This window comes from Gelidibacter salicanalis, assembly GCF_007997285.1.
Classification (GTDB): Bacteria; Bacteroidota; Bacteroidia; order Flavobacteriales; family Flavobacteriaceae; genus Gelidibacter; species Gelidibacter salicanalis.
Genome location: NZ_VORX01000001.1, coordinates 230,687 through 461,372, shown reverse-complemented (window position 1 = coordinate 461,372; position 230,686 = coordinate 230,687). Strand labels below are relative to the sequence as shown.

The following is a 230,686-nucleotide window of genomic DNA, read 5'->3' as shown; positions in this document are numbered from 1 at the left end:
TTTTTGATGTACTTGATTATGCTATTGTGAAGTTTTTGTTGTTTATCCTCTTTGGCGGTATAGTAACAGGAATATTTATCAGCCTATATAAAAACGGAAATCACCCAGAAGCATAAAGCTTTTGGGTGATTTTTTTATTTTTTATAAATTTTGGGTTTTTTCTTTATTTAAAGAATTCCTTAAATTGACTAAGCTGAGAATCGTCAATGGACGCTTTGTCCAATGCAGAAGCTAAAGTCATAATCTTATTAGGATTCATCTCACTTCCCAATACTCTGACCACAGCAAAACCTTTATTTTCCATATTTCCAAAGACTATAAATTCTTCGATATCATCTTCCTCTCCTAAAAACTTGATGATAAATTTTCCATCTTCTGGATTCCCTCCGCGCATCAATTCTTCATACTTAGGATTGGCCAAAATTGTATTAACTTCTGCTAATTCCGCCTCGTACTCCGCCTTGTTGTCCGGCTTTATTTTATAAGCCAACATGTTCAGTTTTTTAATAGATTCATAAGCGTCCTTTTGATCGTCACTCAATTGCATTTTATCAATATTGAGCATGCTCAGTGGCACATCAATAGATAAAAAGTTAGGCTGCTCTTGGTTGTCTACATAATACGTTTGTAATGTGGGCTCCTGGTTGCAACTAAATAGTGTCACTGCCACTAACAATAGTCCTGTCAGATTTTTGATTGCTATTTTCATCCTTATTGTTTTTTACCTTTACTGGCTTTTTCAAGATGTTCGCCACCTGGCACATTCATTTTACTGGTAATTTTAGAAATCTCTCTCAAATCGATATCGCCAATAATAGACACTACAATTGTTTCAATATCTCTTTTTTCGCCATTGATTTCAATCTTCGCATCTTGAGTCAATTCTTTTAAACCATTTATATACATCAACAATTCTTTTACATGGTTTTCATCACGTCCTTCCTTAACGTAAAACTTTACGGTTTGATTACCATCTTTAAAACGCATCAACTCATCCAACTTTGCTGAGCCAATATATTTTTCAGCATCAGCAGCAAGGTTTGAAGAAATTGTCTTATCTCCCGTACTCAATACTTTTATACTTTCAACCTTTTTAACCATATCTAAAAACCCTTGGGCTTCCGGATCGTCCAGATCTACATCAATAGTAGCAATCATTTTAAACATCTTTTGACTGATTACTCCTGAGGTTACACCTTTCATGGACTCATATTTACTAAAAAAACTTTGTCCAAAAGAGAGCATTGGTGCGACCATAAGCGCCAGTACTAAAATTGCTTTTTTACTCACGTCTTTTCTACCTTTTAAATAGTCAAGAACAGTTGTTACATTTTTCATAATTCTTCTTTTTTTAATCGTGTTAGTTATATCTAATTATTCTTTTTGCTGTGTTTTGAAAATCCTTGAGATAACCAAGATTCCCAGCGCCTTCATTCAGCTTTAAAGACACTAATTTAAAAGCTTCTAAATTTGAAGTTCCCTGATTCATTTTTGAAGACACCAAACTAAAAACAGCAATAGTTTGATTATAGGCTAATAATTCTTCATGACTCAAATCTTCTAAAGTTGTTTTTTGATGCATTTGTTCCATCTGAAAATAAGCACCAATAGAAATGGCAATTACCGCTGCAACGGCAATCCATTGGTATGTTTTATTGCGTTTTGGCTGTAAGGGCAACTCTTTTGTAAATTGTTCTTCTTTAGTCACGGACACATATTGAAATAAAAGTCTATAAGATTCCAAATGTGGCGCCACATCTTCCTCCTTAGCAAAATAGGCTCTTATTTGAGCTTCTTCAGCTAATGAGGTTTCAGCATTGTCATACTTTTCTAACAGTTGCTCTATATTATCTAAGGCCATAGCTATGTTTATTTGTCAATTGTTCCCGTATTGTTTTTCTCGCTCTAGAAAGCGCTACTCTTACCGCAGTTTCATTCATGTCTAACACTTTTGCGATATCGCTAAAATCATAGTCTTCAATATCTCTGAGCTGTACAATTATTTTTTGCTGTTCTGGAAGTTCATCCATAATTTTGGATACCCAGTGCACACTATCCGTGTTTTCAATCTGCTGTTGCAAAGACACATTGTGATCTTGATAATTGCTGTGCACAATCTTCAAATTTTGTGCCTGTTTTGATTTTAATCGGTCCAAACACAAATTTTTAGTCATCGTCATCGAAAAGGCTTCTACATTAGCATATTTCTCAATACTATTATTGTTCTTCCATAATTTCAATAAAATTTCCTGTGTGGCATCTTCGGCCTCTTCCTTAGAGACCAATAGACGCTTTGAGAGCCTATAAATCTTATCCTTAAAAGGCATTACCAATTTTAAAAAATTAGTTTGTGTCATTATGGTTAGTTTATAACAAGTGAGTTAGACCTGTATATGTTTACGACGAAACAGTTCTAATTTTGTTACAATTAATTTTTATTTAATAATAATGGTGGTAAATTTAGAGCAAAATAACGCTCCTAGTTATTATATTGAAAAAGAAAAATCTATGAGAATTTTAAAAATTGCCCTGTTTGCACTTGTTGTATTCACTTTTAACACAAGCTGCTATGAAGACAAAGATGATAATATTGACAACATCCCGGAAGAAACGAAAGTTAATGAAGTTAACGATTTTGTTTGGAAAGCGATGAACATATTTTATCTCTACAAAGATCAAGTACCAAATTTAGCCGATACCCGTTTTGAAACTGACAAAGCGTATGCGGACTATCTAAACAGTTTTTCTAAACCGGAAGACCTGTTTGAAAGTTTAATTTATCAACGAGAGGTGGTGGATCGTTTTAGTTTTATTACTTCGGATTATATTGCTTTAGAACAACAATTTGCCGGGGTTTTTAAAAGTAATGGTCTCGAATTTGATTTTTACAGACAACCACAAGATCCCAACGCAGTATTTGGCCTCGTGCGTCTGGCATTAAATGATAGCCCAGCAAGTATGGCTGGCGTAAAACGTGGACAGATTTTTAATGCGATTAACGGCGTGCCGATGACCGTAGATAATTTCGCTTCCTTATTAGGACCTGATACCTACACTTTAAATTTTGCAGAATATGACACCAATAATACTGCTACGGCAGATGATGATAAAGTGGTATCTAATGATAAAAAAGCTACAGTGACCAAAATAGAATACAATGAAAATCCTATTCATATTTCAAAAGTATTGCAAGTTAACGGACAGAAAATTGGGTATTTAATGTACAATGGATTTACCAGAAATTATGACAAACAATTAAATGCTGCTTTTGGCGACTTCAAAGCGGCTGGAGTTCAGCATTTGGTATTGGATCTAAGATATAATGGTGGTGGCTCAGTAAATACCGCAGCACTTTTAGCAAGCATGATTACTGGTCAGTTTACCGGTCAAGTGTTTTCTAAATTAGTCTATAATAAAAATCTGCAGTCTGAAAACACCTCCTTTAACTTTAGAGACACTGCTACTGAAGCGGGTGGCACTATCAACTCTCTTAACTTATCTAAGGTATATGTGTTGACCACAAACCGAACTGCGTCTGCTAGTGAGTTGATCATCAATAGTCTTTCTCCTTATATTGACGTTGTTCAAATTGGTGGAAAAACTACTGGAAAATCGCAGGCTTCAATCACCTTATATGATTCTGAAAATTATGATCGCGCTAACGCCAATCCAAACCATACCTATGCCATTCAACCTTTAGTGGCCATGTCGATCAACAAAAATGATCAACCTGTAGCGCCAATGGGAATAGAAAGTGCTTTAGCGCAGTTTAGAGTTAGAGAAGTTGTCAACAACCTAGGTGTTTTAGGAGATGTGAATGAGCCGTTTTTAGCGATAGCTATTGCGGACATTACTGGAAGTAACCGTCCTGCTCCATCTGAAATAGACCGACAATTGGTGCCGTTAAAGAATACTGTGGAAGCCAAATTATTGGATAACGATATGTACATCACAGCTGATGATCATATTTCAATTTTCTATAATCTGAAATAGATTACATCCCCTATAGAAAATGAAAAAAACCGCTCTTCAGCGGTTTTTTTTATTTTAATAACTACAGTATATAGTCACAAGTTCACCCTAATCATTAATTAAAATAGATCCCGCTCGGAATAATTCCGACCTCAACGGAGTTTTTAGAGGTATTGGTAGATAAATCAAAAGTTTTTAGGGTACCATTTGCAGTATAATTTCCAGCATCTACACCGTACAATACACCCTCATTAATGGTCATGTAATTAAAATTAACTCCTGTAAATTCTGGTGTTGATGGAACGCTTTTGATCCCTGTGTCAAATTTATAAACACTGCCGTTCATATAAAAATACATCGCGTTGCCGTAAGCTAAGTGCGCTGGATGTTGGTCTTTTGCGAATGCTAAAGAAGACGTTACCGTATTGGACGTAGGGTTGATCACACTCAATTCTCCTGCAGTTTCATCATTGGTCCAAGCTGGTTTCCCCTCTGCCAATACATAAAGTTGACCTAGAGCATCAAACACCATGGAATTTGGAATATCGCCCACAGTTATTGTCTTTAAAACACTGGCATTGGCATCGATAACCGTTACAATATTATTTTGACCATAGCCGCCTTTATGTGCCACATAAGCCGCTGTACCGTTTGATACTATTCTCTCAGGACCCTCGCCAACAGCTACTGTAGTGATCACATCATTGCTTTGTAAATTAATTACGGCAACAAAGTCGTCATCTGGATCGTTACCATCACCCCAATTGGTCACATACCCTTTTCCTAACAATATGGTCATATAGCGTGGATTATTCAATCCGGAATTAATCGTAGCAACAGACTCAAAAGTGTATCGGTTGACTACCTCAATTTTTTGGGAATTGTTGACAATAATGTAGGCAAGGTCTTCATGAAAGGTGATACTTTGAACAGTATCTCCTAACAATTTCCCATTAACGGTTGAAAAAATTGTTGGCTCAGAAATTGAAAAATCGTTTGAAACAAAAGATACAGAACCATTACCTTGATTGAAATTACCTTCGTTGGTAATCAAAATACCATCTTCATAAGCGCCACTGGCAATTGGTAAATTTGTGTTGTCGTCATCATTGCTACATGAGAATGCTAACATAGCAAGAGATAATCCTAAGATTACATGTTTTTTAAGTGTCATAAATTTAAAATTTTAGAGTTAATTGTAATTGATAATTTCGATTGGGCATAGGCCTAAGTGCCACATTTTCGTAAGGACTATTATAGATATTATTGATATTAAACTGCAGAATAGTTGCTAGATTATCGAACATGGTGTAATGGTAGGATAAGCCTAAATTGCCTACATTATAACCTTGTAACTGTCCTCCAATAATAGCCACTTCGCCATTAATCAGATGCTGATAAAACAGCTCCATAGCTTTATAACCATAACTCAGGTTCACACTGGCTTTATGAAATGGTACGTAAATAAGTTGCTGGTCTGTTTCTGCATTTTCAGAAACTGTATAAGAATAGCCCGAATTCAGATTGAACTGATGACCATTAAGATGATACTTAAGAATAAGTTCCAATTCCGCACCATAATTTCGCACCTTACTAACGTTTTGCGGCCTAAATAACCCCGTATGATCTGGAACCCATTGGATCATGTCTTTGGTTTTGATGTAGTACGTATTGAATTTGACATCCATAAATCGGGATGAGAATTCATGTCCTAAGTCCACTTGATAGGACAATTCTGGTACCAGCTCCAAATTACCTCCCGGATTCCAATACAAATCATTAAAAGAAGGCACTCTATAATTCTTGGAACCATTTATTTTAATGGCATAAGACCTATTTATACGATATTCGGCATCTGCTGAAAACACCACAGGACTCGAAAACCCAGAGGTAAACTCTTTTCGAATGTTCACCCCATAGTTAAAAACTTCGGATAATTGATGACGCCATAATCCCGTGGTAGAAAATGCATCCCGACTAGGATTACCAAAGCTATCACCATCTGCAGAGTATTTTGAAAATTCTAAAACACTACGCACTTCAATGGCGCTATTAAGCTTATAGTTGAGCGTATGATTTCCAATAAAACTTGCCACATTTCCGAAAGAATACCTATCCGCATCTTTATTTTCGAAGTATTTAAACGCCTCAAAAAGATGTACTACTTTTAATTTTGAAGTAAAATCATTTTGAAACATACCCCACTCAAGCATCGACCTGTAATTGGTATCCTCATAGCGCGATTTAGAAGGTGCAACGCGGGTTCCCGAAAAATTACGATCGCCAATATAACTTTGATGATACAGTTTTAAAACATTTTTTTTATCTATAAAGTACCCTGCATTCAGGTTGAAGCTAAGATTATTAAATTGGCCGTTTAGATTCCTTTGACTTGACCCTAAATATTTATAATCATTTTCAGAATCGACATATCCAACACCGAGATTTAGAGACCACTGGTCCTCACCGGTAGAAAGTCGGTAATTGGCTCGCTTGGTATCAAAGCTGCCATAACCCATCCGGATCGTATGATCAGTATGTGTGTTGAATGTTAGCGCATTACTCAAATGCACACTGCCTCCAATGGCTCCACTGCCGTATTGCACACTGCCTCCTCCACTTCTAATCTCTACTGCATCATAATTAAAGGTATTGAACGTATTAAAATCGACCTGACCGTTAAGCTGCGAATTGATATTTATGCCATTCCAAACCACGGCAGTTTGCGAAGCATTCGTCCCTCTAAATGATACTGATGAGACCATTCCATATCCATTTTCATTAAAATAAAGATTGGAGTTATAGCGTAACACATCAGTCAGAGTACCGTTATTTTTTTGCAATACAGAATCGGTAAGCACAGTGATTTTATGACCTTTAGCATACAATTTTAATTTGTTATCGCTTAAAACCACTTCATCCAATTGTTGAATGGAATCCAATTGTGCTTGGGCAATTGTGGAATTACCAATAACAAAAACTAAGAAAATATAAAACAGTCTTTTCATATTCTTAAGGCTCTTTACCCGAAAGCCGCTCGTGATGGATGAGATTGGCAGGTCTCCTGACTTGTTTTATGATACAATACCTTCCCAGTGTTAACCAGTGGCAATTGAAGTGTGTAACATCTCAATTTGAGTTGCCCATAACTTGGACAAAAACTTACAGTTGCGGGAACAGCCCTGGATTTTAACCAGATTCCCTTTTAATCGGCAGAGTTGACTTTGCCGAACCAAAATTCAGTGCAAAATTAAACATTTTAAATGGAATCTGATGAGTGCAATGCAAGGTTTTAAAAATGGCGCTGCATTGAAATCAATTAATTAATCTTAAATTTGACACTCAAAATCAAAACGCTTTGAAAACTTTTTCCTTAATATTTCTATTTTTATTCCTTGTAAACTGCAAGGAAAAAACTACCAACAAAAATCTTAATGAAGCACCTATTGCCCAACAAGAGAAGTTGTTGTATGCTACAGGGTTTTCAATTGAAGATTTTCAAGATTTTAAAGTCTTAACCATTAAAAATCCTTGGCCAAAATCTGAACAAACCTTTCGATATGCGTTAATCAGCAAAGAGATGGCATCTAAAATCACTTTAAACAAAGATGATTATGATGGTATTTTAATTACACCAATTGAAAAAATTGTCGTCACCTCCACCACTCACATCCCAGGCTTGGAATTATTAAATGTTGAGAACACACTGATTGGTTTTCCAGGCACCGATTATGTGTCGTCAGAAAAGACTCGTGCCTTGATTGATGCGGGAACCATTAGAGAACTGGGAAAAAATGAAAGCATTAATACCGAAGTGCTCTTAGAACTCCGACCTGAAGTAGTCATCGGATTCGGTATTGATGGCAACAATAAAACCTTTGACAATATTCAAAAAGCCGGAATCCCGGTCATTTTTAATGGCGAATGGATTGAAGCTTCCCCTTTGGCAAAAGCCGAATGGATTAAGATATTTGGCGCGCTTTACAATAAGAAAAAAGAAGCAGACGCTATCTTTGAGACCATTGCAGCTGATTACACTGAAGCAAAAGCTATTGCCCAACAAGCTAATAATCAGCCCACCGTTTTAAGCGGCGCCATGCATAAAGATATCTGGTATTTACCAAGCGGCACGAGCTCTGAAGCGATTTTATTAAAAGATGCCAATGCCAATTATTTATATAGTGATACCACTGAAAAAGGCAGTTTGTCCCTCAGTTTCGAAACTGTTTTTGAGAAAGCGAAAGACGCTGATATTTGGATCAGTCCCTCCTTCTATCCGAGTTTGGAAGCACTTGAAAAAGCCAATGCCCACTATACAAAATTTAAAGCCTTTAAAACAGGACAAATGTATTCATTTGTCTCTACTACAGGAGCTACGGGCGGAGTTTCCTATTTTGAAATGGGTATGGCACGACCGGATTTAGTTTTAAAAGATTTGATTAAAGTTTGCCATCCTGAACTTATGGAAGATTACGAGCCTTACTTTTTTAAAAAATTAAACTAACCACACGCATTTACGCCTTCCCTTCACTAAAAAAATCTGTTTGAATACCAACTACACATATCCCTTTATAAGTTTGATAGCCTTGCTCATCATCTTTTTCTTTGTAAACATTAGTTTGGGCTCTGTGTCAATTCCTACATTAGAAATTTTTAAAAGTCTGATGGGCAGCATTGATAATGAATCATGGCAATACATCATTCAAGATTACCGTTTACCAAAAGCATTTACGGCCATTTTAGTAGGATCTGGTTTAGGTATATCAGGATTATTAATGCAAACCCTATTTAGAAACCCACTCGCTGGACCATTTGTTTTGGGTATTAGTTCTGGCGCGAGTTTAGGTGTGGCGTTAGTCATCTTGGGTTCAGGGCTTTTTGGAGGGGTCTTTGCCAGTTTACTCACCTCAAAATGGAGCGTTGTAGTTGCCGCAAGTTTGGGGAGTTTTTTAGTATTGCTCGCGGTTATGATCGTTTCCACAAGGGTTAGGGATACCATGGCCATCCTGATTATTGGTTTGATGTTTGGTAGCATCACCTCAGCGGTAGTGAGCGTCCTCTCCTATTTTAGTTCAGCGGAAGAATTGCAACAGTATATTTTTTGGGGATTTGGTAGTTTGGGCAATCTCTCTTGGAGCGAGCTGTTTATCTTTTTCTTAATTTATTTAGCGGGGATTTTAATGACGGTGATTTCAATTAAAGGACTCAACACCTTATTATTAGGCGAAAATTACGCCAAAAGCATGGGCCTTAAACTAAAACAAAGTCGCTTGCTCATCATTATAGCCACAAGTTTATTGGCAGGAACCATTACCGCGTTTGCAGGTCCCATTGCGTTTATCGGATTAGCCATTCCGCACATCACACGTCAAATATTTCATACCTCCAATCATAAAATTCTGTTGCCAGCAGTTTTTTTATTAGGCGGCATCGTGATGCTTATTTGTGATAGTATTGCGCAATTACCAAACAGCGACTATACGCTGCCCATTAATGCTATAACTTCTTTGGTTGGTGCGCCAGTAGTCATTTGGCTATTAACTCGAAAACGTAAAATGTTCTTTTAAAGTGTCAAAACAACAATCGCATATCGTCCTTGAAACTAAAAATTTATCCGTTGGCTATGCTTCTAAAAAAGGCACCCAGGTCATTGCGGATGCGATCAATATAGCGCTACACAAAGGCGAATTGGTCGGATTGGTGGGTGCGAATGGGATTGGGAAATCGACCTTGTTAAGAACCTTGACCACAGTTCAAAAACCTTTAGAAGGCGTAATTTATATCAACTCCAAAGCCATTACCGACTACGCGACGGTAGAACTGGCAAAGCAATTGAGTTTAGTGCTCACTGAACCAATTGCTTCAAAAAATTTATCCGTATTTGAGTTGGTGGCTTTAGGAAGACAACCCTATACAAATTGGGTGGGAAATTTATCTGATACTGATCTTAAAATTATTGAGCAAGCACTCCAGCAGACCAATATTATGGGACTGAGAGATAAAAAATGCTTCGAATTAAGTGATGGGCAACTTCAAAAAGTAATGATTGCCAGAGCGCTAGCTCAAGACACAGATTTGATTATTTTAGATGAGCCTACTACTCATTTAGACATGTATCACAAGGCTTATATTTTGAAATTATTGCAAAAATTAGCTCAAGAAACTGGTAAAACCATTCTATTTTCTTCTCACGAAATAGATCTGGCCATTCAATTGTGCGATACTATGATTGTCATGAGCAACACAATGGTTGTTTCTGGCACCCCATGCCAGCTGATTGCCAACGGAACCTTTAACACCTTGTTCCCTAAAGATTTGATTGCTTTTGACCCAACAACAGGGAGCTTTAAGGTGAAAAAATAGCCTGCTCAAAGCCTCGCCATCTCTATTTTTACATTTTATATTTCACCGTTATCTTCTATGCTAAGCCATGGGACGTCCTATAAAAAAATCTATCTTTGGTAAAATTGAATTTTTAAATGAACGACTATCTCATTCTCATCATAGCGATTCTTGTGGCTGCTGGCATTGGCGCCTATATTGGGATGACCATTTCCGGACTCAAAAGCAAAGGCGAACAGAGCGCACTCGAAGAGCGCATTATTAATCTGCAAGAGCAACTTCAAGATGGCAAGCAACAGCATGCCTTGGAAGTACAAAAAACGGAACAGCATTATGGAGCACAGCTAGTTTCCTTAAAAGAGACACTTGATAAATTAGAACAAGACCGGGAAAATATCCGCAGGGAAAAAGACTTTCTCAACACGGAATTGACACGGAAACAGGCCGATTTTCACAATCTCACTCTTAAGAACCAAGAGCAAAAAGCTGAAGTAGAAAAATTACAGGAAAAGTTTACTACAGAATTTGAAAATTTAGCCAATAAAATTCTGGACGAAAAATCGAGTAAATTCACGCTTCAGAATAAAGAAAATATTGATGCGATTTTAAAACCTTTACAAGACAAAATTCAGCATTTTGAGAAGCGCGTGGAAGAAACCAATAAGGAAGATATTACGAGAAGTGCTGACTTGCGCCGTCAAATTATAGGATTGACGGAATTGAATGAACAAATGAGCAAGGAGACGACCAATTTAACCAAAGCGTTAAAAGGCGATACCAAAATGCAGGGAAATTGGGGGGAATTGGTTTTGGAACGCGTGATGGAGCGTAGCGGACTCCAAAAAGATAGTGAGTATTTTGTACAACAAAGTTTCACCACAGAAGAAGGTAAACGGGTGATGCCCGACGTCGTAATTTCATTGCCTGGCGATAAAAAAATGATTGTAGATTCTAAAGTATCCTTAGTGGCTTATGAACGCTACATCAATGAAGTTGACGAATCTGAACGGGCTACCCATTTAAAAAATCATTTACTATCCGTAAGAAAACGGGTGAGCGAATTGGGCGAGAAAAACTACCACCAACTCTACGAGATAGAAAGTCCGGATTTTGTGTTGCTATTCATACCTATTGAATCCGCTTTTGCCATTGCCTCTATGGAATATCCTGCTCTGTATAGTGATGCCTTTGAAAAAAATATTATTATTGTGACACCCACTACCCTACTGGCCGTTTTAAAAACCATTGACAGTATGTGGCAAAATGAGAAACAAAAAGCCAATGCCATAGAAATTGCGACACAGGCCGGCCGACTGTACGATTCTTTTGTTAATTTAACTGACGAATTGATTAAAGTGGGCAACCAACTTGGTACAGTTCAAAAATCGTACGACAATGCGATGGTAAAACTAACCGGAAAAGGCAATTTAGTGAAACGAGTCGAAACGCTTAAAACACTAGGCGCCAAAGCCAGCAAACAACAAAACGATAAGTTATTGAAACGCGCTATTGATGATGAATAAGTTACAAGACGAAAAGAAATACAAAAAAGTAGACGCTTCCAGAATTTTGATTTCTGAACTGATGCAACCCTCTAATTCCAATTTTAACGGCAAAATCCATGGGGGCTATATCCTCAATTTAATGGATCAAATTGCTTTTGCCTGTGCCTCAAAACATTCTAAAACCTATTGTGTAACCGCCTCTGTAGATACGGTGGACTTTCTTAACCCTATAGAAATTGGTGAGTTGGTCACTATGAAAGCTTCGGTAAATTACGTTGGCAATACCTCCATGGTGGTTGGGATTCGCGTGGAAGCTGAAAATATAAGAACGGGAGTCGTAAAACATTGTAATTCGTCCTATTTTACAATGGTGGCGAAAGACGACGACGGAAATTCAGTTGAAGTTCCGGGATTGATTTTAAATGACAAACAAGAAATTAGACGTTTTCTAAAAAGTCTGAAACGTCTTGAAATGAAGCGCTATAGAAAGAAAGAATTTGAAGAAAAGGATTTCTCTCCCAACGATTATTTACATATTCTTGAAGGGTATAAGGTAAAAGTAAGCCTTAGCTAATTTTTTTATATCGGAAATATGCGATATATTTGAATATCACTTAATATAATGATATTTTAAATTATCAATCAAATAGATGATAATTACGAATATCAAGTCTTTAGAAGATAATTAGATTTAGCATCAAATCAACGCCGATGACGAGTATATTGACAGGAGATATTATCCAATCACGAACTATTAAAGATTCGGAGGTATGGCTATCGGTTTTAAAAGATGCTTTATCAATATCTGCAAAAAACATTAGCGATTGGGATATTTATAGAGGCGACAGCTTTCAACTAGAAACCCCAAGCATTGCCGAAAGTCTTAAGGCCGCTATATACATTAAAGCCTGTATCAAAATGATAAAAGGCTTAGACGTGCGGATTGCCATAGGCATTGGCGACAAAACCTTCACGGGTAAAAGTGTGGTGGAATCTAATGGCGAAGCTTTTCAGTACTCCGGTGAAACACTTGAGCAACTCAAAAAGGAAAAAGTAAACCTCAAAATAAAAACCAACAATCCACAACTGGACGAAGAGCTTAATTTATACTTTAAATTGGCTTTAACCATTATGGACCATTGGACAGCCAATTCGGCCGAAATTGTCAAATTGCACCTAGAGCAACCACAGGCGCTACAGGAAGACTTAGGGAAACATTTGGGGATTAATCAGAATGCCGTAAGCAGCCGCCAGAAACGTGCGCATTTAGATGTTATAATGCAATTAGAGGGGCTCTACCGTAAAAAGATAACACACTTACAGCTATGATCTTGATAAAACTTCTATTAGCACATCTTATCGGCGACTTCTTCTTACAACCTACATCTTGGGTGAAAGAAAAAGAGAAATTAAAATTGCGATCGCCAAAACTTTATGTGCACGTCCTCATCCATATGGCCCTACTATTTCTGATTCTTTGGGACGTTTCAAAATGGCCAATTATCCTTATCATCGGTGTTTCCCATTTTATCATAGATGCTCTTAAACTACTCTTGCAAACAAAAAAAAACAAGCGGCTTTTATTCTTTATTGATCAACTCCTCCATAGTGCAGTACTAGTAGCCATCTATTGGATGGGAGTGTCAAAAGATGGATTTTTAACCTCACTTTTAACGGATCACACCCTAATCATTTTAACCTTTATCCTCTTCTTAACACTTCCTGTTTCCATCATAATGAAAACCATTTTTATGAAATGGGACATTTCCAAACTCACTGAGGGCAATGAATCTCTAAAAGATGCAGGCATGTATATTGGGATTTTAGAACGTATTTTGGTATTTGTATTCGTCATTTTAAATCATTGGGAAGCTGTGGGATTTTTGATTACGGCAAAATCAGTATTTAGATTTGGCGATTTAAAAGAATCTAAGGAACGAAAACTTACAGAATACATCCTAATTGGCACGTTAATCAGTTTCGGAATTGCAATTCTCACAGGAATCTTGTATCGAATGGTTGTCTGACCCAACCGCATAAAAAAACCACCAAATTGGTGGTATTATAGTATGTTAAAGCGCAATTCAAAATTGAGAATCTTCCTTTATTGTTTGATAAACCGTTTGATATGATTGCCATTGTCTGATGATATTTTAACCAGATACACACCGTCGTTCCATTTGGAGACATCAATGGTGCTTGATAATTTAGACAAAGCCTTGGTCATGATCTTATTGCCCAAGACATCAAAAACTTCCAATTTCACATTCGTAAGCCCTTTGGGCACTATTAATTGAAATCTAGAGTTTGCAGGATTAGGGGTCATCTTAAAATCATTCAAATCGCCTTGATCCTGATCAAAAATAACCGTTTGAGATCCAGGTTTATAATTATCATCCATAACGGAAACATTATCAAACTCTACGTTAAGCCTCACATTGTTGTGAGCAAAACTAGAAGAGATTAATAAAAAACCCAAAAGGGATAACGTAATTTTTTTCATAGACAACCCATTTTCAAAAAGTGAGAATTTACTTTATTCTTAAACCTAATAAAACAGCATTAGGTCTGAAATATCGCACAGCATCTTGCTAATAATCACTAAATTACAAATTATTAGCAAGATAAACTCGTGCGTAATCAATTTTTATTATTTGCTCAAGTACATTTTACGTCTTGAATATAGGTTATAAAACTCATCATCCTTTAAACTGTCAATAAATAAGATACTTTCTCCAGTACTTTTCATTTCAGGTCCCAATTGTTTATTCACATTAGGAAACTTGTTAAAAGAGAATACAGGTTGCTTAATGGCAAAACCTTCCAATTGCGGATTGAAATTAAAATCGGTCACCTTTTTCTCACCCAACATGACTTTAGTTGCATAATTGACATAAGGTTCTTTATACGCTTTCGCAATAAACGGTACGGTTCTGGAAGCCCTTGGATTGGCTTCAATGATGTAAACCACATCATCTTTTATCGCAAATTGAACGTTTATCAAACCGACTGTATTTAAAGCCAAGGCAATTTTTTTAGTATGATCCTTAATTTGTTGTAATACAAACTCCCCTAAGTTAAACGGTGGTAAAGTCGCATTACTGTCTCCCGAGTGCACCCCACACGGTTCAATATGCTCCATAATTCCTATGATATACACATTTTCGCCATCGCAAATAGCATCCGCTTCGGCTTCAATAGCACCATCTAAATAATGATCTAATAGCAATTTATTGTTCGGCATGCTACGGAGTAAATTCACCACATGCTCTTCCAATTCGTCTCTATTGATAACAATTTTCATGCCCTGACCTCCAAGAACGTAAGAAGGACGCACCAAAATCGGGAATCCCAAATGGTCTGAAATCGCCAATGCTTCATCTGCGGTAGTAGCTACATCAAATTCTGGGTAAGGAATGTTATTTTCTTGCAATAATTTTGAAAAACTTCCTCGGTCTTCAGCTAAATCTAGCGCTTCATAAGTTGTTCCGATAATTTTAATACCATAACGGTCTAATTTCTCCGCCAGTTTCAACGCTGTTTGTCCCCCTAATTGAACAATTACCCCCTCTGGTTTTTCATGTCGAATGATGTCATAAATATGCTCCCAGAACACCGGTTCAAAATACAATTTGTCTGAGATATCAAAGTCTGTCGATACCGTTTCTGGATTACAGTTGATCATGATGGTTTCATAGCCGCATTCTGAAGCCGCCATCACCCCGTGAACACAGCAGTAATCAAATTCAATACCCTGACCAATTCGGTTAGGACCTGATCCTAAAACAATAACTTTCTTCTTGTCACTGACCACACTTTCATTCGCGGAAACCCGTGTACCATCTGGCGATTCCATTTCATTTTCAAAAGTAGAGTAGTAATATGGAGTTTGTGCTTTAAACTCGGCAGCACATGTATCTACCAATTTATAAACCCGGTTTATTTTAAGTTCTTCACGTTTGTTATACACCTGACTTTCCAAACAGTCCAACATATGGGCAATCTGTCTGTCACCATACCCTTTTTGTTTTGCCTCCAACAGCAAATCGCGCTCAATGGTATTAATGGTAAACGTTGAGATTTCCTTTTCCAGATGGTGCAATTCTTCATATTGCTTTAAAAACCACATGTCAATTTTAGTGATTTCATGAATGCGGCTCAAAGGAATTCCCATTTGAATGGCATCATAAATCACGAACACACGGTCCCAACTTGCGTGGGTCAATTTGTCGATAATTTGATCATAATCTTTATAGCCTTTTCCATCAGCACCAAGTCCGTTGCGTTTTATTTCTAAGGATTGGGTCGCTTTGTGAAGCGCCTCCTGGAACGATCGTCCAATGGCCATAACCTCACCAACAGATTTCATTTGAAGACCTAGGGTTCTATCAGAACCTTCAAACTTATCAAAATTCCAACGTGGAATTTTCACAACGACATAATCTAAAGTCGGCTCAAACAAGGCAGACGTCGATTTTGTAATTTGATTGCTCAATTCATCTAAGTGATACCCGATGGCCAATTTTGCAGCAATTTTAGCGATAGGATACCCTGTAGCCTTACTCGCTAAAGCAGAAGATCGGGACACACGAGGGTTGATTTCAATTGCAATAATGTCTTCATTTTCATCAGGACTCACCGCAAATTGCACGTTACACCCACCGGCAAAATCACCAATACTACGCATCATATGGATGGCCATATCGCGCATCCGTTGGTAAGTGGTGTCCGATAAAGTCATCGCAGGCGCAACTGTAATAGAGTCCCCAGTGTGAATCCCCATTGGATCCATATTTTCGATGGTACAGATAATGACAACATTGTCGTTTCTATCGCGCAATAACTCCAATTCATATTCTTTCCATCCAATCAAAGCCTTGTCAATCATCACCTCATGGATTGGCGAAACCTCCAACCCTCGGGTTAACAATTCATCAAACTGATCTTCCGTATGCACGAAAGATGCCCCTTCGCCACCAAGTGTAAATGAGGCTCTAATCACCAAAGGAAATCCAAATTTTTGAGCAATTTCCTTTCCTTCCAAATAAGATGTTGCGGTAGCTTGAGGCGCCATTGGCACACCAATTTTAAGCATTAATTCTCTAAATTCTTCCCGGTCTTCAGTAATGTTAATGGCATTAATATCCACCCCAATCAACTTGACACCAAAATCACTCCAGATGCCTTTTTCATCCGCCTGAATACATAAATTAAGTGCGGTTTGTCCACCCATAGTTGGTAAAACAGCATCAATTTGAGGATGCTCCTTTAAGATTTGAATGATGGATTTTGTAGTGAGCGGCAATAAATACACATGATCTGCCATAGTAGGATCAGTCATGATGGTGGCCGGATTTGAATTGATGAGAATAGTTTCTATCCCATCTTCTCTAAGTGAACGTAAGGCTTGGGTACCAGCGTAATCAAACTCGCAAGCTTGTCCGATTACAATTGGTCCTGAGCCAATTATAAGTACAGATTTGATGTTTTTATTTCTAGGCATTTTGATGGATTTTGTGTTGCAAAAATAAATAGGATTTGGGTACAAAAAAAGGCGTTACACCTAAGTAACACCTTAATATATTAACAATTGTCAATCATTATCTTTTATGTCTTGTCTCTGAAGATACAGATAATTTTTTTCTTCCTTTTGCTCTTCTACGTGCAAGGACCTTTCTACCATTAGCAGAAGCCATTCTTTCTCTAAAACCGTGTTTGTTTTTTCTCTTTCTTTTTGATGGTTGAAACGTTCTTTTGCTCATTGTCTTATATCTTTAAAATAATCTTGTATAGTCTAAAATATGTGATGGATTCTTTCTCCAAAACTGCGGGCAAATATACAAAGACTTTTGACTCTGACAAATCTAATTTTAAAATATTTTAATGATTTATTATTCTACTCAATTTAACGGTAAAAATACAGTAAATAATACCGCTGCAAAGCGACTAATAAGCTTAAATATGAATGACAACTTAAAAAAAATTAGTTTCTTTGTGTTTTTAAAAAAGATCCCATACCTCCATTTATGAAAGCTGTTATTTTTTTGCTCGTTTTTATCTCATCCTTAAGCCTTAGCGCGCAAAAGAGGCTTGACTATAATCTTAAGGTGAACGATGCATTTAAGGTGGAGCAGCAAGCAAAACAGCATATCACCCAAGATATTCAGGGCGTAGATCAAATTATCGATAACAATTTAAAGAGCACGATGCAGTTTAAGGTGATAAAAGTGACCCAGGACATTATTACTTTAGAAATGGTGTTTACCCACATGCAAATGACCATGAGTTCACCAACACTTGGCGAACTGCTTAATGCAGATACAGCCATTGCTGATGACCCGGATATGACTTCGAAAATGTTTAGAGGCACCCTAAACATCCCGGTAACTATGGTGATGGAAAAAACGGGGAAAATTCAGTCCATTTCTGGGGGGGACAACTTAATTGCCGCAATGTTTAAAGCGGCGGACATTACTGACAATGCGGCTATAGAAGCCAACAAGGCACAATTTGAAAAGCAATTTGGTAGTGAAGCCCTTTCTAACAGCTTTGAGCAAATGACCTATTTTTTACCAGCAAAACCAGTGCGTGTGGATGAGACATGGATAAATGCCTATCAGGGCGATTTGAAATCTCAAAACCAATGGCGATTGAAAACGCACAACGAGAACGCATACGAACTTTTAGGCACCGCCACCACCACTATGTCTAACATTGACGAAAACGTGACCATGGTGCTTACTGGGACTCAAGAGACCATTATCCATGCCGATTCTAAAACTGGGCTTTTTAAAAACATCACCGTCAGCGGAGAATATGTGGGAGACACCCAAATTCATGCGGCAAATATGACTATACCTACTAAAATCACTTCTACAATTACTTATAAATTATTAAATTAAATCATGTACAATAAAAATTTAAAACTTGTTATTACTGGATTAATCTTAGCTTTTGCTGTTTATCAATTTACTGAAGGCTATATTGGTAATGGTATTATGCTCATTTTGTTTTCGTCAATATTTGTGTTTTTATATTTTAAGAACGAATTTATCCTTTTGGCATTTTTGAAACTGCGTAAACAAGATTTTGTTGGAGCAAAAGGCTGGTTGGACAAGATTAAAAATCCATCAACGGCATTGGTTAAAAAACAGGAAGGTTATTACAATTATCTGCATGGTATCATGGTATCACAAACCAACATGAATGAAGCGGAAAAGTATTTCAAGAAGGCACTTACCTTTGGCTTGGCCATGGATCACGATATGGCTATGGCAAAATTAAACCTTGCCGGAATTGCCTTTAGCAAAAGACGCCCACAGGAAGCGAAGATATTATTGAGTGAGGCACAGAAACTGGATAAGCGGGATATGTTGGCAGACCAAATAAAAATGATGAAAGACAGTATGAAAAAAGCCCAAATGCCTAACCAACATTACGGCGGAAACAGACAGGGCAGGAGACGTTAAGCAGAATAGCAATAATTTTGATTAAGATAATTTACGCAAGCACTTCTTTGGAAGTGCTTTTTTTATGCACTTGTTTTCTTGCGCCTTGTCGACAAGTTTTGATATTGTTAAAAACAAGCCGTAAATTGAAGATTATTGAATTAAAGAGATTACATGGCCATAAAAAAACTACGCACTCTTTTACTTTTACTCTTTTGTCCACTCCTTTTCGCCCAAGAGAAAAAAGTGTACTTTGACGATGCCTTAGCTCAGCATTTAAGTACTTTTAATACCCAATCAGATTTAGCAATTAAGAATCAGCAACCCGAACACGTGGATGTGCTGTTTGACACTTTAGTAGAAAAGCACCTGAGGAACACTTATATTTCTGACTTGAAATTTAGGAAAACTTCAGGAGGCAAATTGTATACCGAAACATTAGATCAGCCTTTTTTATTGATTACCAAAAATTCGGCAATTATACAGAAGAGGGCAGAAATTATTAAAATTAATGAAATTGCCAGCCAATATAAGGATCGATTAGTGGTAATTGTGGTCTATTGGGACACAAAACGCACCGCCAAAAAGAAAGCGCGACGCTATAACAACAACGTCATCGTAGTCTATGCGGATGAACGCCACAACAAATTAAACCGTACGCTTTCCGTTTATAAGCATTCATTTGGCGTACCAACCTGTTTCTACATTAATGAGGACAAACAGGTTTATGATATTGATCGAAAATTTTTTCTTAAAAACATAGACGCTTCAACAAAAAAGCTATTCATTGAAAGAACACAAAACAGTATCGCTCAATTATTGGAAACTCAACCTATCCATAGGTCTCCACAGGAAAATAGTGAAGTAATCGTAACAGATGAGCCTTAACCTATAATAATGGTGCCCAAAGTCGGCAGTACGATTCTTTTAGTTTTTCGATAGTTCGTCTTTTTAGCCAACGGTCCTGATCAATAATCTCGCTGTCTTTCAAATCTTCAAAAAAGTGTGCTTTTAGCTCTAAACTTTTTGCCGTATTATAAATAATGGCATTGATTTCAAAATTAATATTAAAGCTTCTGTAGTCCATATTCGTGGTGCCAACCGTCGAAAACACATCATCAATAACAATCGTTTTAGCATGGATAAATCCTTTACAGTACCGGTAAATTTTTATGTCCGCTTCCAATAAACATTCAATATAGGAGTTGGTGGCGTGCTTAGCCGTCCATGTATCCGAATCTTTTGGAATGAGGAGCCTTACATCCACACCACTTTTTGAAGCTACTTGAAGCGCTGTAATGATTTGCTCATTCGGAATAAAATAAGGCGTAGTGAGATAGACATATTTTTCAGCAGTAACAATGGCCGTAAAAATCACTTCCATGATGTTTGCCCAGTCTGTATCAGGACCGCTCGCGGCAATTTGCATTGCGGTAAAATCTTTGCAGTCGTCCTTTGGAAAAAAGCTCTCCTCAATATCCACTTTATGTCTTGAAACAAATTCCCAATTCATCAAAAAATGTATTTGTAAAGACTTTACAGCTTCTCCCACAATTCTCAGATGGGTATCTCGCCAATAAATTTCTGAATCTTCAGAATTGACATAGGTATCAGAAACATTGATTCCTCCAATATAGCCGATTTGACCATCAATGATAACAATTTTTCGATGGTTTCTATAGTTCATCTTACTCGTAAAACTAGGAAAAAGTACCGGCATAAAAGAAAACCACTCAACGCCACTCGCCTCCATTCGTTTCTTGTTTTTCCAAGACACACTACTTCCCACATCATCAATACTCAGCCTGACTTTAACGCCAGACTTAGCTTTATCACATAAGATATCAATGATTTCTAAACCAATGTTGTCATCACGAAGAATGTAATATTCCAAGTGAATATGCAGTTTGGCCGATTTCAAATCTTTTAAAAGTAATTTGAATTTATTCTCTCCATTTTTGATGATGTCCACCTTATTAAAGGTAGTTAGGGGCGCATTCTCGCTACTATGAAGTAATTTGACCAGTTTGATTTTATCATCCAGAAGATCATTTTTCAAATCGGCGATTTCCTGTTTGTCAGGCTTGAGACGTTTACTAACATCAGAGATCAATTTCTGATTCAGGAGATGTTTCCGATTAAAAATTTTGTTTTTTCGATACTCTTGGCCAAATAAATAATAGACGATGAGTCCGAAAAATGGAAAAAACACCAAAACGATAATATAAGATACGGTTTTGGTGGGATTAATATTTTTAGTCAGCACCGTGAATGCCGCCAAAATGACAAGCAGGTAATTGATACTTATTAGAATGACCCAGTAATTATTCGAAATTAAGGCACCCATTAAGATTTCGAATAATATCCTTTTTCAGGAATTTCAATAGTGTATTTTTTTCCTGATTTATTGTTTAAGTGAGGCTCTCTTAACCAAGGGTTATGGATTTTTAAAATCTTGTAGTTAATACCATAATCTTTAGCAAAGGCCGCAAAGTCCTTTACTTCTCTATCAACCGTCACAGAAAACGTTGGAATATTGCTGTATAAATCAGAAGACTCAAAATTGAAACCATAGACTTTTGGATGTTTTAAAATTTCCTTTAAGGCCACAATTCTGAACATATACCGTCCAGTTTCTTCTCCCAACAACAGATCGTAATAGTCAGCAACCTCTTGCTCTCTCAAACGACGGGAGATTCCTGCATTTCCCGCATTATAAGCAGCCGCTGCCAAGGTCCATGAACCAAGATTTTTCTTAGACTGCAAAAGATATTTACACGCCACTTCAGTCGATTTTTCTAAATGGTAACGCTCATCGACGTTATCATTCACTTCTAAACCATTTTCCTTTCCAGTGGCGGGCATTATTTGCCACACACCTCGTGCTCCAGCAGGAGAAACAGCATTTGTCAAGCCACTTTCAATCACTGCCAAGTATTTAAAGTCGTCAGGAATGCCGTGTTTCTTTAAAATGGGTTCAATAATGGGAAAATATTTTTGGGCACGTTTAAACATTAAAAGCCCATTAGATTGCCAATAGGTGTTTACCAACAATTCTCGATCCATACGTTCATAAACATCTGGGTCGGAAATGGGCATCTTCTCTCCCGCAAAGTTTAGATTTTCAGGTAATTGAACCGCATAGACATTGTAATCATTACTAGTTTTTAACTCCGCCACTTCCTCATTTTCAGTAGGTTTTTGAACCGCAAAAATGAACAATCCTGAAATACAGAATAGTCCGACGATGGCTAGTAAATTCTTGATAATTTTCATCTTGTATTTTTTTTATAAATGTATTAAATTATTCCATAGGTTTTAATTTGAACCTTCCATTAGCGCAGGCAGGTGTTTATTAAACCATTTGTATTTTGTAACGATCATAATATGGGTCCCTCCTTTTACCACAATACAATCGCCTTGACAGGAATGGGTAAAAATGGCGTCCTGATCGCCATGGATATAAATAGCATCAGGATTTGGCTCGTCTTGGTCCCATAGCAACATTTCTTTTAAAGCCCAATCTAAATAGCGTTTATCATTGACCGCAAGATAGGTTTTGTATAAATCGATTCGTTTTGAAATGGTGTCATTAAAGGCATACTTTTTTAGAACGTCTAAATTGGAAAGCAATTGTGTAGGCGCAAATTTATAGGCCTTCATAAACTTAGCAATCTTCATTCGTTTAGGGAGTTCATGGCGCGACTTAATGCTGCTCACCACGATCAATTTCCTCAACTTCATATGCTTACTCATTTCCTGAACTAGCACCCCACCAAAAGAAACACCCAATAACACAGGATTGTCGTGTTCAATCTTTTCAATCATGCGCTTGGCATAATGTTCAAATGTTTCATTGTCTTCAGGTAGCATCCACTCTAACCAATACACTTTAAAACGTTCCTCGGGGAGCTTAATCCGATCAAAGATGGTGGGTTTTGCTGCCATTCCTGGCATGAGATATACTGGTATGATTTCATTATCCATAAACAAAAGTCAAATTATAACAAAAATATCGAGGCCGCAAGTTGAAACTTAAAAACTCCCCTGACCTAGGTTGGCATAAAGCTTTATTTCCTAAGCATTTAACAATATTCAAAGACATTGTTAGCTTAATTTTTCGTAAATTTGTGGCGCAAAGCTATATAAAAATGTAGTGATCACACCCTTCCAATTGTTGAAATAATTTAAATATATTATTATGATTGATGCAGTAGAATTAGTTGACAATGACTTCTTACGTCAATTTGAGCTTAAAGTTGAAAATGACATTGCGAAAATTGAGTATTCCCTTCAAGATCGGAAAATCTTTTTAACTAAAATGGTGATTCCGGATGGTCTTACTTCGGAAGCATTTGAAAATGATTTTTTAACCTTGGTGTTTGAAAATATTTTAGAACGCAACATTAGTGTTGTGCCTACCAGTCCTGAAATTGCAAAATTTTTAAGACGTAACAGAAAGTATAAAAAGATGCTTCCTGTAGGAATTAGAATCTAAAATACACCGATAAAAAAAATGAAGCCGTCTCAAAACTAATTGAAACGGCTTTTTTTATGTTTTTCTCTCGGACAGCTGACCGAGAATAGTACTCAAATATTCAACTCTAAGATAGGTTGTATAAGAATTGAGACACATTCATTTTTTTTGATATTATTTTAGATGGGTAATATTATACTTTTGATTGTCCGCAACATATCAAAGAGCTCATCATTGTGACACTATGGTAACATATACATGAAGGCACTAATAAAAAACATTGGCTTTTAATTTGCGATTATCATCGTAATCTGCGGGGTATCCTTACACATGCTCATGGTTTTATTTCTCGCTGATGTCACAGATATTAGCAGTTTAATTACTCGTATGACAAAAAACGGAAATACAATTTATACTTTCTGATAGATCACAAATAAATCCTTAGTTTCAATGACCTTTGTAAAGTCAGCGTTATAAATTTTGATCGCATTTTTAAACACTAAAGAAAGTCTATTAACTCTTACCGTGCCAATATTATCATTATAACTGATGCTTTCTTCACCAATTTGATCGTATTCTGCAGCAAATCCTAAAATGCCTTCAGCGCAAATTTCATCCACAAAATATTCATCTGATGTATCTTCCTTTAAAGCAATTTGCAGTTCAGGATTAAAAGTATGGGTGGAAGCAACAATGCCATTGGTGTCAAAACTTAAAATTTCTCTCACAGCACATCGGGTTTCCTTTAAAAGGTTGGTGCTGTAGACACCATCACCATTCAGATCGACTGGAATTTGAATAGACCAGGACTTAAGTACCCAATTCCCAACAACAGGATTGCGGACATCATCATCAGAACAGCCTGAAAACAAGAAAAACGAACCTATGAGACAAAGTAGAAAAAGAGATTTTTTCATTGATAGTTTTAGTTAGACATTGGGGTCAACTCCAAAAATATGGATAAGTACCGATGTGCTAAAAAAAATAAGTCGAACAGCTAAAAATGCAGTTGAAAAACACACAGCCCGAAACTTCTATGGACTAAAGGGACAGTACAGTCACAAATTCGAAACGAACAAGGCCGTCTTCGTCTATTTTAGTGAGCTCAATATCGTGCAATGTATTTACCAAATCAGGATTCCACGGTGTTTTCACCTTCACATAGTTTTCAGTAAACCCGTGAATGTACCCTTCTTTGTTTTCGCTTTCAAATAAGACAGTTCGCGTACTTCCCAATTGACCTTCATAAAAAGCACGACGTTTTTTCGCCGAAAGACCTCTCAACATCTTACTGCGCTTTGCCCTTACATTTTTCGGGACGACACCATCCATAACCGCCGCTTCTGTATTGTCGCGCTCTGAGTAGGTGAACACGTGCAAATAGGAAATATCTAAAGCATTTAAAAAGTTATAAGTATCTAAAAAGTGCTCCTCAGATTCTCCCGGAAAGCCCACAATAACATCTACACCAATGCAGGCATGAGGCATCACTTCTTTAATTTTTGAAACGCGATCCACATACAATTCGCGCATGTAACGGCGTTTCATTTTCTTGAGAATCTCATTACTGCCGCTTTGTAGTGGAATATGAAAGTGCGGTACGAAAGCTCTGGATTTGGAGACGAGATCAATCGTTTCATTTTTAAGAAGATTGGGCTCAATAGAAGAAATTCGCAAACGCTCAATACCTTCAACCAGATCCAATTGTTTCACGAGATCCAAAAAGGTATGTTCGTGCTTTTTATTTCCAAATTCGCCTTTGCCATAATCGCCAATATTGACCCCGGTCAATACGATTTCTTTTATATCTTGTGCGGCAATTTCTTTAGCATTCTTAATCACGCTTTCCATGGTATCACTACGAGAAATGCCACGTGCTAATGGAATTGTACAATAAGTACATTTATAATCGCAGCCATCTTGAACTTTTAAAAATGCACGAGTCCGATCGCCAATGGAATAACTCCCTACATAAAAGTCGGCATTCTCAATTTCGCAGGAATGAACGACTCCGGCGCCTTTGTTCCGTTCAGGATTATCGAGCAACTCATTAATATAACTGGTTAAGTTGAATTTTTCTGTCGCACCGAGCACTAAATCCACACCATTAACATCGGCTAATTCTTGAGGTTTCAATTGGGCATAGCATCCAACCGCGGCCACAAAAGCCTCTGGATTGACCTTTTGAGCCTGCCTTACAATAGATTTAAAGCGTTTATCGGCATTTTCAGTAACAGAACATGTATTGATGACGTAAATGTCTGCTTTCTCATTAAACTCCACGCGATCAAAACCTTCATTGGCAAAACTTCGGGCAATGGTAGAGGTTTCTGAGAAGTTAAGCTTACAACCTAAGGTATAAAATGCGACTTTCTTTTTCATAATAACGAGTTCAATTCATAAACCAGAAACTAGTAAATAGTGTCTGTTTTAACGGGAAACCAACTTAAAAACAAGATTTCAGATTTGGAAATGCAAAGTTACACAAATGTTTGAAAGTAATCTACATATCAAACCGAAGCGAATTGAATTTTAAACCTAGATTCTGAAAAGGGAATAACATCTGTGATGATCTAACCTGATAAAAGTAGTTTATCAGACTTTTCAGCAACACCGCACTAGAGCGACCTAGTCTCTTCTGAATTTTTTGCTGAGTTCAAAAACGTGGTTTAAGATGTCTTTTTCCTGTTCGGTAAACTCCATTTGACGTCTCGACATAACTACTTCAGTCACTTCAAAGGCTTTCTTGGTCAAATACGTTGTAAAGCCAGCAGCGCCACCCCAGCTAAAACTCGGAATAAAATTACGAGGATACCCACTCCCGAAGACGTTTGCGCTCACCCCTATGACCGTACCTGTATTGAACATAGAATTAATACCGCATTTACTATGGTCGCCCATAACGAGTCCGCAGAATTGCAAGCCTGTAGGTGCGAAATTTTCTGTAGTATAATTCCATAGTCTTACCTCAGCGTAATTATTCTTAAGGTTAGAACTGTTGGTGTCTGCACCAATATTACACCATTCGCCAATTACAGAATTGCCAATATAACCATCATGCGCTTTATTGCTGTAGGCAAAGAACACAGCACTGGCAACCTCTCCACCAATTTTACAGTGTGGGCCAATTGTGGTGGGTCCGTAAACCCGTGTTCCCATTTTAACGGTCGAATGATCGCAAAGTGCAAAAGGGCCTCTTATTAAGGCTCCTTCCATAATTTCCGAATCTTTCCCAATATAAATTGGGCCTTTACTGGCGTTGAGGGTAGCAAATTCCATAACCGCACCTTCTTCAATAAAGATATTATGCGCGCCTAAAATATGGTTGGTGGATGAGATGGGCTGCGATGTTCTGCCTTCCGTAATCAACTCATAATCCTCTTGAATGGCTTCAGCATTTTTACTGAAAATATCCCAAGTATTTTCTACTGTAATGGCGTCTCCGTCATATTCAATAGCTTCAAAAGAATTAAAATCTATATCTTCTTGAGCATCGCTGGCGTAAAATGCAATGACATCTTCACCTTTAAAAACAGCTTGGTTCTCTTCTAGTTTTTTAATCAGTTCTACCAATTCATTGGTAGGCAGGTATGAGGCATTAATCAACACATTTGCATCCAATTCAACCATAGGATATTTTTCCGAAAGATATTCTTCCGTAATCGTTGTAGTTGTGGTACCCAAATACATTTCCCATTTTTCTCTAATGGTCAATATTCCAATTCTAAGATCAGCCACCGGTCTTGTGTAAGTTAAGGGTAAAAGATGATCTCTAAAAGGACCGTCAAAAAGAATATAGTTCATGTAGTGGATAAAAATTTAATTGGATAATAAAAATATAATGACCTGCTTTAACACATTAAAAAAACGGAAATAACCTTCTGAAATTCAAAGTAAAGCCGATGAAGCATCTTCTTGGTAAACAAAAATTATTTCCTGTAAAGGGGGCAAAAATAAGTTATTTATAGAAAACAAAAAAAGCCTTCAGACAATATCTGAAGGCTTTTGTTATCTTGGACACTAAATTATTTCTTGAATTTAGCGTATTTGTTCTTGAATTTATCAATACGTCCAGCCGTATCTACCAACTTCGATTTACCAGTGTAGAATGGGTGAGATGATCTTGAAATCTCCATCTTCACAAGTGGATACTCAACACCGTCAACGTCAATAGTTTCATTTGTATCTGCTGTAGATTTTGTCAAAAACACGTCTTCATTAGACATATCCTTAAATGCTACTAGTCTATAATTTTCTGGATGTATACCTTTTTTCATCTCTAAATACTTTAAATCGTTCAATTTTTGGAAGTGCAAATTTAAGTATTTTTTCCTTATGTGCAATAGATTTGCTTTTATTTTTTTCAATTTAGTGAAGGTCAAAAAAAAAGATGCCCTTGCCGATCCAAAAACATATTGAAGCAATCTTCAATTTCGTAATTTAACACCCTCCCATTCTCACTTTGACGGAATTAAATTGTAACGTTTGCATATATTTGCTTACTAAATAACTTACTAACCAATCAAACCTCAAATTATGGAAAGCTCAATTAAATCTTCTGCATTAAAACACGGTCTTTACCTTGGCATATTAATGATTCTTGTTACTGCAATACTGTATGCCGTAAATTTAGACCTCATGACTAAATGGTGGTTGAATATCATCTTATTCGCAATCATACTTACTTTTGGAATTGTTTCTGCTCTAAAATCAAGAACCTTATTGAATGGTTTGATCACCTTTAAAGAAGCATTTTCGTCCTACTTTATAACCGTAGCCATTGGAGTCATGTTAAGCACCTTGTTTAGCATTCTTCTATTTAATGTCATAGATCCAGAGGCAGCAGAGGTTTTAAAAGAAAAAATCACTCAAGCGTCAATTGAAATGATGCAAAATTTTGGCGCTCCTGAAACAGAAATAAATAAAGCGGTAGCCGCAATGAATGAGCAGGATCAATTTTCTGCTTTAAATCAGTTGAAATCTATTGCATGGCAACTTCTTGTATACGCTGTCATTGGACTCATTGTAGCCTTGATCGTCAAAAAAAAGGACCCTAACGCTATCAACTAATTTCGTTACTTTTGAAGCCTCACCTTTTGAAACCACGTCCATGAACATATCAGTAGTTATACCACTACTCAACGAACAGGAATCGTTAACTGAATTACACGATTGGATTGCCAGAGTTATGCTTTCTAATCAATTTTCTTATGAAATCATCTTTATTGATGATGGCAGCACGGATGATTCGTGGGAAGTGATTCAGCAGTTATCAGAAAAAGATCATAATGTAAAAGGGATTCGCTTTTTACGGAATTTCGGGAAATCGCAAGCGCTCCATGCAGGATTTGAAAAAGCACAAGGCGAGGTGGTAATTACTATGGATGCTGATTTACAAGACAATCCTGAAGAAATTCCTGAACTTTATGACATGATCGTCAACCAACGCTATGATTTGGTCTCCGGATGGAAAAAGAAGCGTTATGATTCTGTTATTTCTAAAAATTTACCGTCCAAACTTTTTAATTGGGCAGCACGCCAAACCTCCGGCGTACAATTGAACGATTTTAATTGTGGTCTTAAAGCCTACAATCTTGAAGTGGTAAAAAATATTGATGTGAACGGTGAAATGCACCGTTACATTCCTGTGTTGGCCAAAAATGCAGGCTTTTCCAACATTGGAGAAAAAGTAGTTTTACATCAAGCCAGAAAGTATGGCACCACCAAATTTGGTATCAATCGTTTTATCCACGGGTTTTTAGACTTGCTCACCATTTGGTTTCTCTCTCGGTTTGCCAGACGCCCCATGCACCTTTTTGGCGCCTTAGGAGTTCTCATGCTCTTAATTGGACTCGGGTTTACGCTGTATCTGGGTATTGATAAGGTGTTCGTCAACCCTAGCGGACGTTTAATTACAGATAGGCCTCAATTTTATATTGCCCTGTCTACAATGGTCATCGGGACACAATTTTTTATTGCAGGATTTTTAGGCGAAATTGTGTTGCGCACCAAAGAAGATAAGAAACGCTATCTCGTCAATGACGAACTGAATTTCTAGTCCATATCAAGTGAACCCCTTTTGAATTCCTTATTTTTGCACTATAACTCATAATTATTTCATCATGATCTACATTGAACCAAAAATACTAGAACGCATCAATACCTGGCTTACCCCTACGTTTGATCAAGAAACTCAATCTAAAATTAAAGATAGCATTGCACTTCATCCTGAAGAAATTCAAGATGCATTTTATAAAGATCTCGAGTTTGGTACTGGTGGTATGCGTGGTATTATGGGTGTAGGTACAAACCGGATCAATAAATATACCTTAGGACGAAACACCCAAGGGTTGAGCAACTATTTGCACGAGCAATTTCCTAACGAGCAACTTAAAGTAGTCATTGCCTACGATTGTAGACATAATAGTAAGTCTTTAGCTAAAGTTGTAGCGGATGTATTTTCAGCGAATGGCATTGACGTGTATCTTTTTGAAGATTTACGTACCACGCCAGAATTATCCTTTTCAGTAAGACATTTAGAGTGCCACTGCGGCATCGTGCTAACGGCCTCCCATAACCCTCCTGAATACAACGGCTATAAAGTGTATTGGCAAGATGGTGGACAATTGGTGCCGCCACAAGATGCTGATATCGTGAATGAAATCAATAGTCTAGCGTATTCTGAAATTAAATTTGAAGCTCAGGAACAGCGCATTACCATGATTGGCAAAGAAGTAGATGATGCCTTTATCAACGCTTCTGTAAAAAATGGAAACTTCACCAATCAACAGGCCAAAGACGACCTTACGGTTGTGTTTACCTCACTTCACGGAACTTCCATCACCACAGTTCCTGAAACCTTAAAACGTGCAGGCTATACCAATGTGCATCTTGTAAAGGAGCAAGAAGTCCCAAATGGCGATTTCCCCACCGTAAAATCTCCTAATCCTGAAGAGCCAGAAGCTTTGAAAATGGCCATGGAACTTGCCGAAAAGGTCAATGCCGATATCGTTATTGGTACCGACCCTGATTGCGACCGCTTAGGTATTGCGGTAAGAGATTTAGACCATAAATTAGTATTATTAAATGGCAATCAAGCCATGTTAGTAATGACTGATTTCCTTTTAAAACAATGGAAAAAAGAGGGCAAGCTTGATGGTAATGAATTTATTGGCTCCACCATTGTATCTACTCCAATGGTAGAAGTTTTAGCAAGCTCCTATGGTGTTGAATATAAAGAAGGCTTGACCGGATTTAAGTGGATTGCTAAAATGATTAAAGACTTCCCAGAGCTCGATTTTATTGGCGGTGGCGAAGAAAGTTTCGGATTTATGGTTGGCGATTTTGTTCGCGATAAAGACGCGGTAACCTCTACCCTATTGGCTTGTGAGATTGCAGCCCAAGCTAAAGCAAACGGCAGCTCGTTTTACGAAACCTTATTGCAGTTGTATATTTCCCATGGTCTCTATAAGGAACACTTGGTTTCTATTACCAAAAAAGGCATGGAAGGTGCACAGGAAATAAAGCAAATGATGATTGACGCCAGAGAAAATCCACTACAAAACATTAACGGGTCCAAAGTAATCCGTATTGAGGATTACCAACTTTCAAAAGCTAAAAACTTCATCACGAATACTGTTGAGGACATTGTCATTCCTAAATCTAACGTCATCATCTATTACACTGAAGATGGCAGTAAGATTGCTTTGAGACCAAGTGGTACAGAACCTAAAATAAAATTCTATATGAGTGTTAATGCTCCCTTATCGTCTATTGAGGCGTTTTCAAAAGTAGATGAGGAATTGCAAGATAAGATTGACGCCATATTAAAAGACATGAACTTGAGTTAAATGGAGTATTTGAAGAAGTTTTATCCGTTTATTATTCCGTATAAAAAATATGCTTATCTAAACATTTTTTTCAATGCACTTTATGCGCTTTTCAGCACCTTATCATTCGTTGCTTTAGTGCCAGTTCTTAAGGTTATTTTCAGTGATCAACATCCGGTGGTTACTGAGCCCATATATACTGGAATTTCCAATATCAAAGATTATATCGAAAATTCTCTCAATTTTTTCATTGTTGATAAAATTGAGACTTACGGCGATTTTAAAGTATTGATGTTTATGGTTTCTATAATCATTGCCATCTTCTTACTAAAAAATCTATTCAACTATCTCGCCATGTATTACATCACATTTTTGAGAAATGGCGTTTTAAAAGACATTAGAAATGTGCTTTTTGATAAAATTGTCACTTTACCGCTTTCCTTCTACTCAGAAAAAACCAAAGGTGATACCATCTCTCGGGTCAGTGCTGATGTGGATGAAGTAAAAAATTCGTTTTTATCAATTTTAGAAATGATTGTTAGAGAACCTCTGACAATTTTATTTTCGTTGGCGGTTATGCTTTTTATGAGCGTCAAACTTACTTTATTTGTGTTTATTTTTATTCCAATTTCTGGTTTTATCATCTCAAAAGTGGGTAAGTCGTTAAAAAAAGGCTCACTTAAAGTACAGCAGGAGCAAGGTATATTCCTGTCCATTCTTGAAGAAACGATGTCAGGACTGCGCATTATAAAAGCATTCGATGTGGAAAAAGTGTTTGCTAAAAAATTCGAAGATTCCAATGACCGATATTACAACTATTCAAACACGCTTCTCAATCGACAAAATTTAGCGTCACCAATCAGTGAATTTTTGGGGATAATAGTCATCGGAATTTTATTGGTGTATGGCGGCTATTTGGTATTTGTAGACAATTCTATGGAAGCCAGTATTTTCTTGGGCTACATCATGTTAGCTTATAATGTTTTGACCCCAGCCAAGGCCATTGCCAAAGCAAGCTATGGAGTCAAAAAGGGGAATGGTGCTGCAAATCGTATTTTAGAATTTTTAGAATCTGAAAATACCATCCAAGAAATTGAAAATCCTATTATTAAAAAGACGTTTGAATCTGATGTTACCGTCAACAATATCTCGTTTAAATATCAAGACGATCTGGTGCTAAAAAACTTCAATTTATTTGTTCCTAAAGGAAAAACTGTGGCCCTAGTGGGACAGTCTGGAAGTGGCAAAAGCACCATTGCGAACCTTATCACCAGATTTTATGATGTAAATGAAGGTCAAATTACTATAGATGGTATAGACATCAAAGATTTATCTCAATCTTCATTAAGAGGCATGTTGGGCGTTGTTTCTCAAGATTCCATTCTGTTTAATGACACCATCAACAACAATCTTAAAATAGGAAAGCAGGATGCTTCAGATGACGAGGTTATTGAGGCCTTAAAAATCGCCAATGCGTGGGAATTTGTAAAGGACCTTCCTAACGGCATTGAGTCTAATATTGGGGATTCAGGTAACAAATTGTCTGGGGGACAGAAGCAACGCTTAAGTATTGCGAGAGCTGTGCTTAAAAACCCTCCAATTATGATTCTCGATGAGGCTACATCAGCCTTGGACACGGAAAGTGAACGTTTGGTACAATCGGCCTTAGAGAACATGATGCGCAACAGAACCTCTATCGTTATTGCTCATCGCCTCTCAACCATCCAAAATGCTGATGAAATTGTGGTGATGCAAAAAGGTGAAATAGTCGAGCAAGGCAAACACGCTGAACTTATAGCCAAGAATGGCGTTTATAAAATGTTGGTAGAGATGCAAAGTTTCGATTGAAACAAAAACAATTTGAGTTAAAAAAGGATGCTACTACTATGAAGCATCCTTTTTGACTTAAATCAACGCTTGGGCAAACACTGGTTTCTTAGCAAGTTAGTCCACGAATATAGAAGTTCTTTAACGACAAACACTTAATCTTTTGTATTTTGTCGCATTCATGAGTTTTTAATCGACGTTTAATAATTACGACATGTAATTAAAATGACTATCTTTTAGAGTGCCATTAAACTTTTTATACCTTCCACAGTCTTATAAAAAAACCTTTCTGTGCTTAACGATGCCGCACTTGTTTTAAGATTGACTAATGAAGACACCAAAGACTCGGCGTTTAAAGAGTTGCTTACGCTTTATAAAGAACGTTTGTATTGGCATATCAGAAAGATAGTGGTGTCTCACGATGATGCAGATGATGTGCTTCAAAACACATTTATTAAAGTTTATAAAAATATCCATAACTTTAAGGGAGATAGCAAATTGTTTTCTTGGATGTTTCGCATTGCCACTAATGAAGCCATTACCCATTTAAAGCAGAATGCCAAATTAAAAAATAGTGATAGCGAGACGCTACAGGAACAAACTATGGCCAATCTCCAAGCCGATGTTTATTTTGAAGGCAATGAGATACAGTTAAAATTACAACAGGCCATGGCAACACTACCGCAAAAACAGCAATTAGTATTTAATATGCGGTATTTTGACGAATTGAAGTATTCAGAAATGTCTGAAATTTTAGAGACTAGTGAGGGGGCCTTAAAGGCTTCCTACCATATTGCAGTAAAAAAGATTGAAGCATATTTAACCAGCAATTAAACCTTTGGTCAATTAATCTGTCCTACTAATAGCATGAAAAAAAGTGAGTTACATAATATAACGGACCCGGGGTTTAAGATTCCTGATTCCTATTTTGACACCTTTGACGAGCGTCTATTTAAAACATTAGATGTACAAAAGGATATGTCTGAAATAGATGGGCCCGGTTATAAAGTACCCAAAGACTACTTTAAGAATTTTGATACGCAATTAGCGCAAAAATTGGAAGACATCAAACAGCCTAAAGTAAAATCAATTAAGTCTTGGCGACAGATTGCTTATTACTCGGGGGTTGCGGCCGTTTTGGTGGTAATGTTAACCGTATTTATGAAATCAGAAGATGACTTATCCATTAATCAAGTGGAAACCGCTTCTATTGAAAGTTATCTGACGAATGAAAATTTAAATATCTATGATATTGCCTCCTTTTTAAGTGCCGAAGATATTAAGGTAGAAGATTTTGTAGCCAATATGATTACAGATGAATCCTTAGAAACTTATCTTCTTAACAATGCTTCAATTGAAGATTTAATCAACGAAAAATGAAAAAAACAATCATCATATTATGTGTAGCCCTGACCTCATGGTCTTCATTTTCTCAACATTCGGAGAAAAGAGAAAAGATAAGGTCGTTAAAAGTGGCATTCATCACTGAGCGTTTGGGTTTAACGGAGACGGAAGCCCAAAAATTTTGGCCTATCTATAATGCTTACGAAAGCAAAAAAGATGAGCAACGACGCATGGGTTATGACAAACATAAGCAAATCTCTGAAGATATGACGGAAGCGCAGGCCAAGGCCATGTTGAAAGATTTAATCGCTTTTGAAAAAGAACGTGAACATATGCGCTCTAATTATATAGAAAGCCTTTTAAAAGTGATGCCCGCAAAAAAAATAATTAAACTTAAATTCGCTGAAGAAGAATTTAATCGGAAAATGCTACACGAATATAAGAAGCGTCATAGCAATGACGGCAAAGACTAAGGTAGCGCCTAAATTATTGTATTTCTATTAAAAATCCCAAAGACCTTACTATCAGCCTTTGGGATTTTTCTATTGATATAAACCCGATTTTATCTAAAATTCAATCTTGAAATTCTGCCTTGGCCAGCAGCGTAGGCCGTGCTATCGTTTAAAAATCGGATGGTATAAAAGCCTTCATCACTTAAATGCTTCCAACTGTTGCCAGAGTCGCTGGAGTAATCAATCCCCTTAAACCCTACCGCTACCAATTCTTTTCCGCCCTTATTAGGCACATATTGCACGCAGCTTCTATATCCTGGTTCTTTACCATCCGCCACAATCTGCCATGTTCTACCTCCATCTGATGTTTTCATTTTATTAGCGGTAGTGCGATCCGGTTGGGTATAATCACCACCAATGGCAAACCCGTTTTTGGCGTCATAAAAATCAATGGAATAAATACCAGTTGTTGCTTCTCCATTGACCATTGGCGTTTCAAAAATTTCCCAAGATGCTCCTTTATTTGGAGAGAATAATATACGACTGGTTTTGCCGCCGGTTGCAATCCAAGTGTTGTCCCCAACTATGGCAATATTACTGTTGCTGGCGGCAAAAGCTGCTTCACCCTCTTTTATTTTAGGCAATTGATCACAAGTTATTTTAGTCCAAGTTTCACCCCCATCTCGAGTGATAATGATACTCATGCATGAATCAGTAGGATCGCCAATAGCAATACCCTCTTTGGCGTTCCAAAACGCTAAAGCATCGTAAAACACTTTTTCGTGCGCTTCCTTATAAACTACTTCCATTGCTCCAGTTTCGCCGGTCTTGTATAATAGCGCTGGATTTTCAACACTCAACATAAAAAAATCATTAACGGTTCTGGCCACAGCCCTAAATTGCAAATCTAAGGTGTCATAAGTCTGCTTCGCCGTGCCCCACTGATCCGTTAACGGATTGTATAAACCAAACATGCCATTGTTTGCCGCAAATGCAATGCTTTTGTCTGACGCCACATCAATAGCTCTAATACTCAATAGTGAATCTTTAAAGATGGTTTCAATCACAACACTGTCAACAGTCTTGGTAGTTTTAGGATCGTCAGTTTTGCAAGAAAAAATGGTGGTAAATAATAAAAAACCAAGGACTATTCTCATTAGTATATTTTTTTTGGAAAGGTAATTGTTTTCGGATTAAAAATATTAAAATAAGGCCACATTCGCAGCATTTTAGCGTAACTTTGCAATCGCAATTTTTTACATTAAACTACAGTCGTAAGTTTAGACGACTCACAATAAACAACATAACAAATGAGGTTACACAGAAATCTAAGTTTTGCAGTTATTGATGGATTGATGCTCATTTTTAATGAAGGTCAATACGCTGATAAAGTCATACAACAATTATTAAAACGCGATAAACGTTGGGGAGCCCGCGATCGCGCTTTCGTGGCAGAAACCACTTACGATATTGTAAGATGGAAACGCCTTTATGCAGAAATTGCCGAAGTAAAAGAACCTTTTGATAGAGATAATATTTGGAGAATGTTTGCAGTTTGGGCGACCCTTAAAGGCATCAAACTTCCGGATTGGTCGTATTTCGAAAACACACCTACCCGTAAAATTAAAGGGAAATTTGACGAACTTTCTAAAATTAGAAAATACAGAGAGTCTATTCCAGATTGGATGGACGAGATGGGCGAGAAAGAATTAGGTGCAGAACTTTGGACTAAAGAAATCAGTGCTCTAAACGAGCAAGCTGATGTCATTTTAAGAGTCAATACGCTACAAACTACCAAAGAAAAATTACAAGCAGAATTGTTTGACTTAGATATTGAAACAGAATTCTTGGCAAACCATCCAGACGCCTTAAAATTAAAGGAGCGTGCTAATGTATTTCAAACTGAGGCTTTTAAAAACGGGCATTTTGAAGTACAGGATGCTTCATCTCAGTTGGTGGCCGAATTTTTAAATGTGGAACCTGGCATGCGCGTAGTTGATACTTGTGCTGGTGCCGGTGGGAAAGCCTTACATATTGCCACTTTAATGCAAAATAAAGGTCAGGTAATTGCGCTTGATATTTATGGCAATAAACTTAACGAACTAAAACGAAGAGCTAAACGTAACGGTGTTTTTAATGTTGAAACTCGTGCCATAGAAAGCACCAAAGTCATCAAAAAACTGTATGATAAAGCGGACCGCGTTTTAATTGACGCGCCATGCTCAGGGTTGGGAGTTTTGAGAAGGAATCCGGATGCCAAATGGAAACTACAGCCAGAATTCATTGAGAACATCAAAAAAACCCAACAAGAAATTTTGCAACAATACGCAAGAATCGTGAAATCTGGAGGACAGTTGGTATATGCCACCTGTTCCATTTTGCCTTCTGAAAATCAAGATCAGGTAACTGAATTTTTAAAGTCAGAGGTTGGTAAAGATTTTACCTTTGTAAAAGACGAAAAAGTATTGTCACACACTTCAGGCTTTGACGGATTTTACATGGCGCTGATCCAGAAAAAATAATTGAGAATAACCCTATTATCTGAATTCAATAGATAATAAATTACAATACAAAGCGATCTCCAAAAGGTCGCTTTTTTTTATGTCACAATTTAAAAAAATATGCTTAAAATAGATTAATTTTGCACTTTCAAAACACAATAGGTTTGCCTAAACCGCAGCCACAAACTAAGACATAATGATTCACTTCTTTGGAAACGCAAGCAGCAAGCTATTCGCTGTTCAAACAACAAAAGAATTAGACCCTGAAACCATCGCTAAATTGGTGTGGTTATTTGGCAATCAACCTCAAATAGAACAAGCATCTCTCGATGCTTTTTTTGTTGGCCCTCGGGCCGCAATGATTACGCCTTGGAGCACTAATGCTGTTGAAATCACTCAAAATATGGGCATTTCTGACATTATTCGTATTGAAGAATTTCAAGCGGTGGCTGAAGATTTCAAAGATTATGATCCTATGATCTCTGAAAAGTATCAAGGTCTCAATCAAGATTCCTTCACCATCCACATTCATCCGGAAGCTATTTTAGAGATTGATGACATTGCTGCTTACAACCAAAAGGAAGGTTTAGCGCTGAATGATGAAGAGATTGAGTACCTGGAAGGTGTTTCCAATAAAATTGGTAGAAAATTGACGGATTCTGAAGTATTTGGATTCTCGCAAGTCAATAGTGAACATTGCCGTCATAAGATATTTAATGGCACCTTTATGATTGATGGTGAAGAAAAAGAACATTCTCTTTTTAAGATGATCAGGGAAACTTCTAATAAGAACCCAAATTCGATAGTGTCTGCTTATAAAGATAATGTCGCCTTTATAAAAGGCCCAACGGTTGAGCAATTTGCACCAAAAACAGCGGACAAGCCCGATTTTTATCACACTACAGATTATGAATCGGTGATTTCATTAAAAGCCGAAACTCATAACTTCCCAACCACAGTAGAGCCATTTAACGGTGCTGCTACAGGTTCAGGAGGCGAAATCAGAGACCGACTAGCAGGTGGAAAAGGTTCCTTACCATTGGCAGGAACGGCGGTATACATGACCTCCTATTCTCGACTGGAAGACGAACGTCCATGGGAACAAAAAATGGATGCCCGTCCTTGGCTGTACCAAACTCCAATGGATATTTTAATCAAAGCTAGTAACGGCGCGTCTGATTTTGGTAATAAATTTGGACAGCCCTTAATTTGCGGCTCTGTTTTGACTTTTGAACACGACGAAAATCTAGAAGTTGACTCGAACCAAGCGCAAGGGTCCCCACGCAAATTAGGCTACGACAAAGTGATCATGCAAGCCGGAGGCGTTGGGTACGGCAAAGCGGATCAAGCTTTAAAAGACACGCCTAAAATGGGCGATAAAGTCGTTATTTTAGGAGGTGAAAATTACCGTATTGGTATGGGAGGTGCTGCGGTATCTTCTGCCGATACTGGCGAATTTTCTACAGGTATTACCCTTAACGCGGTACAACGCTCTAATCCGGAAATGCAAAAACGTGCCGCAAACGCTGTGCGTGGCATGGTAGAAAGTGAAGAAAACTTTATTGTTTCCATTCATGATCATGGTGCTGGCGGACATTTGAACTGTTTAAGCGAATTAGTGGAAGACACTGGCGGACTTATCGATTTGGATAAATTACCGGTTGGCGACCCAACACTTTCTGCCAAAGAGATTATCGGCAATGAATCACAAGAACGTATGGGCTTGGTCATTGCGGAAAAACACGTTGAAACCTTACAAAAAATAGCGGATCGTGAGCGTTCTCCAATGTATACCGTGGGAGACGTGACCGGGAATAACCGTTTTACCTTTGAATCAAAAACCACTGGCGAAAAACCGATGGATTTAGAAATGGTCGACATGTTTGGAAGTTCTCCAAAAACAGTCATGACGGACACTACCATTACTAGAAATTATGAAACAGTTTCTTATAACACAGATAAATTTTCCCATTACTTAAACCAATTGCTACAGTTGGAAGCTGTAGCCTGTAAAGATTGGCTTACCAATAAAGTGGACCGTTGCGTAGGTGGTAAAGTTGCCAAACAGCAATGTGCCGGCCCTTTACAGTTACCACTGAATAACGTTGCCGTAATGGCTTTAGATTATAAGGGGAAGGAAGGCGTAGCAACGGCAATTGGCCACTCGCCTATTGCTGGTCTGATTGACCCTGTTGCAGGGAGTAGAAATGGAATTACTGAAGCGCTTACTAATATCATCTGGGCACCTTTAAAAGACGGTTTGCAAAGCGTTTCGCTTTCAGCCAACTGGATGTGGCCTTGTAAGAATGAAGGTGAGGATGCGCGTCTGTATGAGGCAGTAAAAGCAGTTTCTGAGTTTTCTATCGATTTAGGAATCAATGTTCCTACAGGCAAGGATTCCCTTTCTATGAAGCAGAAATACCCAAATGAAGAGGTTATTTCTCCAGGAACCGTCATTATTTCTGCCGCAGCAAATTGTAATGATATTACCAATGTGGTAGAACCTGTTTTTAGAAGAGATGCAGGTCCTATTTACTATATCAATATTTCACAGGACAGTTTTAAATTAGGCGGCAGTTCCTTTGCCCAAATCATGAATAAAATTGGGGATGACGCCCCATTGGTTCAGAGTGCAACCTATGTAAAAACGGTATTTAATACCATTCAAGATTTGATTAAGACTAATCAAATTGTGGCCGGTCATGATGTGGCTTCCGGCGGGTTGATTACTACCTTATTAGAACTCTGTTTTGCAGATAATAACTTGGGCGCAAAATTGGATCTGACCACTATCGGCGAAGAAGATTCCTTTAAACTATTATTTGCTGAAAATTCAGGAATTGTCTTTCAAACTATTGATGCTTCTGTAGAAGAGCACTTAACACAGGCTAATATTGAATTTTTCAAAATGGGATCTGTTGTGGAAAGTGACACTCTTAACATCATCAATGGCACAGAAGTTTATAATCTGAACATTTCAAAATTGAGAGATACCTGGTTCAAAACCTCTTTCTTACTCGATCAGAAGCAAACCGCCAACGGATTGGCCCAAGATCGTTTTGATAATTATAAAGACCAACCTTTACACTTCAAATTCCCCGAGCATTTCACGGGACTTTTAGAGACTGCCAAAGGTTTGGAAAACCGTCCAAAAGCGGCAATTCTACGTGAGAAAGGTTCTAACTCTGAGCGAGAAATGGCCAACGCCATGTATTTAGCAGGATTTGACGTAAAAGATGTCCACATGACGGATTTAATCTCTGGACGCGAAACATTAGAGGATATTCAATTTTTAGGCGCTGTCGGAGGTTTCTCAAATTCTGATGTACTCGGTTCTGCTAAAGGATGGGCCGGTGCTATTAAATATAACGAGAAAGCCAATAAAGTAATCAAGGATTTCTTTAAACGGGAAGACACACTTACGGTTGGTATTTGTAATGGTGCGCAACTTTGGATGGAATTGGAATTGGTGAATCCTGAGCATGAACCGCACGGCAAGTTGACCTACAACTGCTCTAACAAGCACGAAAGTGGCTTTACATCAGTTGACATTCAGAAGAATAACTCCGTGATGCTCTCCACATTAGAAGGCAGCAAATTAGGCGTATGGATTTCACATGGCGAAGGCAAATTTAAACTGCCGCTTTCAGAAGACAACTACCAAATTGTAGCAAAATATGGATATGAAGGCTACCCTGCAAACCCTAATGGCTCTGACTTTAACACCGCCATGATGTGTGATAAAACAGGACGTCATTTAGTAACCATGCCTCACATTGAACGTTCTATTTTTCAGTGGAATTGGGCACACTATCCAGAGGCCAGAAAAGACGAAGTGTCTCCATGGTTGGAAGCTTTTGTCAACGCTCGTAAATGGATTGAAAACAGATAATCATCCGTTATCATATTAAGAATAAAAAGGGGTTTTTAGTAATAAAACACCCCTTTTTTTAGGTCTACATTTGAAAATCCTATTTAATTTCATACTTTGCAAAGACTAAACTTCACATAACTGATGACAGGTATTACCAGAATTTTTGATATTCCAAAATATCAATTAGAACATTATAATCTTGATAAAGCGCTTATTACAAAATACAACGGCGAATGGAAATCAATTTCTTCTCAGGAATATGTAGACCAAGCCAATGCTATAAGTAGAGGTTTATTGCGCTTGGGAATTCAACCAAACGATAAAATTGCCGTCATTTCTACCAATAATAGAACTGAATGGAACGTTATGGATATTGGAATTTTACAAATTGGTGCCCAGAACACCCCAATTTATCCAACCATTTCTGAACAGGATTATGAATATATTCTCAACCACTCTGACTCTGTTATTTGTTTTGTATCTGACGCAGAAGTGTTAGCCAAGGTCAATGCTATTAAAGCCAATACAAAATTGACAGCAGTCTATACCTTTGACGATATCGTTGGCGAAAAAAGTTGGAATGAAGTTTTAGAACTAGGCAAAGACAAAAGCAATCAACAGGAAGTTGAAGCCCGTATGGCTGCTGTAAAACCTGACGATTTGGCCACGCTAATTTACACCTCCGGAACTACAGGAAGACCTAAGGGAGTCATGTTGTCTCATGACAATTTAGTATCTAATGTTTTAGCAAGTCAAAAACGGGTGCCTTTTGAAAATGGAAAATCAAAATCCTTAAGTTTTTTACCGGTATGTCACGTTTTTGAACGTATGGTAATTTATCTGTACCAAGTGTGTGGTGTGGAGATTTACTTTGCCGAATCTATTGATAAAATGAGTGACAACCTTAAGGAAGTCAAACCAAATGTGATGACCGCAGTACCAAGGTTATACGAAAAGGTTTACGATAAGATTGTGGCGAAAGGAAGCGAACTGACTGGCGTTAAGAAAAAATTATTCTTTTGGGCCATCGAATTGGGCTTAAAATATGAACCTTACGGCGCTAACGGCTGGTGGTATGAAACTCAGCTTAAATTAGCTCGAAAACTGATTTTCAGCAAATGGAAAGAAGGTCTTGGCGGCGAATTGGACCTGATGGTCTCTGGTAGTGCCGCACTGCAAACCCGTTTAACCCGTACGTTTGCGGCTGCAGGTATGCCCATCATGGAAGGCTACGGTTTGACGGAAACCTCTCCTGTAATTGCGGTGAATGATATGCGTAACGGTGGTTTTAGAGTGGGTACCGTAGGTAAAGTAATTGAGAAACTGGACGTGAAGATTGCGGCTGATGGTGAGATTCTTGTTAAGGGACCTAACGTTATGCTAGGCTATTTTAAAGAACCTGAAAAGACCCAAGAAGTTATGACCGACGGGTATTTTCACACTGGCGACATTGGCGAATTTGATGCAGACGGCTTTTTAAAGATTACGGACCGTAAAAAAGAAATGTTTAAAACGTCTGGCGGCAAATATGTCGCGCCTGCGTTGATTGAAAATGAATTGAAACAATCCCGATTTATTGAGCAAATTATGGTGATTGGCGAAGGCGAAAAAATGCCTGCAGCTTTAATCCAACCAAATTTTGAATTCATTAAAGAGTGGATTAAGAAGAAAAATAAAGACATTGCATTAGACAATGCTTCCATTATAAAATCTGACGTGGTCATTGCGCGAATTCAGAAAGAGATAGATGCTGCCAACGAGCATTTTGGCAAATGGGAACAAGTCAAACGCTTTGAAATCACTCCAGATATTTGGACCATTGAGGGTGGCCATTTAACGCCTACCTTAAAAATGAAACGAAAGATCATCAAAGAAATGTATAAAGATCTTATTGAGAAAATATACAGATCGTAATATAAAGAGCTTCAATTGTTGAAGCTCTTTTTCTTTAGTTCAACTTCTTATCCACAATCCGTTCAAAATAATCCTTCAAAAACGCTTTGCAGGCCAATTCTACTTTTTCCATTTCTAGTGTTTTGTTCGCAATTAGATTATGCTCTAAGCTCTTATCGTTAAGATCATAAAATCCTGTAGCGCGATTACCATCAAATGTACAAATGTAATTGCCACGCAACATATGGTATTGAGAGACGTTGTGATTTATCGCAAAAGGTTCTACGCCGTCATCAGAAACAAGACTCCTTCCCCAACTTCTAAAGGGTTTGTTATACCCGATCAAATCCATTAAAGTAGGATAAATATCAATTTGCTGAGCCAATTTGGCATCGGATCCTACCAGGCTTCCATCTGATTTATAAAACATAATTGGTACCGCTCGCCTATTAATCACTTTGTTATACTGGTCATAATAGACCTGATTAGGATGGTCTGCAGTAATGACAAAAATAGTATTGTCAAACCAAGGTTCTTTCTTAGCTGCTTCAAAAAACGTTTTAAATGCATAATCGGTGTACCCGACGGGCTCATGCATATCTACATATCCTTTTGGGAACTTTCCATCATATTTTTCAGGAATATTAAACGGCTCGTGTGAAGACACTGTGAATATAGAACTGAAAAACGGCTCTGTTTTCTTGTCGAGTGTCATTTTCATGAATTGCATAAATGGTTCATCCCAAATACCCCAACTGCCATCAAAATCATCATCATTACCATATTCTTCCATACCATAATAATGATCAAACCCTAGAATATTGCTAAACCCCAAGAAGCCCATTGAACCATTGGGAGCGCCGTGAAAAAACGAGGTATCATAATCTAAATCATTCATTATTGAAACCAAACTCTGAATCTTCTGATTGGAAAAACTAGAAGATGTAAAGGCATCAACAAACGAAGGAATTCCGGATAGAACAGACGACATCCCATGAATAGACTTTGCACCATTGGCAAAAGCATTCGGAAATATCAGACTGTGCTGTGCTAAGGAATCTAGAAATGGCGTATAACTTTCATAATTGGGAATCCCAGAATCTTCGTTAAACGCTCCAATATATTCCCTACCCATACTTTCGGTAATAATGACAATAATATTGGGCTTTGTTGCTGGATTGGTAGTGTATTGTTTAATTGGCTTGATGTAAAATTGAACCTCCTCATCACTAATATCGAAATCTACTTTCTTAAAGCTGTTATTCCCAAAGGTCCTTATAAAGGCAAAGGTCGTATTGAGCACCAAATCTGCCTGTTCCAATTTCTCTACGTGCTTACTCGCATCTACCAAATTAATTGGACGCGTACTTTTTTTGAAGTCGCCTCCTCTGATACCTCCAACTATTAAAGTTCCGATGATGACAAATCCGATTATGGACGACAAATAATAGGCTTTATTGGAAAGACGTTGTTCTATTTGAGGGAGTTTTACACGTTTATAGAGATATACCCATAAGATACTCGCCACTATAAATAGTACATAAACGTGCCAATAACTAATCATAAACCTGAAAAACATTTCTATTTTATTGCCTTCATTCTTTACAACATCTAATACCGATAGTGTCGTTCGGGCAAAATTATATTTGTAGTAAATAAAATCGACGAAATTAAGAGCGTAGGCCACAAGATTAGTTACAAAGTAGACTATCATTAAGAGTTTACGATATCCTGATGTTGTTGATATTCGCAACGGCACAATGGATAGTAGAATAAAGAGCAAATTGACATATAATATAGCTGCCGTGTCAAAAGCCAGTCCGTAATAGGATAATTTAAAAAACTCAGTAACTGAATGCACTTCTAAAACTGAAGCATTGTAGAAGAAAAATAGAATTCTTGCCAAAAAATAGAATACGTAAGCCAAAAACAGTCGGTAAACTAAAATACCGTATTCCTGTTTTCTAAAAAATAATCTCATGGCGCAATTCAGGTTGAATTAATCGCAAAAATACAAATTACAGGCACAGTTTTGAGAGAATTGAGCTATCGAATTGAAGCGATGAGGGCATTTTATCAGTTATAAAATTTCTGAATAAATAGTTTCAATTTACTATGCATGCATAATAAATTTTTGTATATTTGGATTCCTTATGATTTACAATGAAAGATAAAACCATTGATTATGTGCTAAAAACCACTTGGTTAGCAGTTACAAAAATGTATAATGAAGAAGCTTCAAAATTTGACACTACTATGGCAACCGGCTTCGCATTACTGAGTATTGACCCCGAAAAAGGAACTCCTTCTACTGCTATGGGACCGAAAATGGGCATGGAAGCCACGAGTTTATCCAGAACTTTAAAAGCTATGGAAGCACGAGGCTTAATTGAACGCAGACCCAATCCGGAAGATGGCCGCGGCGTTTTAATTTTTCTGACCGATTTTGGGAAAGAAAAACGCGCCTACTCTAGAGAGAAAGTTCTGATTTTCAATGAAGCCATTAAAAAGAACGTCTCTGATGAACAACTGAAACACTTTTATGAAGTGGCTGAAAAAATCAATAACATGATTTCAAACAAAAATATTTACAATCAAAAAGAAAATAGTTTATAACAATATGAGCAAACGTAGAATAAAAAAAGTAGCCATTATTGGCTCTGGAATTATGGGAAGCGGTATTGCATGTCATTTTGCCAATATTGGTGTTGATGTGTTGCTTCTTGACATTGTTCCAAGAGAATTGACAGATGCTGAAAAAGCGAAAGGATTAACTTTAGAGGACAAAGCCGTTAGAAACAGAATTGTAAACGATTCTCTAACTGCCTCTCTAAAATCGAAACCCTCTCCTATTTACCACCAATCTTTTGCAAGTAGAATTACGACAGGTAATCTTGAAGATGACATTGCCAAAGTAAAAGATGTAGATTGGATTATGGAGGTTGTTGTGGAACGCTTGGATATTAAGCAGCAAGTTTTTGAAAAACTTGAGAAACACAGAACGCCTGGCACGTTGATTACGTCTAACACTTCAGGTATTCCTATACACTTTATGAGTGAAGGCCGAAGTGAAGATTTCCAAAAGCATTTCTGTGGAACCCACTTTTTTAACCCTGCGCGTTACTTAAAATTATTTGAAATCATTCCTGGTCCAAAAACATCTCCAGAGGTGTTGGATTTCTTAAATGGTTATGGTGAAAAATTCTTAGGAAAAACATCCGTTATTGCTAAGGATACACCGGCATTTATCGGAAACCGTATCGGAATTTTTGGAATTCAGAGTTTGTTCCATCAAGTTAAGGAAATGGACTTGACGGTTGAAGAAATAGATAAATTAACCGGACCGGTTATTGGCCGTCCAAAATCGGCGACCTTCAGAACTGTAGATGTGGTTGGATTAGATACATTAGTCCACGTGGCTAACGGCATCTACGACAACTGTCCAGATGATGAAGCGCACGACCTTTTCAAATTACCAGATTTCATCACTACCATGATGGAAAATAAATGGCTGGGAAGTAAAACTGGCCAAGGTTTCTACAAAAAAGAAGGTAAGGATATTAGAACCTTAGATCTCAACACCTTAGAATATAGAGATCGAAAATCAGCTCGATTTGCAACTTTAGAACTAACAAAAACTGTAGATAAAGTTGTAGACCGTTTCCCGATTTTAATCTCAGGAAAAGATAAAGCAGGCGAATTTTATAGAAAGAACTTCGCTGCAATGTTTGCGTATGTTTCCAATAGAATTCCAGAAATAACCGATGAGCTTTATAAAATAGACGACGCTATGAAAGCTGGATTTGGATGGGAACACGGCCCTTTCCAAATTTGGGATGCCGTTGGGGTTGAAAAGGGAATAGAATTGATGAAAGCAGAAGGTTTAGAACCAGCAGCCTGGGTTACAGAGATGTTAGCATCGGGCAGCAAATCATTCTATACAGTTAAAGAAGGCAATACTTTCTTTTATAATATCCCATCAAAACAACAAGAGAAAGTTCCAGGACAGGATGCATTTATCATTTTAGATAACATCCGTAAGTCGAAAGAAGTCTTTAAAAACTCTGGTGTTGTTGTTGAAGATTTAGGAGATGGCATTTTAAATGTTGAGTTCCAATCTAAAATGAACACTATAGGAGGTGATGTACTTTCAGGCTTAAATAGAGCTTTTGACATCGCTGAAAAAGATTTCGCAGGATTAGTTGTTGGTAACCAAGCTGCAAACTTCTCTGTTGGCGCAAACATCGGAATGATCTTTATGATGGCTGCTGAACAAGAATACGATGAATTGAATGCGGCAATTAAATATTTCCAAGATACGATGATGCGCATGCGCTATTCTGCTATCCCAACGATTGCTGCACCTCATGGTATGGCACTTGGCGGTGGTTGCGAAATTTCATTACACGCTGATATGGTAGTTGCTGCAGCTGAAACTTATATGGGACTAGTAGAGTTTGGAGTCGGTGTGATTCCTGGCGGCGGTGGTTCTAAAGAAATGGCCTTACGTGCTCAGGATACCTTTAGAAAAGGGGATGTAGAATTAAATACCCTTCAAGATTATTTCCTAACTATTGGTATGGCTAAAGTCTCTACTTCGGCTTATGAAGCTTTTGATTTAGGCCTCTTACAAAAAGGAAAAGACATTGTGGTGGTCAATAAAGACAGACAGTTGGCGACAGCGAAAGCACATGCTAAGCTAATGGCAGATGCGGGTTACACGCAACCTGTAAGACGTACTGATATTAAAGTGCTCGGAAAGCAAGCCTTAGGAATGTTCTTAGTAGGAACAGATGCTATGGAAGACAGCCAGTACATTAGTGAACATGACCAAAAAATAGCCAACAAACTAGCTTACGTGATGGCTGGAGGCGATTTATCAGAACCAACTTTAGTATCGGAACAATATTTATTGGATTTGGAACGTGAAGCTTTCTTATCATTATGTACCGAAAGAAAAACTTTGGAAAGAATTCAACACATGTTGAAAACAGGGAAACCGTTACGTAATTAGAAAATAGATTAAAGAATAAAGAGAAAAGAAGCCATTTAAGAATGTTGAAACAGATAAAAAAGTCTTACTTCTCTTATCTTTTTTCTCTTTTCTCACTAAAAACATAAAATACAACTATGAAGACCGCATATATAGTAAAAGCATACAGAACTGCTGTTGGTAAAGCGCCCAAAGGTGTTTTCCGATTTAAAAGAACGGACGAGCTCGCTGCTGAGACCATTCAGTACATGATGAAAGAATTGCCTAACCTCGATAAGAAACGTATTGACGACGTTATTGTGGGTAACGCCATGCCAGAAGGTGCGCAAGGCCTTAATATGGCACGTTTCATTTCGTTAATCGGATTGGACAGTGTAGATGTTCCCGGTGTAACCGTTAATCGTTTTTGTGCCTCAGGTATCGAAACTATTGGAATTGCCACTGCTAAAATTCAAGCAGGAATGGCCGATTGCATCATTGCAGGTGGTGCTGAAAGCATGAGTGCTGTACCGATGACAGGATTTAAACCAGAATTAAATTACGATACCGTAAAAGCGGGTCACCCGGATTATTATTGGGGCATGGGAAATACTGCAGAAGCAGTGGCCAACCAATTCAATGTGTCTCGTGAAGATCAGGATGAATTTGCCTATCATTCGCATATGAAAGCATTGAAAGCGCAAGCAGAAGATCGTTTTCAAAAACAAATTGTACCAATTACTGTGGATCAAACGTATATCGATGCCAACGGTAAAAAAGCCACAAAATCTTATACAGTCACTAAAGACGAAGGTCCAAGAGCAGGAACAAGCATAGAAGCCCTTGCTAAATTGCGTCCAGTATTTGCAGCCAACGGAAGTGTTACGGCAGGAAACTCATCACAAATGAGTGATGGTGCTGCGTTTGTAATGATTATGAGTGAAGACATGGTTAAAGAATTAAATCTTGAACCAATTGCGCGCTTAGTCAATTATGCCGCTGCAGGTGTTGAACCGCGCATTATGGGTATCGGTCCTGTGAAGGCGATTCCGAAGGCGTTAAAGCAAGCAGGTTTACAGCAAAAAGACTTAGAATTGATTGAGTTAAACGAAGCGTTTGCTTCACAATCTCTTGCCGTTATCAGAGAATTGGATTTAAACCCTGACATCATCAACGTGAATGGAGGTGCCATTGCCTTAGGTCACCCACTAGGCTGTACGGGTTCAAAATTATCGGTTCAGTTATTTGATGAAATGCGTCAGCGTAATATGCAAGGAAAATACGGAGCCGTGACGATGTGCGTAGGTACAGGTCAAGGTGCTTGTGGGATATTTGAATTTCTCAATTAGAATATAGAGTAGAGAAAATAGATAAGAGACAAGTTATAATGGGAATTAGAAAACGTCATAACTATAAAAATTTGAAAATTTGGGCGTTAGGATTGGAAATCGCAAATGATATTTCTGACTTATTAATCGAGTTTCCAAAGCACGAACGTTTTGACCTAAGTTCCCAAATGAATAGATGCTCGGTTTCAATACCAAGTAATATTGCTGAAGGATCTGCAAAAACAAACAAATCATTTAGCAATTATCTCGATATCTCTTTAGGATCTTCCTTTGAATTAGGAACTCAATTATTGGTAGCAAAACACAGAAAATATATAAACGAACAAAATTTAAAAACACTAGAAGAAAAAATAGAAGAATTCCAAAGAATGACGATGGGATTTCAAAATGGACTAAATGAGTAGTCTATTTTCTCTTCTCTTTTTTCTCTTTTCTTAAACTAACAACATGGAAGCACAACAAGAAAAAGAAATACTACGAGGTGGACAATTCCTCGTGAAGGAAACAAAATGCGAAGACGTATTTACGCCTGAAGATTTTAACGAAGAGCAAAAAATGATGCGTGACTCGGTTATTGAATTCAATGATCGTGAAATCATTCCGCACAGAGATCGTTTTGAGGCCAAAGATTATGCACTTACTGAAGAAGTCATGCGTAAGGCTGGAGAAATGGGATTCTTAGGCGTATCTGTTCCTGAAGCTTACGGCGGATTGGGAATGGGGTTCGTGTCCACCATGATTGTATGTGAGTACATTTCTAGTGGAACAGGATCTTTCAGTACTGCTTTTGGAGCACATACAGGAATTGGTACAATGCCAATTACCCTTTATGGAACTGAAGAGCAGAAACAAAAATATGTTCCAAAATTAGCAACAGGCGAATGGTTTGGGGCTTATGCTTTAACCGAACCTGGTGCTGGATCTGACGCCAATTCTGGTAAAACTACTGCTTCACTTTCTGATGATGGCAAATCATACAAAATCAACGGACAAAAAATGTGGATCTCCAATGCGGGATTCTGCGACTTGTTTATTGTATTTGCGCGTATAGAAAATGATAAAAACATCACCGGATTTATCGTTGAGAAAGATCTTCACAATGGCATTTCTTTAGGTGAAGAAGAGCATAAATTAGGAATTCACGCCTCTTCAACACGTCAAGTATTCTTTAGTGATACAGTAGTTCCGGTTGAAAACATGTTGGCTGGTCGTGGCGAAGGATTTAAAATAGCTATGAACGCCTTAAACATTGGTCGTATTAAATTAGCAGCAGCGTGTTTAGATTCTCAAAGAAGAATTACAACAAACGCCATTGTATATGCCAATGAACGCAAGCAATTTAACACTCCAATTTCAGACTTCGGCGCTATTAAATTGAAATTAGCTGAATTGGCAACCAATTGTTATGCTGGGGAATCGGCATCGTATAGAGCTGCTAAAAACATTGAAGACCGTATTGCGCTTCGTGAAGCTGCAGGTAATTCGCATCAAGAAGCCGAATTAAAAGGTGTTGAAGAGTACGCTATTGAGTGTTCTATTTTAAAAGTGGCAGTTTCTGAAGATCTACAACATTGCGCTGATGAAGGTATCCAAATTTTTGGTGGGATGGGCTTTTCTAAAGACACGCCTATGGAAGCGGCCTGGAGAGATGCACGTATTGCAAGAATCTACGAAGGAACAAATGAGATTAACAGAATGTTATCTGTAGGGATGTTGGTTAAAAAAGCTATGAAAGGTCATGTCGATTTATTAGGTCCTGCTCAAGCAGTAGCTGATGAATTGATGGGCATTCCATCTTTTGACACCCCTGATTACTCTGAATTATTTGCAGAAGAAAAGGAAATGATTGCTAAACTGAAGAAAGTTTTCTTGATGGTTGCCGGTGCTGCAGCTCAAAAATATGGCGAAAAATTAGACAATCAACAGCAATTGTTATTGGCTGCATCTGATATTTTAATCGAAATTTATATGGCAGAATCCACTATCTTGAGAACTGAGAAAAACGCTAAACGTTTTGGTGAAGCCTCTCAAGAAATTCAGATTGCCATGTCTAAATTATACTTATACAATGCCGTTTCTATTGTAGAAAAGAATGGTAAGGAAAGTATTATTTCATTCGCTGAAGGAGATGAGCAACGTATGATGTTAATGGGTCTGAAACGTTATGTAAAATATGCAAATTATCCAGACATCGTTGATTTACGTAAAGCAATTGCTGAAAAAGTGAAAGCTGACAATAAATATAGTTTCTAAAATTCTGACTAACATAAATTTTATTAACTAAGAAAAGCCAATTCATGAATTTGAATTGGCTTTTTGCTTAATGTAAATAAGCACTGCTCGCTTACTTTCGTTTGATGGAATAGGCACCTCGTTATCCAAATTTTTCTTATAGAATAGATTCAAAAATGATATCTTTATGAAAATTTATGCCCATGCGATCCTATTTAATACTTCTAGTTGTGCTAAGTCCTCTGATGAGTTTTGCACAACCCAATACTGAGGTTTTCCTATTTGATTTACATACGGACCATGGTGCTTTTAAACTCTCCAAGGTTCAAAACATTTCAAATAATGAAGGTTATGATAATCAGCCGTCGTTTATAGATGATCAAACCATTTTATTCTCTAGCACTAGAAATGGCCAAACCGATATCGTTAAATATGATCTGCATTATGGCTCCAAAACATGGATTTGCTATACTGAAGGTAGCGAATATTCACCTTTAAAAATTCCTAATCAAAATGCAGTATCCGCCATTCGGCTAGATCCTAATGGCACGCAGCGCTTATACCGTTATGATTTACAACTCATCACCAATAAAGTGCTGGTTGAAGATCTGATAGTCGGTTACCATGCCTGGACTGGCGAGAATCAACTGGTGTCAGCAGTATTAGAAAATGATAGACTGTCACTGTATTCCTCCAATTTAAACTCCAATGAGAATAAAAGAATTGCGACTTCTGTCGGAAGATCGCTTCAGCACATTCCAAACACGAAATTGATCAGTTTTATTTCTAAAAACTCGGTTGGTGCCTCCGATATCAAATCGTACAATTCCCTAAACGGCAAGATTAAAACTATTGCAAAGACACTTCCTGATAGTGAAGACTTAAATTGGCTCACAGAAGATAACATCCTTATGACTAAAGGTGACGCTATTTATAAACTCAGCATCAGTAAAAACTCTGGTTGGTTTAAAGTGGCCTCACTAAAAGACTTTGGTATTACTAATCTGACCCGCTTAGCGATAAGCCCGAACGGTAAAAAATTAGTGATTGTTGGGGAGTTGACTGGTAAGGAGGTCATTAATCCAAAGTTTTTAGAAGAAAGTACAGTTCCCACATTGGAACAGGTTAAATGGATTTCCGGCAATTGGAAAGGCGAAGCGTTTGGCGGTCAAACGGAAGAAAATTGGAGCGAACCTTCCGGCGGATCGATGATGGCCACGTTTAAACTAACCGATAAGGATACAGTGGTGTTCTATGAGATCATCATCATACGGGAAATCGAAAACACCCTCATCTTACAGCTTAAACATTTTGGAAATGATCTTAAAGGATGGGAAGAAAAAGATGAGACCATTGATTTTCCATTACAAGAAATTACGTCCGAAAAAGTTAGTTTTGAAGGCATGACCTTTGAGAAAATAAGTGATCATGAAATGAACGTTTACGTTGATATAAAGCAAGATGATGGCAGTATTGAAAACGTAAAATTCCCTTATAAAAAATAAATCATCCACACCTCTTCTAAATAAATCCTTTATGACTACAATCTTAAAATATGGCTTGACACTTTGCATTTGTGTTAGCCTGAATGCCCAAACAGATCCAAAAATATACGACATTATTGACGCTGTTTCGGCAGACCGCATTGAAAAAGATGTGCAAACGCTGGTCAATTTTGGAACCCGAAATACCTTTAGCGATACCGTTTCCGAAACTCGGGGTATTGGTGCTGCCCGACGTTGGATTAAAAAAGAATTTGAAACCATCTCCAAAGAATGCAATAACTGTTTTTCTGTTTCTTACCAAAAAGATTTTGTAACCAAAGAAGGTAATAACCGGGTGCCACACGATGCCTATGTAGTTAATGTAGTAGCCATCCAAAAAGGCACTACATATCCCAACCGTTATATCATTATGAGTGGTGATATTGATTCGCGCGGCAGCGATACCATGGATTTCACTACTGACGCTCCCGGCGCTAATGATAACGCGTCCGGAATGGCGGGAACCATTGAGGCGGCTCGTGTGTTATCAAAATATAAATTTGAAAGCAGCATTATTTACGTAGGGCTATCCGGAGAAGAACAAGGTCTTTTTGGCGGTGCTGGTTTGGCTGCTTATGCTAAGGCACAAGGTTGGGACATTATTGGAGTTCTCAATAATGACATGATCGGTAATATAGAAGGTGTTGATGGGGTCATTGACAACCGTTCCTTTAGAATTTTCTCTGAACCCGTCCCTCCTACTGAAACTGAAAAGGAGCGTCAAATGCGCCGATTTTATGGTGGCGAAGTCGATGGGATTTCGCGTCAATTGGCACGTTATGTATACAAAACTACACAAACGTATATGCCAGAAATGAATCCGATGCTGGTCTATAGATTAGATCGTTTTGGCAGAGGCGGGCACCACCGTCCGTTTAACGATTTAGGATTTCCTGGCATCCGTATTATGGAGGCCCACGAAAATTATACCCAGCAACATCAGGATATCCGTACTGAAAACGGCATTGCCTATGGTGATACCTTTGAACACGTTAACTTCCCCTATGCTGCTAAATTAACCACGGTCAATGCGATTAACATGGCGAGTTTAGCATCCGCTCCGCCTCCACCTAAAACAGTTGCTATTGGTGGGATTGTGGAGCCGTCAGCTAAATTAAAATGGGACAAGGTAGACGGCGCAAAAGGCTATAAAATATATTGGCGAGACACAACCTCCCCTACTTGGGACCATTCACGATACGTTACAAATAGCGAAGAATTTACGCTCAATGGCATTGTCATTGACAATTACTATTTTGGCGTCGCTTCTGTGGGTGCTAATGGTCATGAGAGCGTAGTTGTGTTTCCAAATTCAATTATAAGAGATTAAACCATGAACAAGTACATTTTAATAGTTATTGCCATAGTAATTTCTCAAACCGCAACGGCCCAAGAAAAATCGTTTACAAGACAGGATACGTTGAGAGGTTCCATAACGCCCGAACGCGCTTGGTGGGATTTGACCTATTACCATCTCGATGTTGAAGTAGATCCCGCAACCAAATCCATTAAAGGAAAAAACACCGTTCAGTATAAGGTTTTGGAACCACACAACGTGCTTCAAATTGATTTACAGGCTCCTTTAACCATTACCAAAATCACTCAAGATGATATTCCTTTAGAGGTTTCAAATGACGGCAATGCCCATTTTATCACCTTAAAAAAGAAGCAGGAAGTTGGAAGTGTTCAAAGTTTAGACGTGTTTTACGAAGGGCAACCTAAAGAAGCCATAAGAGCGCCTTGGGATGGTGGATTTTCTTGGAAAAAAGATGACAACGGCAATGATTTTGTAGCGACTTCCTGCCAAGGACTTGGCGCAAGCGTGTGGTGGCCCAATAAAGATCATATGTACGATGAAGTAGATAGCATGTTGATCAGCGTAACTGTTCCTAAGGACTTGATGAATGTTTCTAATGGTCAATTACGCAGTATTGAAGAACATAACAATGGGAAAAAGACTTATAATTGGTTCGTCAATAATCCCATCAATAATTATGGCGTCAACGTCAATATAGGCGATTATGTCCATTTTTCAGAAGTTTATAATGGCGAAAAAGGACCTTTAAAAATGGATTATTACGTGTTACGGGACCATCTCGATAAGGCAAAAACACATTTCAAGGATGCCCCACGAATGATGGAAGCTTTTGAACATTGGTTTGGCCCCTATCCGTTTTATGAAGATGGTTTTAAATTGGTGGAAGTGCCTTATTTAGGGATGGAACACCAAAGTTCAGTAACGTACGGCAATCAATATAAAAAAGGGTATTTAGGCAATGATTTGTCAGGCACAGGCTGGGGATTGAAATTTGATTTCATCATCATCCACGAGTCGGGTCACGAATGGTTTGCCAACAATATCACTTACAAAGATATTGCGGACATGTGGATTCATGAGAGTTTTACCGCCTATTCAGAAAGTTTGTTTTTAGATTATTTTTATGGAAAGGACGCCGGTGCGGCCTATGTGATCGGAACACGCCGCGCTATTTTAAATGACAGCCCAATTATTGGACCGTATGGCGTGAACCAATCAGGATCAGGAGACATGTACTACAAAGGTTCCAATATGCTGCACACGCTGAGACATTGGATAAATGATGATGCGAAATGGCGTGAAATTTTAAGAGGATTAAACAATACCTTCTACCATCAAACTGTGACTACTGCTCAGATTGAAAATTATATTTCTGAAATGTCTGGCATTGATTTAAGCGCCTTCTTTGATCAGTATTTGAGAGATCATCGGCTTCCAACTTTAGAATACCAATGGACTGATGGGCAGTTAAACTACCGTTGGGCAGATACAATTGCTGATTTTGACATGCCAATTGATGTGACTATAGATGGAAAACGACAACGCATAGTCCCAAAAACAAATTGGACAACACTAAAGACTAGGGAAAATTCATTGACAGTTGACCCAAATTATTATGTGGCTATCAAAGAATTATAGCGATGTTTTACAGTTTCACTTTGATTGAAATTAATCAGTAAACATTAATAAAAGAAAAAAACAAACCCAGTAGCGACCTACTGGGTTTTTCAATATAAGTGTGTTTAATTACTTAAGGCCTAGTCAAAATTAAGCTTTAATTTGCTTTGGTTCTGATTTTTTATCTTTTTGGTATTTATAAATTAAATATGCCAATTGAATACCTATCAGAACCATACTCATCTTTTTCCCTTTAACAAGAAAATTTGCCATTCCTAATACATTAGTTGCTGTCATACTGATTTGAGTTTTAAATTTAAGTTACGCATTATCACGAGGCTGATGTTTCTCTTGCTTTTGCTTCACTTGTGGATTAATTTCTTTACCATCAGAGGCTTTCTCTTTAATATTGATGGCTTGATTTTTCAAGCTTTGTTTATCTTGAGATTGTGTTTCTTCAGTCTTTTTCATAATAGTTCCGTTTAAATTACTATCTAAATTACTATCTAAATTACTATCTAAAATAGATTACCCTATAAAACTACTTGAAATCCCAATACGAGCTTGATCCATATAAATCAATGATGTCCTTAATTAAAATGAACTTCCCTAGATGCCGCTAATAAAACTCCCGTAAGGATCCTGAAATTGGGTGCCCTCTGAAAAACGGAATTTGTTTAACTGCTTAAATTCTACTAAGGCCCAAAGCACAAATTCTTTCACGAAATAACTGTCCTCTGAATTGAGATTAGGTTGGTGTGCTGCCAACAACCCGTCTAACGGTGTAATGGCATCTAATACCTTCTTATACTCTGCTTCGTTTAAGTCGTCCAACAATTCAAATCCATCTTTCTGATTGAAAAACCACGAGACAATATCATCATAAGCAGTTTCAGCATCTTCTTTCTTCAATTTATCAATTTTCGGAAAAAACTCTTCAAAAAGACTTTTAACCGCTTCGCCAATCAAGTTATAGGCTACCACGGCGGCACCTTCCTGCTCGCCTTCATAAACCAACTCCACTTTTCCGGTGATGGACGGAATAATGCCCACAAAATCACTTAAGCGTACCATCGTTTTAGTATCGCCCGCTTTTAAGGCGCGACGTTCTGCTGTACTCAATAGATTTTCCAAAGCTGTAATGCTCAACCGTGCACTCACGCCACTTTTAGCATCAATAAAATCGCTTTCACGCGCTTCAAAGACAATCTGCTCCAATAAATCCCGGGCTAAATCAGGAACGGCAACCATGTCTTTTTGACCTTCTACTAAACGTGCTTCCTGCTCTGTAATCAATCGTGCAGTTTCAATATCAGTCGGATAATGGGTCAGAATTTGAGATCCGATTCTATCTTTTAGAGGCGTAACAATACTTCCTCTGTTGGTATAATCTTCAGGGTTTGCTGTAAATAAAAATTGAATGTCCAAGGGCAGTCTTAACTTGAAACCTCTGATTTGAATATCGCCTTCCTGTAAAATATTAAATAAGGCTACTTGAATTCGTGCTTGTAAATCTGGCAGCTCATTAATCACAAAAATACAGCGATTCGCTCTAGGAATCATGCCGTAATGAATGACGCGGTCATCAGCATAACTCAATTTTAAATTAGCTGCTTTTATAGGGTCGACATCCCCAATTAAATCGGCTACAGTAACATCTGGAGTGGCCAATTTCTCAGCAAAACGTTCACTTCGGTGCAACCAAAAAATTGGCGTATCATCACCTTTCTCTTTAATTAATTCTTTAGCAAATCTCGAAATAGGCTGCAACGGATCATCATTAATTTCTGAACCTTCAACTACAGGAATGTATTCATCCAAAAGATTCAGCATCAAACGTGCTAATCTAGTTTTTGCTTGTCCGCGCAACCCTAATAAATTAATATTATGGCGAGATAAAATGGCGCGCTCCAATTCTGGAACCACAGTGTTTTCATAGCCGTGAACGCCTTCAAAAGTGGTTTCTTTATTCTTAATTTTCTGAATCAGATTATCTCGTAATTCATCTTTAATGGACTTACTTTGGTACCCGGCTTTTTTAAGTTCGCCTAAGGTGGTTATTTTTTCTATGTTCATATTCTGTTTCTATATTTTGTACTGAGAACGCCAAAAACTTATTGATTGTGTAATCATAATATCCAATCAGCATTTTCTTCTCTACTTTCTATTTTCTCTTCTCTATTCTCTAATTTCTATTTTCTATTTTCTATTTTCTAAAAAATTTAACCCCGAATCCGTTTCTTCCGATTCGTTTCATAATCCTCAAAAATCATTTCGCCCAACCCTTTAAGTCCGGTATAAAATGCTTTGCCTTGATTAGCGTGTGTAAATTCCCTCACAAACTGCATTAAATATGGGTCTTGCGCAATCATAAAGGTGGTGATGGGGATGTGTAGTTTTCTGGCCTGTTGCGCCATATCATAACACTTGTTGGTAATGTAGGGGTTTAAACCTGCACTGTCTTTATAATACTGGCCGTCCGGAAGGCGCAAACAACTTGGCTTCCCATCCGTGATCATAAAAATTTGCTTATTAGTGTTTCGCTTGCGTCGTAGCAAATCCATCGCCAACTGCAACCCTGCAACTGTATTGGTATGGTAAGGCCCGACCTTTAAATACGGCAAATCTTTGATTTCAATTTGCCAAGCGTCATTTCCAAATACAATGATATCTAGGGTGTCTTTAGGATAACGCGTGATAATCAATTCGGCCAATGCCATAGCCACTTTCTTTGCTGGAGTAATCCGATCCTCGCCGTATAAAATCATACTGTGGCTGATGTCAATCATCAACACGGTACTCATCTGCGATTTATGAAGCGTTTCTTCAACCACCAAATCGTCTTCAGACAATCTAAACTCGCCAATACCGTGATTAATTTGAGCGTTCTTTAAACTCTCCGTCATCGATACTTTGTCCAAAGCGTCCCCAAATTGGTAATTTCTAAAATCGCCGGTATGCTCATCACCAATTCCGGGACTTTTACTTTTATGATTCCCTTGGCCACTGCGCTTGATATTTCCAAAAATATGGTCTAAAGCTTGCTGGCGAATGGCCCGTTCTGTTTTCGCGGTAATCGCTATACCGCCGTTTCCATTTGGATCAATTTCTTCTTTGATGTAACCTTTCTTCTTCAAATCTTCAATAAAATCATCAACGGTATATTCAGCGGTGGTCAATTTATATTCTTTGTCCAATTCGCGCAACCAATCAATGGCTTCGTCAAAATCGCCAGAAGTATGTGTAATCAATTCCTTAAATATCTCGAATAACTTATCGAATGGAGATTGAAATGGGGCTTCATAGGTTTTAAAGACAAAACCTTTACGAATGTTATTATTATTTGTCATAGCCTTATAAAAATACGACATTTTGATCGACCCCTATCGCTATTAACATCGATTTTGCAAATCAGGTAATGCGTTTTTATTATCTTTAGGGCAAGTCATTGACTTATAGCACCTCATCTGTCGTTTACATGCCTTAGATTTCAAACATAAATAGTAACTAATTAACACAAGAACCAACCCTATGAAACACTTTATATTCATCTTCTTAATTTTGGCAAGCACAAGTTGCAAAGACAAGAAAGCCTCAGAAAAAGAAGACACTGCAATAACCGTGCACCAATACACTATTGAACAATTTATGGATAACGAAGCCGTAGGTGGGGGCAGTTTTTCCTATGATAATTCCAAACTTCTAATTTCCAGTAACCGTTCAGGAATTTACAATGTGTACACTGTGCCCACTACTGGTGGCAGTTACACGCCGATTACTGCCTCAGACAGCACATCCTATTTTGCCGAATCATTTTTCCCACATGATGACCGGATGTTGCTATCTGCAGATGGTAATGGTGATGAAATTAACCATATTTTTTTAAGGGACAGCACAGGTACCATCACAGATTTGACTCCTGAAAAAGCTGCGAAAGCCGAGTTTTACGGCTGGGCAGAAGATGGCAAGTCGTTCTATTTTGGCAGTAATAAGATGAACCCTAAATTTTTTGATGTGTATGAAATGGAGGTTGCCAAGTTCAGCGCAAAGATGATTTATCAGAATAACGATGGACTTAATTTTAGCGCCATTTCCAAAGACAAAAATTACATCGCCTTGGTTCAATCCTTAAACACTAATGACAGCGATCTGTACGTGTATAACGTTAAAACCAGACAAAAAACAAAAATTAACGCCAACCAAAGTAGTAATTCCGCCCAAGATTTCTCTAATGATAGTAGCGCTTTGTATTACACCACAGATGATGGGGTTGAATTCTCCTATTTAATGACCTATGATTTGAACACCAAAGAAACTTTTAACGTGTTACAGAAACCATGGGACATTATGGGTGCTGACCTTACAGAAAACGGAAATTATATGGTGGTTTATGTCAATGAGGATGGCAAAAATGCGGTAGAAGTCATTGACACAAAAACAGATAAACCGATAGATTTACCCGATTTTGGAGATCAGAGCATTACGAGCGTTGGTTTTAGTAATGACGAAAAATGGATGCGTTTATATGTGGGTGGCTCTAACATGCCATCCAACTTATTCACCTATAATTTTGAAACGAAAGTGCAGCACCAACTTACCAATGTTTTAAATGAAGAGATTCACCCGGAAGATTTGGTTACAGCCAAAGTAGTGCGTTACAAATCTTTTGATGGCGTTGAGATTCCTGCCATTTATTACCTGCCACATCAAGCTTCTGAAAACAATAAAGTTCCGGCCATGGTTTGGGTACACGGCGGTCCGGGAGGACAAACCCGTCAAAATTTCAATTCGATGATACAATATATGGTCAATCAAGGTTACGCTGTGTTGGCAGTTAATAACCGTGGCAGCAGTGGTTATGGAAAGACGTTTTACCAAATGGACGATTTAAATCACGGTGAAAAGGATTTGCAAGATTGTGTAGAAGGAAAAAATTGGTTGGCTACTCAACCAGAAATTGATGGTGATAAAATAGGAATTATTGGTGGCTCTTACGGCGGTTATATGACTATGGCAGCACTGACCTATGCCCCGGAAGAATTTGATGTGGGCGTGAATTTATTTGGAGTAACCAACTGGATCAGAACTCTAAAAAGCATTCCGCCGTATTGGGAATCCATGCGAAAATCATTGTACTTAGAACTAGGTGATCCGTATACGGCTGATTCCATGCGACTGAAGCGGATTTCGCCCTTATTCCATACGGATAAAGTTACCAAGCCTTTAATTGTATTACAAGGAGCACAAGATCCTCGAGTGCTACAAGTGGAGTCTGATGAAATTGTAGCTGGAGTCCGTAAAAACGGTGTACCTGTAGAGTATGTGCTTTTTGAGGATGAAGGGCATGGATTTGTAAAAAAGGAGAACCAAATTGAAGCCTATAGTAGAGTGGTTCAGTTTTTGGACACCTATTTAAAGAACAACGGTAAGCAGAGTGACTTTGATCTAAAAAATGAAAAGAAATACCCGTAAAAGAATAAATTCTTGGCTTTAGATCAATAAACCCACATTCCATAGAGGATTTGGAATCCTTACACTAGTCAAAATTAGATAATATTAATAGATTTTGAATGTTCTATTGCCTTTTGACTAAATTGATAATAACAGGTTGCCACGTCCATACTTGCTACATTAGCTAAAATAGTGGTGACCTTATTTTTTTTAGAGTTTGATGTCTGACGGATATACACTGCTTTAATGTTTTTAGGGAAAATTTTACAGATGCGTTCATAAATTTGTGGATCATGTTGAGAATCATCGCCCAGAAGCACATATTCCAATTGCGGATAAAACATAATAATATCCTTAATTTTGAAAAATTTATGATCGTGACTACCTCGTCCTGTAAATAAAAAATCTGAAATGCCTGTCTTTATTTTTTTAAGTTTTATAACCGCTTTGGGAAGCTCGTGGAGGCGTGCAAAAGTTTCAATAAATTCGTACAAATTCCATTCACTACTCGACACATAGAAAAAAGAATTAAAAGCTTGCTCATTGGTTTGGCCTGCCGCACTAAGCGCTTTGTAGTGTTTCACCACATCTTCAAAAATTTTCCGTCTGTTGACGTTTCTCAACAAAAGCACGTACAATTTTTTGACAAAATTATTACTGTGCGAAATCAAAAAGGTATCATCAATATCTGAAATTATTCCTAGTTTGCTTTTAAAAGGCTTTAAAACTTCACCGTAATTTACAATTCCAAAGTCATTTAATTTACAACACACTTGGTACGGATGCCATCCGCTTTCCAAAAATTCATTATAGGGAACGGTAAACCTAAAAAAACCATCGTCCAAAGTTTTAGTGCTCACTCTAAGATCTTTAAAGATCAGGGATACTTCAACATTAGGAAATGGTTTAATCCTGAACATATGCAAAATGGATACGGCATGTCGAATTCCTTTTTTATCTAACCGATATTTATCTGGAGCCCAAGATTGAAACACATGGCCAGAAACAATGAGTTCCTGATCATTAACATAGCCGCGATATAGTTTTAAATCGAGTTTTGACAATTGAAAAATAATTATTTTTAATACGCTACAAATTACTAAATTTAAGCAGTTTTATGGGTGTTATGGATTTAAAAAATAAATTATTGGTAGTGGTCAATCCCATTTCCGGTGGTGCCGTAAAGGATGAATTGATTCAGGAAATTGCTGAGCTGTTAAATGACCGCCAAGTGGCATTTACAATCTATGAAACTACTGGTGAGAAGGATGAATACCATATTAGAGAACTATTGGAAGCGCAATCTATTCAAAAAATATTGGTAATTGGTGGAGATGGCACCATACAAACGGTTGCAAAAGCTGTAGATAAAAGAGATGTTGCCTTAGGCTTAATTCCCGCAGGATCTGCCAACGGTTTAGTCTCCAATTTTGAATTTTCAACCAATGTTGCAAATCAAATAGATATTGCGTTGGGAGACTCTTACATATTAATGGATATGATCTCTGTTAATGACCATCTCTGTTTGCATATTGCTGATCTTGGTATTAATGCGACTCTAATAAAAAATTATGAAAATTCTGAGATACGCGGCAAATTGGGGTATGCACTTCAAACCATCCCTACTCTAATGGAATCTGATTTACCCTATAGTTTTTCCCTGACCTTTAATGACCAAACAATCCATTTACAAGGAGTGATGGTGGCCATTGCCAATGCTAAACAATTTGGTACTGGAGCGGTGATCAATCCTAAAGGAAAAATGGACGATGGTGTATTTGAAGTGTTGATCTTTAAAAAATTGATGCTGGTTGATATTTTAAAAACTTTAAATGAGGACTCTTACAGAAACCCGGATTTTGTAGAGTGCTTTCCTGTCACAAAGGTCACTATAGCATGCCAACCTGAAGTGGCATTGCAAGTGGATGGCGAATTTATAGGCAAAGTTCAGAAGGTTTCGGCCGAACTGCTCTCTTCAAAACTAAAGATTATGGTGCCCGCACAAAGCAAAGAAATTCAAGAGCGTTTTAATCTATAATTTTGAACAGGATTTTTTTGAGGCAATGTAGTATATAAACCAGGGCAATAGTAGAGCGACAAATCCTCTAATTAAATGGGGATTTCAATCTCATTCTTTCAACTCAACACAATAATCTCCTTACTCAACACCTTCGAGAACCTTGAAATTTTCAATCTTAATTTTTTTACCAAAAGTTGAAATCAAACCTTCCTTTTTAAATTGAGATAGGATGCGAATGGCGGATTCTGTTGCAGTTCCTACAATACTGGCATAATCTTCACGTGACAAATGGACCTTCAAATACCCTTCTTTATCCACCCCAAAATTTTTGCTAACATAAATAATGGTAGCCGCGAGACGCTGCCTGACCGTTTTTTGAGCCATATTAATCAGATCATCTTCTGCTTCTCGCAAACCTTGGGCAAGATTCTGCAATACATCAAACGAAAAGTCCCGATTGGTTTTGATTGCGCTTATAATTTCCTCTTTGGGCACAAAACATAGTTCCATCGTATTAAGTGCAATGGCGCTTAAGTTGGTTCGTTCATTGCTGATTATAGAACGTTGGCCTATCAATTCTCCTTTGCCCATCAACTTGATAGTTTGCTCTTTTCCGTTTGCACTTAATTTAACCAATTTACAAAGCCCCTCTCTAACGCAGTATACCCCATTGAGCATTTCATTTTCATAAAAAATAATATCACCCTTTTTATATTTTCTGGTGGTCTTACAAGCGGACACCTGTTTTATCTCCTCTTTCGTCAATGTATTCATCCCATTCAATTGACGTGCAATACATTGTTTACAACTACTCATAGCTAAATAAATTGACCTCCAAAATTACGAAAAACATGACAAATATCATAGTTTAAAGTCCTATCAATTTTGCACCTTTGCAAGAGGTATAAATGAGCATAATTATGGAGCTATCAAGCTGTTTCCACTGTGGCGATCCTTGTGACACGTCCACAGTTCTTCATGATGATAAATCTTTTTGTTGTCAAGGTTGCAAGACGGTTTATGAGATCTTCTCAGAAAATGACCTCACCTGCTATTACGACTTACAATCTAACCCAGGGACAACGCCCAATGACATTCAAGGAAAATACGATTTCCTAGCCCAACAAAACATCATTGATAAATTAGTGGAATTTGATGATGGAAAATCGCAAATTGTAACACTGTTCATTCCACAAATTCACTGTAGTTCATGTATTTGGATTCTAGAGAACCTCAACAAACTCAATCCGAATATTTCATCGCCTCAAGTTGATTTTGGCAAGAAAACAGTACGCTTGCAGTACAATTCTGCAACATACAGTCTGAAGGAGGTTGTCATCTTACTAAGTTCCATTGGTTACGAACCCTATATTAGTCTTGAAGATTTTTCTACTGGCAAAAGCCACGTCAACCGCTCGTTAATCTATAAGCTCGGCATCGCTGGTTTTGCTTTTGGGAATGTGATGTTCTTATCCTTTCCGGAATATTTTGAGGTTAATGAATTCTGGTTGGAACAGTATAAACCATTCTTTAGATGGTTGATGTTCGCATTTTCCCTACCCGTAGTATTTTATGCGTCTTCAGATTATTTTATATCCGCCTACAAAGGACTTCGTGCTAAAGCGCTAAACATTGATGTGCCCATTGCTTTGGGAATTATCGTCCTGTTTTTAAGAAGCACGATAGACATTATGTTCGATTTCGGTTCAGGATTTTTTGATAGTTTAACCGGATTATTGTTCTTCCTCTTATTAGGGAAATTCTTTCAACAAAAAACCTATTCCTTTTTATCTTTTGAACGCGATTACAAATCCTATTTCCCCATTGCCATCACCAAAATAACCAAGGATGGGAAAGAACAACCAGTTCAAGTTTACGACATCAAAGAAGGCGACCGATTGTTGATCAGAAATGAGGAACTCATTCCTGTAGATGGTATCCTGATTAAAGGAAACGCGAAAATTGACTACAGTTTTGTAACGGGCGAATCCGAAGCCATCCGGAAAACATCTGGAGATAAACTTTTTGCGGGAGGCAAGCAAACCTCTGGAAGCATTGAAATGGAAGCGCTCAAAAGTGTAGAGCAAAGTTATCTAACCCAATTGTGGGGCAATGATGTCTTCAATAAATCTAAAGAAGACGGCTTTACGACCCTAACCAACGTCATCAGTAAACGCTTTACCATTGTCGTGTTGAGCATTGCTTTTATCTCCACCAGCTTCTGGCTATTTTACGATTCTAGCAAAGCACTTAATGTGTTTACGTCTGTATTGATCATTGCCTGTCCTTGTGCCATAGCTTTAGCGGCGCCATTTACCCTCGGGAATATGTTGCGCATCTTTGGCAAACATAAATTTTATCTGAAAAATGCGACAGTCATTGAGCAAATGGCCGCCATCAATACCGTCATTTTTGATAAAACAGGCACAATCACTTCCAACAAACAAAGCACCGCCACTTATGAAGGCGCATCTTTATCGACATCTGAAGAACTGTTATTGAAAAACACATTACGAGGCTCCAACCATCCGCTTAGTAGAACACTATATGCGCTTTTAGATGAAAATGACATTATCACTCTTGATGAGTTTGAAGAGCATTTAGGCCAAGGCATTGAAGGCGTGCATCAAGAAGACCGGATCAAAATAGGCTCGGCTAATTTTGTGGGGAAAACTAACGAAACTGCCTTGTTAAATACTGCAGTGCACATTAGTAGCAATAACACTTATAAAGGAAAATACACCTTTTACAATAGCTATAGAAAAGGCTTGGCACAGTTGTTTAATACCTTGAAAAAACAGTATGACTTAGCCATATTATCTGGTGATAATGAAGGCGAATTGGAAAACTTGAAGAAATTGTTGCCCGTAAGAACCAAGATGTTATTCAATCAGAAGCCAGACCATAAATTGGAATACATTAAATTCCATCAAAGTGAAGGTGCAAAAGTAATGATGATTGGCGACGGACTCAATGACGCGGGCGCCTTGGCCCAAAGCAACGTGGGGATAGCGCTTTCAGAAAATGTCAACGTATTTTCCCCTGCTTGCGATGCCATTTTAGATGCGGATAAATTCAATAATTTGGGCGACTTCCTCGGTTTATCCAAATCGGCCATTAAAATTGTCAATTGGAGTTTTATGCTGTCATTGTTTTATAATGTCATTGGGGTCTATTTTGCGGTTACAGGACAATTGGCACCGGTAATTGCCGCGATTTTAATGCCGTTAAGTTCCATCAGCGTGGTAGTGTTTACAACAATCGCTACAAATTGGGTATCCAGAAAATTGAAATAAATTATCTAAACAGTATTTTAAGATAAAATTGTATAAATTTGAAGCAATCGGGGATTTAACTCCCTAAAACCAGTGGTGATTTTAACAGCAGAAAATCACAAAATATGATAAATATCATAAAATAACTTTGGCGTCAAGAGTAATTTTGAGCCATAACTTCTAAATAGGTATGAGCGTTATATATATTTTATTGACTATCAGCATTATAGTTGCTGTCATCTTTTTTATTGCCTTTATCGTGGCCGTTAGAAGTGGCCAATATGATGACAGTTATACCCCTTCCGTCCGCATGCTATTTGAAGACGAACTCGTAAAAGAAAAACCAAAAACATCAAAACTAACTAATCAAGACTAATTATTTTACTATGGAGACGCAACAATTTTATTACGATAATAAAATCGTCAAAAAGTTCCTATATGCCACCATGTTCTGGGGTGTAATAGGAATGTTGGTGGGTCTATTACTGGCTTTCTTATTTCTTTTTCCGAATTTAACTGATGGTGTTTCATGGTTGAGCTTTGGTAGATTAAGACCACTGCATACCAACGCGGTAATTTTCGCCTTTGTGGGGAACGCTATTTTTGCCGGTATTTATTATTCGTCACAGCGCTTATTAAAAGCCCGTATGTTTAGTGATGCTTTGAGTAACTTCAACTTTTGGGGATGGCAGTTAATTATCGTAGGTGCCGCCATTACCCTTCCTTTAGGGTTTTCATCATCAAAGGAATACGCCGAATTGGAATGGCCTTTTGACATTGCCATAGCAGTAGTTTGGGTCGCTTTTGGATGGAACCTTATCGGGACGATTTTAAGAAGACGCCAACGCCATTTATATGTGGCTATTTGGTTTTATATCGCAACGTTCGTAACGGTTGCGGTACTCCATATTTTTAATAGTTTAGCAATTCCTGTGAGTGCTTTTAAAAGCTACTCGGTATATGCAGGGGTTCAGGATGCACTCGTACAATGGTGGTACGGGCATAATGCGGTGGCGTTTTTCTTAACCACACCGTTCTTAGGACTGATGTACTATTTTGTGCCTAAAGCGGCCAATAGACCGGTGTATTCTTACCGACTTTCCATTATTCACTTCTGGTCTTTGATTTTTATCTATATCTGGGCAGGACCACATCACTTATTATATACAGCATTACCAGAATGGGCACAAAACTTAGGTGTGGCCTTCTCTATAATGTTATTAATGCCTTCATGGGGAGGGATGATTAACGGACTTCTGACACTTCGTGGAGCTTGGGACAAAGTAAGAACTGACCCTGTTTTAAAATTTATGGTCGTTGCCCTGACCGGTTACGGGATGGCCACTTTTGAAGGCCCAATGTTGTCTTTAAAAAATGTTAATGCCATTGCACATTATACGGACTGGATTATTGCCCACGTACACGTTGGTGCTTTAGCTTGGAACGGATTCTTAACCTTTGGGATGATCTATTGGTTAATTCCACGAATGACTAAGAGCAAATTGTATTCTATTGGTTTAGCCAACGTTCACTTCTGGATTGGTACCTTAGGGATCATCATGTATGCGCTACCATTATATGTTGCTGGGTTTATCCAAGCAAGTATGTGGAAACAATTTAACCCTGACGGAACTTTAGTATACGGTAACTTCTTGGAAACTGTTACTGAGATTATGCCAATGTACTGGATGCGTGCCATTGGTGGTACCTTATTTATCACCGGAATGTTGATCATGTGTTATAACGTGATCCAAACCATCAGAAAAGGTAGCGAAGTGACCGATGAGTTGGCTGAAGCTACGGCATTACAGCGTGTTTCTAAAAGCCGTGTGGCTGGAGAACACTGGCACAGCTGGTTGGAGCGTAGACCAATTCAATTGACTATTGGTGCTACAATTGCCATCCTTATTGGAGGTATTATTCAAATTGTACCAACCATTATGATAAAATCAAATATTCCGACCATTACCAGTGTAAAACCTTATACGCCGCTAGAATTGGAAGGTAGAGATCTCTATATACGCGAAGGTTGTGTGGGCTGTCACTCTCAAATGATTAGACCATTTAGGGACGAAGTAGAACGTTACGGCGAATTCTCTAAAGCAGGTGAATTTGTTTATGATCATCCCTTCTTATGGGGAAGTAAACGCACGGGACCTGACTTACATAGAATAGGCGGGAAATATTCTGACAACTGGCATTTCAATCATATGTATGATCCGCAAAGCACCTCTTCAGGGTCGATTATGCCGGCTTACAAATGGATGATCACTACAGAATTGGATAAGTCCAATACAGAAACCAAAATGCAAGCTATGGTGAATTTGGGCGTTCCTTATACTGATGAGGAAATTGCCAACGCACAACAACACATGGCTGACCAAGGCGAACAGATTGAAAAGAACCTGTATTCTGACCCAGACTTTGTGGCCTCTTACGAAACAGACAAGAATAGTAGTGGTGCCGACTTCGTAGAGATGCGCGATCGGGAGATTGTAGCCCTTATTGCTTACTTACAGCGCTTAGGTACTGATATTAAAATACAAGATTTAGAAACGACACAAAACTAACAACCATGCTAAAATTTGTAAAAAACCATATGGACAGCATTGCAGGTATTGAAATATACCCGGTGATTTCCTTACTGATATTCTTCACATTTTTCGTAGCGCTTTTCTGGTGGGTATTCACCGCCAAAAAAGACTACATTGATAGAATGAGCGATATTCCTTTAGACAACCAAAACGACACAACACTATGAGACATTTACTTCCATCTTACGTAAGGGTGCCTTTGATATTCTTTATCATCTGGGGTCTGATTGAAATTTTCGTAGACTCGGGTAATGAACCTGCATTTATCAGCAATCCGATGATTTTGTTGTTTCTGGTCTTGGTACTCTTACTTCTTCTGGCTATAGAAGCGATTATTGCAGCACTTGAAAACGTGATGTATCAAAGCTTGGACGACACGGCCAAACTGAGATTTCGTGCCTCAAAAAATTCACCTTCCAAAATTGGAGAATGGATCAACACCACCTACACAAAAATGCTGGGATCCAAACCGATCGAAAAAGAAAGCGAAATTGTACTTGACCATGATTATGATGGGATTAGAGAATTGGATAATGACCTTCCACCATGGTGGCTTTATGGCTTTTACGCCTCTATAGTCTTTGCGGCGGTCTACCTGATCCGTTATCACGTTTTTGATGGCGAAAATCAGTATGAAGAATTGGAAACTACTTTAGAAATCGCTAAAGCAGAATTAGAAGAGTATAAAAAAACGGCAAAGGATTTGGTAGATATCAACTCCGTAGTAGTACTGACTGACCCGGCAGATTTGGCCAATGGTAGAACCCTTTATGAAGCCAATTGTGTGGCCTGTCATATGGCTGATGGCGGCGGCGGTATCGGACCTAACCTAGCGGATGAGCATTGGATTTTAGGTGGTGGTATCAAGAACATTTTTAACACCATTAGTGAAGGTGGCCGTAGTGGAAAAGGAATGATTGCCTGGAAGTCTACCTTAAAACCAAATGAAATGGCACAGGTTGCCAGTTACATAATGACTTTTGAAGGAACAACTCCCGCAAAACCAAAAGAGCCAGAAGGCGATATCTGGAAAGGTGAAGGTACGCCACAAAACGCGGATGCTTCACCTGACGAGGTCACTTCTACAGAAGAGTAATTGATACCCTATTTCCAAGTTAATATTAAAGAAATAGGATCAAACAATAGATAAAAAAATAAGACAAGTGGAAACTCCCCAAAACGAAAGCTTTAGAGATACTATTGGCACCCTGACTGAAGAAGGGAAACGCAAATGGGTCTTCCCTAAAAAACCTAGTGGCAAATTTTACGACTATCGTAAATGGGTCAGCTACGGGCTTCTGGCTTTCTTTTTATTGGCGCCTTTTATTAAAATAAATGGGAATCAGTTCTTAATGTTCAACATTTTAGAACGCCGTTTTAATATTTTCGGGTTCCCTTTTTGGCCACAAGATTTCCATTTGTTTGTGATCTCTATGTTGATTGGTGTGATTTTTATTGCGCTGTTTACAGTAGCTTTTGGACGGATTTTCTGCGGATGGATTTGCCCACAGACCATTTTTATGGAAATGGTGTTTAGACGTATTGAATATTGGATTGATGGCGATAGAGGTGCCCAAATGCGTTTGGACCGTCAAGAGTGGAATGCAGAAAAAATTAGAAAGCGCGCGGTAAAATGGTTCTTATTTTTAGTGATTTCTTTTGTTATTGCCAACGTCTTTTTAGCGTATTTAATAGGCAGTGACAAGTTGATCACCTACATTACAGATGGCCCAATGGTTCATGCCAGTACTTTTATTTCATTGGCTATTTTCACCGCAGTATTTTATTTTGTTTTTGCATGGTTTAGAGAGCAAGTCTGTATCATTGCCTGTCCTTATGGAAGGTTACAAGGTGTTTTGTTAGACAATAAATCCATTGTGGTGGCGTACGACCATAAACGTGGCGAAGCAGAGAATGGCAGAAAGAAATTCCGTAAAAACGAAGACCGTGAAGCGCTTGGCCACGGCGACTGTATTGATTGTTTTCAATGTGTTAACGTGTGCCCTACAGGAATTGATATTAGAAATGGGACGCAGTTGGAATGTATCAACTGCACCGCCTGTATTGATGAATGTGACCATATCATGGAAAGCATCAATCTGCCTAAAGGACTTATCAGGTACGCCAGTGAGGAGAACATAGAGAATAAAAAGAAATTTGAATTCACACCGCGTCTCAAAGGGTACTCTGCAGTATTGCTCATTTTAACAGGTTTGCTTATCGGGATGTTAATGTTGAGAAATGATGTTGAAGCCCGTGTCTTGCGACTCCCAGGTCAATTATTTGAGCATAAAGATGACAATATTATCAGTAATGTATTTACCTACAAACTCATCAATAAAACAACGAAGGAAATATCTGAAATCAACTTTAAATTGAGAAGTTATAAGGGAATCATTAAAGTTGTTTCGGCAGAAGACCGCTTTACCGTGCCAAGTCAGGGTTTGGCGGAAGGCACTATGTTTATTGAAATTCCGCAAAGCGAATTGGGATCGGATAAGAACAAACTGATGATTGAGGTTTATAGCGATGATGATTTAATTGAAACGACCTCGGTTAACTTTTTAGGGCCAAGAAGTTATAAGTAGTTAGAAGTTATTACTGCCTTGGCAGATTTTAGGTAACTTAAAAAAGTATACTATTAATTAAAAAAATGTTCCTGCCTTGGCAGGACTATTAAGATTATGAAATTTAATTGGGGTACAGGTATTGTTTTAGCATTTATAGGCTTTATAAGCTTCATCTTATATTTTGTGATTTCTATGACAGTCAACAAGAAGTATGAGCATGATTTGGTTACTGAGAACTATTACGCCCAAGAGTTGGAATTTGAAAATGAGCTGCACAAGCAAAGAAATGCCCAAGCTTTAGATCAAGATCTATTATGGGCGCATACTGAAGACGGATTGGTCATTAGCTTTCCAAAAGACATGTCGCCATCAGATATTACAGGCAAAGTGTTCCTATACAGACCATCTAGTAAACAATTAGACTTTGAAAGTGCAATTTCATTGTCTGACCATAATTTGCTCATACCTGACAAACGTTTATTAGATGGTCGTTGGAACATTAAAGTCGATTGGCAATATAAAGGCAATTCTTACATCTTCAAAAAAGATATCACCTATTAAATGCTGTGGTCTGCACTAATATTCGGTTTATTGGGAAGCTTCCACTGCGTAGGTATGTGTGGCCCTATCGCGTTTATGTTGCCTGTAGACCGTACCAATTCTACCAGAAAAATAGTTCAAATTTTCACCTACCACTTCGGTCGTATTTTGGCTTACAGTCTGATTGGACTCTTCTTTGGTTTGGTTGGTAAAAGTCTTTATATTTTTGGGTTGCAACAGCAACTTTCAATTTTGATTGGTATTTTGATGATTGTCGTAGTGCTGATCCCAACAAAAACATTCAATACGTATAATTTTTCCAAACCCATTTACAGGATTATTTCTAAGGTAAAGTCCTCCTTAGGACAAGCCCTCAAGAAAAAAACGGCAGATACGTTTCTAACCATTGGTTTCTTAAACGGCTTCCTCCCTTGCGGTCTGGTATATATGGCGGTATTCGCCTCCTTGGCCATGGGAAGTGCTTTAGAAGGCAGTTTGTATATGACACTTTTCGGATTGGGAACCATTCCTTTAATGACTTCAGCCATCTATTTAGGTAAATTCTTAAATACCAGTGTAAAACAGCGCATTCAAAAAGCCATTCCTGTTTTTGTGGTCATTATCGGTCTGTTGTTTATTTTACGCGGTATGGGCCTTGGCATTCCTTACCTCTCTCCTGCGCCTGCAATGGAAATGGTCCAAGGTGATATAGAATGTCATTAATATTTTATAAATTAGGCCACAAATTTTAATGCGGATAATTTTGTCCTATTTATAATTTAGTGTATCTTTGACTAACCAACATTAAGATTATGTTTTCTAAAGCTTGCGAATACGGAATAAAGGCCTCTATTTATATCGCCACCAACTCTTATGATGGGCATCGGGTGAGTTTAAAAGAAATTGCACAAAAGATAGATTCTCCCGAAGCATTTACCGCCAAAATTCTGCAAGATTTAGTAAGACACAAGATTATCAGGTCGGCTAAAGGCGCTTACGGTGGCTTTGAAATTCCTAAGAATGAAATTTCAGAGGTTAAACTGTCACAAATTGTCAATGCCATAGACGGCGATAGCATTTACAGAGGCTGTGGTTTAGGCCTGCATGTGTGCGATGAAAACCACCCCTGCCCAGTACATGATCAATTTAAGGATATTAGAACGCAATTAAAAGACATGTTGCAAAACACTAATCTTGAGCAGTTGGCCCTAGACATAAAGTCTGGTGTGAGCTTTCTAAAACTTTAAAAAAAAATTTGAATACAAATAGGATAAATTTATCCGAATTAAGAATTGTTTAATTTAATACACCCTATAAAAACATCCTTTTTAAAAGGATTGGGACAAATTTATGGAAACATTACAAAGAGATTCACAAAAACAGATCGGTCAATTTGTGGCTGAAGATTTTAGAACCGCAGCTGTATTTTCTAATTATGGTATTGATTTTTGCTGTAAAGGCGATAGAACCGTTGAAGAAGTATGCAGTAAAAACAAAATCGATATCGATGAATTATTAACGAAATTGGAAGATGCTCAATCCTCAAAAAGTCCACAATCAATAGATTACAAATCCTGGCCATTAGACCTACTGGCAGACTATATTGAAAAGAAGCATCACCGTTATGTTGAGGAAAAAACACCTGTGTTGCGTCAGTTTTTAGATAAACTCTGCAAAGTACACGGCCAAAGACATCCAGAGCTGTTAGAGATTACCGCCTTGTTTATTGGTTGCTCTAAAGAATTGGCTTCACATATGAAAAAAGAAGAGTTGATCCTCTTCCCTTTTATCAAAAGGATGGTGAAAGCACAATCAGAAGGTTCTCAAATAGAATCGCCTCAATTTCATACGGTCGAAAATCCTATTGCCATGATGAAAGATGAGCATGAAGCAGAAGGCGAGCGTTTCAGAAAAATAGCAGAATTAACTGACAATTATACCCCACCTGCTGATGGCTGTAATACGTATAAGGTAACCTTTGCAATGCTTGACGAATTTGAAAAAGATTTGCATTTACATATTCATTTAGAAAATAACATTCTGTTTCCGGAAGCAATTAAGCTTGAAACATCTTTAAAATAATTTTTATTTGGTTTTGATTGTTGAAGTGGCACTTCCTTTTCATAACTCAATCTACTGTAGCTACCTGCGTTTCTAAGAGGGGATTCGAGTACTAGTATGATGAGTTATGATAGGAAGTGTTTTTTCTATCTATCAATATTAGTTACTTTAGACGACCAAATCTGTCTTAAATGCAAAAAAAACTTATCGCTGTTTGTCTGATCAACTTTCTGATTGCCGCTTTAATGGGCTTGGCATTACGCTACATTTTTGTACAACCTCTTGGCATAAATTTTAGATACCTTACGCATGCACATTCCCACGTTGCCATGCTGGGTTGGGTTTATTTAATGCTCTATCTATTAATTGTACACTACTTTATTCCAGAAAAAAAGCCCATTTACAACCGCTTATTTTGGGTAACGCAATTTGCGGTTGTGGGTATGATGGTTAGTTTTCCTTTTACGGGCTATGCTGCCATTTCTATTACATTTTCCTGTCTGCATATTTTTTGTAGCTACTATTTTGTAAGATTGGTCTGGAAAAATCACCAAGTTTCCTCCCCGCCTATCCGTATGTTATTAAAATCGTCTTTGGTGTTTATGCTGCTCTCCACCATAGGTGTTTGGTGCCTGGGTCCTGCCGTGGCCATTTTGGGTCAAGCTTCAGCATTTTATCAAATTGCCATACAGTTCTTCTTACATTTTCAGTTTAATGGTTGGTTTATGTTGGCTGTTTTGGCTGTATTTCTGCATCAATTTCCTATAGATGGGTCAGCGCTGTTTAAACGGTTTTTCAATACCCTTATTGCCGCAACCATCCTCACATTTGCCTTGCCTGTAAGTTGGTTTCTCTTCCATCCGTTATGGCTGCTCGTTAATGCCATAGGCGTGGTATTACAACTTTTTTCAGGGTATTATTTCCTACAATTGCTAAAACCACACTGGACTACCTTCTGGTCTGGAATTTCAACCCTGACCAAAGCGCTATATGGGTTGGCACTGATTTCATTTATCCTCAAAATAGTATTGCAAACCGCTTCAATTATTCCTCTAGTGGCTCAAATGGCACACCAATACCGTAACTTCGTTATTGGATTTATCCATTTAATGATGTTGGGCGTTATCAGCGGATTTTTGTTTGCTTTTTTATTACAGAAGTATCCAAAAACAAACACGAACAAAAGCCTAAGTTTTGGTATTTATACTTTTATATTAGGGTTTGTTTCCACAGAAATACTACTTATACTTCAGGGTATATATTATTTTTTTGGATGGGGCATGTTACCACAGTATTATCTCATTCTGCTGTTATGCAGCATCTTTTTGCCCTTGGGCATCTTATTTTTCATATTAAATCTCAGAAATTATGACACAAAAACCCTTAAAACGACATAAAGCATTGCAACCTTTAAGTAGAGAGCACCATCACGGATTATTGCTGTCTTGGAAAATCAGAAGTGGATTCAGTAAAAACATTGAAACCAAGCGGATCAAGGCCTATGCAGACTGGTTTTTTGAGAACCATTTGATCCCTCACTTTACTCTGGAAGAAACGCATATTTTTACCATTTTGGATGAAGACCACGAATTGGTCAAGCGCGCCTTGGCGGATCATAGACGGTTAAAACGTCTGTTCACCAATGGCGAAGATGCCACTAAAAATCTTCATAGAATTGAGGAAGAATTAGAGCAGCATATTCGTTTTGAAGAACGCACCTTGTTTCCTGAAATTCAGAAAGCAGCCACCGAAGAACAATTGGCACTCATTGCCGAAATCCATCATGAAGAGGGATTTGTGGACAATGTAGAGGATGAATTCTGGCGTTAATTTAACGGATAACAAAAGACATGTTCATATACAAATTACGACCTTGTCTGGGAATGTTATTCCAATCTGCATAAGTTGAATAGCTCGCATCCAAAATATTTTCGACTCCATATTTCAGGACAACTTTATTGTTTTGAATAGTCAATTCATTTCCTAAATTCAGATTTAAAATTGCATATCCAGGTGTCTCATCTTCACCATAAAAACTGCCATAGTTACTTTGGTTGCCATTCCCTTCCAACTGAAGCGCGGCATTAAATTTTGATGTGTAATAGTTTACCTCAGCGCTATAGGAAAATGGTTTGATCAATGGCAGGTTCTCATCATTACTGCCGGTTCCATAATTATAGCCTAGGGTTCCATTGAAAGAAAATGAACGTGACAGTTTATAACTTGAATTTATGTACACGTCAAATATGCGGGCATTGGACAACGCGCTGTACATTCTGACACCGTTAGCACCAATGGTCATGGGGCTCAAACTTTCGTCAATGGTTCCAATGATATAGTCCATGATATAGAAATAAGAGGTCTCTACACCTATATGAAAATTACGCTTATGGTAATTGGCCTTAAAATTAGCTTCCAAAGCTTTTTCGTTCTTTAAGGTTGGGTTTCCTATATAATCATAATTATCAAAACTATTGAAGAGGAAAAAACCATACCCTTCATTTACTGAAGGCGCTCTTTCACCATAGCCTACACTAAATGATACATCATAGTGCTGCTTTTTAAACGTATAATCTGTAGTAAAACTTGACAATACTCGGTTTTTTGTATCCTCAATGCTTGAATAGAAGATCTGAAGACTTTCCAAACCTGTTTTTTTAGCGATTTCATTCTGGTGAAATCCAACTCTCACCGCTGCAGACAGAGACGCATGGTCATTAAAGGCGTACACATCTTTAGCATAGATTCCAGAATATAAAGTTCTGATATCAGGCCAGGTGTACATAAACATTGCGGATTGATTAGGATCATTTGGGTACATGGTCATTTCAGCCAAAGAACGGTTGTAAAACCCGTTAAAATTCACTGAAAACGAGTGTTTATTGATAGTCATGGTAGCTTTACTGTAAAAGCCATACGTATCACTCCACCCAGGCATATCCATACGTATAGGGACATTAGGACGTTTGGAATCGTCCATAACGTGTGTAATGGTATTGAAATATATTTTCGACTCCAACGATTCGATAAACGTAGAGTCACTTGTATAATTATGGGTCACCGAAGTGATCAGCGCTTCTGCAAGCGACACATCCATCGTCAGTGCTGGATAGCCCACATCTGTAGCTTTATCATAAATAATGGCGGCATCAAATGTATGTTTAACATTGAGCTTATACCCGGTTTGTAATGAAATATTATACTTCTGAAATTGTGAGTACAATACTTCTTGACGATCACCGGCATCATAATTATCTGATTTCCGAAAAATCCCATCCGCATTTAAATACACACGATCTCCGGAATAGTCAAGGTCCAGACCGCCTGTTTTATAATTGCCGTTGGTTTCGTAACCTAAATCGACACTCGTTTTTAATCCAGATTGGTAGAATTTAGCATTTGGCAATTGCAAATCGATGCCGCCCCCAATGGTATGACCGTTCTCAGAACCGGATTGTCCTGACCCAACGCTCACTTTTTGTAAATTTGACACGTCCACATAAGAAGTGATGGGATCCATTTTATCTGTACATGCTCCAAATATTTGCATGCCATCAATAGTAATGTTTAAACGTTCGCTATTCATGTTGTTCATGGACGGTTCCCATGCATAATTACCGCGTTTGATCATGGTAATTTTATTCGATTTTTCTAAATAATCATCTATACTTGATAAGGTTTTCTCTTGACGGTAATTGCTTAATTTACGTCGGCCAATTAACGTAATCTCTTCTAATTTAGTCGTATCCTTTTGAGTATTATTGTGTTCTTGAGCGTATATAAATGCGCTACAAAACACGCAAATCGTAGCTAGTATTAGCTTTTTCATTGTAATATTGGTTAAAAAACATCACGTCTGTCAGAGTGAGATTTGTTGAAAATTCAATATGGTTTCGACTGCGCTCAACCTGACAGAACGATGTGTTTAGATAGCTTTTTAAAATAAGATGGATTAAAATTCAAGTTCTAAATAGAGTGAACTTTTTGGATGGTCTTCAGTGACTGGCTCTCCTTTAAGGAGCTCTCCAGCAGCATGTAACAATTGTAGATTGAGTACCCAATAGCCGGTCATGGTTAAGGATAAATTACCCTCATACAATTGTTCTGCACTATTGTAGATTAAATCCGTATTGTTGGGAGAACTGTGGTTTCCCATCCCAGGCATACGCGGATCCGAGGTCATTCTGTAATCTTCAACTACCTGAAATGACATCATGGTTTCCATTGCAAACAAGCCTACTTTCAACTTATTAATAGCTATTTTAGGTTCGTCTGGTGCCATCAGGGCCAGCACATAACGCTTCTCATCAGCACCAGTAAAACTGGTCACATTTTGAAATTCGCTTTGCATCACCACAATATCTGAACTGGCATTATAGGTGTTGCCATCAATTGTATAATCAATAGATAGCGACCATCCTGAACCATCGAGATTTGTCATTTGATAGACAATAAAACCTTCATAAACGGTCTTCATTCCTAAGGCTTTTGAAATATCAGATTTTGGTGAAGAATGCGCTGTAGTTGGCATTTGCATGAGCGGCATCCAATTTATTGAGGCATTCTCCACATACCTATCAGTGGCGTTATCTTTGATGCGCAAACTAATCGTGTTGTACCCTGTTTCAAATTTGCCAGTTTCATTGAAAAGCTCAATGGTGTGTGTGTTATTATCAATTTCTTGAATTTTGGAAAGATCTTCCACTTCGTTTATTATAGGATCAGTATCGTCTTCTGAAGAACAGGAGAGTGTAAATAGGGCGATACATAGGGTTGGGATAATATATTTTAGTTTCATTTTTTTGAGTATTTGGTTATAATAAATTGTAAAACCTCCTGCTCGCTCGTATTTACAAGCCAGAAAAGTAAAAAACCATTGTTTTTTTTTATACCGAAAAGAATTAACTAAAATTTGGTGGTGGGGTCTCGATATCCTGATATCTGAGAATGAGGTGATTTTCGAAATGAAAATGCGCATTTCGAAGTCTTGTGAAAGCTACGTTTTCAACCGCTGCACGCTCTATTTGAAATAAACAAAATACATCTAAAGACAGGCGTCTTGTTTCTTGAGCAGGTAAGTCAGTATTAGATTCTGGTGTACTTTGTTTGATTTCTTTGGTCAACTGGCACTTTCCGTTACAACCTTGCTGGTTGTCTTTTTGGATACAGAAATTTTTTGCTATAACGGCTTGGTTCGCTAAAAAATCGCCAATAATCACGAGGGTGTTGATATTATGTGCGAATAATATAAACACCAATAAAAAGGCTGTGATTTTATGTGCGATGCCTGCAATCATATTACAAATTTACGGACTTTGATCTCAACTTGAAGTGACAATGGTCACAATTTAAATGCCATCTGAAATACTTTAAAAATCCTTTTTCTTCGATTTATAGACGATTCGTAATACCGGTACAATTACCCATAAACTTAAGGCTATAAATGAAACAATCAAACCGTAATTGGTGCCAAAAAACTGTTTAAAAATGGCGCCTGTATATCCAAGTAATGCTGAAATATCCAATTTTAACAATATCAAGGTTCTCGATAAATCTATAGGATTCAGCATGGTGCCAATTAAGGACACCTTATCTAGTGGATACTCTTCAAATCCTATCAACACCAATAAGAAGATGCCGTCATAAATAACCGCTAAAAAGAGCCACAGTAAGATGGCATATCCAAATCCTTTGATCTTATTTTCATTGGAAAGTGCAATGTTAAAAGCGAGCGCAGTAAAAATTAAGGTCAAAAATGTACCCGTTATCAACAGCAAGGAGAAATCCCAGATGGCACTACTCTCGAACAGCCCGTAAAACACAAATGGCAATCCCAATCCTAAGATTAAACTCATGGAGAGCGAAATAGCGACGCCCAGATATTGTCCTAAAAATATGGAAGAGCGTTTTAACGGTTGCGCCAACAGGAGCTCCGTAAATTCCTTAGAATTATAATAATACATCACTCCAAAAATAGTTCCAATCAACGGCACCAGAATGATGATGACATTCATTAGGGTGATGACCGCTTTTGATAAATCGTTATTTAAAAATAATAAGACGATGCCGAGCAGGAGATAAAATGCAAAATAGACATAGCTCCAACGGCTACGCATCAGGTCATAAAAACTATATTTTAATATTTTAAGCATGGTTGTCAGTTAAGATGGACGCAATAGCATGTTCAAAATCTGGCTGATTGGTCTTGGTTTTTAATTCTGTTATGGTTCCTTTAAAGTAAATTTTACCTTCCAAAATGAAGACTATTTCGTCTGAGATTTCTTCAACAAAACTCATAATATGAGACGTGATTAAAATGGTTTTTCCTTTTTCTTTTTCCACTTGGATCAAATCTTTTAAGCGAAGCATTGAAATTGGATCCAAGCCTGACGTAGGCTCATCTAAAATAATGATGGGACTGTCAAACATAAACGTCAACACGAGATTCACTTTTTGTTTTGTACCTCCCGAAAGTTGGCCTAATTTTTTATCCAAAAACGGCGTTAGTTTAAACAATTCTATCAGACGCTCATCTTCTTTGGTGGATTTCCGTAAATCTTTAATCATTTTAATCAGTTCCTTAACTTTTAAGTTGCTTGGGAAATTTGCTATTTGCGGCAAATAATCAATCTGGTGCCGGTAATCTGAATTCTTAGTTATGTTTTTACCCAAAACCGTAATCTCACCCTTATCAGGAATAACCATTCCTAATACCGACTTTATTAAGGTGGTCTTTCCAGAACCATTTGGCCCCAGAATGGCGAATATGCCGCCTGCACCAAAACTTAAATCCAGTCCGCTTAAGACCTGGTTTTTTCCGAATTTTTTACGTAAATTTTGTATCGTTACCATATGGCTTTTTTCATTAAAGGGTTATTGTCCAACAAATCATCTGGGGTGAAAACAGGCGATACTTTTTCAGAGAAATCAATAATATCGATAAACATACTCCGCAATAAAATGATGGTTTCTGGGGTGCGATTGACGATGTATGAAAACAATTTCACAGGTCTATAAGGGATATCGCCAATCCCGTTTTTATTTAAATCATAACCGGTATAGCTGCTCCAATAATTTCGATCGAATGTATTGTCGTTAACATTACTATTGTAGGCAATATCAAAAGAGTTGTATAAAAAATTGTTTTCGGTGAAGGTATTGGTGTAGCAAGCACCGCGCACTTTAATGGCCCAACCATTATTCCTGAAATTATTGTGTTTGTAAATAATGCGGTTAGATCCTTCAATGCTAATACCGATAGTGTTATCGTGAAAAGTATTGCCAATTATTTCTGCATCATTGATTTCTTTCAGCAACATGCCGTAAGAAGCGGTTCCCCAATTATCCTTAAACAAATTATTATACATCTTTATCCTTTTGGAAAACATGACTGCCACACCGGCGCCGTTATTAGAAAATACATTATCTTCATAAACGTCGTCATTAGAGAACATAAAATGCAGGCCATATCTCACGTTTAAGGAGCTCAGATTGTTTTTGATGGTACAAAAATCAGAGAATTCTAGATAAATGCCATCCCGCACATGTTGAACAGTGTTATTTTCAATTTGAATATTCTTACTGTACCATAGCTGAATCCCATTTCCGGAGTTGTATTCTTCTACCGCATCTCCGATGATCTTATTATTTAGGATCTTTCCGTCACTAGATCTTTCGACATATATTCCGAAAAAAAGCTTTTCCAGAACAACATTTTGAATGGTAAAATTTTTACTCCGTTTCACACGAATAGCAGCATAATCTGATGTATAGCTTGTGCCTACATTTTTAATCATCAATCCGTCAATGGTTACATTATCTGAGATTATGGTAATAATTTCACCTTTCAGTTCACCATCAATAACAGGTTGGTTCCTTCCGATGATGGTGAGTGGTTTATCCACGTTAAGATTATGTTCTTTATAAACACCTTTTTTAACGACTATGGTATCAAATGCTTTCGCCTGGATTATGGCTGCCTGCACTGAAGTGATCGCACAGGTTTTACACACTTCTAAAGTTTGGGCAATAATTGGCCCCGTCATCAATATGACGCACATAAAAACGACTAACTTTTTCATGTTTCTAGCCTTTAAGATGCGTTAATAGTTCCTCCCAAGAATACAAATCGCCGCCTTTTTCAGCCTGCATCTTCTCAGCATCTGCTGTACTTTTAAAAGCTGAGAGATAAGCGCCCATAGGGCTTGGAATATTTTTGCTGATCAAAAATGTTGCTTTTTTAGCATTAATCAAAGTCCCCGGTTCCGAAAAATCATTTGAGAGAAAAAGCTCGATCTCAGTAGTCTCAAAATCATCCATAAAATTGACCATACATTCAGTTGCGTCAAATTTATAAGCTTTATTTTTTTTGGTGACAATTTCGGCCGCATGGGTTTTATCAACAATGGTCATTTTACAAAAACTGCAGCCATCATTACCATAATCTATGGCTTTGGGAGACACAGTGCAATTAAACATGACAAGCAATAAGGCAAGAATTGAATAGTGTTTTAGTGTTTTCATGAGTTTAGTGTATTAAAGCATGCATGGCTTACTGTTTGGTTACCTTAACGCTGGCCCTTCTGCCTAACCAGAATGCCACCAGGGTTAAAGTCATACCAGCAAACATCAGATATCCGCCTGTATGTGGTAAAGAGGTTACATCAAAATTTAGCAATTTTTGAAATCCAAATAGTGGTGGCTTATAGGACATTGGTGAACCGTCTGGATTGGTCACTTTAATAATTGCATTGGGATCTAAATCACTGCCGTAAGAAATCAACCAATTATTAAAATCATACATCCCAAGAAGGCCTAAAACGGACATTAATAAAAACCAACCTAAAAAGAATTTATAGCTTACTTTTCCAAAAAAACCTAATACACCAATCGCGACACCCAAGATTGACATGCCTAAAATAACTTTTGGAAACACGGAGAATTCCCACATTTCTTCAGGTTTTGGAATAGTTTTCATCCCGATATAATGATTAATGCCATCAATGTTTTGTAAATCAAATTCTTCAACACCTTTAATTCCATCAATATAAATATTCATACCCAGCGGATCTGGATATTGAGGTGCTCCAAGCATGATGTTCCAAAGGGGGAATTTAAAGAGTCCCAATAATAGTAAAGAACCGAGAATCATTATAATGCTAGCCGTTTTCATCTTGATTAATTTAGTAATGTTAATGATGTGGAAACTAACCACATAATCTCTTTAGTGATTTAAAAAAGAAAGGCGAGAGCGAAATCACATCCCTCGCCTTTCATAGGAAAATAAACACTAAAACAAAACTTCCCTATCTGTTAATTTTTAAAACTAGTCACCTAAAGACCAAGACAGTTCGATGTTGGAATCTGCAGGAGACACACGCACATACCCTTGCATTTCTTGGTGAAGTGCAGAACAGAAATCTGTGCAATAAAATGGCCATACTCCTACTTTCTTTGGTTCCCATGTTAAGGTTCTTGTTTGACCTGGAGAGATTAACAACTCAGCATTGTTAGCACCAATCATCGCAAAACCGTGTGGTACGTCAAAATCCTGTTCGAGGTTAGTCACGTGGAAATACACTTTGTCCCCTACTTTTACACCCTCAATATTGTCTGGAGAAAAGTGACTGCGAATTGTGGTCATGTACACATGAACGTTTTTACCATCGCGTACCACTTTAGTCTCAGCATCAACAGTTGCTTTTCTTGGGTGCTTGTTCTCTGCTAACCTATAAATCTTTTTAGAATTATTTTTAATGATTTCTGCAGGTATGGCAGCTGCATAATGCGGCTCACCATGAGTTGGGAAATCTAATAACAGTTCCATTTTATCCCCTGAAATATCATACAACTGTGCTGAATGCTCCATTTCTGGGCCTGTAGGTAAGTAACGGTCTTTGGTGATTTTGTTCATGGCGAACATATATTTACCAAACGGCTCTCTTGAATTACCTCCAGGAATTGTTAAGTGGCCAACAGAATAGTAGGTCGGTTTTCTATCCAGAACTTCCCAAGTCCCCAATTTCCATTTTACAACTTCAGAAGAAATAAAGAAAGTTGTGTATGCATTTCCTTTCCCGTCAAATTCTGTATGTAACGGGCCTAAGCCTGGCTGCTCAACTGAACCTGCCAATACATCTTCAAATCTCAGGATTGGAATACCGTAAGCATCACCGTCAAATTTTTTCTTTTCGATGGCATCCAACATTTTAGTAAATGAATGCACCGTTAGATTGGCTGATAATTTACCATTACCAACAATATATTCTCCTGATGGATCAACGTCACAACCGTGTGGCGATTTTGGTGTTGGCAATAAGTAAATTGCGCCAGGGATCTCTGCAGGATCTACAACCCGTACTTCTTTTTTCATGGTTGACGTTGCAGTATGCGTCGCTTCATCATGTAAGTTATGAGCATAGTCAGCTGGCATCATCTTACCACCGCCATTATTTACGTACTCCTCAATTTTTTTCCAATTGATAGCAGCAATAAAATCTTTATCATTTTGAGAGGCATTAACCTCTAGCAATGAGCTTGCCTCTTCTGTATTATAGGTCGTAAAGAAGAACCAACCGTGCGATTTTCCACGCCCAGGGTGTGATAAGTCATAGTTAAAGCCTGGCATAAGAATTTGGAATTTGATATCCATATGTCCGTGTTCAGGATCTACGGAAATAAAAGTTAAGGCTCCTTTAAAGTTACCTTTATAATCTTTAATTGGCATGTCTCTTTGAGGTACCGGCACAGAAAAACGTGTCCCCGCAACTACATACTCTGTGTTTTCTGTAATGAAAGAGGAACTGTGGTTACCTGCGCTATTTGGAACTTCAATAATTTCTTCTGTTTCAAATGTTGTCAAACTGATTCTAGCAATACGTGGGGTATTGTTCCCATTGATAAAAATCCAACGTCCATCCAATTTTCCATTGGTTTGAGAGATATCTGGGTGATGTGAATCATCCCAAGGAATAAATCCAAAAGATGTTTCTAACATAGGCTTGGTCTCTTCAGAATACCCATAACCATTTGTTGGAAACTGGGAGAACACGGGAATCTCTTTAAACATACGTCCAGAAGGTAAGCCGTAAACCGTTAGGTTCCCGCTATATCCTCCCGATAGGAATGCATAATGCGAGTCGTGTTCACCTGGCGCCACGTAAACTTTTTCAGCAACATTACTTGCCAAAGCGCCTGATCGGCCTTTTGAGTTTTCTGAATTATTGCAACTTGTTAAACCCGCCAGGACAGCGACAAGAGCAACTGTTATTTTTAATGTTTTTTTCATGGTTTTTGCATTTAGGTAAATGTTAGTTATTTTTATTTGGAGGCAACAATACTTTGTCTATGACGTGGACAATTCCGTTACCCGCAGGTAGGCTAGCAATGATTTTAGCGCCGCCAACCATAGGTTCACCATCGATAACTTCTATTTGTACATCTTGATTGTTGGCTTGTCCAAGTTTCTTGAATTTGGTTAAGAACTCTTTTGAATAGTTACCAGGAGTTACGTGATATTTGAGAATATCAGCCAGGACATTTTTGTTCTCAGGCTTTAATATATCCTCAACGGTTCCGGCTGGCAAGGCTTCAAAAGCAGCATTGGTTGGTGCGAAAACCATTAACGGTCCTGCGTTTACCAATGAATTCTCCAATTGTGCTGCTTGCACGGCAGCCACCAACGTAGAATGATCTTTTGACCCCATCGCAATCTGTAGAATATTGGGGGTGGCAACATCATCTTCAATAAAAGCTTGACCTTTATTATTGTTATCTAATGGCTCTGAAGTTGTCGTTGCTGTCCGTGCTTCTGGTTGTTGTTCTTTGTTCTTATTGCAAGACGTAAACGCGACTATTAAAATAAGAATGCTCAAGAATTTAAGACTTGCTTTCATAAGACAAATATTTATAAGGTTCTAAAATACTCTAGTACCGCCCTTGCTTCTTCTTCAGACAGATGTTGGTTTGCCATTGGCGCACCATTAAATTCCATCAATAAATCCTTAGCAAGAGGATCTTGTTTTACCATCTCTTCTGGATTTAAAATCATATTCATGATCCATTCCGGTGATCTTCGGTTTAAAATTCCAGTAGGAGGAGGACCAATGAACTTCTTATCAGCTTTATGACATGCCGTGCACATTTTTTCAAAAACATCTTTTCCGTGTGCTGCCATCGTCTGATCAATATCATCTGCCATTGTTACTGATGATATTGGTCCTACACCTTTATTTGCCAGATCAACACGGGTAGATGCTGGTTCTGTAGATTTTGGTGCAGCTTGTTCAGAAGGAGTGGAGTTCTCATAAGGAGAATCTTTCTTCTTTTCTCCATCACCACACGCCATGAATAGCATCATGCCTAATCCTGTAATAATCATTACTACTTTTTTCATTGTGTCTAAGTTTAATTTATTATTAAATTCTAAAACCCCATTCATTGAAACAGAACGTGAGCTCTATTTTTGGTTTTATTTAACAAATTTAAAATCTTAGCGCCTCATAAAACATGATAAAAATCATATAGAGGATAAATTTATCCTATTTAAAATAAAGATTATTCCAGAAAGCTGTGACCTTAACATCATTTTCTCATTTATAAAAAGAAAACCAATAACTATTTTAAATTTGTCAAAAAAAAAGCCCTCAAAATTCAGAAATGAATTTAGAAGGATTTTTCTAATGCAATTACAGGAGGGCCGCCTGTAACATAAGTCTCATTTTGTATGTCTAAAAAGTGTTGGTTTAAAGACGAACATTGCCCATGCCCAATTAGTGGTGGCATCTTTATTTCCACTTTTTAGCAGTTGCATGGTCTCTGAAGCAAACATTTGAGAATATCCCATCTGAAAATCGATGTCGTTAGCAATTTTATAGCCTAATGACACATCAATTTCGGTCCCTAAATAGTCATCTTGAACGCGGCCATTGAGATCCACGACAGTTGCAGCAGCAGAAAATACGTGCGGGATAAGTTGGAAGGTCCATTTCTCATGCTGATATTTTATCGGGAGATTGATATCCAATAAACCCACCGTATTGATATGGTTGCCTACATAAAAATAATCCATCCAACCGTTGAATTTATGATTGGTCCCGAACAATGGGTTGAATGATGTGATATCGGAATCCGTACGATTCATAGACGTTCCTGAAAGATATTCGGCGCCAATGCCAATATTTAAATGCGTAGTAGTCTGTAAGTGTAAATTCCCTGCCACATTATAGGCATTCAAATTACGATTTGCAATCTGCCCTGTTTGGTAATAAGCAGAAGCATTTGCTTTCAACCTCTGTTTCCCAAAAGCGAGATATCCCCCAAATGTTTGATTGTAATCTACTTCCTGTGTGCCGTCCTGATCAAAAGTAAAACCTGTATTCAGCGCTAGCAGACTTAGGTTGAAATCATCAAAATTGGTATGGTACCGCACGTATTGAAAGGCCTTGTAATTGTTAACGTTATAATCGGTTTTAAAAAGCGTTTCGTCCTCTTCATTCAACGCTAGCCCTAAATCGAGACGATTGTTAGCGTTGGGTTGGTAAGTTGCTATAAATGCATCATGACTACGACCAGTTTGTGCCCAATCAACATTTCCAAAAATGCGGGAATCGTCGTATATAATCTCTTGACGTCCCATTTTGAAGCTAAATAAAGAGTCTAATTTAAAAGAAGCCCACGCTTCATGAATGGCGGTACCGTTAACATCATTTGCTGAGAGCGTGCCCACATCACCCCAAGTCCGTACATTCTGTAAGGATATATAGGCCTGCAACCTTTCGCTGCCATAGTTAAAATTAAGTCGGGACCGTTGCGACACGAAGGTAGCGGCATCCGCATTGTCAGGCACTAATGTTTTATAACCATGTCTATATTCAACCCGTGGCCGTAATTGAAGATCGATTGCAAATTCTTGGGCAAAGGTAGTAAGACCTAGCGTGCCCAGACACGTGAAGATAATAAGCTTTTTCATGATTTATTGAATTTTAATAGGATGCTATTAACGTTTTATTGTGCTAGGGCGTCCTCAATATGTTTCACGGTAGCATCTGAGTTTACCCCAAGTCCCTCTTGCTGGAATGCCAGCTCCCCTTGCTTGTTAAACACGCTGATGATATTAGAATGCGAAAAATCTATAGGCGAAATCTTTTTGTAATTAACTGCTAGTACTGCTGAAAATTCTCGCGTATTATCTTCTGATGATCGCAAGAACAACCAAGGCGCTTTATCCATGACATTCTCTTCTGCAAAAGCCTTTAGGCGCTCGGGCGAATCGGTTTTAGGATCGATGCTGACAAAGATCATTTTTAAATGGTCTTTGGCATTTTTAGGAAGTCGTTCTTCAATGTTTCGCATATCTGCCACCAACCTTGGGCAAGCGGCTTTGCAAGAAGTGTAAATCATCACCACGACTAACACATCGCCTTTCAAATCTTCCAACTGAAGATCTTCACCATTTTGATTGGTCCAGGTAGAGGTTAAATTGAAAATGGAAGTTTCTGATATGTCATCGGACGCTAGGTCTGACGCTTTTTCAACAGGAACTAAGTCCATCTTACACACCGGACAGCTCCCAGGAGCATCATACGTTTTATCGCCTTCACACTCCATCGGACAGTAGTAAGCTACCTCATCTGAGGATTTAGCCGTCTCATTTTTACAGGCAGATAAGCCGATAAAAAAAACGCTACACAATAGAAATAATAATTTTTTCATCTTTATTTAATGTTATCAGCGTCTTTAGCGCATCTAAAACCTAGATTTTTAATGGTATAATTTGCTTTGACACTTCCTCTAAAGGCATAGCGCATAAATGCTGCATAATTCATTAAATCTGTAGAGCCTAATGAGGCACTTCCGCAGAAGAGATTGTTATCTTTTTCATTATCCTTACGGGATTCTCCCGAAAGTAAAACGGAATTGAAATCAGAGGTCCATTCCCATACCAAACCGTGCAGATCATGTATACCCCAAAAGTTTTTTGCATTTTGGCCAATCTCGTTTTCATTAGATCTTGGCGCTTCATACCATGATAGAATCTTTTCGTTATAAGATTTTTTAACGCGGGCATCTTTGACGGTTTCATCCGCCATTGCCGCGTATTCCCACTCATCCATAGTTGGTAAACGCTTGCCCTGACATTCACAATACGCTTTTGCCGCAAACCAACTGACATAGGTAACGGGGCTGTTCAGCAATTCAGTATCATTCAGTTCAAGATCGTTCTTCCAGTTTCTTAAATAAGAGCCATCTGCAAATATTTTCTTTGCTTTGGATTTTTGCCACTTTGGAACGCTTTTTACGAATTGAAGGTACTCTTGGTTAGTAACAGGATACACATCCAGTTGAAAGTCATTCACAGCAACAACTGTGGAATCTCTCCCGTATAAAGGAATGTATCTTGCCCCATCAATACGAACCATACCTTCAGATTGCCCAAAACTAAACATATGGATAAACAGTAACACAAAGGACAATCTGAAGAATTTGGTGCGCATAATTTATTGGTATTAGGGATTAGGTATGTGGTATTAGGTTTGGGAGATGAGTTTCGTTGTTTATTTCGATTTCAATTTCATTTTCAATTTCATTTTCAATTTCAATTTCAATTTCAATTTCGATTTCAACTTCAATTTCCCCTATACACTATTTACCACTCACTTTTTTAACCATTGCTGGCGTTACGACTGTTTTGTTATTGCCCCAACTGTTGTACACATAGGTCATCACATTAGCAACTTCCTCTTGAGAAATCATTTGCTTGGTCATGATACTGTTGTATTTCTCACCATTTACGGTAATTTCTCCACTTAATCCATGAAGCACAGCACTAATGGCTCTATCAACATCAGCATTAAGATAATCAGACTTTGCTAAAGGAGGGAATGCACCGGCAATACCTTGTCCTTCTGATTGGTGACACGCAATACAGGTCTGACCGTAAATTTGTTTTCCAAATTCCATTTGTTCTGCAAACGATTTTGCTGGAATATCAGATTCTTTAATCTCATCAGTGGTTGGCATGGTTTGAATACCTGGTCCTTCTGGAATGTAGATGTTATCCATCAACTCTCCTGAGAATATTTTCTTATTTTCTTCTCCTTCTACTTTCAGCATCCCCAAGGCACCTTTATTAAATGCTCTGAAGATGGAGTGATCGACCAAAATAAATGTTCCAGGCACTTCCACCTTAAATTCGACAATAGCTGCACCACCAGCAGGAATTAATGTGGTCTGAACGTTGGTATTTACGAGATCTCCACCTTCAACATACACTTTGTCAAAAATTTCTCCAATAACGTGGAAGGACGATACCAACCCAGGACCACCATTACCTACAAATAGGCGGACTGTTTCTCCAACCTTAGCGGTTAAAGCGCCGTCTCCCGTAAGAGAACCTACTTTACCATTAAATACCACGTAATCTGCTCTTTCATCAACAGCTTTTTGCATATCAAAAGGTTGTAATCCACGCTCGCCATTGGCACCTTTGGTGTAAAAATCGCCCTGCATAACGTAATACTCCTTATCTACTGGAGGTAAACCGCCTTCTGGTTCAATTAAAATTAGACCGTACATTCCGTTGGCAATGTGCATCCCAACAGGAGCCGTAGCACAATGGTACACATAAAGACCTGGGTTCAACACTTTAAAAGAGAACACTTTTTCATGGCCTGGTGCCACAAAAGAAGATTCTGCACCTCCACCCGGTCCGTTCACCGCATGTAAATCAATGTTGTGGGGTAATTTATTGTCTGGGTGATTTTGTAAATGGAATTCAATTTCATCTCCAACACGAGCGCGGATAAAACTACCCGGTACCGAGCCACCAAAAGTCCAGTATACATAACGTACACCATCAGTAATTTCTCCTTCTTCTTCAAGGATTTCCATTTTAACAATGAGCTTTTTAGCTTTACGCTTTCCTACAGGTGCAGGTACGTGAGGCGGGGCGGTCAATTCCGCAATCATTTCTCGACTTACGGGAATCTCTTCAGCAGAAGCATATTCAGTTTTCTTGTCTTTAAAGCAACTGAACATTAATAGTAACGACAGTAGCGACACTGATTTTAATAGAGTTTGTGATTTCATGTGATAAATTATTTAGTGTTCAAAAATAAATTTTTAAATATAGGAAAAATATGACGCTCGTCATATAGGATGAATTTATCCGACATAAGGTTAGATTCAAAAGAAGCTGAACTTTCGTCCAGCTTCCATAGGTTCCTATTGTCAATGGTGCAGTTTTCAAATTTTAAAAGTCATTACAGGCAGGTTAGCATGGTTGACTAAATCTTCAGAAATACTACCTTCAAAAAAGTGGGCTAAGCCTTTTCTCCCGTGCGTTGGCAACATGATCAGATCTGCTCCTGCTAGGTTAGAGAAATTTACAATTCCCTTTTCAATGGAATAGTCTGAAACGTAATTAACCGTATTGAGTTGATCCAAATGCCCATCAGCTTTCTTCAAGAAATTGGCTACCTGCTGTTCCATTTCAGCGGTGCTTTTAAAATTTTCTCCCGGAACATTCACATACAACAATTGCAATTTGGATGTTTCGGGCAACATTTTGGATGCTTTAATATAAGGCCCCACGGCTTCTTCCGAAAAATTTGAAGCAAAGATCGCCGTATCAAAGTTTAAATTATTTGGTTTTTGTTTGATGACCAGTACGGGAATTTTTGAGTGTCGTACCACTTTTTCCGTATTTGAGCCTACAAAAACTTCTGTAAAACCACTCACCCCATGTGAGCCCATTACAATAAGGTCAGCATGATGTTGCTCAGCTACCTCGCTCACTTCACTAAACACTTTAGATTGTTTAACGATAGGCGTAATTTTAATACCTTCTAAGTATGCTTTGTTCAAAAATTCTTTAAATTTTTGCTCAGCCAGTTTAAGGAAAAATAACACCTTTGGTTTTTGACCTGCGTCAGAACTGGCAAAAAGACCGTCTGACATTTCGAGCATGTGCAAAGCCAGGATTTCTGCATTATGTTTTTTTGCCAAAATAGCTGCAGCCTCAAGAGCATACTCTGAATATTTTGAAAAATCGATGGGGACAATTATTTTTTTCATAATGGTGATTATTTAACTTTTATTTCTAAAAAGAAGTGATATTAAATTTGAAAGGTATAAGACTTTCACTTGGCAAATTACACCGTCATTGAAAATATTCGTGTTTGCGGTTGTTTCCGCTTTAAGAGCAGATCGAAGGCCATACAAATATTTCTTACAAATGGCTTGCCTTTTCCTGTGACTATCAAGCTCTTTTCAGTGCGTATCAATAAACCATCTTGTTCCATTTCCTCCAAGCCAAGCAACACCTCTGGCAGTTCTTCAAAAAATAATCCATTACTGTCCCAAGCCGTTTCAAACTGACACATTAAATTTAGAATGTGCCGTCTGATGATCAAATCTTCGGTATTTAAAATATGACCCTTAACCACTGGAATAATCCCTTCATTAATTAAACTGTAATATTCCTCAATACTTTTTACATTTTGCGCAAACCCATACCAACTATCACTGATAGACGATACGCCCAACCCGATCATAACTTTAGTTTTAGAAGCCGTATAGCCCATAAAATTGCGATGCAGGGTGTTGTTGGTCATGGATTGGTACAGGGAGTCTGATGCCAACGCAAAGTGATCCATCCCAATTTCATGATAACCAGCTTCTGCCAGCAACACTTTACCCAATTCATACTGTTGACGTTTTGCAGTTCCAGAAGGCAAATTACTTTCGTCAAATCCCCGCTGGCCATTCCCCTTAATCCAAGGCACATGGGCGTAGCTATAAAAGGCAATTCGGTCAGGCTTCAAAGATTTAGTTTTAGCTATCGTTTCTTTAACATGAGCCTCGGTTTGAAAGGGCAATCCAAATATTATATCGTGGCTTACCGAGGTGTATCCAATGGCTCTTGCCTGTTCCGTAACCCGTTTTACGTTTTCAAAAGGTTGTATTCTGTGTATGGCTTTTTGTACAATTTCATTATAATCCTGCACTCCATAGCTCACCCGTCTAAACCCAAGATCATAAAATGTTTGTAAATGCTCTTTAGTGGTATTATTGGGATGCCCTTCAAAACTAAACTCATAATCTTCAGCCAAAGTTGTGCGGTTTAAGAGACTACTGATCAGTAAATTTAAATTCTCAGGTGAAAAGAAAGTTGGTGTCCCTCCGCCCAAGTGCAATTCTTTAAGTTTGGGTTTGGTTGGCAACACATCACAATATAAATCCCACTCCTTTATCAACGCGTTAATATATGGTGTTTCCACACTGTGTTGCTTGGTAATGCGTTTATGACACCCGCAAAAAGTGCATAAACTTTCGCAAAATGGCAAGTGTAAATACAGGCTTACCCCTTCTTCATCATTGCTTTCTTCGAAAGCCTTGACCAGCGACTCCCGCCACTTTTTCATTGAAAATGTATCCACATCCCAATACGGAACTGTAGGATAACTTGTGTATCTCGGACCTGCAACATTGTACTTATCAACTAAAGACCTCATCATGAATTTTCTTAAATTTGATTCAAAATTATTTTAAATCAGCTATAAAAAATATGATATAAGTCATATCTCACAAATGCATTTTGGTAATTTTATCAATTGATTTTCTAATATCATTTTTTTATCGGCCAATCATTTTTTCAAAAGATGATTGTATAAGCCCTAAAATAACAGTAACTTTAATCATTAACTTTAAAAAACTATAACCCATGAAACGATTATCACTCATATTCATCGCTGTTTTTGCCTTGACCATGACCACATCTTGTAAAAAAGACAAGAAGGACACTCCTGCAGAAGTAACCAAAGAAATGCCTAAGGAAACTAAGACGAACGAGGTTAAAAAACTAAAAATCGCTTTAGAGTCTAAAAGTGGCAGTACCGTAAAAGGAAACGCCGTATTTACCCAAGAGAATGGTGTAGTCACTATGGTTGCAGTTATGGATGGATTGAAAGAAGGCGAACACGCAATTCATTTACACGAAAACGCCGATTGTTCTGCTGACGACGGAAGCTCTGCTGGTGGTCACTGGAACCCGACCAATCAGCCTCACGGTAAATGGGGAAGTTCAGATGGATACCACAAAGGTGATATTGGAAACTTTAAAGCCGATGCCAACGGTAACGGAACAATAACCGTAACTACTGATGAATGGTGTATTGATTGCGGTGATGCCAACAAAAATATTGTAGGCAAATCAATCATTGTCCATGAAGGTGTTGATGATTTTAAAACACAGCCAACGGGTAATGCTGGTGGTCGTGTTAGTTGTGGTGGCATCATTCAATAATTTTGCTCGTTACACTGTTAACATATTAAAAAGTCACTACCTACAGTGGCTTTTTTTCTTCTTTAAAGTCCACATATTCATACCTCCAAAATAACCTTATGCAATTAGAATCATTAGTTTCAAAATTCAAGCTCAAAGATGTCAGGGCATTTGAAGAGCTTTACAATATGTACAGAGACAGCATGCATGGCGTTATCTATAATATTGTGAGAGATCATAATATTGCTGAAGAACTCATGCAGGATGTATTTATCAAAGCCTGGAACAATGCCGATAGTTATTCCGCGGAAAAAGGACGCTTCTTTACCTGGATTTTGAACATTGCCAGAAACACGGCCATCGACAAAACCAGATCTAAAGCATTTAAGAATTCCAAAAAAAACCTGGATGCTGAATATTTCGTAGATATTCTACAACATGGAGATAGTTTGGATGAACAAACTGACGCCATCGGAATTAAAAAGTTTGTGAGCCAACTGGCCAAAAAATGCATTGAAGTTATTGAGTTACTTTACTTTAAAGGATATACCCAAAAAGAAGCCTCGGAAACACTAGATATGCCCATTGGTACTATTAAAACTAGGAACAGAAATTGCATTAAGGAACTAAGAACTATTGTACTTGAATAATATGGACATAACTGCTTACATAGAATCTGGAATTTTGGAGCTTTACGTTGCTGGTGCCCTCAATGAAAAGGAAAACAAGGAGGTCTACTTATTAATGCGTCAACATCCGGAAATTCAAAAGGAAGTTGAACAAATTGAGGCTGCAATCACCAAATTAACTGCTGCGGCAGCTCCAAAAACAGGCCGTGGCTCTTTTAACACCATCAAAACAAAAGTTCAAAATCAGGCGTCAACAATTAGCTCAGAGCCAAAAGTTGTGTCAATGGGCAAATCTAAATACGATTGGATAACTTATACGGGTTGGGCCGCTGCATTTATAATTGGAGCAGGTTTGCTTTGGACATTGAATCAGAACAAAGATTTGGAATCTACTTTAACCACAGCCGAGATTGAAAACGCTTATTTGGAGGAACAAATTGCCAATTCAAAAACAGATCTTGCCGCATCTAAAAACTTGTTAAATATTTTACGAGATAAGGATATAATTTCGGTACCCTTGGGTGGTCAAGGTGAATTTGCCGACACCTACGCCAAAGTATATTGGAATAAAAATGATAACAGTATTTATTTAGATGCTCAGGGCTTGCCGGAAGCTCCTGCTGGTAAAGTGTACCAAGTATGGTCTTTAAAATTAAATCCGTTAACGCCTACAAGTTTAGGCACTATTGACGATTTTAATACAGACGATAACAAAATATTCGCCATTGCCAATTCTAACGAGAGTGAAGCCTTTGGGATTACTTTAGAACCTGAAGGTGGTAGTGAAACACCTACAATGGAGCAATTGTATACCTTGGGAGTTGTGGTAGCGGCAGCACCGTAAATTAGAATTAATTTATATCTAAAAGCACCAGCATTTGTTGGTGCTTTTTTTATGAATGTAATTCGCCATCGCTAATTAGCCTAATAATGATAAGGTTTATCTTGATTATAAGTTTAATTTGAGCTAAAAAAATGGCAGAGAGAAAAGTAATCCTCTAAAATTTCGAAAGCGTATTTATGAATTTCAGAAGATAAAATAAAATGGCAATAATTTATCCTCTAATGTTTAATCCGTATTTTTATCAAAGATGACTTCATAATAACCAACACTCATGATGAAATTCCTATGCATTGCAGCATTTCTATTATTAGTAAATTTAAGTCATGGACAACAATATGCCTTCACTAAATTAGTCCATAATATTCTGTTTTCAAAATATACACCCACCAGTGACCATACTGTTTTTTATAATTCTGAAGATTTTAGTTATACAATGATTGCATATCAAGAAAACGATTCGCTGAAATCAGACATTCACGATTATAAAAAAAATCAAATACACTATTTTCGTTTGAACAAAGCCGATTCATTAGTCTATTTAAAAACCGAATCTTTTAAGGATAGGACTAACAGATATCGCTACATGTTTTCAGATATTAAACTAAGAAATAAAAAAAAGACTTTAAAACTAACACTAATAGATGATCATAACAAAAAAGTTGCTACATACCAATTAATCGTTGAAGATTCGGATGTCAATAATTTCCCCTATTTTCAAAATAGCAGTATTATGGAACAATACCAGAATTTAAAAATTGAAACTCCATTTAACTTTACAGTTTTGGTGGCTAAAAAATACATTCCGGGTGAATTATCTATAAGCTATCTATTAAAATCTATGGAAAATATTAATCTAAAAATGAAGGTGCCTTCTTTGGACAAATAAGGTCTCACACACTATAATTTTTCTTAAAAAAAAAAACAATACCCATTCCTTAGCATATCCTTAATAAGGTATTCTTAAAAACTAACATCCCGAATCAGCCTACCATTTAATTTTAATTCTGACCCAAAAAAAAGACAAATGAATTAGGTTCGTCAAGGAATCGATGGTTTTAAATTCTAAAATAAAAAAAAGTATCTTCGCTTAAATCGAAAACAAAAAGGTAAACGCATGCAATTAACCATTGAAAACATTCTATTAGTTGGTTCGTTATTACTTTTTATCAGTGTAGTAGTTGGAAAAACATCCTATAAATTCGGAGTTCCAACCTTAATATTGTTCTTAGCCATTGGCATGTTGGCGGGATCTGATGGCATAGCGGGCATCCGTTTTGATAACCCAAAAAACGCACAGCTTATCGGGATTATCTCACTCAATTTCATCTTATTTTCTGGGGGATTGGACACCAATTGGAGTTCGATAAAACCCGTTTTGAAAGAAGGAATTATGCTCTCAACTTTCGGGGTTTTGCTCACTGCAGTGTCCTTAGGCACATTTGTGTATTATGTGACCGATTTTACGATTTACGAAAGCATGTTATTGGGTTCTATAGTATCATCTACAGATGCTGCCGCGGTATTTTCAATTTTACGCTCTAAAAATCTCGCCTTAAAAACTAACCTCAGACCAACTCTCGAATTGGAAAGCGGTAGTAATGACCCTATGGCGTATGTCTTGACAATTGCGTTTTTAACCTTAGTTATCAATCAAGACCAAGGTTTGGTTTCCATAATCCCAATGTTTATTAAGCAAATGGTAGTAGGTGCCGCTGCAGGGTTTGGCTTTGGTGTGGCCAGTAAATTTATAATCAATAGAATCAGGCTCGATTTTGAAGGTCTCTACCCCGTATTGGTCATCGCCCTTATGTTCATGACCTTTTCAGCCACGGATTTTGTGGGCGGAAACGGGTTTCTTGCCATCTATATTTGTGCTGTATATCTGGGCAATCAGGATATCATTCATAAAGCCACCATTTTAAAAATGTTTGATGGATTGGCTTGGTTGATGCAAATAGTACTTTTCCTTACCTTAGGCTTGTTGGTCTTTCCTTCGCAAATTGTGCCTTATATCGGCATCGGAATGTTAATTTCATTGTTTTTGATCTTCGTAGCGAGACCCATTGGTGTGATGATCAGTTTAGTGTTTTTTAAAATGAAAATGCGACGCCGCTTTTATATTTCCTGGGTAGGATTACGAGGCGCCGTACCAATTGTATTTGCCACCTATCCCCTATTGGCGGGTATTGAAAAGGCGAATATGATCTTTAGTATCGTGTTCTTTATCTCGGTAACATCCATTTTAATTCAAGGAACCACCTTATCTGTTTTAGCCAAATGGCTCAATGTAGGACTCCCTGAAAAATCGAAGATTATTAATGAAGTTGACCAACTGCTTTTAGAATTACCAAAATCGTCCTTACAAGAATTCACGATTTCCCCAGATTTTTTCGCGGTCAACAAACGTATTGTCGATTTAAACTTTCCAAGATCGGCGTTTATCATCATGATAAAACGCGACAATCAATTTATCCGGCCGGGAGGTTCCACAGAAATAATGGCTAACGACATCTTAATGGTCCTTGCTGATGATCAGCAAGAGTATATCAAAGTACACGAATCGTTGAAATATAAGTAGTTGTTATAACATGGCAATTGAAGCTTTCAACAAAACTTGATTATTAATATCTATTTATATGAGTAAAAAAAGAACTTTAGGCCTCCTGTTTTGGATCGCTGGCCTAGTCATTTATTTCTTAGTTGATCATAGCATAGCCAAGCTTTTGTCAAGCATATTGGTGGCGATTAGTATTTTTCTTTTATTGACAAAATCAAAAAAAACTAAGGATATTAATTAGGAAAGCACCTAACCCTATCTCTACGGCCAAGTGCTTTCCACTAACAAAAACTCTAAAAACTACCACAACTCACGTGGTCTCTTCGCAAAATGAACGACATTCATTTTGCAAGTCTTAATGAATGTAACCTCATCAGACTTAAAATCGTACTATTTAAAATGTATAGGCAATAGTGCCTTTAATAAAAAATGGTGTGCCAGGTGTAAAATGAATTTCTTCTACTGACTGTGCTTCATTTTGTAGTCTTGATTCCGTGGCAAACTGGGTTTCATTCCAAGCTACATCAAATAGGTTTTCAATTGCAAATCCTATTGTGATCGTATCAAACTTGTAATTGGCATTCATATCAGTGAAAAAATAACCTTCCGCCACTTATAGAATTATCTTCATTTTATCTGTTGTGCTTGAGTTATCGCTATGCCACCCAACACTACAAATGATGTCGCTAAATATGATATTTTCATAAGTGGCTTCCAGTTAAAGTCGGCTTACTTTTTCTGCCATTATCGGTCCCAATTCATATGCGCTTGCCATGAGATCTGGCTTGAGTTCCTTTACTTTTTCTAAATTACCCGAAGCCTTTAATATTTCAGCACTATGATATAACGCCTTAGGTTCTGAAGTATGTCCTAATACATTGTTCTTAGTCAATTGTAATGCTTCTAGCAATTGTCCGTTTTTAAAATAAGACCAAGCCAATAAATCATAAGAATGCGGTGTTGGACGGTTTTCTACTTCCATTTTTGCAATAGCAATCGCTTCTCTTAAATTTCGGTTCTCTTGCGTGTACAACTGCACATTGTACTGGTTGTACATAGCACCATAAGCTTCATTTTCAACTGCTTTATAATAGTGTTCCAATTGCTCATTTTTAGCATTCATATCGCCTTTAAACTCATAAATCTGCGATTTTAACAAGTAATAATCAGGAGCTTGATAATCTTTCATTACTGAATTTAAAATGCGCAAAGCTTCATCGGGATTTTTCTCATGGGAATACACAATCCATGCAATTCCCTTTTTAGCATAGGCATCATTTGGATCAAGTTCTAAAGCTTTTAAAAAATGCTGATAGGAATCTTCAATTCTACCGGCATGCCCGTAAAAATCGGCCAAATTGGTATAAGACCATTGTTTGATAGCATCCCTATTAGAGGTTTCTGCAATGGCCTTAGCTTTCTCCATATATTTTATAGCAGCGTCCAAATTACCTTGATGATCACTCCATTTAGAGAGTCTGATCAAATAATCAAAATCGGACATGTTTTTAAAACCTTCGAGATACGTTTTTGCCATTTTATAATTACCCAATTCTAAATGCACATCAAACAACATTTTTTGAGTGTCCTTAAGATGATCGCCATTCATTTCTGCTTTGTACAATAATTGCAAAGCCTCCTTAAATTTATGCTGGGAAATATAGTTGGCAGCCAAACTTTTCAACGGACCAGAAGCTTCGTAATTTCTCACTTCATTTAGTTTAACAAGATTGCTTTCTGCCGATTTTAAATAATCGATATTGCCGGTTGCTGCAAACATCGCAGCGTTAGAATTTGAAATTTTACTTAAATAACTGTGTTGGTTGGGTGCTTTTTCTAATTTAGTATTCCAAAAATCATAATTCTTTTGGGCATTGCTCCAAGTTTCATTTTCAGTTCTGTCCAAATAATGATCGTAGTCTGAAATGTTTGTAATGTTTTCGGGAGATGTAGAGCAACTGCTAACAATCACCAAAAAACAAAGTGCTAAAATATGTTTAGGGTTCATGGGGTCGTTTTTAAGTTTTATTGTTTTGCGTCGTTTAAATTATTCCCTGAAATAAGGTGAGACAGTACTTCAGGGAATGGTATTCTTACATATGCGGTGCCGCCAAATAAGGGAATGTGTTTGAGAATGGTTTATCATTCGCATCAACATTATCACTTGACAAAGTACTATTATCAGTGCCCATTGGACCACCAAAGATCAGTAGTAATTCTACATCGATAACATCATCTGTCAACATACGTCCTGTAAGTACGTTAGTGCCATCAAAAAATGTAGTCTTTCCGTCTAATGTAACCGTTAAGACATCGGTTGCTAGAGCTCCAGTAAAAGTTGCAGCGTCCATACCTAATGCATTTGTTGTGTACCCAGGGTTTAGAGCTAACAATTTATTTTGAAAAGCAGCTTGGTAACCTGCCGCCTGCTTGGAGGGCACAGTGACATTAAATGCATCTTTGTTTCCCATTGACACAAACACTGTGCTGATAGCTGGTCGTGCCATTTGATCTTCTTGTACATAAGTGCCAGCAAATTCTGGAACTTTAGGTCCGTTGGAGTCGTCATCATTACTGCAGTTAAAGGCAGTAAGTGATGCTAATGCTGCGATTGCAGTTATTTTTATAGTATTGAATTTCATAATTAAGTTTTTTAGAGTTTATTGTTTTCTTTTTGTTTCTACCCATGAATTGATTTTGCCTGAACCACCAATCATTGATTTTGGCACTTCTACAACAACTGATAGGACATTTGTTCCTGCATACGAATCTGTACCTGGATTTTCAAATCCTGTTGCAGTACCCGCTATAATAGCTTTGTATTGATCAACATCAAAGAAGAAAGGATCATCACGTGGACCGGCAAAAAAGCTCATTCCTGCATTAGTAGCAATTATGGCGTTAGCTCCTGGAGCTGTAATAGCAACATTAGAAGCCATTCCTGTACTTCTTACAGTACTGCTTAAACCTGTTTGCGCAGGAGCAATTGGTCCAAAGAAATACATCTTGCCATCTTTAGGAATGGCTTGGATGACCAAATCTTCAATGGCATCGCCATTGGTATCGATGTTGATTTCCAACATTGTATTCTCATCAAATTTTGCGGATTGAGTGTCCGTCGGCGATAAAAGAGCTTGAACATTTGTCACAAATACAATGTTGTTAGTGTTTTGCCCCTGAAAGGCATAAAAGTCAGTGATGTCATTTGATCCACCAGTAACTGCTGGCGCATCCATGTGATCTGCCGCAATTGCAAAGAAGCCAGTTACCGCAATAACCGCTACTCCTAATAAAATTTTTGATTTTTTCATAAAAATGAGATTTTTGTTAATTATTAATGTCTCTGTGCATAACTACGGAAAAACAAAAAGCATGGTTTTGTTAAAATTTCGTTAACTTAAAAAACGGCGGAATTTTATTTTTAAAAGTATCTTTGCAGTCTAATTGATTAACGACTATGAATCCCTCTGCCTCTGGCTGGATCAAAAAATTACTAAAAGAAGTTTCTGGAGATGAAACCTTTCTAAACAACACTCTTGAACACTTTTATCAAGAACTTAAGCAGTGTGGATTTATTTATGGCAGTAATGTGGATGTGGTTAGCAATGCTATTCCCAAAAAAGACTTAACCGACGAAGAGTTGTGTAAAGTCAATTTAATACTGGCATTTTTCTATTTTTATAAGCGAAACCCTTCCGAAGAAAAATTTATTGATACGGTTATTAGTTTTTATAGTACCATCACGGTCAGTAAAACCTCCATTTTTCAATTGCTTTTAATTAAGAATAAATCTGCGGCGCTTTTGGAAGACCTTATTGAAAAACGCGTCCATATTGATGACAATGTGTTTACCAAGAATTTTAATTATTTCATCACCAATGCCCTTTTGTTTGTAGATGTGTTGGCCTATCAGAAATTTTTGGACACCAATACCGTCTCGGATAGGTATTTACAAAACATTGAAACATCTATTGAGACTATTGTCATAGAAGTTTTTGAATCGAAACTGCAAAAAACCAAGTATGATGACAGTTTAACCAAACTTTTTAAACTATCCAGACGCTACCATTCTAATGGCCCTTTAGATTATGGTGAAGCTATTCATACGTTACAAACCTCTTTAGAAAAACGGTACATCATTGATATTGCCTGTATGGCTTCTTGGACGGATAATGTGATTGATAAAAGTGAAAACCTTTTTTTAGCCCAATTTTGCGAGCATCTAGATCTGGAATTAGCGGTCTTGACACAATCTATAGTTGATATTGACTTGTTTTATAGCTCAAATAAAAGTAAGATTGCGGCCTTAGGCTCTAAAAATTTTGTGAAGAGTTTTTATGATAACTCGAGCAAGATGGTCATGAAGCTCATCAGCAGAAACAGCAAACGCTTATTACAAGAACTCAAAGAAAGTAAAGAATTGATGGTGCTATTAACAAAATCTACTAAAAGAGATTTGACGCCCGCGGAGCACAAAAAAGTTCAGGAACAATTAATGGACATTTTTAAGTCCATACCAAGTTTGGCCATCTTTATGTTGCCTGGCGGGGCGCTGTTACTACCTTTATTTGTCAAGTTCATTCCAAAATTGCTTCCTTCCGCGTTTGACGAAAACAGGATTGATGAGTAACTATTCCAGCTTATTTAAAACTTTTTTAACTGCTCTCTGGCCAAGATAAACTCCTCATCATTATAGGTGCTTAATTTTTTTTGAAGTTGCGAGTTCTCGCTACCAACCAGCAAGAAACCTTGTTGTAGCGCTGATAACATCCTAACTTTTATCATTACAAATGAGATAAACACCACTGCTATTCCAACTTTAATCCGTTTTCTACAAAAATTTAAGAATCTCACCGTATTATATGGCAATTTATAATTAAAAAAAGTATATTGTTGTATCTGTTGCAATTTACAATAACACAAGTTCAACCTATGCCTGACCTACGTTCACACATAGTTTTATCAAAACGCCTTACACTCTAAAGCACCTAACAATTGAAAGAACAACACCACACATGGTACTCCCCAACCCTTAGTAAGGATATAGAAATGCTCGTTTTTGGACACGCCGGGTATCCTGTCATATTATTTCCAACCACCATGGGGAAACACAATGAATGTAAAGACATGAAGCTTGTAGAATCTGTCCGATGGTTTGTAGAGCAAGGTAAAGTCCAAATTTATTGCCCTGATGGGATTAACGAACTGAGTTGGTACAATAAAAAAATTCATCCATCCCAACGGGCAAAAAATCATGAATGGTACGATCAGTTTATTATGAATGAAATCGTTAACCCTATTTGTCAGGACAAAGGACTGTCCAAGGTTGCTGTAGCTGGACCGAGTTTTGGGGGTTATCAAGCCTCAAACTTTGCGTTTAAGCATCCTGAAAAAGTAAGCCATATGTTTAGTATGAGTGGCGCTTTTGATATTAAATCGTTTGTAGACGGGCATTATGATAACAACGTGTTTTTCAATAATCCCATCGATTTCTTACCTGGAAATAACCATCCCGATTTATGGAAGATGAAGATCATCCTTGGCGTTGGCGAGTGGGATATTTGTTTGGAAGCGAACCAAAAAATGGCCCAAATACTTCGCGATAAAAATATTCCCTTTTGGTATGATGTCCGAAAATGGGCAAAACACGATTGGCCCCTATGGCGCGATATGTTCCCGGAATACCTTTCAAAACTTTAAACTAATTAAGATACACCACCAAAAATTTATACATATGAAAAAAATTGGCATCCTATTCGGAAAAGAAAACACCTTTCCACAGGCATTTATAGATCGCGTTAATGAGAAGAAAGTGAAAAACGTTATGGCGGAAGCTGTTTCTATCGACATGGTAGAACAGGCAAAACCTACGGATTATGCGGTAATTATTGACAGAATATCTCAGGACGTTCCGTTTTATCGCGCTTATTTAAAGAACGCGGCCATTTCAGGGACCGCAGTCATCAACAATCCGTTTTGGTGGAGTGCAGACGAAAAATTCTTCAATAATGCCTTGGCAGAAAAAGTGGGTGTTCCGGTACCAAAAACATTCATTCTACCGTCTTCACACCGTCCGCCTGATACAGATGAAAACTCTTTTAGAAATATGAAATTCCCTTTTGCTTGGGAACATATGTTCGATACCATTGGCTTTCCTGCCTATATGAAACCTCATGATGGTGGCGGCTGGAAAAGTGTATACCGGGTTGAAAATTCGCAAGATTTGTGGAAAAAACACGGCGAAACCGAAAACCTGGTGATGATGTTGCAGGAAGAAATCAATTTCACCGAGTATTTCAGATGTTACGTGTTAGACACGGACAATGTGCATATTATGCAGTATGAACCCCGAAATCCGCACCATTTACGCTATGTCATTGACGGGCCACCGATAAAACAAGAGCTATTAGATTTGATTAAAAAATACTGTATCCGACTTAATAAAGCCTTAGGCTACGATTTTAACACGATAGAATTTGCCGTAAGAGACGGCATCCCTTATGCCATCGATTTCTGTAATCCAGCACCTGATGCCGATGTCAATTCCGTAGGTCAGGACAATTTTGATTGGATTGTGGAAAACGCAGCCAACATGGCTATTGCGAAGGCCAAGAAATTTAAGAAAGATAAAATGAATCTCACCTGGGGCACTTTTGTAAAAGATCAAATTACTGGTAAAAAAACCACATATAAATAACTTTTGCTTGATCGTTTGAAAGATCTGTAAACAAAAGAAAGTGTCGTAATCGTAATCAAAACCAACTGTATCTTATGAAATTCACATTAGGCATTGAAGAAGAATACCAAGTCATCTGTCCGAAAACACGAGAATTGATATCGCATGATCAGCAAATTGTATCAGAAGCGGCCAAACTTTTAAATGAGCAAGTAAAAGCTGAGATGCACCAGGCTGTTGTGGAGGTAGGTACGAATATCTGTAAGGACATTAGCGAAGCACGAACGGAGCTAACCCATTTACGAAAATCCATATCAGACATTGCCGGCACCTTAGGATTTAAAATTGCCGCGGCTGGCACCCATCCATTTACCAAATGGGAAACACAATTGATGACGCCAAATCCTCGGTACGACGAGATTGTTAATGAACTTCAAGATACTGCCCGCTCCAATTTAATTTTCGGACTGCATGTGCATATTGGTATTGAAGACAAACAGTTGGCCTTGCATTTAACCAATGCCATGCGTTATTTTTTACCCCATTTATATGCATTGTCTACCAATTCGCCTTTTTGGGAAGGCCGGAATACAGGGTTTAAATCATTTCGTTCAAAGATATTTGACAAATTTCCACGAACCGGAATTCCTGGCGTTTTTCAAACCGTGGCGGAATACGAGCATTACATTGACATCCTGATCAAAACAAAGTGTATTGACAACCCGAAAAAAATTTGGTGGGACATTCGTATCCACCCCGTTTTTCCAACGGTGGAAGTACGGATTTGTGACGTACCGATGACCATTGAGGAAACTCTGAGCATCGCGGCCCTAATTCAAGCTTTGGTTGCTAAACTTTATAAATTAAGGACTCAAAATCTTAATTTTATGCTCTACCATCGCGCCTTAATAAATGAGAATAAATGGCGTGCCAGCAGATACGGACTTGAAGGCAAGATGATTGATTTTGGAAAGGAAATTGAAGTGCCTACCAAAGAATTAATGCTCGAATTACTTGATTTTGTTGATGATGTGGTAGATGAACTCGGATCGCGTAAGGAAATAGAACATATTAAGACTATGTTAGTTAACGGAACTGGAGCTGATCGGCAAATTGCCGTTTATGAAGACACCAAGGATTTGACCAAGGTGGTCGATTATATTATTGCACAGACCGTTTTAGGAACTTAGAACATTATACATGCCTAAAGACAAGCTAAAAGTAGCCATTCTCGATATGAACAACAACCAACCCAACCAAGGCTTGCGTTGTATTGCAGATATTGTGAGAGGCTTTGAAGATGACGTTGATTATACCATATTTAATGTGAGAGGTGCTGATGAATTACCAGACAGCTCTTACGATATTTATATTTCGAGCGGCGGACCGGACAGTCCGCTTGAGGATGGACCTTGGCGCATTCCCTATCTGAATTTGGTTCAAGAATTGTGGGATTTCAATAAAAGGTCCTCAGATCAAAAGAAATACATGTTCTTCATTTGCTACTCCTTTCAAGTGGTATGCGATTATTTTCAATTAGGAGAAATGCGACCAAGACGCAGTACTTCTTTTGGGGTTTTACCCATTCACAAAACTAAAGCAGGGTTAAAAGACTCACTTTTAGAAGGTTTGGACGATCCGTTTTATGCTGTAGATTCTCGGGATTGGCAATTGGTACAACCCCGACTGAAAGTCTTTAAAGAACAAGGCGCATCCATTTTAAGTTTAGAAAAGCTTCGCAGCCACGTCAGTTATGAGCGCGCCATTATGGCGGTACGTTTTTCTAAGGAATTTGTAGGTACACAATTTCATCCGGAAGCTGATCCTATCGGGATGCGTGCCCATTTTCTTGCCGATGCCAATAAACACAAAGTCATCGCCAATTTTGGCGAAGAAAAATATGATGACATGATGGATAAAATGGACGATCCGGATAAGATCATTAGAACTCATAAAATCATTCTACCAAATTATATAGCAAGCGCTATTAAGCACTTGTCACCAGAACTAATTGCATAACTTTATGATCGCCAAATTACGCCAAGCATTCAATGCCCAATATACTGTGGAAAAATACGCTGGCATGCTGGCTGATATCCATACGCAATTCAATTATACGCCTAAATTTAAAATTGCCGAAACGCCGGTTTTTATTCCAAAAGCATTAAAACAGCAATTGGTCGAAGCTTGCGAGGACATCATGAAAGTGATTAATCAGCCTGATTTTAAAGACCTCACAGATGGTGCTTTTTTCAATGAACGGATGAGAGTTCCTAATGAAGATGCACAGGCAAAGTTTTTGCAGTTGGATTTTGGCGTGTGTTTAGATGAAAAAGGACAACTCACCCCAAAACTGATCGAATTGCAGGGGTTTCCGTCCCTTTATTTTTTTCAGGAATTGATGGGCAGAATGTATCGCAAACATTATGAAGGCATCCCTGCTGATTTTTCACAGCACCTTAACGGAATAACTTCTGAGGAATATCTTGAATTGTTACGCACCGAGATTGTTGGAGACACCGCTCCCAAACAAGTGATTCTTTTAGAAATTGAGCCTGAAAAACAGGCTACAGCTATCGACTTTTATGCCACGGAAGCGTTGTTGGGGATTAAAGTGTTGTGCATTTCCAAATTGATTAAAAGAGGCAAGCAGTTATTTTATGTGGACGGTAATGGCGAAGAAATACGAGTCTTAAAGATTTATAACCGCATCATTTTTGATGAGTTGGACCAACGGCCAGATTTAGATCGGGAATTTGATTTCAAGGACGCCGTGGATATAGAGTGGATTGGACACCCGAATTGGTTTTTCAGAATTAGCAAATACACAATGCCCCTTTTAACAGGCGATTATGTTCCAAAATCCTATTACTTGGACCAACTCGAATACATCCCGACAGATTTAGAAAATTATGTTTTAAAACCGCTTTACTCTTTTGCGGGTGCTGGCGTTGAAATACATGTAGACCAAGCGAAGATTGACGCTGTTAAAGATAAATCGAATTACCTATTACAAGAAAAAGTAGCTTATGCGCCAATCATCCAAACCATGGACGAACCGGCAAAGTGTGAGATCCGAATGATGTTACTCCATAACAGCAAAACGAATCAAACTCAAATTGTCAGTAATTTGATGCGACTGAGTAAAGGCGAAATGGTGGGTGTAAAATACAACAAGGATAAAACTTGGGTTGGTGGCAGCACAGGCTTTTTTGAGCCTTGAGATGGTTGGAACGCTGTTGATTGAACGCTGAGGACGCTGATTGTTTATGATTTTCAATGAATTACAAATAGAAATCTGCGAAAATTAGCTAAATCAGCGTTCTATGGGATTACCAAGTTAATTCCCTTATTAAGTAGACCAAATCAATAATTTTGTATCATTGTTGTCCGATAAAGAATCAAGACCGCTGCGCTGTTAGAATAAAGAATTAAGACTTGTTTGCAACTAACTGACAAACAACGATCATTTAAATTAAAATAGCACATTCCCTCTCGGTAGAAACAGTTTCTAAAATGCAAGGTCTCATTTCGGAAATCTTCTAATGTCCCTTGCTTTAAATGAGTTTGTTAATTTATTATTTATTTTTATCGGACACTAATGATTCTGTATATTAGATTTCAGTCTTGTGCGATGATTACAAAGACTAAATTAAAAGAACAAATCGAAAGTTTATCTGATGAATTTACTATTGATGAACTCATTGAGCGATTAATTCTAATTGAAAAAATAGAGAGCGGGTACCAACAGTCTGAAAGTGGGAATTATGTTTCTGAATCTGATTTAACTACTGAACTAGAAAAATGGTTCTAATAAATTGGACTCATCAATCTGTTGCAGACTTAAGAGCTATTTTTGATTACATTTCAAAAGATTCTAAAAACTACGCTAAACTTCAAGTTATAAGAATCAAGAAACGCACGAAGATTCTACATTCTCAGATTTATTCTGGACAAGCCGTTCCTGAAATAAACAAACAACATTACTTTGAACGTTGATGACGCTGATCAAACAGATTTTCGCAGATTTCTATTTAAAAATCAGTGAAAATCATCAATGATCGGCGTTATCAGAGTTCTATATTCTGAATCACAAACTCTTATCCGGTGCCGGAATACTCGCATGGAAATCTGTCGCAATACGTTTGGTATAACTATCCAACAATTCCATCACTCGATCAGCACTCTCAGAAACTACAATCATCCCGATGTGCCATTTTTTATGCATTCGCCAGGCAATTTCAGGGTCATTAAAACTGGACATATCTGGATTCTCAAATTTACTTAAGGACACCACAATCCCCGCATACTGATTTTTGACCTTAGGTAAGGTATACACTTCATGTCTTAAGGTTGCACTTTCAATACGCGCCCATTCTCCCCAAAGGTTAATGCCCGATGCCAACTCTACCATTTCCGCTAAATTGGCCCCACCTACTCGTGAAGATGTTTCCAGAAAAAACAACTCGCCTGTGTCTTTAGATTCGATAAACTCAGTATGCGAAGCACCAAATTGCATTCCGAAAGCGGTCATGACCTCAGCATTCATTTTGGTCAATGCCTTTTCTATTTTTGTGCCAATTTTACAAGTGGCAGATCTGAACACCCCGCCGCCATGGGCCACTTCGAAAGGCGTATCTAAATATTTGCTCACTCTGGAAAATATGACTTTTCCGTCAAGCGTCAAACTGTCTACATGGTACACATCGCCTGGGGCAAACTTTTCAATTAAATAATTGTCCCGTTCGTCTTGAAGCGCGTTGACTATTTGCCAAAGTTCTTCGCGATTGTTGATCTTCTTAATACCGGTTGCAGAAGCTTCCAAACGCGGTTTTAAGAACCAGGGCGGACTCACATTATCCGCATAAGCATTAATGTCGACGTCATTAAAAAGCGCTGTAAACTTGGGCACATTAACACCTTCCTCCTGCGCTTTCATACGCATGGCCAATTTATCTCTAAAATAGTGTGAGGTGGTTCTCCCCATACCAGGCATTCTGAAGTGTTCTCGTAAAAGCGCTACTTTTTCGACATCAAAATCATCTAAGGCCACAAAACGATCGAATTTTATTGTTCTGAATTTATAAGCAATGCCTTTGGTGACATCATTCTGATTCCAATTTTCCACGTAAAACACATCATCTATGGCTTCCCAAGGCCACACCTCGTGTTCCAATTTCTTTTTGGTCAATAAATACACATTATTGCCTTCAGCTTTACAGCTTTTTATAAAATCGGCGCCTTTATGATACGTGGTAACACATAGAAAATTGAGTGGTCGTTTTGTAGACATATTTTGGTGGGATTTTTAATGATAAAGGATTTCAAATAAGCTTCCCTACTCAAAATCATTCACTGAAGCAACGGTTGCCTCAGCTTAATTCACACACAAAATACAAAATAAACCCTTAGTTCTCAGAAATAGATTTGATATAATCTACCATTAATTGTACACCATAGCCACTTGCACATTTCATTTTAGCATACTTAGAGTCGCCAAACGATACACCCGCAATATCCAAATGCATCCATGCTGGATGCTCTTCTGTAAATGCTTCTAAAAACTTGGCTGCGGTGGTTGCACCGGCAATCGGTTTCCCGCTAAAGTTTCTGAGGTCCGCAATATCACTATCCAAATCACTATCAAAATCGGCAAATAAAGGTAAAGGCCAAACCCGTTCATTAATTTCGAAACCTATTTTTGAAAGATTCTGAGCCATCTCGGTATTGTTAGTAAACATCCCCGCAGCCGAATAGCCCAGAGTTTGTACCACACTTCCGGTCAACGTGGCAAGATCAATGACTTGATTGGGGTGAAATTCCTTGATAATATAATTCAAACCATCTGCTAAGACTAGGCGGCCTTCAGCATCCGTATCAATAATTTCAATGGTTTTTCCAGAATAACTGTTAATGACATCCCCTGGACGGTAACTATTACTATCTACCGCATTTTCTGCAGAAGCTACCACCCCAATAACATTGACGTTAAGTTTCAGTTTTGCCACCAACTCTACAACGCCTAGCACTACAGCAGCGCCACCCATATCGCTTTTCATATAATGAAGATTGGTTGAAGGCTTAATTGACAAACCACCCGTATCAAAGGTGATGCCTTTACCTACCAAACCGATATCTACGGGCGCACCTTCTTTGGGCATATATTGAGTTACAATAACCACTGGCGGATTCACACTGCCTTGCCCTACAGCCATAACGGCGTGAAAACCTTGTGCTTCAAGTTCCTTTTTGTGCAACACTGTGCACGTATAATTAGCATCATGCGCAGAGGCTTGAGCCCACTGCCCTAAAAACTCAGGAGTTTTTTGATTGGCCGGTGCATCTACTAAAGTTTTAATTCTGTTAATGGTTGCGCCAATCGCTTGAGATTCTTCGAGAAGAGCGGTCACGTCTTGGGAATTGACAATTTCAAAGGTAATTGGGCCTTCCTGTTCTTTTTTAGATTTGAAAGTGCCTATGTTATAAGCCGACATTTCTAATCCAATCACCACTTTGCGAAGTTCAGCATCAGAAAAACCTTCTGTGATAATTTGAACGGGTTCTTTCCAATATTTTTTATAATCGAAACTAAGTTTTCTATAAGCGTCATCAATTTTAACGGCATCCCTCTCCTCACCTAGTCCTAGCAAATACACTCTATTGCCTTCTGCACCATATAGCATTTGAACGGTTGAAAATTCGCCATCAAAATCTGGAGTTTTAATAGTGGTATACTGACTAAGATGGTCTAACTGCCCTTTACGACAAGGCACTATGACATCTTGATGGATATTGAGTTGGGTAATGTGTTTAAAAATCATAATATCGAATTAAAAGTAAAGCCATTTGACAGCTTTTGGAAACTCATGTTTCCAATAAATTTCGGCATGCTTTCCTATTTCATTGACTGAAAAATGGAACTCTATCGCATGATTCTCTACCATTTTTTCTCTAAAAATGGCTTCCAATTTCTGAGCGTTTGGCAAATGTTCTGCACTTTCATTACCTCCAGAATACAAATAAATTTTAGACTTTTGTAAAGGCTGAAAAGACTCCGTTTGATTGAAAATTGTTTTCGCAATCCACAGACTTGGCGAAAAGATCATCATTTTACCAAAAACACCCGGATTTGACAATCCCGCATGTAGGCTGATCAGCCCTCCCAACGAACTACCACCAATGCCCGTATTTTGAAAATCAGGCAGCGTCCTATAATTACTGTTAATGTAAGGAATTAATTTTTCAATGATAAACTGAATGTAGAAATTGCCTTTCCCTTCACCATATCTCGGATGGTAATACGGCAAATACTCACTGATACGCTCGTCTTCTCCATGGTCTATAGCAATAACAATAATATCACTCATGCCCTGCTCAGCCAGTTTTGCCAACGACTGATCTATAGCCCAATCGCCAAAAGGAGACATGGGGTTAAACAAATTTTGCCCATCCTGCAAGTACAGCACAGGGAAATGTTTATCCGTTTCATAGTAATTGTAAGGCAACAACGCAGATATTTTTCTGGTAGCCTGCAAATGTGGGATTTCATAAGCCTCTTCAAGAACCTTAATAATAGGTTTAAAATCCGTCATTGAATGTCATAATTATTTACGCGCGAAATTACTGTTTTATGGTTTTATAAACTTGAAATTTATGATTTAATATTTAGTAAAACCATACTTCATGAGCGCTATAACAGTTAACTAATCAATACTACTAGCGGTCCTAGCCATTGATCAAACAAACTCTAATCCCCCCTAAGAGACATAGGAACGATAGGAAAACAGTAAAACTTTGTTTATTCTTTTTTTGTTTCTAACCAATCGTTTAGTTTTGTGCTAGAATCAAAAACCAATGGCACGAAAAAAAGAATATTTAGAAGATGAAGTCATCGAAAAAGCAATGCATCTTTTTTGGCGCTATGGTTACGAAAACACTTCCATGCAAATGCTAGAGAAGGAAATGGGCATTAATAAATTCTCCATTTACTCCAGTTTTGGCAGTAAACATGGTGTTTTTCTCGAAAGTATAAAGGCCTACAAAACCAAGGTGAACGCCATATTTGAAAAATTTAATTCGGCGAACAAGGGTGTTGCGGACATTAAACAGTTTTTCTATGATTCTGTTAGTATAGGTAAAGAAGGCACGCTCAAAGGATGTTTAATAACCAATACCTATTATGAATTTTCAGAGCGCGAAGATGCTTTAATCAATGAACAAATGACTCTGTTTATGGAGCATCTGAAAACTTCATTCATCGAAAAACTAAAAATGGATGCCACCAAAGATGAGACCACTATTTTAAAACAAGCCAATTTCTTACTCTTGGCAAAACACGGTTTAGCAGCGGCCACACGTGTGAATTCTGAGCAGGAGATAGAAGGTTTTATAGAAATGACTTTTAAAAATATTTAACGCTTTTTGAAAGCGCTATATTAAGGATAGTTTACGCACACATAATGCATCTATACTTATCCTTAACAACAAAGCGGTGAATTTTAAAGATGTTCACCCGCAACAAACAACGCAACTAGAGTTGGGTTGCCACTAATTATTAAATTTAAAAATTATGACAAGTTTAAAAATTCACACTATCGAGACTGCACCAGAAGATAGCAAACCATTTTTAGAATACTCACAAAAAGCAAATGGCATGATACCTGGGTTGCACGGTGTATTGGCAGGCTCTCCAGGTCTTCTAGAAGCCTACCAAACGATACATAAGTTATTTACAGAATCATCTTTTGATAATGACGAATTGACCGTGGTGTGGCAAACCATAAACGTCGAACATGCCTGTCATTACTGTGTTCCTGCACATACCGGAATTGCCAAAATGATGAAAGTTGACGAGGCCATTACTGAAGCGCTCCGCAACCAAACCCCATTAGAAAACTCGAAATTAGAAGCGTTACGTACCATGACCTTAAATCTTGTCCGTAATCGCGGACAGGTGAATGCTGCAGAATTAGAGACTTTTTATGCCGCAGGTTATGAAGAAAGACAAGTATTGGATATCATTTTAGGAATTTCTCAAAAAGTGATCAGCAATTACACTAATCATATTGCCAACACCCCTGTAGATGCGCCTTTTGAAAAATTTGCCTGGTCTAAAGAGTATCAAAAGGTCTAAGATTACCAATCAAAACAATAAACCTTCCGTAGTATTTACAGAAGTTATAATAGTAAATTATCCAAAAAACATGAAAGAGAAATTAAAAATAGATATCGTTTCTGATGTGGTATGTCCTTGGTGTACCATCGGCTACAAACGCTTAGAAAAAGCCATTATTGAAATGGGCATTCAAGATCAAGTAGACATTGAATGGCAGCCTTTTGAACTAAATCCAAACATGCCAACGGAAGGACAAAATTTGAAAGAACATCTCGCCGAAAAATATGGGTCTACTTCTGAACAGCAAGATGCATCACACCAACACATGGTTGCTGCGGGCGAAGAGGTCGATTTTAAGTTCGATTATTTTGATGACATGCGAATTGTCAACACCCTCGATGCGCATATTTTATTAGACTACGCCAAGCAATTCGGTAAGCAGACGGAATTAAAGATGCGATTGACAACTGCTTTTTTTAGCGAACGAAAAGATGTTTCAGATAGAGCCGTCTTAAAGCAAATTTTATTGGATGTAAGTTTAAATGCAGATGAAGCCTTAGCAAAGCTCGAGGACGAACAAGCACGAACTGATATAAAGAATGCTGAAGAGTTTTGGCGTCAATTAGGTGTAACCTCAGTACCAACGATTGTATTCAATAGGAAAAGTGCCGTTACTGGTGCACAACCAGTGGATGTCTTTAAACAAGTATTAACGGAACTCATTAAAGAATCCTGATCATCCTGAGTGGGTACATAATCATCAATGTTACGGTGCTTGTAGCCATAGCATTCATGAATTACCTCTTACAGTCAAGAGGTTTAAAGTATTATTAGTAGCTTCATAAATCATCGTTTTAGCGTTTAATAGGGTTAATTCTGTTCGCTGAAACATCAAAAGCAAAAATCATGAGCAGAGGATTTGTAAAGGAAGAGGATCAGGAAGAAGTACCAATGGTGCCACCAAGAGCAGATTTGCCTGAAGGCGCCGTCAACTATGTGACCCAAGTTGGCATGGACGCACTGTTGGATGAGAGAGCGCGTGTAACAGCAGAACGCGATCAATTAGAGGCGATCAATGAAAAGGAAAAACGGATTACTACCAATTATATCAATGCTAAATTGCAGCTGTTAAACAATCGTATTCTAACCGCTAAAATCGTGGATTTATCCAATCAACCTCAAGACGAAGTTCGTTTTGGCGCACAAGTCACTTTAAAGATTGGCAATGAGAAAAGCCTGCAAAAATATCAAATTGTCGGCGTGGACGAAGCGGATATCTCTAAAGGAAAAATTTCCTTTCTATCACCCATAGCCAAGTTATTGACCGACAAAAAAGTGGGCGACGTCGCTGTTCTAAAATTGGCCAAGGAGGATCGAAGTTTTGAAATCAAAAAGATTGATTATCCTTGATTACAACTCTAATAGTGTCTTTCAAAATTATTTAAAACATTATCAAAATTCATAAAAAAAACACGACCTATCATGGTCGTGTTTTATCTATAATTACATCAGTAGCTTATCTTGAGTAATTTGGCGACTCCTCAGTAATGGTCACATCATGTGGGTGACTTTCATTGATTCCTGAAGAGGTGATTTTCACAAACCGTCCGGTTTCCTTTAAGGTTTCAACATCCTTAGCACCACAATACCCCATTCCGGCACGCAGTCCTCCAATAAATTGGTGGATGCTTTCTATGACTTCGCCTTTGTACGGGACACGACCTACGATGCCTTCTGGTACGAGTTTCTTAATATCATCTTCAACATCTTGAAAATAACGGTCTTTACTGCCTTGCTTCATGGCATCTATAGAGCCCATGCCGCGATAAGCCTTAAATTTACGACCTTCGTAAATAATAGTTTCTCCTGGCGATTCTTTAGTTCCTGCCAATAAAGATCCTAACATAACAGTATCCGCGCCCGCTGCAATAGCTTTGGGAATATCGCCCGTATAACGGATGCCACCATCCGCAATCACCGGAACTCCCGAACCTTTAATGGCAGCGGCAACTTCTAAGACTGCAGAAAACTGCGGGAAACCAACACCTGCAACCACACGCGTGGTACAAATGGAACCTGGACCAATGCCCACTTTTATACCATCTGCGCCAGCATCAACCAAATATTTAGCGGCTTCTCCTGTCGCAATATTGCCGACGATAACTTCAAGATTTGGAAAGCGTTTTTTGATGGTCTTCAGAACGGTTACCACACCTTTGGTATGCCCGTGAGCCGTATCAATAATTACCGCATCAACACCAGAATTCACTAATGCTTCTGCCCTTTCTACCGCATCCCCGGTAACACCAATGGCCGCAGCAACGCGCAAACGCCCAAAAGAATCTTTGTTAGAAATTGGCTTGGTGGTTAGTTTCGTTATATCTCTAAAAGTGATTAAACCGGCAAGTTTATAACCTTCGTCAACGATCAATAATTTTTCAATTTTATTTTTTTGTAGAATACCTTCAGCATCTTGTAAAGAAGTACCGATAGGGGCTGTCACCAAATTATCTTTGGTCATCACGTCCACAATGGCACGAGAGCCATCTTTTTCAAAGCGTAAATCACGATTGGTCACAATGCCTTTTAAAACACCTTGATCATCAATAATTGGAATACCGCCAATACTGTGTTCCGCCATGTTTTGGGTAGCATCTGAAACCGTCGCCGTCATTGGTAAAGTCACCGGATCGATAATCATTCCGCTTTCCGCACGTTTCACCTTGCGCACCTCATTGGCTTGTTGCGCAATAGTCATGTTTTTATGCAGCACCCCAATACCGCCCTCTCTAGCCATGGCAATAGCCATTGCGCTTTCAGTAACCGTATCCATAGCAGCAGATACAATAGGAATATTGATCTTGATATTACGGGTAAACTGAGATTGGATATTGACCTCTCGGGGAAGGACTTCGGAGTAGGCTGGGATTAGTAGGACGTCATCATAGGTTAATCCCTCACCTACTATTTTGCTTTCGTGTGCTGTCATTGCAATTGTAGTTTAATTGCGTGCAAATTTACGGAAAAATTATTAAAATTTAAGCCAAAATAAGCACCAAGATGCAATCTTTCACAACGCTGAAAAATTTCTGATCAATTATGTATTCGTTCTCTGGAAGCACACAGGTACAGGACGCTATAAGTAGCAACTGTTCTCAAACAAGAATTTTATATAAAACGTCCTTAAAAAACGGGTATTTTAAATTTTAATTTGAAAGGTCATATACCAATTACGAGGTGCTGACGGAATGATTCCAGGGCCAGGATATCCGGTGGCTCGTCTTGTAAAATAGGCGTTATCCAGTAAATTATTGATGCCTGTTTCCAATTTAAAACGTTTATAAGCATAAGACAAGGACACATCCATAATATCATAACTCGGTATCTCCCCAATAACCCCGCTGATATTGGCTGCTTGAGAATTGGTAGCATCTGTAAACTGTTGCGAGAGGTAGGTATATTGGATATTTGCTAATAAGTTTCGGTATCCGAATTTCAATCCTGTCTTAATATTCACATCTGGCACAAATTCGACTTGATTCCCCACAACCCCAGACTGCTCAGAGGTGGTGTATTCCGAATTGATAAATGAACTATTGATAAAATAATTCATGCTAAACCTATTGTTCAGATTTAAGATTTTTTTCAGATTAAAATCAAATAAAGATTCTACGCCATACATCACGGCGTCACCTACATTTCCGCGTTCGCTAACGATACGACCATCTGAAAGTTCCTTTTGAATAAAACCTATTCTGCCGTTATAAAACAATCCAAAAACGCCCAAATCATAGGACACTAGGTTTTTAAAATTGCCACGAACACCTACATCTGAAGTAAAACCTTTTTCATCCGTAATGTTCGGATTGATGGCGAAAGCCGGATTATTGATGTTGATGTCTGAATACGTTACCGAACGGTAATTTTGGGAAATGTTGCCATAAGCTTCAAAAGCAGTATTCGGCTTATAACTCAATCCTACCCCCAATAGCACGAACGCTCGTTCAAAGTCACGATTATCGGCTACAGATTCTTCAAAAATAACATTTCCAGCAGCGTCCGTATTAATACGCTTGTAAAACCCTTCGCTTTGGGTTTTTATGTATTCGAATCGGAAACCTGGCGTAACTGAAAACTGATCAGTGGCGTAAAGAATGTTTTCTCCAAACACTGCCATATTGAAATTGGGAAAATCAAATGCCGACTGATTGGAATAATTGGGAAATCTATCCGATTGGATTTCAAAATTAGGACCGATACCTTCACTTCCCGGACCTTGCTCCTCGGCGTTATTGGCACGGTAAAATTTTGTGCCCAGTAAAAAGGTAGACGCTTTTTCAAACAGTTCGTATTTACTAAGAATTCGAGCTTCAAAACCATAATTTTTAAAATCGCCTTTTATCAAATCTCGTTCCTGCATTGGGTCAATTTGATCTACCCGATTGGTCCGAAACCCCAGGGCGTAGCGTGAGGCATTCAGGCCAAAGGCATTAAAGCTAAAATTGGTGTGTTCTGAAAATTTATGATCAAAATTGAAATTGTACAACAACCAATCCACCTGAAACCAATTTCGCGAGCGGTTACTTTGATAAGGATCGTTTTCAAACATTTGGTCAGTAAGTCCACCACCTTGTTGCGCCAAATAGCGCAAGTAACTGACTTCGCCATTTAGGGAAGTCTTTTCATTAAACTGATACCCAATATGGACATAGGCGTTTTTCGATTCAAACTCCGAATTAGGTCGGAAGCCATCCCCTTTTTTATAGTTGAAATATCCGTAATAACTCCACTTGTTTTTTGTACCACTAACACTAGTGAAATTGGTATAAAGACCAGAACTGCCCACAGTGTTTCTAGTAATCAGTTCAAAAGGTTTATCCGGATGGGGTGCTTTCATCTTAAAATTGATAAGACCGCCAAATTGGGTGCCGTATTGTAAGGATGCCGCTCCTCGAATGATTTGTATTTCACTGAGGCCTTCAGAAGCGGGAGTATAATAACTTTCAGGATACCCCAACACATCAGCACTGATGTCATATCCATTTTGTCTGGTATTAAAATTAGCCGTTCTGTTCGGGTCTAAACCACGTCCGCCAACATTGAGCTGTAATCCTGCATCATCATTTTGGTAAATGTTTAATCCTGCCACTTGGCTGTAAATTTGTCGCGCATTATTGGAAGCCAAATTGGCCATGGACTGTTCTACCAAAACCACTTCTGTTTTCCTTCCTGCAAATATAGATGTGCCTTCAACATCCTTCAATCGGGAGAGTTCAAAAACTTTCGTCTTTCTCGCCGTGATTTCCACTTCTGACAAAGCTACGCCAAGAGCTTTTAAAGACACATTTAATTCGGTATCAGTAGTCACTTTTAAGACCTGCTCCTTCGCTTCAAATTCGTAAGAAAAAAAGACCAAAGTAAGGTCACTTTTTTCAGTTTTAAAAGTGTAGAATCCTGCTGCATCACTTTTGGTCAAGAGGCCGGAAACCTTGTCATAAACCTCCACGTTGGCCACTGGCCGCTGCGTTTGGGAATTTATAACAACTCCAGAAATAGTGTTTTGTGATAGCGCTGACAGCCCTACCAATAACAGTAGTACGATACTAAAATCCTTTAATTTCATCATGTAATGGTAAAATCCAGCGTTTAGGCCGGAATGATTCTTTTTCTTTATATAAATCCGTAGTTGTGTTAATATACGGCTGACTTAAACGTCCGTTTAGCGCTACATAACTTTCTGCGAATACTTGTACATTTTTATGACCTTGACTTTTAAAATGGTCGCCCAAATAATGGGCATATTCCAAGATAAAATCTGGTTGAAAACTCATTTGTTTTTCCTGAAGTGGGGTTAAAAAATCTGAATTGTCAACTAAAAAACCATGCCCAGTTTCGGCATCAACAATTTTGAATGTGGTGTAGCCCATCTTTTCCATGAGCATCACTCGCCAAGAGAATCGATAGCCCTCCTCTGTCCAAAATAATTCATCGGGATAAAGGAGATAGCGAAATGGAAATACCATCTGAAAAACAAAAAACACCGCAATAATCGGAAGGATGATTTTCCGATTTGTGTAGTGGTAAACCTCAGCTCGCCAAGTTTGAGAATTGATGTTTAAGGGCTTTAATAAGATTTTGATAACGCTTAAAATACGTCGATGGAAATTCGCATCAAAGAAAATAAGCGCTGTCACGATCATGATGTAGGGAAACATCCCAATCGGGAACAATACCCGTGTAAACACATGAAAGAATACTACCAATGCAAAAGCAAACCAACGGGTGCGTTTATAAAATAACAAAAATGGAATACATAAATCATACAACATTCCGGACCAACTCATGGCATAATGGACCCATTCTTGTTGCATAAATGACACCCCTACAAACGGCAAATCGTATTTAGAAGGCAGCCATATTCTTAACGGCATGGCTTTAAATAACCAATCGGAATTTAATTTTGCAAGGCCTGCATAGATATAAACGATGCTGACCAATAATTTGATACTGTCAATAGTCCATTTTGGAATGGACGTATAAGTTCTTTTTTTAAGAAGATTATCGACCGAGAAATAAGCGTTCGCTGGCAAGAACACCATTAAAAAACTCAAAACACTTATAAAATAATAATGATTGAGATACGCGGTCTTATCCATGAGTTCAATGTAGGTGAAACTCAGAAAAAAGGTGATGATGGCCAACCGATATTTGAGTCCGATGGCCACAAGAAAAGCAGAAATCCCACAAAGAGCAAAAATAAGATAGGTATAGTCGCCGATGGGTTTAATCCATTCAAAACCGTAATATGAAAAATGGAATTTAGGTAACACGTAAAGAGTTTTAATCCACCCATGCCACCAAAAGCGTACAATACTTAAAAGCATCATCACGCCAAAGCCTATCCTGAAAACAGCTAAAGGTGCCGCGGAAGTTGGTGTATTCAGATATGTTTTAAACCTAGTGTTCATAAAACCAAAAAAAAGATTCTCTAAGCTGTTTAAAGAATCTTCTTTTTTATATTAGTTCAAAAAATAATTAATCCCCGTCAGCATCTATATAATCTACGCTGATATTAAATGCCTGAACCATATCAACCTTTAAATAGACTACTGCACGTTGTAGAGCATCATAGGCAGCCGTCATTTTCGAATTGTCAGCATTTATTTGGGCACTAAAATTGGAGTCTAACGCTTGAATTTTGGTACGTGCTAAATCGAATTGATTGTTTATTAGCATGCTGAGTTTCTCTCCTTCTTTATTTGTCTCTAAATAATCGAGATAGGTTTTAAAACTTGCACCAGTTGCAGAGCCGTTAAATGATTTGCCATTAAAAACATTCTGAACCGCATTTAAAGCTTCAAGACTCAAGGCTTTTGAAACTTTCTGATTGTAATACCCTTCTACCTTATTTGGTAAAGGTGTTGAAGAAAATACGCCTGCTGGAATTCCAATTTTATTGGCACGTAAGCCCTTTTCGTAATAGAAAATATAGTCATTTACAAACTTGTTCAACGAGCTTGTCGCTGTATTTTGTGAAGAATTCACGAATTGGTCACGATACACGGTTGTCCAATCTGTAATCACATCTTTTGTCAACTTATCCATTTGATTGATCACTGCGGTCAAATAATCTTTATACCCTTGGGCATTTTTATCTGTAGAAAATTTGGCAATAATCCCCGCATCATCTGCTGCAAGTCCGTACAATAAATAATCTAGCGCCGGAAACCCTTGTGCATCATGATAACTTGGTGTGTTCAAATCAAAAGCGCCGGTCAAAACCCCATTTTCGATATCAGACACCGTTACCGGATAAATATTCATAAAGTAATAATATTGATTTAAAGCTTCAGCCTTCCCAATATTATACATTTCTAGGTGCTGCCATGCACTATACGCTGTTAGCCACGTTTTGCGCGCTGCATCTAACGTATTCTGATTTGGTGTGGCCACAAAAGCGTTAATAGAGCCTTTTAAATTGGTCAATTTTATACCAAAATCTTGGTACGCTGGTATAATGATATTATCGGCAAGGTTTTTCAGCAGTGCCGAGCGGTCAAAGGTATCGGTTGTGCCACCTTGCGAGGAGTCATCTGAAGAACTACAGGCCACGATAAGGGCCAAACTGAATACTAAAGCTATTTTTTTTAACATGGAAAATTATATTTTCTTAATGTGTCTGCAAATTTAAATAAGTAGTGATTGCATTCCTAATAATGCAACCACCACCTCATCTATTTTAATATTAATTAGCTGCTGCCACTGGAAATCCAAATTTTGAAGCAATTGTTCCCGATATGCTGTCTAAAGTTTCTGGAGTTACATCCCAAAATCCATTTTCAGCCAACAATGTGTCCATAAATGCGGTTACTTCTGCATTAGTAAAATAAGGACTATTGGTATTTGGCTGTCTTGTAAATTGCAAACTGTTGATAAACCCTAAAGCTTCAGATAAGGCATGAAATGCTTTTGCGGTATCTCCTGCTGCCATACTAAGTTTTCCTTCTTGCAAATAATGAACTGCACGAACGGCAGGCACTAAGGAAACATTTTTTCTAATGATGGCCACTTGTTCATCTCTTAAGTCATAGTTTTTGGCCACAATAGCAGCTCTTCCCAATTTGAAGGCATCATAAACCGCAGCAGCCGTACCTGCAAAATCAGCATCGGCGTCTACTTGATTTAAATAGGTATTCAAGAAACTATCCGCACCTAATACGGGCACTGCAGGATCCACTTCATTGCCGTACAAATAGCCATAAGCTTCATCCCATTTGTGCTCCATAGTGGTATAGAATTTACCTGACTCCACAATAGCGTTGTCATTGTTTTGAATATTTGAAGCTTCATCTAACACAGAAGTACTCAGGTAATTGTTAAGCATTTGGTCAGTCATTAACCCACCAATCAGTGTTTTTGCTACGGCTTGATCCAATTCAAGACCTTTACCATTTACATATCTCACAGCTCCGCCTCCTGCTTGTTGCAATTGACCCGCTGATCCAGCGGTTGCTGTCATCTCCCAATTTGGAAACACTGTAGTTGCTTGTTGCTCAATCCAAGAATCCATAAGACTCTTAATTTCGTTTGATAGTGTGGTGTTTGCACCAAAAAGGTCTTTGGATGCTGCTACTTTATTACGTACATTTTTCTTAGAAGCATTTAACTCAGCATCTGAAAAATCAATGTCCCCCTCACGATGGGAAAATAAGGCTTGTAATTCAGCGGCTGATTTTGTATTATCTTTTAAGGCAGAACGCAATTCCATGGCCATCTTAATCCTCGTTGTTTGACCATTAAAATCTACAGTAGAATTTCCATCACGTGTAAATTTGTAGGTTGCAGGTGCTTCCACCGTTATCGTTGGGTTGTTAACCTCGTCATCACTTGAACAGGATGTCAATAAAGTGGATGTTATGGCTAATCCTAATAAAATTTTTCTCATTGTTATTTAGTCTTAATATAAATAGTGTTTGATTTCGGCACAAAAGTAAGACATGGAATTAAAAAAATCAAAGCTTATTTAGATTAATTTAAAATAAGAGTTGAACAGCACCCTTATTTTTCTGATCTTAAGAAGCTAAGAAATTGCTAGTGATAGCTGGAGAAAATTTTTGTGGCTTCGTTGTAGGCACTTTCGAAGCTTAAGGCATTCAAATCTGAACGTTGCTTACTGGTAAAATAGGAGAGTAATTTCTCGGTGGGCATATTTCCGGTGAGATCATCCTTGGCCATAGGGCATCCGCCAAAACCTTGAATAGCGCCGTCAAAACGTGCGCATCCCGCCTTAAAGGCAGCATCTACTTTTTCGTGCCATAAAGCGGGTGTTGTATGTAAATGCGCTCCAAACTCGATATGGGGATATTTCGGAATCAAATTAGAAAACAAATAGTTGATATTTTCCGGATTGGAAGTTCCTACAGTATCACTCAACGAAAGAATCTTTACGCCCATATTAGCCAAGCGTTCTGTCCAATCTCCCACAATATCTACATTCCATGGATCACCATAAGGATTACCAAATCCCATAGAAATATATACCACAACATCCTTATTGGTCTTATCGGCAATTTCTAAAATCTCATTTAGAGTGACAACAGACTCTGCAATAGTTTTATGAGTGTTCCGCATTTGAAAGTTCTCAGAAATGGAGAATGGATAGCCCAAGTAATTAATTTCTGGATGTACTGAAGCCTCTTCAGCCCCTCGAGTATTTGCGATAATGGCTAAAAGTTTGCTGGTTGTTTTAGAAAGATCTAATTTGGAGAGCACCTCAGCAGTATCTACCATTTGTGGAATGGCTTTGGGCGACACGAAACTTCCAAAATCAATAGTGTCAAAACCGACACGCAACAGCGATTGGATGTACTGTACTTTTTTATCTGTTGGAATAAAGTCCTTGATGCCTTGCATGGCGTCGCGCGGACATTCTATGATTTTTACGTGTTGCATGGCTTCAAAGATAGGAATTCATTTGAAGACAAAATCCATCCCTTTAAAAAAATCACTTCAGAACGGTAAACATGCTTTTTTAGGCAGCAATGATATACAGCGCAATGCCGACAAACACGAGAATTTGGAGCCATTTTAAAAATACGCCAATCCCCTTTTTCTCTAAAATCACATTTGAAATTCGGCCTGCCAATAGAGCGATGGCACTAAAGACTAGAAACGACACCAACATAAAGACCAAACCTAACACATAAAATTGAACCACAGTATTTCCGGCTTTATCCCACAGAAATCCAGGGAAAAATGCTAGAAAGAAAATCATCACTTTCGGATTCAAAAGATTCATAACTACCCCCGTCTTAAAAAGTGACCAATAGGATTTTTTAGGAGCATCTGAAGTTATTAAAATGGTATGATCGCTCCGATACACCGTATAGGCCAAATAGAGCAAATAGCATGCTCCCAATACTTTTATAACATAAAATAGAGATTCTGAGGTAGTAATGATTGCTGAAATGCCAAAAGCCAATAAACTGGTATGCACTATGCACCCACTGATTAATCCGGCCGTTGTGGCAATACCGCTTTTCGTCCCGTTAATTAATGATTGGGTCAGGACATAGATGTTGTCCGGTCCTGGAGAAATGGCCAAAGCAAGGGTGGCTAGGGAAAAGGAGATAAGCGTTTCAAACATGGTGAGGCAGCACAGATCAATTTGAGTTGAGTCAATAAAATTTATAAGTTTTAAACCTTGCTTAAAAGTGCTTTATTAATGTCTTTAATCAATTGGGGCCCTTCGTAGATAAAACCAGTATACAACTGTACCAAATCCGCGCCTGCATCCAATTTTTCTAAAGCATCTTTCGCGGTATGGATCCCTCCTACACCAATAATTGGGAATGCTTTTTGACTTTTTTCGGCTAAAAACCGAATCACTTCCGTGGAGCGTTGGGTTAATGGTCGCCCACTTAATCCTCCCATTTCATTCTTATGATCGCTTTGTAAACCTTCTCGAGAAATAGTGGTATTGGTTGCAATAACCCCATCTATTTTTGTGATGGCCACGATATCTATAATATCCAGGAGCTGCTCGTTCGCTAAATCGGGCGCTATTTTTAAAAGGATAGGTTTGCGCTGTGGTTTTAGATTGTTTTTATTTTGAAGCGTTTGCAATAAATCGGTTAAGGGTTTCTTTTCCTGCAAAGCCCTTAGATTTGGAGTATTGGGAGAGCTGACGTTGACCACAAAATAATCGACATAATCGAACAGAGCATCAAAACAGATGATATAATCATTAACGGCTTCTTCATTTGGCGTCACCTTATTTTTACCAATGTTACCGCCAATTAAGACATGATTTTTATCCCCTACTGCGGCATTAGATTTTAAACGCTCTACTGCTTCGTCTACCCCGCCATTATTAAAGCCCATTCTATTGATGATGGCGGCGTCTTCCTTTAATCTGAACAATCGCGGTTGTTCATTTCCGCCTTGCGGTTTTGGAGTAACCGTGCCAATTTCAATAAAACCGAAGCCTATATTTGACAGCTCCTTGAACAGTTTGGCATCTTTATCAAAACCCGCGGCAAGACCTACCGGATTGGGAAATTGAAGACCAAAGAGCTCTCTTTTTAATAATGGATTATCAACGTGATCTTTCGTTTTAAATAGTCCGCCCAGACCAACCGTATTGGCCAAGCGTATCATTTTGAAGGTAAAATGATGGACAGATTCAGGATCGAAAGAAAATAATAATGGACGCAGTACGAATTTATACATAGGATACAAAAATAAAAAACTACCCAAATATAGGGTAGTTTTTAAAGTGAATCATTTTAAATAAAACTATTTGAGGTTTAAACTTAGCCTTGCAAACAAAAAACGGCCACCTACCCCAAATTGTTGTGCTCTTCTGGACCAATCAAAGCGTCCATCACTACGATTGTTGCCCAGACCATCAATGTCTGTTTTCAAACGGTCAGGATAAATATCAAAAATATTATTCGCGCCAACGGTAATCATAAAACTTTCCGCGAGACGGTATCCAACGGAAAGATCCGTGACAATTTTTGAGCTGAAAATTTCCTGTAATGCAGGATTGGTGGTTGCCTCTGTCACCTCTCCAAAGTAAACATTTCGCAAGAAAAAGTTAAATGCGCCAGAACTTAAGGTATGAGATAAGTTGACTTTGGTACTTGGCACCGCTTCTTCAAGATATATCCGGCTGTCTTCCGGGAAATAGGTACCTACCAATCCTGCATCCTCAAGCACACGAGAGGCTTTGATTGCTCCAACTTGCTTAGTTTGGGAGAAGGTTGCCGCCAAATCATTTTTAAGAAGCATGTCCGTACCGACATTCATGCGGTGGGTCACTACCAAATCTAAGCCCTTAGATTCCGTATCAATGGCATTGGCAAAAAAGGAAGCTGCCGTAGCATTGGCTTGCGCTAATAATTTATCCAATTCTGATCCTGTGCCCGGTCCTGCAAATTGACCCGTATAAACCACTCTGTCATCAATAGCCACAAAATAACCATCTAAGGTGATGTTGATGCCCGCATCAGGTAATTTAACAGTGACACCTAAACTGACACTTTCTGAAGTTTCTTGTTTCAGTTCAGGAATGCCCAATAATTTTGCGGCACGACTGTCATTTGCAAACGTTCCCACTTCTTGAGGATTGCCATTCTGATCAAAAATTGTGGAGGTTGAATTAAAGTATAACTGATGTAATGACGGTGCTCTAAATCCTGTATTACCCGCAACTCTTAAGTTTAAACTTTCACTAACCTTTAAAAGAGCGGCCAATTTAAAATTGATAGTAGAACCAAAATCAGAATAATCTTCAAATCTGGAGGCGAGACTTAATAAAAAGGATTCTGTAATGTCCGCCTCTAAATCAATATAACCCGCCACACTGTTGCGGCCTCTATTAACCTCATTTTTAGGACTAAATCCCGGAAAAACCTGAGAACCGCCAGGACGTGCACTTCCAAAAAAGTCGACCGCTGGTTGTTGCGTAGACAAAGTGATGCCTTCGCCTTGAGCGGTATATTGCAAATAGGACGCTGCTTCACCGGCCTCAATCTCATAATTCTCTAAACGGTATTCCGCGCCAAACGCCACGTTGAGTCCTGAGAAAACGTCCTCATAGAAATGATTAAGGTCTAAGTTAACAGTGTTCTGTGCAAAATTAAAGCCGCCAGCATCAAAAGTGGTAGGCGACGCATTTTGTAAAGAGGCGTTAAAAGTGTTCCCAATCGTATAGATAAACTTGTTCTTACCATAAGTGTTACTAAAATCAGCATTCCAATCGCCAATTTTGCCTTTGACACCCACAGAGAGGGATTGATCGGTGATTGTCGAATTTATTTCCGGTAAAAATCCATTAATGTAAGCTGGTGTATAGGTTCTACTCTGATTGGGCAGACGAAAGAAACCGCCAGAGTTTCCGGTACGGGAACTCAGCCCGCCGAAAGAATACACTTCAGAACCGTTATCATCTAAAGGCAAAGAAAAGTTCGCAAAAAATCGACCTCCTCGCACTTCGGATTGTCCGACACGCATATTAAAATCTGAGCGGGCCAGGTTTCTACTGGCCAATTCGGCATCTGTATTATTCGCGCCCAGAATGGTCCGCAAATCGGCTTTGGTAGCGTTAGGATCCAAATTAAACCCGGCTTGGTTCCCATAATTAATGACATCAGCGACATCATCATCCAACAATTTCGATAAATCATAGCCGTCCGCAGAGGCAAACCGTTCTACCGTATTATATTTATTAAATACTGAACCTTCCCATTCTTTCATCCGGTTGTAATCATCTCTATAATCAAAATCTCCCGTAAAGTTGATATACCCGCCTTTATCGCCAATGTTTAGACCATAATTGGCACTAATATTTGTGGTCGCTCCATCCACACCCCCTGTTTGTTCATTGGCATTTTTGGTGAAATGTGCTCCTGTGGTGACATTTAGTTTTAGTTCGTTTGTGGCATTATCAAGTACAATATTAATGACCCCTGCAATGGCATCACTACCGTATTGTGCAGCGGCACCGTCTCGCAACACTTCAATACGTCGGATGGCTGCGGTGGGAATGGCATTTAAATCAGTCCCTACGCTTCCTCTTCCAAAGGTACCATTGACATTGATCAGGGAGGAGGTGTGGCGACGTTTACCATTGATCAACACCAAAACCTGGTCTGGTCCGAGTCCTCTTAATGAAGCAGGATCTATATGATCAGTACCATCAGCAATGGTTTGGGTATTTGAGGTAAATGATGGCGCTACAAAATTTAGGATTTGATTCAGATTGACTTGCGGACTGCTTCCTGTAATTTCAGAAACATCAATCACATCTACCGGCGACAAGGAGTTGACCGCAGTCCTGGCTGGATTTCTACTCCCAATCAGGTTGATTTCATTTAAGGACACCCCAGGCTTCATAGTTACATTTAGCGTTGTTCCATCTACCGTCAGCTCTTGGGAATTATAACCCACGTAAGAGAATATCAATTTGTCTCCAACATCAGCCTTTACCTCAAATTTACCATCAAAATCGGAAATTGTACCCGCTAAAGTGCCTTTTACCACAATGGTAACACCACTTAAAGGTTGGTTGTTCTCATCTTTCACAACACCCCCAACTTTTTGGGCATGTAATGAATACGAAAACATAATCAGCAAAATTAAAATGTAATTTTTCATCATAATATATGGTTTAAAGATTAATGATTCATAAGAAATTCCCATAACGCAACTATCCAATAAGCTTATAGAAAGCTTAGAGCAATATGCTTAAAAAGCTATAATTCACCATCTTAAGCTTAAAACAAAACGGCTAAGCTGGAGTATATTTAATCTTAAAAAATTACTAGCGGGGCTTCGAATAGATGCTAATTGATGCTAAAAAACAGAGGGGACAAGGTGCTAAGCGCAAGCAAAAAGAAGGTAGGGTTGATTTATAAAAAATCCTGTTTTGTCTGCAATTACACTACAATGATTGTAAACAACTTTTGATTTAAAAATTCTTATATAAGTCGTTAAATCACAATTAATATGATTAAATAAACGCAAAAAATTAACACTTAATTCAATCTTATTACTCAAATATAAGAAAACAATTGATTGATTGCGTTAATTTCTTTAATAAAGTAGTTAAGGTCACACCGTTATAATGGGAATATTTACTGAAAATATTATTACATAGTAATTGTTCATTTGAATATGCTTTATTTTGCATCGTTAAAGAAAAATAATATGATTGACAAGAAACACATCATTGACAGATTTATAAGCTACGTCAACATTGACACGGAATCCGACCCAAATTCTGACACTACCCCAAGTACCGAAAAGCAATGGGATTTAGCCCATGTCTTGGTTAAGGAACTTACGGCAATTGGCATGAAAGACGTCTCTATAGACCAAAACGCTTATATTATGGCCACGTTGCCCAGCAATGTTGACCATGAGACGCCAGTAATTGGTTTTATCTCTCACTTTGACACCTCTCCTGATTTTACAGGAGCCAATGTGAACCCACAAATTATAGAACAGTACGATGGAAAGGACATTGTTTTAGATGCCGAGAAAGACATTGTTTTATCTCCTGATATATTTGACGATTTGCTGCAATATACAGGACAAACACTCATCACTACAGACGGGAATACGCTTTTGGGCGCTGATGATAAAGCTGGAATTACAGAAATCGTTTCTGCAATGGAATATTTAATTCAGCATCCGGAAATTAAACATGGCGAAATTCGCGTCGGATTTACCCCAGATGAGGAAATTGGACGTGGTGCCCATAAATTTGATGTTGAAAAATTTGGTGCCGAATGGGCTTATACCATGGACGGAAGCCAAATTGGCGAATTGGAATTTGAGAATTTCAATGCCGCCGGCGCTACCGTTAAAATAAAAGGCACTATTGTGCATCCTGGATACGCCAAAGGCAAAATGGTTAACTCCATGTATATTGCAACGGAGTTTATCAACTCACTCCCTATGCTGGAAACACCGGAACACACCGAAAATTACCAAGGATTTTTCCACTTGGCCAGCATCGACGGCAGTGTGGAAGAAACAGTATTAAAGTATATTGTCAGAGATCATGATAAGGACCATTTTAACGCTCGGAAAGAAGCCATGCGCCAGTTGACCTTTGATCTTAACACACAATATGAACGGGAAGTTGTTACCATTGAAATTAAGGATCAGTATTTCAACATGAAAGAACAAATTGAGCCGGTCATGTATATTGTCGATATCGCGGAAGAAGCAATGCTTGCCCTAAATATAAAACCCCTTATAAAGCCAATCAGAGGCGGCACAGATGGTTCGCAATTGAGCTATATGGGATTGCCATGTCCTAATATTTTTGCCGGAGGCCATAATTTCCACGGCCGTTATGAGTATGTTCCTGTAGAGAGCATGATAAAGGCGACAGAAGTGATTTGCAAAATTGCGGAGTTAACGGCAATCAAAGCCTTGGACAACTAAGAATAATTGCCATAAATCGTTGCAACCAAAAAAAAATGCCTCGTTCGTTTAAAAAATAATCAAACAAAAAAAGCCACTTTTCAGTGGCTTTTTTAAAAACTATAATCTCAGATTATTTTGTAGTAGTTGTTGTCGTTGTTGCTGGATCAACATTGAGCTTGCTGCTCATTTCCATTGAAATTGCCGAGCGATCAAACTTGATTTTTCCTGCTAAAGTTTCAATAACACAACTGCTATCTTTATCATTTAAGTCGACAATCTTACCATGCATTCCGCTTTTTGTAATGACTTTATCGCCTCTCTTTAATTCACTTGCAAATTTTTTCTCCTTTTTAGCGCGTTTCATCTGTGGTGCAATCATAAAAAAATACACTACAGCAAACATGGCTATAAAAGGTAAAAACGAACTGATTCCTTCTCCCATTGATTCTTAAATATTATTAATCGTGATTATGGCCTTCATGACCAGGTTGTGTGCTCGATTTTCGAACTGGTTGTTGCATGATCGATTGTGTACCACTTTGAACAGCTGGCTGCATTGGACTATCACCACCTTCAATCATTGCTTTAATTCTTACCGTTTCTGCACCTTTTTCAGTATTGGTAGACATGGTGATCGATTTTGTAACCATCCCATTTCCTTTCCCGTCAAACTTGACATTAAATTCTCCAGTTTCGCCAGGTGCAACTTGTTTTGTCCAATCTGATGGTACGGTACATCCGCACGTACTTTGAATGTTACTAACAACTAATGGAGAAGTACCAGTATTTGTATATCTAAATACAGTTTCTACTGGAGTTCCATGTTGTATCGTACCAAAGTCGTGTTCAATTTCTTCAAATTCAATCACTGCAGAGCTACCAGAATTAGCATCTCTTTGTGCTGCTTCTGCAACATTTTCTGATTTAATTTTTGCAGTAGCGTCTTCTTTACAAGACATAAAAGCTAACATACATAGTGCGCTAACACCTAACATCATTTTTTTCATTGTACTCTATTTTAAAATGTTTTAATTAAAAACAAATTTGAAAGGGTAAAAATAAGCATTATTTCTTATTACATCAACCCGCGTCCTATTTTATTTAAATCGCCATTCTCGGTGTATTCCTTAACTATTTTATCTAAAATTCCGTTAATAAAAAAACTACTCTTTGGCGTGGAGTATTCCTTAGCGATATCAATATATTCATTGATGGTCACCTTTACAGGGATGGATGGGAATTTTTGAAATTCGCAAATGGCCATTTGTAATAAAACGGCATCTAAACTAGCAATGCGATCGGCATCCCAGTTTTTTGTTTTAGCGGTGATTTCTTCATGAAATTTCGATCTGTTCAGAATGGACTTCTTAAACAAGGAGGTCGCAAATTCCCTGTCCTCTGTGTCCTTAAACAATTTTGGAGTAAAGTAAGTGGCATTGTTTTCTGGCCTTACTTTTCTTAAAAGCTTTAAAATACCCGTATTAACCACAGGTAAATCGTCTAGCCAAGTCAATCGTTTGTCTTCTATATAATCGTAGAGCTTTTCATTAGGCGCTACAATTTCAGTAAAAACATCAACAATAAAATTCCGGTCTTCTTTAAAATCCGATACTGAAGTGGCCATATAATCTTTATACAGCTCACTTTCCAAAATGCTTTTAAAAATGATGTCTACGTATTCAAAATCGAGATACCAATAATCGATTTTACGTTTTTCCATCTCAATTTGAAGCCCTCTGTCTTCTCGTAGGAGTTGTAAAACTTCGTTATTAATAAATTTGGTGTTGGGATTTTTTTCTTCTTTAGTTGCTAAAATTTTACGTTGGGATTTATCTTGATAATCTTCCGCACGTTTTTGCACTTCAATTAAAAGCGATAACATTAAGAGGTGTAAATCATACATGTGATCTAGACTTTGCAGCAAGAACCGCTCATCTTTTTTAAAATCATCACTTTCTCCACCTTTATACGCATAAAGGGTTTGCATCACTTTTATACGAATATGTCTTCTATTTAGCATTTGTAAGAACTTATTAAATTAAAAGGGCGAAAAGTCCATTCGACTTTTCGCCCTGCAAAAATAGTATTAATTTATAACTTCAAAACAAATTTAGAAGATATATTGCCTTAATTTGCTTGTTCACTTTTTCTCTTGGCAATCCGTTCCTTGGCCGTATTTACCGCAGCCACATTTGGAGTAACACCATTGGCAGCCGCCCGTTCCAAGATTTCTAAGGTCGTATTGTATATGTTTTCTGTTCTACGCATAATTTCCTGTTTATCATACTTTTCAAGCTCAGCATACACATTAATAATACCGCCGGCATTGATCACAAAATCGGGCGCATACACAATTCCTTTTTCCTGTAATAGCACGCCGTGCCGATCTTCAGCCAATTGATTGTTTGCCGCTCCGGCGATCACCTGAGCTTTTATCTTATTAATGGTGTCATCATTAATTGTCGCACCTAATGCACATGGCGCATAGATGTCCATGGTCTGGCTAAAAATATCGTTTCCTTTATAGCTAGATACGCCATAAGACCTACTCACCTGGTCCATACGCTCCTCACTCAAATCCGTAATGGTCACATTCGCACCTTCCTTAACCAAATAGCCTACCAAGGCCTCTCCTACGTTACCAATGCCCTGAACAAAGACTGCTTTACCATTTAAATTATCAGAACCAAATTTATACTTTGCCGCTGCTTTCATGCCCATAAAAACACCGTAAGCCGTTACGGGCGATGGATTACCAGACCCGCCTTTACTTTCAGAAATCCCCGTAACGTGCGGCGTCACCTCTCTTACAATATCCATATCTTCAGTGCTCATCCCTACATCTTCTGCCGTAATATACTTGCCGCCCAAGGAGTTGACAAACTCTCCAAATTTTCGCATCAATTCTGGTGTTTTTTGAGTTTTGGCATCGCCAATAATGACTGCTTTGCCCCCTCCCAAGTTTAATCCGGTTATGGCCGATTTAAAGGTCATCCCTCTACTGAGACGTAAAACATCATTTAAGGCCTCCCATTCGTTGGCGTAATTCCACATGCGCGTCCCGCCTAAAGCTGGGCCTAAAACGGTATTATGGATACCAATTATTGCTTTTAAACCAGTATCTTTGTCGTTGCAAAAAACAATTTGTTCATGATTATCAAAAGAAAGTTGTCCAAAGACAGGGTCTGCCTTGGCAATTTCCTTAGCACTTATAATTTGTGAATTCATATAATTTTATTTTATTCAGCTTTTTTAGAGTTTCTAAAAATTCTAGATAAAAATAAATTAATATTACAGTTTTAGCAAAAATATAGTAGCTAAATTATCATATCGCCAACACAAAACGGTTTAGTACATTAAATGAAAGAATTAAAACACGTTAATAAATATTTTTATAAATACAGATACAAGCTGCTCGCAGGAATTTTAATAACCATTGTTGCGCGAATCTTTCTTCTTTTTACGCCTGAATTAGTTGGGAATTCTGTTGATGTGATTGATAATTACAGAAAAGGCATCACCACGGATATTGATGTTGTAAAAAGCGAACTATTGGTTAATATTCTGTACATCGTTGGTGCAGCAATCATAGGTGGAATTTTTACTTTTTTGATGCGTCAGACCATCATTTATGTGTCTCGAGAAATTGAATATGATTTAAAAAACGAGGTGTATCAACAATACCAACGCTTATCTTTAGATTTCTACAAATCTAACCGTACGGGTGACTTAATGAGTAGAATTAGCGAAGATGTCGGCAAAGTCAGAGAATATGCAGGTCCTGCACTTATGTATAGCATCAATACGGCCACCTTATTTATTATTGCTTTAATTTTGATGTTCAGATCCGCTCCAGAGCTTACCTTGTACACCATTATCCCCTTGCCTATTCTCTCCTATTTTATTTATATTTTAAGCAAAAAAATCCATAAGCGCAGTACTATTGTGCAACAATGGCTCTCTAAGTTGTCTACTTTTTCACAAGAAACTTTTAGCGGTATCAGCGTCATCAAATCCTATGGTTTGGAAGGCAGTACCAATGCTGATTTTGACAAGTTGTCAGCAGAGAGCAGGCAAAAAAACATTGATTTGGTTAAAATCCAGGCCTTGTTTTTTCCTTTAATGATCTTTTTAATCGGGTTGAGTAATATCATCGTTATTTATATTGGCGGTAAACAATATATTGATGGTGAAATTGAAAGTTTAGGCGTCATTGCGAAATTTATTATCTACGTCAATTTACTAACCTGGCCTGTAGCCACCGTAGGCTGGGTAACTTCTGTAGTACAACAGGCGGAAGCTTCTCAAAAACGAATCAACGAATTTTTGAAGCAGGAACCAAGCATAAAAAACAACAACCCTGAGCCTTCAAATATTGAGGGACATATTGCCTTTAATAAGGTCAGCTTTACCTATCCGGATACCAATATTCAAGCCTTGAATAATGTGAGCTTTGAGTTGAACAAAGGCGAAACGATGGCTATCATTGGCAAAACAGGCTCTGGAAAATCAACCATTCTCGACCTTATTGGTCGTTTATATGATGTGCAATCAGGTGAGATCACAATTGATGGTACGCCTATTGAAAACCTGAACTTAACGAGTTTAAGAAATAATATGGGCTATGTGCCGCAAGATGCTTTCTTATTCTCCGACAGTATCCGCAATAACATTATGTTTGGAAAAGAGAACGCTACGGAAGAAGAGGTGATTAATGCAGCTAAAAATGCTGATGTCCATAAAAATATTAAAGGCTTTGTCAAGGGTTATGACACTGTTTTGGGCGAGCGCGGTATCACGCTTTCTGGAGGACAAAAACAGCGTATCTCCATTGCGCGCGCCATTATTAAAGCACCTCAAATTTTACTTTTTGATGACTGTTTATCGGCCGTAGATACGGAGACCGAAGAAAAAATCCTCAACAATTTAAAAAGGATTACCCAAGGTAAAACAACCATAATTGTGAGCCATCGTATTTCTTCTGCCAAGGGCGCGGACAAAATTATTGTGTTAGACGATGGTCAAATCCTTCAATCTGGTTCACACGATACGTTAATTGGAGTAGAAGGTTACTATAAAGAACTTTACATTAAACAGTTGACGGAAAACAATTAAGCTATAAGATTTGCTTTTAGCTTTATCATAAAACGTTCAACATGTTGTGCTGATCAAGCGATGAATGCTCAGTAACCGAAGTCCAAACCTTCACTTTTTAACGACTCTCAATTAATTCTTAAAATTTCCTTAAAAGAAATATCAGAAATTGTTGGTTACTATAATTATTTTTTAGATTTTTGGTACGTAAACTGTTACTAATAAAAATAAAAAATCTATGAGTGATCACGGAATGATGGAGAAAGAGGAAATATTCTCTAAGGTATTGCGCGCAGGACGAAGAACCTATTTTTTTGACGTTAGAGCTACCAAAGCTGGAGATTATTACCTTACAATTACTGAGAGTAAAAAATTCACCAATGATGATGGTTCTTTTCACTACAAAAAACATAAAATCTATCTTTACAAAGAAGACTTTAGTGAATTTAATGACATTTTAAAAGAAATGACCGATTATGTCATAAATGAAAAAGGTGACGAAGTCATCAGTGAACGCCACCAAAAAGATTTCAAGAAAGATGAATTTGATTCTGAATCTGAAACGTTGGACGAAGAGCCAATAAAAACTGCAGAAAGCTTTACAAATATCAATTTTGAAGATATTTAAACCACATACATTATGTACTCTATTAAAACCGCTTCCTTAATTAGCGGTTTTTTTATATTTAAACTATACTTATCTTGTACAATTAAGATTTACCGCTTATGAAATTCCTATACCTTTTTATTTTTTTAGTATCCTCCATTAGTGTTGGACAAAATCAAACGGACCTCTCCTATTATTTGCCTCAAAACACCACTTACAATCCAGCCATCCCAACTCCAAAATCCGTCATCGGGCATGATGTTGGCGAATGGCATGTGACGCATGACAAACTGGTTGAATACATGAAGGCCTTAGTGGCGAGCTCCGATAGAATCACTCTAGAAAGCAGAGGCACAACCTTTGAAGGTAGACCTTTAATACTACTCACCATCACAGCGCCAAAAAACCATCAAAATATTGAGGCGATTCGAGAACAGCATCTTGCCGCGACTGAAGCTGATGCCACGGTGGACACGAATAATATGCCAGTTGTTGTTAATCAAGGTTTTTCTATTCACGGTAATGAGCCGAGCGGCTCCAATGCAGCACTTTTAGTAGCCTATTACCTCGCTGCGGCAGAAAGCACTGCCGTAAATGACATGTTAGACACTATGGTCATTTTGTTCGATCCTTCATTTAATCCTGACGGGCTGCAGCGCTTTGCGTATTGGGCAAATTCCAATAGAAACAAAAATTTAAATCCAGATCCTAATGATCGTGAATTTTCTGAAGTGTGGCCTGGCGGAAGGAGCAATCATTACTGGTTTGACATGAACCGAGATTGGTTGCCAGTGCAATTGCCAGAATCGAAAGTGCGCTTAGAAACTTTTCACAAGTGGTTGCCTAATATCTTGACAGACCATCACGAAATGGGCACCAATTCATCCTTCTTTTTTCAGCCAGGCATCCCGAGCAGAACCCATCCTCTAACGCCCAAATTAAATCAGGAATTAACGAGACGCATTGGCGATTTCCATGCCAAAGCGTTGGACAAAATAGGTTCTTTTTATTATACGGAAGAAAGTTTTGACGATTTTTACTATGGAAAAGGATCGACCTTTCCCGATATTAATGGCGGGATCGGAATTCTTTTTGAACAAGCCAGCTCTAGAGGTCACGTTCAGGAAAGTGACAATGGACTCTTGACGTTTCCATTTACCATCCGCAATCAATTTACCGCTGCACTATCAACTTTAGAGGCTGCTGAAAATATGCGCGAGGAACTTTTACAATACCAACATGATTTCTTTAACAATGCCCGCGCTGAAGCAAAAAAAGAAAGTGCTAAGAACATTGTTTTCGGAGATTCGAAAGATGCGGCCAAAACTTATGAATTGGCAGAAATCCTGAGGAGACATCAAATTAAAATCTACGAGCTTAAGGAAGATGCTACTATTGATGGTAAAGCCTTTAAGCGTGGTTACAGCTATGTCATTCCTAAAAATCAAAAGAATACGCGCCTGCTTAATGCCATGTTTGAAAAGCGCACCACCTTTCAGGACAGTTTATTTTACGATATATCCGCATGGACCTTGCCGTTAGCCTTTAATCTCGATTATGCTGATGGGGTTTCAAATTCAAACATGGGTGCTTTGGTGACTGATTTAAAAATGCCAATGGGCCAGGTTGCTGCCCAAAGCAATTACGCATATCTGATGGAGTGGCACGAGTACTACACGCCCAAGGTTTTGAATCAAATTCTTAAAAACGATTTGCGTGCACGCGTGGCCATGAAACAATTTACTACCAACGGAAAAGAATACGATTATGGTACGATCATGATTCCCGTTCAAAATCAATCTAAAAACCCAGACGAACTTTACGCCTTTTTGAAGGAAATAGCCGCTGAAGGTCATGTTCAAATTGATGCCGTAGCCACGGGATTAACGCAAGGTATAGATTTGGGCAGCAACCATTTTAGAGCCTTGAGCCAACCCAAAGTTGCGCTTATTGTTGGTCGTGGTGTATCGCCATATGATGCTGGCGAGATTTGGCATTTGTTAGACCAACGGTACGATATGACTTTAACTAAACTCGATACCGATAATTTAGAGCGCGCAGATTTGACGCGTTATAACACCATCATTTTGCCAAGCGGTAATTTAAGCAAAGGCGCTGCCGAAAAACTAACAGACTGGGTAGAGACTGGCGGGACACTTATTGGCTTTGAAAATGCGGTAAAATGGCTGACAACAAATAAGCTCGTCACATTAGAATTTAAAAAATCAGAGCGGGTTGCAAAAAATGTGACTTTTGAAGACCGGAGCGACTATAACGGCGCACAAGTCATTGGCGGTGCCATCTTTGAAGCGAAATTAGACCGTTCTCACCCCATAAATTTCGGCTATAAAAATGATCGATTACCTTTATTTAGAGGTTCGACCATATTTATGAACCCTGACAAACAGAGCTATAACAACCCCATTCAATACATTAAAAATCCGTTGTTGAGCGGGTATGTGTCAAAATCAAATTTAGATAGTTTAAGTTTGAGCGTTCCGTATCAAATGCAACGCTTAAAACGCGGAAAAGTGGTTGCCTTCACTGACAATACGAATTTCAGAGCCTTTTGGTTTGGCACCAATAAGCTGATGATGAACGCCATCTTTTTTAGAGAGGAATTGTAAATCAAATCAGGAACATCACACACAATCCAAAGTTAAGACAGCCACGTTATAGCGTACATCAGTCGAGCTTTGGATTGTCTATTTAAACTATGTATTTGAGTTTAGGATTTACAGCACCGCCGATCCATTTTGCACCTTGTGCTCCGGATGCAATAAGACCACATCCTTTTCCTTGACCGCTCCAACTACAAGACATTCGCTCATAAATTTTGCAATTTGTTTCCTTGGAAAATTGATAACTGCAACAATTTGTCTGTTTAAGAGATCTTGCTTAGTGTAAATCGTGGTTATTTGAGCAGAAGATTTCTTAACACCTAAGCCTCCAAAGTCAATAACCAATTGATATGCAGGGTTTCTTGCTTCCGGAAAATCAGAGACTTCAATAATAGTCCCGATACGTAAATCTACTTTGGTGAAATCCTCAAAAGTTATTATCTTTTCCATTCTTAAATTTTAAAACAAGTTACAAGATAAAAAAATAATGTTATGGCCAGAACCCCTTCTAATATGTTGCCCTTAGGCACGAAAGCTCCTGACTTTAGATTGCTGGACACAATGAGTGACACAAAGCGTTCTTTAGACAGTTGCAAAGGTCTTAAAGGTACGGTCATTATGTTTATCTGTAATCATTGTCCGTATGTAAAACATGTGAATGCTGAGTTGGTGAAACTAGCCAAAACCTACAAATCGAAAGGGATTGAGTGTATTGCTATTTCTAGTAATGACGTGGTAAACTACCCTCTGGACAGTCCTGAATTGATGAGAAAAAACGGCATAGAAGAAGGTTTTATTTTTCCCTATTTATACGATCAGACCCAAAGCGTCGCAAGAGCTTATAATGCAGCCTGTACACCTGATTTTTATCTTTTTGATGCACGTCTCGAATTATTTTACCGAGGTCAATTAGATGGGTCGAGACCTGGTAATGACATCCCTGTTTCTGGTGAAGATTTAAAAAATGCTTTAAATTTGCTGTTGGATAACCAAGCCCCGCCACAAGATCAAAAACCCAGCTTAGGCTGTAACATTAAATGGCGTAAAGAATAACGAACAGGTTGCCCAATAGGCAGCACCTTGCTGATACAAATGCCTCCATTATATTTACAAATAAGCAACTTTCATGAAAAAAATTATAATAGTTATTGGCGTAGTACTGCTTCTTTTTATCATTTTGCTCTACACCTCATTAAATAGCACGCCTGAAGATTATAAAACTTCAACCATCATCAGTCCGGAAAATATCGAGGACATGAATTTTAAGGATTATGATTCGCTCACCATTGCCGCTAGCACGCTATACGAAGCAAACGATTTGAAAAAGATGATGCAAGGCGAACATTACCGCAAAGCTTGGGCCACGCCACTCAGAGTTAAAGTCGCTTTTTTAGATACACTATTGGGAGGTCTTAAGGTCGTAAAGGAAGGTGGTGGCAACCAGACAAAATCTTTAAAACTTGAAGATAGCATTGGCAATAAATACACCCTAAGAAGCATCAATAAAACACCGGCTCCTTTAGTGCCTGAATTCGCCAAAACCTTAGGTCTTGAGAATATTATCGTCGATGGCATTTCAGCCCAACACCCTTATGCCGCAACAGTGGTTGCAATTTTAGCGGATGCTGCCCACATACATCATACCGACCCAAAGATCTATTTTATTCCTAAACAAGAATCTTTAATGGAATATAATGACGCTTACGGCAACAAACTTTTTGTTTTTGAACACGAGACCGAAAGTGGCACTAATTGGACTTCAGAAGAAAATGTGAGTGAAATTATTGAAACTGACGATTTGCAAGAATTAAAATTAGAACGTGGTGAGAAACTCAAAATTGACGAACGTGCCTTAGTGAGAGCGCGCTTATTCGATTTGGTGATTGGCGATTGGGATAGACATGCCAAACAGTGGGGTTGGATCATAAAAAACACGGATGACGGCCAAGTTGCAATTCCACTCCCCTCGGATAGAGATAATGCCTTTTTTAATATCAGTGGTATTATTCCCAACATTATTGCGAGCAAAAATGTAACGCCAGAAATGCGTCCGTTTCAGGCGGACATCGATTACATGCCTGGTTTGATCCACGATTTTGATGTTTATTTTTTAAAGAGTACCCCAGAAACTGTGTTCGTTGAGGAAGCAAAAAAGCTACAGAACCTCTTGACAGACGCCGTTATTAAAAAGGCACTGCGTCAGTGGCCAGCCGAAATTTATGAATTGGACGGGAAAGCTATCGAAAAGAAACTTAAAAGCAGGAGAGCTGAATTGCTCACCTATGCCAAAGCATTTAAACGCATTCTGGATGAGAAAGATTATCCAACAAAAGTATTAAAAGGCTCAGAGGATGTCGAGTTTAACGGGCATTACCTCAAATGCTTTGAGTGCTATTAGGCATCCTCAGAATAGGACATAAAAAAAACGGTCAAAAACCGTCTTTTTCAAATAAATTGGGGCAAAAATTGATAATCAGTGGGGACTGATATATGCTACTTTTGTAGTGCAAAAATATTATAATAGAGCACAGGAGTGTATCGCTAAACATACAGACTTTAACGGTATGCCTATTTCGTTAAATAAAAGCAAAACCTTCACTGTTTTCTTTAAAATAAATGTATTTTAAAGTTTCCACCCTATGAAACACTTTATATATTTATTTTTAAGTATGACCATGTCAATGAACGCACAACACATTATACCCAATTCAATTACTAATGAAGTCCAAACCGCATTAGAGTTTTACCCGGAACTTAAAGACACCCCAATTGAATTTCGATTTAAATCGAAAATCAAAAAATCTACCATGCAGGCCAGACCAAAATTTGGCAGCTTCTTTAGAAGTCGGAAAAACAGGGAATATGTGATTTTAATAAGTGAATCCTTTAAAATTGCGGACAAAGAATTTCTGACCGTACATATTCCATCAGACATTTTGATTGGTTGGATTGGCCACGAATTGGGACATGTGATGGATTACACCAATAGAAACAAACTCAATTTGATTTGGTTTGGCATTAAATACCTCTTATCAGATAACCATATTGTGGAAGCTGAACGTGCGGCAGATACCTATGCCGTGCAACACAACATGGAAGAATACATACTTAAAACGAAAGAGTTTATTTTAAATAATGCAGACATCCATGAAGCCTATAAACTTAGGATAAAGAAATATTATCTATCTCCAGAGGAAATTATGGACGTTATAGAAAAACGCAATGATGAACTGAAAGAAACTGAAACTATTGTGCAGTAACAAATTCTTCCCATTCTTTAAATTTATCTTCCTTCATCACACGTTCCATTTTCACTTGCCCACCTTTTTTCTTATTGGCGCCACTCCATTCATGAAACACAGTAGGGGCAATTGTAGTTACTCTCACGCCTTTTAAAGCTTTGCTTCGAGCTACCTTGTAATTCTTATTAGCGTCCTTTAAAAAGCTATCTAAACGAGCTGAGATCTCTTCTTCATTGAGTTGATCGTCAGTCCCAATATACCAACAGTGGTAAAATTCGCCATCTTCACAGCGTTTTGCACAAATTGTATATTCAGGAATTTTAGTAGCGAATTCACTTTCGAGGTGCTTCATAGCATCATCCATTTTATTGACTGAAAGTTGCGACCCAACAGTGTTCAGGAAGAATTTGGTGCGTCCAGTAATAATAATTTCGGCGCGCTCAACATCCGTAAAAGCAATAGTATCTCCAATTTCATAGCGCCAAGCACCACTAACGGTACTCATAATGAGCACATAGTCCTGATCTGTAGTAACCTCTGCCAAAGTTACTGATGGCGCATCATGCACCAACGAACCATCTTCATTGATGTACTCGGGTTTAAAAGGTACAAATTCAAAATAAACCCCCTCATCTGTGACCAATTTCATGGAAGCGGTCTCTGGGCGTGATTGAAACGCCACAAAACCTTCAGATGCTAAATACGTATCAATTACAGTAATTGGGCGCCCCATTAAAGCATTAAAGCTTTTTTCGTACGGACCAAAAGCAACACCTCCAGAGGTGTAGACCTGAAGATTAGGCCAAATCTCGTGAATATTATTTAGGTTGTGATGACTGATCACCTTTTGTAACATGAGTTCAATCCACGACGGGATGCCACTCAACGCGCCAATGTCCCAATTCTCGGCATTTTCTGCAATCCGCTGTACACGCGCATCCCAATCGTCAATCTTGGCGATATCTTCACCCGGTTTGTAATAGGATTTGAACCAAAATGGAATATTACTAGCGCTAATACCACTAATCTCACCTTCCAAATGATCGTTATGCTGCTGCAATTCTGTTGAACTGCCCAACATCATGATTTCCTTTTCGAAAAAATCGGCCGGAAAATCGAAATTACTTAAAGCAAAAACTTGCTGAATACCCGTTTGCTTAATGGCATCAATCATGTCATCCGTCACCGGAATACGTTTGCTCGATTTACCGGTTGTACCAGAGCTGAGCGCAAAATATTTTGGATGCCCAGGCCAGGTCACATCTTCTTCACCATCTTGCAATCTGTGCCACCACTCTTCTTGAATTTTGTTGTAATCGAAATAAGGCACTGCCTTTGCGAACGCTTTTTCAGGATGTTCAGCATCTAAAATGGACTGAAAATCATAATGCGTTCCAAAGGCGGTGTCTTTCGCCTTTGATAACAGTTTATTTAAAACAGCCTGTTGTTCTTTTATTGGATTATGTTCTGAGGAAAAGGATTCTTTGACATCAATAAAACCTTTGATGATGTTACCAAGTATTGCCATAAGTTATGTATAGGTTTAAAAATAAAATTAAGCGGCCATTTTTCTGCACTCTTCAGCACATTGTCTACATGATTCTGCACAAATTTGGCAATGCTCATGATCGTGTTGGCTGCACTGTTCTGCACACCATTCGCATATTTCTGCACATAGTTTACAATAGGCTGCGGCGTGCTCGCTATCTGCTGACATCATTTTGATGCTGACCAAACAGGCATCTATACATTCTACGCAACACTTTGGACAATCGTTCATACTTGATTTGCCCGCCATTTCAATCAGGCAATTTTGACAGTCTACCAAACATTTTTGGCAAGCCTCAATACACTTTTGATATGCTGTTTTCATAATAGAAAATTTATTGCAATTTCACAATTTTCGTATATTAAGGGTATTTCAATTGCTAAAAGATTTAACGCTAAACCTTTATTTGAAATTTTTTCTGCACAGGTTAAATTTTTATAGTTAATTTGAATCAAATTTCAGATATGCTCTTAAAAAAAATTTTAATAGGCTTCGGCATTATTGCTATTGTATTTACGCTAATCCCTTTAATTCCTTCTGATTACTGGTGGATTCGAATGTTCGATTTTCCTCATATCCAATTAACAAGCTTAACTTTTGTTGCGATTCTTATCTATCTCATAAAATTCGATTTTAAAAATATCAAAGATTATGTGTTTATTGGGTTGTTGATAGGCTGCTTTATATTTCAATTTATTAAGATTGTACCCTATACGTTCTTGTACAAGAAAGAAGTTATGGATGCTTCGACAAATAGAGAATACCCAACTATTAAACTCCTAACGGCAAATGTGTTACAGAAAAACGAACATGATGATGGCTTAAAAGCAATCATTAAAGAACTGGATGCAGACATTATGGTATTTACCGAAGCCAATACCAGATGGCGCGATGCTATAGCTCAAACGGTTACCGGCACTTATAAATACAAAGTGGAGCTTCCGCTCGATAATACGTATGGAATTTTGATGTATTCTAAATTAGAACTCGTTAATCCGGAGGTAAAATTTATGGTTACTGATTCTATCCCGTCCATTCATAGCAAAGTACGTATGCCCCAAGGCGATCTTGCGCAATTGTATGCCATTCACCCTACGCCACCAATGCCCCAAGAAAACCCCCTATCTACTGATCGAGACGCAGAATTGATGATGATCTCAGAATTAGCACGCAATTCTAGACTACCAGTTATAGTTTTGGGCGATTTTAATGATGTGGCTTGGTCTCCGACTACACTTCTATTCCAAGACACGAGCGAATTGCTCGATGTTCGCGTAGGACGTGGATTCTACAGTACATTTGATGCTAACAAGCACCTCTTCCGTTGGCCCTTAGATCATATTTTTGTGTCTCCAGAATTTAGACTGGCCGATTTGCAAGTGGGGAATTCAATAGATTCGGATCATTTCCCACTATACGTCGAACTATCCTATGAACCAGAACAAGCAAAACAGCAACTCCCTAAACCCGTTACTAAAGAACAATTAGAAAAAGCCCAAGAACAATTAGACAAACTAAAAAAGAAGCAACAGCAATAAACTTTAAGCTTTTTTTTAAAATCAAATGTTCGGATTTAGGCTTCTTGAAGAGAAAGTGAGCGAGAAAACTCGACCAATCTAGCTTCTACCATAAATTTTCAACCCATGTTAACTATAACCGACAAACAATTTGCCTTCATTTTCAGCTGCCTTCTTAGTGCTGAGCTTATTTGCGGCAGCATCGCCAGCCTAGCAACTTTCCACTATATTACAAAGCCCTCTTTACTCATAAGCCTCTTAATTTATTTCTACACTCAAAGTAAAAGTTTAAACACTACAACAAGATTGATCACATTGCTGGCTTTGGGCTGCTCTTTATTGGGGGATGTATTTTTAATGTTCGACGACCGTTTTGCCATTTATTTCATCTTAGGACTACTCTCCTTTTTATTGGCCCATGTATTTTACTCCATCGTTTTCTTAAAAAATAGAAATGTAAATCGAAATGCGTTTGGCCTAAGTTTAATTTTATTGCTCTATGCTTTGGGATTTTTCTATCTCCTAAAAAACAGTTTAGGCCATTTGCTGATTCCGGTTATCATATACATGATCGTCATTTTAGCTATGGTCATCACCTCTTATTTACGAAGCGGAAAATTGAGTCAGTTAAGCTTCATTCTGGTTTTTATTGGCGCACTATTATTTGCAATTTCAGATAGCATTTTGGCTTTGAATAAATTTTATATGCCCATTCATTTTTCAGCACTATTTATTATGTTGACCTACGGCTTAGCACAATATTTAATTGTTTTAGGCCTCTTAAAACAGCGATAGCTTTTGTCAATACCTATACGTTTAATTATTAACGATGAGACATTTACATTATATATTATAAAGCTTTAATTTAATATAAACTATTTTAAATTTTATCTGAAAAGAATTTAAATTTCTTGTAACAAATAGAATGATTGTACTACTAACACTCTAACTAACTACCCGATTTGGACAAAGAATTAGAACATAATTTTGTCGCGTTGCTAGAGGAGCATCAGAACATTGTGCACAAGGTTTGTAGACTTTATACAAACCACAGAGAAGCGCACAATGATTTGTTTCAGGAAATAACCATACAGTTATGGAAGGCCTACCCAAAGTTTCGTGGCGATGCAAAATTCAGCACTTGGATGTATCGTGTTGGCTTAAATACAGCCATCACCTTGTATCGAAAATCTAAGCGCACCATCAATACTTATGAATTAGAAACATACCAGTTTAAACTCAGCGCGGAAGAATATGACGACACTGAAGAACAGCAATTGAAGCTGCTCTATGACGCCGTTCGCCAGCTGAACGATATTGAGAAAGCGCTTGTATTTCTCTATTTAGAAGATAAAGATTACAAAGAAATTAGTGACACCTTGGGAATTAGCGAGGTGAATGCCAGAGTGAAAATGAACAGGATCAAAAACAAATTAAGAACAATACTTAATCCGTAAGCTTATGGATGAATTAGAACTATTAAAAAAACATTGGCAAAAAGACGGGGCCCAATACCCTCATGTCTCTGCCAATGCTATATATAAAATGATCCTAAAAAGATCATCGTCCATCGTTAAATGGGTGCTCATAATTAGCCTGTTGGAGTTTGGTCTCTGGACTGGCTTAGCCCTATTTTTTAAAGGCTCTAAAAGCACACAAAATTTTGATAAGCTGGACTCGGACTTTCTTCTTATCCCCTTAAGTGTATTAGGCTACGTGATCTTAGCTTATTTCTTTTACTTATTCTATAGAAACTACAGGCGTATCTCGGTAACGGATAACGCTAAAATACTTATGGAAAACATCCTTAGGACACGTCGTACCGTTAAAAACTACGTGCTTTTTAATCTGCTGTTTATGGTAGCCTCATTTGCTGCCGTGCTCTATATTGAGTTCGATCAAGATCAAGCACTCATAAGAAGGGCTCAAGTGGCCGCTGCAAATGGAGAAGTCTTTATGTTTTATGGTAAGATCATTTTAATGGTTGCGGGTGTAATCGCCGTATTTGCGGGCGTATTGTTATTCTTCTATTGGCTGATTTATGGACTGTTGCTCAGGAAATTAAATAGAAATTATAAGGAATTAAAGAAATTGGAAATGCTGTCTTAGGGATAGATCATTCCTTTTCTTTAACTTCTTCTATCTTCCTTTTCTTTAACTTCTTCTATCTTCCATTTACGAAGCTTGTTCAACTCTTGCTGCGCCATAATCTCTGCTTGAGGTATAACCTTTAAGAATGACGGGTGCTGTTCAATTGCATACTCAATCTTCTCTACAATCTGCTCGATAGTTTCGTTCTCGTAATCGATGACTAACGGCGCCTTAATCTCCATAGATTGAAGAATATTCTTTTTCTTAATGCGAATTCCCTTTTTATCGAATGAACGTCTAAAGCCGTCAATTACAATAGGGACCACAATAGGCTTATAGCGTTTAATGATGTGCGCAGTACCCTTTCTAATAGGCTTAAATGGCGTTGTAGTGCCTTGCGGAAATGTGATTACCCAACCATCATCCAATGCTTTAGATATTGCTGTAATATCACTCATCTTAACTTGGCGATTAACCTCCTGACCTTGCGCTCTCCAGGTGCGCTCAATGCTGATTGATCCTACATAAGCTAGGATTTTAGGCAACAAGCCAGATTTCATGGTCTCCTTTGCCGCAACGTAGTAGATGTTCAGTTTCGGATTCCACAGGTAGCCAATATTTTTGATGTTGTCATCCCGATCACTTAAACTCGCATTGAACACGTGAAACATCGCCACAACATCAGCAAAATAAGTCTGATGATTGGAAATGAAGAGCACATTGGTGTCCGGCAAATTCTTAATGATTTCAGAACCGTCTATTTGAAGTTCGTTAAAACCTCTAAAACGCCTATGCGTTAAGGCACCCAAGATACGGATGAGCCATTTTTTCACGAAAAGTATATGTCCAAAAGGGTTTTTCTTAAATAATCCCATTATTTCTTTTTATGAATTATGATTTGCTGACAGCATTACAAAGGCCTTTTCAGCAGATTCTAGAAAACAAATTTAATAAAAACCGTCACTTAGAGCACAGTTTTTAACAAGTCTTTTATTTCGCTCAACATCATGGCCGTGGCGCCCCACACCGTATGTCCGTTTAATTTAAAGACAGGCACCTCAACTTGTTGCTTCAAAGAGGTCATTATCATTTGTGACGTTACATGATTATCGTTAATGAAGTCTCTGAAATTCACTTCAATAAGATCTTCAACTTCATCGTCTTGTTTAAGAAATGTAGGCGTCTCCTTAGCGATGCCTAAAAAAGGATATACCGTAAAATTACTGGGTGGAATATATAAACTTGTCATTTGTTTTAATACGGTTATCATTCCTAATGGCACACCAACTTCTTCAAATGTTTCTCGTAAAGCCGCGTATTCGATGGATGGATCGTCAGCTTCCAGTTTACCGCCAGGAAAACCTACCTGTGCCGAATGCACCCCTCTGTAGGTTTTTCTCAAGATTAACATCAACTTTGTATTCTGTTCTCTATCTGGATAAAATAAAGCCATCACCCCTGCCTGCTTGGCTGTTTTCATAGCTTCTTCTTGCTGCCTAATCAATATATTACGGTACGGCGGGGACATTTTAAACTGCGATTCTTGGCCGGGAAGTGGAATATGTTCTATTTTTGAAATAGATTTTAAAAATGTTTCAAAATTCATTTAGTCATGAGAATTTTAATGTGCATTGGCGTTTTTTTCATTTTTCTTAATTGTGAAGATAAACAATCCCGTCAAAAAGTAAACAATTCACCATCAGATTCCTTAGCTACCCAGACTTCTCAGGCCGCAAAAAAGTCAGACAAAAAGCCTGAACGCCAATACCCAAAACTCACCGATAAAAACGCGATGGACTTCTTTCTAGAGTTCGAGAAGGAACACAAAGAGAATAAGGTGCGCATTACTACCGATTTTGGAACCATTGATATTTTGCTATTTAACGAAACCAAGTTTCACCGTGCCAATTTTATCTTTTTAACCAAGCAAAAATATTTTAACAATACTCAATTCTACCGTATTGTTAATAATTTCATCATTCAAGGCGGCAGTAGTGACGACATGTCGATTGCTGAGCGACGCCAAAAAATAGGACAATATCTACTTCCTACGGATACCAATCGCGGATTTCAACATGACCGCGGCGTCGTGAGTATGCCGAGCAGCGAGATAGAAAACCCATATAAACTAGCTTCTCCTTATCAGTTTTTCATCGTTCAGAAGCCTGGAGGCGCCCATCATTTAGATGGTGACTATACTGTTTTTGGCCGCGTTACAGAAGGGATGGACGTTGTAGACACCATAGCTTCCCAGGAAACAGATGGTTCTGAATGGCCATTACATAACATCTACATCAGGAACGTGGAAATTATAGATTAATTAAGAAATTTCAGTCTTTAATTCAATATCTTGGAAACTTTAAAAATCAACACTATAACCAATGACAAAACACAATTTCAGACACATTAAAACCTTGAGTTTATGTGCGCTAATTGCCTTTACGACCAGTTGTAAGGACGACGAAAAAAAACAAGACACTATGGCGAAAAACGAAAACATTCTGCTGCAAGAATGGACCGGTCCTTTTGATGGCGTTCCGGCTTTTGACAAAATGAACGTCAAAGATGTGAAGGAAGCTGTAGAAAGAGGCATGGAACTCGGCTTGAAGGACATTGAAAAAATTGCCAACAACCCAGAACCTCCTACATTTGAAAACACTATTGCCGCTATGGAGCGCTCTGGCAAAGAACTTGACCGCGTGTTTACCTACTACGGTATCTTAAGCAGCAACATGTCATCTCCTGAATTTAGAGACATCCAAACAGAATTAGCTCCTAAACTATCAGACTACAATTCTAAAATTTCTCAAAACGAGAAGCTGTTCCAAAGAATTAAAGCGGTTTATGATGCGTCACAAACCACGTCTTTAGAAGATGACCAACAGCGTGTTGTTGACTTAACTTACAAGAGCTTTGAAATGAACGGCGCTAATTTAGATGCTGAGAAAAAGAAACGTTATGCCGAAATCAATAAGGAACTATCTTCCATCTACACAAAGTTCTCCAACAATGTTTTGCATGATGAAGAAAACTATGTAACGTATCTGAATGAAGATCAATTGGGAGGTCTCTCAGAATCTTTTACTAAATCTGCAGCAAAGATAGCTTCGGATAAAGGTCAAGACGGCAAATACGCCATTACCAATACCCGATCTTCCATGGATCCATTTTTAACCTATTCTACGGAACGTGAATTGCGAAAAAAAGTATGGAACAACTACTACTCTCGTGGCGATAACGGCGACGAATTTGATAACAATGAGTTAATTGCCCAAATTCTGAAACTACGTAAAGAGCGTGTAGGATTAATGGGTTACGATAATTACGCTGAATGGCGCTTGCAAGACAGAATGGCGAAAACGCCAGAAAATGCCATGGATTTAATGATGGCGGTTTGGCCTGCGGCTATTGCAAGAGTTAAGGAAGAAGTGGCTGACATGCAAGCTGTAGCAAATGCTAATGGCGATAACATCACCATTGAACCTTGGGACTATCGCTACTACGCTGAAAAAGTACGTCAGAAAAAATATGATCTAGACAGCGAAGAAGTAAAACAATACCTTCAACTAGACAAATTGACCCAAGCCTTATTTTATACGGCTGGTCGCCTATTTAATTATGAATTTACGCCTGTTGCTGAAGGCTCGGTTCCTGTGTTCCACGACGATGTGAAAGTTTGGGAAGTGACTGATAAAGATTCAGGTAAACATATTGGCTTATGGTATTTAGACCCATTTGCTCGCGAAGGAAAACGCTCTGGCGCTTGGGCAACAACCTACAGAAGCCACACCACTTATGATGGCCCTGAAACTGTATTAGCTTCCAACAACTCTAACTTTGTAAAACCAGCTCCTGGCGAGCCTGTTTTAGTATCTTGGGATGACGCTACAACCTTTTTCCATGAGTTTGGACATGCACTCCACTTCTTCTCGTCTAACGTAAAATATCCTACCTTAAATGGAGGCGTAAGAGATTACACGGAATTCCAATCGCAATTATTAGAGCGCTGGTTGTCTACAGATGAAGTGATCAATCAATTTTTGGTACATTATAAAACTGGAGAACCTATTCCTGCTGCATTGGTTGAGAAAATCAAAAAAGCATCGACATTTAATCAAGGTTTTGGTACCACTGAATACTTGGCATCCGCATTAATCGACATGAAATTGCATTTAGCGGATCCTGAGAATATTGATATTGACAAATTTGAACGGGAAACCTTAAAAGAACTGAATATGCCAAAAGAATTGGTGATGCGTCACAGAACGCCACAGTTTGGACACGTGTTTTCTGGTGAAGGATATGCAACGGCCTACTACGGGTATATGTGGGCTGATGTATTGACCAGTGATGCGTCAGAAGCATTTAAAGAAGCTCCGGGCGGTTTTTATGATGCAGATGTTGCTAAGAAATTAGTTAACTATTTGTTTGCACCTAGAAACTCTATGGATCCTGCAGAAGCGTATCGCTTATTTAGAGGTCGTGATGCTAAAATTGAAGCTTTAATGAAAGATCGCGGCTTTCCAGTTCCGAAAAAATAATTAAAACTTTCTTTTATTTTAAAATGCCACGTTTATCCGTGGCATTTTTTTATGCTTTATAAAGGCTCGGCAAACTAATTTTGAATTTTACCGCAATTAAGCGTACAGTGATCACTACAGAACCGGCAACCATAAATATCACATTATCCTCAATCGGGAACTGACTCAACACAAAGTAAGCAACACCTCCCAAAATACAGGCTGTAGCGTAAATTTCTTTTCTAAAAATCACCGGGATTTCATTACATAACATATCCCTGAGCACACCTCCAAAACACGCGGTCATGGTCCCTAAGGAAATACAAATGATGGGATGCAGACCTATGGCCAGCCCTTTCTGAATACCCACAACTGTATACAGGGCGATCCCAATCGTGTCAAATAGAAATAAAGAGGTTCTTAAATAATTAATTTTCCGGCGAAAAATAACCGTAAAAATAGTGGCAGCAAAAATCACGTATACATAGGTCATGTTCGTCATCCAGGCTACTGGAGTCACCCCAATCAGCACATCTCGCATGGTACCACCACCAACCGAGGTCACAAAAGCAATGATCAGAACACCAAAGGCATCCATTTTTTTATCCATGGCTATGGATACACCAGAAATGGCGAAAGCAATGGTCCCAAGAATGTCTATGGTTTGTAGAAACATAAATTATCGTAAAAAGTTCAGCGGCCAAAGATAGGAAGCCCTAAGATCAATTTAAACTTTAATGGGAGAAATGTCGGGAGAAATGGAAAGAGTGGGTTTTGGATATTGGTTTAGTAAGTTCAATTTCACAATATTAATCCAAGATTTTATTTAAAACAAAATTACACATTGTTCTTGTAACTAAACAATTATAAGCATATTTTCAAGTTAAACTTAAACTATTAAAATTTAAATATTAGAAAAATAAGTCAACCTAGAAAGTCGTTTGAGGGGTATATACACCAATCTAATGAGAGCAGCTTTATTGCAATTCACCATTATGGGATGTATAAAAATTTTTACGTTTCTCTCTTTCTTCACTTATGATATTCTAAAGCAATTAACAATCAAATTAGACCATACCAACATTCAAAACGACTGGTAGAAGTTTTGTGAAAAGCTTTCCCTGAAATATCGGCAACTTATGAAATGAGATTCCACTGTACAGCGAGATGAACTGCTCACATCTATTAGACTTTCTTAACGAAATATAAATTATATTCTTAAGATCCTGCTAAAAAAGCGGGATAAGCGATTCACATATATTTGAAATATATGATTATTAAATCAGGATATATGTGATGAGATCCCGCTGAATAGCGGGATAAGCGACTCACACATATTTTCCGAAATATAAATCTAATTGATTAAATATTTATGTGATGAGATCCCGCTAAACAGCGGGATAAGCGACTCACACATATTTTCCGAAATATAAATCTATTAAATTATGTAATCAGATGATGAGATCCCGCTAAACAGCGGGATAAGCGACTCACACATATTTTCCGATATATAGATTTATTTAATTAGATGATTATATGATGAGATCCCGCTAAACAGCGGGATAAGCGACTCACACATATTTTCCGAAAAGGAAAATATGGTTCGCTGCTTACATTCTTTGAGTGTAATAATTATAATCTTTTAAAATGGTGTCGATAAATTGAATGTCGTTTCCATTGATCGCCTCTACGCCTATTACCTCTGTGATTTTAGCGCGTAATTTAATTAAGGTTTGATAATCGTTGGATGATTTTGCCGCGGTAAACGTTTCCTTTATAATTCGTGCATCATTGTCGGACAACTTAATGACCGTCGGGTAAGTCGGTTTAAAATCATCGTCCAATTCCTCTAAAATGGTGTGACTGATATTGACCTTGTCCTTTAAAAGAATCACCGAAGTCCCTGCCGCCATATCACCCAATCTCTGGGATCTCTTACTAAAAATGATCACAAAAAAGCCTAACCCTAAAATGTAGATATCGACAATTCTGAAAAACCAACGTACTACATAATCTGCAAGTGATGCTTGGTAGCCATCAATTTTTACCACCTTTATATTCATCAACCGCTTACCAATGGTTTGCCCTTCCATTACAGACTCTAAAGCCAGCGTGTAAAACACCACGGGCAGCCCTAACACCGTATTAATGCCTATTTGAGACCATTGGTCCATATTCTGAAATGCGCCTACCGTCATGTTTAAAAGCGCCAAATAGCCTAGTTTAATCAGCGTATCAATTATGAATGCCAACAAACGCTCACCAGCTCCTGCGGTCGTAAAATTTATTTTCACATTTTGAGTGGTGTTAATTTGTAACTCTGCCATTTTATATTTTAATTTAACAACTGTATGAGAGAGGTGGCGTTTATTAAGCAAAATAAGGAAAAATGGCTAAATTTTGAATCCGCTATTTTCAACAATGACTTTAAAAATCCGGACGAACTCGCTTCTCAATATATCCAACTGATTAACGATTTATCCTACGCACAAACCTACTACCCCAAAAGTAAAATAATTACCTACTTAAATCAATTAGCGGCCAAAGCTTTTCAAAAGATTTACAAGACCAAACGTGAAGATAGCAACAGAATTGTTGAATTCTGGAAAACTGAAGTGCCATTAATCATGTACCAATACCGGCAGTTTGTATATATCGCCTTTGCCATTTTTACAGTATTTACCACGATTGGCGTCATTTCTGCTGCTAATGACGGAGAGTTTGTACGCTCCATTTTAGGCGATGAATATGTCAATATGACTTTAGAGAATATTGAGGCGGGCAATCCCGTGGCGGTCTATAAAAGTGGAAGTAATTGGGGGAGTTTTATTGGCATTACCGTAAATAATTTACGGGTGGGCATTATCACCTTTGTTATGGGCGTTTTTGGTGGATTGGGCACCGTTTATATTTTATTCAAAAATTGTATCATGCTGGGCTCTTTTCAATATTTCTTTTACGAAAAAAATGTCTTTTGGGAAAGTGTCCGAGGCATTTGGATCCACGGATCGATGGAAGTTTTCGCCATTGTAATCGAAGCCGCAGCGGGACTAATTCTAGGAGCGAGCATTCTTTTTCCCGGAACTTATTCACGATTTGCCTCATTTAAACAAGGTGCCAAAACGGGAATTAAAATTGTCATCAGTACCTTTCCCTTCACTTTTTTCGCTGGATTCCTAGAAGGGTTTATCACAAGATATTCTCAAGAAATGCCAAAAATGATTTCCGTTGGGATTATCTTAGTCACTTTAGGAATGATCAGTTACTATTATCTGGTATACCCTTGTATTGTAAAGAAAAAATTGAAAGCAGAATTGATGCCCTTCATTTAGATGAAATTTAACCTGACCCTTATTTTTATAGTTCTTGGTTCTTTGCTCCACGCGAACACATCGGCACGGACTAAATACGCTGTACAACAACCTATTAACGAGCGTCGTTTTAATCAAAAATTTAAGGAATCTTATTCGGGAAGAAAGTATAATTATGATGGCATTGCAAAATCCCGTCCCGCCTCACAGCAACACCAAAACGCTGATTATTCAGAAGAGCAGCCCTACGTTGTAGAAGATGAAGCTGATGGATTTAATTTTAATTTTAATGTATATAATTGGCTCCTCATTGGCATTCTTATCATGGCAGTTGGCTATCTAATCTATACGCTTTTAAATAATGGCAGTAGCCGACTATTTTCTACCAAGACTAATTCCAAATTAATTCATCCAACGGAGTTTTCTGTTGAAAATATAGCGCATACTGATATTAAAGCTCTCATAGAAAGTGCCGAAAACACCAATGATTACAGATTGGCGGTCAGGTACTATTATATGTTAGTTCTTAAACACTTAACACTAAAAAACTTTATAACCTACGCAGAGGATAAAACCAATGAGGACTACCTATACGCTATGGCGTCTCAAAAATTCAGTAAAGATTTTGCCTACACCTCTTACATTTATAATTATACCTGGTACGGTGAATTTGCGCTAAATGCGGAACAATACCAAGTGGCAAAACAGCAATTTGTTCAACTTATTAAAAAGGTGAACTCATGAAAAAACTGGTCATCATCATCCTCATTATTGTTACCGCCATCATTGCTTTAGCTGTAACCATCGATTATAATACCAATCCTCCGGTAGATTGGACCGAGAGTTTTAATGAAAAAAGCCATAAACCTTATGGTGTTAGTGTGTTTTATAAAGAATTACCCAAACTCTTTAAGGATCAAAAACTCAAAACTATTTACTATACTCCATACACCTATTTTTATGCGAATTCAGAAGAGGGTAATGGCGAGCATATTGCGGAAGGCAATTATATTTTAATTGGCAATTCAGATTATTTAGATGATGCAGATGTTGAAGAACTTCTGATTTTCGCAGGTCAGGGCAACACGTTATTCTTGTCAGACTACAGTTTTCCTCAAAAACTCATGGACACTTTACACCTGACTATAGAGGTCATCAAAAATAAAGACAGCATCAGCACCATGAGCTTTAGTGATGCGGGCTTAAAATCTAAAACTACCAACATCGATAAAATTGAGAGTTCTAGTTATTTTTCGAAAATTGGAAATGAAGACTTCACGAGTTTAGGATTTTTAGAAGGCGACGAGGAGTTGGTTAATTTTATAGAAATTCCGTTTGAAGGTGGTAGTATCTATTTGCATTTAGAACCGAAAATTTTCACCAATTATAATATTTTAAAAGATCAGCGCTATCGCTACACCGAGGGAGCGCTCTCCTATTTGCCGGACGCCACCATTTATTTTGATTCCTATACCAAGTATTTTAATTCGCCGTATGGCGCTGCTGAGGAAAAATCGCAGCTGAGTTGGTTTTTAGAACAGCCTGCCTTTAAATGGGCTTGGTATCTCACCATTTTTCTAACCTTGTTGTTCATGATCTTTAATGCGAAAAGGCGCCAACGGGTTATTCCTATAGTGAAACCCCTAGAAAACACGACTGTAAATTTCGTAAAGACCATCTCCAATTTGTATTATGAAACTGAAGATCATAAAAATCTGATTGATAAGAAAATCACCTACTTTTTAGAAAAAATACGATCAGACTACAATTTGGACACCACCGTTTTAAATGAAGCGTTTATCCTTAAACTCTCTCAAAAGTCTGGAAAGAAAAAAGAAACCGTAGATAAAACCATTACTTTCATCACCTGGTTACGGACAAAAAATGAGTTTTTTGAGGAAAATCTTCTGAAACTCAATAAACATATTGAAGAATATTATTCATAAATATATGGAAACACACGAACAAAATTTAGAAGGACAAACCACGCATACGCCAAGTCTTGATATAACTCAAGAGGATAACACCCAAGATTTGACCTTTACCAACCGTTTGGATCTTTCGGAATTACAACTGAACGTGCAAAACCTCAAGCAGGAAATAGGCAAAGTAATTGTTGGGCAAACGGACATGATCGACATGCTTTTAGCATCCTTATTGGCCAAAGGCCACTCCTTAATTGAAGGCGTGCCTGGCGTTGCCAAGACCATTACGGCTAAATTAATGGCCAAATCTTTAAGCGTCGGCTATAGTAGAATACAATTTACGCCAGATCTAATGCCAAGTGATATTTTAGGAACTTCGGTGTTTAATCTAAAATCCACCGAATTTGAATTTAAAAAAGGTCCTATTTTCAGTCAAATGATTTTGATTGACGAAATTAACCGTGCTCCAGCAAAAACACAAGCCGCACTCTTTGAAGTGATGGAAGAACAACAGATTACTATTGACGGTAATTACTATAAGTTAGAGTCGCCATTTATGGTCTTAGCCACCCAAAACCCTATTGAACAAGAAGGCACTTACCGTTTGCCAGAAGCGCAATTGGATCGGTTTTTATTCAAAATCGTGGTCGAATACCCTAATGTGGAAGAGGAAATAGAGATTCTAGTACGGGAACAACAACTTGAAAACCGCGAAAAGACAGATGCCATTACGCCGTTTTTAACCGCTGAACAAATTATCAGCTATCAAGCATTGGTCACTCAAGTGTTAGTGGAGGTACATTTGCTAAAATATATAGCCGATATAATTGTCGCAACCCGAAATAACCCATTCTTATATTTAGGAGCTTCACCACGAGCGTCGATCGCTATTCTGAAAGCCAGTAAGGCTTTTGCGGCTATGGCAGGCCGCGATTTCGTAACCCCAGAAGATATCAAGCGTGCGGCCATTCCGGTATTACACCATCGCGTTATCGTTACACCTGAACGTGAAATGGAAGGTATAACGAGCACAGATGTCATAAAACAGATTATTGAAACCGTAGAAATTCCTAGATAAACTTACGAGCCTTGAATTTCTTTAAAGCCTTTTACATACAGCCCCGTTTTTTTTATAGTGGCTTGTGCATTATAGCCCTCTTCGTGTTCAGCTATTTTGTGCCGGCACTATTTGTCGTGGCTCAACTCTTATTAATGCTGGCATTGGCACTAGTAATGGTTGATATGATCATGGTATTTTCAGGAAAAGCCAAGATTAGTGGACAACGGGTGTTACCGGAGAAATTTTCAAACGGCGATGCGAACCAGGTGGAAGTTACCCTTAAGAACTTCTATCCATTTCTAATGGACATCACGGTGATTGATGAAGTGCCTGTACAATTTCAAATGCGGGATTTTAAAATCAGGCTAAGCATTCCTCCTAAACAGGAACACAATTTAACCTACCAATTAAGACCGACACAACGTGGCGAATATCATTTTGGACATCTGAACATTTATGCATCCTCAAAACTAGGTTTAGTCGCCAAACGTTTTACATTTGATGCTGATGCAATGGTGCCCACCTACCCTAGCTTTAAGCAACTGCGAAAATTTGAGTTGTTAAACATCAACCATAATTTACAGGATTATGGCGTGAAGAAAATCCGAAGAATTGGGCATACGATGGAGTTTGAGCAAATTAAGGATTATGTGCTGGGTGATGATTTACGCACTATTAATTGGAAGGCGACGGCAAAGAAAAATAGTGTAATGGTGAATCAGTTTCAGGACGAAAAATCACAATCCATCTATTCTATAATTGATACAGGCCGCGTCATGAAGATGCCTTTTGATGGTTTAAGTCTATTAGATTACGCCATAAATGCGACCTTAGTCATCAGTAATATTGCACTAAAAAAACACGATAAAGCAGGAATGCTAACGTTTTCAAAACATGTAGAAAATAGAGTCATAGCCCAACGTCGAAGTTCACAAATGCGGTTGATTTTGGAGTCTCTTTACAATGTAAAAACCGATTATTTTGAAAGTGACTTCAGCCGCTTGTACGCTCATTTGAAGCGGCACATTACCCAACGCAGCCTGATTCTTCTTTATACCAACTTTGAAACTTTAGACAGTCTTAACCGTCAACTACCTTATTTAAAAGCCATTAACAAGAACCATCTCATGGTGGTCATCTTTTTCAAAAACACAGAACTGAATGCGATTGTAGACCATAAGGCTAGCACAGTTCAGCAGGTTTATGATAAAGTAATCGCAGAAAAATTTGCTTTTGAAAAACGACTAATCGGCCAAGAATTGAAGAAATACGGTATGTATTCAATACTGACCACGCCCGAAAATTTAACCATTGATACCATTAATAAATATCTAGAGATTAAATCGAGAGGTTTGCTTTAATACAATTATTAGAAATGCGCCATTAATTAAACATTCCAGGAATTCTGCACCAAATTGCTATTTAAACAATCAATTCAATTACTATTTCTGGCGAACAAGATAAGTATGAGAACTATTAATGATAGGCACATAAAAAAAGAGGACACCAGTCCTCTTCTTAATAGTATATTGTAATTTATTTTTCAACTTAAACCGTTTCGCCTAACCAAGCTTTCATCATCCAGACCGTTTTCTCCTGTTCAGTAATAAAATCGCTCATCATAGCATTGGTACCTTCATCTCCAGTTTCAGCGGCCTTATCCAAAATCATCCGCTCAATTTTAAGTAATTCTGATAAAGAATCGACAATTAATTCGACTGCTTTTTCATCTTGAGATATATTTTTCCCAACTTTAACCTTAGCTATCTTACTATAATCTTCAAAAGTATGTAAAGGCGTTTCTCCTAATGTCAAAATGCGCTCCGCTATTTCATCTACTTTTATATTCGCATCCGTATAGAGCTCTTCAAATTTAACGTGTAAATCAAAGAAGCGCTTTCCTTTAATATTCCAATGAATGCCTCTCAGGTTCTGATAGTACACTTGAAAATCAGCTAACAATTCATTCAAGTCTTTCGACAATTCCTTTGCTTTTTTGGCATCTAAACCAATCGTATTTAATGTCATCTTCTTATTCTTTTTTGGGTTAATTCAAATTTAGGCTTTAATTAACGCGCAAGACTATAGTTTTTATAGATAGTTTTTATATTTTTATAGTTTAAATGAATAACCATGACCATAACACAATTAACTTATGTTTTAGCCATTGCTGAACATAAGAATTTTACCAAAGCGGCGGAAAAGTGTTTCGTAACCCAACCCACCTTAAGTACGCAGATACAAAAACTAGAAGAAGAATTAAGCGTTCTCATTTTTGACCGGAGCAAGAAACCAATTGAATTAACTGAGGTAGGTCGTAAAATTGTGCACCAAGCCCGTAATATCGTAAATGAATCGGAGCGTATTCAGGATATCGTGGATCAACAAAAAGGATTTATAGGTGGCGAATTCAGGATTGGAATTATTCCTACGGTTATGCCTACGCTATTACCGATGTTCTTAAAAGCATTCATTAAAAAATATCCTAAAGTCAAGCTAAAAATTGAAGAATTGACAACGGAAGATATTATTGAACGCATTAGAGACGGTCATTTAGATGCCGCCATTGCCGCGACCCCTTTAGAAAGCGATAACATTAAAGAACGGGTGTTATATTACGAGCCTTTTGTAGGCTATATCCCTGAGCACCATCGTCTGTACAACAAGAAGACCATAGATGTGTCAGATCTTGAAATTGACGACATGTTATTATTAGAAGATGGCCATTGTTTCAGAGATGGGGTGATCAACCTCTGTAAAGCGTTTAAGGATCAGACCAATGAGAGTTTTCAATTGGAAAGCGGGAGTATCGAAACCCTTATAAAGTTGTCTAACGAAGGTTTAGGAATGACTTTACTACCTTATTTACACACGCTTGAACTCAGCGATAAATTAACCAATAATTTACACCACTTTAATGAGCCAACGCCCGCACGAGAAGTGAGTATTATCTACCATAAAAGCGAATTGAAAATGCAAATCATTGATGCACTCCACAACGTCATCTCCGGAATTATTAGAGGCGCCATAGCGTTTCAAAATGTAAAAATTATTAGTCCCTTAGCAAAATAAAAAAAGCGACCGGTTGGTCGCTTTTTTATTACTCAGTTTTTAAATAAATTAAACACTGGTTTAAATCGGGATTCTGTAGTATTAAAGTTTTGATAAATACCTTTAGCTCTTCAAGTTCATAAGGTAACAAACGTTGAATAGCTTTTTGAACTTCTCTACAGAACAACGCAGGATCAAAACTGACTTTGCTTAGTACAGTTTTAGTGTACTCAAACATTGCTCTTGCCATTATTATTTAGTTTAGGTTATGATTAATAAGTAGAGGTGAATAATAGGCGTAGTTTTTAAGTTGACTAAATTTAGTAAAAATAAATGACATGCACCACCTACTAGAGCTACTTTAACAAATAGTATATTTTTTGCACTAAAAACGGTTATCACCATCCAAGATATTGCCGAGCCCGCCAAGGACGCTGCCTTCACCTCTAGCCTTACCACCGCCCTGTGGCGCACTTGCCCAAACACGAGCCGCTAATCTACTGAACGGCAACGACTGAATAAAAACAGTTCCGGGACCTTGTAATTTTGCATAGAACAACCCTTCACCTCCAAAAACCTTGTTTTTAATGCCTCCAATAAATTCGATATCGTAGTCGACATCTTGAGTAAAACCTACCAAACATCCCGTATCTACACGTAAAATTTCTCCTGCTTGGAGCTCTTTCTTGGCCATCGTCCCACCGGCGTGTACGAATGCCATTCCGTCGCCTTCCAACTTTTGCATGATAAAGCCTTCTCCTCCAAAAAAACCACGTCCTAATTTTTTGGAAAATTCTATCCCTACACTCACGCCTTTGGCCGCACATAAAAAAGCGTCTTTTTGACAGATAAATTTACCTCTAAATTCAGTGAGATCAATGGGGATGATCTTTCCAGGATAAGGTGATGCAAATGACACGTTGCGCTTGCCCGAGAGGACATTGTAGAATGCGGTCATAAACAAACTTTCTCCGGTCAAAATGCGTTTACCAGCACCTAATATTGAGCCCAAAAAACCTTTTGTCTGTTCAGAGCCATCTCCAAAAATGGTTTCCATCATTATCCCATCATCCATCATCATAAAACTTCCCGCTTCAGCAACTACGCCTTCTTGTGGATCGAGTTCAATTTCGACATACTGCATTTCTTCGCCGTAAATCCTATAATCAATTTCGTGTGCTCTCATATGTCAATAGTTTATTGTTTATTATTCTAATCTATACGTAGGCTGTTTTTTAAAATTGTTACAATTGGCGTAAAGAAAAGCTTTCATTTTATAAGAAATTCTCTCTAAATTCTTAATTTAATGGTCCACTCAAAATTAAAATTCGACACCTCAACCCCTTCGGCATTAGTCCCAACGGAATTCATCCAAATGGTCTGTCCTTCTCCTGTAGCGATGGCAGCACGAATTGCTGCATCTATTTTAGGCCCTTCCGTGCAAATAAAATTGATACGCCCTGTTGCCTTTTTGGTAAAGGAACAGTTATTATTGGCCACTAGCATTGAAATTGGTTTCCCGCTAGCTTTAATTTTAGACATCATTAACGCCCCAGTGGTCAATTCAGCTGCCATGCCCTGGACGGCCCAAAACATAGAGTTAAAAGGGTTTTGATTGATCCATCGGTGCTTAACACTGACCTTACACTGTTGGTCGTCAATATAAGTAGTTCTCACCCCACATAAATAGGCCGATGGTAGTTTAAAGCTTAAAAAAGCATTCAATTTTCTGGGTGAAAGTGTCATTATCAAGTTTTAGTTCTGCTAAATTATTGAAATTATCTGAAACACCAATTTGTTAAATTTATGTTAAATTACACTACTATCCTTTGCATAGTACCTTTCTTTAGATATATATTTGCATAAGCCACTATTATATACATATAAATTATGATCAGCCAACACCAAAAAATATCGCAACATGTATTCACTTGTCCACCTTTTCTAGATTCATAATTCCGTTTGGGAATTTTCTTGGACCCATCATTTTATGGATGACGACTAAAGATAAATCGGAGTTTATAGATGCACACGGGAAACAAGCCATTAATTTTCAAATCAGCGTCTTCTTATATGCCGTTGTTTTAGCAGCCATCACTATTCCGCTAGTATTGTTTAATGCACTGGGTCCTGTAAACCTTTTAGATTTTACTGAATTGGATGGTATGAATTACAATTTGCTCAACTTTACCCCGCTCCTCCTATCCGTTTTCGTTATCATATTAATTGCCGTTATAGGGTTCATACTCGAATTGGTTTTTATTGTGGTGGCGAGTTTAAAAGCTAGAGATGGCGAGTTTTACAAATATCCGCTTACCATAAATTTTTTAAAATAACTTTCATCAGCCACAACAGTTGTGGTCATCAATCAAATCATCAATGGTCCATTGGACACAATCAAAAAACGAACAGTTTAATTAAAAATAACTCTGACATGACAAAAACACGGTCAAACAACCTTAAACAAACTCAGCATCTGTCCAGCCCTTGGGTAGCAAATGAACATCTGATTAAAAATAATAGAAGAGACTTATGAAAATTGAAAATACTAAAGCACAAATGCGCAAAGGTGTCCTGGAATATTGCATACTCTCTGTCCTAAAAGACGAAGATGCCTATGTAGCCGAAATTCTAGAAACCCTAAAAGACGCAAAAATGCTTGTAGTGGAGGGCACCATTTATCCACTACTGACCAGGCTAAAAAATGCTGGCCTTTTAAATTACAGATGGGAAGAATCCACTTCCGGACCACCCCGTAAATACTATGGTTTAACCGATACCGGAAAATTATTCTTAACCGAATTAAATACGACTTGGAGTGAACTACAAAACGCCGTCAACTTAGTAACCAACACAAAAAAATCTAAAAATGAATAAGACAGTCAACATAAATTTAGCAGGTGTATTTTTTCACATTGACGAAGATGCCTATTTAAAATTGCAACGCTATTTGGAGGCCATCAAACGTTCATTTACAGATTCTCAAGGGCGCTCTGAAATTATCGCAGACATTGAAGCGCGTATTGCTGAACTTTTTAACGAGCGTGTTAAAAACGACAAACAGGTTATTCGGATTCAAGAAGTTGACGCGGTCATTTCAATCATGGGACAACCGGAAGATTATTTAGTTGACGATGAAATTTTTGAAGATGAACCTGAAAAAACCTATCAAAAGAAAAATCAAAGTTCATTTTCCAAAAAACTTTTCCGGGATACTGATAATTCCTATATAGGAGGTGTGTCTTCGGGTTTAGGTCATTATTTAGGAGTAGATGCCATATGGATGCGTTTGCTTTGGATTCTATTGGCCCTAGGTTCTGGCGGTACTTTAATCCTTATTTATATCTTGTTTTGGATTTTGGTGCCAGAAGCACGAACGACGGCAGAAAAACTGACCATGACTGGAGAACCCGTGAACATCAGTAACATCGAAAAAAAGATTAAAGACGGATTCGATAATGTCTCTGAAGCGGTGAAAAACATGGATTTGCCCAAACAAGGCAACAGAATAAAATCGAGCTCCAAAACCTTTTTTGATGCCTTGGGAGATGTAATCATGTTCATCTTTAAAATCTTTGCCAAATTTATAGGCGTCATGCTCATCGTTATTGGCGTAAGTACGCTAATAGGTTTAATTATTGCATTCTTTTCGGTGGGTGTTGCTGACGTTATAGAAATTCCAGGGATAGACTTTCTTGAAGCAACCAACACTGCAAATGTACCTATCTGGCTCATGTCGTTGATGCTCTTATTTGCGATCGGCATTCCGTTTTTCTTCCTGTTCTATTTAGGATTGAAGATATTGGTCAACAATTTGAAATCTATTGGTGCAATTGCCAAATTCACCTTGTTCGGATTGTGGCTAATATCACTTATTGGATTGATGGTTATTGGCGTGAAGCAGGCTAGTGAATATACTGAAGACGCCATGGTGCAACAAACGGAGAATATAAATATTACCGCTAGAGACACTTTGTATATCAGCATGGCGCACAATAATACTTACAGCAAGCAATTTGGCCGCAACAGCAGCCAATGGCGTCCTATTTATGATGAGAACGATAACAAACTACTATATTTAACAGATGTTGAGCTGATCTTAAAATCCACCAAAGATACTGTCGCTTCCATTAGGATTGACAAGAGCTCTAGAGGCAACACTTATCAAAATGCTAAAAGTAGAGCGGAAAAAATCAATTATAAGTATTCAATAGTTAACAATCAATTGGAGCTGGATGGCTTTTTAACTACGGCATTTGTGAATAAATTTAGAGATCAAGAAGTTGAAGTCACTTTATTCATTCCAGAAGGTACAGTTCTATACGCCGACAAGAATACGCATTCCTTTCATAAAAATCATTATTTCACTTCAAGGTCAAAAGATGAAAACTTAAAAGGCCATTTTTTACAGGTTGTGGATAATGACATCAACTGCCTGGATTGTCCTGAGGATTTCAAAACTAACGACAGTTCTGAAATTAGGATTGATGAAAGTGGAATCCGGATAAAAAGTGATACCACATCTATTGAAATAAATCAAGACGGCATCAAGTCCTCTACAGATCGTGTAAAGGTAAAAATTGACGGAGATGGTATTCAAATTACTACCGACGATCAATAAGTCATCATCAACAATCAAATTCAACCAACTAAAAACCATCAATCATGAGTACATTAATCAAAATCATCATTACCTCCATTCTGAGTCTCAGTCTTTTTTCCTGTAATGTTAATTTTAATACAGGTATGAGCGGCAATGGCAACGTGGAAATTAAAGAAGGTACAGTAGATCGAGAATTTAATCAGATTGAAGTGAGCGGTGGCCTTAACGTATTCCTAACTCAAACAACTTCAGAGAGCATCTCAGTAGAAGCTGACGAAAATTTACATAACTTCATCATCACCACAATTGAAAATAATATCCTTAAAATTTACCCAAAAGAAAACATCAGCTCTCATGCCGTAAAGAACGTTACGGTCAGTTTTAAAAACCTTAACAAGATTAGCGCTGCCAGTGGCAGTTCGATATACGGAACACAAACCATTTCTCAACCATTGCTAGAGCTGCGCACATCAAGTGGTAGCGCGATGGACCTCAATTTGAATACAACAGCTCTAACCTGTTCTACTTCCAGTGGTAGCACAGTAACATTGAAAGGAAATGCAGATAAGTTTCTAGCCCAAGCATCAAGCGGAAGCACTATTCAGGCAGAAGGTCTGAAGATAGTATTCGCGCAAACAAAAGCCACTTCAGGGGCTGATATTATGGTAAATGTTTCAAAAGAATTAATTGCAAATGCGGCAAGTGGTGGGGACATTCGATACTCGGGCAATCCACAAAAAATTAAGAAATCCGCAGGTGTTTCTGGACATATAACACCGCAATAATAGCCCTTGCAACGACTCACATATATTGAGTTTTAAAACCATTTCAAAGCTTCTTAAAAGTTTGGGATGGTTTTTGTTTATATTTGTTAGTATAACCTTTTAAATCGTTAGAATGAATAAAATCATTTTTACACTTTTAATGGTATTTAGTTTTACCGCCTACACCTCCGCTCAAGACGATGAGAAAATTAAAGGCGATAGAAATGTGACCATTAAACAAACCTACATTGATCCGTTTAACAAAATTGTTGTAGGCGAAGATTTTTCAGTTGAAATTATCTACAATAGTAAACCTTCAGTTGAAATTGAAACCGATAGCAATCTTCATGAGTATATTCTCTTTGATGTTGTTGACGGAACTCTCACCTTTAAAACCAGCAAGCGCATTACCTCTAGCCGACGCATGAATATTAAAGTTAATTATTCAGATGGATTGGAAGCCATTGAAGTGTTGGACGACGGGGAGATAAGATCCTTAACATCTTTGGAGATGAAAAACACCAGCTTAAAAACCTCTGGATCATCTCGCGCATACCTAAATATTAAAACCAATGAGTTTAATTACACGGCGTCAGACAAAGCTAAAGTGAAATTAAATGTCAATGCCACAAACGCGGTAATCATATTAAATGATAATGTGAAGATGGAAGCCCTGCTCAATGCCAAAACTGCCAAGATTGACATGTACCAACGCGCTACCGCCAATTTGGAAGGCACATTGTCCAACACGGAGTTACGCGTAGACAATTCGTCGTCATTTAACGGCAAAGAATTCTTAACGAACACTTGTAACATAACTGCGGATATGGGCAGTTCTGCAACCATTCGCGTGAATGATTCTGTGACGATAGCTGCTACAGGGAATAGTGAAGTGTATCTTTACAATAATCCCAAAATCACCTTGCCAAAATTTGAAGGCTCAGTTAAACTTCAGATGAAAGAATAACTTCAATTCGCATGTAGAATAACTATCCGTCATTTTAAAACAATAATTACCACACACCCGATTTCTTTTATAGATTCTAAAGAAGCGCATAATTAATTTTTGTGATGAGCGCTCCTTTTAGCTATTTCCCTTCTTCACTTTTTTATTGTGTTCCACATAATTTTAAATTGTTTGCGCTTCTACGTTTAATATGCTATGCGCTTTCCCTTGTAGAGAGCACATAATTAAGGCTGTTTTAACAAAAAATAATTTTTTCCCTTATCTTTAAAAGAAAAGCATAGATCATGGCAAAAACTGTAGCAGACTTATTAGTAGAAAATTTAGTAAATGCGGGAGTCAAACGATTATACGCCGTTACCGGAGACAGTTTAAATCCTATTAATGACGCCGTTAGAAGAGATGGCAGATTAGAATGGATTCACGTACGGCACGAAGAAGCGGGTGCTTACGCAGCCTCAATGGATGCAGAGCTCGACGGCATTGGCTGTTGTATGGGCAGTTCTGGTCCTGGACACGTCCATTTAATCAATGGGTTATATGACGCCAACAAATCAGGAAATCCCGTTATTGCCATTGCCACGACCATTAACACTGATAAGATGGGAGTGGATAATTTTCAGGAAACCAATGTGGTTAAATTGTTTGATGATTGCAGTACATATTGTGTAATGGCCAGTACGCCTCAGCAAGCTGCCCAGGCTTTTCAAACTGCAATTCAACACGCCATCGAGAAGAAAGGCGTAGCTGTGGTAGGCTTGCCCGGCGATGTGTCTGAAGCTGAAGCTGAAGACATTCCAACTTCTCACACCAATTATTACACGAAATCTCGAATGATTCCCGCCAACGCCGAGTTGGCTGAGTTGACTGAAGTCATCAACTCACACGAAAAAGTAATGTTATTTTGTGGCTATGGTTGTAAGGATGCGCAGCAAGAAGCGATGCAACTTTCTGAAAAACTTAATGCGCCTATGGGCTACAGTTTCAGGGGTAAAATTTTCTTTGATAAAATTAGTAACCCTTACGCCATTGGTCTCAACGGACTATTGGGCAGTAAATCAGGTTTTAAAGCCATGCACGAAGCAGATCTGGTCATTTTATTAGGCACCGACTTTCCTTATACGGCCTTTTTACCAGAAAAAAATACCATCATTCAAATTGATCATAAACCAGAACGCATAGGCCGCCGCGCTAAGGTTGATTACGGTTATGCTGGGAGTATTAAAGACACTTTAGAAGCTTTATTACCCTTATTGGAGGCTAAATCAGACGACGCATTCCTAAAGAACATGCGAAAATTACACGACGACCAGGAGGAGAAATATAGATCTTATGTGGATGAAAAATCAAAGGATAAATTTATCCATCCAGAATTTGTAGCCTCAGTAATTGACGAGATCGCATCAGACGATGCTATTTTTACAGTAGATACTGGCATGTCAGCGGTTTGGGCCGCCCGATACATTAAAGGTAAGCGCAACCGCTATCTTACAGGTTCATTCAATCATGGTTCAATGGCCAATGCGATGCCTATGGCCATCGGTGCGGGACTCTCCAGGCCAGACCGTCAAGTTATAGCGCTTTGTGGAGATGGCGGTATCAGCATGCTACTGGGCGATTTGATGACCATAAGTCAGTATAATATCCCGGTCAAAATAATTATTTTCAACAACCGCTCCTTAGGCATGGTAAAATTGGAAATGCAGGTTGCCGGTTATCCAGAATGGCAAACTGAAATGAAAAATCCTGATTTTGCTAAAGTCGCAGAAGCTATGGATATCAAAGCATGGAATGTTGATGCTTGTGAAAACGTGAAAGACACCATCCAACAAGCTTTGGCCCACAATGGCCCCGCTTTAGTCAATATTTTTACAGATCCTGATGCTTTGGCCATGCCGCCCAAATTAGAATTTGATCAGGTAAAAGGTTTTGCGACCACAATGGGGAAACTAATGTTGAATGGTCAGGCTGCTGATGTGATCGATAAAGCAAAATCTAATTTTAAATATTTGAAAGAATTATTTTAAGTCTTAGCAGCTCTCCAGAGAATAGGATTGCCATATAAATCTGAAACTAAAAAAATCGATCTTACCTGCAAAAATTAAAATTTTTATAAATCAAAAAGAATGTGTCTCAATACTTATACAACCTATCTGAGAGTTGAATATTTGAGAACCATTCTCGGACAGCTGTCCGAGAGAAAATCATAAAAAAAGCCGTTTCAATTAGTTTTGAGACGGCTTTCAATATTCTGTAAATTAATACATGGTATTTAGTAATTTGTAGCGGTATTCACTTCAAATGTGGAATCGATTGCAGCTAGGTAACGCTCCGCATCCAATGCCGCCATACATCCAGTTCCTGCAGCAGTAACCGCTTGTCTGTAAACATGGTCAGCAGCATCGCCTGATACAAAAACACCCTCAATATTTGTTTTTGTAGTTCCTGGGATATTGATAATATACCCCGTTTCGTCTAATTTTAAAAAATCTTTAAAAATATCAGTATTTGGTTTATGTCCAATAGCGACAAAAAATCCGGTTGCAGGAATTTCGCTAACTTCTCCAGTTACATTGTTTCTCACTCTAACACCAGTTACCAATTGTCCATCACCTAATACTTCTTCTGTATCCGTATTAAATAAAATCTCAATGTTTTTTGTATTTTTTACTCGCGCTTGCATAATTTGAGAGGCTCTAAACTCATCACGTCTAACCAACATTGTCACTTTCTTACATAGTTTAGATAAGTAATGTGCTTCTTCACATGCAGAATCGCCTGCACCAACAATAACCACATCGTGATTTCTATAGAAGAAACCGTCGCATACCGCACAAGCAGAAACACCGCCCCCTAATTGTAAATATTTTTGTTCTGATGGAATTCCTAAATATTTCGCAGAAGCTCCTGTAGAAATAATTACGGTTTCACAATGGATCTCCTTTGTGTCTTGTACCCATACTTTATGAACATCACCTGAAAAATCAACTTTAGTAATCCAACCGTCTCTAACATCAGTACCAAAACGTTCAGCTTGTTTTTGCAACTCAATCATCATTTCCGGTCCGGTAATACCGTCTGGATACCCTGGGAAATTTTCAACATCATTTGTGGTTGTCAATTGACCCCCTGGTTGTGCTCCTTGGTAGAGAACAGGAAACATGTTTGCTCTAGCAGCATAAATAGCAGCCGTATAGCCCGCTGGTCCTGATCCTATAATTAGGCATTTTACTTTCTCGATTGAATCTGACATAATATAATTTAAATATTGAACTTTACAAAAATAGAGATTTTGACGCAAAACATTCGGTATTATCATTAAAACTTATTATTTAACAATTGGTTTTGGCAATGCTTTTTCTCGTCTTTTTTTTATATATTTAATTCTTGGTATATCCTGCTATCTTAAATTGAGAATATCATATTTTATAAGGGATTGGCAGGCACCAAAATACGAATTACTAATAAATAGTTTTTAATTTTTAAATTTAATGGGCGTGATTTCAACAGACGAAAATGAAATAAAATTATACTTTCATTCTGAAAATTCAATTGGAAAGCAAATACATGCATATGTGTCAGCTTCTGAAAAAAAAGTATTGGCAATTGACATTTCGAAAACTAAAGTAACCGGCACTCAATGGACGGAACTGGCAGAGGGTTTAGGACTTTCTATTTCAGATCTTATTAATAAAGAACACCCTGATTTTGTGAAAAATTATGGAGAAAATGTAGATTTAGAATCAGAGGATTGGTTAAAAATTCTCGATAAGCAGCCTGAAGTTCTCACCACTCCAATTGCGATTATTGGCCACAAATACGTGCAGCTGACATCTCCTGCAGATTTTGTGAAGTATCTTGAACCCGATAGTAAAAATGTAGAATAATAAAAAGGCCATCATTTAAATGATGGCCTTTCTTTATAAAATGTAAATTTACATTTATTAATTTAAAGCGTCTCCAACGTCGTCAGCCGCATCTTCAACTGCGTCTCCAACATCATCAGCTGCTCTTTCAACATCCGTTTTATTTGTTTCTCTACAACTTGTAAAAGTTGTCATTGCAGTTCCTAAAGAAAACAGAACCGCAAAAGTCATCATTAGTTTTTTCATAATTTAAATTTTGGTTTTAGTTAATAAAGATAGTTTTATTTTTTTAATCCACCTCTCAATAGAGATAAAATGAACAGGACTATAAAAATAAAAAAGATTATTTTAGCTATACCTGCTGACGCTCCTGCAATTCCTCCAAATCCTAAGATTGCGGCGATTATAGCAATGACAATAAAAATAATAGTCCAACGTAACATAGTTTTAAGTTTTAAAAGTTAATTATAATATAAAGGTACAACCCCAAGGTACTTAAGACTTAACCCTATCAAAAAAGACTTTAACTCATAACATTGTGCCAAATATCAACGTAATTTCAAACTCTATAAATCCTTAAACCACACTGGGTTCAACTTCAAAAACAAAATCCAGCGAATGATGTTTTTCATATATTTTATTGATTCCGCAGAGGGGGGTTGAGGTGTCCAACCACTGTTTTAATTCTTTATCATTTAAAACTAGCGGTTTTAATTCCGAAAGATTCGGGATGTTTTTAAAAGAATCATTAGATGGAATTAACACCAGTGAACATGTGATAAAACCATCGGTCAACTCATTATAGATAGCAGCTATAGGAAAGGGTTCAAAATTTGGAAGATGAACTAGACAGCGTTCTACAGAACCATCTGACAATAAGGTTGTATAAAATCCTGTACTTAACACTACGCATCGACGCTGTTTGAGAGCATTAGTATAAATCTTATTACCACTTTGTAGCGTTTCCATACTCACATTTAAGTGTTGAACACATCCTGGAATACGCTCCAATTGTCTTCAAAGTTTTCTGGAAGCAATCCCCAAATGGCATAGGTTACTTTATCGGGTTCTGCGTTTGTAATAACCGCGACAGTAGACTCCTTCAAACCTTCTATTAATTTTTTGGGTTCATAAAGATTTGGGAATTGAAAGGAGACCTGAAATTTTCTTTCAATACTATCTTTATTGGCGATGTTGGAAATCTTGTAAAACATTGTGATGTATCTAAAACTCTAAGTAAATCAAAATGGCTTGCTAAATTTGACTTGAATGATGCAATTGCTAACCCAAATAATTTCGCTCTAAAAACTTCTTTTAAGAGTAGAAGTGATAACAAAAAAGGACACTCATTACAAGTGTCCTTTTCAATGAAATATTTAAGATCTTATCTTAAATCTTCCAAACGTTTGATATTGTTCAACCCTTGCTCGATAGTCGTTTTTTGAGTCTCTAGTAATTGTTTTGTAGAATTTGGAATAGTTATTTCAGATAGAACTTCTCTGTATTCATCCACAGAAGCTTTTTCTCCCCTAATAGCTTCTTCAAGCATTGATTCGTCATCATCTGCAGAGAACCATGATTTAACTTCCATCCAGGTGCGATGCGCAGCTCCTGCAACACTTCCACTCTCGTCAGGTTCTTGACCAAAATTACGCAATTCCGATTTTATTTGGTGACCGAAATTGTAACGCTCTTGCGCTTTATTTGAAAAATAAGATTTTAAACCTGCGTGTTTAGCGTTTTCCGCTGCTTTTTTAAAACCACTTTCAGCATCATAATTTTTTTCTAATAAATCATTTAATCTGTTTCCTAATTTATCTGTGTAATCGCTCATAATTTATATGTTTTAGTTTATATAAAACTACAGATCATTTGGCCTCCCAATTAGTGCAATTCCTAAATAAATTGACCCAATCAGTTTACTAACAAAATATTAACTTTTAATTATTTTTATTGAGGATTTTCATGTTTATCCAATATTGAATAACGATTCAAGACTATATATTTAATACCATTAGTGTCCGATAAAAATAAATAATAAATTAACAAACTCATTTAAAGCAAGGGACATTAGAAGATTTCCGAAATGAGACCTTGCATTTTAGAAAATGTTTCTACCGAGAGGGAATGTGCGATTTTAATTTAAATGATCGTTGTTTGTCAGTTAGTTGCAAACAAGTCTTGATTCTTTATTCTAACAGCGCAGCGGTCTTGATTCTTTTTCGGACAACAATGATTTAATACTAGTTTTAAGAAAGTGATATATAGAAGTGGACATAACGTTTAAGATTGAATAAAGGATAGCCGTAAGTCAGAAATTAAATCTAAAATGTTGACTACAAGACAAAAGAAAACCTCAGCTATTTGTAGTGTGCTGAGGTCATCTTCCTAACTAACCAACCAGTGTAAAGAGTATTAAACTCTTTGTATACTGCTAAATTAAACTTATTAAACAGTCACTGAGTTCTCTATCCGAGAAATAGTTAACTGTATTCCACGATCAATTTGAACCGATAGTTTATTCATGTTGGATGTAGATAAGGCAGAACCACCTCTAATCAACAAAAAGTTAGTATGTTTTTATTAATAGTGGTATATTTAATTTCTAGAAAACTTCCTAATCTCAATAATTTCAAGTCTTTAAACACTAATTTTTTAACTTATGTAAAGAGTGTTATGATTGAAATCACAATTAATGCCGAAAGTTCAGAAGGAGCCTTATTGCAGATACAAGATTTGTTAGGCGGCGATCTACACGAACATTGTGGTGAATTGACCTTGCGCTTTGACAATGACATTGCAAAAGGTTGCATCAGATGTATTAATTTTGATTGGGGTGTTAATTTGGTTGAATTTGATGCCATTTTTTTTGAAGATATATTATTTGTTGACAATCACAAAAATTACAACCCTATACACTTTAGCTATTGTTCCCTTGGAAATTTTAAACACAGGTTTGAAAATCAGAAAGAATTCCACACCATTGAACAATATCATTCTTCCATCCTTGTCGCCGAGAAAAACATCCAACATTTTACTTTACTACAAAAAGACAAACATCTTATATTTAATAGCATTCGCATTATCCGAAAAGAATTTGTCCAAAAGAGAAATACTCAATTGACAGAACTCAATAAAAAATTATACGAAGTTTTTGTTGATCAGCATCATGAGACTACCTATGCCTATTATAGTCCAATCCATCTAAGAATGGAGGATCGTGTGAAATCTTTGAGAGATTTGAAAGCAGAAGGAATAATTCGGATATTACAGATAGAAGGTGAGGTGTATCAATTATTGGCGATGCACATTGCTCGGCATGAGCGATTTGAAAACAACGACCCTATCCCGCATATGCTGTTAAAATCTGAATTGAAAAAGGTAAAATCTTATGCGGAAAAAATCTTGACAGAACCCTCTCTCAATTATAATTTAGAAAAAATATCAAGAGAATGTGGACTTTCGCAAGCGAAATTGCAAGAAGGTTTTAAATTTTTATATGCGCGGACCGTTGCAGAGTATATAAAACATGTACGGCTGGAGGCCGCAAGGGAATTAATGAACACCACTGATTTAAATATATCTCAGATAGTGTATACCATTGGTTTTACAAGTAGAAGTTATTTCTCAAAAATATTTAAGGAAACATATGAAATGACCCCAAATGAATTTAAAAAGAAAATAATTTTATTAAATGAAGAGAAAGAACCCAATTAAAATAAGCTGTCTATGTTCTGAAAAACTTTTTAAGAATAACAAAAACACCATATTGCCCCGCAAATTTCAATCCTGTACTCACCCAGTTTAGAGGTTTCATATCTTCTTGAAATTCATGTTTGATACCTTTTAGTTCTTCCCAGGCAATTTGCCGCTCAAGCTTAAGCTTATCTAAGTCGTACTCAATTTCATCAAAAGATTGGTAGGTCTTCATAACTTATTTAAATATTTTGGATTGAATTTTTTTAATGATCGCGCTGTCAATAAGATGCCTAGTTTTATAAATTATGAAAGAAACTATTATAAAAGCACCGCCTACAACGAGGTATCCCAAGGCCACATTGCCTAAAAGATTGCCAATTGCGATAGCTGAGGCAACCGCTAAAAAAATTAAACCTATAAATAATACAGCGCCAATAATAATCGCTTTTCCTAACATACTAATTGCATAGGAAAGATGTTGAAAAACTTTTAACTTATAATACTTTTTAGTCTTATCAAGGTATTGTTCTCCAATATCTGTCGCTTTATTGGATGTATTATTTATAGATTCAAAAACATTCATAAGATCAATTTAGAATTTTTGAAATTTCTTATTTTTATCTTTTAATGCCGCCAATTTATTCTCCAATGTCGTGATAACATCTTCAGCTTTATGGCTTGTATCAGAAACAATAGATTCTACTTTTTCATCTAAAGTTAACTTTTTCGTACTTACAGTATCGACTAGATTATCTCTTAAGTGAGAAGCTTTAGTAGCTAAGCTATCTTTTGCTGCCAAAGCACTTTCAGCCAATCTATCCTTTGCGGATATGGCCTCATCAGATATTCTTTGTCTTGTATTAATTCCTTTGTCCGGTGCAAATAAAATTCCCAATGTTGCTCCAATTGCAGTACCGGCTAAAATGCCGATAAGCGTGTTACTACTACTATTATTTCCCATAATATTGATTATTTTAAAATGTTAATAATTATTTATTGTTTCAACAAATCTACAAGTATATATCAATCTTTGTTATCTCAAAAAGATAAATGTTTAACTATTACACAGCAGAGTTTGCAAGCCTTGATTAATTCTTATAATTTAGTTGAAAACAGAATTTAGTATAGTAAATTTATACGCGCTATCCAAAATATTCAACACATTTAGGACCAATTTAACAAAAATCACTCTTATTATGAAAAATACGATTATAACTACTAATCCCTACAGTCATAAGCTGATTAAAGAGTATGATATGCACACTTCAAAAGACTTAAACAAAATTCTAAACACCGCCGATGCACGTTTTTATAAGTGGCGTCAAACGTCTATAAAAGAACGTTGCAGATTGTTAATGAATCTCGCACAAATCTTGGAAGATGACAAACAGGAGTTGGCAGAACTTATGACCAATGAAATGGGCAAGCCTATTACCCAAAGTATTGCAGAAATTGAAAAGTGCCTAACGGTATGCGACTTTTACGCGACCAATGCGGACGATTTTTTAGCGGACGAATTGATAGAAACAGATGCTTCTGAAAGCTTTATTAGTTATGATCCTTTAGGGACGATTTTAGCCATCATGCCCTGGAACTATCCCTTTTGGCAAGTGTTCCGTTTTGCCATACCTACCATAACTGCCGGAAACACTGCAATTTTAAAGCACGCCGCTAACGTAACCGGTTGTGGCATGGCCATAGAAGCTCTTTTTGAAAAAGCGGGTTACCCCAAAGGATGTTTTACAACTATTTTGGCCGGACATGACGCGATTGAAAACTTGATCAGTAATGACAAAATTAAAGCACTTACCTTGACTGGGAGTGAAAAAGCCGGCAGAAAAATAGCCGCTACGGCAGGGCAAAACTTAAAGAAAACAGTATTGGAACTTGGGGGCAACAACGCTTGTATCGTTTTGGATGATGCTGATTTGGACACCTATATGGATACTATAGTAAATGCCAGAATGCAAAACGCCGGACAAAGTTGTATTGCGGCTAAACGATTTATCGTAACGGAAGGCATTTACGATGATTTCCTGAAACGATTTAAGAAACAAGTAGCAGCATTAAAACATGACGATCCCTTAAAGCCAGAAACCACATTTGGAACCCTGGCTAGAACTAACGGGGCTGACACCCTTAAAAAACAAGTGGACGATTCTATTGCTATGGGCGCAAAACTCATCGTGGGGAACAAAAAGAATAATGCCTATTTTGAACCTACCATTCTTACCAATATCACTAAAGACATGCCTGTTTTTAAAGAGGAAACTTTTGGGCCAGTTGCTCCAATAATGAAGGTGAAAGATGTTGAAGAAGCATTTCAAATGGCCGCAGAAACTCGATTTGGACTAGGCACAATGGTGTTTACACAATCTATGGATACTGCGCATCAATATATCTCCACAGTTGCAGACGGTGCTTATTTTGTGAATGAACTGGTTAAATCAGATTCCCGCCTTCCTTTTGGCGGCACAAAAGCTTCAGGATATGGCAGAGAACTTTCCAAAGAAGGCATCCATGAGTTTGTCAACAGAAAAACAGTTTTTATTAATCACTAACACCTCACCTATGAGTTTTATTAAAGAAGAAAACGAAAAGACCAAAGATTACATTTTTCAAAAAGATGACACCACCAAATCCACCACGCTGTTCGTGGCAATTGTACTAGTTATATTAGTGGCAGGAGTGATTGTATCGGGTTTTTATTTTGATTGGTTTTAAGGCGTTGAGGATAATTGATAGCAAGCTATTCAAAATGAAACGAAAGCTATATCTGTTTTCCGTTCATTTTCCAACCATCATCACCCACTAAAGTAAATTTTAAGATAAAGTTTCATAGCGCAGTTAAGTCAAATATAATTGAGAGAAGTGCTCGTTTTTTTGTAAATTAGAAAGACTTTGTATTAATAATCAAAACTTTAGCGCTATGAAACTTTCATTTTTATTACTAGTATTACTTACTTTTTACGCTTGTGATGAGCAAAAAAAAATAGTTCCAAACGCTGAGACCGCTACTAAAGATCAGGCCATGAAATTAAATGGGACATGGGAAATGGTTGGCTATTATAATTATGTTGACAATAAAATTGCCGATTCGTTCCAGACCAACAACGGATTTAGACAAGTTAAAATGTATACCGATCACAAGGTGATGTGGAGCAAAAACGTGCCTCAAGATTCTACGGAATGGTTTGGTTATGGTGATTATAATCACAATAATAATGAGCTCAATGAAACCTTGGAATACGGTTCTGAAATGATGAAAAAAATTATTGAAGAGAGAAAAGAATTCACTTATGAGCTTCATTTAGAAAAAGATAAGTTTAGCCAAATTGAAGTTGATGATTTGGGCAATCGCATTTATTCTGAAAACTACAAACGTATCGAGTAACTTATCAAGGCCAATAAAATTTATTTTAAGATATACCGTTGCGCAATCTTCCTAAATGTTTCAACTTGCGATTGTTGCCAATGCACATCCTTATGTAAATACGTCGCCATCAATGCTGCAACTTCCGGCGCAATAGCATAGGCCGCCTGGGCGTCCAAGACTAAAATTCTCACACGTCTAGACAAAACATCTTCCACGGTTCTGGCCATTTCATTTTGTACGGCCCAAACCACTTCTGCCTTTAGGAATTCCAAACGCGGGTGTAATTTTTCACCCAATTCCGGAAAATCTAAGATCAAATTTTCAATAAAAACCTGATCTGTGCCGTATACATAAAGGTGATTAGAATCTTCCGCAGAACCATCAGCACCATGGATTAACAGCGATGTTGTTCGACACGCTTTCTTTGGCAATCTTTCGAGAGCAATAGCTTTATCGATGGTGTCTTGCGCCATGCGCCGGTACGTCGTCCACTTCCCTCCCGTAATGGTGATCAAACCAGATGGAGCTACCATTATTTTATGGCTTCGTGAAATTTCCTTTGTCTTTTCCGACCCATCTTTAGGTGCCGCTAAGGGTCTTAAGCCCGCAAATTGACTCAGCACATCCGATTTTGTAACGGGCTTCTTTAAATACGTATTTAATGTTGACAGAACAAAGTCAACCTCATTATCTAGAGGTTCAGGTTCTAAGCTATGACGTTGCACGAGCGTGTCTGTGGTCCCTACCACCACTCTCTGATGCCACGGCACTAAAAACAGAACTCTGCCGTCCACTGTTTTCGGAATCATGATTGCCTCTTTTCCGGGTAAAATTGAACGGTCGAAGACGAGGTGGATACCTTGACTTGGCCTTATTATATTTTTTGCTTCCGGATTGTCCATCTGAAGCACAACATCTGTAAAAACGCCTGTGGCATTTACAATAACTTTGGCCTTTAAGACATAGATGTTTTTAGATTCAACATCAACCGCCGAAACTCCTGTAATTTTACCATTAATAGCTTTCTGCAATCCATTGACCTGAACATAGTTTAATACCGTTGCGCCATGTTCAATAGCCGTTTGGGCGAGATTAATAGCCAATCGAGCATCGTCAAACTGTCCGTCTGCGTATACTACGCCACCCTTGAGTTTCTCGGTTTTTATTGTCGGAAGGCGGGAGGCCATCTCTGTTTTATTTAGGCGTAACACCTTTCCAAAACTGAGTTTACCTGAAAAGAAATCGTATAGTTTTAATCCGAAAGTATAGAAGAAGGCGTCCCACCATCGATAGGCAGGGATGATAAACGATTGGTTTTTTACGAGGTGTGATGCATTTTTCAGCAACAACCCCCTTTCATAAAGTGCTTCCCTAACCAAGTCAATATTGCCTTGAGCCAAATACCGAACGCCTCCATGAATAAGTTTGGTACTTCTGCTGGATGTGCCTTTTGCAAAATCAGACTGTTCTAAAAGTAAAGTTTTATAGCCGCGCGATGCACTATCAACGGCGACACCGAGTCCGGTTGCTCCGCCTCCAATAATAATCACATCCCAATCACTACATTTCGCTAATTGCTGTAATCCTGCTTCTCTAGTGAACAAATTTGAAGTTTTTAGGGCGGATTATTTCGTTCATATATCCTTGCGGTAGTCTGAAATCGAACACGGATTAATGTATACGTTATATAAAGCTAATCTATTAGAATTTCCAAGATCTGAATCGCGGCATCACTAATGCGTGTTCCGGGACCGAAAACAGCTATGGCACCTGCATCAAATAAATATTGATAATCTTGTTTCGGAATGACGCCACCAACGATGACCATAATATCCTCCCGACCATAATTTTTGAGTTCTTCGATGACCTGAGGCACCAAGGTTTTATGACCTGCTGCCAATGATGATACGCCTAAAATATGCACATCATTTTCTACAGCCTGTTTTGCGGCTTCTTTAGGCGTTTGGAATAAGGGACCGATATCAACATCAAATCCCACATCAGCGTAGCCTGTAGCTACAACTTTCGCGCCTCTATCGTGACCATCCTGTCCCATTTTTGCGATCATGATTCGAGGTCTACGCCCATCTTGTTCCGCAAATTTATCGGCCAGTTCTCGTGCTCTTTTAAAGGAGCTGTCGTCTTTTATTTCTTTGCTATACACGCCTGAAAATGATTTTATCTGAGCTTTATATCTTCCGAAAACGTCCTCTAACGCATCGCTAATTTCACCTAATGTAGCACGTTCTCGGGCAGCTTCTACAGCTAAAGCTAATAAATTACCCTCACCCGTACGGGCAATTTCTGTTAATTTTGATAATGCTGCGGTCACTTTAGCCGCATTACGCTCTGACTTAATCCTGTTTAAACGTTCTATTTGTGAGAGTCTCACGGTTTGATTATCGACTTCTAAGGTTGAGATAGGATCTTCTTTATCCAAACGGTATTTGTTAACGCCCACAATGATATCTTGGGAAGAATCAATACGTGCTTGTTTGCGCGCTGCCGCTTCTTCAATACGTAATTTAGGAATTCCTGCTTCAATCGCTTTGGTCATGCCTCCCAATTCTTCAACCTCTTCAATCAGTTCCCACGCCTTTTTTGCGATGTCGTGGGTCAATTTTTCCACATAATAGCTTCCTGCCCACGGATCGACGGTTTTGGTGATGTGGGTTTCCTGTTGTAGAAACAGTTGGGTATTTCTCGCTATTCTTGCTGAAAAATCGGTTGGCAAGGCAATCGCCTCATCCAAGGCGTTGGTATGTAAACTCTGTGTCCCGCCGAAGGCTGCTGCAGCAGCTTCAATAGTGGTTCTGGCCACGTTATTAAACGGGTCTTGTTCCGTTAAACTCCATCCGGAGGTTTGACAATGGGTACGTAATGACAGTGATTTATCGTTTTTGGGGTTGAATTGCTTCACTAATTTCGCCCACAACATACGCGCGGCACGCATTTTAGCGATTTCCATAAAATGATTCATGCCTATGGCCCAGAAAAAGGATAATCGTGGAGCAAATGTATCAATATCCATCCCTGCATCGAGTCCTTTTCTAATATATTCAAGACCGTCAGCAAGGGTATATGCCAATTCAATATCAGCTGTAGCACCTGCTTCTTGCATGTGATACCCTGAAATACTGATACTGTTGAATTTTGGCATGTTTTTACTCGAATATTCGAAAATATCCGAAATGATTTTCATGGAGGGTGTTGGCGGATAGATGTAAGTATTCCGCACCATGAACTCCTTTAAAATATCATTCTGAATAGTACCTGCCAATTGCTCAGGCTTCACCCCTTGTTCTTCAGCGGCTACAATATAAAAGGCCATAATAGGCAAAACCGCACCATTCATGGTCATAGATACGGACATCTTATCTAGTGGAATTTGATCAAAAAGCAACTTCATATCCTCTACAGAATCGATGGCTACTCCTGCTTTACCAACATCGCCCACCACACGCGGGTGATCAGAATCATAACCGCGATGAGTTGCCAAATCAAAAGCTACGGACAGTCCTTTTTGGCCTGCCGCCAAATTTCGTCTGTAGAACGCATTACTTTCTTCAGCCGTTGAAAATCCAGCATATTGGCGAATCGTCCATGGTCTACGCACATACATGGTAGAATAAGGCCCGCGAAGGTTTGGTGCCAAACCGGCAATAAAATTAAGATGTTCTAATTGGTCTAAATCCGCTTTGGAATAAGTAGACTGGATATCAATATCTTCGGCCGTCTTAAAAGGTTCAGATTCTTGATGCTTAACAATTTTTTCTTTATGCTTTAAAACGATATGTTGCACATTCTTTCTACTCATCATCCAATCGTTTTTGTTCAACAGCTTCTGCCAAACGTTTTTCAATTATAGGCTCTAATAATGTTTTTATAGGATTTTTCTTGACGAAAGGATACAGTTCCAATTCATGGGCCATTTTATCATTGACATTAGGATGTTTGTTGGTACCCAACAAAATCAATTCGGCTTTATCAAAATGTTCCTGTTCTTTAGCGGCACTTTCCTTAATTTTCTTTTGAATAATGCCTTCTTTTAACTGATAAAGAAATCCGCCGTTGGCTTCAATATCCTTAAATAAGGCTAAAGATTTCTCCGCTAGTTGATCGGTTAGACTTTCTATATAATACGCCCCATCTGCAGGATTATTAACTTTATCAAAGTAGCTTTCGTGCTTAAGGACCAACAATTGATTTCTTGCGATGCGCTCAGAGAATTCGTTATCCTTATGATAAATAGCGTCGTAAGGGGCATTACAAATCGTATTTGCACCACCAAAGATTGCGCTCATACATTCCGTAGTGGTACGCAACATGTTGGTATTATAATCGTACAACGTTTTATTGCGCCTTGTGGGCTTCACAAAAATCAAACATTCAGTATTAATTCCGTTAGCATCAGCTAAAGAACTCCAAAGCTTCCTTAGGGCACGGAGTTTTGCAATTTCAAAGAAATAATTCGTGCCTACGGAAACATTGAAAATCACTTTAAAAGATTCTTTTGCCGCAGTAGTGAGACCGGAATCCAAATGATTTAAATACTCATTAGCATGGGCTAAGGCATAGGACAACTGCTGCACCATCGTGGCCCCAGCATTTTGGTAAGTATTGAGATTGACTGAAAACGAATTGGTGTGTTTAATGATCGCATCAAATTCTGTATGGTCTGCTTTTAAATTACTTAACCAATTCCCTGTTTTGGTAAGATTCCCAATAATATCAGTATGAATGATGATATTTTCTTTACTTGGAATACCATCGAATTGTTTGACAAATGCTTCTGACAGGAACTGACATTCAATATGTATTGTAATTTTACTCAGATTAATATTGACCAAAAGATCTTTAATTTCTATATGTTCTGAGGGTAGAATAAATAGTATACTTTCCGCACCTCGCTCAATAGCATTAACCGCTTTTAAATTGGATTTTTCGACATTGGCTACAAAGATGGCTTGGCATATCTGCCATTCCGTGGCTTTCGTGCTGGATACTTCTGGACGTTTTCCAAACTCATCGGCGTGATAAAATGGCTTTACGTGAATGCCTTCATCCGTTTTCCAAACCAGGGTTTCATTATAATCTTCGCCGTTCAAATCATATTGAATAAGCTGCTTCCACTCTTTGGAGGAGGCTTCAGAAAATTCATCAAATAGCGTCTTACTCATAATCCTTCTGGCTTGTTATACTATCTTCATATTCAATAATATAAATTTCTTCATTCTCTCTTTTCATATAATACTTTTCTCGCGCTAAACGTTCCAAACCTTCTTCCGTGCTTATGGCTTTTATGGCTTTTTTATCTTTCAAAATTTCTTTCTTATAATAATCGCGCTCATCTTCCAAATCGTTCATTTCTGAATTCAACTCATGATGAATCAGATACGAGTTAGCATCAAAAAACAGCATCCATACGCCGAACACTATAAATATGAGCACGTACATGTTCTTAAAGAACTTCAGATATTTCTTTTTAATTTTCAACTTAAACTAAGCGTTGGTTAATGATGGATTTTACGATATCAACTGCAACGGTATTGTATTTATTGTTGGGGATGATAATATCAGCATACTCTTTCATCGGTTCAATAAATTGTTGGTGCATGGGCTTTAACGTATTCTGATAGCGTGCTAAAACTTCATCTAAATCTCGGCCGCGCTCAGAAATATCACGTTTTAAACGTCTAATCAACCGTTCGTCACTGTCAGCATGAACAAAAATTTTAATGTCCATCATTTTGCGTAATTCGGGATTGGTCAATATCAAAATACCTTCAACAATCATCACTTTTCGCGGATGCGTCAGGATAGTATCTCCAGTTCTATTATGTTTGATAAAGGAGTATACGGGTTGATGAATATCCTTGCCTTCTTTTAAATCTTTCAGATGACGTTCCAACAATTCAAAATCGATAGAACGTGGATGGTCAAAATTGATTTTTACCCGCTCATCAAAACTTAAATGCGTCGTATCTTTATAATAAGAATCTTGAGAAATCACCCCCACTTCACCTTCTGGCAATTCTTTTAAAATTTGATTGACAACGGTCGTTTTTCCACATCCTGTACCCCCGGCTATTCCTATAATCAGCATCCTTTGTTTTTTACATTACAGGGCAAAAATAACCATTTATTGAGAACTACTAGGGCTCAATTTTAGAAACTTCAGAGGGCGTAACAATTTTCCCATCAGCATTTCCCCAGGAGTTTAAAACGTAATTCATTACGTCTGCCACTTCAACATCTGAAAGCCCTAGAGCTGCCATTGTACTGTTATAGATTTGGCCGTTTACGGTGATTTCTCCTGACAAACCATATTTTACAGCTCTTATGCTTTCCAGACGTTTATTCATCAAATAATCCGCAGATGCTAAGGGCGGAAATGCATTGGGCACGCCTTCGCCATTGGGCATGTGGCAATTCATACAAAAATCCTCATAAACCATAGCGCCTCTCGCCATACTTTCTTTTAATTCTGGTGTTTGTTGTGGGCTCGATTTGCAAGAGAGCATCACACTTAAAAATACATATATTGCAATCATTCTTTTCATTAGTTTTTAGGTAGAATTTTAACAATGCCTTTATTTTCAATACCAACATAAATAAAGCCATCAGGACCTTGGTTTATTGATCTGACACGACCCAAGCCATCTAACAGACGTTCTTCCTTTACTACTTTCCCATCTTTTAACACTATTTTATTAACATATAGGAATTTTAGGGAACCCACTAATAGATCACCTTTCCAGCCTGGATAATTGTCACTTGTAATAAAAGCCATGCCACTAGGTGCAATGGAAGGATCCCAATAATGCAAAGGCTGTTCCATGCCTTCCTTTTCAGTAATGTCCGTAAATTTGGTACCAACATAATTGACGCCATAACTGATAATTGGCCATCCGTAATTGGCTGCTTTTTTAATAATGTTAATTTCATCTCCTCCCTTTGGACCGTGCTCATGCGTCCAAATGTCGCCGGTGTCGTGATGCAACACCATGCCCTGAGGATTCCGATGGCCGTACGAATAAATGGCCTGTTTGGCAACGGCGTCATTTACAAATGGATTATCATTAGGAATTGACCCATCCGAATTTAAGCGATACACCTTGCCGCCATCTCTAGTGATATCCTGTGGATTTTCGTCACGATTTCCACGATCTCCAACAGTAAAATACAAATAGCCCTCGTTATCAAACACAATTCGAGAGCCAAAATGTTGTCCTTTAGTAGTATTCGGAGTGGCTTTATAAAGGACTTCCTTATTTACGAGTACATTATTTTCTAGTTTAGCCCGCATTAAGGCAGTATTCCCACCTTCATCTTCGCCCTCTGATGAAGCGTAGGTCAGATATATCCACCCGTTTTCTTTATAATTAGGATGAAGGGCTATATCAAGTAAACCACCTTGCCCTCTATTGTAAACTTCTGGGACGCCTTCTACAAGGGTTTTTTTACCCTCTTTAAAATGAATGATCTTGCCTTCTTTTTCATTTATCAACATTGAATTATCAGGCAAAAAAACAAACCCCCAAGGATTGGAAAGCTCAGGTACTACCATTTCAAAACCATGGTTGGTGTTCACTGGGTTTTTATCTTGAGCACATGAACTGATGCCCACAAATGCCATTAATACTAAGACGTAATTTTTGATTTTCATACTGTTAGAGATTAATCTATAAATTTAGAAATAAAATTTGTTACAATTTAAAGAAAAATCATATATTTGCACCTCGATTTCCAGGAGTCGAAACAAAGATAACCACTTCGGGGTGTAGCGTAGCCCGGTTATCGCGCCGCGTTTGGGACGCGGAGGTCGCAGGTTCGAATCCTGCCACCCCGACCACTAAAAGCCTAACAAATCATGAGATTTGTTAGGCTTTTTTCATTTGTGGCGCTGCCAATCCAGTTGCGCATGTAGACTTCGGATCATTCCATTCCAATTTGTCATTTCGAAGTTAGGAGGAATCCCATGACCGTGGAGGCTCTATGGTAAAAAAATGATGTGATGTCTCATTCCATTCGACATGACAAAAAATTAATAGCCTAATAAATCATGAGATTTCTTGAGCTTTTTTTATTCGTTCACAAATCCGTGAAATCTTTAAAAAAATATACCAGATCGGATAAAAACATATCAAATATATTTCTGTTATCACTACCTAAATCTTGTTATATTTGTTAGACAAGCAGGATACTCACGCTCAGACATCTCCATCCTATGAAATATTCTCTAATTATTTTAACGCTCATATGCAGCATCATGACGAGTTGTGAGACTAAGAAGCCTTACGAAAAAAGCGAAACGATTTCTACGGAACATCACTTCAACAGTGCGAAGATGCCAGCCATTGGCACCAAAACCAAGAAAGTTTATGTGCCGGTCTATTCTGACATCTACCAGCGTACCCGCAATGAAAGAACTTTGTTGACCTCCACCTTGAGCATTCACAATACCAGTGAAACGGACACCCTTTATATCAGTCGTCTCGATTATTACAATACGGAAGGAAAGTTAGTTCGAAAGTATATCGATGCCCCTATTTACTTAAATACTTTTGAAACTATTGAATATGTGGTTGATCAGGACGATGATACGGGTGGTTCAGGAGCCAACTTTGTTATTGAATGGTACGGCAGCGAAAAACTTAATCCCATATTTCAGGCCGTCATGGTTGGTGGATTAGGAAATAAATCTTTTTCATTTACAACTGATGGTGTTGAAATTGAATAACGCCTTCAACACTCTTTTTCAAAATAATTTACGATCATAATGTTGTGAATCTCCCAATTGCACACTGTAATGCTCTCAAAAGGCATTTGTCAGAGTAATAAACAAAGGTTCACTCCCCCATCTCAAAGGAATTTTATAAATTTAGCACCTTTAGGATACACTCATTATTTCAAACAAAAAATAATGAATTTATTCAGATATACATTCCAATAAACAAATCAATTATGAAAAAGGTACTCCTAATTATGAGTTTAATAGTAAGTGGTAGCGCCGTGCATGCGCAACGAACAATGTCCCCTGAATTATTATGGAAAGTTGAACGCCTCAGCGTTAAGGGCCTCGACAAAACAGGTTCGACCATCTTTCTAGAGGTAAAAACGCCGAACATTCAGGAAAACGACTTCGATTCTAAATTTTATAAGCTACCCGTAGATGGCGGCGACTTAGTTGAAATACATAAAGATGAACTTAAAGCAAAGGATAAAAACGTGTCTCCTGATGGTAACTACGTTTTATATCATGAAGAAGTGGCCATTGAAAACATTAAAGGCAGCGACGTTTACAAAGAATTGGAAAAATCTGATGTTTACATTTATTCAGATCTCGATATTCGTCATTGGGATACTTGGCAAGACGGCAAGTACAACCATGTATTTTACAAAAAAGTTGGTGCGGAAGATGAAGATGGCACAGACCTTATGCCAAATGAACCCCACCACACGCCACAGCGTCCTTTTGGTGGCGATGAGGATTACATTTGGTCTCCAGACAGTAAAGACATCTATTATGTGAGTAAGAAATTAAAGGGTAAGGCTTATGCGACGAGCACCAATACAGATATTTACAAATATAATCTCGAGACTAAGTCTACTATAAATATCACGGAAAACAATAAAGGCTATGATACCCATCCAGCTTTTTCCTCACAAGCCGCTTTGGCATGGTTACAAATGAAAACTGATGGTTATGAAGCAGACAAAAACGACATTGTAGTATTGCATAATGGCATCAAACAAAACTTAACCGAGCGATGGGATGGCACCGTGAACAGTTTTTTATGGAGCAAAGATGGTAACGAAATTTATTTCACTGCACCTGTTGACGGCACTGTTCAACTTTTTAAAGTGAATTATCCTGGTAAAAAACGTATCGCTCCGGTTGTCGAGCAACTTTCTGAAGGTCAATTTGATGTCACCAGTATCATTGCCCAAAAAGATCATTCGCTATTGGTGACACGGACCGATATGAATCATGCCGCTGAAATTTTTAGTTTTAACTTAAAGAGCAGCAACTTTAAAGCCCTAACCAACATCAATCAAGAATTATACAACGGTATTGATTTGCCGAAAGTTGAAAAGCGCTATGTAACTACTACCGATGGAAAGCAAATGTTAGTTTGGGTAATACTGCCTCCAAATTTTGATGCTACTAAGAAATATCCAACCTTGTTGTATGCACAAGGCGGACCGCAATCAGCCCTATCACAATTTTATTCTTACCGTTGGAATTTCCAATTAATGGCCTCTCAAGGTTATATCGTCGTGGCGCCTAACCGTCGCGGGATGCCCGGCCATGGTGTGGAATGGAATGAGGCGATTAGCAAGGATTGGGGCGGCCAAGTGATGGACGATTACCTATCAGCCATTGATGATGTTGCCAAAGAGCCGTATGTGGATAAAGATCGTTTGGGTGCTGTTGGCGCAAGCTATGGTGGTTACTCTGTGTTTTATTTAGCAGGCATTCACAACAAACGTTTTAAAACGTTCATTTCTCATGATGGGGTTTTTGATACTAGAACGATGTATGGCACCACAGAAGAATTGTTTTTTGTGAACCACGATTTTGGTGGCCCGTATTGGGATAAAGATAATATGACCGCTCAAAAAGTATACAACGAATTCAATCCGATTACCAATGTTTCTAAATGGGACACGCCTATGTTGATCATTCAGGGTGGGAAAGATTACCGTGTGCCAATTGAACAAAGCTTAAGCGCATATCAAGCCGCACAATTATTAGGCATCAAAAGTAAATTGCTGTATTTCCCTGAGGAAAATCACTGGGTGCTAAAACCGCAAAACGCTTTGGTATGGCAAAATGAATTCTTCAAATGGTTGAAGGAAACCTTATAAGGGACAAACTAAACATCTTGACTCTTGGCTCTTTGTTCATTCTAATTGCCCAGAGGTCCTAATTCTTGTAAACTTCTAAAATAAAATACATGAAATTTAATCTATTTAAAACATACATTCCTTTGTGCATACTGACATTATCAGCAATGGTGTCGGTCAATGCAAGTTACGCTCAAGGAAAAATCAAGAGTATGCCAGGATACGATCAGTATCAAAAAATGGCGCCACAATTATATAGTTCGGTGCCAAGAATCTCGTCAAATGTGGTGTGGAGTGATGACGGTAAAAGTTTTACATATCAGGAGGGTGATATGGTTCATACCTTTGATGTCAGAAAAAACAAAGTCGTCAAATCAGGAGCGTATAAACCTAAACCAAGATCAAATAACCGACAGCAAAGACCAGATAGAGGAAGGCAATATGCCTCAGCAATTTCGCCAGACTCCACCTTAAAGGCGTTTACGAAGAATAGAAACATGTACCTCAGTAATCCTGATGGCTCCAATGTTGTCGCCATTACTGAAGATGGTACTACTGAAAATCTAATAAAATACGGGATTGCAACTTGGGTATATGGTGAAGAGCTCGGTCAAAACACCGCTATGTGGTGGTCTCCAGACAGTAAAAAAGTAGCTTTCTATAAATTTGATGAGAAGGATGCTCAGATGTATTATGTGCTCTACCATCAAACAAAAATCCAAGATTCGCTAGAAGTTGAAGCCTATCCTAAAGTGGGTGCTAAAAATCTACCAGTGGATTTAATGGTGTACGATTTAGACACCAAAAAAACCATCACGCTCGATACACGTAACGGTAAACCGTTTAACGATGGCGAACTTGGTACTTATTTATATGATATCGAATGGTCTCCAGATGGTAAAGAATTGCTTTTTCACAGTACCAATAGAAAGCAAGACATTATGGAGTTTAAAGCCGCCAACCCTGAAACTGGCAACACCAGAGTTATTGTTAGAGAAGAATGGCTGCCAAGTTTTACAGAGAATTCGCCAGAAATCTATAAGCTAAAAGACAAAGAGCATTTTATATGGGCATCGGAAAGAAGCGGATTTAAAAACTATTACCTCTACAATTTTAATGGCACTTTAGTCAATCAATTAACCAATCATAATTTTGAAGTTCAGCGCATTGTTGAGGTTGATGAAGCTAAAAAGCAAGTGTACTATATGGCAGCAAGTGGCGACAACCACATGAAATTACAGCTACACCGTGTTAATTTTGATGGAACAAATGATGTACGATTAACAGATCCTGCCTATAATCATACAGTTAATTTATCACCAAGTGGCAAACATTTTATTGATATTGCCCAAACCCACAACTCCCCTCCTGTTATGCGACTTGTGGACGATAGCGGAAATATTAAGAAAGAACTTATAAAAACCGACTTGACCAAATTTAAGGAATTAGGTTTCAAAACTGTAGAAGTCTTCGAATTTACATCTGCGGATGGCGAAACCCAATTACACGGGATGATTCATTTTCCATCAAATTTTGACCCTTCAAAAAAATATCCATTACTATTAAGCAACTACGGAGGCCCCGGAGTAAACGCCTTTAGAGAAACCTTTCAGTTTCCAAATGCTATTACCGAGTTTGGCTTTTTAGTGGTCAATATTGACGGTAGAAATGTGGGTGGACGTGGCAAAAAAATGCTCGACAAATTATACGGTAATTTAGGTATTGTTGAAATGGACGATTTTGCTGCTGGTATCAAATCGCTATACAATCGCCCATATTTTGACACGACTAGAGTTGGTGTATTCGGCACGTCTTATGGTGGGACTGTTGCAGCGATGAGTTTGTTAAGATTCCCAGATGTTTACCATGCGGCGGTCGCCAATTCTGCTGTAACCGATTGGAGAAATTACGACAATATCTACACGGAGCGTTACATGAACCTCATTGAGAATAATTTGAAAGGTTATGAAGCTTCAAGTTTGATGAATTATGCTAACGATTTAAAAGGAGAATTAATGATATTTTACGGTACCAACGATAACAATGTCCACCCGTCAAATTCTCTGCAATTAATCCAAGCGTTACAAAAGGCTGAGAAGAGTTTTGAAGTGCAAGTGGGTCCTGACCAAGGTCATACTGCGGTCAACTTTAACCGAATGATGGAGTTTTTTATTCAGCATTTGATTTTAGAGTAATTATCTCAAGTATTAGAGGCATATCTTTTAAATAAAGAGTTTTAAATTAAATATTAAAAAAGCTTAACACTAATACTCTCAAATTAGAGCTTTACGTTAAGCTTTTCTTAATTATACCCGATTAATCGGTCAAAGTCTTGGCAGTCACTATATAAATCATAATTTTGTACCTTATAATAACATTAAAAAGGATTTATGAGTCAAGTAAAGAATAACGATACGGTAAAAGTGCATTATACAGGAAAATTAACTAACGGACAAGTTTTTGACAGTTCACTAGAACGTGAGCCATTAGAAATTACTATTGGTGAAGGTAAATTGATCCCTGGTTTTGAAAACGCCATTCTTGATATGAAAGTGAACGACAAAAAAACTGTTGAAATAGCTAAAGAAGAAGCTTATGGTGATGTTCAGCAAGAATTATTTCATCACGTACAAAAGGAACAATTACCTCAAGATGTCAAACCAGAGGTTGGTATGGGCTTAGCATCGAAAGGCCCTGATGGGACAGAACACCAATTTAGAGTGGTTGATGTAAAAGATGATCATATTGTGGTTGATGGAAATCACCCATTAGCGGGTCAGGATTTAGTTTTCGACTTAGAATTGGTTGAGATTAAATAAGATCCCAAGAAATCATATAAAAAGCCATTTACTTCTGTAGATGGCTTTTTTTGTATTCCATAATTTCTAGTTTGAAAGCGCTATTGGCTTAAACCATCATATTTTTAACATCATCAAAATCTAATCCACCATAGGTTCCGGAACTCATTAACAACAAGGCTTTGTTATCAAAATCCTGTGAAAACAGGAAGTTTTTAAAATCGTCAGGATTGGTGTAGATGATCAAATCATCACGCTCAAAAGCTGTAGCGATTTGCTCTTGTGTAACTTCTTTTAGTTTTTTGATTTCAACCGCATGCGGCGAATAGAACACCACTGCAACATCAGCAGCATCAAGTGTCCCTTTATATTCTTTTAAAAACTCCGCATTCAAACTGCTATAGGTATGCAACTCTAAACACGCTACGACAGTTCGGTTTGGAAACTGCTCTTTTACAGCATTTGTTGTAGCCTTTACTTTACTCGGCGAATGCGCAAAATCTTTAAACGCAATACTTGTACTGCCCTCTCCTATTTTTTCCAAACGTTTGCTCGCCCCTTTAAAACTGGCAATGGCTTCATAAAAATCATCTTCGTCCACCCCCATATGTTGGCAAATCCATTTGGCTCCCGCAAGATTATTCAGATTATGTTTTCCAAACACTTCAATTGGCAATGGACCTTCTGGGGTTTCCAGTAGCGTTTCGCCTTCCCCTACCGTGTATTTCGGCGTGTGATATGGTAATTTTCTAATGGTATTTTCGGAAGCCTCCACCACTCGTTTTACCTCTAAATCTTCTTCATTGTAAGTAATACTTCCTCCGTTGACAATACTGTCTACAAAGATTTTAAACTGCTCAACATAGTCGTCATACGTAGGAAACACATTAATATGATCCCAGGCAATACCGCTCAATAAGGCAATATTTGGTTGGTATAAATGAAATTTTGGTCGTCTATCAATTGGGGAACTTAAATATTCATCACCTTCTAAAACGATAAAATCGTTATCGTCAGTCAATTTTACCATCACATCAAATCCGTCCAACTGTGCGCCCACCATATAATCCACATCTCGGTCATGGTAATCCATCACATGTAAAATCATGGACGTAATGGTCGTTTTACCGTGGCTTCCGCCAATGACTACTCGGGTTTTATGTCTGGATTGCTCGTATAAAAATTCTGGATAACTGTAGATTTTCAAGCCTAACTCCTGCGCTTTTAAGAGCTCAGGATTATCAGCTTTAGCATGCATTCCCAAAACAATGGCATCTAAATCTGTATTAATTTTTTCAGGAAACCAACCGAAGTTTTCAGGCAATAATCCCTTGACTTTTAATCTCGATTTTGAAGGTTCGTAAATCTCATCATCACTCCCCGTAACCTGTTCCCCTTTATTGTGTAATGCTATGGCAAGATTGTGCATGGCACTGCCTCCAATAGCTATAAAATGTACGTTCATAGTTAAATTTTGAAAGGCTCAAAGATAGTTTTTTTGATGCAAAATGACGAATGATTTTATAGATGAAGCAAGTGAGCTTTACGTCATAATTTATTAGATTTTACGTACAATCAATAACATAATAAACTTTTGAAAAAAACTTTAAAGTTTCAATATCGCAACGCGTTCTTTCTTAAACGCATCGGCTCTTGGTGATTCGCCAATAACTAAATCGATATATTTTAAGGCCTCTGCTTTATTTTTTTGAAGTTTGTAGATTTGCGCCAAACGGTAATTAGCCCACGATTTTGAAATTCCATCTTCCTTTTCATAATTCTCAAGATAGTGTTGAAGATGCATCTCACCTTTATCCAATTGAATTTTATAATCTGCCACAACTTTCCCAATTTGATAATTTAACGCATTCGATTTATGCTTATTAAAGGCTGCCTCCATAGTGGAAATCATTAATTCTGGTTGCTTTTTTGCTTCATATAAATTGGTCAACTGCTCATAGCAATGCAAAGAACCTCCTTCTGTAATGGCAAGTTTATAGTACTTTTCTGCAGCGTTAAAATCCTTGTCGTATTCATAGATATAACCCTTCGCTAATAAACCATCTACCTTAGAAATGTCTTGTAATTCATCTGCATAACTCAGAGCTTTACTCTTACTTCCCCCAATAATTCCCGGGAGCTGCATGTATAATTTTACCAATGCCCATCGCGTTTCAATATGTTTTGGATCTAATTCGGCCGCTGTCGTAAAAGCGTCTTTCACATCGCCAATAATGCCTAAAGCTTGAATTTTACTAACAGACAAGGCTTTCATCCCTAAGGCTCCACCGTACTTATAATGGTAATTAGCGGTTTTTGGGCTCATCTCCACCAATTTCTTATAACTATCAATGGCATCATCCCATTTTTTCTGATGCCCATACGCGTCACCCAATAATTCTATCCCCTTTTCATCATTTGGATGGTCTTTTACATAAGAAACCATCAGATTTTCTGCTTTACCAAATTGATTCGATACGAACAATTGTTCCGTTTTTTTAAACTCGGCCTGACCTAAAGCTACTATTGACATAAAAAAGAAAGCGAGTGATAATTTCATATGAAAGTTTGTGAATTCAAAAATAGGGAACTTGTGGTATTGTTTTTGCAAATTGTAAAAAAACAAGAAAAGTTAACTTCGAAATTTGTTAACTTCACTCGAACAACCCTGAGTAAATCGCATACAACATTTATTAAAAGCGATAGACTAAAAATGCAATTCAAGAACTAAATTCAATAATATGATCAAACACATTATGACAGTTTTCGTAATCCTTTTATTTTCTACCGTTACGCAAGCGCAATCCAATTCATATGAAAATTTATGGAAAAAAGTTGAGAATTTTGAGAAGGAAGGCTTGCCAAAATCGGCTTTGGAAGTTGTTGAGCAGATTTCCAAAATGGCGGTTGTCGAAAAAACTACGACGCAAAACGTAAAGAGTTTACTATACAAAAGTAAGTATGCACTCATTTTAGAAGAAGATGCACAACTTAAAGTGGTTAACGATTTTAAATCACAAATTGCAAAAAGTAAAACCCCAACTAAGAACATTTTAGAAAATATGCTCGCCAATCTCTACTGGCAGTATTTCCAGAATAATCGCTACCGATTTTATAATCGGACCCAAACAGAAGAGAAGGTCAATGCAGACGATTTCAGAACTTGGGATTTAAAAACCCTCTTCCAAGAAATTGATTGTCATTATGAAAATTCACTTCAACATGAGGAACAGCTGCAAAAAACAGCGTTATCTAATTTTGACGACTTGTTACACTTAGAGAAAGAATCAAAAGTTTTCCGATCTACACTTTTTGATTTTTTAAGTCATAATGCTTTGGAATTTTACCAAACCGATGAAATTATGATTACTCAACCTGCCTATAAATTCACCATTGATGCTCTTGAATTTTTAGCAGATGCCAAAACTTTTTCTGAATTAAAAATTACTCATCAAGATTCGACATCTTTACAATTAAAAGCGCTTAAAATCTATCAAAATCTGATTGATTTTCATTTAAAAGATAATGAATCACAAGCACTTGCCGATGTGGACATAAAGCGACTGCAATTCGTAAAAACCAACAGCACTTTAGCCAAAAAGGACGCCATTTATTTGAAATCGCTTAAAAAAGCTGCTGAAACCTATAAAAACCATGAGGTATCAGCACTTTTTAATTTTGAAATTGCGTCACTGGCGTATTACAAAAACACAATGGCATCACATCAGGATGATCGTTCTCCATCTGAAATAGATGCAGACCGATGGAACCTTAAAGAAGCATTAGCGTTATGTGATGCGGTACTCAAGCAATTCCCTAAAAGTAAAGGGGCTGAAAAATGTGCCATTTTAAGACAACTCATTCTTAAGCCTACACTTCAACTGACCGTTGAAAAGAATATTCCTATCCAAACCCACAATTTGATGTTGATGCGTTACTCTAATCTGAAAAGTGTAGCATTCAAAGCCATTAAACTCACAGCAACTGAATTAGATCGCTTTAATAAAACTTACAGAAAAGACGAACGTCTTGCCTTTATTAAAACATTAAAAAGCACGGAAGAATGGCAGAATGAGTTGAAAGACGAGCAAGATTACCAACAACACAGCACGGAAATCGTCATTCCTAAATTACCAAATGGTCTCTATTTAATTGTAGCAACACCTGAAGAATCTGATGATTCATTTTACGGGTTTGATGTCATACAAGTCAGCAATGTTGCTTTAGTAACCAAATCAGGTGCGGAGAAAGAATTATTTCAACTCATAAATAGAACCAACGCCCACCCTTTAGTTGGCGCAAAAGTGAGCATTAAGTATCAAGAAAATTATAATAACAGTTTTAAAACGGAGGACTTTGTAACGAATTCAAATGGTGAATTCACCTTGACCACTACAAAGAATCGTTATTATAATATGGATATCGCCGTCAATTATAATGGGGACGTTGCATTTTTTAAGGATCATTACACTAACGGGTATTATAACGACACTGACGACGAGGCAAAGATAACGTACAGGCCTTTTGTATTTACAGACAGGAGCATTTATAGACCAGGACAAACCGTCTATTTTAAAGGGATTGCAACGAAAACTGAAAACGGAAAAACGGTCGTTTATGCAAATCAAGAGGCGAAACTTAGTTTAAAGAATGTTAATGGCGAATTGGTGAAGGAAATGAACCTTAAAACCAATGAATATGGATCTGTTTCTGGCGAATTTATCTTGCCAAACGACGGCCTGAACGGTAATTATTCAATAATTATGTTGGCTGGCGGTACAGGCTCTACCAATTTTTCAGTTGAAGAATACAAGCGACCAAAATTTGAAACGACGTTTAATCCCATCACAGAAACCTTTAAAGTCCATGATTCTATTTCAATAAAGGGCAAAGCGTTGGCTTATGCCGGAAGCTCCATCACAGATGCTAAAGTGGTGTATCGCGTGCATAGAAAAGTGCAATACCCACGTTGGTATTATTGGTCCAGACCTTATTTTAACAGTCAACCACAAGAAATTGCCCACGGTGAAACAACCACTGATAAAGATGGGAATTTTAAGATCAACTTTAAAGCCATTCCTGATGAAAGCGTGGATAAAGCCAATCTGCCGTTCTTCAATTATGAAATTACCGCTGACGTTACGGATCTCAATGGCGAAACAAGAAGTGCTACCAGCATCGTCAACGTAGGCTACCATGCGCTTTTAGCTACGGTTAGTATTGATGATCAATTGGACAAAACCAAAAAAGACCATCAACTGACCTTAACTACAAAAAATTTAAATGGCGAATTTGTGCCCGCCACAGGAACTGTCAAAATTTACAAACTCAAGGCTCCAAATGAAGTTTTAAGACCTCGTCCTTGGGCAGCACCAGATTATCCAGCATTATCACGTGAAGAGTTTAAAAAACTATTTCCGCATGAAGCGTATCAAGATGAACACAACCTAAATACTTGGGAGAAAGGCGCCCTTGTATTTGAAGTTAATTTTGATACTTCCAAGTCAAAAACCATCGACTTAGGCACTATAAAAAAATGGGATTCCGGGAATTATGTGGTCGTTTTAGAAAGCAAAGATAGATTTGGCCAGTTGGTAAAAGATGAAGCGCAGACATTTGTATTCAGTCCAGAGGACAAAACACTGCCTGATCATCAATTATTTAGTGTAACCACTGACCAATCCTCATACACGAAAGGACAAAACGTGATTATAACGTTTGGCAGTGCGGCTGACGACGTGATGGTTACGGTTGATGTTGAAAAAAATCAGAACATCATTAAAACCTATTTGATTCCTTTGAGCAACAACAAAAAAACAATTGCTGTTCCGGTAACTGAGGAAGATTTGGGCGGATTCGCAATTCATTACAGTTTTGCAGCTTTTAATAGTTTTGAATCGGGCACAAAAACCATTTCTGTGCCATATCCAAAATCAGAATTAACCATAGAAACCAAGACCTTTAGAGACAAGTTAGAACCGGGAAGTAATGAAACCTGGAGTTTTAATATCAAAGGTCCTCAAGGTGATAAAGTGAGTGCTGAGTTGTTGGCGAGCATGTACGACATGTCTTTAGACCAATTCACGCCGCACCAATGGCAATTTAGTCCGCTGCACCAACCTATTTATTATAGCAACTCTAAAAGACAAGCCCTGAAAAGCTTTGGAAACACTAATTTTTACGTGTATCTACCAAACAGCAATGTCAATTTCCCTCATCAAAATTATGACCAATGGAATTGGTTTGGATTCAATTTTGGTAATAACAGGAATATGTCAATTATGTTAAGAGGCAATGCGTCTGGAGTACGAATGGTTCAAAATGAAATGGTCGAAGAACAAGCCGATGCAGAATTAGAAGAAGTGGTTGTTGCTGGTTTTGGGACGCAACTTAAAAGCAAAACCGTTGGGTCTACAACCTCTGAAAATGAAGAATTAGCAACTGCACATAAAGAGAATCTAGAATCCGTTACCATCCGTAAAAATCTACAAGAAACCGCGTTTTTCTACCCTCAGCTACAAACGGATGCTGAAGGCAATGTTACGTTCAGCTTTACCACTCCTGAGGCATTGACCAAATGGAAATTGCAATTGCTTGCGCACACAAAAGGTTTAGAGAGTGGAACCACCACTTTAGAAACAGTTACCCAAAAAGAAATGATGGTCATTCCTAATGCCCCGCGTTTTTTACGTCATGGGGACGATATTTCTATCAGCACTAAAATTGCGAATCTGACGAAACAACAGTTATCTGGTGAAGCGGTTTTACAGCTATTTGATGCCATTACTGGACAAGCAATTGATGCAAAACTCAATAATGCCGATAATCGCAAATCCTTTTCTGTGGATGCAAAAGGCAATACCGATTTAACGTGGAGTTTGACCATTCCTGACGATGTGGATGCGGTGCAATACAAAATCATCGCTAAGTCTGCCGATTTTAGTGATGGTGAGCAAAATGTACTTCCTGTCCTATCGAACAGAATGTTAGTGACCGAAACGTTGCCAATGTGGATTCGCTCCAATGAAACGCGAACCTTCATTTTAGACAAATTAAAGTCGAACACCTCTTCCACACTTAAAAACCATAAACTGACTTTGGAGATGACATCCAATCCGGCGTGGTATGCTGTTCAGGCGCTGCCTTATTTGATGGAATATCCATATGATAATAATGAGCAAACGTTCAGCAGATTTTACGCCAATGCCTTGGCGAGCCATATTGCCAACAGCAATCCGAGAATCAAGGAGGTATTTGATCAGTGGGCTTCAACGGATGCACTGCTGAGCAATTTGGAAAAGAATGCCGATCTGAAAGGTATCTTGATTTCGGAAACACCTTGGCTCAGGGATGCACAATCAGAAACAGAACAAAAGAAGCGTATGGCACTATTGTTCGACATGAATAAAATGAGCAATGAATTGCAAGCTGCGCAGCGCAAACTTCAAAACAGTCAAATGAATAATGGGGCTTGGGCTTGGTTTGAAGGCGGACGCCCAAATCGATTTATCACCCAACAAATTATTACTGGATTTGGACATTTAAAACAGTTAGACGTCACCCTGAGCGCAGTCGAAGGGCTTAATGATGCCGTGATTAAAAAAGCAATCGCCTATTTAGATGCTGAATTTGTTGAGGAATATAAAGACCTTCGTAAATATGATAAAAAAGTTGACTTAACGAAAGATCATTTGAGCTACACCCAATTGCATTATTTATATATGCGCAGCTTTTTTACGGATATTCCAAAATCTAAAGATGTAGAAACCATTACAAAATATTACCAAACTCAAATTGAAAAGTATTGGTTGAAACAATCCTTATACGCCAAAGGATTAATGGCACTAGTATCGCACCGCTTCAAAGATTCTAAAACTGCTGGAAGTATTTTAAAATCCCTAAAAGAAAACAGTATTACGTCTGACGAATTGGGCATGTATTGGAAAGAAAATCAACCGTCTTGGTTCTGGTACCAAGCGCCAGTGGAAACGCAAGCGCTTATGATTGAAGCGTTTTCAGAGATTCAAAATGACACCAAAACAATCGATAATTTAAAAATATGGTTGCTTAAAAACAAGCAGACTAATAGTTGGAACACCACCAAAGCGACTACTGAAGCCGTATATGCTCTATTGCTACAGGGAAGCGATTGGTTAAGCGTGACAGAACAAGTTGAGGTGACCTTAGGCGGTAAGAATATTGAGCCATCAAGACTAGAGAATGTAAAGGTAGAAGCTGGAACTGGATATTACAAAACTTCTTGGAGCGGCTCTGAAATACAACCAGAAATGGCAGACGTTACGCTGACTAAAAAGGGTGACGGCATTGCTTGGGGCGGATTGTATTGGCAGTATTTTGAGGATTTAGACAAGATCACATTTGCGGAAACGCCTTTGCGATTACAAAAGAAATTGTTCTTAAAAACCAATACGGATACAGGCGAAAAAATTTCTGAAATTACCTATGAAACAGCATTAAAAGTTGGCGATTTGGTTCGCGTACGCATCGAACTACGAAGCGACAGAGATATGGAATTTATTCATATGAAGGATATGCGTGCAGCCGGTTTTGAACCAATCAATGTGGTCTCCTCTTACAAATATCAAGATGGATTAGGCTATTATGAAAGTACTAAAGATGCTGCTACAAATTTCTTCTTCGATTATTTGCCAAAAGGCATTTATGTTTTTGAGTATGACTTACGCGTGAATAACAAAGGAAACATGAGCAACGGAATTACCACCATCCAAAGTATGTATGCTCCTGAATTCACCAGCCATAGTGAAGGTGTTCGTGTACAGGTGAAATAATCATACTTTAAACTTTAAAAAAAAGCGTCATGAAATTAATTTTCATGACGCTTTTTTTAAATTATACCTCAGCTCCCTTCAACTCCAAAATAAAAAGTCTCAATTCTCTATTCTAACAGCGAAGCGGTCTTAATTCTATAAACCTAATCGATATACCCCATCTTCTTCATCCACTCATCATTGAACATCTTTCCTACATAACGACTGCCATGATCATGGAATAATACCACCACCACATCATCTTTTGTAAAATGCTCTTTCAATTGCAACAACCCTTTAATTGCGGCTCCAGCAGAATTCCCTAAAAACATGCCTTCTTCTTTCGCTAATAATTGTGTGTAAACGGCAGCATCCTTGTCGGTTACTTTGGTAAATCCGTCGATGATATCAAAATTGACATTTTTAGGGAGAATATCCTCGCCAATCCCTTCCGTGACGTATGGATAGATTTCATTCTCGTCAAAAATACCCGTTTCGTGGTATTTTTTAAAGACGCTACCATAGGTATCAATTCCCCAAATTTTTACGTCTGGATTTTGTTCTTTTAAATATTTCCCAACACCTGAAATGGTGCCTCCAGTTCCAACACCAACCACAAAATGAGTAATTTTTCCATCCGTTTGCTTCCAAATTTCAGGCCCTGTGCTTTCGTAATGTGCTTTTGTATTGCTTAGGTTATCGTACTGATTCACATACCAAGAATTTGGCGTCTCTTCTCCCAAGCGTTTAGACACTGAATAATAACTTCTCGGATCTGTTGGTTCCACATCTGTCGGACAAACGATCACCTCTGCACCGACAGCACGAAGGATATCCATTTTTTCTTTAGATTGTTTATCGGAAAGCACAAAAATACATTTGTAACCTTTAACAATAGCAACTAATGCCAATCCCATTCCCGTGTTTCCTGAAGTCCCTTCAATGATGGTCCCTCCTGGTTTTAAGAGACCTTGCGCTTCAGCATCTTCAATCATTTTAACGGCCATTCTATCTTTTACAGAATTCCCCGGATTGAAAGTCTCGTATTTTGCCAACACCAAACACGGTAAGTCTTTGGTCAATTTATTTAGTTTTATCAATGGGGTGTTCCCAATGGTTTCAAGTATATTTTCTGCGTATTGCATCTGTTTCATTTTAAGACTTCAAAGGTAAGGGGATTTTTTGATTTAATAAATTGGGAAGTGTACAGAGATTTATTGAAGAAATTGATTTTTGAAGGGGCGTGATGTTGCATAATTAAACACTGTTCCACAAAGTTGCACGAAGGTGCACAAAGTTCCACAAAGCTGTTCTTACATAAGTTTCATCAACTTGAAAGAATAAAGACCTGCGCAAATCTGCGAAATCCGCGGGAGAATTTATTATTTCTTTAATGAGCTACTGCCAACTGAAAACTGAGGACTGAAAACTAATCAAACCGCATCGCCTTAACGGGAGATATTTTAGTAATGATCACTGACGGAATTAAAAGCATCAGCAAGCAAACCACGAAGGTTCCTAAGTTGAGCAATAAAATATAATCGAGGCTAATGTAAACTGGGGCTTCTGACACATAATACACATCAGGATTTAGCGGAACCAATCCAAAATATTTTTGAGCAAACAACAGTCCCAACCCGATTAAGTTGCCCCAAAATAAACCCAACCCAATTAAATAGGTGGCGTTGTAGAGGAATACTTTTCTGATGCTCCAATTATTACTTCCTAAGGCTTTGAGAATCCCAATCATTTGGGTACGTTCCAAAATTAAAACCAATAAGGCCGTAATCATATTAATTCCCGCAACGAGAATCATAATCCCGATAATACCATAAGTATTGTTATCAAAAATGCTGATCCATTCAAAAATGGACACATATTTTTGCTCTACGGTAATCGCATCTAAGTCGGACGGAATGGTATCGTAGATTTCCATTCCTTTTAATTCAATTTGATTGAAATCGTCAATAAAAACTTCAAAATTGCCGACCTGATTTTCATCCCATTTATTGAGTCGTTGTACATGACGAATATCACCCATCACGAACTTTTCGTCCAATTCTTTAAAACCTGAATTATAGATACCGACAATTTCGAATGCCCTTAAAAACGGCATCTGATCAATGCTTTCTTTCTTAAAAACGGTCTGAAAATTATCACCCAACTTGAATTGCAAACGGTTGGCCAAGTATTCTGAAATTAGCACTTCATTGCTCATCTCACCTGAATAATCCGGTAATCGGCCTTCGGTCAAAAACTCTCGAAAATAGCGCCAATCATAGTCGGAGCCCACACCTTTAAGCACGACACCTTCAAAATCAGTTGCTGTACGAACCACACCGAATTTTGTAGCTGTGGCTTGCACATGGCTGATGCCTTCCACATCTTTAAATTCCGGATAGAAAGCTTGATTTTTACTGATTGGAATTTCAGATTCGTCTGAAGCGTTACTATCAAAATTATTGATGGTGACATGGCCATTAAAAGCCACCACCTTATCCCTAATCTTTTGCTGGAGTCCGATTCCTGTTGCAATCGCAATCAACATCACTACAATACCGATAGCAATAGCCGTAATACCAATTTTTATTATTGGTGCTGATACACTACTTTTATACGCTTTACTGCCTATAATACGTTTAGCTAAAAAAAACTCGTAATTCAAAATTTAAAATGCGATTAAAGATGTTCAAAAATACGTTTTTCCCGATAATAATAGGACTTGTTTTGATTTTGATTTCCTGTGGGAATGGGGCTAGTAGTACTAAGTATCCAGAACGAAGTATTAAGAGCGATGAACATGGGCCGGAGATCATAAAAAATGAATCGCTAACCGCAGACTTGAGCCAGCAGCCTATAAAAGTTGGCGCCAATCGAACAGAGAATTACTTAAAATTATTAAAAGGTAAACGTGTGGGCTTTGTGGGCAATCAATCGAGTGTAATTTTTAAAGATAGCAAGCGTAAGAACGATAAAGACGCTGCTTATACGCACCTCGTAGATTCATTGTTAAGCTTGAACATTGATGTGAAAAAAGTATTTTCTCCAGAACACGGATTTAGAGGCACGGCAGATGCTGGCGAAGAAATTAAAGATGGCTTAGACCCTAAAACGAGGTTGCCAATCATCTCTTTATATGGTGATAATAAAAAACCGAAACCTGCACAACTTGAAGGTTTGGATATTATGGTTTTTGATATTCAAGATGTGGGCGTGCGTTTCTACACGTATATCTCCACTTTACATTATGTGATGGAAGCCTGTGCCGAAGCCAAAATTCCATTACTGATTTTAGACAAACCAAATCCGAACGGCCATTACATAGATGGCCCAATTTTAGAAAAAGCACATACCAGTTTTGTGGGCATGCACCCTATCCCAATTGCGCACGGAATGACAATTGCGGAATACGCTCAAATGATCAACGGCGAAAAATGGTTAAAAAACGGCATTCAGTGTGACTTGACAGTCATTTCAATGGAAAATTACACACATGACCTGCCTTATAGCTTACCAATAAAACCTTCGCCAAATTTACCAAATGATCAATCCATTGCATTATACCCGAGCTTATGCTTTTTTGAAGGCACCAATGTCAGCGTTGGTCGTGGCACCGACACCCAATTTCAAGTTTTTGGAAGTCCAGATTTAGATAAAAACCATTTTGATTATCGTTTCACACCACAGTCTAAACCTGGTGCAACAGCACCGCCACAGTTAGGCAAAATGTGTTATGGGAGAGATTTGACCCAAGCTGTTGTTAAACCTGGAATTAATTTAGTATATGTGATTGATGCCTATGCCCATTCAAATAATAAAACCAAATTTTTCAATTCGTTTTTTGTGAAATTAGCGGGCACATCACAACTTCAAAAACAAATTGAACAAGGTCTTTCTGAAAAAGAAATAAAAGCGACTTGGGCCAAAGGACTTCAAGAATTTAAGGACGTTAGAAAACGGTATACCTTATATCCATAAAAGGCGTCCGAAGAATTATTCCACCGCTTCAATGCTATCAGTGGTTGGCTTTCTGTATTTATGAAACGGTTGTTTTAAGAGTTCACCGATGTTTCCATTGGCAACTTCATCCGGAAACGTATCTACCCCATAGATGATCTTTTCTCTATCTAAAACCATAAAAGTTCCAAACATGCGGTCCCATATTGAGAAGATATTGCCGAAATTACTATCGGTATAAGGCAACACATAGTGATGATGCACCTTATGCATGTCTGGAGATACCAAAACATAGCTCATTACTGAATCCAGTTTTCTTGGCATTTTAATATTGGCATGGGTAAACTGAGTAGCAATTAGAGACATGGATTGGTATAAAAACACCAAAGCAATGGGCGTCCCGATGATAAACACGCCGAAAAGCGTAAACGCAAAACGGATCACACTTTCTAATGGATGATGTCTATTGGCCGTTGTAGTATCCACATTATGATCTGTATGATGTACCAAATGCACCATCCACAACACTTTCACTTTGTGCTCTACATAGTGAGGCAAATAGGCTCCCACAAAATCAAGAAGCATTACACCTAACAAAGCATACAGCCATAGAGGCATTTCCGGCAACCAATTGATGATTCCGAAATCATTCATTTTAACCCAGTCTGCAGTGTGCAATAATAAAAATGCCAATCCGAAATTAATCCCCACCGTGGTCAGCGTAAAAAAAATGTTTGGAAGCGCATGATTCCATTTCTTGTAGGTAAACTTAAATAGTGGCAAAACACCTTCCAAAAGCCAGAACAGCGTTATCCCACCCACAAGAATCAAGCTTCTGTGGAGGGAAGGAATGGTTTCGAAATAGTTTATAATGCTTTCCATTAGTCTACAGATTAATGTTTCTAATTAATTCTGCTCTTTTCAAATTTACAGAAGAAACCTTACTTTTCCACGCTTCAGCATTCTTTTTATCCTTATTTAAAACATAAGCCGTATAATATAAAAAGGAAAGCAAATCCTGGTTAGATGCATCTATTTCAGAAAGATCCAACTTTTTTAAAGCTCGTAACACCTTTCTTGGTTTATCTTGAATAAGATATTCTGACAGTCTTAATAATTCAATTTTACGGCTTAAATGTGCTTTATCTTGTAGCCCGCTTGTCAGTAAAAAGCGGTCCGCATTATCTAAATACATGCTTGCTACTTGTATGACATCGGCCCGTACATCTTTACCAACCAAAATGGCGTAATCAAAATATTTTGAGGCTAGTCTGTAGGCCGAATTGAAATCTGGTCGTTGGGAGTAATTATCCAGTTCACTTTTTAAATAGGCTGTGTTGATGGCATAATTCGTAATAAATTCTGTCAGATTAAAAAAGGCTTCAGGCGAATTGGAAGTATTAACAATCATCCCATTAACATCCATGATTTTGATGTTATCATCTTCAAACTGCTCAATATAGGTTTTACTTCTGATGTCTTTAATGTCATCAAACAGCTCAGCGTAAAGGTTTTCACTCACTTTGACCGGTACAAAATATTCCCAAAGAATTCTATTGATTTCCTGATGATCAAAAAGATCTTCAAAAACAAGTTCATTGCCCGCAGTATCATTAACAATTACTGGATACGGTATGGTTGCCGCATCTTCCCAAACCATAAAGAGTAGCTTATCCTGAATTAGAGCGATGCGCTTAGCAGCATCGAGCGAGGTCATCCATTCTTGTGCAACACTAGAATTGGTGCCTATTAAAGTGATTATAATAATCAGGAGAATTTTTTTCATTTGAAACTTTATTACTTGTACGGAGTATCATCTTCCAACACAAGTTATGCCAAGAAGAGCTTGTGCTGATTTTTAAGGAAAGATAAGGATTTTGCTCTAATTTTTTCAATCCCAATTTGGAAACTCTATTACAACTCTGACGCTATTTTTAAATTATAGGCTATTAAAGTATCGATAATTTAATTTAAGATCTCAATCAAGGTTTTATTCTGCTTATTCTTATCTTTGACAGCGATTACAAATAGCCTGAAATGCCATCGTACGCTATAACTTAAATCTTAAGATTTTCGGGACTGCGGAAACATAAACTCACTTTTAATGAAAGACCTCTTCGGAACCGCATTACTCGATTACCTTAACGGTAATTTTACGGAAGACATCATTACCTCTACCAATATTTCTGACGATGATGAGCTCCCCCTCACCTACCTGTTTAGAGAATTCTCAGACATGTCCCAACTTGAACAGAAAGCGTTGCAATTGGCCCGGGGAAAAGTTTTAGATGTGGGGTGTGGTGCCGGCATTCACAGCTTATATTTGCAAGAACAAGGTTTGGAGGTAAAAGCTATTGATGTGTCTAAGGGCGCTATTGAAGTGTCCAAAAGACGTGGCGTAAAAAACGCCCAGTTAATTTCTGTTTTAGACGAAACAGAAACGTTTGACACCATTTTATTAATGATGAATGGTACAGGAATTTTTCAGGAACTGGATAAAACGCCGCTTTATTTAAAGCATCTTAAAACACTTTTAAATCCTAACGGTCAAATTTTGATTGATTCTACAGATATCAAATACATGTATGAGGACGACGACGGTGGGTATTGGCAAGATTTACATTCTAATTATTACGGTGAACTGGATTACTTATTAAGTTATAAAGGCGAATCAGAACCCTTAATTACCTGGTTGTACTTAGATTTTGAAACGCTGGCCACCGCTTGCGAATCTGTGGGGTTAACTTGCGAATTGGCGATGGAGGGTGATCATTATGATTATTTGGCGCGGATATTTTAATTTATTGCGCAGAGATGCGCGGAGAATGCACAGAGTTACACGGAGAATTTTGTTAAACATTGGTATTCCGTGTAACTCAGTGGTGCTCTGCGTGACTCTGTGAAATCATCGCTCTGAATTATTGCTTCACCCCGCCCACAAAAGTCTTCTGAACTTTAATATTGGGAATATCATGTACTTCAACCGTCATGATGTCTTTGTCAAGGATGATAAAATCTGCGAATTTCCCTTTTTCAATGCTACCTTTTTCCTTTTCCTCAAAGTTTGAATACGCTCCCCAAATGGTCATCCCTCGTAATGTTTCTTCTCGTGTTAAGGCATTCTCCATTTGATAGCCGTCTTTAGGAAACTTTTCTAAATCCTGACGCGCAACGGCTGCGTAAAAGGTCAAAAATGGACTCACCTGTTCCACCGGAAAATCCGTCCCTAAGGCCACTTTCCCGTAGGCATCCAACAGTTGCTTGTAGGCATAAGCACCTTTTACTCTTTCTGATCCTAATCGGTCTTCAGCCCAATACATATCAGAGGTCGCATGAGTGGGCTGTATAGACGGCATGATCGTTTTATACAGTTCAAAATCTGCTGGAGAAATAATTTGTGCATGTTCCACGCGCCAACGTCTGTCTGCCTTGTCTTTTAGAACTTTGTTATAGGTATTTAACACGGCATGATTGGCAGAGTCGCCAATGGCATGTGTATTCATTTGAAAGTCTGAATTGGCAATGCGTTGTGCCGCATTATTAAAGGTTTCTAAATCTGTTACCATTAAACCAAAATGATTTGGCTTGTCAATATAAGGTTTTCTTAACATCGCGCCTCGTGATCCTAAAGCACCATCGGCATAGAATTTAAAACTACTCACGTTTAGCTTATCTGTTTTGCTAGGCCCTTTTTTCAGGTAGTAATCAACATTTTCTTTAGATCCTGACACCATCGCATATACGCGAATACTCAAATCTCCTGTTTGCTGTAAACTATCAATCAACTCAATAGCTTGTCGAGAAAGACCAGCGTCGTCAACGGTCGTTAATCCGTAATCAAAACATATTTTTTGGGCATCTAAAAGCGCATTGATCATCTCTTGCTGAGATGATTTTGGCCAATGGTTCATTACTAAGTTCTCAGCATTATCGACCAAAACTCCCGTTAATTGTCCGTTTTCGATGACTACTTCGCCACCATCAACTTTACTGTCCACAGTGACATTTCCTAGATCTAATGCAGCTTGGTTTACCAAAATGGCGTGACCATCAATACGGGTTAAAGCAATTGGTGTGTCAGGATATAATTCGTCCAATAATGCTTTATTAGGGAACTCTTTCACTTCCCAATGATTTTGATCCCACCCACGGCCTAATATAAAATCGAGGTTTTTTTCATTCTGAAACGTGCTGATGCGCTCAATAATTTCTTCAAAACTCTTAGTGCCCACTAAATCTACCGATTGTTGGTTAAGTCCCATTCCTAAAAAGTGGCAATGGGCATCAATAAAGCCCGGTACGATGGTTTGTCCGTTGGCATCGATGACATTGGCGGATGCATATTTTTCTTGGATGGCCTCTGAACTACCGATCTCTAAAAATTTTCCATCTTTCACGGCAAAGGCTTCGGCTTTTCCAAAAGCATCATCTACAGTGTAGACATTAGCATTAATGACGATGGAATCGACTTCTACCTTTTCGTTTTCACAAGAGAAAATAGTGACGATGAGAAGTAATAAAACTAGTTTTTTCATTTTGGAGATGGTTAGTGTTCGTAGTGATTGTTAAGTAAAAATAAGAAAAGCATCCAAATTTTGGATGCTTTTCTGTTACAATATCGCATTGACATGCGTTTGTAATTCTTGTATGAGGTCCCCGCTCTCGCGGGGAGTTATTAAAAATCGAATTGGTAGGTTGCTCCTGCCAAGGCTTGTATGCCTTGTACCGGAGTGTTTAGCCAACGTTGGTATTCTTGATTGGCAATATTGTTAGCCTTAATATAGAAAGACAGCTGATCATTAAGACGGTAGCCTACATGTGCATTGGCATCGAAATAACTATCTAAAGTCATCTTTTGCATGATTGGTCCAGAAAAATTGGTGACATGGTATTGATCCTGGCGTTCTCCTACATAAAACAAGCCTGCACCAGCAAACCAATTTTCGTCAATTTGATAATCTAAAAATAATGATGCTTTAAGGTTCGGAAGATTCCAAGCTTCGGCCTGCGCATCTGTACTATAAGAGAAATATTCTGCTTTAACTCCTAATTTGAAGTTTCTGTTGACATCCACATTTACTTCGCCGGCAAAAGAAATTGTTTTAACATCATCGTAGACAACTCCAAAAGAATTCCCATGTTGATAATCTTCAGTAGCGCCTATCACTACCGGATTTGCCATATATAAGGCTTTATTAGCCTCATTCATATATCCACCATTTACGCTATAGCCAATGCTGTTGGACAATTTCCCTTTTAAACCAACATAACCTTTATATTTTTGGTCTGTAGGTGTGATGTAAAGTGTAGGCGACACATACGGATTGACCTGCGCTAAATCATAATATGAATTTTGGTTTAAGCCACCTTCCAGACCACCAAAAGCAATCATCAATTCGTCAATCAATCGATAGGATGCGGTAATGTTGGGATAGATAAAGAAGCTACCATCGCTAGCTTCAGTATCGTTCATATAGACCAATTTGACTCCTAAATTAAGTGTTAAATCGTCTTGGGTAAGCTGATAACTTGGCGCAATACCAAAAGCTACATTGCCATAATCTACGGCAGTATTGGTATAAAAATCTCTTTCAAAAGAACCGCTAATATAATCGACCATCACTTCTGTTGAAATTAATTCATCCTGAATTGGCAAGTCTGCTGACGCTTTTACCACAAATCGGTTTTCCCCAGAGCCTTGGTTGTCTCCAAACCTTCTGTAACGCGCACTAGCATCCTTTAATAAATAGTCGTGTAACTTTACTTTTCCACCTACATTTCCACCGTGAAACGCGTGATTGCCATCAATAGTTTCAGCGGTTGCCGCATTAAAATAAGGCTGAGGCAATCCGTACCAATTAAATTTTTGATAAAGTCCGCCAGCATCTACCGTCCAAGATAGATCCCGAAGTTTTTTGCTGTAGTTAACGTTCAACTGGGTGTCGATAAAATCGTCATCAAGCAATACCTCATCAATGCCACCACTAGAAGAATGATGTGTTAAGGAACCACCAATGTGTTCTCCTCTACCCAGCTCATGGTTGAGATACACTTCACCTAAAATAGAAGTATAGGTCCCTAAGCCTAACGAAGCGTAATTATCGTACAATTTGACAGCTTTAGCCTTATTAACCGTTGCCGCTTTTCCTTTGGCAGGCGTAAATGTTGAAGCTACCGGGATTGAGAAAATATTGTACTTGATCTCTTTTTTTGTGGTATTGGTATCATCATCTAAAACCGGCGTTTCCTTAATTTTAAAAGCGTCTGCCACAGTAGGCGTGTAAGCCTTGACTACCGTAACCACTTCAGTGTCTAAAGTATCCTTTGTACGTTCTTGTGCAACTGTTGCAGCACTGGTGACGACTGCAAGGGTAAAAATATATTTGATTTTATTTAGCATGTGTATGAGTGTTAAATTCCGAAATTCTAATTTTTGTTCCTAGAGTTGTGATTACAACACATTTAGAATTATTCAATTTAATTTTCAGGATTTATTGATGAATTTGTTTTTGCTTCTTCCGCTTTGATGATGCTCAATTGTGTTCTAGCTTCTTGAACTACATCCTTAAATTCCGGAAAGTTAGAGATGACGCTTTCTAAAATATAGGTGGCTTGGAAGGCATCTTTTAACGCATAGAAATTTTTAGCCATCAGCACCAAACCTTTGGCACTATAATATTTATAACTGCTAAAATCTTTAGCCAAACGTTGCGCTGTAGTATTAGATTGTGCATAACTCCCTTCTTTGTTTTTAAAGTAAGCGTTGTAGTACAAGGCTTCTGCGGCTAAAGCTCCCGTGGCAATTTTTTCAACCGTGGCGTAAGCTGATTTTGCTTTAGATTCATTCCCAGTTTTTATGGCTGAACGGGCAATGATAATCTGAGCATCACTTTTCACCTTATTGTCTAACTTAGAATTGGATAATACTTTCTCAGCATAATTTTCCGCATCCTTATATTTTTCCAATTGGTAATATGCATTCATTAAGTTAGATTGGGCATAGATGATGTTTTGTGGATAGTCTGCTTCTACTTCCAACTGTTTTAATAGTGGGATGGCTTTATTCCATTGGGAGCCGTTTAAATAGGTTTCTGACAACTTCACGATGGCTTGCTCCGTGAATTCGCTTTTTGGTTTATTGACCACAAACTCATAATGCGGACGTGCATTTTCTGGCAAAGATTTTTTAGAATACAATTCCCCCAAATAGAAATGTGATTTTAAGGCGTGGATGCCGTTAGGAAACTGGTTGATATAGCCATTAAATTGTTTGATGGCATTATCTGTCTTATTTTCTAAATATTGTTTTTCTGCAGCTAAGTAGGTGGTGTTGTCCAAATCAGAATCTGACACCTCCATATAGTCTAAGGTTTTTACCCAAGCGGCGTACTCATCAACGCGTCCTAAATCGATATAAATTAAACGGGCTGTCGACACTGCTTGCACCGCTTCTTCACTACTTGGGTAATTTTTAGCGACTTGTTTAAATTTGGCCAAGGCTTGATCATTCTGACCTGAATTGTAATAAATAAGGCCTTGTCTTAAAATTGATTTCGAATTGAATACGGAGTTTTTATACTCTGCATTCAATCGGTCGTACATCGCAATTGCCTGAGTATTTTGATTCGCTTTTACATAGGAATTTGCCAGTTCATACATCGCATCATCCCGTAACGAAGATTTGCTATATCTATTGATAAACTTGTTTAATTCTTGAATTTTGGTACTGCCCTGACCTATATAACCATAACTCATTGATTTTTGAAAATCAGCATAATCAGGTTCTATCTGCTTTAGAGCGATGGCTTTATCGTAAGCTGCAATAGCCGCCTGATAATCAGATGACACAAAATAGCCGTCTCCCAGTCTTAAATACGCATCGTTCAATCGTAATTTGTCATCCTGACGATTATTGACGAAGCTTTTAAAATGTTCGGTCGATTTTGAATAGTTCTTTTGTTTAAAATAGGTGTAGCCTAAATTATAATCGATGTTGTTCATTTCAGGAGTTCCAGCAGCGTCACTTAATTGCATAAACTGTTTAAAGCCAATTAGTGCCTCGGCATAATTACCGATATTATAATCAGTTTCAGCTTTCCAAAACGTCGCTCTTGCCGTAAATTTCGGGTCACGCGGTTCTTTAATTGCTTTTTCAAACAAGCGTTTTGCTTCTTGGTAATTCCCTTCATTATAGATTTCAATACCTCTATAAAAGGCTACTTTTTGCAATGCTACTTTATTTTCGAAGCTGGTTTTGCCTTCCAATAAGCGCAAGGCTTCCTCGTAATTTTTTGAGGTGATATAAGAATCAATCAAAAGTGTTTCAATTTCAGTTTTATTGGCTGCTTGAGGATATTTTTGCAAGTAGCTGGTCAAAACCTGAGGCACGGATTGGTATGGATTCCCAATCTCATAACTTAATTTTGCATAATTTAACCAGGCATCTTCTTGAATTTTAAGATCAAAATCCATTTGTGATGCATTTCTAAACGCATTTAGAGCTTCCTGTTTTTTATCTAAGTTGACATAACTTTCACCCAAATGGTAATAGGCATTTTGTGCCACACTGTTATTGCCACCAATAATTTTATTGAATTCAGAAATAGCTTTTTCAAAATCGTTCTGCTTATAGTAAGCGTAGCCCAATTGGTAATAATCGGTATTGCTCCACTTTCCTTTTTTACCTTTATAGGCCGTTAAATACGGAATGGCTTCCTTGTATTTTTGCATGTTAAAATAGCTTTCGCCTATGATTTTGGAGAGTTCAGACTTTTCAGTAGGACTGCTTTTTTTCATTTGGGCTTCAGCAAGTTCAATGGCTTTGTCGAATTTACCCAGCTTAAAATTTAAATCTGCTTGATAATAAGACAGTTTTTCCTGATACTTTTCATTATCGCTAACTTGTTCAAAATATTCATTGGCTCGGTCATAATCATCACCTTCGTACGCCATAAACCCGATATAATATTTAGCTTGAGACCCGTATTCTTTAGAGTTGACCACGCGGCTCAAATATTTTTGTGCGTTCACTTCATCTTTAGTCGTGTATAAACTATAGCCATAATTGAACGAAAAACGATCGCGTTCAGCCCTACTCATGCTGCCTTCGTCTACTTTTTCATACCATTTTCTGGCATAGGCGTATTTGCCATTATCAAAATAATAATTGGCGACATCTAAAAATGCACTATTACGTTTGATACTGGTTGGATATTTCTCAACAAACTCTTCAATAAGCGCATCAGCGTTCATTTGGTTGAGCCTTACCGCACAATTGGCGTAGTAATAGGTGCAATCAGCCTCCAATTGTTCATTGTCAGTGGCATCCTTAACTTTATCAAACATGCTTTGGGCAGCCTGATATTGCTTATTGTTATATAATGTGAGTGCTTTTTGATAATCGACCAGTTCATTGGTATAGGTTGCCGATTGTTGGGCGTAAGAAGATCCTATTAGCAACAGGAAACTTACTAAGAAAATTATTTTTTTGTGAACCATTAAATCTGTTTTTTTTTGACGATCAAAGATACTTGAATCTTAAATCTATAACGAAGGAAAAATCTTTTAATTATAAACGGAGTTATTAAAAAAAGTCTTCAGTATGCAGTCTTCAGTATGCAAATAATAAAAACTGAATGCCTTAAGCAAATATATTGATTTTGAATACCTTGTTCGTGATTCGATGTTCGTTGGTGGATATTCGAGATTTTACGAGTTCTTTATATTCTCTACTCTCTCTCAAACTCTTTTCTCTTTTCTCTTTTCTCTATTCCTTATTCGTTATTCAGCATTCATTATTCGACCCCGCTTACTTTCAATATAAAAACCACCTCGTCTTCTACTTCTCTTCGGAAGCAGAATCCACTCCTCCTTTACCATGAGGAGAATTTAAGAGGGTAGTTAAATTTTAAAATAAAGGTTAACATCATCGTGCCTCAATATTCTCTATTCGTTTTTCTCTCTTTTCTCTTTTCCCTTTTCCATTTTCTCTAACATTCAACCATTCCCTACGCTCTATCCCAATATCATTTTGCGTCCCCTTATGGTTATTCTCATAATTACAATGGTATTTGGCATTTGATTAATTTAATAATACATTTACAACTCTTAAAAAATCACACAAAAAAATGTCTCAAACTGTTTTAGAATTAAAGGATGTCTCCATATATCAAGGAGACAGCATGGTGTTATCTGAAGTGAATGTAGAAATGCAAAAGGGTGATTTTGTGTATCTCATAGGTAAAACAGGAAGCGGAAAAAGTAGTTTTATGAAAACACTTTATGGCGATTTGCAACTGACGGAAGGTCAAGGGCATATTGTCGATTTCGACTTAAGAGCCTTAAAAGAAAAGGACATTCCGTTTTTACGACGGAAATTGGGCGTGGTTTTTCAGGATTTTAAGTTACTGCCGGATCGCACGGTCAATAGCAATTTAGAATTTGTTTTAAAAGCGACCGGCTGGAAAGACAAAGACGAAATTAGAGAACGTATAGAGAAAGTGTTGGATAAAGTGGCGATGAAAACCAAAGGCTTTAAATTCCCGCACGAACTTTCTGGGGGCGAGCAGCAACGGATTGCCATTGCCAGAGCACTTTTAAACGATCCTGAACTGATATTGGCCGATGAACCAACCGGAAATTTGGATCCGCAAACCAGTATTGAAGTGATGGAGGTGTTGCTGGAAATTAATAAAAATGGCAATACCATTTTGATGGCTACACATGATTATGCACTCCTGCTACGTTACCCAAGTAAAACCTTAAAATGCGATGAAAATAAGGTTTTTGAAGTGGTTCAGCGCAAAGGCTAATGCTCCGTTAGAGCATAAAGGAATTTAGTCGGAAACTTAAGCCATCAATGCGATAAAAAATTGTATTTTCCAGTATAGCATTTATATAAGACTAATATAAAGTCCCTTTTCAAATATGTTGTCCATTCTCATCCCGGTATACAACTACAATGTAGTTTCATTGGTGGAGCACCTACACCGGCAAGCAATGGAACTTCAGATCTCTTTTGAGATCTTAGTGCATGATGACGGATCTGACGCTACTTTTAACACTATCAATCAAAACATCAGCCATTTAAGTGATTGTCAACTTATTGAAACCCCTTTTAACCGTGGGCGTGCTGAGCTGAGGCAACAGTTAGCCAACCTGGCGCAGTATGATTTGTTACTCTTTTTAGATGCGGATGTCATGCCACGAAGTGTAACCTTCCTTCAAAATTATCTCAATAGTATTACAGAAAACCAAGACGCGGTTTACGGTGGCTTTGCCTATCAAAACACTATACCAGCGCCCGATGCTTCATTGAGATGGCGGTATGGCACTGCAAAAGAACAAGTGGATGCCCGTATTAGAAATCAGAAACCCTATAAGATTGTCATCTCTGGAAATTTTCTTATAAAAAAATCGGTATTTCTGACTCTAAACGCGCAAATGACAGGCTTCCAATACGGTTACGACAATTATTTTGGCGCTTTGTTAAAAGCAGGCGATTTTAAAGTAAGTCACATTAACAATGAGGTTTATCATTTAGGACTTGATAGCAATTCAGACTACTTAAAAAAGGTGGAAGCATCCGTAGAAACCCTATTAGAACTCTATCAAACTGAGGCGATAATTAAAAGTGACAACACACTTTTAAAGACCTTTAAAGGTTTAAAAAAGTTTAAATCGCATCGATTTTTAGCCTTTGTTTTTAAATATAGAAAAACCCAGTTAACCGCGCATCTGTTAAGTGTAGATCCTTCTATCAACAAGTTGCAATTTTACAAATTAGGCTATATGTGCGCCTTGGATCAGAACTAATGGTGCCTTTTTTCTCCATAATTATTCCGCTCTATAATAAGGAACACTATATCGGAAACACTCTCGACCATGTGCTTGCGCAAACGTTTATAAACTTTGAAGTGATTGTGGTAAACGACGGGTCTACTGACGGTAGTGGCCTTGTGGTTACTTCGCGATCCGATGACAGGATACGCTATTATGAACAAAATAACCAAGGAGTTGCGAGCGCTCGAAACACAGCAATCGGCCATGTGCGTAGCCAGTATATCGCACTCTTGGATGCCGATGATCTTTGGCATCACACCTATTTGGAGCGGATGCAACAGCTCATTCAATCCTATCCAGAACAACAGGTCTTTACCGCAGCGGTACTCTTAGAAATGTCGAGCAAATCTATACCGTCAATGTATTCCATTAGAAACCTCAAGGCCAATGATGTGCGTGTCGTTGATTATTTTGAATCTAGCTCTATAAATTCCCTGCTCACCAGTTCGAGCATTGTGGTGCATCATGGTGTTTTCAAAAAGATAGGCACATATAATCCTTTATATAAAAGCCGGGAAGACACGGACTTATGGATTCGAATCGGTTTGCAGTATAAAGTGGTGTTTCTTAACCAGTTACTCGTAACATATCGCTATCATAGTCAAAGTCTCTCCAGGCTTAAACACAACTTTAGCGACCAACCTTCTTTAGATTCCTATCTCCAACACGAAACTACGCATCCGAGTTTAAAAAAATTCTTAGATATCAATCGGTTTTCGATGGCCATCTTGGCAAAGCTCGATCATGACCAAAGGAAATTTGAAGCTTTTAAGGCTGCTATTGATTACACCAATTTAAACAAGAAACAGCGCTTTCTTCTCCAACAACCTCCACTGATGATCAAATTCTTACATAGGTTTAAACTGTTGGTGCAACACCTAGGTTTCCGGTTAAGTGCTTACAGATGATTTAAACTCAGAATAATCCCTGATATAATCCTCTTCCTCAAAAACACCTGAGGCCAACACCAAGCAGACGGCCCCAGAGGAAAAATTATCAAGTTCACGCCAAGTTTTGGTGGGAATTAAAAGCCCTCTATGAGGTTTGTTTAACATGATTCTGTGTTTTTTAAAACCGTCGTCCAACACCACCTCAAAACTACCACTCAGCGCTACTAAAAATTCCGATTGTGCCTTGTGAGAATGGCCCCCGCGATACGAATCACTAGGCACATCGTAAAGATAATACACCCGTTTAATTTCAAAAGGAATGCAATCGTGCTCTATTACGGATAAGTTGCCGCGGCGATCTTCAATTTTAGGGATGTCGATGAGTTTAACTGTCATTATTGATCTATGTCACCGGCCTTTTCCAGTTTTTTATAAGCATGAATACCTTTTAAACCGAGTTTGAATTTCTTGAAAATTGCATTCGCAGCTATATAATCCATTCGCCAAAGGAAAAAAATATACTTTGGTACCCAAAAATAACTCAAATTGCCCAAAAATCGATAGTGCAAGGCTGCTTTAGAGAACACAGCAGCATCACTCCCCATTAACCGTCCTGAACTTAAGTAGGGATGCTGTACAATGGTTTGCGCCACATGCACCATCTTAAGCTCTTTATCATAGGCATTCCGAAGAAAAACGTATTCTTCCCCACCCTGAAATGCTGCTCCAAAACCAAAATGGGCATTGTAATTTACCTGTCGTTCTCTGTACAACTCCCTTTTAAAAGAAATTACCCAAGTAAATATTTTTCTCAAAGACGCCTTGTTATGTAGACCTTCTGGACCGTAATTAGTATAGGGTCTGTAATTTTCATCTACAGCTTCAAAGGACAGCATGGCTGCATTTGGATATTTTAAATGCGCTTCTAGAATGGTTTTCTTTAGATTTGGTTGATAGATGATGTCATCGTCTGCCATCAGACAAATAGGAGCAGTGGCATGGGCTAGGGCAAGATTTCTACTTTTCGCTACACCAAACTCGTCACAATTAATGACTTTGATTTGTTCAAATTCAGATACCAACAGTGCGTCTGGAGTCGTTTGATTAATGATCAAAATCTTAAAATCGGCGTGATTGTTATGCTCAAACATGGCCCATAAAAAATCCAAGGAGACCCGATGAATTGTCGCCACTAGAATTTCAATATGCGGAAACTTTATGTCCATTACTAAGCTTAATACCGTTGGTATGAATTATTTTTGAAACAAATGTAATTGTTTTATGCGGATTCTTTTGGTAGGCGAGTACAGCCGACTTCACAATTCATTAAAAGAAGGCTTGATCGCCCTTGGCCATGAAGTCATCTTGATGGGTACCCACGATGGCTTTAAAAATTATCCGGTAGATATTTACATCAACCACTCGTTTACGAACAAGCTAGGACACAAATTAAAAGTGGGCGTTTTTAAGTTGACTGGAATTGATTTGGGCAGCCTCGAAATTACCTATAAGGTCAAAAATAAAATAAAAAAATTACCTGCTTTTGATGTGGTACAACTGATCAATGAAGCATCGTTTAGCATTCAACCAAAGGCTGAACTCAACCTACTTAAATTTTTACAGACAAAGGGCAAAAAATTAGTAGTCCTTTCTTGTAGTTATGATTATTCAAGCGTAAAATTCATGCTGAATCACGGATTTAAATACAGTGCCATGACCCCGTATTTAAAAGACCAATCCTTACTAAAGCATTATAAATTTAAGCTGCAGTATCTGGAAAAAGATTTTGTAGTTCTCCACGATTATATCATAGCGCACACCAACGGCATCATCGCAACGGATTTGGATTACCATTTGCCTTTAGTGGGCAAATCCAATTACCTCGGACTCATTCCGAATCCTATCAATACGGATAAGATTGACTATATTCCGATGACAATAGATGGTAAAATTAAGATTTTTCATGGTATCAATTCTTATGCTGCACTTACAAAAGGCAACGTGTTTTTCAGCCAAGCTTTAAAAATAATCGCGGAAAAATATGGAGATCGCGTAGCAATCATAACGACCATAGACATGCCCTATGTGGATTATATACAACAGTATAACCAATGTCACATCGTATTAGACATGGTGTATGCCTATGACCAAGGGTATAATGCCTTAGAAGCCATGGCTAAAGGAAAGGTGGTTTTTACGGGGGCTGAACAGGAATGGTTGACTTATTATAAGATAGCGGAAAATACGGTCGCTATCAATGCGTTACCTAATGTTCATAACATAGTAGATAAACTAAGTGAACTGATTGAGCATCCCGAAAAAATAAGTGCAATGTCTGTCGCAGCGAGAGCTTTTGTTGAGCGAGAACATCATTATAAAATCATTGCGCAGTGGTATCTGGACATTTGGCACTCTAACTAATCAAGCGTTCTAATAATTTTCGCTGGGTTTCCGCCAATTACCACATTGGTTGGGAAACTTTGGGTGACTATTGCTCCCGTCGCGATCACACTATAGTCGCCGATGCTAACGCCCTTTAAAATGGTGACGTTATTCCCGATAAACACCGCATTCCCAATGCATACGCTTTGAGGATTTGGGTCTGTTAGGTGGCGTTTGGTGTTATCTAAATCATGAAAATTGCTGTCGTAAATACTGCAATTCAATCCGATAAGCACATCATTACCTATGCTGATAGAATGTTCCGCCACAATACTACATTGGTTATTAACACTAACATTGTTGCCTAAGGTGATCGTTGATCGTTCTGTTCGCGCCTCCAAGTAAGTGTAAGTATTATAAAATAATGGTGAATCAATCACTCCAAACTTCACCCTCTCGCCAAAAGCAATCCTGCCTTGACCTTTTAATATGACGGGTTGGATGGCCCTGTACACTCCTGTAACTCGTGTGTTGGTTGACGCCATCTTGTAAAACAATTTCTTGATAAATAAGATAGCCGAAACAACTTTCAGTTGATAAATCTTTCTCATAGTTTAAAATTTTCACGGCTAAACAACTCTTTTCTAAACACCGTAAGGATCACTAGAGCATGAAGGGCAAAGTTAACGAAATGTGCCATGACTGCCCCTTCAACACCAAACCAATCTATCAAATACATACTGGAAACAAACAAATTTAGCATTGAAAACAGCTCAATACCGATGTACTGATACACCATTTTTTTTGCAATAAGTTGATAGGCAATCACCGAAGAAATTACCTTAAGGAAATCACCTAAAAGTTGCCATTTAAAGAGGTGGGTAACGGGAAGAAATTCCTCTGTGAATATGAGCTGAACAATCAATGATCTGAAGATATAAATCCCAATCAAAGCCAAAGCGAACACTGGGAGCACAGTTTTATAAAAATGAAGGATTTCCTTTCTAAATTCAAACGCATTTGTAATTTCAGCAAATCGGGGTAAGATGTAGAGCGCCAACAGCGAACTCACAAACATCACATAATAATTGGAAATGCGACGGATGGCTTCCCAATATCCAGCATCTTGCAAACTGACCTGATCAATAAGATAGTTTCTGACGCATACAACAACAAGCGGCATTACTGCGGCTGAAAATAGTGCCATGAGCGAATATGCGCTTAAATTTTTAAGAAATCTGAAATTCAGATGCGATAGTGTAAGGCCTTTCAACAGTTCCTTAATTTGAAAAAAACTAAACAGAGTGACAAAAAATAGAAATCCAGGAAGGAGTACTGCCGCCATCAATGCCCCCTCCAACTGTGATGTCCAAATTAGAAATAAGGTCGTACTTACCCCGATGACTTGACTGAGAATGTTAATCTTTACCACCGTTTTGTACTTTGACAATCCGTTGATGATGGCTACCAACACTATATTTAATGAGCTAAAGGGCAACGCAAAGGCAAGCAATTCTATTATAAACCCAAAGGGCTGTGAAGCTCCAAAAATAAAAAGACTAAGCCCGTCGGCGTACACAAACAAAAGGGTTGAGATGATGAGCGTGGCTATAAGCACTGCAATTAAAATTGTAATGACCGCCTCAGTAAGTTTGGAATGGTCCTCTTTCAATTCCGCGACATATTTAACAATCCCATTAGAGAATCCTAAAGTAGAAAATGACTCGGTGGTAGTTAGAAAATTTCGAAGATTCCCAATCAGCGCCAAGCCTTCAGCACCAATAAAAACCGCAATGGCCTTAGAGGTCACAAATCCAGCCAACACTCTAAGCAATACGGCCACTGAATTAAAAGAGGCTATTTTTAAGAGCAGGTTGCTATGCAGGTGATGTAGTATTCGTTTCAAACAGGAAAAGGTCTTAAAACATCAATTAATCGTCATTGTTTAGTGGAAGTACGCCAAAAAGTGAACTCCCAAAAATCAACAAAATAATTCCATAATGCATCAAATAACTTACAAAATGTCCTATTACCGCACCTTCCACTCCAAAAATATCAATCAGATAAATGCTGGATAAATACATGACTACCACTAAGAAGATTTCGATAATAATAAAATGTGCAAACATTTTTTTCGCGATGAATTGGTACGCAATAACTATGGACAACACTTTTACAAAATCGCCTAAAAGCTGCCAGAAGAACAAGTCTTCAGTAGGTTGAAACGCCTCAGAAAAAATTAGCGACACTACAATGGAACGCAGGACATAGATGATGACCAGGCCAATACCAAAAATAGGAATTGTGGTTTTATAAAAGCTAAACACTTCCTTCCTGAACTCCTGTTTGCTTTCGATCTCACTGAATCTTGGTAAAAAATACAAAGCCATTAATGAATTGATAAACATTAAATAATAGTCTGAAATGCGTTGCATGGCTTCCCAATGCCCTGCTTCCTTGATCCCCACTTGATCAATGATATAATTTCGGATCAGTATGGACACCATTGGGATGGCAATGGCGGTGACCAGGCCCATAATGGCATAAGGACCAAATTTCTTTAACACACTAAATTTTATGTTGGTTAATTTTACGGATGAGGCCAAACTCCGCTGATTGACAAATCCGACAAACGTAATGAGCAGAATTAACGAAGGTGCGATTACTGCAGCAATTAAAGCACCATCAATATTATTCTGAAAGATTAAAATCAGTGTGATCAACAAGCCCAAAATTTGCCCAATAATATTGATGATCAACAGCATTTTATACTTGGCAAACCCGTTCATTATAGCAAAACTGAACATGTTTAAGGCATAGAAAGGCAGCGCTACCGCCATAATTTTTATGATATAGGCATAGTTGTATTGGGTTGAAAATAAAAACTCATTGATAACATCGGCATTGTAATAACTACAAAAGGCTACCGTTACTGTGGATGCGAAACCTAGGTAGTAGGCCGTTGATAAGGTTTGGCTCAATTTTAACCCGTCATTTTTATACTTAGCGATTGTTTTGACAAAGCCATTGTAAAACCCTAAAATTGAAAAGGTCTGAATGGCTCCTAAAAAATTTCGAAGATTTCCGATGAGCGCCATCCCTTCCACACCAATAAATACCGCAATAGCCTTGGAGGTCAGAATACCTGCAACTATCTTGGTAATAATGGTTATGGTATTAAGGTTACCCACCTTTAACAACACATGATCATTGATATAATTTGTAAATCTTTTCATCAATAGGCATTTAAAAGGTCCACGACTGTAGTCACCTCCTCAGCGGTCATAACTGGACTGATGGGGATACTCAACACAGAATTATGAATGTGCTCTGTTAAGGGTAAACTCTGCCGTTTAAGTCCGCTCAATGCAGCTTGCTGATGTGGCGCAACTGGATAATGAATGAGATACGCCACGGCATTGGTTTTTAAATACCTTTCCAAGGCTTTCCGATTTTCAACCCGAACTACAAATACGTGAAATACGTGGTCGTTTACTCCACTGTAAAACGGCAATGTGATTTTTTTATTCTTTATTTCTGAAAGATACCGATTAGCAATAGTTTGACGCCATGCATTGTCTCCATCCAAATAGGGCAACTTTACATTCAAAAATAGAGCTTGCAACTCGTCCAAACGGCTATTGACGCCAAGAATGTCATTGACATTTTTAGAAGAACTGCCATAGTTGCGCAACAATTTTAAAGTCGCCGCCAATTGAGGATCATTAGTGGTTACAGCACCGCCATCCCCCAAAGCCCCCAAATTTTTACTGGGATAAAAACTGAACCCTGCCGCATGGGACAGATTGCCAGCGCGTTTCATAGACGAGGTGTCCATAGCACCATGGGCTTGAGCGGCATCTTCTATCACCACTAGTCCGTGTTGCTCTGCAATGGTGTTAATTTCCCCCATATGGGCTAATTGACCGTACAAATGCACCACCAATAGCGCTTTAGTGTTAGTGGTGATATGCTTCTCAATCTCATCAGGAGATACCGTATAGGTATCCAAATCGGGCTCGACCAAAACAGGTATTAATCCGGCATTAAGGATGGACAGGATTGAGGCTATGTAGGTATTTGCAGGCACTAGCACTTCATCTCCAGGGTGTAACTTTCCTAAATGAAGGTAGGCTTTAAAAATCAAGGTGAGGGCATCCAACCCATTGCCCGTACCAATACAGTAGCTAGTCCCACAATACTTGGCAAAATCCGTTTCAAATTGTGTAACCTCCCGTCCTAAAATGTACTGCCCTGCCTCTAAGAAACGTTGAAAGCTTTCTTGAAACTCCGCTTCAAAGCGGCTGTTGATTTTATGTAGATCCAGAAACTTTATCATTGTAATACGGCCGCTAATTTCCTATAATTTTTAGTCTCAATTTTGTAAGTATCCTGAGTCAGCGTCCGCGCTCCAAATCCTTCCTTCCAAAATTGCAAGCCCTGGTTAATATTCAGGCCTTGGTGCCCATTGGAAGTTCCAAAATCGAAATAAGGGGTGTCCGGAAAAATCTGGTTGATCAGCACCTCATGGAGGAGATCTAAACTTCCCAAGGAATTCTTATCGGCATTACCGGAAATATACTGACAATGGGCCACTTGCGGGGTTTTAAAAATAGTAGCTCCGGCTACAATAGCGTCATTATGGTAAACATTGAACTGTTTGATGTGCTCCGGGAATTTTCCTTTTAAATACTGAATTTCAGCTAAGGAATGCACCGGATCCACCTGATGTTTTATTCTTAGATTCGGAATCAAAATGCTGTTCCAAAACAATTCAAAATTATCGTCATGTACAACGCGTAGGTCATGTTTTTTGCCAAGGATGATGCCTTCCAACCTACTTTTGCTTAGTTTGATTTTATGCTTATTGTCTATAACAGATAATGCATCCCGTCGCACAAGTTGGGCCTCTAAAATAAAATTGAAATAGTGCACTTCCTCAGAAGGCACGCGGTGGTAAATTGAAGGAATTTCTTTAAGCCATAGGTAGTTGAGTTGTTGCTGGTGCAAAAACTTTAGCAATGTTTTTAATCCTTCTAAAACCGTCTTAAATTTAATTTCTGGAGAGAGAAGTAGCCCACCGTAAGTTAAACCTTGGTGTGAGTGCACCGCATCACCAACCCTGTTGGCTGGCAATATCGCAATGAGTTGTTCTTTCTTATAAAGCAGTAGAGAAATATCATCAAAACGATGTTGGTGGTAGTCCATAAAATCGCGCTGGAATAAAAATGTGCCATTCTTACTTTTCTTCACGAAATCGTCCCAAGCCAACTTCAACTCTGGCTGATATTTTTTAAGAGAATACGTTTTCAAAGTTGACCAAATTAGAAGCGATGGGAAATTTAAAGAACATCCAAATTACAATATTTTACGGAGAGCTTCTGATTTTTACGTAATTATTATAAGGGTATGCGGAGATTATGATTGTGCACTTACCGTGGTAAAAAAAAAAGGAACTCCAAATGGAATTCCTTTTATATAGTGCGCTAAAAAAATTCTAGCTATTTTTGTTTCTTTTACGTTCTACTTCCGTTAGGTAGATTTTACGTAAACGAATATGGTTTGGTGTAACCTCAACATACTCATCTTTCTGGATGTACTCCAACGCTTCTTCCAATGAAAACTTAATTGCTGGTACAATTCGCGCTTTATCATCAGCACCTGAAGAACGGACGTTACTCAATTTCTTAGTTTTTGTAACGTTTACCGCCATATCATCGCTACGGGAGTTTTCTCCAATAACCTGACCTTCGTAAATATCTTCACCCGGATCGATAAAAAACTTCCCACGATCTTGTAATTTATCTATAGAATACGGAATTGCTTGCCCTTTCTCCATAGACACTAAAGATCCATTTTGACGTTCTGGGATACCACCTTTAAGCGGTTGGTATTCAGTAAAACGATGAGACATAATAGCTTCACCAGCAGTAGCGGTCAACAATTGGTTACGTAAACCGATGATACCACGAGATGGAATCAGGAATTTACATACCATACGTTCACCTTTAGCTTCCATGCTTAACATTTCACCTTTGCGCATCGTTACCATTTCAATAGCCTTACCTGAAACAGATTCTGGTAAATCAATGGTCATTTCTTCAATTGGCTCACATTTAACACCATCAATTTCTTTAATGATTACTTGTGGTTGTCCAATTTGAAGTTCGTAACCTTCACGACGCATTGTTTCTATCAATACAGATAAATGCAATACTCCACGACCAAATACCATGAATTTATCAGCACTATCCGTTGGATTAACCCGTAATGCTAAGTTTTTCTCAAGTTCTTTAGTCAAGCGGTCTTTGATATGACGAGAGGTTACAAATTTTCCATCTTTACCAAAAAACGGAGAATCGTTAATGGTAAATAACATACTCATTGTAGGCTCATCAATTGCGATTGTTTGTAAACCTTCTGGGTTTTCAAAATCGGCAACAGTATCACCAATTTCAAATCCTTCCAATCCCACCAAAGCACAAATATCTCCAGCTTGAACTTCTTCAACCTTTCTACGACCCACACCTTCAAAAACGTGAAGTTCTTTAATTTTAGATTTCACGACTTTACCATCGCGTTTCACTAAAGAAATGTTCATTCCTGTTTTTAGAATGCCACGTTGTAAACGTCCAATGGCGATTCTACCCGTAAATGAAGAGAAATCTAAAGATGTAATCAACATTTGAGTCGTTCCTTCTACTACTTTATGAGAAGGGATATGCTCAATCACCATATCTAACAATGGCTCAAGAGAATCGGTTGGTTTTTTCCAATCGGTACTCATCCAATTGTTCTTTGCAGAACCGTATACCGTTGGGAAATCTAACTGCCACTCTTCCGCACCCAATTCGAACATTAAATCAAAAACAGATTCATGAACTTCTTCTGGAGTACAGTTTTCTTTATCAACTTTATTGATAACCACGCAAGGTTTCAAACCTAAATCAAGGGCTTTTTGAAGCACAAAACGCGTTTGTGGCATTGGTCCTTCAAAAGCATCAACCAATAGCAAAACGCCATCAGCCATATTCAATACACGTTCAACTTCACCGCCAAAATCCGCGTGACCAGGAGTATCAATAACGTTAATTTTTGTATCCTTATAAATTACGGAAACGTTTTTAGAAGTAATGGTAATACCTCTTTCACGCTCCAAATCGTTATTATCAAGAATTAAATCACCTGTGTTTTCGTTCTCACGAAACGTTTTACAGTGGTACATAATTTTGTCAACCAACGTAGTTTTTCCGTGGTCAACGTGTGCAATAATTGCAATATTTTTTATCTTTGCCATATATATGGTGCCATTTTTCAGCGTGCAAATGTACGTTATTTTTTTTTTACATGCCCTTACCCTAAGCTCCGAATTTTGATTTTTTTTCTAATCCTATAAAAATTTTCCTACTCAGCAAGCCCTTCACAATTTATTGAAGCACATAATTTTAGGGTTTTATTGCGCGGTTCAACGCCAATTTTTAGGTGATAGCATTCGTCGTCATAGTCTATAAAAAACCTCTCCGGATAAAAGGAATGCTCTAAAATAAGCTGATTAAAGGAAAATCTATACAATTAAGTTAATTCCTAAGTGATGTATTCAACCATAAAAGTGTAGATATCCCATCAAATATAATATAGCAAGACCTTAACCCAACTATAGAAAAACACAATAGTCTGGATAGCGCTTCAAACATTATTTCCGTAACTTTGCATTCTCATAATACATAGCACATGACTCTTAACGACGTTCCTAAATTAAAACATACAACAGCTGATAATTTCTTTTTACTCTGTGGCCCTTGCGCTATTGAAGGGGAAGATATGGCATTGCGAATTGCTGAAAAAGTAGTGCGAATTACTAATGATTTGCAAATTCCTTATATTTTTAAAGGCAGTTTTAAAAAAGCGAATCGCAGCAGGATTGACAGTTTTACTGGGATAGGAGATGAAAAGGCACTTAGAATTTTACGTAAAGTTTCTGAAACTTTTGATGTTCCTACCGTAACCGATATTCATGAAATCTCTGATGCGGCCATGGCTGCGGAATATGTAGATGTACTACAAATTCCGGCTTTTTTAGTAAGACAAACGGATTTGGTAATTGCGGCAGCAGAAACCGGAAAAGTTGTCAACCTTAAAAAAGGCCAGTTTATGAGTCCAGAAGCCATGAAGCACGCCGTGCAAAAAGTAAAAGATGCAGGCAATGAAAAAGCTTGGATTACAGACAGAGGCACCATGTTTGGCTACCAAGATATGATTGTCGATTTTAGAGGCATTCCTACCATGCGTCAGTACGCCCCAACGGTGTTAGACGTGACCCATTCCCTACAACAACCTAATCAGAGCATTGGTGTTACTGGCGGCCGTCCTGATATGATTGAAACCATAGCCAGAGCGGGCATTGTTAATAACGTTGACGGACTTTTTATAGAAACCCACTTTGATCCGGCAAATGCCAAAAGTGATGGCGCCAACATGCTCCACTTAGATAATTTAGAACACCTGCTCAGAAACCTTGTGGCTATTAGAAAAGTAGTCAACACGTTGTAAAACACCAATACATGTTTCATAAAATGATAACACCTATAGTTGGTGCACTCCTTTTTTTGCTCACTTTTAACGCCTACTCCCAAGACCACATTCAAACAGACCGCTATACAGCATCTAATAAAGGTAAGTTTTTTATGAGTTGGGGTGGCAACAGGGCCAAATATTCAAATTCTGATATTACTTTTGAAGGCAACGACTATAAATTCACCATTAATAACGCCACAGCGCACGATAAACCGAAAGGTTGGCATATAGATTATATCAATCCTAAGCGTTTGACCAATCCGCAGACAAATTTTAAATTGGGGTATTTTATTTCTGACCATTACACCGTATCTTTAGGTTTAGATCATATGAAATATGTGATGTCCTCTAACCGACACAGAGTCTTGGACGGCTATATTGATTTGCCATCAGAACATGTGGGGTCCATTTACAACGGCGTTTATGATCAGGAAAATTTTAAAGTATCTGAAGCTTTTTTGCAGTTTGAGCATACTGATGGATTGAATTATATTTATGCTGGTATTGCGAGATTTGACGATATCTCTTCGCTATTCAGCCTAAATAATACAGATAAGATTCAACTCAATATGACCGAAGGATTTAGCGCTGGTGTGTTATACCCAAAAACCAACGCGACACTTTTTAATGACCAACGTTACGACGCTTTTCACGTCTCGGGCTTTGGGGTTTCTGCAAGTGCAGG

209 protein-coding genes, 1 tRNA gene, 1 pseudogene and 1 riboswitch (2 of these 212 cut by a window edge) are annotated in these 230,686 nt (G+C 38.0%); of the genes and pseudogenes, 105 read left to right on the top strand and 106 right to left on the bottom strand.

Annotated features, from left to right (window positions below; genetic code table 11):
• Nucleotides 1-116, top strand: partial view of a hypothetical protein gene (locus ES711_RS02000; protein WP_146889201.1) — the 3' portion only. It extends 70 nt beyond the left edge of the window; 116 of the gene's 186 nt are visible here — the last part of the coding sequence; its start codon lies off the left edge, out of view; the stop codon is at nt 114-116.
• Nucleotides 117-163: 47 nt separating this feature from the next.
• On the opposite strand, the gene ES711_RS01995 is transcribed toward ES711_RS02000, so the two are convergent.
• The 4 genes from ES711_RS01995 to ES711_RS01980 are packed head-to-tail and all read right to left on the bottom strand — an operon-like array spanning nt 164 to nt 2,357.
• On the bottom strand, nt 164-709 hold the full coding sequence (locus ES711_RS01995; protein ID WP_146889198.1) for a DUF4252 domain-containing protein: 546 nt from the start codon (nt 707-709) through the stop codon (nt 164-166).
• Between the two features lie 2 nt (nt 710-711).
• Entirely contained in the window at nt 712-1,338 is a 627-nt protein-coding gene (locus tag ES711_RS01990; protein ID WP_146889195.1) for a DUF4252 domain-containing protein, read from the bottom strand.
• 22 nt (nt 1,339-1,360) lie between these two features.
• Complete coding sequence (locus tag ES711_RS01985) at nt 1,361-1,861, bottom strand: hypothetical protein (RefSeq protein WP_146889192.1); 501 nt, start codon at nt 1,859-1,861, stop codon at nt 1,361-1,363.
• Nucleotides 1,848-2,357, bottom strand: a complete 510-nt coding sequence (locus ES711_RS01980; RefSeq protein WP_146889189.1) for an RNA polymerase sigma factor — start codon at nt 2,355-2,357, stop codon at nt 1,848-1,850. Before ES711_RS01980 ends, ES711_RS01985 begins: the two co-directional genes overlap by 14 nt.
• 151 nt (nt 2,358-2,508) lie before the next feature.
• On the opposite strand from ES711_RS01980, the gene ES711_RS01975 reads away from it, so the two are divergent.
• Nucleotides 2,509-3,993 carry a S41 family peptidase gene (locus tag ES711_RS01975; RefSeq protein WP_146889186.1) on the top strand — a complete coding sequence of 495 codons (1,485 nt, stop codon included), beginning with the start codon at nt 2,509-2,511 and terminating at the stop codon, nt 3,991-3,993.
• A gap of 94 nt (nt 3,994-4,087) precedes the next feature.
• Here ES711_RS01975 and ES711_RS01970 read toward each other — a convergent pair whose 3' ends face one another.
• Together ES711_RS01970 and ES711_RS01965 are read right to left on the bottom strand one after the other, a co-directional pair.
• Entirely contained in the window at nt 4,088-5,146 is a 1,059-nt protein-coding gene (locus ES711_RS01970; protein ID WP_146889183.1) for a YncE family protein, read from the bottom strand.
• Between the two features lie 4 nt (nt 5,147-5,150).
• Nucleotides 5,151-6,980: a TonB-dependent receptor plug domain-containing protein gene (locus ES711_RS01965; protein ID WP_146889180.1), complete on the bottom strand. Its 1,830-nt coding sequence runs from the start codon at nt 6,978-6,980 to the stop codon at nt 5,151-5,153.
• A gap of 29 nt (nt 6,981-7,009) precedes the next feature.
• Nucleotides 7,010-7,224, bottom strand: a riboswitch (cobalamin riboswitch).
• Between the two features lie 106 nt (nt 7,225-7,330).
• On the opposite strand from ES711_RS01965, the gene ES711_RS01960 reads away from it, so the two are divergent.
• From ES711_RS01960 to ES711_RS01930, 7 genes are all read left to right on the top strand, one after another.
• On the top strand, nt 7,331-8,476 hold the full coding sequence (locus ES711_RS01960) for an ABC transporter substrate-binding protein (RefSeq protein ID WP_146889177.1): 1,146 nt from the start codon (nt 7,331-7,333) through the stop codon (nt 8,474-8,476).
• Nucleotides 8,477-8,516: 40 nt separating this feature from the next.
• The gene (locus ES711_RS01955; protein WP_146889174.1) at nt 8,517-9,539 is read left to right on the top strand and encodes a FecCD family ABC transporter permease; all 1,023 of its coding nucleotides are present in this window, start codon (nt 8,517-8,519) and stop codon (nt 9,537-9,539) included.
• 1 nt (nt 9,540) lies between these two features.
• The gene (locus ES711_RS01950) at nt 9,541-10,335 is read left to right on the top strand and encodes an ABC transporter ATP-binding protein (protein WP_146889171.1); all 795 of its coding nucleotides are present in this window, start codon (nt 9,541-9,543) and stop codon (nt 10,333-10,335) included.
• 116 nt (nt 10,336-10,451) lie between these two features.
• Nucleotides 10,452-11,837, top strand: a complete 1,386-nt coding sequence (gene rmuC, locus ES711_RS01945; protein ID WP_146889168.1) for a DNA recombination protein RmuC — start codon at nt 10,452-10,454, stop codon at nt 11,835-11,837.
• Nucleotides 11,827-12,393, top strand: a complete 567-nt coding sequence (locus tag ES711_RS01940; protein ID WP_246139102.1) for an acyl-CoA thioesterase — start codon at nt 11,827-11,829, stop codon at nt 12,391-12,393. Before rmuC ends, ES711_RS01940 begins: the two co-directional genes overlap by 11 nt.
• A gap of 137 nt (nt 12,394-12,530) precedes the next feature.
• Nucleotides 12,531-13,148: a transcriptional regulator gene (locus tag ES711_RS01935; RefSeq protein WP_146889166.1), complete on the top strand. Its 618-nt coding sequence runs from the start codon at nt 12,531-12,533 to the stop codon at nt 13,146-13,148.
• Nucleotides 13,145-13,846 carry a DUF3307 domain-containing protein gene (locus ES711_RS01930; protein ID WP_146889163.1) on the top strand — a complete coding sequence of 234 codons (702 nt, stop codon included), beginning with the start codon at nt 13,145-13,147 and terminating at the stop codon, nt 13,844-13,846. Before ES711_RS01935 ends, ES711_RS01930 begins: the two co-directional genes overlap by 4 nt.
• 77 nt (nt 13,847-13,923) lie before the next feature.
• Here ES711_RS01930 and ES711_RS01925 read toward each other — a convergent pair whose 3' ends face one another.
• From ES711_RS01925 to rpmH, 3 genes are all read right to left on the bottom strand, one after another.
• Nucleotides 13,924-14,322, bottom strand: a complete 399-nt coding sequence (locus ES711_RS01925; RefSeq protein ID WP_146889160.1) for a T9SS type A sorting domain-containing protein — start codon at nt 14,320-14,322, stop codon at nt 13,924-13,926.
• Nucleotides 14,323-14,469: 147 nt separating this feature from the next.
• A complete protein-coding gene (gene carB, locus ES711_RS01920; protein ID WP_146889157.1) occupies nt 14,470-17,322 on the bottom strand; it encodes a carbamoyl-phosphate synthase large subunit in 2,853 nt (950 codons plus the stop codon).
• Nucleotides 17,323-17,419: 97 nt separating this feature from the next.
• A complete protein-coding gene (gene rpmH, locus ES711_RS01915; RefSeq protein WP_146889155.1) occupies nt 17,420-17,581 on the bottom strand; it encodes a 50S ribosomal protein L34 in 162 nt (53 codons plus the stop codon).
• A 264-nt stretch (nt 17,582-17,845) separates the two neighbouring features.
• Between rpmH and ES711_RS01910 the strand changes: the two genes are divergently transcribed.
• The 3 genes from ES711_RS01910 (at nt 17,846) to ES711_RS01900 (ending at nt 20,155) form a co-directional block, all read left to right on the top strand.
• Nucleotides 17,846-18,721: a DUF6263 family protein gene (locus tag ES711_RS01910; protein ID WP_146889152.1), complete on the top strand. Its 876-nt coding sequence runs from the start codon at nt 17,846-17,848 to the stop codon at nt 18,719-18,721.
• 3 nt (nt 18,722-18,724) lie between these two features.
• Nucleotides 18,725-19,288, top strand: coding sequence for a tetratricopeptide repeat protein (locus ES711_RS01905; protein WP_146889149.1), 564 nt, complete (start codon nt 18,725-18,727; stop codon nt 19,286-19,288).
• 153 nt (nt 19,289-19,441) lie between these two features.
• Nucleotides 19,442-20,155 (top strand): hypothetical protein, encoded by a 714-nt coding sequence (locus tag ES711_RS01900; RefSeq protein ID WP_146889146.1) that lies wholly within the window; start codon nt 19,442-19,444, stop codon nt 20,153-20,155.
• Nucleotide 20,156: 1 nt separating this feature from the next.
• Here ES711_RS01900 and cls read toward each other — a convergent pair whose 3' ends face one another.
• The 3 genes from cls to ES711_RS01885 are packed head-to-tail and all read right to left on the bottom strand — an operon-like array spanning nt 20,157 to nt 23,254.
• Complete coding sequence (gene cls, locus ES711_RS01895) at nt 20,157-21,614, bottom strand: cardiolipin synthase (RefSeq protein WP_146889143.1); 1,458 nt, start codon at nt 21,612-21,614, stop codon at nt 20,157-20,159.
• Nucleotides 21,614-22,543 carry a lytic transglycosylase domain-containing protein gene (locus ES711_RS01890; protein WP_146889141.1) on the bottom strand — a complete coding sequence of 310 codons (930 nt, stop codon included), beginning with the start codon at nt 22,541-22,543 and terminating at the stop codon, nt 21,614-21,616. The genes cls and ES711_RS01890 overlap by 1 nt, the downstream gene beginning before the upstream one ends.
• 42 nt (nt 22,544-22,585) lie before the next feature.
• A complete protein-coding gene (locus tag ES711_RS01885; RefSeq protein ID WP_146889138.1) occupies nt 22,586-23,254 on the bottom strand; it encodes an alpha/beta fold hydrolase in 669 nt (222 codons plus the stop codon).
• Between the two features lie 214 nt (nt 23,255-23,468).
• On the opposite strand from ES711_RS01885, the gene ES711_RS01880 reads away from it, so the two are divergent.
• Entirely contained in the window at nt 23,469-23,765 is a 297-nt protein-coding gene (locus ES711_RS01880; protein WP_211363041.1) for an N-acetyltransferase, read from the top strand.
• Nucleotides 23,766-24,154: 389 nt separating this feature from the next.
• Here the strand turns inward: ES711_RS01880 and ES711_RS01875 are convergent, their stop codons facing one another.
• The 4 genes from ES711_RS01875 to ES711_RS01860 form a co-directional block, all read right to left on the bottom strand.
• Nucleotides 24,155-24,661 (bottom strand): hypothetical protein, encoded by a 507-nt coding sequence (locus ES711_RS01875; protein ID WP_146889135.1) that lies wholly within the window; start codon nt 24,659-24,661, stop codon nt 24,155-24,157.
• A gap of 124 nt (nt 24,662-24,785) precedes the next feature.
• A complete protein-coding gene (mtaB, locus tag ES711_RS01870; RefSeq protein WP_146889132.1) occupies nt 24,786-26,126 on the bottom strand; it encodes a tRNA (N(6)-L-threonylcarbamoyladenosine(37)-C(2))-methylthiotransferase MtaB in 1,341 nt (446 codons plus the stop codon).
• Between the two features lie 246 nt (nt 26,127-26,372).
• Entirely contained in the window at nt 26,373-27,548 is a 1,176-nt protein-coding gene (locus tag ES711_RS01865; RefSeq protein WP_146889129.1) for a GlmU family protein, read from the bottom strand.
• Nucleotides 27,549-27,769: 221 nt separating this feature from the next.
• Nucleotides 27,770-28,021: a type B 50S ribosomal protein L31 gene (locus tag ES711_RS01860; protein WP_133757759.1), complete on the bottom strand. Its 252-nt coding sequence runs from the start codon at nt 28,019-28,021 to the stop codon at nt 27,770-27,772.
• A 259-nt stretch (nt 28,022-28,280) separates the two neighbouring features.
• On the opposite strand from ES711_RS01860, the gene ES711_RS01855 reads away from it, so the two are divergent.
• The 7 genes from ES711_RS01855 to ES711_RS01825 all read left to right on the top strand — a co-directional run bounded on the left by ES711_RS01855 (nt 28,281) and on the right by ES711_RS01825 (nt 35,217).
• Nucleotides 28,281-28,814 carry a DUF4199 domain-containing protein gene (locus ES711_RS01855; RefSeq protein ID WP_146889127.1) on the top strand — a complete coding sequence of 178 codons (534 nt, stop codon included), beginning with the start codon at nt 28,281-28,283 and terminating at the stop codon, nt 28,812-28,814.
• Nucleotides 28,815-28,854: 40 nt separating this feature from the next.
• On the top strand, nt 28,855-29,802 hold the full coding sequence (locus ES711_RS01850; protein ID WP_146889124.1) for a glycosyltransferase family 2 protein: 948 nt from the start codon (nt 28,855-28,857) through the stop codon (nt 29,800-29,802).
• A 64-nt stretch (nt 29,803-29,866) separates the two neighbouring features.
• Complete coding sequence (locus ES711_RS01845; RefSeq protein WP_211363040.1) at nt 29,867-31,594, top strand: phospho-sugar mutase; 1,728 nt, start codon at nt 29,867-29,869, stop codon at nt 31,592-31,594.
• Nucleotides 31,595-33,421: an ABC transporter ATP-binding protein gene (locus ES711_RS01840; RefSeq protein ID WP_146889121.1), complete on the top strand. Its 1,827-nt coding sequence runs from the start codon at nt 31,595-31,597 to the stop codon at nt 33,419-33,421.
• A gap of 270 nt (nt 33,422-33,691) precedes the next feature.
• On the top strand, nt 33,692-34,234 hold the full coding sequence (locus ES711_RS01835; protein ID WP_146889118.1) for an RNA polymerase sigma factor: 543 nt from the start codon (nt 33,692-33,694) through the stop codon (nt 34,232-34,234).
• A 33-nt stretch (nt 34,235-34,267) separates the two neighbouring features.
• Entirely contained in the window at nt 34,268-34,780 is a 513-nt protein-coding gene (locus ES711_RS01830; protein ID WP_146889116.1) for a hypothetical protein, read from the top strand.
• The gene (locus ES711_RS01825; protein WP_146889113.1) at nt 34,777-35,217 is read left to right on the top strand and encodes a sensor of ECF-type sigma factor; all 441 of its coding nucleotides are present in this window, start codon (nt 34,777-34,779) and stop codon (nt 35,215-35,217) included. Before ES711_RS01830 ends, ES711_RS01825 begins: the two co-directional genes overlap by 4 nt.
• An 89-nt stretch (nt 35,218-35,306) precedes the next feature.
• Here ES711_RS01825 and ES711_RS01820 read toward each other — a convergent pair whose 3' ends face one another.
• A complete protein-coding gene (locus ES711_RS01820; protein WP_146889110.1) occupies nt 35,307-36,353 on the bottom strand; it encodes a WD40/YVTN/BNR-like repeat-containing protein in 1,047 nt (348 codons plus the stop codon).
• Between the two features lie 153 nt (nt 36,354-36,506).
• Here ES711_RS01820 and ES711_RS01815 point away from each other — a divergent pair, with 153 nt between their 5' ends.
• The 3 genes from ES711_RS01815 to ES711_RS01805 all read left to right on the top strand — a co-directional run bounded on the left by ES711_RS01815 (nt 36,507) and on the right by ES711_RS01805 (nt 43,485).
• Nucleotides 36,507-37,718 carry an RsmB/NOP family class I SAM-dependent RNA methyltransferase gene (locus ES711_RS01815; protein WP_146889107.1) on the top strand — a complete coding sequence of 404 codons (1,212 nt, stop codon included), beginning with the start codon at nt 36,507-36,509 and terminating at the stop codon, nt 37,716-37,718.
• A 175-nt stretch (nt 37,719-37,893) separates the two neighbouring features.
• The gene (gene purL / locus ES711_RS01810; RefSeq protein WP_146889105.1) at nt 37,894-41,589 is read left to right on the top strand and encodes a phosphoribosylformylglycinamidine synthase; all 3,696 of its coding nucleotides are present in this window, start codon (nt 37,894-37,896) and stop codon (nt 41,587-41,589) included.
• Between the two features lie 123 nt (nt 41,590-41,712).
• Nucleotides 41,713-43,485: an AMP-dependent synthetase/ligase gene (locus tag ES711_RS01805; protein WP_146889102.1), complete on the top strand. Its 1,773-nt coding sequence runs from the start codon at nt 41,713-41,715 to the stop codon at nt 43,483-43,485.
• Nucleotides 43,486-43,519: 34 nt separating this feature from the next.
• Here the strand turns inward: ES711_RS01805 and ES711_RS01800 are convergent, their stop codons facing one another.
• Nucleotides 43,520-45,445, bottom strand: a complete 1,926-nt coding sequence (locus ES711_RS01800) for an LTA synthase family protein (RefSeq protein ID WP_146889099.1) — start codon at nt 45,443-45,445, stop codon at nt 43,520-43,522.
• 182 nt (nt 45,446-45,627) lie between these two features.
• On the opposite strand from ES711_RS01800, the gene ES711_RS01795 reads away from it, so the two are divergent.
• The 8 genes from ES711_RS01795 (at nt 45,628) to ES711_RS01760 (ending at nt 56,517) form a co-directional block, all read left to right on the top strand.
• A complete protein-coding gene (locus ES711_RS01795) occupies nt 45,628-46,080 on the top strand; it encodes a MarR family winged helix-turn-helix transcriptional regulator (RefSeq protein ID WP_146889096.1) in 453 nt (150 codons plus the stop codon).
• Nucleotides 46,081-46,084: 4 nt separating this feature from the next.
• A complete protein-coding gene (locus tag ES711_RS01790) occupies nt 46,085-48,478 on the top strand; it encodes a 3-hydroxyacyl-CoA dehydrogenase/enoyl-CoA hydratase family protein (RefSeq protein ID WP_146889093.1) in 2,394 nt (797 codons plus the stop codon).
• A 116-nt stretch (nt 48,479-48,594) separates the two neighbouring features.
• Nucleotides 48,595-49,785, top strand: coding sequence for an acetyl-CoA C-acyltransferase (locus tag ES711_RS01785; RefSeq protein ID WP_146889091.1), 1,191 nt, complete (start codon nt 48,595-48,597; stop codon nt 49,783-49,785).
• Nucleotides 49,786-49,823: 38 nt separating this feature from the next.
• Nucleotides 49,824-50,189 (top strand): four helix bundle protein, encoded by a 366-nt coding sequence (locus tag ES711_RS01780; RefSeq protein WP_211363039.1) that lies wholly within the window; start codon nt 49,824-49,826, stop codon nt 50,187-50,189.
• 43 nt (nt 50,190-50,232) lie between these two features.
• Nucleotides 50,233-52,038: an acyl-CoA dehydrogenase family protein gene (locus ES711_RS01775; protein ID WP_146889088.1), complete on the top strand. Its 1,806-nt coding sequence runs from the start codon at nt 50,233-50,235 to the stop codon at nt 52,036-52,038.
• Nucleotides 52,039-52,262: 224 nt separating this feature from the next.
• Nucleotides 52,263-53,522 carry a DUF6265 family protein gene (locus ES711_RS01770; protein WP_170245223.1) on the top strand — a complete coding sequence of 420 codons (1,260 nt, stop codon included), beginning with the start codon at nt 52,263-52,265 and terminating at the stop codon, nt 53,520-53,522.
• 31 nt (nt 53,523-53,553) lie between these two features.
• Nucleotides 53,554-54,891 (top strand): M28 family peptidase, encoded by a 1,338-nt coding sequence (locus ES711_RS01765; RefSeq protein WP_146889083.1) that lies wholly within the window; start codon nt 53,554-53,556, stop codon nt 54,889-54,891.
• A 3-nt stretch (nt 54,892-54,894) separates the two neighbouring features.
• Complete coding sequence (locus ES711_RS01760; protein WP_146889080.1) at nt 54,895-56,517, top strand: M1 family metallopeptidase; 1,623 nt, start codon at nt 54,895-54,897, stop codon at nt 56,515-56,517.
• 129 nt (nt 56,518-56,646) lie between these two features.
• Here the strand turns inward: ES711_RS01760 and ES711_RS16230 are convergent, their stop codons facing one another.
• The 4 genes from ES711_RS16230 to ES711_RS01750 all read right to left on the bottom strand — a co-directional run bounded on the left by ES711_RS16230 (nt 56,647) and on the right by ES711_RS01750 (nt 59,846).
• Entirely contained in the window at nt 56,647-56,793 is a 147-nt protein-coding gene (locus tag ES711_RS16230) for a hypothetical protein (protein WP_170245222.1), read from the bottom strand.
• 24 nt (nt 56,794-56,817) lie between these two features.
• Nucleotides 56,818-56,967 carry a hypothetical protein gene (locus ES711_RS16225; RefSeq protein ID WP_170245221.1) on the bottom strand — a complete coding sequence of 50 codons (150 nt, stop codon included), beginning with the start codon at nt 56,965-56,967 and terminating at the stop codon, nt 56,818-56,820.
• A 138-nt stretch (nt 56,968-57,105) separates the two neighbouring features.
• Nucleotides 57,106-58,572 carry a magnesium chelatase gene (locus tag ES711_RS01755; RefSeq protein ID WP_146889077.1) on the bottom strand — a complete coding sequence of 489 codons (1,467 nt, stop codon included), beginning with the start codon at nt 58,570-58,572 and terminating at the stop codon, nt 57,106-57,108.
• Nucleotides 58,573-58,718: 146 nt separating this feature from the next.
• Nucleotides 58,719-59,846, bottom strand: a complete 1,128-nt coding sequence (locus ES711_RS01750; protein WP_146889074.1) for a vWA domain-containing protein — start codon at nt 59,844-59,846, stop codon at nt 58,719-58,721.
• 181 nt (nt 59,847-60,027) lie between these two features.
• On the opposite strand from ES711_RS01750, the gene ES711_RS01745 reads away from it, so the two are divergent.
• Entirely contained in the window at nt 60,028-61,968 is a 1,941-nt protein-coding gene (locus ES711_RS01745; RefSeq protein ID WP_146889071.1) for a S9 family peptidase, read from the top strand.
• A gap of 74 nt (nt 61,969-62,042) precedes the next feature.
• Here ES711_RS01745 and ES711_RS01740 read toward each other — a convergent pair whose 3' ends face one another.
• A complete protein-coding gene (locus ES711_RS01740) occupies nt 62,043-63,011 on the bottom strand; it encodes an App1 family protein (RefSeq protein ID WP_146889068.1) in 969 nt (322 codons plus the stop codon).
• A gap of 62 nt (nt 63,012-63,073) precedes the next feature.
• On the opposite strand from ES711_RS01740, the gene ES711_RS01735 reads away from it, so the two are divergent.
• The gene (locus tag ES711_RS01735; protein ID WP_170245220.1) at nt 63,074-63,985 is read left to right on the top strand and encodes a diacylglycerol/lipid kinase family protein; all 912 of its coding nucleotides are present in this window, start codon (nt 63,074-63,076) and stop codon (nt 63,983-63,985) included.
• Between the two features lie 120 nt (nt 63,986-64,105).
• On the opposite strand, the gene ES711_RS01730 is transcribed toward ES711_RS01735, so the two are convergent.
• Nucleotides 64,106-64,783 carry a Crp/Fnr family transcriptional regulator gene (locus tag ES711_RS01730; RefSeq protein ID WP_146889062.1) on the bottom strand — a complete coding sequence of 226 codons (678 nt, stop codon included), beginning with the start codon at nt 64,781-64,783 and terminating at the stop codon, nt 64,106-64,108.
• Between the two features lie 104 nt (nt 64,784-64,887).
• On the opposite strand from ES711_RS01730, the gene ES711_RS01725 reads away from it, so the two are divergent.
• The 12 genes from ES711_RS01725 (at nt 64,888) to ES711_RS01670 (ending at nt 76,837) form a co-directional block, all read left to right on the top strand.
• On the top strand, nt 64,888-67,263 hold the full coding sequence (locus tag ES711_RS01725) for a heavy metal translocating P-type ATPase (protein ID WP_146889059.1): 2,376 nt from the start codon (nt 64,888-64,890) through the stop codon (nt 67,261-67,263).
• A gap of 169 nt (nt 67,264-67,432) precedes the next feature.
• Complete coding sequence (gene ccoS, locus ES711_RS01720; protein WP_146889056.1) at nt 67,433-67,618, top strand: cbb3-type cytochrome oxidase assembly protein CcoS; 186 nt, start codon at nt 67,433-67,435, stop codon at nt 67,616-67,618.
• A gap of 10 nt (nt 67,619-67,628) precedes the next feature.
• The gene (gene ccoN / locus ES711_RS01715; RefSeq protein WP_146889053.1) at nt 67,629-69,812 is read left to right on the top strand and encodes a cytochrome-c oxidase, cbb3-type subunit I; all 2,184 of its coding nucleotides are present in this window, start codon (nt 67,629-67,631) and stop codon (nt 69,810-69,812) included.
• A gap of 5 nt (nt 69,813-69,817) precedes the next feature.
• On the top strand, nt 69,818-70,003 hold the full coding sequence (locus ES711_RS01710) for a CcoQ/FixQ family Cbb3-type cytochrome c oxidase assembly chaperone (RefSeq protein ID WP_146889050.1): 186 nt from the start codon (nt 69,818-69,820) through the stop codon (nt 70,001-70,003).
• Nucleotides 70,000-70,932 carry a cbb3-type cytochrome c oxidase N-terminal domain-containing protein gene (locus ES711_RS01705; RefSeq protein ID WP_146889047.1) on the top strand — a complete coding sequence of 311 codons (933 nt, stop codon included), beginning with the start codon at nt 70,000-70,002 and terminating at the stop codon, nt 70,930-70,932. Before ES711_RS01710 ends, ES711_RS01705 begins: the two co-directional genes overlap by 4 nt.
• A gap of 67 nt (nt 70,933-70,999) precedes the next feature.
• On the top strand, nt 71,000-72,424 hold the full coding sequence (gene ccoG, locus ES711_RS01700) for a cytochrome c oxidase accessory protein CcoG (RefSeq protein WP_146889044.1): 1,425 nt from the start codon (nt 71,000-71,002) through the stop codon (nt 72,422-72,424).
• A 96-nt stretch (nt 72,425-72,520) separates the two neighbouring features.
• On the top strand, nt 72,521-72,967 hold the full coding sequence (locus ES711_RS01695) for a FixH family protein (RefSeq protein WP_146889042.1): 447 nt from the start codon (nt 72,521-72,523) through the stop codon (nt 72,965-72,967).
• Nucleotides 72,968-73,669, top strand: coding sequence for a sulfite exporter TauE/SafE family protein (locus ES711_RS01690; RefSeq protein WP_146889039.1), 702 nt, complete (start codon nt 72,968-72,970; stop codon nt 73,667-73,669).
• An 89-nt stretch (nt 73,670-73,758) separates the two neighbouring features.
• Nucleotides 73,759-74,193 carry an RrF2 family transcriptional regulator gene (locus tag ES711_RS01685; RefSeq protein ID WP_146889036.1) on the top strand — a complete coding sequence of 145 codons (435 nt, stop codon included), beginning with the start codon at nt 73,759-73,761 and terminating at the stop codon, nt 74,191-74,193.
• Between the two features lie 103 nt (nt 74,194-74,296).
• Nucleotides 74,297-75,028 carry an iron-sulfur cluster repair di-iron protein gene (gene ric / locus ES711_RS01680; protein ID WP_146889033.1) on the top strand — a complete coding sequence of 244 codons (732 nt, stop codon included), beginning with the start codon at nt 74,297-74,299 and terminating at the stop codon, nt 75,026-75,028.
• Nucleotides 75,029-75,198: 170 nt separating this feature from the next.
• Nucleotides 75,199-76,404: a hypothetical protein gene (locus ES711_RS01675; protein WP_146889030.1), complete on the top strand. Its 1,206-nt coding sequence runs from the start codon at nt 75,199-75,201 to the stop codon at nt 76,402-76,404.
• Entirely contained in the window at nt 76,376-76,837 is a 462-nt protein-coding gene (locus ES711_RS01670; RefSeq protein WP_146889028.1) for a hemerythrin domain-containing protein, read from the top strand. The genes ES711_RS01675 and ES711_RS01670 overlap by 29 nt, the downstream gene beginning before the upstream one ends.
• Before the next feature lies 1 nt (nt 76,838).
• On the opposite strand, the gene ES711_RS01665 is transcribed toward ES711_RS01670, so the two are convergent.
• From ES711_RS01665 to hemN, 17 genes are all read right to left on the bottom strand, one after another.
• Nucleotides 76,839-78,836, bottom strand: a complete 1,998-nt coding sequence (locus tag ES711_RS01665) for a TonB-dependent receptor plug domain-containing protein (protein WP_146889025.1) — start codon at nt 78,834-78,836, stop codon at nt 76,839-76,841.
• 123 nt (nt 78,837-78,959) lie between these two features.
• The gene (locus ES711_RS01660) at nt 78,960-79,805 is read right to left on the bottom strand and encodes a hypothetical protein (protein ID WP_146889022.1); all 846 of its coding nucleotides are present in this window, start codon (nt 79,803-79,805) and stop codon (nt 78,960-78,962) included.
• 103 nt (nt 79,806-79,908) lie between these two features.
• Nucleotides 79,909-80,304 carry a hypothetical protein gene (locus tag ES711_RS01655; RefSeq protein ID WP_146889019.1) on the bottom strand — a complete coding sequence of 132 codons (396 nt, stop codon included), beginning with the start codon at nt 80,302-80,304 and terminating at the stop codon, nt 79,909-79,911.
• Between the two features lie 72 nt (nt 80,305-80,376).
• Nucleotides 80,377-81,159 (bottom strand): ABC transporter permease, encoded by a 783-nt coding sequence (locus tag ES711_RS01650; protein WP_146889016.1) that lies wholly within the window; start codon nt 81,157-81,159, stop codon nt 80,377-80,379.
• Nucleotides 81,152-81,859 carry an ABC transporter ATP-binding protein gene (locus ES711_RS01645; RefSeq protein WP_146889013.1) on the bottom strand — a complete coding sequence of 236 codons (708 nt, stop codon included), beginning with the start codon at nt 81,857-81,859 and terminating at the stop codon, nt 81,152-81,154. Before ES711_RS01645 ends, ES711_RS01650 begins: the two co-directional genes overlap by 8 nt.
• Nucleotides 81,853-83,088, bottom strand: a complete 1,236-nt coding sequence (locus tag ES711_RS01640) for a nitrous oxide reductase family maturation protein NosD (RefSeq protein WP_146889010.1) — start codon at nt 83,086-83,088, stop codon at nt 81,853-81,855. Before ES711_RS01640 ends, ES711_RS01645 begins: the two co-directional genes overlap by 7 nt.
• 4 nt (nt 83,089-83,092) lie before the next feature.
• A complete protein-coding gene (locus ES711_RS01635) occupies nt 83,093-83,530 on the bottom strand; it encodes a nitrous oxide reductase accessory protein NosL (protein ID WP_146889007.1) in 438 nt (145 codons plus the stop codon).
• 28 nt (nt 83,531-83,558) lie between these two features.
• Complete coding sequence (locus ES711_RS01630) at nt 83,559-84,179, bottom strand: hypothetical protein (RefSeq protein WP_146889004.1); 621 nt, start codon at nt 84,177-84,179, stop codon at nt 83,559-83,561.
• 153 nt (nt 84,180-84,332) lie between these two features.
• Nucleotides 84,333-86,294 carry a Sec-dependent nitrous-oxide reductase gene (gene nosZ / locus ES711_RS01625; RefSeq protein ID WP_146889001.1) on the bottom strand — a complete coding sequence of 654 codons (1,962 nt, stop codon included), beginning with the start codon at nt 86,292-86,294 and terminating at the stop codon, nt 84,333-84,335.
• 22 nt (nt 86,295-86,316) lie between these two features.
• Nucleotides 86,317-86,901: a fasciclin domain-containing protein gene (locus tag ES711_RS01620; RefSeq protein WP_146888998.1), complete on the bottom strand. Its 585-nt coding sequence runs from the start codon at nt 86,899-86,901 to the stop codon at nt 86,317-86,319.
• Between the two features lie 11 nt (nt 86,902-86,912).
• A complete protein-coding gene (locus ES711_RS01615; protein WP_146888995.1) occupies nt 86,913-87,401 on the bottom strand; it encodes a c-type cytochrome in 489 nt (162 codons plus the stop codon).
• 321 nt (nt 87,402-87,722) lie between these two features.
• Entirely contained in the window at nt 87,723-88,976 is a 1,254-nt protein-coding gene (locus ES711_RS01610) for an alginate export family protein (RefSeq protein ID WP_146888993.1), read from the bottom strand.
• Nucleotides 88,977-89,011: 35 nt separating this feature from the next.
• Nucleotides 89,012-89,719, bottom strand: coding sequence for an SCO family protein (locus ES711_RS01605; RefSeq protein ID WP_146888990.1), 708 nt, complete (start codon nt 89,717-89,719; stop codon nt 89,012-89,014).
• Nucleotides 89,720-89,721: 2 nt separating this feature from the next.
• Nucleotides 89,722-90,501 carry a formylglycine-generating enzyme family protein gene (locus ES711_RS01600; protein ID WP_146888987.1) on the bottom strand — a complete coding sequence of 260 codons (780 nt, stop codon included), beginning with the start codon at nt 90,499-90,501 and terminating at the stop codon, nt 89,722-89,724.
• A gap of 148 nt (nt 90,502-90,649) precedes the next feature.
• On the bottom strand, nt 90,650-92,095 hold the full coding sequence (gene nirK, locus ES711_RS01595) for a copper-containing nitrite reductase (RefSeq protein WP_146888984.1): 1,446 nt from the start codon (nt 92,093-92,095) through the stop codon (nt 90,650-90,652).
• 156 nt (nt 92,096-92,251) lie between these two features.
• A complete protein-coding gene (locus ES711_RS01590) occupies nt 92,252-93,082 on the bottom strand; it encodes a universal stress protein (RefSeq protein WP_146888981.1) in 831 nt (276 codons plus the stop codon).
• 77 nt (nt 93,083-93,159) lie between these two features.
• Nucleotides 93,160-94,524 (bottom strand): oxygen-independent coproporphyrinogen III oxidase, encoded by a 1,365-nt coding sequence (gene hemN, locus ES711_RS01585; RefSeq protein ID WP_146888978.1) that lies wholly within the window; start codon nt 94,522-94,524, stop codon nt 93,160-93,162.
• A 206-nt stretch (nt 94,525-94,730) separates the two neighbouring features.
• Here hemN and ES711_RS01580 point away from each other — a divergent pair, with 206 nt between their 5' ends.
• The 5 genes from ES711_RS01580 (at nt 94,731) to ES711_RS01560 (ending at nt 99,342) form a co-directional block, all read left to right on the top strand.
• Nucleotides 94,731-95,312, top strand: a complete 582-nt coding sequence (locus ES711_RS01580) for a superoxide dismutase family protein (RefSeq protein ID WP_146888976.1) — start codon at nt 94,731-94,733, stop codon at nt 95,310-95,312.
• A gap of 98 nt (nt 95,313-95,410) precedes the next feature.
• Entirely contained in the window at nt 95,411-95,941 is a 531-nt protein-coding gene (locus ES711_RS01575) for an RNA polymerase sigma factor (protein WP_146888974.1), read from the top strand.
• A gap of 1 nt (nt 95,942) precedes the next feature.
• Nucleotides 95,943-96,764 (top strand): anti-sigma factor, encoded by an 822-nt coding sequence (locus ES711_RS01570; RefSeq protein WP_146888971.1) that lies wholly within the window; start codon nt 95,943-95,945, stop codon nt 96,762-96,764.
• 271 nt (nt 96,765-97,035) lie between these two features.
• Nucleotides 97,036-97,650 carry a hypothetical protein gene (locus ES711_RS01565; RefSeq protein WP_146888968.1) on the top strand — a complete coding sequence of 205 codons (615 nt, stop codon included), beginning with the start codon at nt 97,036-97,038 and terminating at the stop codon, nt 97,648-97,650.
• Nucleotides 97,651-97,878: 228 nt separating this feature from the next.
• Complete coding sequence (locus tag ES711_RS01560; RefSeq protein ID WP_146888965.1) at nt 97,879-99,342, top strand: potassium/proton antiporter; 1,464 nt, start codon at nt 97,879-97,881, stop codon at nt 99,340-99,342.
• Between the two features lie 373 nt (nt 99,343-99,715).
• Here the strand turns inward: ES711_RS01560 and ES711_RS01555 are convergent.
• From ES711_RS01555 to ES711_RS01540, 4 genes and pseudogenes are all read right to left on the bottom strand, one after another.
• Nucleotides 99,716-99,953, bottom strand: a pseudogene (locus ES711_RS01555) (TonB-dependent receptor); the annotation flags it as partial.
• 86 nt (nt 99,954-100,039) lie between these two features.
• On the bottom strand, nt 100,040-101,329 hold the full coding sequence (locus ES711_RS01550; RefSeq protein ID WP_146888960.1) for a tetratricopeptide repeat protein: 1,290 nt from the start codon (nt 101,327-101,329) through the stop codon (nt 100,040-100,042).
• A gap of 85 nt (nt 101,330-101,414) precedes the next feature.
• Nucleotides 101,415-101,963: a DUF4331 family protein gene (locus tag ES711_RS01545; protein ID WP_146888957.1), complete on the bottom strand. Its 549-nt coding sequence runs from the start codon at nt 101,961-101,963 to the stop codon at nt 101,415-101,417.
• An 18-nt stretch (nt 101,964-101,981) separates the two neighbouring features.
• Nucleotides 101,982-102,632 carry a DUF4331 family protein gene (locus tag ES711_RS01540; RefSeq protein WP_146888954.1) on the bottom strand — a complete coding sequence of 217 codons (651 nt, stop codon included), beginning with the start codon at nt 102,630-102,632 and terminating at the stop codon, nt 101,982-101,984.
• A gap of 146 nt (nt 102,633-102,778) precedes the next feature.
• Here ES711_RS01540 and ES711_RS01535 point away from each other — a divergent pair, with 146 nt between their 5' ends.
• On the top strand, nt 102,779-103,951 hold the full coding sequence (locus ES711_RS01535; protein WP_146888951.1) for an LETM1-related biofilm-associated protein: 1,173 nt from the start codon (nt 102,779-102,781) through the stop codon (nt 103,949-103,951).
• 14 nt (nt 103,952-103,965) lie between these two features.
• On the opposite strand, the gene ES711_RS16220 is transcribed toward ES711_RS01535, so the two are convergent.
• Nucleotides 103,966-104,106 (bottom strand): hypothetical protein, encoded by a 141-nt coding sequence (locus ES711_RS16220; RefSeq protein WP_170245219.1) that lies wholly within the window; start codon nt 104,104-104,106, stop codon nt 103,966-103,968.
• Between the two features lie 210 nt (nt 104,107-104,316).
• On the opposite strand from ES711_RS16220, the gene ES711_RS01530 reads away from it, so the two are divergent.
• The 6 genes from ES711_RS01530 to ES711_RS01505 all read left to right on the top strand — a co-directional run bounded on the left by ES711_RS01530 (nt 104,317) and on the right by ES711_RS01505 (nt 109,811).
• Nucleotides 104,317-105,021 carry an alpha/beta fold hydrolase gene (locus ES711_RS01530; protein WP_146888949.1) on the top strand — a complete coding sequence of 235 codons (705 nt, stop codon included), beginning with the start codon at nt 104,317-104,319 and terminating at the stop codon, nt 105,019-105,021.
• Nucleotides 105,022-105,055: 34 nt separating this feature from the next.
• On the top strand, nt 105,056-106,018 hold the full coding sequence (locus tag ES711_RS01525) for an ATP-grasp domain-containing protein (protein WP_146888946.1): 963 nt from the start codon (nt 105,056-105,058) through the stop codon (nt 106,016-106,018).
• Between the two features lie 74 nt (nt 106,019-106,092).
• Complete coding sequence (locus ES711_RS01520) at nt 106,093-107,187, top strand: carboxylate-amine ligase (RefSeq protein WP_146888943.1); 1,095 nt, start codon at nt 106,093-106,095, stop codon at nt 107,185-107,187.
• 10 nt (nt 107,188-107,197) lie between these two features.
• Complete coding sequence (locus ES711_RS01515) at nt 107,198-108,016, top strand: type 1 glutamine amidotransferase (protein ID WP_146888940.1); 819 nt, start codon at nt 107,198-107,200, stop codon at nt 108,014-108,016.
• 4 nt (nt 108,017-108,020) lie between these two features.
• Nucleotides 108,021-109,220, top strand: a complete 1,200-nt coding sequence (locus tag ES711_RS01510; RefSeq protein WP_146888937.1) for a hypothetical protein — start codon at nt 108,021-108,023, stop codon at nt 109,218-109,220.
• A 411-nt stretch (nt 109,221-109,631) separates the two neighbouring features.
• Nucleotides 109,632-109,811 (top strand): hypothetical protein, encoded by a 180-nt coding sequence (locus ES711_RS01505; RefSeq protein ID WP_146888934.1) that lies wholly within the window; start codon nt 109,632-109,634, stop codon nt 109,809-109,811.
• Nucleotides 109,812-110,087: 276 nt separating this feature from the next.
• Here the strand turns inward: ES711_RS01505 and ES711_RS01500 are convergent, their stop codons facing one another.
• The 3 genes from ES711_RS01500 to ES711_RS01490 all read right to left on the bottom strand — a co-directional run bounded on the left by ES711_RS01500 (nt 110,088) and on the right by ES711_RS01490 (nt 113,589).
• On the bottom strand, nt 110,088-111,290 hold the full coding sequence (locus tag ES711_RS01500; protein ID WP_146888931.1) for an ATP-grasp domain-containing protein: 1,203 nt from the start codon (nt 111,288-111,290) through the stop codon (nt 110,088-110,090).
• 115 nt (nt 111,291-111,405) lie between these two features.
• Nucleotides 111,406-112,818 (bottom strand): leucyl aminopeptidase family protein, encoded by a 1,413-nt coding sequence (locus ES711_RS01495; RefSeq protein WP_146888928.1) that lies wholly within the window; start codon nt 112,816-112,818, stop codon nt 111,406-111,408.
• Nucleotides 112,819-112,827: 9 nt separating this feature from the next.
• Complete coding sequence (locus ES711_RS01490) at nt 112,828-113,589, bottom strand: alpha/beta hydrolase (protein WP_146888925.1); 762 nt, start codon at nt 113,587-113,589, stop codon at nt 112,828-112,830.
• A gap of 262 nt (nt 113,590-113,851) precedes the next feature.
• Here ES711_RS01490 and ES711_RS01485 point away from each other — a divergent pair, with 262 nt between their 5' ends.
• The 4 genes from ES711_RS01485 (at nt 113,852) to ES711_RS01470 (ending at nt 116,522) form a co-directional block, all read left to right on the top strand.
• Nucleotides 113,852-114,412 carry a TetR/AcrR family transcriptional regulator gene (locus ES711_RS01485; protein ID WP_146888922.1) on the top strand — a complete coding sequence of 187 codons (561 nt, stop codon included), beginning with the start codon at nt 113,852-113,854 and terminating at the stop codon, nt 114,410-114,412.
• 154 nt (nt 114,413-114,566) lie between these two features.
• Entirely contained in the window at nt 114,567-115,130 is a 564-nt protein-coding gene (locus ES711_RS01480; RefSeq protein WP_146888919.1) for a carboxymuconolactone decarboxylase family protein, read from the top strand.
• A 70-nt stretch (nt 115,131-115,200) separates the two neighbouring features.
• A complete protein-coding gene (locus ES711_RS01475; protein WP_146888916.1) occupies nt 115,201-115,848 on the top strand; it encodes a DsbA family oxidoreductase in 648 nt (215 codons plus the stop codon).
• A 170-nt stretch (nt 115,849-116,018) separates the two neighbouring features.
• Entirely contained in the window at nt 116,019-116,522 is a 504-nt protein-coding gene (locus ES711_RS01470) for a GreA/GreB family elongation factor (RefSeq protein WP_146888913.1), read from the top strand.
• Between the two features lie 106 nt (nt 116,523-116,628).
• Here ES711_RS01470 and guaB read toward each other — a convergent pair whose 3' ends face one another.
• The 9 genes from guaB to ES711_RS01425 all read right to left on the bottom strand — a co-directional run bounded on the left by guaB (nt 116,629) and on the right by ES711_RS01425 (nt 130,274).
• Complete coding sequence (gene guaB, locus ES711_RS01465) at nt 116,629-118,101, bottom strand: IMP dehydrogenase (protein ID WP_146888910.1); 1,473 nt, start codon at nt 118,099-118,101, stop codon at nt 116,629-116,631.
• A gap of 210 nt (nt 118,102-118,311) precedes the next feature.
• On the bottom strand, nt 118,312-120,735 hold the full coding sequence (locus tag ES711_RS01460; RefSeq protein WP_146889889.1) for a TonB-dependent receptor domain-containing protein: 2,424 nt from the start codon (nt 120,733-120,735) through the stop codon (nt 118,312-118,314).
• A complete protein-coding gene (locus tag ES711_RS01455; protein ID WP_146888907.1) occupies nt 120,716-122,080 on the bottom strand; it encodes an HTTM domain-containing protein in 1,365 nt (454 codons plus the stop codon). The genes ES711_RS01460 and ES711_RS01455 overlap by 20 nt, the downstream gene beginning before the upstream one ends.
• Nucleotides 122,081-122,147: 67 nt before the next feature.
• Nucleotides 122,148-123,266, bottom strand: coding sequence for an imelysin family protein (locus ES711_RS01450; protein ID WP_146888904.1), 1,119 nt, complete (start codon nt 123,264-123,266; stop codon nt 122,148-122,150).
• 91 nt (nt 123,267-123,357) lie between these two features.
• Nucleotides 123,358-124,557 carry a DUF4856 domain-containing protein gene (locus ES711_RS01445; protein ID WP_146888901.1) on the bottom strand — a complete coding sequence of 400 codons (1,200 nt, stop codon included), beginning with the start codon at nt 124,555-124,557 and terminating at the stop codon, nt 123,358-123,360.
• A 146-nt stretch (nt 124,558-124,703) separates the two neighbouring features.
• Nucleotides 124,704-125,564, bottom strand: coding sequence for a hydroxymethylglutaryl-CoA lyase (locus ES711_RS01440; RefSeq protein WP_146888898.1), 861 nt, complete (start codon nt 125,562-125,564; stop codon nt 124,704-124,706).
• A 79-nt stretch (nt 125,565-125,643) separates the two neighbouring features.
• Nucleotides 125,644-126,258 carry a LysE family translocator gene (locus tag ES711_RS01435; protein WP_146888895.1) on the bottom strand — a complete coding sequence of 205 codons (615 nt, stop codon included), beginning with the start codon at nt 126,256-126,258 and terminating at the stop codon, nt 125,644-125,646.
• Between the two features lie 50 nt (nt 126,259-126,308).
• Nucleotides 126,309-127,343, bottom strand: a complete 1,035-nt coding sequence (locus tag ES711_RS01430) for a quinone-dependent dihydroorotate dehydrogenase (RefSeq protein WP_146888892.1) — start codon at nt 127,341-127,343, stop codon at nt 126,309-126,311.
• A gap of 66 nt (nt 127,344-127,409) precedes the next feature.
• A complete protein-coding gene (locus tag ES711_RS01425; protein WP_146889886.1) occupies nt 127,410-130,274 on the bottom strand; it encodes a TonB-dependent receptor in 2,865 nt (954 codons plus the stop codon).
• Between the two features lie 552 nt (nt 130,275-130,826).
• Between ES711_RS01425 and pepT the strand changes: the two genes are divergently transcribed.
• On the top strand, nt 130,827-132,074 hold the full coding sequence (gene pepT / locus ES711_RS01420) for a peptidase T (RefSeq protein WP_146888889.1): 1,248 nt from the start codon (nt 130,827-130,829) through the stop codon (nt 132,072-132,074).
• A gap of 112 nt (nt 132,075-132,186) precedes the next feature.
• Here pepT and yajC read toward each other — a convergent pair whose 3' ends face one another.
• From yajC to ES711_RS01400, 4 genes are all read right to left on the bottom strand, one after another.
• Nucleotides 132,187-132,498 (bottom strand): preprotein translocase subunit YajC, encoded by a 312-nt coding sequence (gene yajC, locus ES711_RS01415; protein ID WP_146888886.1) that lies wholly within the window; start codon nt 132,496-132,498, stop codon nt 132,187-132,189.
• Between the two features lie 16 nt (nt 132,499-132,514).
• Nucleotides 132,515-133,063 (bottom strand): DUF1573 domain-containing protein, encoded by a 549-nt coding sequence (locus ES711_RS01410; protein WP_146888883.1) that lies wholly within the window; start codon nt 133,061-133,063, stop codon nt 132,515-132,517.
• A 68-nt stretch (nt 133,064-133,131) separates the two neighbouring features.
• Nucleotides 133,132-134,076, bottom strand: a complete 945-nt coding sequence (gene nusB, locus ES711_RS01405; protein WP_246139101.1) for a transcription antitermination factor NusB — start codon at nt 134,074-134,076, stop codon at nt 133,132-133,134.
• Nucleotides 134,077-134,183: 107 nt separating this feature from the next.
• Nucleotides 134,184-135,284 carry a Glu/Leu/Phe/Val family dehydrogenase gene (locus tag ES711_RS01400; RefSeq protein ID WP_146888880.1) on the bottom strand — a complete coding sequence of 367 codons (1,101 nt, stop codon included), beginning with the start codon at nt 135,282-135,284 and terminating at the stop codon, nt 134,184-134,186.
• A 132-nt stretch (nt 135,285-135,416) separates the two neighbouring features.
• Here ES711_RS01400 and ES711_RS01395 point away from each other — a divergent pair, with 132 nt between their 5' ends.
• From ES711_RS01395 to ES711_RS01385, 3 genes are all read left to right on the top strand, one after another.
• On the top strand, nt 135,417-137,171 hold the full coding sequence (locus ES711_RS01395; protein WP_146888877.1) for an ABC transporter ATP-binding protein: 1,755 nt from the start codon (nt 135,417-135,419) through the stop codon (nt 137,169-137,171).
• 217 nt (nt 137,172-137,388) lie between these two features.
• Nucleotides 137,389-137,778 (top strand): PUR family DNA/RNA-binding protein, encoded by a 390-nt coding sequence (locus tag ES711_RS01390; RefSeq protein ID WP_146888874.1) that lies wholly within the window; start codon nt 137,389-137,391, stop codon nt 137,776-137,778.
• Between the two features lie 98 nt (nt 137,779-137,876).
• Complete coding sequence (locus ES711_RS01385) at nt 137,877-140,384, top strand: M14 family metallopeptidase (RefSeq protein ID WP_146888871.1); 2,508 nt, start codon at nt 137,877-137,879, stop codon at nt 140,382-140,384.
• Nucleotides 140,385-140,492: 108 nt separating this feature from the next.
• Here ES711_RS01385 and ES711_RS01380 read toward each other — a convergent pair whose 3' ends face one another.
• Nucleotides 140,493-140,828, bottom strand: coding sequence for a tRNA-binding protein (locus ES711_RS01380; RefSeq protein WP_146888868.1), 336 nt, complete (start codon nt 140,826-140,828; stop codon nt 140,493-140,495).
• A gap of 42 nt (nt 140,829-140,870) precedes the next feature.
• On the opposite strand from ES711_RS01380, the gene ES711_RS01375 reads away from it, so the two are divergent.
• The 3 genes from ES711_RS01375 (at nt 140,871) to ES711_RS01365 (ending at nt 143,638) form a co-directional block, all read left to right on the top strand.
• Nucleotides 140,871-141,431, top strand: a complete 561-nt coding sequence (locus tag ES711_RS01375; protein ID WP_146888865.1) for a thioredoxin family protein — start codon at nt 140,871-140,873, stop codon at nt 141,429-141,431.
• Nucleotides 141,432-141,504: 73 nt separating this feature from the next.
• A complete protein-coding gene (locus tag ES711_RS01370) occupies nt 141,505-142,776 on the top strand; it encodes a hypothetical protein (protein ID WP_146888862.1) in 1,272 nt (423 codons plus the stop codon).
• 241 nt (nt 142,777-143,017) lie between these two features.
• Nucleotides 143,018-143,638, top strand: coding sequence for a hypothetical protein (locus ES711_RS01365; protein WP_146888859.1), 621 nt, complete (start codon nt 143,018-143,020; stop codon nt 143,636-143,638).
• Here the strand turns inward: ES711_RS01365 and ES711_RS01360 are convergent.
• Both ES711_RS01360 and ES711_RS01355 read right to left on the bottom strand, forming a co-directional pair.
• On the bottom strand, nt 143,625-145,148 hold the full coding sequence (locus ES711_RS01360) for a GH3 family domain-containing protein (RefSeq protein WP_146888855.1): 1,524 nt from the start codon (nt 145,146-145,148) through the stop codon (nt 143,625-143,627). The genes ES711_RS01365 and ES711_RS01360 overlap by 14 nt on opposite strands.
• Nucleotides 145,149-145,175: 27 nt before the next feature.
• The gene (locus tag ES711_RS01355) at nt 145,176-145,493 is read right to left on the bottom strand and encodes a four-helix bundle copper-binding protein (protein WP_146888852.1); all 318 of its coding nucleotides are present in this window, start codon (nt 145,491-145,493) and stop codon (nt 145,176-145,178) included.
• Nucleotides 145,494-145,633: 140 nt separating this feature from the next.
• Here ES711_RS01355 and ES711_RS01350 point away from each other — a divergent pair, with 140 nt between their 5' ends.
• From ES711_RS01350 to ES711_RS01335, 4 genes are all read left to right on the top strand, one after another.
• A complete protein-coding gene (locus tag ES711_RS01350) occupies nt 145,634-146,707 on the top strand; it encodes an endonuclease/exonuclease/phosphatase family protein (protein ID WP_146888850.1) in 1,074 nt (357 codons plus the stop codon).
• Between the two features lie 105 nt (nt 146,708-146,812).
• Nucleotides 146,813-147,481 carry a lysoplasmalogenase gene (locus ES711_RS01345; protein WP_146888847.1) on the top strand — a complete coding sequence of 223 codons (669 nt, stop codon included), beginning with the start codon at nt 146,813-146,815 and terminating at the stop codon, nt 147,479-147,481.
• A gap of 167 nt (nt 147,482-147,648) precedes the next feature.
• Nucleotides 147,649-148,143, top strand: coding sequence for an RNA polymerase sigma factor (locus ES711_RS01340; protein WP_146888844.1), 495 nt, complete (start codon nt 147,649-147,651; stop codon nt 148,141-148,143).
• A gap of 4 nt (nt 148,144-148,147) precedes the next feature.
• Nucleotides 148,148-148,795: a hypothetical protein gene (locus ES711_RS01335; RefSeq protein WP_146888841.1), complete on the top strand. Its 648-nt coding sequence runs from the start codon at nt 148,148-148,150 to the stop codon at nt 148,793-148,795.
• 20 nt (nt 148,796-148,815) lie between these two features.
• Here the strand turns inward: ES711_RS01335 and ES711_RS01330 are convergent, their stop codons facing one another.
• Complete coding sequence (locus ES711_RS01330) at nt 148,816-149,652, bottom strand: lysophospholipid acyltransferase family protein (protein WP_146888839.1); 837 nt, start codon at nt 149,650-149,652, stop codon at nt 148,816-148,818.
• An 89-nt stretch (nt 149,653-149,741) separates the two neighbouring features.
• Nucleotides 149,742-150,383 (bottom strand): NUDIX hydrolase, encoded by a 642-nt coding sequence (locus tag ES711_RS01325; protein ID WP_146888836.1) that lies wholly within the window; start codon nt 150,381-150,383, stop codon nt 149,742-149,744.
• Between the two features lie 6 nt (nt 150,384-150,389).
• Between ES711_RS01325 and ES711_RS01320 the strand changes: the two genes are divergently transcribed.
• Together ES711_RS01320 and ES711_RS01315 are read left to right on the top strand one after the other, a co-directional pair.
• The gene (locus ES711_RS01320) at nt 150,390-151,097 is read left to right on the top strand and encodes a peptidylprolyl isomerase (protein ID WP_146888834.1); all 708 of its coding nucleotides are present in this window, start codon (nt 150,390-150,392) and stop codon (nt 151,095-151,097) included.
• 61 nt (nt 151,098-151,158) lie between these two features.
• Nucleotides 151,159-153,318 carry a M3 family metallopeptidase gene (locus ES711_RS01315; RefSeq protein ID WP_146888831.1) on the top strand — a complete coding sequence of 720 codons (2,160 nt, stop codon included), beginning with the start codon at nt 151,159-151,161 and terminating at the stop codon, nt 153,316-153,318.
• A 49-nt stretch (nt 153,319-153,367) separates the two neighbouring features.
• Here the strand turns inward: ES711_RS01315 and ES711_RS01310 are convergent, their stop codons facing one another.
• Together ES711_RS01310 and ES711_RS01305 are read right to left on the bottom strand one after the other, a co-directional pair.
• Nucleotides 153,368-153,973: a trimeric intracellular cation channel family protein gene (locus ES711_RS01310; RefSeq protein ID WP_146888828.1), complete on the bottom strand. Its 606-nt coding sequence runs from the start codon at nt 153,971-153,973 to the stop codon at nt 153,368-153,370.
• Between the two features lie 934 nt (nt 153,974-154,907).
• The gene (locus ES711_RS01305) at nt 154,908-155,624 is read right to left on the bottom strand and encodes an RDD family protein (RefSeq protein ID WP_146888826.1); all 717 of its coding nucleotides are present in this window, start codon (nt 155,622-155,624) and stop codon (nt 154,908-154,910) included.
• A 24-nt stretch (nt 155,625-155,648) separates the two neighbouring features.
• Between ES711_RS01305 and ES711_RS01300 the strand changes: the two genes are divergently transcribed.
• Genes ES711_RS01300 through ES711_RS01280 form a run of 5 tightly spaced genes read left to right on the top strand, consistent with a single transcriptional unit; the run spans nt 155,649 to nt 160,954 of the window.
• Nucleotides 155,649-156,629: a stage II sporulation protein M gene (locus tag ES711_RS01300; protein WP_146888823.1), complete on the top strand. Its 981-nt coding sequence runs from the start codon at nt 155,649-155,651 to the stop codon at nt 156,627-156,629.
• Nucleotides 156,630-157,352, top strand: coding sequence for a hypothetical protein (locus ES711_RS01295; protein ID WP_146888821.1), 723 nt, complete (start codon nt 156,630-156,632; stop codon nt 157,350-157,352).
• Nucleotides 157,349-158,554, top strand: a complete 1,206-nt coding sequence (locus ES711_RS01290; RefSeq protein ID WP_146888818.1) for a DUF4350 domain-containing protein — start codon at nt 157,349-157,351, stop codon at nt 158,552-158,554. The genes ES711_RS01295 and ES711_RS01290 overlap by 4 nt, the downstream gene beginning before the upstream one ends.
• 4 nt (nt 158,555-158,558) lie before the next feature.
• Nucleotides 158,559-159,611: an AAA family ATPase gene (locus ES711_RS01285; RefSeq protein WP_146888815.1), complete on the top strand. Its 1,053-nt coding sequence runs from the start codon at nt 158,559-158,561 to the stop codon at nt 159,609-159,611.
• An 11-nt stretch (nt 159,612-159,622) separates the two neighbouring features.
• On the top strand, nt 159,623-160,954 hold the full coding sequence (locus ES711_RS01280) for a DUF58 domain-containing protein (protein WP_170245218.1): 1,332 nt from the start codon (nt 159,623-159,625) through the stop codon (nt 160,952-160,954).
• A gap of 187 nt (nt 160,955-161,141) precedes the next feature.
• On the opposite strand, the gene ES711_RS01275 is transcribed toward ES711_RS01280, so the two are convergent.
• On the bottom strand, nt 161,142-161,621 hold the full coding sequence (locus ES711_RS01275; protein ID WP_146888812.1) for a Dps family protein: 480 nt from the start codon (nt 161,619-161,621) through the stop codon (nt 161,142-161,144).
• A 105-nt stretch (nt 161,622-161,726) separates the two neighbouring features.
• Between ES711_RS01275 and ES711_RS01270 the strand changes: the two genes are divergently transcribed.
• A complete protein-coding gene (locus ES711_RS01270; RefSeq protein WP_146888810.1) occupies nt 161,727-162,665 on the top strand; it encodes a LysR substrate-binding domain-containing protein in 939 nt (312 codons plus the stop codon).
• Between the two features lie 28 nt (nt 162,666-162,693).
• Here the strand turns inward: ES711_RS01270 and ES711_RS01265 are convergent, their stop codons facing one another.
• From ES711_RS01265 to ES711_RS01255, 3 genes are all read right to left on the bottom strand, one after another.
• Nucleotides 162,694-162,894: a hypothetical protein gene (locus ES711_RS01265; RefSeq protein ID WP_146888806.1), complete on the bottom strand. Its 201-nt coding sequence runs from the start codon at nt 162,892-162,894 to the stop codon at nt 162,694-162,696.
• Nucleotides 162,895-163,029: 135 nt separating this feature from the next.
• Nucleotides 163,030-163,830 carry a TIGR00266 family protein gene (locus ES711_RS01260; protein ID WP_146888803.1) on the bottom strand — a complete coding sequence of 267 codons (801 nt, stop codon included), beginning with the start codon at nt 163,828-163,830 and terminating at the stop codon, nt 163,030-163,032.
• A gap of 104 nt (nt 163,831-163,934) precedes the next feature.
• Entirely contained in the window at nt 163,935-164,390 is a 456-nt protein-coding gene (locus ES711_RS01255) for a DUF4442 domain-containing protein (RefSeq protein WP_146888800.1), read from the bottom strand.
• Nucleotides 164,391-164,527: 137 nt separating this feature from the next.
• On the opposite strand from ES711_RS01255, the gene ES711_RS01250 reads away from it, so the two are divergent.
• From ES711_RS01250 to ES711_RS01225, 6 genes are all read left to right on the top strand, one after another.
• On the top strand, nt 164,528-164,980 hold the full coding sequence (locus ES711_RS01250) for a DUF4870 domain-containing protein (RefSeq protein ID WP_146888797.1): 453 nt from the start codon (nt 164,528-164,530) through the stop codon (nt 164,978-164,980).
• 196 nt (nt 164,981-165,176) lie between these two features.
• Nucleotides 165,177-165,521 carry a PadR family transcriptional regulator gene (locus ES711_RS01245; RefSeq protein ID WP_146888794.1) on the top strand — a complete coding sequence of 115 codons (345 nt, stop codon included), beginning with the start codon at nt 165,177-165,179 and terminating at the stop codon, nt 165,519-165,521.
• On the top strand, nt 165,514-167,265 hold the full coding sequence (locus tag ES711_RS01240; RefSeq protein ID WP_146888791.1) for a PspC domain-containing protein: 1,752 nt from the start codon (nt 165,514-165,516) through the stop codon (nt 167,263-167,265). The genes ES711_RS01245 and ES711_RS01240 overlap by 8 nt, the downstream gene beginning before the upstream one ends.
• A gap of 44 nt (nt 167,266-167,309) precedes the next feature.
• Nucleotides 167,310-168,032 (top strand): head GIN domain-containing protein, encoded by a 723-nt coding sequence (locus ES711_RS01235; protein ID WP_146888788.1) that lies wholly within the window; start codon nt 167,310-167,312, stop codon nt 168,030-168,032.
• 112 nt (nt 168,033-168,144) lie between these two features.
• On the top strand, nt 168,145-168,978 hold the full coding sequence (locus ES711_RS01230) for a GIN domain-containing protein (RefSeq protein WP_246139099.1): 834 nt from the start codon (nt 168,145-168,147) through the stop codon (nt 168,976-168,978).
• Between the two features lie 284 nt (nt 168,979-169,262).
• A complete protein-coding gene (locus ES711_RS01225; protein ID WP_146888785.1) occupies nt 169,263-171,002 on the top strand; it encodes a thiamine pyrophosphate-dependent enzyme in 1,740 nt (579 codons plus the stop codon).
• A gap of 245 nt (nt 171,003-171,247) precedes the next feature.
• Here the strand turns inward: ES711_RS01225 and trxB are convergent, their stop codons facing one another.
• Nucleotides 171,248-172,228 (bottom strand): thioredoxin-disulfide reductase, encoded by a 981-nt coding sequence (gene trxB / locus ES711_RS01220; RefSeq protein WP_146888783.1) that lies wholly within the window; start codon nt 172,226-172,228, stop codon nt 171,248-171,250.
• 238 nt (nt 172,229-172,466) lie between these two features.
• Between trxB and ES711_RS01215 the strand changes: the two genes are divergently transcribed.
• A complete protein-coding gene (locus ES711_RS01215) occupies nt 172,467-172,862 on the top strand; it encodes an arsenate reductase family protein (RefSeq protein ID WP_146888780.1) in 396 nt (131 codons plus the stop codon).
• A 57-nt stretch (nt 172,863-172,919) separates the two neighbouring features.
• Here ES711_RS01215 and ES711_RS16215 read toward each other — a convergent pair whose 3' ends face one another.
• From ES711_RS16215 to ES711_RS01195, 5 genes are all read right to left on the bottom strand, one after another.
• The gene (locus ES711_RS16215; RefSeq protein ID WP_170245217.1) at nt 172,920-173,087 is read right to left on the bottom strand and encodes a hypothetical protein; all 168 of its coding nucleotides are present in this window, start codon (nt 173,085-173,087) and stop codon (nt 172,920-172,922) included.
• Between the two features lie 35 nt (nt 173,088-173,122).
• Nucleotides 173,123-173,284, bottom strand: a complete 162-nt coding sequence (locus ES711_RS01210; RefSeq protein ID WP_133757642.1) for a DUF1328 family protein — start codon at nt 173,282-173,284, stop codon at nt 173,123-173,125.
• Nucleotides 173,285-173,417: 133 nt separating this feature from the next.
• Entirely contained in the window at nt 173,418-173,810 is a 393-nt protein-coding gene (locus ES711_RS01205; RefSeq protein WP_146888777.1) for an SOS response-associated peptidase family protein, read from the bottom strand.
• An 8-nt stretch (nt 173,811-173,818) separates the two neighbouring features.
• Nucleotides 173,819-174,055 carry a hypothetical protein gene (locus tag ES711_RS01200; RefSeq protein ID WP_146888774.1) on the bottom strand — a complete coding sequence of 79 codons (237 nt, stop codon included), beginning with the start codon at nt 174,053-174,055 and terminating at the stop codon, nt 173,819-173,821.
• Between the two features lie 170 nt (nt 174,056-174,225).
• A complete protein-coding gene (locus ES711_RS01195) occupies nt 174,226-174,675 on the bottom strand; it encodes a ferritin-like domain-containing protein (RefSeq protein ID WP_146888771.1) in 450 nt (149 codons plus the stop codon).
• Nucleotides 174,676-175,415: 740 nt separating this feature from the next.
• Here ES711_RS01195 and ES711_RS01190 point away from each other — a divergent pair.
• Nucleotides 175,416-176,558 carry a helix-turn-helix transcriptional regulator gene (locus tag ES711_RS01190; protein ID WP_146888768.1) on the top strand — a complete coding sequence of 381 codons (1,143 nt, stop codon included), beginning with the start codon at nt 175,416-175,418 and terminating at the stop codon, nt 176,556-176,558.
• A 10-nt stretch (nt 176,559-176,568) separates the two neighbouring features.
• Here ES711_RS01190 and ES711_RS01185 read toward each other — a convergent pair whose 3' ends face one another.
• Genes ES711_RS01185 through ES711_RS01175 form a run of 3 tightly spaced genes read right to left on the bottom strand, consistent with a single transcriptional unit; the run spans nt 176,569 to nt 177,501 of the window.
• Nucleotides 176,569-176,772, bottom strand: a complete 204-nt coding sequence (locus ES711_RS01185) for a DUF6327 family protein (RefSeq protein WP_146888765.1) — start codon at nt 176,770-176,772, stop codon at nt 176,569-176,571.
• Between the two features lie 3 nt (nt 176,773-176,775).
• Nucleotides 176,776-177,123 (bottom strand): phage holin family protein, encoded by a 348-nt coding sequence (locus ES711_RS01180; protein WP_146888762.1) that lies wholly within the window; start codon nt 177,121-177,123, stop codon nt 176,776-176,778.
• Nucleotides 177,124-177,132: 9 nt separating this feature from the next.
• Nucleotides 177,133-177,501: a YtxH domain-containing protein gene (locus ES711_RS01175; RefSeq protein ID WP_146888759.1), complete on the bottom strand. Its 369-nt coding sequence runs from the start codon at nt 177,499-177,501 to the stop codon at nt 177,133-177,135.
• 235 nt (nt 177,502-177,736) lie between these two features.
• Between ES711_RS01175 and ES711_RS01170 the strand changes: the two genes are divergently transcribed.
• The 3 genes from ES711_RS01170 (at nt 177,737) to ES711_RS01165 (ending at nt 179,934) form a co-directional block, all read left to right on the top strand.
• Complete coding sequence (locus ES711_RS01170) at nt 177,737-179,101, top strand: NAD-dependent succinate-semialdehyde dehydrogenase (RefSeq protein ID WP_146888756.1); 1,365 nt, start codon at nt 177,737-177,739, stop codon at nt 179,099-179,101.
• Between the two features lie 10 nt (nt 179,102-179,111).
• A complete protein-coding gene (locus tag ES711_RS16210) occupies nt 179,112-179,264 on the top strand; it encodes a hypothetical protein (RefSeq protein WP_170245216.1) in 153 nt (50 codons plus the stop codon).
• Nucleotides 179,265-179,469: 205 nt separating this feature from the next.
• Nucleotides 179,470-179,934, top strand: a complete 465-nt coding sequence (locus ES711_RS01165; protein ID WP_146888753.1) for a hypothetical protein — start codon at nt 179,470-179,472, stop codon at nt 179,932-179,934.
• 20 nt (nt 179,935-179,954) lie between these two features.
• Here the strand turns inward: ES711_RS01165 and ES711_RS01160 are convergent, their stop codons facing one another.
• The 7 genes from ES711_RS01160 to ES711_RS01130 all read right to left on the bottom strand — a co-directional run bounded on the left by ES711_RS01160 (nt 179,955) and on the right by ES711_RS01130 (nt 187,585).
• Nucleotides 179,955-181,520, bottom strand: coding sequence for a glycerol-3-phosphate dehydrogenase/oxidase (locus ES711_RS01160; protein WP_146888750.1), 1,566 nt, complete (start codon nt 181,518-181,520; stop codon nt 179,955-179,957).
• A gap of 89 nt (nt 181,521-181,609) precedes the next feature.
• Nucleotides 181,610-183,733, bottom strand: coding sequence for a methylmalonyl-CoA mutase (scpA, locus tag ES711_RS01155; RefSeq protein ID WP_146889875.1), 2,124 nt, complete (start codon nt 183,731-183,733; stop codon nt 181,610-181,612).
• Nucleotides 183,726-185,096: a methylmalonyl-CoA mutase subunit beta gene (locus tag ES711_RS01150; RefSeq protein WP_146888747.1), complete on the bottom strand. Its 1,371-nt coding sequence runs from the start codon at nt 185,094-185,096 to the stop codon at nt 183,726-183,728. Before ES711_RS01150 ends, scpA begins: the two co-directional genes overlap by 8 nt.
• Nucleotides 185,089-185,373, bottom strand: a complete 285-nt coding sequence (locus tag ES711_RS01145; RefSeq protein WP_146888744.1) for an FtsB family cell division protein — start codon at nt 185,371-185,373, stop codon at nt 185,089-185,091. The genes ES711_RS01150 and ES711_RS01145 overlap by 8 nt, the downstream gene beginning before the upstream one ends.
• 40 nt (nt 185,374-185,413) lie before the next feature.
• Nucleotides 185,414-186,022, bottom strand: coding sequence for a uridine kinase (gene udk / locus ES711_RS01140; RefSeq protein ID WP_146888741.1), 609 nt, complete (start codon nt 186,020-186,022; stop codon nt 185,414-185,416).
• Nucleotides 186,023-186,071: 49 nt separating this feature from the next.
• Nucleotides 186,072-186,470 (bottom strand): c-type cytochrome, encoded by a 399-nt coding sequence (locus ES711_RS01135; RefSeq protein ID WP_317129841.1) that lies wholly within the window; start codon nt 186,468-186,470, stop codon nt 186,072-186,074.
• A gap of 8 nt (nt 186,471-186,478) precedes the next feature.
• Nucleotides 186,479-187,585 carry a PQQ-dependent sugar dehydrogenase gene (locus ES711_RS01130; RefSeq protein ID WP_146888736.1) on the bottom strand — a complete coding sequence of 369 codons (1,107 nt, stop codon included), beginning with the start codon at nt 187,583-187,585 and terminating at the stop codon, nt 186,479-186,481.
• Nucleotides 187,586-187,693: 108 nt separating this feature from the next.
• Between ES711_RS01130 and ES711_RS01125 the strand changes: the two genes are divergently transcribed.
• The 5 genes from ES711_RS01125 to ES711_RS01105 all read left to right on the top strand — a co-directional run bounded on the left by ES711_RS01125 (nt 187,694) and on the right by ES711_RS01105 (nt 193,589).
• Nucleotides 187,694-187,771, top strand: a tRNA-Pro gene (locus ES711_RS01125).
• Nucleotides 187,772-188,146: 375 nt separating this feature from the next.
• The gene (locus ES711_RS01120) at nt 188,147-188,659 is read left to right on the top strand and encodes a DUF3124 domain-containing protein (protein ID WP_146888734.1); all 513 of its coding nucleotides are present in this window, start codon (nt 188,147-188,149) and stop codon (nt 188,657-188,659) included.
• A 224-nt stretch (nt 188,660-188,883) separates the two neighbouring features.
• Nucleotides 188,884-190,791: a S9 family peptidase gene (locus ES711_RS01115; RefSeq protein ID WP_146888731.1), complete on the top strand. Its 1,908-nt coding sequence runs from the start codon at nt 188,884-188,886 to the stop codon at nt 190,789-190,791.
• Nucleotides 190,792-190,880: 89 nt separating this feature from the next.
• Nucleotides 190,881-192,965: a S9 family peptidase gene (locus tag ES711_RS01110; protein ID WP_146888728.1), complete on the top strand. Its 2,085-nt coding sequence runs from the start codon at nt 190,881-190,883 to the stop codon at nt 192,963-192,965.
• A gap of 195 nt (nt 192,966-193,160) precedes the next feature.
• Nucleotides 193,161-193,589, top strand: coding sequence for an FKBP-type peptidyl-prolyl cis-trans isomerase (locus ES711_RS01105; RefSeq protein ID WP_146888725.1), 429 nt, complete (start codon nt 193,161-193,163; stop codon nt 193,587-193,589).
• An 88-nt stretch (nt 193,590-193,677) separates the two neighbouring features.
• Here the strand turns inward: ES711_RS01105 and ES711_RS01100 are convergent, their stop codons facing one another.
• Together ES711_RS01100 and ES711_RS01095 are read right to left on the bottom strand one after the other, a co-directional pair.
• Nucleotides 193,678-195,033, bottom strand: coding sequence for a UDP-N-acetylmuramate--L-alanine ligase (locus ES711_RS01100; protein WP_146888722.1), 1,356 nt, complete (start codon nt 195,031-195,033; stop codon nt 193,678-193,680).
• 141 nt (nt 195,034-195,174) lie between these two features.
• The gene (locus ES711_RS01095; RefSeq protein ID WP_246139098.1) at nt 195,175-196,128 is read right to left on the bottom strand and encodes a tetratricopeptide repeat protein; all 954 of its coding nucleotides are present in this window, start codon (nt 196,126-196,128) and stop codon (nt 195,175-195,177) included.
• Nucleotides 196,129-196,309: 181 nt separating this feature from the next.
• Here ES711_RS01095 and ES711_RS01090 point away from each other — a divergent pair, with 181 nt between their 5' ends.
• Entirely contained in the window at nt 196,310-202,378 is a 6,069-nt protein-coding gene (locus tag ES711_RS01090; RefSeq protein WP_146888719.1) for an alpha-2-macroglobulin family protein, read from the top strand.
• Between the two features lie 143 nt (nt 202,379-202,521).
• Here the strand turns inward: ES711_RS01090 and ES711_RS01085 are convergent, their stop codons facing one another.
• Nucleotides 202,522-203,502: a PLP-dependent cysteine synthase family protein gene (locus tag ES711_RS01085; RefSeq protein WP_146888716.1), complete on the bottom strand. Its 981-nt coding sequence runs from the start codon at nt 203,500-203,502 to the stop codon at nt 202,522-202,524.
• A 284-nt stretch (nt 203,503-203,786) separates the two neighbouring features.
• The gene (locus tag ES711_RS01080; RefSeq protein ID WP_146888713.1) at nt 203,787-205,022 is read right to left on the bottom strand and encodes an ABC transporter permease; all 1,236 of its coding nucleotides are present in this window, start codon (nt 205,020-205,022) and stop codon (nt 203,787-203,789) included.
• A 20-nt stretch (nt 205,023-205,042) separates the two neighbouring features.
• On the opposite strand from ES711_RS01080, the gene ES711_RS01075 reads away from it, so the two are divergent.
• Nucleotides 205,043-206,335: an exo-beta-N-acetylmuramidase NamZ family protein gene (locus ES711_RS01075; RefSeq protein ID WP_394344876.1), complete on the top strand. Its 1,293-nt coding sequence runs from the start codon at nt 205,043-205,045 to the stop codon at nt 206,333-206,335.
• A 15-nt stretch (nt 206,336-206,350) separates the two neighbouring features.
• Here ES711_RS01075 and ES711_RS01070 read toward each other — a convergent pair whose 3' ends face one another.
• Nucleotides 206,351-207,196: a sterol desaturase family protein gene (locus ES711_RS01070; protein ID WP_146888707.1), complete on the bottom strand. Its 846-nt coding sequence runs from the start codon at nt 207,194-207,196 to the stop codon at nt 206,351-206,353.
• A gap of 4 nt (nt 207,197-207,200) precedes the next feature.
• The gene (locus ES711_RS01065; RefSeq protein ID WP_146888704.1) at nt 207,201-208,100 is read right to left on the bottom strand and encodes a hypothetical protein; all 900 of its coding nucleotides are present in this window, start codon (nt 208,098-208,100) and stop codon (nt 207,201-207,203) included.
• 318 nt (nt 208,101-208,418) lie between these two features.
• On the opposite strand from ES711_RS01065, the gene ES711_RS01060 reads away from it, so the two are divergent.
• The gene (locus tag ES711_RS01060; protein WP_146888701.1) at nt 208,419-209,114 is read left to right on the top strand and encodes a class I SAM-dependent methyltransferase; all 696 of its coding nucleotides are present in this window, start codon (nt 208,419-208,421) and stop codon (nt 209,112-209,114) included.
• Between the two features lie 118 nt (nt 209,115-209,232).
• On the opposite strand, the gene ES711_RS01055 is transcribed toward ES711_RS01060, so the two are convergent.
• The 3 genes from ES711_RS01055 to ES711_RS01045 form a co-directional block, all read right to left on the bottom strand.
• Nucleotides 209,233-210,849 carry an amidohydrolase gene (locus ES711_RS01055; RefSeq protein ID WP_146888699.1) on the bottom strand — a complete coding sequence of 539 codons (1,617 nt, stop codon included), beginning with the start codon at nt 210,847-210,849 and terminating at the stop codon, nt 209,233-209,235.
• A gap of 140 nt (nt 210,850-210,989) precedes the next feature.
• Nucleotides 210,990-212,714, bottom strand: coding sequence for a TonB-dependent receptor (locus ES711_RS01050; RefSeq protein WP_146888696.1), 1,725 nt, complete (start codon nt 212,712-212,714; stop codon nt 210,990-210,992).
• Between the two features lie 77 nt (nt 212,715-212,791).
• Nucleotides 212,792-215,812, bottom strand: a complete 3,021-nt coding sequence (locus ES711_RS01045) for a tetratricopeptide repeat protein (protein WP_146888693.1) — start codon at nt 215,810-215,812, stop codon at nt 212,792-212,794.
• Nucleotides 215,813-216,441: 629 nt separating this feature from the next.
• On the opposite strand from ES711_RS01045, the gene ES711_RS01040 reads away from it, so the two are divergent.
• The 3 genes from ES711_RS01040 to ES711_RS01030 all read left to right on the top strand — a co-directional run bounded on the left by ES711_RS01040 (nt 216,442) and on the right by ES711_RS01030 (nt 219,063).
• Entirely contained in the window at nt 216,442-217,125 is a 684-nt protein-coding gene (locus ES711_RS01040; RefSeq protein WP_146888690.1) for a cell division ATP-binding protein FtsE, read from the top strand.
• Nucleotides 217,126-217,240: 115 nt separating this feature from the next.
• A complete protein-coding gene (locus ES711_RS01035) occupies nt 217,241-218,128 on the top strand; it encodes a glycosyltransferase family 2 protein (RefSeq protein ID WP_146888687.1) in 888 nt (295 codons plus the stop codon).
• Nucleotides 218,128-219,063: a glycosyltransferase family 2 protein gene (locus ES711_RS01030; protein ID WP_146888684.1), complete on the top strand. Its 936-nt coding sequence runs from the start codon at nt 218,128-218,130 to the stop codon at nt 219,061-219,063. The genes ES711_RS01035 and ES711_RS01030 overlap by 1 nt, the downstream gene beginning before the upstream one ends.
• Here ES711_RS01030 and ES711_RS01025 read toward each other — a convergent pair.
• Nucleotides 219,046-219,441: a sugar 3,4-ketoisomerase gene (locus ES711_RS01025; RefSeq protein WP_146888681.1), complete on the bottom strand. Its 396-nt coding sequence runs from the start codon at nt 219,439-219,441 to the stop codon at nt 219,046-219,048. The genes ES711_RS01030 and ES711_RS01025 overlap by 18 nt on opposite strands.
• Complete coding sequence (locus tag ES711_RS01020) at nt 219,441-220,271, bottom strand: glycosyltransferase family 2 protein (protein WP_146888678.1); 831 nt, start codon at nt 220,269-220,271, stop codon at nt 219,441-219,443. Before ES711_RS01020 ends, ES711_RS01025 begins: the two co-directional genes overlap by 1 nt.
• A gap of 55 nt (nt 220,272-220,326) precedes the next feature.
• Between ES711_RS01020 and ES711_RS01015 the strand changes: the two genes are divergently transcribed.
• Complete coding sequence (locus ES711_RS01015; protein ID WP_146888675.1) at nt 220,327-221,466, top strand: glycosyltransferase; 1,140 nt, start codon at nt 220,327-220,329, stop codon at nt 221,464-221,466.
• Here the strand turns inward: ES711_RS01015 and ES711_RS01010 are convergent.
• From ES711_RS01010 to typA, 6 genes are all read right to left on the bottom strand, one after another.
• A complete protein-coding gene (locus tag ES711_RS01010; protein ID WP_146888673.1) occupies nt 221,463-222,038 on the bottom strand; it encodes an acyltransferase in 576 nt (191 codons plus the stop codon). The two genes, ES711_RS01015 and ES711_RS01010, sit on opposite strands and share 4 nt — an antisense overlap.
• Nucleotides 222,035-223,333: an O-antigen translocase gene (locus ES711_RS01005; protein WP_146888670.1), complete on the bottom strand. Its 1,299-nt coding sequence runs from the start codon at nt 223,331-223,333 to the stop codon at nt 222,035-222,037. The genes ES711_RS01010 and ES711_RS01005 overlap by 4 nt, the downstream gene beginning before the upstream one ends.
• 25 nt (nt 223,334-223,358) lie before the next feature.
• On the bottom strand, nt 223,359-224,663 hold the full coding sequence (locus ES711_RS01000; protein WP_146888667.1) for an O-antigen translocase: 1,305 nt from the start codon (nt 224,661-224,663) through the stop codon (nt 223,359-223,361).
• Nucleotides 224,663-225,766, bottom strand: a complete 1,104-nt coding sequence (locus tag ES711_RS00995; RefSeq protein WP_146888664.1) for a DegT/DnrJ/EryC1/StrS family aminotransferase — start codon at nt 225,764-225,766, stop codon at nt 224,663-224,665. The genes ES711_RS01000 and ES711_RS00995 overlap by 1 nt, the downstream gene beginning before the upstream one ends.
• The gene (locus tag ES711_RS00990; protein ID WP_146888661.1) at nt 225,763-226,740 is read right to left on the bottom strand and encodes a GNAT family N-acetyltransferase; all 978 of its coding nucleotides are present in this window, start codon (nt 226,738-226,740) and stop codon (nt 225,763-225,765) included. The genes ES711_RS00995 and ES711_RS00990 overlap by 4 nt, the downstream gene beginning before the upstream one ends.
• Nucleotides 226,741-226,924: 184 nt before the next feature.
• Nucleotides 226,925-228,724, bottom strand: coding sequence for a translational GTPase TypA (gene typA / locus ES711_RS00985; protein ID WP_146888658.1), 1,800 nt, complete (start codon nt 228,722-228,724; stop codon nt 226,925-226,927).
• Between the two features lie 434 nt (nt 228,725-229,158).
• Here typA and kdsA point away from each other — a divergent pair, with 434 nt between their 5' ends.
• Nucleotides 229,159-229,977, top strand: coding sequence for a 3-deoxy-8-phosphooctulonate synthase (kdsA, locus tag ES711_RS00980; RefSeq protein WP_146888655.1), 819 nt, complete (start codon nt 229,159-229,161; stop codon nt 229,975-229,977).
• A gap of 11 nt (nt 229,978-229,988) precedes the next feature.
• Nucleotides 229,989-230,686, top strand: partial view of a hypothetical protein gene (locus tag ES711_RS00975; protein ID WP_246139097.1) — the 5' portion only. The gene runs 166 nt beyond the window's last position; only the first 698 of its 864 coding nucleotides appear in the window; its start codon is at nt 229,989-229,991; the stop codon falls past the right edge of the window.

Excerpts from the sequence above, each read along its gene's own strand:
- ES711_RS01995 (WP_146889198.1), bottom strand. The coding sequence starts at position 709 with ATGAAAATAGCAATCAAAAATCTGACAGGACTATTGTTAGTGGCAGTG.
- ES711_RS01990 (WP_146889195.1), bottom strand. The coding sequence starts at position 1,338 with ATGAAAAATGTAACAACTGTTCTTGACTATTTAAAAGGTAGAAAAGAC.
- ES711_RS01985 (WP_146889192.1), bottom strand. The coding sequence starts at position 1,861 with ATGGCCTTAGATAATATAGAGCAACTGTTAGAAAAGTATGACAATGCT.
- ES711_RS01980 (WP_146889189.1), bottom strand. The coding sequence starts at position 2,357 with ATGACACAAACTAATTTTTTAAAATTGGTAATGCCTTTTAAGGATAAG.
- ES711_RS01975 (WP_146889186.1), top strand. The coding sequence starts at position 2,509 with ATGAGAATTTTAAAAATTGCCCTGTTTGCACTTGTTGTATTCACTTTT.
- ES711_RS01970 (WP_146889183.1), bottom strand. The coding sequence starts at position 5,146 with ATGACACTTAAAAAACATGTAATCTTAGGATTATCTCTTGCTATGTTA.
- ES711_RS01965 (WP_146889180.1), bottom strand. The coding sequence starts at position 6,980 with ATGAAAAGACTGTTTTATATTTTCTTAGTTTTTGTTATTGGTAATTCC.
- rmuC (WP_146889168.1), top strand. The coding sequence starts at position 10,452 with ATGAACGACTATCTCATTCTCATCATAGCGATTCTTGTGGCTGCTGGC.
- ES711_RS01940 (WP_246139102.1), top strand. The coding sequence starts at position 11,827 with ATGATGAATAAGTTACAAGACGAAAAGAAATACAAAAAAGTAGACGCT.
- ES711_RS01935 (WP_146889166.1), top strand. The coding sequence starts at position 12,531 with ATGACGAGTATATTGACAGGAGATATTATCCAATCACGAACTATTAAA.
- ES711_RS01930 (WP_146889163.1), top strand. The coding sequence starts at position 13,145 with ATGATCTTGATAAAACTTCTATTAGCACATCTTATCGGCGACTTCTTC.
- ES711_RS01925 (WP_146889160.1), bottom strand. The coding sequence starts at position 14,322 with ATGAAAAAAATTACGTTATCCCTTTTGGGTTTTTTATTAATCTCTTCT.
- carB (WP_146889157.1), bottom strand. The coding sequence starts at position 17,322 with ATGCCTAGAAATAAAAACATCAAATCTGTACTTATAATTGGCTCAGGA.
- rpmH (WP_146889155.1), bottom strand. The coding sequence starts at position 17,581 with ATGAGCAAAAGAACGTTTCAACCATCAAAAAGAAAGAGAAAAAACAAA.
- ES711_RS01910 (WP_146889152.1), top strand. The coding sequence starts at position 17,846 with ATGAAAGCTGTTATTTTTTTGCTCGTTTTTATCTCATCCTTAAGCCTT.
- ES711_RS01905 (WP_146889149.1), top strand. The coding sequence starts at position 18,725 with ATGTACAATAAAAATTTAAAACTTGTTATTACTGGATTAATCTTAGCT.
- ES711_RS01900 (WP_146889146.1), top strand. The coding sequence starts at position 19,442 with ATGGCCATAAAAAAACTACGCACTCTTTTACTTTTACTCTTTTGTCCA.
- cls (WP_146889143.1), bottom strand. The coding sequence starts at position 21,614 with ATGGGTGCCTTAATTTCGAATAATTACTGGGTCATTCTAATAAGTATC.
- ES711_RS01890 (WP_146889141.1), bottom strand. The coding sequence starts at position 22,543 with ATGAAAATTATCAAGAATTTACTAGCCATCGTCGGACTATTCTGTATT.
- ES711_RS01885 (WP_146889138.1), bottom strand. The coding sequence starts at position 23,254 with ATGGATAATGAAATCATACCAGTATATCTCATGCCAGGAATGGCAGCA.
- ES711_RS01880 (WP_211363041.1), top strand. The coding sequence starts at position 23,469 with ATGATTGATGCAGTAGAATTAGTTGACAATGACTTCTTACGTCAATTT.
- ES711_RS01875 (WP_146889135.1), bottom strand. The coding sequence starts at position 24,661 with ATGAAAAAATCTCTTTTTCTACTTTGTCTCATAGGTTCGTTTTTCTTG.
- mtaB (WP_146889132.1), bottom strand. The coding sequence starts at position 26,126 with ATGAAAAAGAAAGTCGCATTTTATACCTTAGGTTGTAAGCTTAACTTC.
- ES711_RS01865 (WP_146889129.1), bottom strand. The coding sequence starts at position 27,548 with ATGAACTATATTCTTTTTGACGGTCCTTTTAGAGATCATCTTTTACCC.
- ES711_RS01860 (WP_133757759.1), bottom strand. The coding sequence starts at position 28,021 with ATGAAAAAAGGTATACATCCAGAAAATTATAGACTAGTAGCATTTAAG.
- ES711_RS01855 (WP_146889127.1), top strand. The coding sequence starts at position 28,281 with ATGGAAAGCTCAATTAAATCTTCTGCATTAAAACACGGTCTTTACCTT.
- ES711_RS01850 (WP_146889124.1), top strand. The coding sequence starts at position 28,855 with ATGAACATATCAGTAGTTATACCACTACTCAACGAACAGGAATCGTTA.
- ES711_RS01845 (WP_211363040.1), top strand. The coding sequence starts at position 29,867 with ATGATCTACATTGAACCAAAAATACTAGAACGCATCAATACCTGGCTT.
- ES711_RS01840 (WP_146889121.1), top strand. The coding sequence starts at position 31,595 with ATGGAGTATTTGAAGAAGTTTTATCCGTTTATTATTCCGTATAAAAAA.
- ES711_RS01830 (WP_146889116.1), top strand. The coding sequence starts at position 34,268 with ATGAAAAAAAGTGAGTTACATAATATAACGGACCCGGGGTTTAAGATT.
- ES711_RS01825 (WP_146889113.1), top strand. The coding sequence starts at position 34,777 with ATGAAAAAAACAATCATCATATTATGTGTAGCCCTGACCTCATGGTCT.
- ES711_RS01820 (WP_146889110.1), bottom strand. The coding sequence starts at position 36,353 with ATGAGAATAGTCCTTGGTTTTTTATTATTTACCACCATTTTTTCTTGC.
- ES711_RS01815 (WP_146889107.1), top strand. The coding sequence starts at position 36,507 with ATGAGGTTACACAGAAATCTAAGTTTTGCAGTTATTGATGGATTGATG.
- purL (WP_146889105.1), top strand. The coding sequence starts at position 37,894 with ATGATTCACTTCTTTGGAAACGCAAGCAGCAAGCTATTCGCTGTTCAA.
- ES711_RS01805 (WP_146889102.1), top strand. The coding sequence starts at position 41,713 with ATGACAGGTATTACCAGAATTTTTGATATTCCAAAATATCAATTAGAA.
- ES711_RS01800 (WP_146889099.1), bottom strand. The coding sequence starts at position 45,445 with ATGAGATTATTTTTTAGAAAACAGGAATACGGTATTTTAGTTTACCGA.
- ES711_RS01795 (WP_146889096.1), top strand. The coding sequence starts at position 45,628 with ATGAAAGATAAAACCATTGATTATGTGCTAAAAACCACTTGGTTAGCA.
- ES711_RS01790 (WP_146889093.1), top strand. The coding sequence starts at position 46,085 with ATGAGCAAACGTAGAATAAAAAAAGTAGCCATTATTGGCTCTGGAATT.
- ES711_RS01785 (WP_146889091.1), top strand. The coding sequence starts at position 48,595 with ATGAAGACCGCATATATAGTAAAAGCATACAGAACTGCTGTTGGTAAA.
- ES711_RS01780 (WP_211363039.1), top strand. The coding sequence starts at position 49,824 with ATGGGAATTAGAAAACGTCATAACTATAAAAATTTGAAAATTTGGGCG.
- ES711_RS01775 (WP_146889088.1), top strand. The coding sequence starts at position 50,233 with ATGGAAGCACAACAAGAAAAAGAAATACTACGAGGTGGACAATTCCTC.
- ES711_RS01770 (WP_170245223.1), top strand. The coding sequence starts at position 52,263 with ATGAGTTTTGCACAACCCAATACTGAGGTTTTCCTATTTGATTTACAT.
- ES711_RS01765 (WP_146889083.1), top strand. The coding sequence starts at position 53,554 with ATGACTACAATCTTAAAATATGGCTTGACACTTTGCATTTGTGTTAGC.
- ES711_RS01760 (WP_146889080.1), top strand. The coding sequence starts at position 54,895 with ATGAACAAGTACATTTTAATAGTTATTGCCATAGTAATTTCTCAAACC.
- ES711_RS16230 (WP_170245222.1), bottom strand. The coding sequence starts at position 56,793 with ATGACAGCAACTAATGTATTAGGAATGGCAAATTTTCTTGTTAAAGGG.
- ES711_RS16225 (WP_170245221.1), bottom strand. The coding sequence starts at position 56,967 with ATGAAAAAGACTGAAGAAACACAATCTCAAGATAAACAAAGCTTGAAA.
- ES711_RS01755 (WP_146889077.1), bottom strand. The coding sequence starts at position 58,572 with ATGAACATAGAAAAAATAACCACCTTAGGCGAACTTAAAAAAGCCGGG.
- ES711_RS01750 (WP_146889074.1), bottom strand. The coding sequence starts at position 59,846 with ATGACAAATAATAATAACATTCGTAAAGGTTTTGTCTTTAAAACCTAT.
- ES711_RS01745 (WP_146889071.1), top strand. The coding sequence starts at position 60,028 with ATGAAACACTTTATATTCATCTTCTTAATTTTGGCAAGCACAAGTTGC.
- ES711_RS01735 (WP_170245220.1), top strand. The coding sequence starts at position 63,074 with ATGGATTTAAAAAATAAATTATTGGTAGTGGTCAATCCCATTTCCGGT.
- ES711_RS01730 (WP_146889062.1), bottom strand. The coding sequence starts at position 64,783 with ATGAGTAGTTGTAAACAATGTATTGCACGTCAATTGAATGGGATGAAT.
- ES711_RS01725 (WP_146889059.1), top strand. The coding sequence starts at position 64,888 with ATGGAGCTATCAAGCTGTTTCCACTGTGGCGATCCTTGTGACACGTCC.
- ccoS (WP_146889056.1), top strand. The coding sequence starts at position 67,433 with ATGAGCGTTATATATATTTTATTGACTATCAGCATTATAGTTGCTGTC.
- ccoN (WP_146889053.1), top strand. The coding sequence starts at position 67,629 with ATGGAGACGCAACAATTTTATTACGATAATAAAATCGTCAAAAAGTTC.
- ES711_RS01710 (WP_146889050.1), top strand. The coding sequence starts at position 69,818 with ATGCTAAAATTTGTAAAAAACCATATGGACAGCATTGCAGGTATTGAA.
- ES711_RS01705 (WP_146889047.1), top strand. The coding sequence starts at position 70,000 with ATGAGACATTTACTTCCATCTTACGTAAGGGTGCCTTTGATATTCTTT.
- ES711_RS01695 (WP_146889042.1), top strand. The coding sequence starts at position 72,521 with ATGAAATTTAATTGGGGTACAGGTATTGTTTTAGCATTTATAGGCTTT.
- ES711_RS01690 (WP_146889039.1), top strand. The coding sequence starts at position 72,968 with ATGCTGTGGTCTGCACTAATATTCGGTTTATTGGGAAGCTTCCACTGC.
- ES711_RS01685 (WP_146889036.1), top strand. The coding sequence starts at position 73,759 with ATGTTTTCTAAAGCTTGCGAATACGGAATAAAGGCCTCTATTTATATC.
- ric (WP_146889033.1), top strand. The coding sequence starts at position 74,297 with ATGGAAACATTACAAAGAGATTCACAAAAACAGATCGGTCAATTTGTG.
- ES711_RS01675 (WP_146889030.1), top strand. The coding sequence starts at position 75,199 with ATGCAAAAAAAACTTATCGCTGTTTGTCTGATCAACTTTCTGATTGCC.
- ES711_RS01670 (WP_146889028.1), top strand. The coding sequence starts at position 76,376 with ATGACACAAAAACCCTTAAAACGACATAAAGCATTGCAACCTTTAAGT.
- ES711_RS01665 (WP_146889025.1), bottom strand. The coding sequence starts at position 78,836 with ATGAAAAAGCTAATACTAGCTACGATTTGCGTGTTTTGTAGCGCATTT.
- ES711_RS01660 (WP_146889022.1), bottom strand. The coding sequence starts at position 79,805 with ATGAAACTAAAATATATTATCCCAACCCTATGTATCGCCCTATTTACA.
- ES711_RS01655 (WP_146889019.1), bottom strand. The coding sequence starts at position 80,304 with ATGATTGCAGGCATCGCACATAAAATCACAGCCTTTTTATTGGTGTTT.
- ES711_RS01650 (WP_146889016.1), bottom strand. The coding sequence starts at position 81,159 with ATGCTTAAAATATTAAAATATAGTTTTTATGACCTGATGCGTAGCCGT.
- ES711_RS01645 (WP_146889013.1), bottom strand. The coding sequence starts at position 81,859 with ATGGTAACGATACAAAATTTACGTAAAAAATTCGGAAAAAACCAGGTC.
- ES711_RS01640 (WP_146889010.1), bottom strand. The coding sequence starts at position 83,088 with ATGAAAAAGTTAGTCGTTTTTATGTGCGTCATATTGATGACGGGGCCA.
- ES711_RS01635 (WP_146889007.1), bottom strand. The coding sequence starts at position 83,530 with ATGAAAACACTAAAACACTATTCAATTCTTGCCTTATTGCTTGTCATG.
- ES711_RS01630 (WP_146889004.1), bottom strand. The coding sequence starts at position 84,179 with ATGAAAACGGCTAGCATTATAATGATTCTCGGTTCTTTACTATTATTG.
- nosZ (WP_146889001.1), bottom strand. The coding sequence starts at position 86,294 with ATGAAAAAAACATTAAAAATAACAGTTGCTCTTGTCGCTGTCCTGGCG.
- ES711_RS01620 (WP_146888998.1), bottom strand. The coding sequence starts at position 86,901 with ATGAAAGCAAGTCTTAAATTCTTGAGCATTCTTATTTTAATAGTCGCG.
- ES711_RS01615 (WP_146888995.1), bottom strand. The coding sequence starts at position 87,401 with ATGAAAAAAGTAGTAATGATTATTACAGGATTAGGCATGATGCTATTC.
- ES711_RS01610 (WP_146888993.1), bottom strand. The coding sequence starts at position 88,976 with ATGAAAAAGCTTATTATCTTCACGTGTCTGGGCACGCTAGGTCTTACT.
- ES711_RS01605 (WP_146888990.1), bottom strand. The coding sequence starts at position 89,719 with ATGAAAAAATTATTATTTCTATTGTGTAGCGTTTTTTTTATCGGCTTA.
- ES711_RS01600 (WP_146888987.1), bottom strand. The coding sequence starts at position 90,501 with ATGCGCACCAAATTCTTCAGATTGTCCTTTGTGTTACTGTTTATCCAT.
- nirK (WP_146888984.1), bottom strand. The coding sequence starts at position 92,095 with ATGAAATCACAAACTCTATTAAAATCAGTGTCGCTACTGTCGTTACTA.
- ES711_RS01590 (WP_146888981.1), bottom strand. The coding sequence starts at position 93,082 with ATGAAAAAAATAATTGTCCCCATCGATTTTTCAAAATATTCAGAGTAT.
- hemN (WP_146888978.1), bottom strand. The coding sequence starts at position 94,524 with ATGATGAGGTCTTTAGTTGATAAGTACAATGTTGCAGGTCCGAGATAC.
- ES711_RS01580 (WP_146888976.1), top strand. The coding sequence starts at position 94,731 with ATGAAACGATTATCACTCATATTCATCGCTGTTTTTGCCTTGACCATG.
- ES711_RS01575 (WP_146888974.1), top strand. The coding sequence starts at position 95,411 with ATGCAATTAGAATCATTAGTTTCAAAATTCAAGCTCAAAGATGTCAGG.
- ES711_RS01570 (WP_146888971.1), top strand. The coding sequence starts at position 95,943 with ATGGACATAACTGCTTACATAGAATCTGGAATTTTGGAGCTTTACGTT.
- ES711_RS01565 (WP_146888968.1), top strand. The coding sequence starts at position 97,036 with ATGATGAAATTCCTATGCATTGCAGCATTTCTATTATTAGTAAATTTA.
- ES711_RS01560 (WP_146888965.1), top strand. The coding sequence starts at position 97,879 with ATGCAATTAACCATTGAAAACATTCTATTAGTTGGTTCGTTATTACTT.
- ES711_RS01550 (WP_146888960.1), bottom strand. The coding sequence starts at position 101,329 with ATGAACCCTAAACATATTTTAGCACTTTGTTTTTTGGTGATTGTTAGC.
- ES711_RS01545 (WP_146888957.1), bottom strand. The coding sequence starts at position 101,963 with ATGAAATTCAATACTATAAAAATAACTGCAATCGCAGCATTAGCATCA.
- ES711_RS01540 (WP_146888954.1), bottom strand. The coding sequence starts at position 102,632 with ATGAAAAAATCAAAAATTTTATTAGGAGTAGCGGTTATTGCGGTAACT.
- ES711_RS01535 (WP_146888951.1), top strand. The coding sequence starts at position 102,779 with ATGAATCCCTCTGCCTCTGGCTGGATCAAAAAATTACTAAAAGAAGTT.
- ES711_RS16220 (WP_170245219.1), bottom strand. The coding sequence starts at position 104,106 with ATGATAAAAGTTAGGATGTTATCAGCGCTACAACAAGGTTTCTTGCTG.
- ES711_RS01525 (WP_146888946.1), top strand. The coding sequence starts at position 105,056 with ATGAAAAAAATTGGCATCCTATTCGGAAAAGAAAACACCTTTCCACAG.
- ES711_RS01520 (WP_146888943.1), top strand. The coding sequence starts at position 106,093 with ATGAAATTCACATTAGGCATTGAAGAAGAATACCAAGTCATCTGTCCG.
- ES711_RS01515 (WP_146888940.1), top strand. The coding sequence starts at position 107,198 with ATGCCTAAAGACAAGCTAAAAGTAGCCATTCTCGATATGAACAACAAC.
- ES711_RS01510 (WP_146888937.1), top strand. The coding sequence starts at position 108,021 with ATGATCGCCAAATTACGCCAAGCATTCAATGCCCAATATACTGTGGAA.
- ES711_RS01505 (WP_146888934.1), top strand. The coding sequence starts at position 109,632 with ATGATTACAAAGACTAAATTAAAAGAACAAATCGAAAGTTTATCTGAT.
- ES711_RS01500 (WP_146888931.1), bottom strand. The coding sequence starts at position 111,290 with ATGTCTACAAAACGACCACTCAATTTTCTATGTGTTACCACGTATCAT.
- ES711_RS01495 (WP_146888928.1), bottom strand. The coding sequence starts at position 112,818 with ATGATTTTTAAACACATTACCCAACTCAATATCCATCAAGATGTCATA.
- ES711_RS01490 (WP_146888925.1), bottom strand. The coding sequence starts at position 113,589 with ATGACGGATTTTAAACCTATTATTAAGGTTCTTGAAGAGGCTTATGAA.
- ES711_RS01485 (WP_146888922.1), top strand. The coding sequence starts at position 113,852 with ATGGCACGAAAAAAAGAATATTTAGAAGATGAAGTCATCGAAAAAGCA.
- ES711_RS01480 (WP_146888919.1), top strand. The coding sequence starts at position 114,567 with ATGACAAGTTTAAAAATTCACACTATCGAGACTGCACCAGAAGATAGC.
- ES711_RS01475 (WP_146888916.1), top strand. The coding sequence starts at position 115,201 with ATGAAAGAGAAATTAAAAATAGATATCGTTTCTGATGTGGTATGTCCT.
- ES711_RS01470 (WP_146888913.1), top strand. The coding sequence starts at position 116,019 with ATGAGCAGAGGATTTGTAAAGGAAGAGGATCAGGAAGAAGTACCAATG.
- guaB (WP_146888910.1), bottom strand. The coding sequence starts at position 118,101 with ATGACAGCACACGAAAGCAAAATAGTAGGTGAGGGATTAACCTATGAT.
- ES711_RS01460 (WP_146889889.1), bottom strand. The coding sequence starts at position 120,735 with ATGAAATTAAAGGATTTTAGTATCGTACTACTGTTATTGGTAGGGCTG.
- ES711_RS01455 (WP_146888907.1), bottom strand. The coding sequence starts at position 122,080 with ATGAACACTAGGTTTAAAACATATCTGAATACACCAACTTCCGCGGCA.
- ES711_RS01450 (WP_146888904.1), bottom strand. The coding sequence starts at position 123,266 with ATGTTAAAAAAAATAGCTTTAGTATTCAGTTTGGCCCTTATCGTGGCC.
- ES711_RS01445 (WP_146888901.1), bottom strand. The coding sequence starts at position 124,557 with ATGAGAAAAATTTTATTAGGATTAGCCATAACATCCACTTTATTGACA.
- ES711_RS01440 (WP_146888898.1), bottom strand. The coding sequence starts at position 125,564 with ATGCAACACGTAAAAATCATAGAATGTCCGCGCGACGCCATGCAAGGC.
- ES711_RS01435 (WP_146888895.1), bottom strand. The coding sequence starts at position 126,258 with ATGTTTGAAACGCTTATCTCCTTTTCCCTAGCCACCCTTGCTTTGGCC.
- ES711_RS01430 (WP_146888892.1), bottom strand. The coding sequence starts at position 127,343 with ATGTATAAATTCGTACTGCGTCCATTATTATTTTCTTTCGATCCTGAA.
- ES711_RS01425 (WP_146889886.1), bottom strand. The coding sequence starts at position 130,274 with ATGAAAAATTACATTTTAATTTTGCTGATTATGTTTTCGTATTCATTA.
- pepT (WP_146888889.1), top strand. The coding sequence starts at position 130,827 with ATGATTGACAAGAAACACATCATTGACAGATTTATAAGCTACGTCAAC.
- yajC (WP_146888886.1), bottom strand. The coding sequence starts at position 132,498 with ATGGGAGAAGGAATCAGTTCGTTTTTACCTTTTATAGCCATGTTTGCT.
- ES711_RS01410 (WP_146888883.1), bottom strand. The coding sequence starts at position 133,063 with ATGAAAAAAATGATGTTAGGTGTTAGCGCACTATGTATGTTAGCTTTT.
- nusB (WP_246139101.1), bottom strand. The coding sequence starts at position 134,076 with ATGCTAAATAGAAGACATATTCGTATAAAAGTGATGCAAACCCTTTAT.
- ES711_RS01400 (WP_146888880.1), bottom strand. The coding sequence starts at position 135,284 with ATGAATTCACAAATTATAAGTGCTAAGGAAATTGCCAAGGCAGACCCT.
- ES711_RS01395 (WP_146888877.1), top strand. The coding sequence starts at position 135,417 with ATGAAAGAATTAAAACACGTTAATAAATATTTTTATAAATACAGATAC.
- ES711_RS01390 (WP_146888874.1), top strand. The coding sequence starts at position 137,389 with ATGAGTGATCACGGAATGATGGAGAAAGAGGAAATATTCTCTAAGGTA.
- ES711_RS01385 (WP_146888871.1), top strand. The coding sequence starts at position 137,877 with ATGAAATTCCTATACCTTTTTATTTTTTTAGTATCCTCCATTAGTGTT.
- ES711_RS01380 (WP_146888868.1), bottom strand. The coding sequence starts at position 140,828 with ATGGAAAAGATAATAACTTTTGAGGATTTCACCAAAGTAGATTTACGT.
- ES711_RS01375 (WP_146888865.1), top strand. The coding sequence starts at position 140,871 with ATGGCCAGAACCCCTTCTAATATGTTGCCCTTAGGCACGAAAGCTCCT.
- ES711_RS01370 (WP_146888862.1), top strand. The coding sequence starts at position 141,505 with ATGAAAAAAATTATAATAGTTATTGGCGTAGTACTGCTTCTTTTTATC.
- ES711_RS01365 (WP_146888859.1), top strand. The coding sequence starts at position 143,018 with ATGAAACACTTTATATATTTATTTTTAAGTATGACCATGTCAATGAAC.
- ES711_RS01360 (WP_146888855.1), bottom strand. The coding sequence starts at position 145,148 with ATGGCAATACTTGGTAACATCATCAAAGGTTTTATTGATGTCAAAGAA.
- ES711_RS01355 (WP_146888852.1), bottom strand. The coding sequence starts at position 145,493 with ATGAAAACAGCATATCAAAAGTGTATTGAGGCTTGCCAAAAATGTTTG.
- ES711_RS01350 (WP_146888850.1), top strand. The coding sequence starts at position 145,634 with ATGCTCTTAAAAAAAATTTTAATAGGCTTCGGCATTATTGCTATTGTA.
- ES711_RS01345 (WP_146888847.1), top strand. The coding sequence starts at position 146,813 with ATGTTAACTATAACCGACAAACAATTTGCCTTCATTTTCAGCTGCCTT.
- ES711_RS01335 (WP_146888841.1), top strand. The coding sequence starts at position 148,148 with ATGGATGAATTAGAACTATTAAAAAAACATTGGCAAAAAGACGGGGCC.
- ES711_RS01330 (WP_146888839.1), bottom strand. The coding sequence starts at position 149,652 with ATGGGATTATTTAAGAAAAACCCTTTTGGACATATACTTTTCGTGAAA.
- ES711_RS01325 (WP_146888836.1), bottom strand. The coding sequence starts at position 150,383 with ATGAATTTTGAAACATTTTTAAAATCTATTTCAAAAATAGAACATATT.
- ES711_RS01320 (WP_146888834.1), top strand. The coding sequence starts at position 150,390 with ATGAGAATTTTAATGTGCATTGGCGTTTTTTTCATTTTTCTTAATTGT.
- ES711_RS01315 (WP_146888831.1), top strand. The coding sequence starts at position 151,159 with ATGACAAAACACAATTTCAGACACATTAAAACCTTGAGTTTATGTGCG.
- ES711_RS01310 (WP_146888828.1), bottom strand. The coding sequence starts at position 153,973 with ATGTTTCTACAAACCATAGACATTCTTGGGACCATTGCTTTCGCCATT.
- ES711_RS01305 (WP_146888826.1), bottom strand. The coding sequence starts at position 155,624 with ATGGCAGAGTTACAAATTAACACCACTCAAAATGTGAAAATAAATTTT.
- ES711_RS01300 (WP_146888823.1), top strand. The coding sequence starts at position 155,649 with ATGAGAGAGGTGGCGTTTATTAAGCAAAATAAGGAAAAATGGCTAAAT.
- ES711_RS01295 (WP_146888821.1), top strand. The coding sequence starts at position 156,630 with ATGAAATTTAACCTGACCCTTATTTTTATAGTTCTTGGTTCTTTGCTC.
- ES711_RS01290 (WP_146888818.1), top strand. The coding sequence starts at position 157,349 with ATGAAAAAACTGGTCATCATCATCCTCATTATTGTTACCGCCATCATT.
- ES711_RS01285 (WP_146888815.1), top strand. The coding sequence starts at position 158,559 with ATGGAAACACACGAACAAAATTTAGAAGGACAAACCACGCATACGCCA.
- ES711_RS01275 (WP_146888812.1), bottom strand. The coding sequence starts at position 161,621 with ATGACATTAAATACGATTGGTTTAGATGCCAAAAAAGCAAAGGAATTG.
- ES711_RS01270 (WP_146888810.1), top strand. The coding sequence starts at position 161,727 with ATGACCATAACACAATTAACTTATGTTTTAGCCATTGCTGAACATAAG.
- ES711_RS01265 (WP_146888806.1), bottom strand. The coding sequence starts at position 162,894 with ATGGCAAGAGCAATGTTTGAGTACACTAAAACTGTACTAAGCAAAGTC.
- ES711_RS01260 (WP_146888803.1), bottom strand. The coding sequence starts at position 163,830 with ATGAGAGCACACGAAATTGATTATAGGATTTACGGCGAAGAAATGCAG.
- ES711_RS01255 (WP_146888800.1), bottom strand. The coding sequence starts at position 164,390 with ATGACACTTTCACCCAGAAAATTGAATGCTTTTTTAAGCTTTAAACTA.
- ES711_RS01245 (WP_146888794.1), top strand. The coding sequence starts at position 165,177 with ATGAAAATTGAAAATACTAAAGCACAAATGCGCAAAGGTGTCCTGGAA.
- ES711_RS01240 (WP_146888791.1), top strand. The coding sequence starts at position 165,514 with ATGAATAAGACAGTCAACATAAATTTAGCAGGTGTATTTTTTCACATT.
- ES711_RS01235 (WP_146888788.1), top strand. The coding sequence starts at position 167,310 with ATGAGTACATTAATCAAAATCATCATTACCTCCATTCTGAGTCTCAGT.
- ES711_RS01230 (WP_246139099.1), top strand. The coding sequence starts at position 168,145 with ATGAATAAAATCATTTTTACACTTTTAATGGTATTTAGTTTTACCGCC.
- ES711_RS01225 (WP_146888785.1), top strand. The coding sequence starts at position 169,263 with ATGGCAAAAACTGTAGCAGACTTATTAGTAGAAAATTTAGTAAATGCG.
- trxB (WP_146888783.1), bottom strand. The coding sequence starts at position 172,228 with ATGTCAGATTCAATCGAGAAAGTAAAATGCCTAATTATAGGATCAGGA.
- ES711_RS01215 (WP_146888780.1), top strand. The coding sequence starts at position 172,467 with ATGGGCGTGATTTCAACAGACGAAAATGAAATAAAATTATACTTTCAT.
- ES711_RS16215 (WP_170245217.1), bottom strand. The coding sequence starts at position 173,087 with ATGAAAAAACTAATGATGACTTTTGCGGTTCTGTTTTCTTTAGGAACT.
- ES711_RS01210 (WP_133757642.1), bottom strand. The coding sequence starts at position 173,284 with ATGTTACGTTGGACTATTATTTTTATTGTCATTGCTATAATCGCCGCA.
- ES711_RS01205 (WP_146888777.1), bottom strand. The coding sequence starts at position 173,810 with ATGGAAACGCTACAAAGTGGTAATAAGATTTATACTAATGCTCTCAAA.
- ES711_RS01200 (WP_146888774.1), bottom strand. The coding sequence starts at position 174,055 with ATGTTTTACAAGATTTCCAACATCGCCAATAAAGATAGTATTGAAAGA.
- ES711_RS01195 (WP_146888771.1), bottom strand. The coding sequence starts at position 174,675 with ATGAGCGATTACACAGATAAATTAGGAAACAGATTAAATGATTTATTA.
- ES711_RS01190 (WP_146888768.1), top strand. The coding sequence starts at position 175,416 with ATGTTTTTATTAATAGTGGTATATTTAATTTCTAGAAAACTTCCTAAT.
- ES711_RS01185 (WP_146888765.1), bottom strand. The coding sequence starts at position 176,772 with ATGAAGACCTACCAATCTTTTGATGAAATTGAGTACGACTTAGATAAG.
- ES711_RS01180 (WP_146888762.1), bottom strand. The coding sequence starts at position 177,123 with ATGAATGTTTTTGAATCTATAAATAATACATCCAATAAAGCGACAGAT.
- ES711_RS01175 (WP_146888759.1), bottom strand. The coding sequence starts at position 177,501 with ATGGGAAATAATAGTAGTAGTAACACGCTTATCGGCATTTTAGCCGGT.
- ES711_RS01170 (WP_146888756.1), top strand. The coding sequence starts at position 177,737 with ATGAAAAATACGATTATAACTACTAATCCCTACAGTCATAAGCTGATT.
- ES711_RS16210 (WP_170245216.1), top strand. The coding sequence starts at position 179,112 with ATGAGTTTTATTAAAGAAGAAAACGAAAAGACCAAAGATTACATTTTT.
- ES711_RS01165 (WP_146888753.1), top strand. The coding sequence starts at position 179,470 with ATGAAACTTTCATTTTTATTACTAGTATTACTTACTTTTTACGCTTGT.
- scpA (WP_146889875.1), bottom strand. The coding sequence starts at position 183,733 with ATGAGTAGAAAGAATGTGCAACATATCGTTTTAAAGCATAAAGAAAAA.
- ES711_RS01150 (WP_146888747.1), bottom strand. The coding sequence starts at position 185,096 with ATGAGTAAGACGCTATTTGATGAATTTTCTGAAGCCTCCTCCAAAGAG.
- ES711_RS01145 (WP_146888744.1), bottom strand. The coding sequence starts at position 185,373 with ATGTACGTGCTCATATTTATAGTGTTCGGCGTATGGATGCTGTTTTTT.
- udk (WP_146888741.1), bottom strand. The coding sequence starts at position 186,022 with ATGCTGATTATAGGAATAGCCGGGGGTACAGGATGTGGAAAAACGACC.
- ES711_RS01135 (WP_317129841.1), bottom strand. The coding sequence starts at position 186,470 with ATGATTGCAATATATGTATTTTTAAGTGTGATGCTCTCTTGCAAATCG.
- ES711_RS01130 (WP_146888736.1), bottom strand. The coding sequence starts at position 187,585 with ATGAAAATCAAAAATTACGTCTTAGTATTAATGGCATTTGTGGGCATC.
- ES711_RS01120 (WP_146888734.1), top strand. The coding sequence starts at position 188,147 with ATGAAATATTCTCTAATTATTTTAACGCTCATATGCAGCATCATGACG.
- ES711_RS01115 (WP_146888731.1), top strand. The coding sequence starts at position 188,884 with ATGAAAAAGGTACTCCTAATTATGAGTTTAATAGTAAGTGGTAGCGCC.
- ES711_RS01110 (WP_146888728.1), top strand. The coding sequence starts at position 190,881 with ATGAAATTTAATCTATTTAAAACATACATTCCTTTGTGCATACTGACA.
- ES711_RS01105 (WP_146888725.1), top strand. The coding sequence starts at position 193,161 with ATGAGTCAAGTAAAGAATAACGATACGGTAAAAGTGCATTATACAGGA.
- ES711_RS01100 (WP_146888722.1), bottom strand. The coding sequence starts at position 195,033 with ATGAACGTACATTTTATAGCTATTGGAGGCAGTGCCATGCACAATCTT.
- ES711_RS01095 (WP_246139098.1), bottom strand. The coding sequence starts at position 196,128 with ATGAAATTATCACTCGCTTTCTTTTTTATGTCAATAGTAGCTTTAGGT.
- ES711_RS01090 (WP_146888719.1), top strand. The coding sequence starts at position 196,310 with ATGATCAAACACATTATGACAGTTTTCGTAATCCTTTTATTTTCTACC.
- ES711_RS01085 (WP_146888716.1), bottom strand. The coding sequence starts at position 203,502 with ATGCAATACGCAGAAAATATACTTGAAACCATTGGGAACACCCCATTG.
- ES711_RS01075 (WP_394344876.1), top strand. The coding sequence starts at position 205,043 with ATGTTCAAAAATACGTTTTTCCCGATAATAATAGGACTTGTTTTGATT.
- ES711_RS01070 (WP_146888707.1), bottom strand. The coding sequence starts at position 207,196 with ATGGAAAGCATTATAAACTATTTCGAAACCATTCCTTCCCTCCACAGA.
- ES711_RS01065 (WP_146888704.1), bottom strand. The coding sequence starts at position 208,100 with ATGAAAAAAATTCTCCTGATTATTATAATCACTTTAATAGGCACCAAT.
- ES711_RS01060 (WP_146888701.1), top strand. The coding sequence starts at position 208,419 with ATGAAAGACCTCTTCGGAACCGCATTACTCGATTACCTTAACGGTAAT.
- ES711_RS01055 (WP_146888699.1), bottom strand. The coding sequence starts at position 210,849 with ATGAAAAAACTAGTTTTATTACTTCTCATCGTCACTATTTTCTCTTGT.
- ES711_RS01050 (WP_146888696.1), bottom strand. The coding sequence starts at position 212,714 with ATGCTAAATAAAATCAAATATATTTTTACCCTTGCAGTCGTCACCAGT.
- ES711_RS01045 (WP_146888693.1), bottom strand. The coding sequence starts at position 215,812 with ATGGTTCACAAAAAAATAATTTTCTTAGTAAGTTTCCTGTTGCTAATA.
- ES711_RS01040 (WP_146888690.1), top strand. The coding sequence starts at position 216,442 with ATGTCTCAAACTGTTTTAGAATTAAAGGATGTCTCCATATATCAAGGA.
- ES711_RS01035 (WP_146888687.1), top strand. The coding sequence starts at position 217,241 with ATGTTGTCCATTCTCATCCCGGTATACAACTACAATGTAGTTTCATTG.
- ES711_RS01030 (WP_146888684.1), top strand. The coding sequence starts at position 218,128 with ATGGTGCCTTTTTTCTCCATAATTATTCCGCTCTATAATAAGGAACAC.
- ES711_RS01025 (WP_146888681.1), bottom strand. The coding sequence starts at position 219,441 with ATGACAGTTAAACTCATCGACATCCCTAAAATTGAAGATCGCCGCGGC.
- ES711_RS01020 (WP_146888678.1), bottom strand. The coding sequence starts at position 220,271 with ATGGACATAAAGTTTCCGCATATTGAAATTCTAGTGGCGACAATTCAT.
- ES711_RS01015 (WP_146888675.1), top strand. The coding sequence starts at position 220,327 with ATGCGGATTCTTTTGGTAGGCGAGTACAGCCGACTTCACAATTCATTA.
- ES711_RS01010 (WP_146888673.1), bottom strand. The coding sequence starts at position 222,038 with ATGAGAAAGATTTATCAACTGAAAGTTGTTTCGGCTATCTTATTTATC.
- ES711_RS01000 (WP_146888667.1), bottom strand. The coding sequence starts at position 224,663 with ATGAAAAGATTTACAAATTATATCAATGATCATGTGTTGTTAAAGGTG.
- ES711_RS00995 (WP_146888664.1), bottom strand. The coding sequence starts at position 225,766 with ATGATAAAGTTTCTGGATCTACATAAAATCAACAGCCGCTTTGAAGCG.
- typA (WP_146888658.1), bottom strand. The coding sequence starts at position 228,724 with ATGGCAAAGATAAAAAATATTGCAATTATTGCACACGTTGACCACGGA.
- kdsA (WP_146888655.1), top strand. The coding sequence starts at position 229,159 with ATGACTCTTAACGACGTTCCTAAATTAAAACATACAACAGCTGATAAT.